Genomic DNA, 224905 nt, shown 5'->3' with positions numbered 1-224905 from the left:
TACTGAGTATCCGGCTAGCTCATGACCAAACAAACAAAAGTTCTTTGGTTCTTTCTTTCAAGAAAGAACAATCCTGTCTCTTTGATCAGCTCGGCTTGCCGATCGGCCGCTCGCTGGAATGCACCATGCCCATATGCACGGTCAGCGCCCGCACCACCTTCTCCGTTTCCGCCGGCGGCAGAACGAACCCCACCGCCCCGTAGGCCGGATGCTGGAACGCGATCACCGACCCCTCGGTCAGCGCCTCCGGCTGCACCATCCAGCGCGTGTTGAACACGGGCGAGAACGTCGCCGTCTCCATCGCCGGCACGGGCTTCGCATCCAGCATCGCCGCACGCGCCTGACCCAGGCTGGTGATCAGCTGGGTGATCTGGTCGAGCGTCAGCGGCAGCGCCCCGGTCATGCCGCTGGCCGGCAACATCTCCAGCGTCGCGTGCGACCGGTCATCGGCAATGTTGACCCGCATCCGGGCTGCCTGTGCGCTCATTTTGTGCTCCTTGGCCCGCAACGGGCTCCCACCCTATGAAACGGCGTTCCGTCCCGTCGCGGCAACAGGGATTTGGGGGTCCGCCGCGGCCGGCGCAAGCGGTCCGCCCCAGACCCACCAGCCCGGACGCTCCAGCGCGGCGACGGCACGCTCCGCCTCCGCCCGCGCCGCGAACAAGCCGAAACAGGTCGCACCCGATCCGCTCATCCGCGCCAGCAGACAGCCCGGCTCGGCCGCGATCGCGTCCAGCACCACCCTGATCTCCGGGCACAGCGCGATCGCCGCATCCTCCAGGTCGTTGCGCAGCAACGCCAGATCGGCCGCCATCGCCCGCGCGTCCGGCCACGCGTCCGGCAGCACCGCCTCGGGCGTGAAGCCCGGCGCGCGCGCCCTGAACACGGCGGGCGTGGACACCGCCTGCCCGCAATTCACCAGCACCATGAACACCGGCGGCAGGACCGGCGCGGGATCGAGAATCTCCCCCACGCCCCGCATCCGCGCCGGCTTCTGGGCCAGGCATACCGGCACATCCGCCCCGAGCGCGGTCGCGATCGCATGCAGCCCGTCTTGCCCCGGGTCGCGATCGGGCCTCGAGGCCAGAACCAGACGCAGCGCCGCCGCCGCATCCGCCGACCCCCCGCCGATCCCCGACGCCACCGGCAGCGCCTTGTCCAGACGCAGAGCCGGCCCGTCCTCGTCGCCCAGAAGCGCCCGCGCCGCCCGGATCACGAGATTGCCGGACGGGTCCTCGCCGCTCAGCGCCGCACCGAACCGTCCCTCCAACGACAAGGAGAACGGCGCCCCCCGTTCCGCCAGCGCCAGCCGGTCATGCGCCCCGGCGAACACGGCCAGGCTGTCCAGCAGGTGGTAGCCATCGGCTCTCTTGCCAACCACGTGCAGATACAGGTTGATCTTGGCGTGCGCCTTCTCCGCGCGCGGACTCACGGCGACGCCTCCACAGGGCGCGCCGACGCCTCCCCCGCCTTCCGCAACGCATCGCGGATCTTTTCCGCATCCGCCGGCTCCGGCCCCAGAACCAGCGCCCAGCGCCATTGGTCCTCCGCCTCCGTATGCCGCCCCGCAGCCCAATAGGCCGCACCCAGATGGAAATTCACCGTCGGGTCTTCCGGCGTCTGCTCGGCGGCACGCTCCAGAGTCGTCACCGCCCCCGGAACATCGCCCTCGCGCAGCATCACCCAGCCGAGACTGTCGCGGATCGCACCGTCATCCGGCTTCGCCACCAGCGCACGGCGGATCAGCGTCCGCGCCTGCGGCAGATCCTCGTTCCGCTCCACCAGGCTGTAGCCCAGATAGTTCAACAGGATCGGCTCGGTCGGCGCCAGGGCCAGGGCCCGGTTCAGATCGGCCTGGGCCTTGTCCCACTGGTTCTGCCGGTCGAACGCCACCGCGCGCGCGAACAGGATCTGCCAGTCATCGCCGGACAAATGACCGTTGTTCAGCTTGCGACGCGCCGCCATCGCCTTGTCGTAGGCCGGAATCGCCTCCCCGTACCGCTTCGCGTCCGACAGAACGTCGCCCAGGGTCTGCCACGGCTCGGGACGATCCGGCAGCGCCACGGTCAGCGCCCGCAACCGGTCGACGCTCGCCGCCGTGTCGCCGGTCGCGGCCAGAAGCGTCGCGATCCGCAGCGACACCAGAGGCGACAACGGATCGCCTTGCCCCACCGCGCCCAGCAGATCCAGGGCCGCATGCGGATGCTCCGGCGCGATGATGTCCGCGAGGCTCAAACGCGCCGCGGTCAAACGCGGGTCCAGCACCAGAGCGAAGCGCAGCATGAAGCGCACCACCTCGTGGCCCTCCCCTGCGCCGCGCCCGTTGCGCTGCGGCTCGGCGCCGGACGCGTTCTCGCTGTCCAGCATCGCCAGTGCGGTCGCCAGATAGGCCCGCGCCAGCCCCTGCGACGGGCTCGCGATCACAGGCCGGTCCAGCGACCGGATCAAGCCCGGCGCGATCATCCCGATCGCCGGAATGCGCAGCGCCAGCCCGTTCACCAGCGCGGCGGCCTCGTCCGAATGGCCGTTGCGCGCCAGATAGCTGCCGATCAACTGCACCGAACCCAGACCGGACGCCGGAAACACGCCCTGCATCACGCGATACAACGACGCCGCGGCCGCCACGCGTCCGGCATAATCGGCGATCGACCCGGCTTCCAGCGCGGCCGCGCCGGAAAGCGGGTTGCTGCCCGGCACCTGCGCCAACAGCTGCAGTGCCTCGTCCGTGCGCCCTTCGCCCTGCAACGCCCAGGCGAGCAGCAGAGGCCGCAACACGTTGGCCAGGGGCGAACCGTTCAAACTGGCATAGGCATCCGCCGCCGCGCGCCAGTTCCCGGCCGAGGCCGCCTGGTTCGCCGTCACCAGCGTGCCGATCAGCCCCGTGCCGGGCAGGGACGCCAGCTTCGCGGCACGCGGATCGCCCGCCATCGCCGCGAACAGGAAGGCCGGCGCACGCAGCGCCATGTTGTCCGGATCGTGCGACAGCGCCCTGAACATGAAGTCCGCCGCCTGGCCCGAATCGCCCTCATGCCCGGCGACGATGCCGGCCAGATAGTCGCCGGCCGCGATGCCGGCGCCAGGGGCGGCGGCCGCAGGAGCGGAAGACGGAGCGGCGGGAGCGCATCGGGCCGCAAGCGGCGCGGCACAGGATAACACCGCGGCCAGGGCGGTGCACGTTACGAGCGAGCGGTGCATAATGACGCAGGCTAGCGCGCCCGGCCTGCACGCGCCATCGGGCGCCGGAACGAGCACGGCAACGCGAAGGGAGGGGACGAATGAACGCGATGTTTCTGCTCTCCCTCCAGATGGAATGGGGTGCGGACGAGGCGCTGCTGCCCGAACCGCTGTCCCGCCTCCATGCCCGCCCCGCCGAACCGCCCCCGCGCGCGTTCGCGCCACAGCCCGACGCGCATGCCTCCATCGCGCCCACCCCTCCCGCACACGCCACGGCGCCCGCATCGCCCCTTTCCCCCGCCGCGACCTGGACGCCCCGCACCACACAGGCCGCACCGTCCGCACGCGGCCCCGCTGCCGAAGCCCACGACGCCGCACGCGGCGCTTCCGATCTCGACGCGCTCCGCGCCGCCATTCTCGGCTTCGCCGGGTGCAGCCTGCGCGACACCGCCACCCATTCCGTGCTGCCCGCGGGCGATCCCGGCACGGGCATCGTCATCGTCGGAGAAGTCCCGGACGAGGACGAGGACCGCGCGGGTCACCCCTTTGCGGGACGCGCGGGCGATCTGCTCGACCGCATGCTCGGCAGCATCCGCCTGTCGCGGACGCAATGCCTGCTGCTGCCGCTGATCCCCTGGCGCCCACCCGGCGGCAAACAGCCGACCCCGATCGAGCTGGCCACCTGCCAGCCCTTTCTCGAGCGCGCCCTCGTGCTGGCCCGTCCGTCGGTCATCCTGTGCATGGGCAGCCGCCCGGCCCGCAGCGTGGCCGGCAGCACCATCCGCGCCGGCTGGCGAACCCCCGTCGTCGACGGCCTGCCGGACGGAACGAAGGCGCTCGCCATGCGTCACCCCAGCTATCTGCTGAGCCATCTCCCGGCCAGACGCGACGCATGGGCCGATCTGATCCGCCTCCGCCGCACCCTCGATACGCTGGACGCTTCTCCCGCCATCACGGATGCGTGACGCAAAGCGCCACAACGCGTTGTTTTTGGCCAATCGAATGGCGCCGCAGACCAGACACCCCGAAGTGACGCTTGTGTGAACCCTCCGGACGGGGGTAGGGGCCACACGTCATGACCGGGTTTCTTCGACGGGGCTCGCCCCTGGCTCCCCTGGTGGCAAAGGCCTTTCTGGCCGGCGCCGCACTCCTGGCGGGCAGCGCACACGCCGAACCGAGGCCGCAGCCGAGAACCGGCAACGCCCATCCGACCCCTCCCGAGGAGGTGGCGATGGCCTCCGTACGCCTGCCGCATCCCGCCGGCGGTACCGACACGGTCATCGCCCTGCCCCACCCGCTCGACGCCGCCGACGCGGCACGCCTGCGCCGCATCTTCGCCCTGCAGCGCGCCGGCAACATCGCCGAGGCCGATCACGAGATCACTCAGCTCCAGGACTTCTCCCTGCTGGGCGACATCCTCGCCGAACGCTATCTCGCCCCCGGCGCGCAGACCCCGCCGGACCGGCTCGCGGCCTGGCTCCGCACCTTCTCCGACCTGCCCGACGCCCCGGCGATCTACAAACTGCTCGCCAGCACCAGCCCGCACGGCACGCGTCTCGGCACACCACCCTCCCCGGCGACGCTGGACACGGAATCGCCCACGGCCCCGGTGCCGGACGAGATGGACCCGGTCGCCTCCGCCCTCCATCGCAATCCCCTGCTCGATCGCACGGTGCAGGCGAGGCTGGAGAACGGCTCCAAGGGGGCGGACAGCGCCCTGGCCCTGGTCGCCAGAACCCCGCATATCGACCCGCTCTACGCCGCGCAGCTTCGCGCCGAGATCGCGCTCCGCCTGTTCACGGACGGCAACGACGTCCAGGCACTCGAGGTCGGGCGCACCGCCTTCGAACAATCCGGCCGACGCATCGGACAGGCGGGATTCGTCGCAGGCCTCGCAGCCTGGCGTCGCGGCCATCCGGAACAGGCAGCCCCCCTGTTCGAAGCCGCGTCCCGCGCCACGCTGGCCGCACCCGGATTGCGCGCAGGCGCCGCCTTCTGGGCCGCGCGCGCCCATCGGCGCATGGGCGACACGCGCGCCTATCGCCCCTGGCTGCAACGCGCGGCCGCCGCACCGCGCACCTTCTACGGCCTCATCGCCGCGCATCTGCTGGGCCGCGACACGGGCACGCTGAACGACGACGCCCCGGACGACCAGACCGCCTCCGACGCCGCATGGTCCGCCCTGCCGCATAATCCAAACCACCTTCCGGTCGCCTTCTTCCCGGGCACACCCGACGCAGCCCCGACGCAGCCCGGCACGCCGGTCCTGACCGAAATCGACATCGACGCGGTCGCCGCGACACCGGCCGGACGCCGCGTCTTCGCCCTGCTCCAGATCGGCGAGAATGCCCGTGCGGAAGCCACGCTGCGGCGCCTCTGGCCCGGCGTGCAGGGCGATATCGCCATGGGCCGCTCGATCCAGCTCGTCGCCGACGCAGCCCACATGACCGCGCTGTCCGCCCAGCTCGCCGCCATCCTGCAGGCACGCGACGGCCATCTGCGCGATCAGGCCCGCTTCCCGATGCCGACCCTGTCCCCGCGCCACGGCTTCACCGTGAACCCGGCCCTGGTCTACGCTCTGGCCCGTATCGAATCGAATTTCGATCCCCACGCCACATCCGGCGCAGGCGCCTCCGGACTGATGCAGCTCATGCCGCAAACCGCGGGCTTCGTGTCCGGCAACCCGTCACGCTTCGCGGGCGACAGCAGCGCTCTGCACGATGCCGGCCTCAACCTCGAACTCGGACAGCGCTACCTGTCCTATCTCGCCCACGCATCCGGCGTGCATGACGACCTGATCCGCCTGCTCGCCTCCTACAATGCCGGCCCCAACGCCGTGCTCCGCTGGGACGGCGACGGAGACTCCGAGCGCGACCCGCTCCTCTACATGGAAAGCCTCAGGCTCGGCGAAACGCGCGACTACGTGCATCGCAGCCTCGCCTATCTATGGATCTACGCGGCGCGCATGCACCTGCCCTCGCCCTCCCTCACCGCCATCGCCAACGGCAACTGGCCCAGCTTCTCCGCCGAAACCACCATCCGACGCGCCTCGGTGCATTGAAAAGCCGACCGAGACTCCCCTGACGGGGATCGTGTTCGTTTCCGCCCCGTCCGTGATGCGGCGATGCCGACAACACCGACATCAGGCGTGATGCGACCGGCATCGTAACGACGCATGCAGGTTGATCCGTGCGGGCCGGATCAGGCGTTCTGGCCGAAGCGCATCGCCAGATCGTCCAGCAACCAACGTCCGGCCCGCCCCAGGGCGCGATCGCGCATGTGCGCGGCATGGATCGTCAACGGCCCCGCGGCTCGGATGGGATCGTCGGCGATCGCCAAGGGGACGAGCCGTCCATCCGCCAGATGCGGCGCGATCAGGCCGTCGGGCATCCGGCACCAGCCAAGCCCAGCCAGAAGGAAATCGAGCCGGCGGCCAAGATCGACGAAGCGCCATGTCCGCGTCCCCAAGATGCCGTAATCCGGTCCATCCGGCGCTGCGGGATCGGAAAGGACGAGCTGGACGTGCGCGTCGAGATCGGCATGCAGCGCGGGCCGCCCGAGACGGGCAAGCGGGTGCGACGGCGATACCACCGGCACCAGTTCGATGCCGCGCAGCGGCAGTGCCGCGATATCCGCCGGGACGATCGGCAACAGGATGCACAGCGCAAGCGCCGCATCCCCCCGCCGCAAGCGCCGTTCGGCACCCCCCAGACCTTCGGTCGAGAAGCTGACCGGAAGAGACGGAAAGGCGCCGCTCAGCGCATGGAGGCTGTCGATGAAGGGGGCGCTCGGCACCAGGGGATCGATCGCCACCGCAAGCTCGGGCTCGATGCCCGCGCGCATCCCGGCCGCCACAGTCTCGAACTGCGCCGCGCGCGACAGCACGGCGCGCGCCTCGCCCACCAGCACCCGCCCGATCTCCGTCGGCGCAGGCCGGAAGCCGGAACGATCGAACAAGGTGACGCCTTGCACATCCTCCAGCGTCGCCACCGTCTGGCTGATGGCCGATTGCGCGCGACCGAGCCGGCGCGCCGCGGCGGAGAAACTCCCGGACTCGGCGATCGCGACGAGAACGCGCAGCTGGTCGAGGGTCAGCCTTCCGATCATCCATCACCTTTGCCGATAAAGATCATCACAACTTCATCGCTTCCGTAGCATGATCGAGATTGCGATAGTGTCGGCATGCAACCGACCTTCTTCATCAATCATGGCGGCGGACCATGCTTCTTCCTCGACCCGGGCCCGATGCGCGATGCGTGGCGCGCGCTGGAGACCTATCTCTCCGGCTTCATGGCCGCGCTCCGGGAGCGGCCGCGTGCGATCCTGATCGCATCGGGTCACTGGGAAGAGGATGTTCCCACCGTCAACACCAACCCGCATCCCGCGCTCGTCTACGATTATGCAGGCTTCCCGGACCATACCTATCGCCTGACCTTTCCGGCGCCCGGCGCACCCGGGCTGGCGGCACGGGTCGGCAAACTCCTGTCGACAGCAGGGATCGAGAATCGCACCGACGGCTTGCGTGGATGGGACCACGGGGTGTTCGTGCCGCTCAAGGTCATGCTGCCCCTCGCCGACCTGCCGGTGGTGCAGTTGTCGCTCCGGGGTGGACTGGACCCTGCGGCGCATCTCGCGATCGGACGGGCGCTCAAACCGCTGCGGAACGAGGGCGTGCTGATCCTGGGCAGCGGGCAGAGCTACCACAACATGCGCGGCTTCTTCGGCAGCCGTGGGGTCGACACCCAGGGGGAAGCTTTCGACGCCTGGCTGCGGGACACAATGATCGACGCCCCTGTCCGGGACGCGGCGCTGATCGACTGGGAGCGAGCCCCCGGCGCACGCGGCGCGCAGCCGCACGAAGATCACCTTCTGCCGCTGATGGTCGCGGCAGGCGCCGCCTCGGGCGAGCCCGGCCGCGTCGACTTCCACGGCCATGCCCTCGGCAAACCGATCTCCGGCTTCCGCTTCGGCTAGATCGCTCAACGGAGAGACTCACATGACCAAGCTTCTCGTCGTCGAAACCAGCCCGCGCGGCGACAAAAGCATCTCGCGCGGGCTGACCCGGCGCTTCGCCGAACATTGGCGATCGAACCATCCCGGCGGCACCGTCATCGATCGCGACCTGGCGGAAACCGATCTGCGCTTCATCGATGCGGCCTGGCTCGAAGCCTACTTCACCCCGCCCGACCGGCACTCCGCGACCACGAAAGCGGAGCTGGCACTCTCCGACGAACTCGTCGCGGAACTGCTGGACTGCGACCATCTGGTCATCGCGACCCCGGTGTACAACTACAACGTGCCGGCCGCCCTCAAGGCGTGGATCGACGGCATCGTGCGCAAGGGGCTGACGCTCGGCTTCGACGGAAAGGGCCTCGTCCACGGCAAGAAAGCGACCGTCCTGATCGCCTCCGGCGGCGTCTACACCGAGGGTTCGCCCATACGCGACCGTGACATCGCCACCCAATACTTGCGGCTGCTCCTTGAGGTCATCGGCATCACCGACGTGACCTTCGTCGCAGCCGGCAACGCCAAGGCGGTCGACATGGGGGAGATCGATCGTGACGCCTTCCTCGACCGGTTCGAGCGCGAGATCGCGGCCCAGGCGGCATGAGACGGTCGACACACGCCCCGTGACCGGACGCATACCTGGCGGCGACCGTACGCTGACGAGCGCCCTGACCGACGCCGGCCCCGACGCCGTTCCGCGCTGGGCCGGCGACGGAAACCCCAAGCGCGACCCGCTCCTCTACATGGAAAGCCTCAAACTCGGCGAAACACCCGACCACGTGCATCGCAGCCTCGCTTGTCCGTGGCGCTACGCGACGCGCATGCACTTGCCCTCGCCCTCCGTCATCGCCGCAAGCAACTGTCTCACTCTCTCCGTTGAAGCCGGGATCAGATAAGTTCGACGGTAATGACGCTCATTCTTACCAGCTCTGATTCGCCCGTTCTTATGGAGGTCCACCAACATGACCAACATCAAGTGCACCTAGAGAAAACGCCTCTCTTAATGTTGAGAACTGATCTTCCTTGACGTCATTAGGAACAACCAAGACTCTATAATTTGTACCAACTTCTCCAGATAGAACTTGATTCATAAATAGTTCATTCCATGGTATTTTTATGGTAACATTCTCCCTAACTATGTCATACGGGCTACTTTTTGATATCTGCGGACTATCTAGAACATCCCCCGATTTGTCATGATGAAAACATACTCCAATAATATACATGCCTTTACTATACCTTCTGTATATTTTATTAGAGTCTACCACCATTATACTCGAATTTGGCCCCTCTAATCGTAATCCCTTGCCGTCATTAACAGCATACTCCATTCCGGAACCTCCCCACTGCAATATTACGTGTTGGTTCAAAATATCTTCATCGACACTGCATTTGTAAAGAAATACACATGCACTGACGCCCAACATAAGTAAGGGGTAGAGTTTCCAGAATGATCCTTTTGAGAATTTTGGCCTCCGCGCTTCCAATGCCGGCGCCAGTCCCGCAGCACCTTCTGCTGCCAGAACAAGCGCAACAACTAGAATTGGAAGATAAGCCAGCCAATCCCAAAAATCCCATTTCTCCATGTGAGAACTTTCTTATTGTTAGATAATTCAGTCCATACTGATTTATAAACAACCCGCCATTCTAGGTGGAAAAAAGTCCTAGTTCTCCGCCAGCGCCTGCCGGCTCGCCCGCACCTTCGCCACGCGACGCCCGTCCATCTCCAGAACCTCGAACAGCCAGCCCTGGAACACGATCTTGTCGTCCACCGCCGGCACGCGTTTGAGCAGCGCCAGAACCAGACCGCCCAGCGTGTGATACGAACCCTCCGCGGGAAGCTCCTCCAGGCCGAGCCGGTCCTTGATCTCGTCCGCGGGCGAAGCGCCGTCCAGAACCAGGACGGCATCGGTCGCGGCATGGCTCTGCGGCCCGTGCCCCGGCTCCTGCTGCTCGCCGACGATCGCCTCGAACACGTCGGCCGAGGTCGCCACGCCCTCGAACGAGCCGTACTCGTCCAGAACCAGCACCATCCCCAGAGGATGCGTCCGCAACTGCTCCAGCACGTCGTAGACGCTGATCGTATCCGGCACCACGACCGGCGGCAGCATCACCTCCGCCACGGTCGGCAGGCCGCCATCCAGCATCCGGTCCAGAACGTCGGTCGCCCGGATCAGACCGACCGGATCGTCGATGCCGCCGTCGCACACCAGCAGACGGCTGTGCTGCGAGCCCTTCAGCATCGCGCGCAGCGTTTCCGGGTCGGCGCTCCGATCGATCCAGAACACCTCGTTGCGCGGCGTCATGATCGCCCGCACCGGCCGGTCGGCCAGACGCAGCAGGCGCTCGATCATGTTGCGCTCCTCGATCTCCAGAACGCCCGCCTGGGCGCCCTCGGCGATCAGCGCCTTCAGCTCCTCTTCCGTCACCTGCTGCTTGGCCATCTTGGTGACGCCGATCAGTCGCAGCACCAGGGAGGACGACCAGCCCAGCGCCAGAACCGCCGGACTTGCCACGCGCGACAGGATCAGCAGCGGCAGGGACAGCCGCGCCGCGATGGTCTCGGGATGGCGCAGCGCCAACTGCTTCGGCACCAGCTCGCCCAGAACCAGCATCAGCGCGGTGATCACCAGCACGCACAGCACCAGGGAAAGCTCGTGCGCGAACGACGCCAGCGCGTGGATTTTGGCCAGACGCGGCTCCAGGCGCGCGGCGATGCTGTCGCCGCCGAACGTGCCTTCCAGGATGCTGACGAGGGTGATGCCGACCTGAACCGTGGGCAGGAAGCTCTGCGGGTCTTCCGACAGCGCGCGTGCCCGTTCGGCGCCCGGCATGCCCCGGCGCACCAGCACGGCCAGACGGGCCCTGCGCGCGGAAATCAGCGCAAGCTCGCCCATGGCGAACACACCGTTCAGCGCCACCAGAAGGAGGATCACGACCACGGAGAGAATCATTCCGCGATCCTACCGCATCGGGGGGCCGGCCGCGAAATCGTTCGGGGGGGCCGCGAAGCCCCCCGATTAAATTTCACGATGTCATTTAATCGCTCAGGCCTCGCGATACCAAAGCAGGATCACCCCCACCATCACGAAGCAGACCGGCCAGATCCAGCCGGCGATTCGCCCGCCCCGGCCCGGCAGACGCAGCTCCAGCCAGCGCCCCCACCCCGCCGCGATGCCTGCGATCGCCAGAGGCGTATGGGTCAGCTCGATCAACTCGGCATCCTTCACGTTGGCGATCTGGTGCGAATGGGTCAGCAGCAGCGCGCCACCGAACGCCACCATCAGGGGAAACACCAGGGCCGCACGCTGCGACCGCAGCCGCCCGGTCTGCACGGACCATTCGAACGCCGCGAACACCAGGATCAGCACCACGAAGATGCGATGCTGCACCACCTCCACGTCGCGGAAGGCGGCCATGAAATCCTCCTGCCCGAGCGGCCAGACCTCGGGGTCCGAGCGCAGCAGCAGGAACAAGGCCAGCGCCAGGAACACCAGCGGCCAGTGCCTCGCCGGCCTGACGCCCGCATGCGCCAGCATCACCAGGATGCCGATGGCGATCACGAACAGTCCGGCCCAGTGGTGGTTGTATTCCGACCAGGCGATGTCGTCGGCGTTGCGCGGCGGCAGGGTGCCGTCGCCGGGCACGAAGGCGGGCGATGCCGCGTGATGCTCCTGGGCCGCCTCGGCGTCGATCTTCGCCTGGAGCGCCGGGATCGCCAGCTCGTCGTGATCCGGCGAGCGCAGGCGCGGCCACGCCGGGGCGTTGCGCTCGACGATCTCGTGCCACGTCACGCGGTCCTGGGTCAGATCCACCGCAGGCGGCACCGAGGTGAGCGAGGCGGCGGCGAAGAAGATGGAGAAGCCGAGCCCGATCTCGACCTCGGCGAAGCGCTTCATCCGCACCACCGAGGCGGTCGGGTCGCGGCGCAGACGCTCGGTCACCAGGAAATTGCCCAGACCCAGGGCCAGCAGACCGATGAACAAGGCGATCTTGGCGCCGACCATCACGCCATAGGCCGTGCCGTAGAACGCAGGCAGCGAGCCGATATAGACGATGAACATGGTGATGCCGGATAGCAGGATGCAGGCGACGCCGGCCATCGACATGCGCGAGAAGCGCGCGCCGACCCGACGCCAGCCGGCGCCGTCCTTGATCTGGTCCAGGGCGAGCAGGAAGGACGGGATGCCGCCGATCCAGATCGCCGCGCCGAGCTGGTGCAGCCATTCCACCACCAGCAGCAGCACCGAGCTCTCGAGTCGCGCCGCCGCATGGGTGGTGGAGGTGGCGGCGGCGAGTTCGATCGCCACCAGCGCCAGCAGCGCCGCGCCCGGCACCCGTATCCCGTCCCACATCGTCGCCAGCGCGATGGCGACCGCGCAGGCGATCTTCACCAGGGCAGCCACGGCGAAGTTCGCCTGCATCACGTCGAGGAACGACAGGTCCACGGTGGACATCAGCACCGCGACCTGCAGCCCGTTGCCCACCGCCTCCACCACGGCCATGGCCACGGCGCTCCAGAAGGTGAGACGGCGGATGCGGCGGACGATGATGGCACCGCCTGCCAGCTCCGGCGCGAACGGCCGCGCCAGCAGCACCAGAAACAGCACGCCGCCCAGCGCCATGGACTGGGCGACGATGGTCAGCCCGTGCAGGACGATGCTGAGATAACCGAACAGATCAACGAGAAGGGACACGGGCTGAGCGACCTAACGGATCAGGGGGCGGAGACGGTGAACGGCACGTCGCCGCGGGTGATGTGGCCATCGAGCGCCAGAGCCTGCCAGCGCATCGTGTAGGCGCCCGGCACCAGATCGGCCTCGGCATCCAGCGCGTTGCTTGCGCTGCCGGGGGCGATCTTGAGCACCACCGGCTTGCCGTCCGGACCCGTCAGGGTGAGACGCGAGCGCTTGTGGTCGATCTTGCTGTTGTACTGGAAATCGAGCGTCTGATGGCCGGGCTTCATCGTGCCGCCCGGGGCCGGGGTCGAGCCGGTCAGGATCGCATGCGCGAGGGCCGGCAGCGGCGCCAGCAGCGCCGCACCGGCGAGGAGAGCGGAAAAACGGCGGATGGAGCCGTTGGACATGTCGAGAACCCCCACAATGGAAGGGTTCCCCTAGTCCAAATCAGGCCGGCACGGAATGGCCGGCTTTGGTCGCCGGCGGAACCCGTAGGCCCCGCCGGCGACCGGCAGATCAGATGTAGTGCTCGTGGATCGGCGCGAACCCGTTGAAGCGGGTCGAGCAGTAGGTCGATACATAGGCGCCGGTGGAGAGCAGCTCCACGCGCTCGCCGCAGGCCAGCTCCAGCGGCAGGCGGTAATCCGCGCGCTCGTACAGGATGTCCGCGCCGTCGCAGGTCGGGCCGGCGAGGGCCACCGGGCCGGTGGCGGAACCGTCATGCGGAGTGCGGATCTGGTACTTGATCGACTCGCCCTCGGTCTCGGCGAGACCGCCGAAGCGACCCACGTCCAGATACACCCAGCGCTTGCTGTCCTGCGCGCCGTTCGGCAGGCCGCGACGGCTGACCAGCACCACTTCCGCGCTCACCACGCCGGCATCGCCGACGATGAAGCGGCCCGGCTCGACGATCATCTCCGGGATCGCGTTGCCGAAATGGCGGGTCATGGCGCGGCCGATCGCATCGGCGAAGCGGTCGATGGTCGGCACGTCCTCGCGATAGCGGGTCGGGAAGCCGCCGCCCAGATTGACCATGCGGATGTCGAGCCCGGCCGCCTGAAGGTCGGTGAACAGCATCGCCGCGCGGCCGATCGCCGCCTCGTAGGCGCCGGTATCGGTCTGCTGCGAGCCGACATGGAACGAAAGGCCGTACGGATCGAGGCCCAGCTCCTTGGCGCGCAGCATCAGCGCATGGGCGTGCTCGACCGAGGTGCCGAACTTGCGCGACAGCGGCCATTCGGCGCCCTGGTTCTCGACCAGCAGACGGCAGTAGACGCGCGCGCCCGGCGCATGCTGCGCCAGCTTGTCGAGCTCCTCGTCGGAATCGAACGCGAACATGGTCACGCCGGCGGCGAAGGCGCTGCGGATCGACGACACCTTCTTGATGGTGTTGCCGAACGAGATCGCCGACGGGTCCGCGCCCGCATCGAGGCACATGGTGATCTCTTCCCAGCTCGCCGCATCGAAGCAGGAGCCGAGCGCCACCAGACGCTGCAGGATGGGGGTTGCCGGATTGGCCTTCACCGCATAGTAAATACGAGATAAAGGAAGAGCGGCCTCGAGTTCGCAGTAGCGAAGCTCGACCTGATCGACGTCGACCACCAGGCACGGCGTCGCGGGAGCCTGCTCGGCCAGAAACGAAGCGATTTTCGGGGTCATCGCACCCAAATCCTCTTCCAGGTCCCTCTGGGATTCGCCAGGGGACGAGTTGCGAAACGGTCTAACGGACCAGCGACCAAGACTGGGTTCCTCGCTTCGAAAAACGAGATCGCCCGATTGCCAGAACGCTTGACGTCGTTGCGTAACCTCGGAGGGCCAGTGGCACGTGCGTTGCTGCGTGGGGCGTGCATATGCGGCCAACCCTCCCCGGATGCAACAGCAAATCGGACCCTCGGCGCTTAAAATTCTTCCATGCCGGCGCAGGGGGTGCGAACACCCGTTGGGGCAGGCGAACAAACGATGGGCAGGAGCGTTCTGCTTCCATCCGATCCCGAAACTGACGAGACCGATTCATGGATCAAACCGACCTCGTCCCCGATCGCGACACGGCGACTCCGCTGCCGGAACTGCATGGAGCCGAGGCAGTGGCGCTTGGCCGCCAGGCACGGATTCCGGTGCAGATTCCCTGGGCCGGCTGGAAGCAGGTTCTGGTCCGCACCTTCTCGGCGATGATCTCCGACCGGATCGGCCTCGCGGCGGCGGGCTGCGCCTTCTACGCCACGCTGGCCTTGTTTCCGGCCATCAGCACGTTGGTGTCGATCTACGGACTCGTGTTCGATCCGGCGACGGTGGAGCCGCAGCTCCGCGTGTTGCGCGACCTGCTGCCGCGCCCGGCCTTCCAGCTGATCTCCGATCGCGTGCACACGCTGGTCTCCAAGCCCGGCGGCACGCTGACCATCAGCCTGATTATCGGCACGCTGGTGACGCTGTGGTCGTCCTCGGCCGGCACCAAATCCATGATCACGGCGCTGAACATCGCTTATGAGGAGAACGAGACGCGGTCCTTCCTGCGCTTCCAGGCGACGGCGCTGAGCATGACTCTGGGGGCGATCCTGGGCGCCGCGCTGACCGTGGCGCTGCTGGTGGCCCTGCCCCTGGTGCTGGATTTCATTCCGCGCCATTTCGGCAGCCACGTGATCGAGGCCGGCACGCAGCTCGTCCTCAAGATCGGTGCGCCGATCATGATGCTGCTGTTCGTGGGGATCTCGTTTTCGCTGCTCTACCGGATCGGGCCGTCGCGTCGCACCGCCAACTGGCACTGGATCACACCGGGCTCCCTGGTCGCCACGGTGCTGTGGATCGCGGCCTCGGCCGGATTCTCATTCTATGTCGGGCACGTCGCCAGCTATGACGCGACCTACGGGCCGCTCGGCGCCGTGGTCGGCATCATGATGTGGTTCTTCGTGACGGCCTACGTGGTTCTGCTGGGTGCGGAACTGAACGCGGAGCTGGAGAAGCAGACGGCGATCGACAGCACCGCCGGGACGCCGCGTCCTATCGGGCGCCGTGGCGCGTATGTCGCCGACCATGTGGCGACGGAGTGACGCCTTCGTTCGCCGCCGCGATCGCCTGATCGCTGGTATCCGAATCCTCGGCCTGGGCCACTTCCACCGCCTCCGCCGAGGCCGGCTGAAGCGTCACGTTGTCGGTGCCGGCGCCCAGCATGCCGATTCGGGCGGCGGCTGCACGGGACAGATCGACGATGCGGCCGCCATACGGGCCGCGATCGTTCACCGTCACCACGACCGAACGTCCGGTGGTCTCGGAAGTCACCAGCACCTTGGTGCCGAGCGGCAGGGTCGGATGCGCGCAGGTGAGCTGCATCGGGTTGAAGGTGTCGCCGTTGGCGGTGCGACGGCCTGCATGACGCCCGCCATACCAGGAGGCCATGCCGCTTTCGGACCAGGCGAGCGCGGCGCGGCCGGCCTGGGCGACGCGATGGGCGCGGCTGGCGAGATGGGCTTCCACCGAACGGGTCCAGGCGGTCACGCCATGCGGCGCGACCTGGGCGCCGGTATCGGAAACCGGGTCGGCGGGGCGGCTGTCGCCAAGACCGAGATGCTCGCGGACCGAAGCGGCCCAGGCGGTGGCATGAACGGCGGGCACCGTGGCGGGAGTGGTGGAAGCCGGGGCCGTGGCGGCAAAAGCCGGCACGCCGAACGCGAACGCTGCAAAGGCAGGAACGGCAAACGCGATGGTGAAGCGGGTGGTGGTCCCCTTCATCCTCTGTAGCCGTCTCGTCACTTGCACGCCCGTTCCATCCTGTCCTGTTCACGCTTAGTAGAGGACGATCACGTCCTGAAGATCAAGCCCTTTCTATCGGCATCGCGGTTAACAGAATGCTAAGCCGCATCCGAAAAGAATGTGAGGACTTTACGGAACCTTTGCATCGCATTGTTGCACCGCACCGTTTGTGGTGCGCTCGACGCCCCGCGGACTCACGTTATTGACCCGCTATACCGAGTATTATTGTGCGGCGCACAGACGGTCCTGCGAGCACCCTGCGGGGCCGCCCGACGGGCTCGCACTTGGAGGCTGGATGGCGACATGCTAGGGCCCGGAACAGAATGAGCCCGCCTTTGATCGCCGTTCTGAACGGCCCCAACCTCAACATGCTCGGTTTGCGCGAACCCGCCATCTATGGACGGGCGACGCTGGACGACGTGGAACAGGTCTGCGCCCAGGCGGCGGAGCGACTCGACGTCGCGATCGACTTCCGCCAGACCAACGGCGAAGGCGAGCTGATCTCCTGGGTGCAGGAATGCCGCGGCCGCGCCCGCGGTATCCTGATCAATCCGGGCGGCTATTCCCACACCTCCATCGCTCTGATGGACGCGCTTTCCGCCGTGGCCCTGCCCGTGGTGGAGGTGCATATCTCCAACATTCACCGCCGCGAAGAATTCCGACGGCATTCCTATGTCAGCCATGCTGCCGTGGGCGTGATCTGCGGGCTTGGCGTGCGCGGCTACGCACTCGGTCTGACCGCGCTGGCCGACATCATCATGGACGAGGACGAACGATGACCCGCCTGCCGATGGACGCCGACGCGATCCGTGCCCTGGCCGAGATCCTGACCGAAACCGGCCTGACGGAGATCGAGGTTTCGGAGAAAGACAGCCGCATCCGCGTGGTGCGCGCCCCGGCGCCGGCCGTGCAGGCCTATGCACCGCCGCCGGCAATCGCCGCCGCGCCGGCTGCCGCCCCTGTCGCGCATGCCGCCGAACCGGCCCATTCGGCCGATTTCTCCAAGCATCCTGGCGCCGTCACCAGCCCGATGGTCGGCGTGGTCTATCTGTCGCCCGAACCCGGCGCCGCGCCCTATGTGGCGGAAGGCAGCACGGTCACGGCCGGCCAGACCCTGCTGCTCATCGAGGCGATGAAGACCTTCAACCAGATCAAGGCGCCCCGCGCCGGCACCCTCACCCGGCTGCTGGTCGAATCCGGTTCGCCGGTCGAGTTCGGCGAAGCGCTGGCCATCATCGAGTGATGGAATAAGGTCCCTCGTCGATGTTCCAGAAGATCCTGATCGCCAATCGAGGCGAAATCGCCCTGCGCGTGCTGCGCGCCTGCCGCGAGCTCGGCATCCGCACGGTGGCGGTGCATTCCACCGCCGATGCCGAGGCTATGCATGTGCGCCTCGCCGACGAGAGCGTCTGCATCGGGCCGCCGGCCTCGCGCGACAGCTACCTCAACATCCCGGCGATCCTGACCGCAGCACATCTGTGCGGCGCCGACGCGATCCATCCGGGCTACGGCTTCCTGTCGGAGAATGCCGGCTTCGCCGAGGCGGTGGAGGCGCATGGTCTCGTCTTCATCGGCCCGACCGCCGACCATATCCGCATGATGGGCGACAAGATCACCGCCAAGGACGCCATGCGTCGCCTGGGCGTGCCGCTGGTGCCCGGCTCGGACGGCGCCCTGCCGGACCTGGAAAGCGCCCGCAAGGTGGCGGCCGAGGTCGGCTACCCGGTGCTGATCAAGGCGGCGGCCGGCGGCGGCGGACGCGGCATGAAGGTGGCGCAGACCGAGAGCGAGATCGAGGAAGCGTGGCGCGTCGCCCGCACCGAGGCCAAGGCCGCGTTCGGCAACGACGAGGTCTATCTCGAGAAATATCTCGACAAGCCGCGCCATATCGAACTGCAGATCCTGGCCGACACCCATGGCGAGGTGGTGCATTTCGGCGAGCGCGACTGCTCCCTGCAGCGCCGCCACCAGAAGCTGCTGGAGGAAGCCGGTTCGCCGGCGCTGACGCCGGAAGCCCGCAACGCGATCGGCGAGACCGCGACGGCTGCGCTGAAGAAGCTCGGCTACCGCAACGCCGGCACGCTGGAGTTCCTGTATCAGGACGGCCAGTTCTGCTTCATCGAGATGAACACCCGCCTTCAGGTGGAGCATCCGGTGACGGAGATGGTGTGCAACGTCGATCTGGTACGCGAGCAGATCCGGATCGCGGCGGGCGAGAAGCTCGGCTACACCCAGAACGATATCCGCTTCGAGGGCCACGCCATCGAATGCCGCATCAACGCCGAGGATCCGGACACTTTCATGCCGACCCCCGGCAAGGTGTCGATGTTCCACGCGCCGGGCGGTCTGGGCGTGCGCATCGATAGCGCGCTCTATGCCGGCTACACCGTGCCGCCGTACTACGACAGCATGGTGGCGAAGCTGATCGTGCATGCGCCGACCCGCCTCGAGGCGATCAGCCGCATGCAGCGGGCGCTGGACGAATTCGTGGTGACCGGGATCAAGACGGTGATCCCGCTGCACCAGCGTATTCTGGCCGATCCCGGCTTCCGGTCGGGCGACTACACCATCCATTGGCTGGAAAAGTTCGTCGCCGCCCACAACAAGGGCTGAGAACGGGGCGGCGGGCGCTCAGTCCGCCGCTTCCGCCCCCATCTGCGTGTCCGCACCGGTATCTTCCGGGCCGGACTCGTTCTCGATCGACGCTTCCTCCCGATCCTCACCCTTGCGCGGGGTCATCCGGTTCCAGGCGTCCAGCGCCGCGACCTTGTACGCCTCGGCGAGCGTCGGGTAGTTGAAGGTGTTCTCGAGGAAGTAGTCCAGCGTGCCGCCGAGATTGAGCACCGCCTGTCCGATATGGACCAGTTCGGTGGCGCCTTCGCCGACGATATGCACGCCGAGCAGCTTCCGGTTCTTGAGCGAGACGATCATCTTCAGAAGACCGCCCTGCAACCCCATGATGTGGCCGCGCGAGGTTTCGCTGAACCGCGCCACGCCGCACTCGTAGGGGATCTTGCGGGCGCGGACCTCCTCCTCGCTCATGCCGACGGTGGAGATCTCCGGCACCGAGTAGATGCCGTAGGGGAAGAATTTCGGCGCCGGCGGCAGGGCCTGTCCGAAGGCATGGCAGGCGGCGATGCGGCCCTGCTCCAGCGCAGTGGAGGCCAGGCTGGGAAAGCCGATCACGTCGCCGGTAGCGTAGATGTGCGGCACGTCGGTCTGGAACGTGTCCGGGTTCACGGTCAGGCGACCGCGCTTGTCGGCCTGCAGGCCGCAATGCTCCAGATCGAGCGTGTCCGTCGCGCCGACGCGGCCGGCGGTATAGAGCACCATCTCGGCGCGGACCCGACGGCCGCCTTCCAGCATCACCACCGGCTGACCGACTTCCATGTCGATGCTCTGCACCTTGTCGCCGAGACGGAACGACACGCCGCGATCGCGGAGTTGGTAGACGAACTCGCTCATCAGCTCGCGGTCGACGAAGTCGAGAAAGGTGTCGCGCGGCTCGATCAGGGTGACCCGCACGTCCAGGGCGGAGAAGATGGTGGCGTATTCGACGCCGATCACCCCCGCGCCGATCACGGCGAGGCTGTTCGGCAGACGGCCGAGACGGGTCATGCCGTCGCTGTCCACCACCGTCACGCCGTTGAACGGCACGTTGTCCGGGCGATGCGGGCGGGTGCCGACGGCGATCACGATGCGGCTGCCGCGCACCTGGTGGATGTCCCCGCTATCCTCGGTGACTTCCAGAACGTGCTGATCGACGAAGCGGGCCTCGCCCTGCATCATCTGCACGCGGTTGCGCATGAACTGGTGCTTGAGGCCCTCGACCTCGTGATCGAGGGTCTTGGTGAGACGGGCGGTGAGATCGCCGGCCTCGATATCCTGCTTCACGCGATAGGCGAGACCATAGAAGCCGCGCTCGCGCCAGCCGGTGAGGTTCAGCACGGTTTCGCGCAGAGTCTTGGACGGGATGGTGCCGGTATGTACCGAGACCCCGCCCAGGCGCGGCTGCTTTTCCACCACCAGCACGTTCTTGCCGAGCTTGGCCGCCTGAACGGCGGCGCGACGACCGGACGGGCCGCTCCCGATCACGATCAGATCGTATTCGCGCAGCATCGCCGTTTCCTTCTCAGCGTGGAGTGGACGGTCCTCCTCCCGACAGGCAGGGGACCATCATGGACGCAAATGGTTCACGATTCGTAAGTGACCAGGGCCGTGGACGGAACGCCGAGGCGCTCGCGGCCGCCGAGGGCCAGAATCTCGATGATCACCGCCGCCATGGTGACGTCGGCGCCGACCTTGCGCAGCAGCGAGATCGCCGCCGCCAGCGTACCGCCGGTGGCGAGCAGATCGTCCACCACCACCACGCGCTGGCCGGGCTTCACCGCGTCTTCCTGGATGTGCAGGCTGTCGGTGCCGTATTCCAGATCGTATTCGAGCGACACGGTCTTGCCGGGCAGCTTGCCGGGCTTGCGCAGCATGATGAAGCCGCAGCCGAGCTTGCTGGCGAGCGGGGCGGCGAGCAGGAAGCCGCGCGATTCCACGCCGGCCAGCAGATGCGGCTGGGCCGGGGCGACGGCGTGGGCGAGACGGCCCATTGCCACCTGCCACGCATCCGCGTTCCGCAGCAGCGTGGAGATGTCGTAGAACAGGATGCCCGGCTTCGGAAAATCCGGAATGCCGCGGATGTGCTGCTTCAGGTCCATCCTGGTGGAATCCATGGCGCGCGAGGCCCTTCTGCTGGCGTGAAACCGCGCTCTACGCGCTTCGCTGCGCTGCGGCAAGCGAGGAGCGCTTCAGGAGAACGAGACCGAGACAAGAGGAGAGGACGAACAGTCCGATCGCCAGCGCGATCTGGGTGCCGTGGCCGATGCGGGTGCCGCTGCCGAGCAGCACGAAGATCAGCGTCTGCGGCAGGCTGCCGACCAGGGTCGCGAGCAGGAACGGCGCCGGGCGCAGGCCCAGCACGCCCGCCGCCAGATTGAGCATCAAGGCGCTGCCGACCGGCAGCAAACGGATGCACAGGACGGTGACGAAGGGCTGGGCATGGATCTGCCGGTCGAGCCGGGCGAGCCATCCGCCGGCATTGCGCGACAAACGATGTCTGGCCCAGTCGCGGCCGGCGAGACGGGCCCAGAGAAAACCGATGGTGGCGCCGGCCAGCGTCGCCAGAAGCGAGAGCCCCACCCCCTCGCCGACACCGTAGGCGATGCCGCCGGCGAAGCACACGGTCTGGCGCGGCAGGCCCACGGCGCAGATCGCGGTGCCGATCAGGAGAAACAGGGCCCGGCCGTGCAGACCGGCCTGCAGCGCGGAGACCGCCGGCAGCAGCCCGGCCTGCGCACCATGCAGACGATGCAGGGCGAAACCGATCGCCAGCAGGCCGAGCAGCAGCCAGAGGGGCTTCAGGAGCTTGCGCCAGTCGAATCCCGGCACGACCGGCGGCGACATGGCGGGATCGGTCGAACCGGGGAGCATGGCCGGGCCGGTAGCATCCCGGCCCTCCGGGGCACAAGGGCGTGTGCTGCGGAACCGCATGGCTGTTCGGGGGCGACACTCCCTTGCGGGGAAACGGGTGCCGACCCTAATCAAAGAGGATGCCGTCCGAAGCCGCTTTCTCCTCCGTCACGCGCCGGCTGCCGCGCGCAGCAGACCCCCTGCGTGCCGAACGCGACCGCAAGCGTGTCTCCGTCTGGCTGTTCGTGCTCTGCGGGATGCTGCTGGGCATGATCGCCCTGGGAGGCGCCACCCGTTTGACCGGGTCCGGCCTGTCGATCATGGAATGGGCACCGCTCTCGGGCGTGATACCGCCGCTAAGCCATGCCGAATGGGAGCATCTGTTCGCGCTCTATCAGCAGATCCCGCAATACCGCCTGGAGCATGAAGGGTTCGGCCTGTCCGGCTTCCAGCACATCTTCTGGTTGGAATGGATCCACCGGTTCTGGGGCCGGCTGATGAGCCTGGTGCTGATGGTGCCGCTGGTGTTCTTCGCGGTCACCGGCGCGCTCAGGCCGGCGATGATCGCGCGCCTGCTGCTGTTCTTCGTGCTGGGCGGGCTCCAGGGCGCGATCGGCTGGTTTATGGTGAAGTCCGGTTTCGATCCGGACAGCGTCGCGGTGGCGCCGTCCAAACTGGTGCTGCATCTGTGCTTCGCCTTCGCGCTCTATGCGCTGATCCTGTGGACCGCGTTTTCCATTCGCTGGCCGGCACCGATCGCGATCCGACCGGCCCGGGACGCGGTGTGGACACGCCGCGTGGCGATCTGGACCGCCTGCGTGCTCGCGATCACCGTGATGGCGGGCGGCTTCACCGCCGGCACCCATGCCGGGTTCTCGTTCAACACCTTCCCGTTGATGGACGGGCATCTGGTGCCGCAGGGCTACGACGCGTTGCAGCCGTTCTGGCGCAACTGGTTCCAGACCATCGCCGCCGTGCAGTTCGATCATCGCCTGCTGGCGACGCTGACCGCGCTGTCGGTCGGCGCGACGCTGCTGCTGGGCTTGCGCGCCCGTCTGCCGCAGCCGGCGCATGCCGCCCTGGTGCTGCTGGGCTGGGCGGTGCTGATTCAATATTGCCTGGGCGTGACCACGCTTCTGCTGGTGGTGCCGGTCTGGGCCGGCACCATTCACCAGACCTTCGCCGCCGTTCTTCTGGGCGTGACCTTGTTCGTGCTGCACCGCCTGCGCGGTGTCGCCAGCCAACCCTTGCCGATCGGAAACGCATGAGCGCGCTCGCCACCACCGACGACCTGTTCTTCGGCCGGCCCGACGCGGCGCTGGACCGTGCCGGCGCGGAACGCATCCTCGACCGCGCCCTCCAGGGCACGGACGATGGCGAGCTGTTCCTGGAATATCGCGAAAGCGAGTTCATCTCGCTGGAAGAAGGCGTGATCCGCTCGGCCTCGTTCGACACCACCCAGGGTTTCGGCCTGCGCGCGGTACTGGGCGACGAGGCCGGCTACGCCCATTCCGACGAGATCAGCGAACACGCTTTGCTGCGCGCGGCGGAGACGGTGGAACAGGTGCGTCGCGGACGCAGCGGGATCGCCGCCGAACGGCCGCGCCCGACCAATGTGCGGCTCTACGGCGACGCCAATCCGCTGCGGGAGGCCGAGTTCGCCCAGCGTGCGTCGCTGCTGTCGGAGATCGACGCCTATGCGCGGGCGCGCGACGGACGCGTGGTGCAGGTGATGGCCTCGCTCGCCGCGGAATGGCAGGCGGTGCAGATCCTGCGCGCCGATCGCGACCGTGTGGCCGATATCCGGCCGCTGGTGCGGCTGAACGTGTCCGTGGTAGTGGAGAAGGACGGCAGACGCGAAAGCGGCTCCTACGGCACCGGCGGCCGGTTCGAATTCTCCCGCGTGCTGAACGAGACCTCCTGGAAGCACGCCGTGGACGAGGCGCTGCGTCAGGCGCTGGTCAATCTCGACAGCGTTCCGGCGCCGGCCGGCGAGATGGAGGTCGTGCTCGGCAATGGCTGGCCCGGCATCCTGCTGCACGAGGCGGTCGGGCACGGGCTGGAAGGCGACTTCAACCGCAAGGGCACCTCGGCCTTCGCCGGGCTGGTCGGCCAGCGCGTGGCCTCGCCGGGCGTGACGGTGGTGGATGACGGCACCCTGCCCGACCGCCGCGGCTCGCTCACCGTGGACGACGAGGGCACGCCCGCCTCCCGCACGGTGATGATCGAGGACGGCATCCTGACCGGGTTCATCCAGGACCGCATGAACGCCCGCCTGATGAACGTGGCGCCGACCGGCAACGGACGCCGGCAATCCTATGCCCATATGCCGATGCCGCGCATGACCAACACGGTGATGCTGAACGGCCCGCATACGCCGGAGGAGATGATCCGCTCGGTGAAGAAGGGGCTCTACGCGGTGAATTTCGGCGGCGGCTCGGTGGACATCACCTCGGGCAAGTTCGTGTTCGCCGCCTCCGAGGCTTATCTGATCGAGGACGGCCGCGTCACCGCGCCCGTGCGCGGCGCCACGCTGATCGGCAACGGTCCGGATGCGATGACCAAGGTGAGCATGATCGGCAACGACATGGCGCTCGATCCGGGCATCGGCACCTGCGGCAAGAACGGCCAGGGCGTGCCCGTGGGCGTGGGCCAGCCGACGCTGAAGATGACCGGGCTGACCGTGGGGGGCACCGGGCGCTGAACGACCCCGAACCAGGCACGCCCCAAGCCGAGACCGAGGCGACGACAGGGGCCCCGACCCTTGCCCCGGCCCGGGCCGCGACCGCCGCGCGCGCCGACAGAACGGCCCGACTGCTCGCCGTCGGCCGCATGCCGGTCTGGCTGGTGATCCTGCTGGGCTCGCTCAGCGCGGTCGGGCCGCTCTCCACCGACATGTATCTGCCGGCCTTTCCGGCGATCCAGGCCTCGCTCGGCTCCACTGGCGGGGCGGCGCAGGCGACGCTCGCGGTGTGGTTCCTGGGGCTGGCGGTCGGGCAGTTCACGCAGGGTCCCGCTTCGGATCGCTGGGGGCGGCGCGCGCCGCTCCTGTTCGGCATGGCGGTCTACACGGTGGGCTCGCTGGGCTGCACGCTGAGCCGCGACATCTGGAGCTTCTGCGCGTTCCGCTTCCTGGCGGCCCTGGGCGGTTCGGCCGGCATGGTGATCCCGCGCGCCATCGTGCGCGACATCGCCACCGGCGTGCGCGGCTCGCGTCTGATGTCGCAGCTCACGCTGGTTCTGGGCGTGGTGCCGGTGCTGGCGCCGTCCCTGGGGTCGCTGGTGCTGGGCTTCGCTTCCTGGCGCTGGATCTTCCTGATCGCCACGATCTACGGGATCGTGGAGTTCCTCACCGTCTGGCGCGTGCTGCCGGATACGCTGCCGCCGCCCGTGCGCCTGAAGCTGTCGCCGCTCGACGTGTTCCGGCGCGTCTACACCATCGTCCGCGAGCCCGTGTTCCTGGCCAATAGCTGCATCTGCGGGTTCGGCACCTTCATCATCTTCGCCTATCTGGCCGGGACGCCGATCGTGTTCGAGCGCATCCGGCACTTCACGCCGACCCAGTTCGGGCTCGTCTTCGGCTTCAACGCCGCCTGCTACATCACCGGCACGCAGCTCAACGCCCGCTACGCCTATCGCATCGGCCTCGCCCGTCTGCTGCGCTTCGGGCTGACGGCGATGGCGGCGAGCGCGCTGCTTCTGCTGCTGGTGGCGCTGTCCGGGCTGGCCGATCCCCGCTATCCGCTGCTGTTCGTGGCGGTGCCGGTGCTGGGGGTGATGACGTCGATGGGGTTCATCACGCCGAACGCCACCGTTCTGGCTCTGGGCGGCCATGCGCGCCATGCCGGCAGCGCGTCCGCCCTTCTGGGCACCATGCAGTTCTCGTTCGGCGCGGTATCCGGGGTGATGATGTCGCTGTTTCCGCAGGTGAGCGTGCTGCCGATGGCCGCGATCATCCTGCTCGGCGTGGCCGGCGCCCTGCTGTTCTTCTGGTTCTACCGGCGGCATGCGGCGCATGGCTGAAACGGACCAGACCCTGCTGCGCCATCGCGGCCTGCTGGGGTTCCTGTCCAGCCGTTCCGCGTCGTCCCTCGCGTTCCAGATCCAGGCGGTGGCGATCGGCTGGCAGGCCTATGCGCTGACGCACAACCCCCTCACCCTCGGGCTGATCGGCCTCGCCCAGTTCGTGCCGATGCTGCTGTTGGTGTTCGTGTCCGGCCAGGTGGCGGACCGGTTCGACCGCAGGCGCGTGGTGATGGTGTGCCAGACCGTGGAAAGCCTGTGCGCGCTGCTTCTGTGCTGGGCGAGCTGGCACGGCGCGGTGACGCCGTGGCTGCTCTACGGAATCGTGGCGTTGTTCGGCTCGGCCAAGGCGTTCGAGGGGCCGTCCCTGCAGGCGCTTCTGCCGAGCCTGGTGCCGGCCGCCCTGTTTTCGCGTGCCGCGGCGCTGAGCGCGTCCCTTTTGCAGACCGCGACCATCATCGGCCCGTCCGTGGGCGGCCTGCTGATGATGGGCTCGCCGCGCTGGGCCTACGCGGTGTGCGCGTGTTTGTTCGTGGCGGCGCTGCTGTCGATGAGCCGGGTGCGGCTGGAACTGCCGCCGCGTCCGCGCGGGCCGGTGTCGCTGTCCACCGTGTTCGGCGGCATCGCCTTCATCCGCTCCAAGCCCGACATCCTGGGCGCGATCTCGCTCGATCTGTTTGCCGTTCTGCTGGGCGGGGCCACGGCGTTGCTGCCGGTCTACGCGCTCGACATCCTGCATGGCGGCCCGTTCGGGCTCGGGCTCCTGCGCGCCGCGCCGGCGATCGGCGCGCTGGCCATGTCGCTGGTTCTGGCCCGACGTCCGATCACCGGACGGGCGGGGCCGTTGATGTTCGGCGCGGTGATCCTGTTCGGTGTGGCCTCGATCGTGTTCGGCCTGTCGCGCTCCCTGCCGTTGTCGATCGCCGCGATGATCGTGCTGGGCGCGTCCGACGTGATCAGCGTAGTGGTGCGCTCGACCCTGGTGCAGTTGAACACGCCGGACGAGATGCGCGGGCGGGTGTCGGCGGTGAACATGCTGTTCATCGTCACCTCCAACCAGCTTGGCGAGTTCGAGAGCGGCAGCGTGGCGGCGTTGCTGGGAAGCGCGCCCGCCGCCGTGGTGCTGGGCGGTGCGGGGACGCTGGCGGTGGCGCTGATCTGGATGGCGCTGTTTCCCGGGCTTCGGCGGCTCGACCGGCTGGAACCGGCCCGGCAATAAATGCCGACCCGGCAGAATCTGCCGGGCAGATCGTGCCGGGTGGCCGGGCATTCGCACGCCGGCGCTGGCTCTTTCTCGTGGCCCGGAACTTGCAACCTCGAGTTGCGCAATTCAACCTTGGCGCGAGAGGAGCGCTTCCATGTCCGGCGTGTCCAGTGCCATGGCGATCTCGGTGTATCTGACCGCCAGCAAGAACGAGCAGGCGCAGGTCTCGAAATACATCAAGAGCGACCCGGTGACGCAGAGAACCGTGTCGTCGTTCCAGAACAGCGCTGCGACGCTGGGCAGTTCCAGCGCGATCCTCGCCAACTACAAGGCGCTGCAGGTGCTGACCGGCGCGTACAACATGAGCGGGCAGATCAACAGCCGCGCCATCCTGTCCGACCTGATGACGCAATCCGCGGACAGCACCACCTCGCTGGTGCAGAAGAGCGCCAACACCGACTATCTGCATTTCGCCCGCGCGACGCAGAACCGCAGCACCGATACCATCGCCCTCGGCGGCGCCGGATTTACCACGAGCGGCGCCAACGCCTCCACGCTGACGGTGCAGAACCTCGGCTGGATCAGTTCCAAGACGCCGACCAGCGCTTCGCCCGCCGTGCAGTGGTCGTTCGTCACCAATGACGGTTCGGCCGGAAGCGCGGTGGCCGCGGCACTGAATGCGGCCTCCAAGGCGGCCGGCGGCACAGGCGGCTACAGCGTCGGCGCGAACGGGATCGTGTCCAACACTGCGGGCGGCGCCGCCGTGACCACCAGCACGGACAAGAACGGCAACACCACCTACAGCCTGCCCGTCACACGGGATTCGTCCGGCAACGTCATCAAGCGTGTGGATGTCGTGTCGGTGAAGGTCGCCGCCGGCAGCACGCCGGCGGCGTCCACGGCGCAGGCTCAGGCGCTGAGCGGCGCGCTCGTCGGGGCCGGTTTCGACGCCACCCTGTCCGCCACAGGCACTTTGTCGGTGACGGCCCCGGCCACCGCAGGCGTGCAGAGCCTGGCCAATTCGTTCCGGATGCCGATCGCCACCGCCACGAACACGACGGTGGACCCGGGCGGGCGGCTGATGCTGGGCAGCGTCGGCAAGTCCCTGGTCGCCGGACAGATCCTGATGGACGGCGACAATCTGATCGGCACGGTGAAGTCGGTCGACATGTTCGGCACCGTGACGCTGGCCGCGCAGTCCGCCACGCAGATCTCGGCCGGCGACACGATCTCGCTGGCGACCGGATTCTCGGCCGCCCATCTCGGCAGCAGCGTGACCGCCGCCAGCGCCAGCGCCGCCGGCAGCAAGACCCTGGCGCTCGGCGCGGCGGGGCTGGGTTTGCGGGCCGGTCAGGTGATCAGCAGCGGCGGCAAGACGGTGGGAACCGTGGGTTCGGTGGATCCGACCGGCACCGTCACGCTGCTTGCCGCCAGCGCTGTCGCCATCGCCAAAGGAACTGCGCTGTCCGTGTCGCCCGCCGTCGGCGGCGTCATCACGCCTGCCCTGTCCGATGCCAGCAACGTTGCGTCCATCGTCTCGTCCTTCGAGACCAACGCCTACGAAAGCAGCATGGGCCAGCAATATGCCGGGCTGGACGACGCACTTTACTACACGCGCACCATGGGCAGCGTCACCAGCATCAATCAGCTCATGTCCAATGCCAAGCTGCTGAAAGTCGTGACCACCAGCCTGGGCATGGGGAATTACTTCGGCTCGCTGGACTACACGCAGCAGCTTGCGATCCTGAAGAACAAGATCAACATCAAGCAGATGACCAGCCCCGAGGGCATCAAGAAGACCTCTCTGCAATATCTGATCACCAAGGCTGCCAACACGGTGGCCGCCCCGACCGGGATCGCCGCGCTTTATTCGCCTGGGGGGGGCCTCAGCAGCCAGGCCGTCTTCGGCCTCACCAACGGCATCCAGCCCAGCAGCACCACGACGAATGGCGGGTCGGACCCGGTGCTGTCATTGTTCACCTAGCATCGGGCCCCGCCGGGCACGATCTTACGGCGCGGGATCCATGCCGGACGATCCTCCTTCCGGCGCATCGCCGAGCATCCGGACGATCTCTTCGCCGATATCAACGGGCCAAACGGCGATCAGCGCGTCGAGCCGCGCACGGTCTCCGGCGAACAGGGCGCGGGACGCCTCCTCGAACCCCGACCGGTCACCCGCCAGAACGGCCATCACGCGGTAGGCGGCCTCCGTCCGTTCGCGCGCGGCCGTTTCGTCCGACCGGCGGGCGGCCTCGACCAGCCGACGCAGGGTCGCGGAGGCACCGCCAGGCTGACGGCCGAGCCAATCCCAGTGTCGCGGCAGCAGGGTGATCTCGCGCGACACGACGCCGAGCACCGGCCGTCCACGCTGCGATTTCACCGCCTGGACGGCATAGCGCGCGGCCACATCGTCCGTAGAGCCGCGCAGATCGAGATCGATTACCGCGCCCGTGCCGCGATCGAAGACGAGCACGGAACAGGCCGGCTCGGTGTCCAGCATTCGGCGCACCGACGCCGCGACGTGATCGAGACCGCCTTGCGCGATCCTTGCTCCGGCGCTGAACGCAACAGCTTCGACCCGCATGCCATTCCTCCCGATGAACGGCGCCTATTTACCCGGGCGGAAATAGCTGATCAATATCGCCCGGGTATAAATGGAGCGGGTTATGGACACTGAAGACAGGAAGGCGGCACGGACGGCGTACAAGGAGCGAACGGTGGTGGCCGGCGTCTATGCCGTGCTGTGCACGGCGACCGGGCAGGCCTGGGTGGGGCGCAGCACGCATATCGACACGGAACAGAACGGGCTCTGGTTCTCGCTCCGTCTCGGCACCAGCCCGCACGCCAGTCTGCAGAAGGCCTGGTGCGCGCATGGCGAGGATGATTTCCGGTTCGAGCAGCTCGATCGGCTCGGACCCGACGTGTCGCAGATCGACCGGTCCAGCGAGCTGATCAAACGCGCAGCCCTGTGGCGGGCGCGTCTCGATGCCCTGCCGATCTAGACGGCGGCGTTGCTCATTCCGCGTCCTCGGCCGGCGCGAAGGAGGCGGTGAGATCGCTCAGATGGCCGATCTCTTCCAGCCTGACCCCGTCCGGCGCCACCAGCCGGTTGCGCCCACGGGCGACGCGACGCGGCAGGAACACATGCTCGAAGCCGAGCTTCTGCGCTTCCTTCAGCCGGGCCTCGGCCTGCGCCACCTGACGCACCTCGCCGGACAGGCCGACCTCGCCGAAATACACCGAACCGGCGCTGGTCGGCTGGCCCGTGGCGGCGGACGCCAGGGCCGCAGCCACGGCGAGATCGGCGGCGGGCTCCTGGATGCGCAGACCGCCCGCGACGTTCAGGTAGACATCCATGCCGGCCAGCTTGAGCCCGCAGCGGGTTTCCAGCACCGCCAGCAGCATGTTGAGCCGTCCGCTGTCCCAGCCCACGACCGCACGCCGGGGCGAGGAACCGCTGTTCGGCGACAACAGCACCTGGATCTCCAGCAGCACCGGTCGCGTGCCTTCCAGCCCGGCGAACACGGCGGAGCCGGCGATATTGCCGCGGCGCTCGGCCAGGAACAGGGCGGACGGGTTCGGCACCTCGGCCAGACCGCGATCGGTCATCTCGAACACGCCGATCTCGTCTGTGGCGCCGAAGCGGTTCTTGGCGGCGCGCAGGATGCGGAACTGGTGGCCGCGATCGCCTTCGAAATACATCACCGCGTCGACCATGTGCTCGAGCACGCGCGGGCCGGCGAGCGCGCCCTCCTTGGTGACGTGCCCGACCAGGATCAGCGCGAAGCCGCGCGCCTTGGCGAGACGGATCAGCTCGAAACCGGAGGAGCGCACCTGGCTGACCGAGCCGGGCGCGCTGTCGATCGTTTCCAGCCACATGGTCTGGATCGAGTCGATCACCACCAGGGCGATGTCCGACTGGGTTTCCAGCGTTTCGGCGATATCCACCACGTTGATCGCGGCGGCCAGTTCCAGATTGGGCGCGGCCAGCCCCAGCCTGCGGCCGCGCATGCGGATCTGGTCCACGGCTTCTTCGCCGGAGATGTAGAGGACGCGCCGTCCGGCCAGCGCCATCGCTGCCGCCGTTTGCAGCATCAGCGTGGATTTGCCGATGCCCGGATCGCCACCCACCAGCACCACGGAGGCCGGCACCAGGCCGCCGCCCAGCACGCGGTCGAGCTCGGCGATGCCGGTCTCGAAGCGCGGCGGCGGGTCGGCCACGCCTTCCAGCCCGACGAAGCCGATCCGTGACGAACGCGCGCGGGCGGCTTGGCCGCCGGAGGGCGGACGCGCGGACGCGGCACGAACCTCGCCCGCTTCCTCGACGATGGTGTTCCATTCGCCGCAGGCCTCGCAGCGCCCGCTCCATTTCGGATACACGGCGCCGCAGCTCTGGCAGACGAACCGCGTCTGCGGCCGCTTGCTCATGGCGCCGCGTCTCCGGCCTTCATGTCGGAGGCGAACAGGCTCGCCTGCATCAACCCGGACCCGCCGGGTTCGGGCGTCAGCAGCACCAGCAGCGCCACCGGCGCGCCGTGCGGGCGATCGATCAGATAGCGCTGTTCGCGCCCGGCCGGATCGGCGCCCATCAGCTTCATCTCGCCGCCGCCGGCCGCTTTCACCGTGTCCGACAGGCTGTTGGTCAGCGCGGCCGGATCGATCCCGGTGCCGCCGGTGCCGCACCAGCCATCGTCGAACGACAGCACCATCAGATGGCCGGGCGCATCGGCGACGGTGAACGCCTCGCCCGGGCGCGGCAGCACCGCATGGGCGACGTTGCCCGGCATGGGCCGGAAACGCGGCGGCACGAGCTCGGCGCGCAGCCCGGCAGTATCGCCGGCATGACGGAAGCAGGTCTGTCCGAACGCCTGCCCCATGGCGGTGGCGGCATCGTGTCCGGCGCTTTCGGCCAGAGCGGATGGCGCCCACCAGAACCCGGCGCCCAAGGCGAGCGCATGGGCGGCCAGAACGACGCGACGGCGCACCGGCCCGTGACCCTGACGGCGGCTTATCGCCGCAGCTCCATGCCGATCGGGCCTTCACGCCGGCCATGGGTGAACTGGTCCACCATGGCGTTGCCGCTGTTCATCAGCGACGCGGCATCGCCCTGCCAGACGAGCTGGCCGTGATAGAGCATGGCGGCGCGGTCGCCGATGCGCCGGGCGGAAGGCATGTCGTGGGTGATGGCGATGGCCGTGCTGCCCAGGCCGCGCACGCATTCCACGATCAGCCCGTCGATCACCGCGCCCATGATCGGGTCGAGGCCGGTGGTGGGCTCGTCGAAGAACAGGATTTCCGGCCGTGCGGCGATGGCGCGGGCCAAGCCGACGCGCTTCTGCATGCCGCCGGACAGTTCGGACGGGGCCAGATCGCCCACGGACGGATCGAGTCCGACCTGGGCGAGCACCTCCCCTGCCCGCTCGCGCGCGGCGGCGCGGCTGATGCGCGGGCCGCCATGGCCGGAACGGGCCAGCAAACCGAATGCCACGTTCTCCCAGACCGGGAGACTGTCGAACAAGGCCGCGTTCTGGAACAGCATGCCGATCTTCTCGCGCTGCTTTTCCTGCTCGCGACGCGGCTGGCGCAGCACATCCACGCCGTCGATCTCGATGGTGCCGGCATCGGGCTGGATCAGGCCGAGGATGCAGCGCAGCAGCACCGACTTGCCCGATCCGGAACCGCCGATCACCACGGTGGAGGTGCCGGCCTCGACGTCGAGATCGATCCCGTCCAGCACGCGCTTGGCGCCGAAGCTCTTGCACAGGCCGCGGATGCGGATCTTGGGGACGGAGGCGCTCATCGGGAGAAGAACATCTCGGTCAGCACGTAGTCGAAGCACAGGATCAGGATGGAGGCCGCGACCACGGAAGCGGTGGTGGATCCGCCCACGCCTTCCGCACCGCCCTTGGAGTTGTAGCCGTTGTAGCAGCCCATCAGCGCGATCAGGAACCCGAACACCGCCGCCTTGGCCAGACCGACGGTCACGTCGATCGGCTGCACGAAGGCCAGCGTGTTCATCACGTAGGCTTCCGGCGAGAAGCCGAGCTTCACCACCGAGACCACGAAGCCGCCCATCACACCCAGGATGTCGGCCACCACCACCAGCAGGGGCAGAGCCAGCGCACCGGCCAGCAGACGCGGCGCCACCAGATATTTCATCGGATTGGTGCTGAGCGTGCCGAGCGCGTCGATCTGATCGGTGACGCGCATGGTGCCGATCTCCGCCGCCATCGCAGCACCGACGCGGCCCGCCACCATCAGACCGGCCAGCACCGGCCCCAGCTCGCGCACGACGCTGAGCACGACGATGTCGGCCACCGCGGACTGGGCGTTGAAGCGGGAGAATCCGGTGAAGGATTGCAGCGCGATCACCATGCCGGAGAACACGGCGGTCAGCGCCACCACCGGCAGGGAGAAGAAGGCGAACTCGCCGAAGGCGGACACGAAATTGCGCCAGTAGAAGGGCGGCCGCAGCAGGTGAGACAGGCCGGCGAGCGCGAACAGCGCCAGCCGCCCGGCGCCGCGCACCGTATCGAGGACGCCGCGGCCGATCGCCTCCACCAGCCGCGCTGGACGCGTGAGAGCGTTCATCACGATGCGGTTCGGACCAGGCTTGGGTCGGTGCTCATGGTCGTTGCGTATAGCGGCAACGGCGACGCTTTCAAAACCGGGGGGTTGTTGGCTAGGCTGCGCGGCGTTTCAGCATGCGGATGAACGATCATGGCCGGATTCGTCCGCAAGCGGGTTCTGGTCACGGGCGGAGCCGGATTCCTGGGCTCGCATCTCTGCGAACGCCTGCTGGCGCTGGGCCACGACGTTCTGTGCGTCGACAACTACTTCACCGGCACCAAGGACAACATCGCGCCGCTGATGGGCAGCCCGAATTTTGAGGTGATGCGCCACGACATCAGCACGCCGCTGATGGCGGAGGTGGACGAGATCTTCAATCTCGCCTGCCCGGCCTCGCCGCGGCACTACCAGTACGATCCGGTGCAGACCCTGAAAACCAGCGTTCTCGGCGCCATCCACGTTCTGGGCATCGCCAAGCGCACGGGCGCGCGCGTGTTCCAGGCCTCCACCAGCGAGGTCTATGGCGACCCGGACGTGCATCCGCAGACCGAGGACTATCGCGGCAACGTCAATCCGCTCGGGCCCCGCGCCTGCTACGACGAAGGCAAGCGCTGCGCGGAAACCCTGTTCTTCGACCACAGGCGCAAGCACGGCACCTCGATCAAGGTGGTGCGGATCTTCAACACCTACGGCCCGCGCATGCATCCCGAGGACGGGCGCGTGGTCTCGAACTTCATCACCCAGGCGCTGCGCGGCGAGAACATCACCCTCTACGGCGACGGCGGCCAGACGCGCGCCTTCTGCTTCGTGTCCGACATGATCGAGGGTTTCGTGCGGATGATGGACACGCCGGACGACGTCACCGGACCGGTCAATCTGGGCAATCCGCACGAGATCACGGTGCGCGAGCTGGCCGAACGCATCCTTCGCATCACCGGCTCGCGCTCGAAGCTGGTGTTCGAGCCGTTGCCGCAGGACGACCCGACCCAGCGCTGCCCGGATATCGCCCGCGCGCAGGCCTTGCTGGACTGGGAACCGGTGGTGCCGCTGGAAGACGGGCTGGCGCGGACGATCGCCTATTTCGCCGATATTCTGGGACGTTCCGTTATCCCGGCGGCCGTGAAGACTGTTCTTTCTTGATAGAAAGAACCAAAGAACTTTTGATTGCTCGACTCAGAACGAGTCAAAACCTCCGAACCCGAACGGACAAAAGTCTTTTTGCTTCTTTTTCTTCAGAAAAAGAAGACCCTCACCCCGCCAGAGCACCAGCCACCTTCTCCAGCAACAACGCGCTCCGGAACGGCTTCAACAGCAGCCGGCGCTGCGGCACGTCGGCGAGCGCTGTCAGGTCTGCATAGCCGGTCACGAACAGCACTTTCAGACCCGGGCGCAGGCTGGTCGCGCTGCACCACAGCTCGTGCCCGTTCATGCCCGGCATGGCATAATCGGTGATCATCAGGTCGACCGGGCCGATCTCGTCCAGGCGCTGCAACGCCTCCGCGCCGCTGGAAACGGCGATCACCTCGTAGCCGGCCTCGGCGATGATGGTGCTCGTCACCTCGCGTACGGCCGCATCGTCGTCGACCAGCAGGATCCGTGCGGCCTGTCCGGGCGTTTCGGAAACGGGTTCGGCATCGTCGGGCACGGGCGGTATCACGAAGGAGGGCGTCGGCGCGGGCGTGAACGGACAGGGTTCGACCGCCGGCAGGTCGGTCGCGCGCGGCAGCAGGATCGCCGCCACCGTTCCCTCGCCCGGCGCGGACTGCAGCGTGGCTGTGCCGCCTGACTGGCGGGCAAAGCCGTAGACCTGCGACAGTCCGAGCCCGGACCCCTTGCCGGGGGGCTTGGTGGTGAAGAACGGCTCGAAGGCGCGGGCGAGAACGTCCGGCGCCATGCCGCGTCCGGTATCGGCCACGGAAATCTCCACGTAGTCGCCGGCTGCGATGCCGAGCGCCTCCGCCTCCGCCTCGTCCAGCGGATGGTTGCGCGTGGCAATGGTGATGGCCCCACCGACCTCCATCGCGTCATGAGCATTGAAGGACAGGTTCAGGATCATTCTCTCGATCTGGGTGCGGTCCACGAAAGCGCGCCACAGCCCGTCCGCCAGCCGGGTCTCGACCGCGACGCCGCCGCCCGTCGCCGGCGGCAGAAGCAGGCGCAGCTCGGCCACAACGTCGTTCAGATCGGTCGGACGCGGCTCGAGGCGCTGCCGTCGGGCGAAGGCGAGAAGCTGGCGGGTCAGGTTGCCGCCACGCTCGGCAGCCTCGCGCATGGCCGCGAGACGGTCCTGGGCACGGGCGTCGAGCGCGTCGCCTTCCCGGCTGGCCGCTTCCAGGAATTCGATATTGCCGATGATCACGGTCAGCAGGTTGTTGAAATCATGCGCCACGCCGGAAGTGAGCTGGCCGACCGCCTCGATGCGCTCGGCCTTGGCCAGACGGGCCTCGGCCCGTCCGCGATCGGTGATCTCGGCCAGCAGCCGCTGTTCCACCGCTTCGCGCTCGCGCTGCTCCTGGACACGGGCCAGCACCAGCTCGTCGATCTCCGTGCTGCTGCCGACGAAGGCGGGGCCGGCATCGCCCTTGCCCAGCAGCAGCGGGTCGATCGGCACCACGCGGGTGCGGAACCAGCGATAGCGGCCGTCGCGATGCAGCAACCTGTGCTCGATCTCGAACGGCATCGCCTTCCGGAGCGCCTCGCGCCAGCGCGGCAGGAACGCGAGCCGTTCATCGGGATGCAGAAGATGGGCGAGGCGGAGCGGAACCGGCAGTTCCTCGTCCGGATCGAAACCATACTCGGCCCAGACCCGGCCCAGCGGCTCCACGGTGCCGCCCGGCCAGACCGTGAACAACAGATGCGGCAGGCTGTCGACGATGCTGGCGCCGTTCAGCGCATCGGCGACGGCCCCGGCCAAGCGCTCGGTGGCCCGCCTGACCGGCTCGGTCCAGGCGCCGCGCCGTCGCGCCACCAGCGCGCCACGCAGACCGGGCACCGCCAGCGGCACGATCAGGCATTCGGAATCCGGGCCGCGCAGCATGGTGGTGCGGTTTTCCCGCACCGCCTGCGCCGCCACCCCGTCCGGATCGACCAGAAGCGCGCCCAGACGGGCGTCGATCCCGGTACAGCCGCGCTTGCGCAGCACGCCATCCTCGACCAGCAGCAGGCACAGCCCGTCGCAGTCGATCGCCTCCGTGCCGTTCTCGCGCAGCAGGCGCAAAACCTGCGGCAGGCTTCGCATCACGGACAAACGGTGCAACGTTTCCGGGGCGATGGCCTGCACCATGTTCACGACGCCGCGTCCGCGGCGGTTTGCAAGTTCGGCATCGCCACCTGATCCGGCGCACTCCAGTGCTGCTCGCAGCGTGCCTCGTAGAGGTTCTCCGAACCGAGTTCGAGACGGCACCCGGTTTCGCGCCGCTTCGCGGTCCAGACCGCCGGGGCCGCGCAGCTGTGACACCGCGCGGACAGCCGGACATGGCGCGACGCATGCTCGGCCAGACGAGAGACCGGCTCGAACGGGCGGCGCATGTAGTCCGTGTCCAGACCGCCGGCCACCACCTGGCAGCCGGCCGCGACCGCCGCACGGATATCGGCCACGATGTCGCCGCGATAATGCGGCTCCACCATGAACTGAACCTCGTCGATCACCACCACGTCGTACTCGTCCGCATCCGACGGCCAGTCCGAAACCGGGCGCGCGGCGATGCGCGTGCCGTCCCGGCTGGACACCACGTCGGCGCCGTCGCGCACGTCGAAGGCCGGTTTCAGCACCAGCACCGCGTGATCGCTGCCGGCGCGGCGACGCTGTTCGTTGGTGGCGTGGGCGATCAGGGCGGCCGATTTGCCCGCGAACATCGGCCCTGTGAGCAGGAGAAGGTCACCCGTGCCGCGACCGGGCGAATTCGAGCGGGAAGCGGTGGCCATCGCGGGTGTGCAAATCCTTTGTCCAAATTCTTGCATAGCCCGGCCCCGCCCCCTCGCCCATGGGCGGAATGCGCACGAAAGCGCGTATCGCGTGCATGTGTTCGACCGGACCGACGCAAGGCTCGGCCGGACACGCTTGACCGGTCCCCCGCGAAGGCCGGACAAGCGGTGCCATGCAGCGCATCTTCTCCGGCATCCAGCCGTCCGGCATCCCCACGCTCGGCAATTATCTCGGCGCCATCCGCAACTGGGTGGCGCTCCAGGACGGGCACGAATGCCTGTATTGCCTGGTCGATCTGCACGCCATCACCACCTGGCAGGACCCGGCCGCGCTGCGCGAGCAGACCCTGACCCAGGCGGCGATCCTGCTGGCCGCCGGGATCGATCCGAACGCGCACATCGTCTTCAACCAGTCCGCCAACAGCGCCCATGCGCGTCTGGCCTGGATCCTGAACTGCGTGGCGCGCATCGGCTGGCTGAACCGCATGACGCAGTTCAAGGACAAGGCGGGCAAGGACCGCGAGGGCGCCTCGGCCGGGCTCTACGTTTATCCGAACCTGATGGCCGCCGACATCATGGCCTATCACGCCACGCGCGTGCCGGTGGGCGACGACCAGAAGCAGCATCTGGAACTGGCCAACGACATCGCGCAGAAGTTCAACCACGATTACGGCGTCGAGTTCTTTCCCGCGATCGAGGCGGTGGTACCGCCGGCGGCGGCGCGCGTGATGAGCCTGCGCGACGGCACGAAGAAGATGTCGAAATCCGACCCGTCCGACCAGAGCCGGATCAACCTGACCGACGATGCCGACGCGATCGCGCTCAAGATTCGCCGCGCCAAGACCGACCCCGAGCCGCTGCCGACCGATCCGGCCGATCTCGACGCGCGGCCGGAAGCCCGCAATCTGGTGACGATCCTGGCTGCCCTGTCCGACCGCACCCCGGCGGCGGTGCTGGCCGAGCATGGCGGGTCCGGGTTCGGTCCGTTCAAGGAAGCGCTCACCACGCAGCTCCAGGAAAGCCTCGCTCCGATCACCGGCGAAACGCGTCGCCTGCTGGCCGATCCCGGCCATCTGGAAACGGTTCTCCGCGACGGCGCCGAACGCGCGCGGGCGATCTCGGAGCCGATCGTCCGCGAGGCCGAGCGCATCGTCGGCTTCATCGCTTGAGTCAGGACATGCGGCAGGCGATCCAGACCCTCACAATCGAGACCAACGGCAAGGGGCTGGTGCCGATCGACCGGCCCGTCCTGCGCTGGGTTGCCGATCAGGGCATCGAGACCGGTCTGCTGACGCTCTGGTGCCAGCACACCTCGGCCTCGCTGACGGTGCAGGAAAACGCCTCGCCGGAGGTGCTGACCGACATCGTCCGGTATTTCGACACCATCGCGCCCGAAGCGCCCGGCCGCTACATCCATGCCGACGAAGGCCCGGACGACATGCCGGCGCATCTGCGCACCATGCTCACCCAGACCCAGCTGTCGATTCCCGTGGCGAACGGACGGCCCGTCCTTGGCACATGGCAAGGGCTGTATCTGTTCGAACATCGCCGCCGGCCGCACCGGCGCAGCGTGGTGTTGCACCTGCTGGGCGACTGATCGCGCTTCGAACCCGGTCGCGTCGAAAAATCTGGTCGGTGTGGCAATCCGGTTGTTCCGCAACGCGCCAAAACCGTTCCATTTCGGACGTGGCGCCGCGCTGACACCGGCCCAGCCGGTTGCATCACGGGGCAAACCGGACCGCGATGACGATCCTGCCGGCAGTTCAACCGCGTGGCCGGGCCGATCCGCCAGCGAACGAACTCTGAGCAATTTGAGGGATTTGAGGGAATGAAACCCCTCAGAACCGGCCAGGTGGGCGAGGGATCACCTTCTGCGCGGCCAGCCGACCCGATCCGCATGCGGTTCCACTCCGCATCCGCCCCGATCGGACTTCTTATACCATGTTGCAGGGGATAACCGGGATGCCGCTACGGAGTCCGGGCTCTCGCGTCGCCTTGCACGGCCTCCCGCAGGGCCGAAACCGATGAAATTCTGTTCCGGCTTGGTTGCGAAACGGAACAGATGAGCGTTAGCTCCGGGCAGCGAGGGCAGGCAGCAAAGCCGGCCCCGGAAAGACTTCGGGACGGAACACATATGTCGGCAAGCGCGTCTCAGCCTGTCGCCGCAGCGCCTCACGCCGGTGGGATTCCGGCGCTGGAGATGCACGGCATCTCCAAGACCTTCCCCGGGGTGCGCGCGCTCAACGGCGTGTCGCTGCAGGCCTATCCGGGCGAAGTGCTGGCGCTGATGGGCGAGAACGGCGCCGGCAAATCCACCCTGATGAAGATCCTGAGCGGCGCCTATCGCGCCGATCCGGGCGGCTCCATCGCCGTGAACGGCCAGCCGATCACCATCGACGGCCCGCAGGCGGCGAAGGCGGCCGGCATCAGCATCATCTACCAGGAGCTGGCGCTGGCGCCGAACCTGACCGTGGCCGAGAACATCTATCTCGGCAACGAGCTGAGCCATGCCGGACAGCTCGACCGCAAGGCGATGGCCGAATCCTGCCGCCCGATCCTGGAACGCCTCGGCACGCCGTTCGGGCCCAACACGCTGGTCGGCACCCTGTCGATCGCCGAACAACAGCTGGTCGAGATCGCCCGCGCCCTGCACGCGAAATCGCGCATCCTGGTGCTGGACGAGCCCACCACCGCGCTGTCCGCGCGCGAGACCGACCGCCTGTTCGCGCTGGTACACCAGCTCCGCGACGAAGGCATCGCGCTGATCTACATCTCGCACCGCATGGCCGAGATCTACGAGCTGGCCGACCGCGTCACCGTTCTGCGCGACGGCACCTGCGTCGGCACGCTCGAGCGCGAGGCGCTGTCCGCCGACGCCATCGTGCGGCTGATGGTCGGGCGCGAATTGTCGTCCTTCTACACCAAAACGCACGATCCGAACGCGGTGCGCGGCCCGGTGGTGCTGGAAGTGGACGGGATTACCGATGGCGGCCGGGTGAAGCCTTGTTCCTTCACCCTGCATCGCGGCGAGGTCCTGGGCGTGGCCGGTCTCGTGGGTGCCGGACGCACCGAACTCGCGCGCCTGATCTTCGGCGCCGACCGTCCCGCCGGCGGCACCATCAAGCTCGAAGGCAAGACGATCGCGCCCCGCGGCCCCAAGCAGGCGCTGGATGCCGGGATCGCCTATCTGACCGAGGACCGCAAAGGGCTCGGCCTGTTTCTCGACATGAGCTGCGGCTCCAACATCAATGTCGGCGTGATCGACCGCGACTCCGCGACCGGGGGACGCCTCAATCTCCAGCGCGCCAAGGAGCGCGCCATGGGCGCCTTCTCCGCCTTCCGCGTGCGCGCGGCGAGCCCCCTGGTGCAGGTCGGCTCTTTGTCCGGCGGCAACCAGCAGAAGGTGCTGCTGGCGCGCCTGCTGGAAACCGGGCCGAAGGTGCTGATCCTCGACGAGCCGACGCGCGGCGTCGATGTCGGCGCCAAGAGCGAGATCTACCGCATCATCGACGAACTCGCCTCCAAAGGCCTGGGCGTGCTGATGATCTCGTCCGACCTGCCGGAGATCGTCGGCATCTGCGACCGCGTGCTGGTGATGCGCGAAGGCAGCATCGCCGGCGAGGTGGGCGGCACCACCGGCGTTCCCGTGACGCAGGAGAACGTCATGGTGCACGCAGCCGGCCTCGCCGCCTGATCGATCGGGCGCCACGTTGCGTGGCGCCCCCGTGCTTCACCGGAACAGCGGCGCGGCGGCCCGCACCCGTTCCCCTTCCACAGCCGCCGATGCTTCCCTGGAGATGAGCATGTCCGACTTCGAACCGGTGTCCGGCGCCAGCAACCCCGAGCCCGGGTCCGTTCTGGCCGGAACGGGAACAGGCACCGGCTCCGCACCCGCCCCGTCGCATGGCGGCGCCGGGCTGAGCGCCAGGCAGGTCCGCCTGCGCGCCACCCTGCAGGCCACCGGCATGCTGCCCGTGCTGATCATCCTCGCGATCGGCTTCCACCTGCTGGGCGGGCACCGATTCCTCACGGCGCAGAACCTGTCGATCGTGGCGCAGCAGGCTTCCATCAACTGCGTGCTCGCCGCAGGCATGACCTTCGTGATCCTGACCGGCGGCATCGATCTGTCGGTGGGCTCCATCCTCGCCGCGTCGGCCATGGGCGCGCTGATCGTGTCGCTGCTGCCCGATTTCAGCGGTCTGGCGATCCCGGTCTGCCTCGGCATCGGCGCCGGCATCGGCGCGCTGAACGGTCTGCTCGTCGCCTACGCCAAGCTGCCGCCCTTCATCGTCACGCTGGGCTCGCTCACCGCCGTGCGCGGCCTCGCCCGCCTGATGGGCGCGGACAACACCGTGTTCAACCCGAACCTCAGCTATGCCTGGCTCGGCAATGACGGGCTGCACATCCTGCCCGGCTTCGCGATCCCCTGGCTGGCGATCGTCGCCATCGTGGTGATCCTGCTGTCCTGGTACGTGCTGCGCCGGACCGTGCTCGGCGTGCGCATCTACGCGGTCGGCGGCAACCCGGCCGCGGCGCGCCTCGCCGGCATCAACGTGCCGCTGATCCTGTTGTTCGTGTATGCGCTGTCGGGCGCCCTGGCGGGCCTGGGCGGCGTGCTGTCGTCGGCGCGCCTCTATGCCGCCAACGGCCTCCAGCTCGGCCAGAGCTACGAGCTCGACGCGATCGCCGCCGTGATCCTGGGCGGCACCTCCTTCGTCGGCGGCGTCGGCTCCATCTGGGGCACGCTGGTCGGCGCGCTGATCATCGCCGTGCTCAGTAACGGCCTGATCCTGGTCGGCGTCTCCGACATCTGGCAGTTCATCGTCAAGGGATTGGTGATCATCGGCGCCGTGGCGCTGGACCGGTTCCGTCAGGGCAGCGGCGTCCGCACCTGACACGATCAAGGCGCCGCGGAACCGGCCCGGCCGCGGCGCGCGACAACAACAAACGGGCTTTTCTTTCGAGGACAACGACCGTCATGACCACCACCCGTTCTCTGCTGCTGGGCGGCGCCGCCCTGCTCGCCGGCCTTCTCGCGGGCCAGCCGGGCGCCCAGGCCCAGGACCACAAGAAGCTGACCGCCATCGGCGTGACCATGGGCTCGCTCGGCAACCCGTACTTCGTCGCCCTGACCAAGGGCATCAAGGCGGAAGCCAATGCCGACGGCCACAACGTCACCGTCACCGCCGTCTCGGCCGACTACGACCTGAACAAGCAGTTCACCCAGATCGACAACTTCATCGCCGCCGGCGTGCAGCTGATCATCCTGAACGCGGTCGATCCAAACGCGATCCTGCCCGCCATCAAGCGCGCCCAGGCCGCCGGGATCGTCGTGGTCGCCGCCGACGTCGCCGCGACCGGCGCCAACGCCACCGTGCAGACCGACAACGTGCTCGCCGGCAACCTGTCCTGCGCCTATCTGGCCAAGGCGCTCGACGGCAAGGGCAACGTCGTGATCGAGAACGGCCCGCAGGTCTCCTCGGTGACCGACCGCGTGAAGGGCTGCAAGGAAGCGCTGTCGAAGTCGCCGGACATCAAGATCCTGTCGGCCGATCAGGACGGCAAGGGCTCGCGCGACGGCGGCCTGCAGGTCATGCAGGGCTATCTGATCCGCTACCCGGACCTCGCCGGCGTGTTCACCATCAACGATCCGCAGGCGATCGGCTCCGAACTCGCCGCCAAGCAGCAGAACCGCAAGGTGCTGATCACCTCCGTCGACGGCGCGCCCGACATCGTCGCCGCCCTGAAGACCAAGGGCAGCATGATCATCGCCTCCGCCTCGCAGGACCCCTACCAGATGGGCCGTCTGGCCACCCGCATCGGCACGGAAATCCTCGACGGGCATCCGCCGGCCGACAAGATCGTCCTGATGAAGCCGAAGCTGATCGACGCCCAGAATGTCGGCTCCTATGTGGGCTGGACCGACCACTAACCCACGCTGAACGGCGCCGGGCGGTTATCCCCGCCCGGCGCCTGATCTTCTTTTTCTGAAGAAAAAGAAGCAAAAAGACTTCTATCGGTTTGGGTCACCAAACGAACAGAAGTTCTTTGGTTCTTTCTTTCAAGAAAGAACACTCCTTCCACTGTTCGATCGGAGAACGGTCTAGGGACACGTATCCTGGCGCTTCCATCTGGGAGGCGGCATGGCGGATCAGTTCGGGTCGACGATACGTTCGGGGCAGGTCGCCCTGCCCGCCCTGTTCCAAGGCACGGCCCGGTTGCTGGACGGAACCGAAGCCCCGCCCGCGCCGAAACCCGCCCGGCACGACGACCTCGAAGGGCAGTTCCAGGCCGATCTGCCCCTCACCTTCGCCCTGCTGCACAGCGTCGGTTTCGCGCCGGTTCCTCCATCGCACCCGGCCTATTCCGCCTATCTCGAAGCGTCCCGCCAGCACGCATCCGCGCCGAACGACCCGCCCTCCGCGCCCCCTTCCCCGCACGGCCCCGACACGATCGTCATGCCGTTCGAGACCACCATCACCATCACCGAGGAGATGGCGCTCCAGTTCGGACTGGTCGCCCCCGGTCATGGTGCGTCGCGCAGCAACCATCAGGCACAGCCGGCTGCTCGCAAACGCAAGGCCGCCGTTCCACCGCCGTATTTCAACCCCAAAGCCGGAAGCACGAGGAGCACCGCGCCTGCAGGCGCCGATGATCTGGACGCGTTCCTGCGGTTCGTCGGTGCGCCGAAACGGGCTTCGCCGATGACCAGCCGCACCGGCCAAAACCCCGCCCTTCCCCTCCACGGGATCGACCTGAACATCCAGGACATCGCGACACCGCATCAGGCGGCGGACCCGGCCCAGCCCACCACGCAGACGCCTCGATCCGCCCACGATCCGTCCGTCACCGGAACCCCCGCCTCCACCCTCCTGCACGGCCTCTCGGTCGCCGGCCGGTTCACCAGTTCTGCCGCGATCGGCGCCGCCTCGTCCCTCAAGCAGACCGCCGTCGGAACCTGGACCCTGATCAACAAGGGCGACACCTATCTCAATCACGCTCTTCTCTACGGGCCGCACGACCCGGTCGTGGCGCAAACGAACGCCGAGGTCGCCGATATTGGCAGCCGCGTCGGATCAGCCATCAAGACGGCGGCAGAACACCCGCTCGACACGATCAAGACGGCTGCGCAGACGGTCGAAAGCGGTGCGGAGAAACTTGTCGCCGATGGCGAAGCGGCGGAGACGGCGGGCACGTTGCCGGAGTTCCTGGGCGGCCTGACCGGCGAAGCCGTCGCACAGCTTCTCACCCTGCCGGCGGAAGAGGTCAGAGCCGCCGAACTGGCCGCCGACGCGGTGCGCGGCGCCGAGACGATCGGTGCCAAGGAGGGTCTGGGCACCACGGAGAAGGCCGCCACCGGCGAAGCTGGCGCCCAGACGGCGCTCCGGGACGTGCATTTCACGACGGCAGAAGAGTTCAACAAGGCCGCCGCAAACCCTCTGCCGAACACGACCTACCATTACGGCACCTATAGCTGGACCACCGACGAACACGCCAGAACCAAGCAGATCCACGGGTTCGTCGAAGTGAAATCCGCGGGACGCAACGAGACCTTGCAGATCAAGATCGGCAAGGAAGGCAAGCCTGGCGATGTGGGGTTCCATTTGCTCGCGGACTCGCTCAACGGACCGACCAACCCTCTGAACGTGGTGCCAGGAAACGGCAAACCCATCGGCGATGGCCTCGCGAACCTGAACCAGGGCGCCTATGCCAGACTGGAGCGGACGATCAGGAAAATGGCGACCGGGTTGGGACATCCTGTAGAAATCAGGATCACGCCACAATACACTGCCGGCAACCTCAGCAAACGACCGGATACCATTCTTGTCGAGTTCCGCCCCGGGACGGAAGATTGGTCTGAACGCGTCTTTTCGAATAAGTAGGAGAAGATATGAATATCGATCAAATGGAGAAACAGAAACATATCGTCGTCGATCTTGCACAGTTTATTTCCGAGGACTGGCGTAGAATCGTCTTAAGCTACGAGGTAGGAGATGGCCCAGATTTGCTAGAACAAGATACCATGCTCTCATATATTACAGGCCCGTTGGATAATTTAAAGAAGGTAAGTCTTACAGGCCTGCCAGATAAAGTAAGACAAGCTGTTTTTGAACTTAGTAAGATGATGGCAGACGTCTCAGGTCGCACATGGTCGTCGTGCGAACTGATCATTGATGCCAGCGGACACTACAATTTTAGCTTCTCCTATGACCCGCCAAAACGGATCAACGGAATTTACGACGAACAATCCTACGGGCGCTACAACAACTATCTCGACATCTACAAGGCGGAAATCGCTGCAACCACAGTCCCCGGACAGGGGAAGTCATGATGCTTTAGCTATACAGCAACATACGACACCATTCTGGATTGGGGTTGCATATCAGTCGACCAGTCCACGCGAATGGAATCGCGCCGGACACAACGAAACCTTGCAACCAAAATCGACAAGGAAGACAAGCCGAGCGATGTGGGCTTCCATTTGCTCGCGGACTCGCTCAACGGACCGACCAACCCTCTGAACGTGGTGCCAGGAAACGGCAAACCCATCGGCGATGGCCTCGCGAACCTGAACCAGGGCGCCTACGCCAGCCTGGAGCGGAGAATCAGGCAAATGGCGTCCTCATCGGCAACCCCCGTGGAAATCAGGATCACACCCCAATATATTGCCGGAAACCTTAGCAGACGACCAGACACAATTCTTGTGGAAGTGCGCACCAAAGGTGGAAACCCGCTTCGCAGCTACTTCAACAACAAATAGGCCACACAATGAATATCGAACAATTAGAGAAGCAGCAGGAAGTCGTCCTCCATATCGCTCAACTTATCACAGAAAGCTGGCGGAGGATCGTCGTCAGCTACGAGGTAGAGGATACTCAGGAATCAACCGAACATAGTACAATGGTTGTCTACGTAACGGGTCCAAATAGTGATTTGAGACTAGAAGGTTTAGCGGGAGCTCCCACAAGCCTCGAAGACGAACTCTTTTCTCTCAACAGACTGATGGCAGACGCCTCAGGTCGGACATGGTCGTCCTGCGAACTGATCATCGATGCCAGCGGACACTACAATTTCAGCTTCTCCTACGACCCGCCCAAGCGGATCAACGGCATCCTCGATGAACAGTCCTACGATCGCTACAACAACTATCTCGACATCTACAAGGCCGAACTCGCGGCAACCACAGTTGCCGGACACGGGAAGTCATAGTGCTTTAGCTATACAGCAACACACGATACCATCCTGGATTGGGGTTGCACATCGGCCGATCACTCCACGCGAATGAAATCCGCCGGGTACAACGAGACCTTACAGCCAAGATTGGCAAGGAAGGCAAACCGGGCGATGTGGGCTTCCATCTGCTCGCGGACTTGCTCAACGGCACAACCAACCCTCTGAACGTCGTGCCCGGAAACGGTAAACTCATCGGCGATGGCCTCGCGAACCTGAACCAAGGCGCCTACGCCAGCCTGGAGCGGACGATCGGGAAAATGACGTCCTCATCGTCACCCCAGTGTAAATCAGGATCACGCACTAATACACTGCCGGCACCCTCAGCAGACGGCCAGATACGATCGTGGTCGAGCTTCACGCCAAAGGCAAGCGTTTGGCTCTACAGCGCTTTAGAAACAAATAGGACATCACATGAATATTGACCAGATGGAGAAGCAGAAGGAAGTTGTCATCCATATCGCACAACTTATCACAGAAAGCTGGCGGAGGATCATTGTAAGCTACGAGATAAATGATACACCAGATTTAACCGAAGATTCTACTATGGTATTTTACATAACAGGCACGTCGAGCGATCTAAGACTTCAAGATTTAGACAGAAAGGGATCAACATCGTTAGAAGATGAATTTTTCTCTCTCAACAAACTAATGGCAGACACCTCAGGTCGAACATGGTCGTCCTGCGAGCTGATCATCGATGCCAGCGGACACTACAATTTCAGCTTCTCCTACGACCTGCCTAAGCGGATCAACGGCATCTTTGATGAGCAGTCCTATGACCGCTACAACAACTATCTCGACATTTACAAGGCCGAACTCGCTGCAACAACGGTCGCCGGACAGGAGAAGTCATAGCGCTTTAGCTATACAGCAACATACGAGACCATCCTGGATTGGGGTTGCACATCGGCGACGGGCTCGCGAACCTGAACCAGGGCGCCTATGCCAGCCTGGAGCGGACGATCAGGAAAATGGCGGCCTCATCGTCACGCCGCTGTAAATCAGGATCACGCCACAATACACTGCCGGCACCCTCAGCAGGCGGCCGGATACGATCGTGGTCGAGGTGCGCACAGCAGGTAGATCGCCACTTCATAGCTTTTTGATAATAATTAGGAGATTCCATGAATATAGAACAGTTAGAGAGACAGAAAGATGTTGTCATTCATGCTGCACAGCTTTCGACAGAAAGCTGGCGTCGGATTGTTGTAAGCTACGAGGTGGAAGATACCCCGAAAGCAACCGCTCACAGCATGGTGGTCGTGTATGTAACAGGCTCAATGTCAGATTTAGAATTGCACAGTCTGGAAGAAGCTTCCACCTCTCTGAAAGACAGGCTCTTTTCTTTAAATAAAGCGATGATAGATACGTCCGGCAGAACATGGTCGTCCTGCGAGGTGATCATCGATGCCAGCGGACACTACAATTTCAGCTTCTCCTACGGCCCGCCCAAGCGGATCAACGGCATCCTCGATGAACAGTCCTACGACCGCTACAACAACTATCTCGACATCTACAAGGCCGAACTCGCTGCAACAACGGTCGCCGGATATCGACAAGCATGATGAATCCGAAGAGATATCGAGCACGCGAGCGATAGGATACCAAAAGCGCTCAGGACCGTGCGTCAGAAAATGAGCTCGACATCGAAAGCTTCTGGCCCATGAATGTCTACAAGCTGAGCGCTGATCTAGCATACGGCAGCCTGGTATTCGCCCATACGCCAGAAATATCATCCAACGAGAAACAACAACTGAAAATATGGAGCGATGAGTTCTCCGATTGGAGCCATCACTGTGAAATGGTAGGCTGGCGCCCGCCTCCAATCGGGTATGGTCGCCGCAACCGGGCACGCGCCCTTCCGCTCGATTGCGTCCATCTCGCTCTGGGCTCAGAACACGACATGCTCTTGAGTCCCAGAGCACAGGCCGCGCTTTCTCCGCTGTTGTTACCAAACGGGCGCTTTCTACCTGTGCAATGGGAGGAGCGAGAGTACCGCATCTTCGAATGCAAGACCGTCGTCGACGTTGCAGATCACGACCAGTTGGAGCGTAACGGCCTGGGCTGGATCGATCGCTGGTCATTCCACCACGACCGCCTGGCTGTCGCGCCTGCAATCTTCACCGTTCCTCAGGATAGACGGACACGGATGTGCACCGACGTCTTCCGTGACGCGGTGGAGACGCAGCACCTGCTGGGGTTTGAGTTTCAGCTACTTTGGTCGAGCGGCATAGGCGGTATCAAGCTGGACAACTCGCCTAGCCAGTTCTTCGGCGATTCAGGAAAGCGAATGAGAGATGCTGCCAAGGAACGACGCAAAGCGATGCTGAAACTCTTAAAGACGCGAGAACGGGAAGCCAACGACAGGTAGATCAACCGGACGCAACGAGACCTTGCAGATCAAGATCGGCAAGGAAGACAAGCCGGGCGATGTGGGCTTTCATTTGCTCGCGGATTCACTCAACGGGCCGACCAACCCTCTGAACGTCGTGCCCGGAAACGGCAAACCCATTGGCGATGGCCTCGCGAACCTGAACCAGGGCGCCTACGCCAGCCTGGAGCGGACGATCAGGAAAATGGCGTCCTCATCGGCAACCCCCGTGGAAATCAGGATCACACCCCAATACATTGCCGGTAACCTCAGCAGACGGCCAGATAGTATTTTCGTCGAGTTGTACGTCGAAGGCAAAACGTCGGCTCAACATTTTTCAAGAATAAGTAGGACGCCACATGAATATGGCTCAGTTGGAAAAACAGAAACAGGTCGTCATCAATATCGCTCAGCTTGTTACAGAAAGCTGGCGCCGTATCGTGGTAAGCCACGAAGTGGACGACAGACCGGAAACGACTGAACAGAGCACTATGGCTGTTTATGTGACAGGCGCACTGGACGATCTTGAATTACGAAGTCTAGATCGAAATGGCTCCACATCCTTAGAGGATGATTTCTTTTCTCTCAACAAAATCATGGTAGACGCTTCAGGTCGAACATGGTCGTCCTGCGAACTGATCATCGATGCCAGCGGACACTACAATTTCAGCTTCTCCTACGACCCGCCCAAGCGGATCAACGGCATCCTCGATGAACAGTCCTACGACCGCTACAACAACTATCTCGACATCTATAAGGCCGAACTCGCTGCAACAACGGTCGCCGGAAGCTAGCAGTTCGCAGCGCCGCGCCTCACAACGCTTCAACGCAAACCGAAGCGCATAAGGGTCGACAGCGCGACATGCCGTTGGCCTTAGCTGGTTCAGGGCGAAGAGCCGGTTCTCTGGACGCACTTCGGAATCAGACTTCCGTCTGCCCATCATGTCAGTGCCTGCACGCGGAATTCGGCGCGGGCCTGATGGACCTTGCTTCGACACGGCCTGCCGAATCCCAAAGGCAACAAGATGGGTATCGGAGCGCACACGATTCGGCTGCCGAATGGTGTCGCGACAACCACCTCGCCGAGTCCCCCTCCCCTCCTGATCGGCAAACGATGGTCATCCCGGCTGCGATCACCTGGTCGCCGGGGCGATCCGCCAGATTGCTTCCGATATCGGGACTTTTCCGACACCGCCTATGTCCTCTCCCATCTTGCCTGATGCCCGCATTCACAGATTGACTTATGTTGTGACCGGCAACAAAGTGGCGTCAGCTCATCGGCCAACGGAACGTCGATAACGACGCCGGCCGCAACGGGGGAGAAAACGATGAAATTCGGCACGCTGTTCTCGTATTGGAACACCGAATGGGACTGCGATGCCGCGGGCTATGCCCGCCTCATCGAAAAAGTGGCGGCAATCGGCTTCGACCTGCTCGAAATCAGCGCGGATCACGTCTACCGCATGTCGGAGGCAGATCTCGCCCTGTTGCGCGAAGCCGCCTCGACACATCGCATCGGATTCACCATCAACAGTGGACCGGCCAAGGAATTCGATCTGGCGTCGACGGATGCCGGGACACGACAGAACGGCATCGCGTATTTCGAGACCATCTTGCAGAAGATGGCGATCCTGGAAGCCAATAGCCTTGCAGGCGCCATCTACTCCTACTGGCCGGCCGATTTCGTGTCGACCGACAAGAGCGGTGCGTGGGACCGGAGCATCGAGGCGCTCAGGATCGTGGCGAAGACGGCCGAACGCCTCGGCATCACGATCTCGCTGGAGGTGCTGAACCGCAACGAGACCTATATTCTCACGACATCTGCCGAAGCCGTCGAATATTGCAGACGCATCGACAGTCCGTCGATGAAGATCCTGCTCGACACCTACCACATGAACATCGAGGAGGATGACCTCCTCGGCGCCATCCGCACCGCCGGCCCTCTGCTGGGCCATTTCCATGTCGGCGAGAACAATCGCAAGCTTCCGGGCATGAACAACAGCATCGACTGGAAGACCGTGGCGAGCGGTCTGCGGGAGATCGGCTATGACGGCAACGTGGTGATGGAACCGTTCCTGCTCGCCGGCGGCGCCGTCGGCCGTTCGATCCGCGTCTGGCGAGATCTCAGCGACGGGGCGGACACGGCGCGGATGGACCAGCACATCGCCCGCTCGCTCCAGTTCCTCCGGACGACGTTCGCCGCTGCATGAAGGATATCGGCCGGGAGCTATTACTCCCGGCCGAATGCGACTCTCCTCGTCTGGTCAGGCAAGAGTCCCGCCTTCTCGGCAGAGTGTGCCTGTGCCGCCCGTCCGGATACGTGCGGAGCCGACCGCCCGGAACCTGAAAGGAAAAAGTCGTTTTGCTTCTTCCTCAGAAGAAGCAGACTTTCGGCGCGTTCATTCAGAACGCTCAAAGCCCTCGAGCCTTCTGGTCGGCATGACCGGGAGGAAAGCGACGTTTCTCAGCGGATGGTGTAGCCGCCGTCGATCGGCAGATTGACCCCGTTGATCATCGCCGCCGCGCCGCTGGCGAGAAACACTGTCGCCAGCGCCACCTCCTCCGGCTCCGCAAACCGGCGCGTGGGGATCTCCGCACGGGCACGCTCGCCCTTCTCGCCGCTCCAGCCGACCAGCGACATCGGCGAATTGACCACGGTGGGCGAAACGCAGTTCACCGTGATTCCCCGCGGCCCCCATTCGATCGCCATGCATCGTGCCATGCCGAGCAGCCCGGTCTTGCTGGCGCAGTAAGCGACATGCTGATCGAGTCCCACCACGGCCGCCTGACTGGCCATGAAAACGACCCGGCCATAGCCTTTCGCCAGCATGTGGGGCGCCACCGCACGCGTCATGCGATACTGCGCGTTCAGATTGATCTCGACCACACGGCTCCATTCCGCGTCGGGTACGGCCTCGGCCGGCCCGACATGGCCGATGGCGGCATTGTTCACCAGAACGTCGATCCGGCCCGTCACAGCGACGATCTCCGCGACCACACGGGCGACATCGCCTTCCGAGGTGATGTCCGCGATGAAGCTCCGCGCGCCGGCATGCCGGGCCGCGACGTCGTGCACCGATGCCTCGCGATCGACCAGCATCACCTGCGCACCGCGCCCGGCGAACGCGGCGACCAGACACTGCCCGATCCCGCCACCCGCACCCGTGACGATCACGGTCTGGCCACGCAGGTCGAAGGCATTGTCGAAGGTGAGACCATTCATGACGCATCTCCGGGCGCTCGTGTGTCAGACAGCGTCATGCCGCGGATCAGCGCGTCGAGCGCGGCGAAATCCGCCGTCCCCTCCATCGGGCCGCGCCGCGTGACCGCGATTGCACCGCTGGCGGCAGCATATCGCAAGCAGGTTTCCACGTCCTTCTTCCGCAGCCAGCAGGCGACGAAGGTGGCGCCGAAACAATCGCCGGCGCCGGTCGGGTCGATCTCGGTGACGGGAAAGGCCGGCACGGTCATGCTGCCGGCACGGTCGTGATAGGCGGCGCCGTCGGCGCCCCGCTTGATGACGATGGCATCGACGCCGAAATCCAGCACTTCGGCGATCGCCGCCGCGTCGTCGTCCGCCTCGGTCAGCAGAGTCAGTTCGGAGCCGCTGGGCAGAAACAGATCGCACTGCCGCAGCATGGTTCGCAGCGCCTCCTCCATGCCGGGAAGTTTCAGCATCTCCTTGCGCACGTTGGGATCGAAGGACACGGTTCCGCCCCGCGCCTTGACGGTCGCGATCGCCGCCTGCGCCGCATCCACCAGGGCGGGAGAGAAGAGCGACGACCCCATCACGTGCAGATGCGCGGCGCGCGCGAGCAGCGAGTCCGCCGCCGGCGTGATCCGGGTCAGACCGGCGGCGCTGTGCCGGATGTTGAAAACGAAATCGCGCTCTCCGGTCTCACGATACCGGACGAACGCGCTGCCGGTGGCCTGCCCGGGCTCCACGGCGATGGCGGACACGTCGACGCCGTCCGAACGCAGTCGTTCGACGTTGAGCGCACCGAAATCGTCGTCGCCGACGGCGGAAACGAGGCCGCACGGATGGTCGAGTTTCGCGACCTGGTCGATGAAGATCGCCGGCGCTCCGCTGGGATACGGTCCTGACAGCGGCTGGGCGGCACGAAAGCCGTCGCCTTTCGTTTCGGCGAGGATCTCCACGACGATCTCGCCCATCGCCACCACGAGCCCCTCAGGCGGGTTCCGCTTTGCTAGCATATGGCTCTCATCTCGGCCGGACCGGCAACGCCGGGCGAAGGCCGCCCGGCGTTCCGCTTCGAAAGCTGGCTTACTTGCCCAGGAACTGCTGGACGTTGGCTTTCGTGACGTAGGTCCAGGGCACGTTGTAGAGCTTGCCCTGGCCATCGTCCCACTTCATCGACGGGTAGGTGGTCCAGCAGGTCGAAAGCGGCTTGTAGCTGTCGCCGATGACATGGCGCAGCGCCAGATCGACCGCTCCCTGCGCCTGCGTGAAGGCATCCTGCCTGATCGACAGCACCATGTAGCCCTTGCTGACGGCCACCATCGCGTCATGCACGCCGTCGATGCCGGCCGTGGGCACGGTGGTCGGGTCGATGCCCTGCGACCGCATCGCGGCGATGGCGCCCAGCGCCATCTCGTCGTTCTCGCCGATCACGCCGTTGATCTGGCCGGGATGCGCCGTCAGCCAGTTCTGCATCAGGTTGAGCGCTTCGGCGCGCGACCAGTTGGCGGTGTTCTTCTCGAGCAGATGAATGCCCGGCGCCGCCGCCAGGGCCTTCTGATTGCCTTCGTAGCGCTGGATCGAACCGAGCTGACCGACCGGCCCCTGCAGGATCACCACGTTGCCCTTGCCGCCCAGCTTGTCGATCACGGCCTTAGCTTCGTCCTCGCCGGCCTTGACGTCGTCGGAACCGATATAGGCGGTCTCGTTGCCGGCCTTCACCGGACCGTTCGAGCCGATCACCGGAATGCCGGCCTTCTCGGCACGGGCCACCAGACCGCCGCCGGCATTGGAGTCGATCGGGTCGAAGATGATGGCGTCGTAGTGCTGCGCGATCATCTCGTCGAACTGACGATCCTGCGTCAGTTGATCGTAGTTGCCGTCGAACACGGTGAGGGTAGCCGTCCCGTCCTTGATCGCGGGATGCTTCTTCGCTTCGTTGACCCAGCTCTGGGCGAACTCGCCCTTCAGCCCATACATCGCCACGCCGATGCGATACGTCTTGGCGTCCGCCGCCGAGGTGGCGGCGCCGAGGGCCATCAGCGCGACGCAGCCGAGCAGAAACGTCTTCATTGTGTTTTCTCCCTTGTTTCTTGTTGGTGTTTTCAACGTTGTTCGCGCCGTGCGTTGGCGTCGAACAGCACAGCACCGACGATGATCACGCCTTTGATGATGTGCTGGTAGAAGGACGAGATCCCCATCAGATCGAGACCGTTGTTGATCACGCCGATGATCAGCGCGCCGAGAAGCGAGCCGATCATGGTTCCGACGCCGCCCGACAGGCTGGTGCCGCCGATCACGACCGCGGCGATCGCGTCCAGCTCGTAGCCGATGCCGGCCTGCGGCAAGCCCGACGTCGTCCGCGCGGTCAGGATCATTCCGGCAAGTCCCGCCAGGACGCCGCTCAGCACGAAGGTGGAGAAGATCACCAGCTTGGTGTTGATGCCGCTGGTGACCGCGCTGCGAACGTTGCCGCCCACCGCGTAGACATAGCGTCCGAAGCGGGTCTTGCGCGTGATCACCACGGCCACGACGATGCAGGCGAAATAGATCCAGACCGGGATCGTGATCCCCAGGAAGCGTCCCTGCCCGAGTTCGACGAACCCGTCGGCAAGATCGGGGATCGGCATCCCGCCGCTATAGACCTCGGTGATGCCCCGCGCGGTGCTGAGCATGCCCAGGGTCGCGACGAAGGCGGGGACCCGGAGATAGGCCACCATGCCGCCATTGATGGCGCCCAGCAGCCCGCCCATTCCGAGACCGGCCAGAATGCCCACCCAGGGCGCGCAGGCATGCTCGCCGCTCACCAGCCCGGCCGCGACAATGCCGCCGGCGGCGAGCACGGAACCCACGGAAAGATCGATCCCGCCCGCCAGCATGACGAAGGTCATGCCGGTCGCAAGCAACCCGTTGATCGAGATCTGCAGGAAGATGTTCGAGATGTTCCGGACGGTCAGGAAATACTGGTTCATGAACGACAGCGCGACCACGATCACGACCAGAGCGAGGACGATACCGTATTCCCGGGCGAGCTGCCGGAGATCGGGACGTCGGCGTACCGCCTGCAGGGCGGCGGGAGCGGTTTCAGGAGGCATGGTGGAGGAGGTTCTCATTGTTCGCCTCACGGGCGGGCATCTCGGCAACGGCGCGCCCGCGGTTGAACACGATGATCCGGTCGCTGATGTGCAGGATCTCTTCCAGATCCGACGACACCACGACCGCTGCGTTGTTGTCGGCGACGAAGGAGCGCAGCGTCGCGTAGATCTCCATCTTGGCGCCCTCGTCGACGCCGCGCGTCGGCTCGTCGCACAGGAGCACGCGCGGCCCGGTGGAGAAGCAGCGCGACAGAACGACCTTCTGCTGGTTGCCGCCTGACAGCGCCGCCACGGCGAGGTCCGGACTGGCCGCCTTGACCTGGAACCGGCGCATCATCGCCGAGACCAGGGCGTTTTCCTTGCGCCGTGAAATGAAACCGGCGGTGCACAGGCCACGCAACGCGGCAAGGGAGGTGTTCTCCTTGACCGACCGCACGGTGACGAGCCCGGTCTCCTTGCGGTCCTCCGTCACCAGCGACATCCCGGCGCCGATCGATTCGCGCGGCCGCCCCGGCGTCAGGACGCGCCCGTCCACCCTCACCTGCCCGGCATCCGGCGTGGTCAGCCCATAGACGGCATTGAGGAATTCGGAACGCCCAGCGCCCACCAGACCGTAGACGCCGACGATCTCCCCCGCCCGAGCCTCGAGGTCGATGCCACGGACCATCGGCTCCTGACGCAGGCCGCTGACCTGGAGCAAGGCGGGGCCGCTGGCCGGAACGCCCGCCTGCTCCGGCCGGTGACGCAGAACCTCGCGCCCGACGATATGCCGGATCAGTTCGCCGCGGTCGATGTTCGCGATCCGTCCCGTTTCGACGAAACGGCCGTCGCGAAACACGGTGAAGTTGTCCGCGATCTGGAAGATCTCGTTGAGGCGGTGCGAGACATAGACGATGCCGGTGCCGTTCGCCGCCAGCGCCCGGATCGCCTGGAACAGCGTCTCGGTCTCGGTCTCGCCGATCGCCGATGTCGGCTCGTCCATGATGACGATCGGACTTTCGTAGCTGATCGCCTTGGCGATCTCGACGAGCTGCATGCGGGCGACGCTCAGCGCGCGCATCGGCAGGCGCGCGTCTATGGCGAAACCCAGCCGGTCGAACAACGCTTGCGCATCGCGCTCGGCGCGCCTGCGGTCGACGAACGGGCCGCGCATCCGCTCGCGCCCGAGCCACAGATTCTCCGCGACGGTCATCGCCGGGATCGGACTCAGCTCCTGCGTGATGATCGAGATGCCGGCCGCGAGCGCCTGCGCCGGCGTGGCGAAGTTCACGGCCTCGCCCTTGACGGACAACGTCCCGCCGTCGCGACGCACCAGCCCCATGACGATCTTGAGAAAGGTCGACTTGCCGGCACCGTTTCCGCCGCACAGCGCATGGATGGAGCCGGCCTCGAGCGCGAGACGCCCGTCGACCAGCGCCGGGACGCCGTTATAGCTTTTCCGGATGCCCTCCGCGTGGAGAAGCATGGTGTTTTCCTCCCGAGCCGTTCTGCTCCGCTTCGCGGTATTGTTTGTGCTCGATACCAACTAACTTAGCCGCGCGTTTCGCCGCTTGCAAGCGTTGTAGACGCGACAACGGAGAGTTTAGCCCGCCATGCCGTCCTCGACCGCCTCGATGGCCGGAAACACGGCCTGGTCCACGGAAAACATCCTCTGGTGCATCAGCATCGCGCTTCCGAACGCGGCCCCTTCCGCGCCCAGGCGGGACAGTTCGACCTTGGGCGGCGGAAAGCCGTCCGGCAACTCCCGCGCGAGCCCGGCCTGGACCTGATCGGACACGTGGGCGAACAAGGCGCCCACGGAACCGCCGATGACCACCAGCCCCGGATTGAGCACGTTGATCACGTGCAGCAGGCCGCGCGTGAGCCACCCGCCCCATTCCGCGACGGTCGATCGCGCCGCCGCCTCGCCACGCTCCAGCGCGGCGAACAGCGAGGCCAGATCGGCGCCGGCCTTGCCGGACCGCTCGGCATAGCGCGACAGCACCGCCGCCTTGCCGATATAGCTTTCGAGCGAACCCTGGCGGCCTGGCCCCCCGCCATAGCCCTCGCCGCCCATCTGCAGATGGCCGAACTCCGCCGCGACGCCATGCGCGCCCCGGAACAGCTCGCCGCCGATCACGATACCGCCGCCGGCGCCGCTCTCGATCAGGAAGAAGGCCACCGTGTCCGAACGGCCGGACGTGCCGGCATAGGTCTCGGCCAGCGCCAGGGCGTTGGCGTCGTTCTCGATGGTGATGGCGGTATGGCGGCCGAGTTCGCGCTGCATCTCTTCGCGCAGCAGGGACGCCAGCTTCACGTCGCGCCAACCGATATGCAGGGCCTCGCGGACCGTTCCGCGATCCAGCAGGGCCGGAATGGCGACCCCGAAGCCGCCGATGCGCCGCCGCCCGCCGGCCGCCGGCAACACGTCGCGGGCCATCGCGCAAAGCCGGACGACCGCTTGCTCCGGGCTGTGCCCGGCAGTGGCATAATCGGCGGCGCGCGTGGCGAGAACGTCGCCGCGCAAATCGATCGCCAGCACGGTGAGGCGATCCACGCCGATCTCGGCGCCGACGAAGGTGGCGCCCATGCGTTCCAGCTCGATGACGATGCCCGGACGCCCGGTCCGGTAATCCGCTTCCAGATGACGGGCGCTCTCGTGCTCGGCCACGAGGCCTTCGCCCAGCAGATTGGCGATGATGTTGCCGGTGGTGGACCGGTTCAAGTTCAGATGCCGCGCCAGCGCCGCCCGGCTCATGCCGCCCTCGCGGAACAGCACGTTCAGGGCGCGGAGTTCGTTGACGTAGCGAACGGATTGCGGCGTCAGGCTTGATGCGATCGTTCTGATCTTGGGCGACGCCATGGTGGTCCGGACAGAGGAAGCGGTCCCGGTTTTCCTGCACATCGGGGGCATGTCAAGCCAGGCCCGCTTCCGTCCGCCGGGCGACCTCAGATGTCCTGGTTCTGCGGCAGGATCACCAGATCGCGGATCGTCACATGGCGCGGCCGGGTCAGCATGAACAGGATGGCCTCGGCGATCTCCTCCGGCGGCAGACCACCCTTTCCGTCGAGCAGGGCCTGCCGGTTCTCCGGCGTCCAGCTGTCGAGCAGCGGGGTGATGGCGATGCCCGGCGAGATCTCGCCGACCCGCAGACCGTGCGGCGCGACCTGCCGACGCACGCCATGCACGAAGGCCTGCACCGCATGCTTGCTCGCGCTGTAGACCGGCTCCCACGGAATCGCGATATGGCCGGCCACCGAGCTGGTGACCACGATGTCGCCGGTCCTGCGTCCGACCATATGCGGAAGCACCTCGCGCACGAGCCGGAACACGCTGTTCACGTTCAGCGACAGCATCCGGTCCCAGGCATCCGCATCGCCACCCAGCACGTCGCCGCCGACATAGAGACCGGCATTGGCATGCACGATGTCGAGCTGCCCGCAGGCCGCGATCACCCGCTCCGGCAGTGCCGCGACCTGGGCCGGATCGACGAGATCGACCTGGAGCGGCATCGCCCGGTCTCCGAGCGGTTCGGTGACGGCGGCGAGCCTGGCCGCGTCGCGGTCGCAGAACACGACATGTGCTCCGGCCGCATGCAGCCGCATCGCCGAGGCGGCGCCGATCCCGGACGCGGCTCCGGTCACCAGGGCGACCTGCCCCGCCAGCGGGTTTCCATCACCGTTCATGGCCCTCATCCTTTCCCTGCACTTCTTTTGTTTGTCGCGAGAGCAAACTAACGCAGCCGGACATCGTCTGCAACGCGATAAGTCGCGATGCGAGCGATCGCCGACGTCATCCGCGCCGGGATCGTTCTCCCGATGGAACGGCACCTGCCGCCGCAGCATGCACGGCGACGTCCCCTCGCCGAACGGGTCGCAGCCGCCCCGCATCCGGTCGCCATCGGCAGGACGCGCGACGGCGCCGGGCAGCGAACGGGCTCGCCGCCACGAAGCAACACGCGGCATCGCCGAAGGAGGTGGAGGGCTACACGCCGGCCGATCGGCGCCAGACGGTCGTCGCTGGTCGGCTTCAGGAACCCGACGCGGGCGTCTGCACCGCCGCTGCATCACCCAGCGCGACACGCCGATCGGCACGCCCGGCCGATGCCGCAATCACCCGCGCGTTCGGCTCGTCCGTCCGCGCGATCCAGTCCAGAGCCGCCGCCCGGTCGCGGCCGAAGCGCATGTGACGGGCCAGCAGCCACTCGGCCCGCAGCGTCTCGTCCGTGGCGACGAACCAGCTTTCGTCGAGCAAGTCCCGAACAGGCGACCACGCACCATCCAGCAGCAGGTAGTTGCCCTCCACAATCAACAGCGGGATCTCCGCCGGAATGGCAATGGCGCCGGCGATCGGCTCCTCGATCTCGCGCCGGAACGCCGGCGCATACACGGTCTCGCCCGCGACCGGCTCGCGCAGGCGGCGCAGCAGGGACACGAAACCGGCGGCGTCGAACGTGTCCGGCGCTCCCTTCCGCCCGGCCCGGCCCAGCCGCTTCAGCTCGCATTGCGCCAGATGGAATCCGTCCATCGGCACCACCATCGCGGCATCGCCGAGCGCCTCGGCCAGAACCGAGGCCAGGGTGGATTTGCCGCTGCCCGGCGCGCCGGCCAGACCGAGAATGCGACGACCGCCCTTGGACAGAAGCGCTTCGGCCGCACGCACGGCGTCGGTCCGGGTGGTGATGCTGTTCATGGGGTCGTTTGTCCCGCCGGGCTGGTGATCACACCGCCCTTGGGCACGGCCATGGGCGGCGGCGCCGGCGACATCGCCGGGGCCACGGCCTGATCTTCCGGCAGCGGCGGCGGGACGTCGTTCGGGCGCTGCCCGGACAGTACCGCCTTGAGCACCGACACGCCATGCCCGGTATGCGGGTTGAGCTGCACCGTGGCGGTCATGCCGGCGGACAGGATCACGTCCGGCGGCACCTGATCGAGCGCAATACGCACGGGGATGCGCTGCGCCAGCCTGATCCAGGTGAAGACCGGATTCACCGAAGCGAGGCCTGCGGAATCCGCCTGCGCATTCTGCACCTCGATGCCACGCGAGATGCCGGACACGTGGCCCCAGAGCGGCTGCTTCCAGCCCATCAGATACAGGCGCGCGCGATCGCCGAGATGAATGTCGGAAAGCTGGGTTTCCTCGAAATACGCATCCACCCAGAAGCTGTCGGAATTGACGATGGAGATCACGCGCTCGCCCACGGTGACGTAGTCGCCCACCTGCGCATCGAGATTGGTGACGAAGCCGTTCACGCTGGCGGTGATGCGCGTGCGCTTCAGGTTCACACGCGCCTGCGCCAGCGTGGCAAGGTTGCGACGCAGGGTCGCTTCCGCCGTCTGCACCTGGGTGGCGAAATTCTGCTTCTCTTCCACCGAGGTCGAGAGCGTGGTGAGCTCGCGCCGCCGCGCATCTTGCGCCTTGCTGTTGGCGAGCGACGCCTGCGCCTGCTCCACGTCCGCCTCGGCATTGGCGACGGCGATCTGGTAGTCGGTTGGTTCGATCTCCATCAGAAGCTGCCCGCGCCGGACGAAGCCGTCGGCGCGCACGGGCAGGCTGACCAGACGTCCGGCCACCTCGGAGGCTTCGGTCACCACATAAGCCCGAACGGTCGCGTCGCGGGTCCAGGGCGCGATCAGATACGCATCCCACACCGCCCAGCCGAGCAATCCGGCGATCGCCACCATCGACAGGGTGAGCAGGATCGGCGTGGCGCGCAGACCGGACGGCTGTTTGGGTTTGCGCTGACCCGTGGAGGACGGCTCGGACGCCGGCGCGGCCCCTGTGCTGGCCTGTCCGCCGATGCGCCGGGCTGCCGGTGCGCTTTCGGATACATGCGCTTGCTGCGCCGACACCGGTGGCGCCGGCAAGGGGCGATCGGGCTGTTCGCTCACCTCAAAACACTCCCGCGCACAGAACCAGCACACACAGCACCACGACATACACCGCGAAGTTGAACAAGGACGGATGCCAGACGTGCCGCGAAAGCCCGTATCGGCTCGACAAGCGGAACAACGGCAGGCAGAGCAGCCACGCCACCAGCATCAGCGGCGTGAACGGGGCGACATAGACGCCGAAGATGTCGATTTCCCGGTAATGCACCCGCGTCACCCCATCCCGGCGGTTGCGGGCGGTCTGCGATCGGCGAAATACGGCGTGTGACGCTGCAACATGTCGGAAAGCAGCGTGATCTCAACCTGCGCACGCAGCCCGGCAGCGTCCCGCGGCTGCGCCAGAGCCAGGGCACGCAGGCCGCCGGTGCACCGCTCCACCTCGCCCTGGGCCAGAAGTCCCAACGACGCCTCGAGCCTGTCCGGATGCAACAGACCGGCTTCCATGTTCCGCAGACGCAGGATCTGCGCACCCGCGCTGAAACCCGCTACCAGACGAGCACGATCCGCGGGGTCCGTCGCGCCCGGGAGCGCGCCGACCCGCGCAATCAACAGACCGATCCAGTCCTGCCCGGCCCGCCCTGTCCGTCCCGCGGCGAACCGGCGCACATCGCGCAAGGTGAGGGCAAGCAGACGACGCACCTTCCAGTCCTGCGGCACGGGGGAGAACAAGCGGAACCCGATCAGCCCCACGATCACGCCGGCGACGATCCCCTGCGCGCCGTTCAGGAACGACGACAGATTGTAGCTTTGCTGGTTGCTGGGCGCGAGCAGCGCCAGAAAGATGAAGTTGATCGCCGTGAACAGGAAGCGATGCCAGGTTCCGGCCGCCATGAAGGCCGACGGTATCATCACCGCGCCGATGGCCGCCACCAGGGCGACATAGCTCTGCTGTCCGGGCAGAACGGCGAACGAGACGATCGCCGCGAGGATGGCCGCACACACCACGCCTACGCCGAATTCCGGCACGATCTTGTGCGCGAGGTCGGCCTGCGGTGCGAACAGGATGGTGATCACCGCGCCGAACACCATCAGGCTCTGCCCGCCGGGCCATGCGAACTCGATCCACACCACGGCGGCCAGGATCATGGTGACAGCGACGCGAAGCCCGTTGGTCAGCGCCACGAACACGTCCGGCACGTGCAGGCGGCGTTGCGGCCAGTCACGCTTCGCCTCGGTGGGGTCGTCCAGCAACGCCACGGCATTGGCGCCCCTGGCCAGACCCAGCAGCGTCTCGGCACAGCGATCCAGCAACAAGCGTTCGGAGATCGTCCGGGCGTCCCGCGCCACCAGATGACGGGCCAGTTCGCGGCACCGGTCGCGTGCGGCCGCCGCGTCGTCCCAGTCCACGTCGTCGATCCGCCAGTCTCCCGACAGCAGCGGCATCGGCCAATCCGCCTCCGGCCTGTTCTCCGGCGTGGACAGATGCGTCACCACGTCGTTCCAGGCGCCGAGCGCGCGCAGCAGACCTTCCGTGCCGGCCTTCAACATCCCGGAGCGGTAGCGGAGATCGGCGGTCTCCCCGAGCGCCTCGTCCATGAGCGGATCGAGCGCGGCCAGGGCGCCGATCAGTTCGCGACGCCGCGCCACCATGTCGGAGGAGTTGCTGCGCAGCGTTTCGGTGATGCCGTCGGCGACGCCGCCGAGGATCGCCACGAAGCGCTGCGCCAGACGGCGGCGCGCATCGCCGGTATCGGTCGCGGACAGAACCAGACCGGCGCTGAGCACGCCGATGGAAATCTCGGTGGCGCGGGTGATCGCCAACAGGAAGACGTCATTGGGCGAGCCGTTGACGCTGTCGGCGAACACGATCGCCGCGGTGTAGCCGGCCAGCGACGCCGCATAGGCGGCCGCGTTGCGCAGGACGGTCGCCATGAAGCCGGCGATCATGCCCCAGGCCGCCAGCCCCGCGATCATCGCGATCCGCGCCTGCGGCATCAGGGCGGTCAGCACCACGATCGCCAGCGCCCCGGTGCAGGTGCCGACGATGCGGAACTGTCCCTTGCGGAGCGATGCGCCGATGGTCGGCTGGCAGACGATCGCGGCCGTTAGCGGCGCCCAATAGGCGTTGTCGAGCTGGAGCCAGAACGCCACCCACATCGCCAGCGCCACCGAAGCCAGCATGCGCACGCCATACAGGACGCGCGGCTGCATCTCTTCCAGCGATCGCATCAGGGACGGCCAGCGTCCATCGGTCGCGCCGGCGGCAGCAGCGGCCATGAGGTTCCCTCGATGCCGACCGGCCCGGTGCCGGATCGCTTCGAACCCCTAACGAACCAGCAACAGCATCCGTTCCGGCCTCACGCTCGCCATCCAGGCCGCGGGCCCGGCGCCCGGCGCGTCGATGTCGCGCGATGCCGCCACCAGACGCACCCTTCCCTGCAGATTCCAGAGCGGCAGCAGACCGACCCCGCCCTGCGCGACGGAAAACCGGCTGTCGGCCGAGTTGTCCCGATTGTCGCCCATCACGAAGAGACGGCCCTCGGGCACGCGCAGTTCGCTCATCTCGTCCACGGGCCCATGCGCCAGCACCTTCAGGATGCTGTGCGCGACACCGCCGGGCAGATCCTCGACGAAGCGCCGCGCCGGAACGACGCTGCCGTCGGCCAACTCTTCCCGTCCGACACCACGATCGGTCCAGGGTACCACGCGACCGTTCAGGACCACATGTCCGGCAATCAGCGCGATGCGGTCGCCCGGCAGGCCGATCACCCGTTTCACCCAGCTCGTGCCCGGCTCGGACGGGCTGCGGAACACCACCACGTCGCCGCGCTTCGGTACCGATCCCCACAAGCGGCCGCCACGCGGCAGCCTGTCGCCGAACGGTAGATCGGCCGTGCTGTAGCCATAAGCGAACGGCTCCGCGACCATGTGGTCACCGATCAGCAGGCTCGGCTGCATGGAGCCGGACGAGACGTAGTATGGCGCGGCGAACGCGGTGCGCGCGACCAAGGCCAGCATCAGCGCCATCAGGATCTCGCGTACCCTGATCCAGCCCGCCCTTCGTTTCATGCGCGTTTCTCCGGTTGCGAACCGATCCTGCCCGCAACCCTGCGCCGGAACAGCTTAACAATCCGCAAACAGAACGACGCCCTCAACGCTGATCGCGATAATACGGCACCCCCAGCGCCGCAGGCGCCGCGATCCGTCCACGTCCGGTCAGCGCGGGCAGCATCATGAACAGCAACGTCACCAGATACGGCAGCATGCCGAGAAACGCCGACGGAACGCCCCAGTCGCGCGCCTGCGCCAGATAGCCGAGCGCGCCGACGAAGCCGAACAGCAACGCGCCGGCGACGATGCGCCAGGGCCGGTATCCGGCAAAGATCACCAGCGCCACGGCGATCCAGCCGCGCCCCGCCGTCACCCCGTCGGACCAGGACGGCACGAAGCCCAGCGTCAGATACGCCCCGGCCCCGGCCGAGATCGCCGCCCCCAGCACCACATAGGCGAAGCGCAGCGGCAACACCTTCATCCCCACCGCATCGCAGGCGGCGGGATTCTCGCCGATCGCCCGCAGCGCCAGCCCATGCCGGGTGCGGAACAACAGCCAGTGCAGAAACAAGGGCAGGATCAGGAACGCGACATAGACCGGCAGGCTCTGCCGGAACAATGCCTCGCCCAGCACCGGCAAACGATCCAGAACAGGGATCGGCAGAACCGGAAAGGTGGCCGCCGAGGGCTGGCCCGCGAAGGGACGGCCCAGCGTCGCCGCCAGACCCATGCCGCCCATGGTCAACGCCATGCCGCACAGAACCTGGCTGGCCCTTGCCACCACGGTCGCGAACGCGAACAAACTCCCTGCCGCCGCCCCCGTCGCCAGCGCCGCCAGAACCCCCACCGCCGGATCGTGCGTGCCGGACACGGCGGCCACCGCCGACATCGCGCCGAGCGCCATCAGCCCTTCCACGCCGAGATTCAACACCCCGACGCGCTCGGCCAGGAGTTCGCCCAGCCCGGCCAGGGCCAGAACCGCGCCGGACACCAGGGCGTTGGACAGAAGACCGCCGACGACGCTCATGCCGCCCCTCCCGCCACGGGACGCACCATTACGATGCGGTAATGCGCCAGACGCTCGCCGATGGCGGCGAACAACAGGATCAAGCCGGTCAGCGCCAGGGCGGCGCTCGACGGCACCCCCTGCGTCTGCAGCACCGTTCCGGCGTTCAGCACCAGCGCCATCAGCAGGCCGGTGAACACGCAGCCCAGCGGCGAGGACGCGGCCAGAACCGCGACAATGATGCCGACATAGCCGTAGCCGTTGCTGAGCCCGCTCTGCAGCCGGTGCACCGTGCCGCTCAGTTCCAGCATCCCGCCCAGACCGGCGATCGCACCGCCCAGCAGCATGGCCTGGAACAGGCGACGGCGCACATCCATGCCTGCATAGGCGGCAGTGTCGCGATTGGCGCCGCAGATCCGCAGCTCGAACCCCCAGCGGGTGAACCGGAACGCGGCCGCCAGCAGCGCCGCGAGCAGCAGCACCACCGCCAGCCCCCAATGCAGCCCGCCCAGATGCCAGTCGCGCGGCAGCTTCGGCAGCGGATCGGGAATGCGCGCCGTCTGCGCCGCCGCCATGCCGTGCGGATCGCGCCAGGGCCCGGTCACCAGCCAGTCCAGCCCGAGCCTGGCGACGAAATTCAGCAGCAGGGTGGAAATGATCTCGCTGGTGCCGAGCAGCAGCCGCGCCAGCGCCGGCACGGCGATCCAGAGCGCGCCGCCCGCCATCGCCGCCAGACCCATCGCGCTCTGCACCAGCAAGGGCGATCCGTGCGGCCCGAACAGCGCCACGCCCGCGGCACAGGCGGCGCCGACATAGAACTGCCCGTCCGCGCCGATATTCCACAAACCCACACGCAGCATCAGCGACACGGACAAACCGCACATCACCAGAGGCGAGGCCAGCAACAGCAGATCCTGGATGCCGAACCGGCTGCCGAGGCTCTGTTTCAACACGCTGCCGCCCAGCGCCAGGGGATGCAGCCCGAGCGCCGCCAGCAACACGCCCGCCACCAGCACGGCGGCCGAAGCGGACACGGCATAGGCCGCGTTGCGCACCCGCCCGGACACAGACGGCACGCGCTGCACCAGAAAACCCGTCATGCCGGCCACTCCGCGCGTCGACCGGCGCCGTTCGTCACCCGCGCCGCCGTCACGACACCGGCTCCGGCACGGCCTGACCGCTCATCAACAAGCCCAGCCGCTCCCCATCCGCCTCCGCCACCGGCAGGATCCCGGCGATACGTCCGGCGAACAGCACGGCGATCCGGTCGGCCTGCGCCAGGAGCTCGTCGATCTCCTCCGAGATCAGCACCACCCCGACCCCGCTCGCGCGCAGCCGCTGCATCCCGGCATGGAGCGCCGCCACCGCCCCCACATCGAGCCCGCGCGTCGGATAGGCGGCCACCAGGACGCGGCTGGCGATACGCCGCTCGCGTTCCGCCACCAGGCGCTGCTGATTGCCGCCGGACAGGTTGCGCGCCGGAATCCGGCTGTCGCGCAGATTCACCGCCGCATCGTCGATGATCCGGCGCGCCAGGGCCGCCAGCCGGCGCGGAAACAGGAACGGGCCTTTCCCGGCCGCATCGCCGCGATAATCGCGCAGCACCGCGTTTTCCCCCAGCGGCAGATCGGCGGCCAGGGCGGTGCGCAGGCGGTCCTCCGGAATATGCCCGACGCCCCAATCGGCGAAACCGCGCGCCCCCCGAGCCCCGGCCGGAGCCCCGTCAAGCAGAACCTCGCCGGCATCGGGCCGGATGCAACCGGTCAGCACCTCGCTCAACGCGCGCTGCCCGTTTCCGGCCACCCCGGCGATGCCCAGGATCTCGCCTGCGCGCAGGTCGAGATCGACCCCGTCCAGCAGCAACACGCCGCGACCGTCGCGCACGCTCACGCCCCGCAGCGCCAGCGGCACAGCCTGCGCGACCGCAGCCGCCGCATCGTCCCGCCCGATCGCGGCCGGAAGCACCGTCTCGCCGATGATCAGGCGCGCAAGCGAGGATCGGCTGGCGCCTTCGGTGGAGCCGGTGGCGACCGAGCGCCCGCCACGCATCACCGTCACCGTGTCGGCGATCTCCAGCACCTCGCCCAGCTTGTGGCTGATCAGGATCACCGCATTTCCGGCGGCCCGGAACGCCCGCAGGGCGTCGAACAAAGCCCGGACTTCCGGCGGGGTCAGCACGGCGGTCGGCTCGTCCAGCACGAGGATGCGCGCGCCACGCGCCAGGACGCGCAGGATCTCGACGCGCTGCTGTTCGCCCGCCGAGAGATCGGCCACGCGCGCGCCGGGCGACACCGCCAGACCGTACCGCTCCGACAAGGCCTGCGTGCGGGCGGCGAGCGTGGCCGGATCGAGCCTGAACGGCGTCTCGTTCCAGCCCAGATGGATGTTCTCGGCCACGGTGAAGGCCGGCACCAGCTTGAAATGCTGATGCACCATGCCGATCCCGGCCTCGATCGCATCGGCCGGGCTGGCGATGCGACGCGCGTGCCCCTCGATGGCGATCTCGCCGGAATCCGGCTGATAGAGCCCGGTGAGCACGTTCATCAGCGTCGACTTGCCGGCGCCGTTCTCGCCCAGCAGCGCATGGATCTCGCCGCCCTGCAGGGTGAAATCGACACCGTCATTGGCGCGGGCGCCATAGAACGACTTGGTGATGCCGCGCATCCGCACGAAGGCGGTGCGCGCCGCTTCCGGCAGCGCCGTGCGCGGCAGCTCGCCCGGCTGCATCCGGCTCAGACCGCCTTCAGACCGATGACGCCCTCGACCGGCCAGTTCCATTCGTAGCAGGCCAGATCGTCCAGGCTGATGCCCTTGGCGACGCGCACCTTGCCGTTGGCATCGCGGATCTCGCCTTGGATCGGGTTCCAGCCGCTGATGATGCGCTGGCGCACCGCATCGGCCTGGGCTGCCACCTCCGGCGGAACGGTGCGGCCCCAGCGGTCGCGATCCACGCCGTTGCCGACCGACAGCAGGGTCTTGCCGTTGCCGGTCCAGCGCCCGGCCAGGCGGTCGGCGATCTGGTCCACATAGAAATGGTCCCAGTCCAGCATCAGCGAGGTCACATAGGCGTCCGGCCCCAGGGCGCGCATGTCGGTGTTCCAGGTGGCGCATTTGATGCCCGCCTTGGCCGCGACCTGGAGGCAGGAGCCGTCGTCCAGATTGGTGTAGATCATGTCGATTCCGTTCTGGATCAGCGCCGAGGCGGCCTGGGCGGCGGCCTGCGGATCGAACCAGGAATTGATCAGGATCACCTGCACGGTGGCCTCGGAGCGCACCGACCGGGCACCGAGCAGGAAGGCGTTGGCGCAGCCGAACACGGACGGCACCGGGAACGAACCGACGAAGCCCATCTTGCCGGACTTGCTCATCTTCGCGGCGGCGACGCCGATGATGAACGACACCTTCCAGTGCTGGACGTAGTACCAGCTCTCGTTGTCCGAGGTGTGGTGGCCGTTGCACTCCAGAAAGGCGACCTCCGGCGCATCCTCGGCGACGCCGGACAGGAGGTCGCCGTATTCGGAGGAAGCGAACACCATGTTGGCGCCGTTCTCGACGAACTGCCGGAAGGTGCGGGTGGCGTCGGCGGAGACCGGAATGCTTTCCACTTCCAGGAACTTTGCCGCCGGATACGCCTTCTTCGCCGCCAGAAGCCCGGCATGGTGGGTGGTCGACCAGCCGCCATCGGAGACAGGGCCGATATGGCCGAACACGATCACCGCGTCCTTCTCCGCCACGGCCGGCAGAGGCGACCCGGCGCGGGCCGCACGCGGCAGCAAGGGAAGGGCGGCCGCACCGGCCAGGAGAGCGCGTCGCTTCAACAAGGGCATCCGAACCACAAACTCCGAACAGGCAGACGCGCAGCATGCCCGATCCGCCGGGCCGGGCAAACGTTACGCAAGCCTTATGCCACACGCTGTCATTTGTGCGCTGCACCGCTTCGGTGACACCATCGCCCATTCACAGGCAGGACTGGAACAGCCCTCTCCATGATCACCGACCGTCGCGCAGGCGCCGCCCATCTCGTCCGGGAAAGCGTCCGATCGCTGTTGCTGCTGTTCGCCTGGGACGTGGTGGTGGTGCTGGCCTTCCAGCTCGCCCACAAACCCTGGATGGACCAGCCGACCCTGCCCTATTCGCTGATCGGCTCGGCGCTGGTGCTGTTCCTGAACGTGCGCAACACCGCCTCCTACAACCGGTGGTGGGAGGCTCGCACGCTCTGGGGTTCCGTGGTCAACAACACGCGCTCGTTTTCGCGGCAGATGGCGACTCTACTGCCCGGCGCGCCCGAGCTGACCCGGGCGATGATCGCCTACGTGCATGCGCTGCGCGGCGGTCTCGGCGGCACAGACACCTCGGCCGACGTGGAACGGCTGCTGACGCCCGAACTCTCCGCCCGCATCAAGGGGCGCCGCAACCAGGCCAACGCGGTGCTCTACGAGATCGGCGTCGGCGTCCGCGCCCATGTTCAGGCCGGGCACATCCATGCCGCCGCCCATGCCGAGATCGACCGCATCCTGAGCGATCTGGCCAATGGGCAAGGCGGCCTGGAGCGCATCCGCAACACGCCGCTGGCGATCCAGTTCTCCGCCCTGCCCGGCCTGCTGGTGCGGGTGTTCTGCATCGTCCTGCCGCTGTCGATGGTGCAGGAGCTGGGCTGGATCACCCCCTTCGGCTCCACCCTGGTCGGCTTCCTGTTCGTGGCCCTGGACAAGATCGGCGCCGATCTGGAGAATCCGTTCGCCCATTCGGTGCATGCCCAGCCGATGCAGTCGATGTGCCGGACCATCGAGATCGACCTGCTGCAGGCGATCGGCGACCCGGCACCGGAACCACTGACGCCCGTGAACGGCGTGCTGCGCTGAACCGATCGAGTTTCATTGTGTCACGAACGAGGGCGTCGTCGGGGGAACCCGAGGCGCCCTTTCGTTCTCGCGGCGACATCGAAGGAACCGCGCGATCGGCACGGCGATGTCCCGCACGCTGGCCGAGGAAGCCAATCAGGTGCCGCCAGTGCCGATGCCGGACACGATCCCGGGCCGATTGCCGATACCGTTCGTGGAGCCAGACCGGATCACGCGGATTTCGATCGGCATGACGCTAAACGGCTCCATGACCACGGCGGCCCAGTCCTGAAGCCGGCGCGGATGGATCCGCCCGGCCGCACCGTGGCGGCGGCGACCTTCGCGATCAGCATGATCAACAGTTTGGGCGAATCCGTTGCGCCGGCGACCTCGTGATTCGTATCAGGCCGGTTCGGCTCGCGGGTAGTGGACCGATCGGGAAACGCCGCGTTCAGAGAAGCTGCGTGTCATGACCTTGCCGGGCCAGAAGCGAAACGGCTTTCTTGTCGAACGACACGAAGGTTTCTCCCCCGAGCCAGTGGCCGTCGAACGCGATCACCCCGTCCGCGAAGTCGCCGCCGGCATCAAGAACGGCCAGTCCCGCCTCCACCGCGGGGCGGTTCACGGCGACGTTCTGCGCGTCGACTAGCCCTCGGATCGCGGCGGCGATGTCCTGTCGCGGCATCGCCGCCCGCGTGCTCAGAACCCAGGCCAATTCGCAGAGTGAATGCACACTGATGGCGACGACCGTGGCGCGCTCCATCGCCTCGACGGCAACCAACGCCTGCGCTTCGTCATCGGCGAGGATCAGGCGCAGCAGGACGTTGGTGTCGGCCGTGATGTTCATCTATCGAGGCCGGCCATGCCCGCCGCGGCACCAGCGTCCGCAATCGCCTCGTTGATGTCGTCGATCGAGAGCGGGGCGCCGTTGCCCTTACCTTTGAGCATGCCGTGCAGGTCGCGCCATGATCCTTTCCGCCCCGCGGCCTTCAACTGTGCCTTGCCGTCGGGCAGAAGATCCAGCTCGATCTTTTCGCCAGGCTGGATGCCAAGGTGTCGAAGCACGTCCTTACGGAACGTGACCTGCCCCCGCTCGGTGACTGTGAGTGTCGTCATGACGGACTCTCCGAAAGATTGATCGAATATAATGCGTTATCGCATTACTTTCTAGGACATTGTTCGGTGGAGTTCGGCCAACGCTCGGTTCACCCACGATGGGTCCAGTTCCCGTTCAGCTTTCACCCGGCCACGACGCGACGAACGCTCAGGGTTCCGTACCGAAGCCCTCCTCGATCTGGCGCATCATCAGACGGGCGGGGCCGGCGATCTGGCGGGTTCGGCTGGTGATCAAGGCCAGCGTCAGTGGCGGGATACCGCGCGTGCGGATCGGCACGAAGGCGAGTTCGCCGCGGGCGACCTCGTCCGCCACGTCGAGCGCGCAGAGAATGCCAATTCCGGCACCGGCACGGATCAGCGACTTGATCATCTGGATGCTGTCGGCGGCGGCGACGCGGTCGAATGCGAAGCCGGCCACCGCCTCGATCGCGGCCATCTGCTCGTGCAGAGCGAGCGGTGCCGCGGGGGCGATCACGCGTTCCTCGGCACCCGCGCTGGCCGGCAGCGTGTCCTGGCCGGCCAAGGGATGGTCGGTCGGCAGCACGAAGCCGAGCGGGAAGTCGCGCAGCGGCTGGATGGTGAGGTCGCGCGACGGGCGCGGACCCAGCATCAGGCCCAGTTCGGCATCACCCGAGATGACGGCTCCGGCCACGTCCTTGTTGTCCAGCACCGTGAGCGAAACGGTAAGTTTGGGATGGGCGCCGAGTAGGCGTGCGGTCAGATCGACCAGCGCGCCCTTGGCCAGAGCGTCGATCACCGCCAGCCGCACCGTGCCGCGGCGCAGGCCGCGCATGTCGTCGAACTGCGTCGTGAGGGCGGCGAGATCGCCGGTCCAGCCGCGCGCCTGATGCAGTAGCAGCTCGCCCGCTGCCGTGAGCCGCATGCCGGCCGGGGTGCGTTCGAACAGGACGACCCGGAAGACCTCCTCGGCGAGCTGGATCTGCCGGTCGATCGCCGATGCGGCTATGCGCAGCTCTTCCGAGGCGCGCCGGATGGAGCCGTGACGGGCGACGGCCAGGAAGTAGGGCAGGAAGCGGGCGAAGACGGGCAAAGGGCTCTCTTATTTTTCGAACGCGGATGCCTGATTATAGCGATGGATTCGCGCAGCGGTCTTCCCTCCAATGGCGACATCCGATCCGAACGGGAGCTGTTCATGTCCGAGACCCTCGAGCGCCCCGTCGTCGCAGCACCACCTGCGGACCCTGTGCTCCCGCGCAACTGCACCTTCGAGCCCGGCGACTGGGCGCGCCTGTCGCGCTGCTGGTTCCCGGTCGCGCTTTCACGCGAGGTGACCGGCAAGCCGGTCAACGCCGTGCTGCTGGATGCGCCTCTGGTGCTGTATCGGGCCGGCGACAAGCTGGTGGTGGCGGACGATCTGTGTCCGCATCGCGGCGTGCCGTTGTCGATGGGCAGCGGCGACGGCGAGACCATCGCCTGCGCCTATCACGGCCTGCGCTTCGGGGCGGAAGGGCGCTGCGTGCATGTGCCCGCCAGCCCGCAACGGACGATCCCGCAACGCTTGAACCTGCGCACCTATCCGGCGGTGGAACGCTACGGGCTGATCTGGACCTGTCTGGCCGGCGGCGACGCGGCCAGCGCGGAGATTCCCGATATGCCGCACTGGGACGAGCCGCAATTCCAGCAGATCACCTGCCCCTGGATCGACATCTTCGGCTTCGCCGGGCGGCAGATGGAGGGATTCCTCGACGTCGCGCATTTCGGCTTCGTGCACACCGCGACCTTCGGCGACGCCAGCAACACGGTGGTGCCGGACTACATGCCGTCGATGACGGAAAAGGGGTTCGAGGTCGAATACCGCTCCAATGTCGGCAACTACCCGATCGGCGCAGATCAGCGCGGCTCGGAAGGGTTCGAATGGCTGCGGCATTTCCGCGTGCATCTGCCGTTCACCGCGACGCTGGAGATCCATTTTCCCGGCGAGGCGCGTCTGGTGATCATGAATGCGGCGTCGCCGGTCTCGGCGCGCACGACGCGCTTGTTCGCGCCGATCGCCCGCAATTTCGACACCGACCGGCCGGTGCAGGACGTGTACGATTTCAATCGCCGCGTGTTCGAGGAGGACAAAGCGATCGTGGAGGCGCAAAAGCCGGAATGCCTCCCGCTCGATCCGGCGCTGGAGGTGCATATTCCAGCGGACCGGTCATCGATCGCCTATCGAAAGGGGCTGCGGTCGCAGGGGTATTCGCGGTTCTTCATTGCGTAGGAAGTAATATTCTTCTTTTTCTGAAGAAAAAGAAGCAAAAAGACTTCTATCCGTTTAGGTCGGAGCAACCACCCGGCACCGAACCAAACGGACAAAAGTTCTTTGGTTCTTTCTTTCAAGAAAGAACATCCTTCCCATCCATCTGCCCTTAGGCCGGGACGGCTTCCTTCGCCATCCCGAACAGAGATTCCAGTTCGGGATCGAGACGCGCCTGGACATAGGCGCGATCCTCGTCCGACAGGGACGGATAGGCGGCGGGCACGAACGGCTTGATGCCGTGGCCCTTGTAGGTGTCGAGCGGCTGGAAGCCGCCGGGCGCGCCCGGCAATCCCGTGGCGGCAGACAGGGCCTCGATCACCGCCTGCGGCCGGGTTCGAACCGCTTCGTAGTCCAGCAGAGCGAGATTATGCGCGCGCCGGTGCAGCCCGGCCCAATGGCCGAGCGTGCGCGTGCGCATGGTGACGGGGTCGGGGAAGCGCTCTCCGGTCTCGAGATCGCGTTCGTGCATCATCTCTGTGCCGAACATCGGGTGGGTCTCGTCCACGCCCCAGAACTGGTCGTCCCAGACGCTGTGCCAGGGCGTGCGGATGAACTCGGCGAACGACAGCGCGCGCAGGGATTCGTGAACGTGCCAGGGCTGCTTGTGCAGGCTGCGCAGCCAGATCGTCGGATCGCGCGCGATCACCAGAACCAGCACCTCTGGCCGGAACAGGATCTGCGTCGGCACACACCAGTGCTTAAAGCCGTAGCTTTCGGTGAAGGCATCGCGTCCGAGATTGGCTTCGATCAGCTTGATGATCGCGTGCGTGCCGGAACAGCGCATGCCGTAGACCTGGATGTGCCGGATCGGTTCCTGACCACGAATCAGGGTCCGAAGGCCGGGCATGGGCAGGCGCCAGTCCAATACGGTCATCTGGCGCGTGTCTCCGGGCGCGTGGCTGGAAGCAGCCTATCGAAAAACCGCCGAAACGGCCAGTCGCTTATCGCAACGAAGCGGAGGTTCCGGCGCTGACACCGGAAGGGCATTGTGCCCGTCCCGCTTCTTGTTCTGCGCCGGTGATCGGGAGAAAGAGTGTTCTTTCTTGGAAGAAAGAACCAAAGAACTTTTATCCGTTTGGCCTGGCGCGGATCAGGAACTCCCATTCAAACGGACAGAAGTCTTTTTGCTTCTTTTTCTTCAGAAAAAGAAGATTCTTTCCGTCTTCACCCCATCGAGGTTCGCGTTTGCCCGAGATCGCCCGCTGTCCGATCTGCCGCAATGCCGGCTGGCACGATCGTTTTCCCGTTCTGGCCTGCACGCATTGCGAGCTGGAAGTGTCGTGCGGCGCGATGGCGGACGCCGTGCCGGAACAGATCGACGCGGCACTCGACCGGGCCGGACGGGATGCGCTGTCCGGCGATGGGTGGCATCTGTCGTCGGTGGCGTTACGCAACGCTGCCTGGAGATTGGGGCGGAGCTGGCGCGACGGGGGTTGGCGACGGGAGAAGCCGGTTCCGCACTCGGTGGTTCTGGGCGTGATCGGGCGTGCGGACGATGGACCGCCGGTCGAGGTGATGAGAGCGGAGGCCGGGTTCGCGCAGGCGGTCGTCGTTCTGGATGGCGCCGGGGCGGCACCGCCCGGGCTGGACGGGGCGGCCGTCGCGATGCGCCCCTTGGCGGGGGATTTCGCAGGGCAGCGCAACCATGTGCAGGAGATGGCGCAGGATCGGTTCGGCGCGGAAAGCTGGGTATTGCAACTCGACACGGACGAGCGTCCGACGGCGGATTTGCTGGCCTGTCTGGGCTGGATGGTGCGCGCGGCCGATCGCGACGGGGTGCGCTCGGTCGGCCTGCCCCGGATCAACCTGGTGGACGGAATGCGTTCCGCGCTGTTTCCCGACATCCAGTATCGGTTGAACCGGGCGGACATACGGTTCGATGGCGTCGTGCATGAACGGCCCGTGGTGCCGTTCGGGGAAACCTCTCTGGGGCTGGCGGGGACGATCGAGCACAGGCTGACACGGGAGCGTGTGGTGGCGCGGTCCCGGCTTTACGAGGCGATGCGCGAAGGGGCCGGACGGGTTTCGGACGAGGCGGCGCTGTTGTCGCCGTTCGATCCCCTGGCGATGGCGGTGCGGTAGAGCGCCAGCGTTTCTGTGGACAGGGTTTCGCGTGTGAACAGGCCGGCGGCGGCGCGACTGTTGCGGTGCAGCCTGTCGCGCAGGGCGGGGTCGTGGAGCATGCGGCGCAGTACCGAAGCGATGGCATCGCCGTCGCAGCGTTCGGCCAGAAGGCCCGCCTCCGTGTCGCCGACGAAGCGGCGTGCGCTGGCGTCTTTCGCACAGGCCAGGATCGGACGGCCGAACGCCATCGCTTCCTGGTAGACGAGGCCGAAGCTTTCGTAGCGCGACGGTGCCGCGACCAGATGCGCCGCGGCGAGACGGGCGTGCAGCTCGGGCTCTGAAAGATCGCGCAGCCATTCGACGCGGGACAGCAGGGCGTCGGGTCGGCCGGGAAGCGCGTCGATCCCGACCATCTGCAGCCGGAACTCCGGCCCCTCGCCGCGTTCGGCCTCGTCGGCGATGATGGCGGCGGCGTCGAGCAGTTCGGAGAAGCCCTTGCGCGGTTCCGCGCGCCCGACGAACAGGATGCGGAGCGGCCCGTCGCCGTGCGGCGGATAGGCGGCGTCCAGCCCAGCCGCACGAACGGTGTGCGGCAAGCTGAGACCGATCACGGCGTGGCCCGGACCGGGCGGGGTCACCCGATAGCGTTCCGCGATCGCGGCGCCGTGCGGGGCCGTGTTGGAGATCAGGGCTGCGGAGCGGCGTGCGGCAAGGGCTTCCAGGAAAACGGCGGCGCGATGGTCGAGGCGGTCGCGCAGGGAACGCGCGCCCGTGCCGGTGATGGAGGCGGGGGTGGAGTTGCGCGTGACCAGCGGGACCGGGCCGAACAGGGCGACGAAGAGGCCCGGGGCATACCAGTTGGTGGCCTCCACCACGGAGAGCGGCGTTTCCCGGTTCAGCCTGCGCACCGCGCGCCAGAAGCAGAACGGCGGCACCAGATGGCCGATGCCGGCGAACCGGCGCAGGCGGCGCAGCAACGGTCCGGGCGCGCAGCCGACGACGGCGACGCCGTCCCGCGTCGCGCGGCCGGTGCGATCCAGGGCGATGACAGTGACGTCGTCACCGTTCTCGGTGAGTGCGCCGGCGATCTCGGCGGCGGCGTTGGCGAGCCCGTTGCGTGCCGGAGGAAAGGACCAGCACAGCAGAGCGGTCCTCATCGGGCGTCGCCGATCAGGCGGCGATACAGCGCCTCGTAGTCGCGGGCCATTCGGTCGGCGGTGAAGCGGGCTTCGAATACGGCGCGTATGCGGGCGCGATCAAGCTCGTGCAGGCGATGTATGGCGCGCACGGCCTCGTCTTCGTTGTCGACCACGAAGCCTGTGACGCCATGCTCGACGATCTCCGGTGCGCTGCCGTTGCGCCAGGCGATCACCGGCGTGCCGCAGGCCATGGCCTCGATCATCACCAGGCCGAACGGTTCCGGCCAGTCGATCGGGAACAGCAGGGCGGCAGCGTTGCCGAGCAGATCCTGCTTGGCGCGGTCGTCGATCTCGCCGAGATGGGCGATGGCGCCGCAGAGAAGCGGTTCGACCTCCCGCTGAAAATAGAGTGGATTGCCGACATCGATACCGCCTGCGAGCAGCAGCCCGGCGCCGGCCGCGCGGGCGATGCGTATGGCACGGTCGGGACGTTTCTGGTCGGTCATACGGCCGATGAAGGCGAGCGGGCCGCCGCCGGGACCCGGTTTGTAGCGATCGGTGGGGATACCATGATGGACGATCCCGGCAAGGTTGCCGCCGGGAAGCGAGGCCGCCTGCGCGGCGGAGATCGCGGCGACGGGGAGCCGGTCGAACCAGCGGAAGAAGAGCTGCCTGTCGAGCTCGTCGAGGCGCCAGTGCACGGTGGTGAGGTGGGGTACGGCGTCGCCGCCGAGCAGGGCTGCGTGGGCGAATTCGCCGTGGCAATGGACGATGTCGAACGCGTGCAGATGCTGTCGCAGCAGATCGAGCTGCACCGCTTCGAGCATCGCTGGCACGCCGGGGGCGACTGCGCCGTGCCGGCGTTGCAGCTCGACCAGGCTCGGGTAACCGGACAGCAGACGGGCGCTCGTGCGGCTGTCGGATGGGGCGATCAGGGTGACGTCGTGCCCGGCCGCGACCAGCGCTTCGGCGAGGTCGAACACGACACGCTCGGTGCCCCCTGCCGTTTCGGGTGGCGTTGGAACGATGACCGGCGCAAGCTGGGCAATTCGAAGGGCCGATTTCGTCATGGAACGGGAACGAAAGCGGCCGGGCGGGGTTTCCACCGGACGGGAGAAGAAGGGCCGCGATGTTTATCCTGCATGTGGCCCTGCAAGGCTGTCTCCGTGCCACGGAGGTCGAATACGGACTGACGGCCGATACCGGCGGACATATCCGCTATCTTCTGGAACTTGTCGCCGAATCCGCGCGCCATCCGCGGATTGACCGGATCGAGATCGCGACGCGCGCCTTCACCGGCGGCGGGTTCGATCACTGCTATGCGTCCGGGATCGAACAGGTCGACGAACGCTGCCGGATCGTTCGCCTGGCGACAAACGATCCATCCTATCTTCGCAAGGAAGATCTTTGGCGGGAGCACGAGAGTTTCGTTGCGGCGCTGCTCGCGCATCTGCGTGCGCAGGACCGCCTGCCGGATCTGATCCACGCGCATTATGCGGATGCGGGGCTGGTGGCGGCGCGGATACGGGACGTTCTGGGCATTCCGTTTCTGTTTACCGCGCATTCCCTGGGGCGGGTGAAACGGGATCTTTTGCCGGCGGGCAGCGCGCAGTTGTCCGGGATCGAGACGCGCATCGCCATCGAGGAGGAAGCGATCGCAGCGGCGGACGGGATCGTCGCGTCGTCCCGCGACGAGGCGGAACAGCAGTTCGCCGGCTACGAGAGCTACGAGCCGGGGCGGATCAGGATCATTCCGCCGGGGAGCGATCTGGAGAGTTTCCGCGACGGGCGTGTGCCGGAGCGGGTGCGGGAGTCGATCGAGCGGTTCCTGAGGCGGCCCAACCTGCCGGTGATCCTCGCGATCGCGCGGCCGGTGACGCGCAAGAATCTGAGCGCATTGGTGCATGCTTACGGCAGCACGCCGGCCCTGCGCGCGCGTGCCAATCTGGTGATCGTCGCCGGCAATCGGGAGCGGATCGACGCGCTGGAGCCGGAGATCGGCGGCAACGTCAGCGAATTGCTGGAGCTGATCGACCGCTACGATCTGTATGGCAGCGTCGCCTATCCGAAACATCATGATCCCGCCGATATCGCCGGGTTCTATGCCTATGCGGCGGCGCGTCGCGGCGTGTTCGTGAATCCGGCGCTGAACGAGCCGTTCGGCCTGACGCTGGTGGAGGCGGCGGCCGCCGGTCTGCCGGTGGTGGCGACCAACAGCGGCGGCGCGACCGATATCGTCGGCGATGCGTGCAACGGGTTCCTGGTCGACCCGCGTCGTCCGGACGAGATCGCCGCCGCGGTGCTGCGGATCGTCGTCGATCCGGAGGGGTGGGAAACGCTATCCGCGAACGGCCTCGATGCGGCGCGCGGTTACGACTGGACGCGTCACGTGTCGCGCTACGCCCGGTTCGCGGAACGGCTTTGCGGTTCGGCGATGCGGAAGCCAGCACACCGATGCGATGACCGGCTTCTGCTTGTGAGCGATATCGACGGGACGCTGATCGGCTGCCGCGACAGCGTGCGGTCGTTCGTCGCGTGGCATGCGCAGCAGCCGCATCTGGTGTTCGCGCTGGCGACCGGACGATCGTTCCATTCCGCGCTGGCGATCCTCGGACAATCGGAAGCAACCTTTCCGGATATTCTGATCGCGTCGACGGGGTCGGAGATCTACTGGCTCGATCCGAACCGGGCGACCTATCATCGCGACACGGACTGGGAGAAACGGATTTCGCAGGGCTGGGACCTTGAAGGGGTGTCTGCGCTCCTGGCGGAAAGGGGCGGTCTTGAGCCGCAACCGGTTCTGGAACAACGCCCGCGCAAGCTGAGCTACTTCACCGACGGCAGCGTGGAGACGCTGCATCGCGTGCGCGATCTTCTTGCGGAAGCCGGGCATGCCTGCTCGGTGATCCAAAGTCACAAGCTCTACCTGGATATTCTGCCGCTGGGTGTGTCTAAGGCGGCCGCGATCAGCCATGTCAGCCAGTTCCTCGGGCTCGGAAGGGACGATGTGGTGGTGGCGGGCGACAGCGCGAACGATGTCGAGATGCTGCGCTCGGCGCCGCAGGCGGTTCTGGTCGCCAACCATGCCGACGGACTCGGGGATCTTCCCGATCTAAGCCATTCCTATATCGCACGCAGGCGGTTTGCGCGTGGCGTGATGGAAGGCGTCGAGCACTTCCATGCCCTGCGCGCGGCGCGCTGATTGGGAATGCCAGTTTCCGTCCTGACCCTGGTGCGCGGTCGCGCCGTGCAGCTCGATCGTCTGGTCGAGGGTCTGTGGCGACAGGATGTTCCGCCGGATCGTCTCGTGATCGCGTTCATGCAGGCGGATGCGCCGGTTCTGCCGCCGACGCCGTTCCCGGTCTCGCTGGTCCAGGTTCCGGGCGAACCGATGCCTCTGGCGGCGGCGCGCAACCGGGCTGCGGAAGCGGCCGGAGACGGGTTGCTCATCTTTCTCGATGTGGACTGCATTCCCGCGCCGGGATTGGTTGCCGCGTTCGTGTCCGCGTCGCAGCAGCGGGACGGATTGCTTCTCGGCGATGTGCATTACCTGCCGGCCGGCGGCGCCGATGCGGATCGTTCGCCCGCGCATCTGGATGCGATCGCCGCGCGCCACCCGGCGCGACCGGATCTGCAAGCGGGGGAGGTTCGGGCGGAACCGGATCACGGTGCGCTCTGGGGTTTGTCGTTCGCCCTACCCGCTTCGCTCTGGCGGCAAGCCGGCGGAATGGACGAGCGCTACTGCGGTTACGGCGCGGAGGAGACCGATTTCGCGGCACGCCTGGCGCGGCTCGGCACGCCCGTGCACTGGGTGGCGGATGCGCGCGCGTGGCACCAGCATCATCCGGTGCATATCCCGCCCCTGCAGCATTTCGACCATATCATTCGCAACGCGATCCTGTTCCACGGTCTCTGGGGCCGCTGGTGCATGGAATATTGGCTGGGCCAGTTTCGCGAGATGGGGCTTGTGGACTGGACCGACGATGCCCTGACGGTGTTGCGGCCGCCGAGCAGGGCGGAACGGGAAGCGGCGTTAGCGCCGGGGCATGTGCGGTTCAGCTGAAGGGTGCTATGTGGGGACCGACGGAAGAGGTGTTCTTTCTTGAAAGAAAGAACCAAAGAACTTCTGGTCGTTTGACACCGTGCCAAACCGACGCTCACCACTTAGACGGATAAAGTCTTTTTGCTTCTTTTTCTTCAGAAGAAGAAGACCCTCCTTGCTTGACTACACTAACTCTCCACGAAGATGCCGATGCAGGAACGGCAGCACGGTGTTCCAGTACGCTTCCGGATCGAAGCGTTCCAGGTCGGCGTGTTCGGCGCCGTCCGCCCACCACAACGATTTGGGCTCGTTCGCACATTCGAACAAAGCCTGGGTGTCGGCGGTGGTGGTGAAGGGGTCGATGGTGCCGGCGGCGATCAGCACCGGCATGTCGAGCTTGCCGATCTGCCGTGCGGGGCGGAGGGCGCGATGATTCACGCCGATCAGGATCGGCAGCAGGCGCTCGAAGATACGGCCGAGGAACGGGGCGCAGCGATGCGCCAGGGTGTCGCCGAGCCAGGGGCGCAAGGTGGCGGCGATGCGCGTGTCGATGGCCGGGCGGATGTCGGGGAACACCGATTCCAGCACCAGCGCCTCCATGCGAGGCGGCTCGGCGCCGAGAAGAGTCGCGGCCCCGCCGAGAGAGATCGCGATCACGCCCAGCCGCCCGCCCTGATTGCGCCGGCGCGCGAAGCCGAGAGCGGCATCGACGTCGCGCGATTCGGTGAGGCCGAATCCGATATGCGCGCCCTGGCTGTCGCCATGCGCGCGGAGGTCGAACAGGAGCACGGAAAAGCCGTCGCGATGCAGGGTTTGCGCGCGTCGCACCTGCGACAAACGATTGGCGCCGATGCCGTGAACCAGAACCACCGTGCCGTGTTCCGTGGATTTTCCCTGCAGCCACCACCCGGACAGGCGGATGCCGTCCGTCGCGGTGAACGAGATGGTCTCCGCCCCGTCGAGGCGCGCGGGCGGCGGGCCGACCTGCTTGCGGAAGCGGAAGAACAAGGCGCGCGCCGCCTGACGGAGCGCCACCACACAAGGCGGCAGGACGGCAGCCAGAACGAGGCCGGTCGCGGCGACGCGCGGACGAGGCAGCGAACGCATGATCAAACGGCCGGCACCGTGGCGGTTCGCTTGTCGCGCCAGAGCGAGTCGGCGAGCCCCTCCAGATAGGCGGCGGCGGAGGCGGCGGCGTTCGGATCGTAGAGGCGGCGCAGATGGGCGGGATCGAGCGCCTTGGCGCTGTCGAGCAGCGCGCGCCAGGGTTCCAACGCGCCGGGCCATTGCATCAGGGCGACGGCGGCGCCGGTCTCGGCCAGTCGTTCGGCCTTGCGGGTTTGTTCGCCGAAATAGCGCCATTCCGGCGCGCACACGAATGGGCGGCCGACGCGGGCGATCTCGTGCACCGTGTTGTCGCCCGCGGAAGCGATCACCACGTCGGCGGCGGCGATATGGGCGGTGACGTCGGACACCCAGCCCTTTTCGACCAGATTGCCGAAATCGGTTTCATGGCCTTCGCGATGCACCGGACCCACCACCATCCAGAGCGCATCCGGCACCGCACGGGCGGCCATGGTGAGCGGGGCGTAAGGCGTGCCGGCGCCGCCATGGCCGGTCAGCACCAGCACCATTTCGCGATCCGGGTCGATGCCGAGACGGGCGCGGGCCTCCTCGCGCGTCGGCACCGCATCGACCGTGGTGCAGAGGCCGCCGGTGTAGCAGGTCTTGCGGCGCGCCCAGCCGGGATAGTCGGACTGTTCGATGCTCTCGTCGAACGGGGCCAGCAGGCCGACGCAGGCCTGATAGGCGCCGAGATGGCCGGGATCGAGCCGGTCACCATGCATGCGGATCTTCACAGCCGGGACGGAGGCGATGCGCGACAGCAGGGCGATCTCGGCCGACACGTCGATCACGAACAGGGCCGGGTCGACATCGTCGAGATGGTCGAGGATGCGCCGCATGGTGCGCCGGGTTTCCCACACGCCGAGCGGCACGCAATGCATGATTTCGGGCGTGGATTGCTCGAACAGGGCCTGGCTCGGCACGGCGGCGCCGATCATGTTCGGCAGCTCGACGAGCTCGATCGGACGCTCGAACCCGTCGAACAAGGACGGTTTGGCGGTCATGACGGTGACGCGGCGATCGGCGCGCAGACGCCGGACGATCGCCATGGTGCGGTTGGCGTGGCCGCGACCCTGGTGATGCACGAAAAACGAGATCGGCCGCAGGCTGCCGGGCTGGGCACCGAACAACGCCCCGTCATGTGCCATGCCGCCCATCCTCCCCGTCGCCAGCGCGCTTTCCCTAGCACGATGCGAGCGGGGCGTCGTCAGGTCGCCCATCGCCGTCCCCGGCCGCGCCCCGTTTCGCGCGGCTTGCACGCAGGGGGCAACGCCGCTCTGCTGGCGCGGCCGAGCCGGTCCGGCAGGGGACGATCGGAACCGGAATGGGGAGACGACGCGATGACGCGCGACACAGCGAGGATGCCGACGCGGCGGGACATGATGCTGGCCGGGATGGGTCTGGCTGGGATGGGTCTGGCCGTCTCGACGTCCGCCCGTGCGCAGACGATCGATGCGATCCGGGAGTACGAGCGCCGCAGCGGCGGCCATGTCGGGTTCTGGGCGACGAATCTGGCGACGGGACGGCAGATCGGATGGCGCGCGGACGACCGCTTCGTGCTGTGCAGCACGTTCAAGTTCTCGCTGGGCGCGCTGGTGCTTCGCAATGTCGACCGGGGCACGGAACGGCTGGACGCGGCGATCCGGTTCACGAAGGCGGATGTGCCGGACTGGTATGCCCCGGTGGCGCGCGCGACCCTCGCCCGCAGCAAGAATGCGGTGGGCGAGATGACGGTAGGCGAGATGTGCCGGGCGGCGGTGGAGCAGAGCGACAATAGCTGCGCCAATCTGCTGCTGGCGCGGAGCGGCGGTCCTGTCGCCGTGACGCGGTTCTGGCGCGGGCTCGGCGACGACGTCAGCCGGCTGGACGACGGCGAGCCGATGGTGAACCGGACCCCGCCGGGCGGGATCGCCAACACCACCACACCGCGCGCCATGGCCACGACCATGGGCCGTCTGGTTGCAGGCGATGTGCTGGCGCCTCCTTCGCGAACGATGCTGCGCGATTGGCTGGTGGCCTGCGTCACCGGGCGGGAGCGGCTCCGAAGCGGGCTGCCGCACGACTGGGTCGCCGGAGACAAGACGGGCAACAACGGCGCCGATGCCGCGGCCGACGTTCTGGTCGCCTGGCCGCCGAACGGCGGAGGGCCGATCCTGATCGCGGCCTATACCCGGGGCGGCAGGCCGACGCCGGATCTGTTTGCGCCGCTATTCGCCGCGATCGGGCGGGAGGCGGCGAGCAGGCTGGTTTGACGGCCCGGATCGCTCAGGCCGCGTGCCGTTCGGCGGAGGGAAGCCGGACGGTTTCCCCGGTGTATTCGCCGGCGGCGATCATGCGGTCTAGGAACGCGCACATCGATTGATCCACGACCCTGTCGTACCGGGCGACGACATCGCCCAGCTCGTTCCGCAGCATCATCGTCGTGCCATCGGCAACGACGTGTTTCTGTTTCAGCATCGTCTCACCTCCGATCGTGCTCGCCAGCCATACAGTCGGAAGCCTTAAGCAAGTATGAATAAATCGGCGATTAGCGCCGTTATAACGCTGTCGCCGAAGCGCAGGCGGTTCGTCGCGATTTGTCCGGCAAGACTCCTCGTCGGATCGGCCGCCGCGGGAAAGAATCCCCCCTCCCCGCGTTGGACCGGAACGGCTCCGTTCGGAGCGCGCGCGTCGAAGGAATGGCTCCATGGGTGATGTTTCTGTTCTGACTCTCGCCCGTGGGCGCGGCGACCATCTGCGGAAGGTGATGCAGGGTCTGGCGCTGCAGACCGTGCTGCCGGCGGAGATGATCATCGCCGTGATGCAGCCGGAACCGTTCGCCGACCTGCCCGAGATGCCGTTTCCGGTGCGGCAGGTCCTGGTGCCGGGCACGGCGCTGCCCTTGGCCGCGGCGCGGAACCGCGTCGCGCGGGAGGCGGTCGGCGAGGCTCTGGTGTTTCTCGACATCGATTGCATCCCTTCGCCCGCCCTGGTCGCGGAGTATCGCGACGGTCTGGCCGAGCTCGATGGGCTGCTGATGGGCGAGGTGCTGTATCTTGACGAGACGACCAGCCGCGGCCCGATCGATTTCGAGCGCTTCGCCACCGTGGCCGAGAAACATTCCGACCGGCAGGGGCCGCCTGGCCAGCGCCTGCGGATCTGCGAGGATTACCGCTGCTTCTGGTCTCTGACCTTCGCCATTCGCCGCGAGACGTTCCTGGCGACCGGCGGGTTCGACGAGCGCTATGTCGGCTATGGCGGCGAGGACACCGATTTCGGCAAGACGCTCGACCAGACCGGCATACCGATCGCCTGGCTGCGCGGCGCCAGGAGCTATCACCAGTATCATCCGCACCACATGCCGCCGGTGCACCATCTCGAAAGCGTCGTGCGCAACGCCGAACTGTTCGAGCGGAAATGGGGCTATCGCACCATGGGACACTGGCTCGACGCGTTCGCGCAGATGGGGCTGATCGACAATCCGCCGAAGCAAAGATTGCGGATCCTGCGCGAGCCGACCGAGCAGGATCTGGCCCTGACCCGACAGCACGGGCATCAGCCCTACAGCAACACCGCCTCCGTCATCCGCGCGCTGCAGGAGCGTGCGGCGCAGGCGGTCGCGACGCCGGCCGATCTCGCCATGCCCACGACAATCGCGCTGCTGGCCGCGCAGGACCATGCCGCCGAACCCGGTCTGCCAGCCTGACGCCCCTGCGCATCGCGCTGGTCGCACACGCGCGTCACCCGATCCGGCCACCCTTCGCGGGCGGGCTGGAAGCGCATAACTGGCAGCTCGCCCGGGCATTGCGCGCGCGCGGCCACGACGTGACCGTGTTCGCGTCCGGCGACAGCGATCCGGCCTTCTCCCTCGTGCCGATCGTGCCGGTACATGTGGAGCGGTCGCATCCCGGCCGGGAACATGTCGACGATTCCGGCCTGAAGGCGCATGTGGATGCGGCCTATGCCGTCGCGTGCGACCGCATCGGTTCGGGCGGTTTCGACCTCGTGCACAACCACAGCCTGCATCGTTTCCTGCCGGTCGCGGCGCGCGAACGAGGCTGGCGGATGGTGACGTCCCTGCACACGCCGCCTTTGGGCGGGCTGGACGGGTTCATCGGCGAGGCGATGTCGACGCACCATCGCGTGTCGGCCGCGTCGGCGCATCAGTTGCGGTGCTGGTGGCCGGACCGGGTCTCGCCTTTCGCCTCGGTGGTGCCGAACGGGATCGCGGTCGCGCGCTGGCCCTTCGCGCCGGACGGCGACGGAAGCGCCGCCTGGAGCGGACGCATTCTGCCTGACAAGGCGCCGCATCTGGCGATCGACGCCGCCCGTCTGGCCGGCATCCCGCTCCGTCTTGCCGGACCGATCGAGGATCGCGCGTATTTCGACGCCGAGATCCTGCCGCGCCTCGGGAACGGGACGACCTATCTCGGCGCCCTGGATGCGGCGTCGCTGGCGACGATGCTCGGCCGGGCGAGCGTGTTCGTGTTCACGCCGTGCTGGCCGGAAGCGTTCGGCCTGGCGGCGATCGAGGCGATGTGCTGCGGCCTGCCGGTGGCCGCGTTCGACAGCGGCGCCGTGCGCGAGGTGGTCGGCACGGAAAGCGGGCGGTTCGCGCCCTGCGGCGATACGCCGGCGCTGGCGGCGGCGATCCGGGCCGCCCTGCCCCTGTCGCGCCAGGCGGCGCGGCGGCGCGTGGAAACGCGGTTCGGCATGGCGGCGATGCTGGACGGCTACGAAGCGCTGTATCGGGCGGTCATGTCCGGGCCGCACTGATCGGCGTGCCGCCGAGAAAGGACGCGATCGCCTCGAAGGCCTGCTGCCGTTCGCGTTCCAGCAGCACCATGTGCGTGGCCCGTCCGATCTCGACCCTGCGTTTACGATCCGTGCCGGTGAGGGCGGCGAAGAACGCTGTGGTGGAGGCCTCCGTCACGTCCTGATCCCATTCTCCATGCACCAGAAGCACCGGCGCCCGGATCGACGCGGGATCGTAGAAGGGCCGGCCTCGGCTCCAGTAAGCGCGCTGATCGGCGATGGGACCGTTCACGGCGCGTATGGCGCCGGAAACGGGACTGTGCGGATCGCTGCCGAGGGTGATGGCGGCCCATTGCCTGAACCAGCCCTTCGGCAGAAGGGCATCGCGATGCTCCGGCGGCGCCGCACGCAGCCATCGCACCTCGAAACCCGCCACGTCGACCGGGCGCCACGCCCCGATCGGACCGCCGGGGTCAAGCGGACTCGGCCCGTCGCGCAGCCATTGCGGCGCCACCAGCACCAGACGGGACACGTGTTCGGGTTCGGCCGCCGCGAACGCACCGGACACCGTGCCGCCCCAGGACATGCCCAGCACGGCGACGCGGTCGAGCCCGGCGCGCTCACGAACGAAGCGCATGGCGCTTGCCAGATCGCGCATACCGATGGCCGTGCCGCAAAGCGGATCGCCGACCTCTCCGGACCGTTCCATCTCCGGCGGCCGGTCCGAGCCGCCATAGCCGCGTACGTCGAGGGCGAACACGTCGATCCCTGCCCCGGCCAGTTGATCCAGCAGCGACACGCCGTCGATTGGAACGTCGAACAGGCTTCGGGACGAGAAGGTGGCCCCATGCACCATGACGAGCGTGCGGTCGGCGCCGAATGGTGCCGCGCCGGGGCGCCATCTATGGTGCAGGCACAGCCGGATGCCGGGCGTATCGCTCGGGATCAGTACCGTTTCGTTCAGGACGGGATCGCTCATGCGAAGCTCCAGCGAAAGGCGTCGCCATCCCGGCTGACGCGGCCGACCGACGTGTCGGCGAAATGGCTTGTGAACAGCAGGGAACCGCTTCGGGCCGCCTCGTTCAGCATCCACTGACGCGACCGGCGCGCAGCCTCGGGGAATTCGCAATAGGTCGAGTTGAGCCGAGGTGCCGCGATCTGCACCGGATGATGAAACAGGTCGCCGCTGAACCAGGCTTCCTCTCCGTCCGAGCGGATGCGGATGGAGGCGTGGTCGATGCTGTGGCCGGGTGTCGGGAAGAAGCTGAAGCCCGGAACGATGTCCCCATCGCCGATCGTGATCCGGTCGGCCAGACCGGCGTCGATGATCGGCTCGATGCTGTCGGAGAGCATCTCCGTGGTCGGTGTGCGCACGCGGCGGCCGAGTTCCGGCGCGATCCGCGATGGATCGGGGTCCGCACCGCGTGCGAGCGCGGCCACGTAATCGGCCTCGCGTGCCGAGAACACGTAGCGGGCATTGACAAACATGGGCTGCCACGACCCGTCCGAGATCTGTGTGTTCCAGCCGACGTGATCGACATGCAGATGCGTCAGCAGCACCGCGTCCACCTGCTCCGGCGACACCCCGGCCGCGGCCAGGCGCTCCAGGAACGGTGTCGACAGCCGGTGCATCGCAGGGATGGAGGGGCGGTGCTTGTGGTTGCCGCTTGCGGTGTCGATCAACACGATACGATCGGGCGTTCGCACCAGCCAGCTATGGATGCTGCGCTCCAGCCGGGGGGTGTGGCCAAGATGCGGTTCCCAGTCCGGCGGTCCGGCTTCGGCGAAGAACCCGTCCGGTGTCGCGGGCGGCAGGATCTGTTCGTCGATCCGAGTGATGACGGCCCGTCCCACACGATGGGACCGATTGGTGGTTTCCATGCGCCGTGCTCCTTTCGGCGCTCGTTCTAATCGGCTCTCCCCGGCGGGAGAGAGGCAACGGCGTGGATGGAAGCGATCCACCGCATGGATGGGTTCGGATGAAACATCGCAACGCAGCGAGAGCGACGGTCGAGGACACCGATCTTTCCTTGCTTCTGGCGCTGGAAGCCCTGCTCGAGGAACGCAATGTCACCCATGCAGCGGAGCGCCTCGGTCTCAGCCAGCCTGCCCTTTCGGCCCGCTTGAACCGGCTGCGCGCGCTGTTCGCCGATCCGCTCTTCGTGACGGCGGCCAGCGGGCGCGGCATGGTGCCGACGCCACGCGCACTGGCCTTGCAGGACGGCCTGTCCGGCACGCTCGACATGCTGCGGCGCATGTTGCGGGCGCCGCCATCGTTCGATCCGGCCAGCAGCGACCGCGTCTTCGTGCTGGCGATGCGCGAACAGCCGGCCGCCTCGCTGATACCGGCACTGGCCGCGCTTCTGCTGACGGAAGCGCCCGCCGTGCGCCTATCGGTGGTCGCGCCGGATTCCGCGACCGGCGCCGGCCTGGAGAACGGCGCCGTCGATCTGCTGGTGGCGCCGCCCGGCGCGGAAGCCGGGCTGATGACGCGCATGCTGGGCCAGGCCGAGTTCCTGTGCGCGCAGCGAAGCGACCATCCGCGTGGCGACGGGCCGCTCGATCTGGACGGATACTGCGCGCTCGACCATGTGCTGGTTTCGGGAGAAGGCGGATTCTCGGGCGTGGTGGATCGCACCCTGTCGGAGCTGGGGCGTACGCGACGTGTCGCGATCTCCGTGCAGAACTACAGCATCGCGCCGCTGATCGTCGCGGCGACGGACTGCCTCTGCACCCTGCCCGCCCGTCTGCTGAAACGCTTTCCGGCCAGGATCACCTTGTTCGCGCCGCCTCTAGCCTTGCCTCCCTCGCTTCTGGCCTGCTTCTGGCACCCCAGTCGCCAGGAGGATGCCGGTCATCGCTGGTTGCGCGAGATGCTCTACCGGGCGGCGGAACGAGCGGACCAGACCGTCTAGGATGGAGCCGCATCAATTTGGCGTCGGGAACGGACGCGAGACGTGTGCCGTCCTGCGAGCCGGCGCGACGCGTTTCAGCGCGGCGTGCCAGCGAGGATTGCCAGCCGTGCGCACAAACGCTCCACCACGCCGGACCAGTCGCCAGGGCGGGTCTGCCGGATGATCTCGAGACCGGGATACCACGGGCTGTCCGCGCGGCCCGAGAACCAGCGCCAGCAATTGTCGTATCGATCGAGAAGGATCGCGGCCCGGCCCAGCCCGCCGGCCAGATGGATTACGGAGGTGTCGACGCTCACCACCAGATCCAGCGCGCAGATCAGGCTCGCCGTGTCGTCCAGGTTGGCGATGAAGTCGGTGGGATCGAAGATGCGCAGATCGCCCGGCGGATCGGTGAGCTCCGCCGCGTAGGGGCCGAGCTGGAGGCTGACCAGCGCCAGACCGGGCACGTCGGCAAGGGGCGCCAGGGCGGCGAGGCCGATGCTGCGGCGGCGGTCGATGGCGTTGGCGGCGAGGTTCTCGGTCCGCGGCGCGCCGCCCCAGACGAGGCCGACGCGCAACGGGCCGCCCGGGCGCTTCGGCGGCACATGCAGCGCCGCCTGCGCCACGCGATCCGGATCGGTGCGCAGATATGGCACCGGCGCGCCCCAGGCATCGGCCGACCGCAACGCGAACACGCGCGGCAGGGAGATGAACGGGCAGTGGTAATCGCAGTCGAACACGACCTCGTCGGTGACGCGCACGCCGGCGATGCCCTCGACGCGCGCCACCGTCTGCAGCAGCGGCATCGGCACCCAGGCGATCACATGCGCGCCGAGACGCGCCAGCAGCGGCACGTAGCGGAGGAACATCAGCGTATCGCCGATTCCTTCCTCATGGGTCAGCAGGATGGTCTTGCCGCTGAGATCGGCATCGGCGTCCAGGGTCGGCAGCAGGCGGTCGAGCGGCAGCTGGGTATGGCCGGGCAGCCGGAACCGCCATTCGTGTTCCTGCCAGCCCTGCACCATGCGGCCGGCCTTGAGCAGGGAGATCGAGTGGTTGAGACGGACCTGCGCGTCCTTGGGCTTGCCCTGGATGGAGCGTCTGTAGGCCGACAGCGCTTCCTCGAACGCGTTCTCCGCCGTGAGCGCGCAGCCGATATTGGCCCAGGCGGCGGCGTTGTCAGGATCCAGCGTCACCACGCGCCGGAACAAAGCGAGCCCGTCCTCCGGCCGGTTCTGCGCCACCCGGATGATGCCCTTCTGGTTCACCGCCGGGACGAAATCCGGCAACGCGGCCAGACACAGCTCCACCTCCTCCATCGCCTCGTCGAGCCGGTGCAGGTCGGTGAGGAGCTGGCTGAAAGCGAGCCGCAGCCTGGGATTGTCCGGGGTCAGGGCGATGCAGGCGCGGAAGACGGGTTCCGCCGAGGCGGAGCGGAACTGCTTCTGGAGCAGGGACAGCAGATCGAGGCAGGGATGCATCGCCTGCGGACGCTGGTCCGCCACCGCGTTCAGAAGCGGCGCCGCATCGTCGGCCTGTCCGCACGCGCCGAGGGCCAGGCCGCACAACAGGCTAATCTCGGCGTCGTCGCGGTCGAGAAACGGCAGCAGCGCGTCGCGGGCCTCGGCGAAGCGCCCGGCATGCAGCGCGTCGAAACCGGCGCGCATGGCGGACCGACGCGCTTCCGGGCCGCGCGGCGTCTGGGGAACAGGCGCCGGAGGAAGGGGCGTCGGGGCACCGGCGACCGCAAGCGCCGCCGCCGCGGCGGCCGAAAGGGCGGGAGACGGCGCGAGGGCGGCGGCCGGCGTCACGGGACGCGGATGCGCATCCCGGCCGGGCCGGAAACGGCGGGATTTCTGCATGAGGGGCGATTCTCCGCCGCGTCCCGTGTCAGCCGGTGCCCAGCAACTTGCGCACGGCCGCCGAGATGGTGGACGGCAGATAGGGTTTGTTCACGTGCAGATCGAGCGGATTGCGTCCCGCATCCGGGTCGGGCCGGCCGCTCATGAAGATCACCGGCAGGCCGGGCCGCGTTTGCCGTGCCGTGGCAGCGAGCGTGTGCCCGTCCATGCCGCCGGGAAGCTGGATGTCGGTCAGCATGGCGCCGAACTCGCCGGGAGCCGACAGGGCCGCCAGCGCCTCGGTCGCATCGCCGGCCTCCACCACCTCGTACCCGTCATCCGCCAGCACCTCGGACAAGGTCATCCGGATCAGGAACTCGTCTTCCACGACCAGAAGGCGGGTTGCGGCCATGTCTTCATTCCCGGCTTTAACTTGACCCGCAGGGGGTGTTGGGAGCGATAAGGCCCCACCATCGGCGGTCTCGCAAGCCGGTCCGGCTTTGGCTGGCTTCGGCGCGATCGCCCTCGACCGGAGTGGACCCAGATGACGGACCCATTCGCCCTGATCGCGGGGCGGATCCACGAGACCATCGTGCTGCCTCTGCTGTTCCGATTCGGGCTGATGCAGTGGGAAGACACCGCCTTCATGTGGGCGCTGTTCGCGACCTACGGCGTACTGCAGGTGGTGATCAACTATGCGATCTGCGTTCCGGCCGAGCGTTTCGCGCCGCTGATCAGATGGAAGAGCCGCGACTCCGTGGCGATGGACGTGGTCTATACGCTGATCGCGCGGGTCGGCATCTTTCCGCTGGTGACGTTCTTCGGCTTCTATTGGGCGCAGACGGCGATCAATGGCTGGCTGACCGATCACGGCTATATTCCGCCGACGCTGGAAACGATCTTTCCGGCGCTGATGGGCATGCCGGTGGTGTCGTTCTTCGTTTACGCGGTGATCCTGGATTTCGGCGAATACTGGCGGCACCGCTTCTCGCACACCTTCGGCTGGTGGTACGGGCTGCACGCACTGCATCACGCCCAGCGGCAGATGACGTTCTGGTCCGACGACCGCAATCACGTTCTGGACGATCTGATCGGCTATTTCTGGTTCATCGCCATCGGCCTGCTGATCGGCGTGCCGCCGATGCAGTTCCCGCTCCTGGTGCTGGCGCTGCGTCTGGTGGAGAGCTTCTCGCATGCCAACACCAGGATCCGCTTCGGCTGGCTGGGCGAGCGCCTGCTGATCTCGCCGCAATTCCATCGCGCCCATCACGGGCTGAACGCGGCGGGGCGCAATTCCTGCAACTATGGCGGCGTGTTTCCCTGGTGGGACATGATCCTGCGAACGGCCGATTTCCGTCACGACGTTGTGGAGACCGGCGACAGCCGCGCGCCGGAAGCACTGGCGACCGGCGGCTGGTTCGCGCAGCAATGGGCGGGCGTCGCCCTGTCCTGGCGCTTGCTGACCCGCAAGCGCCGTCGTCGTCAGACGGTGCCTGCGGAGTAACGCGGCGCGCTCCTGCCGGAAACGGCGCCGCGCTACGGGCGACGGGCGACGACGACCTGGCTCTTGGGAAGAACCGTATCGAGCGCGCGCTGCACCTTCGCGCCGTCCTTGGTGTCGAGCAGACGGCGCCAGGTTTCTTCCCAGGCCGCATAGACCGGATGCGGCCGGCCCAGATCGACGTCCAGGCTCCAGAACATCGACCACTTCACCGCTTCATAGAAACCATAGGCATCGCAGCGCAGGATCTCGAACCCCGCATCGCGCACCCAGCCTTGCAGATCGTCGTGTCGGACGATGCGGATATGGTTCGGCTTCTCGAAATAGATCGGTGGGGCGACGATCGTCTGCACCTGCTCCGAACGCGGATCGGGACAGGCGATCAGAAGCAGGCCGCCCGGACGCGTGATCCGGAACAATTCCGCGCACAAAGCCGGCGGATGGTCGACATGCTCGATCACCTCCATGCAGATCGTCACGGAGGCCGTGCGGTCTTCGATCGGCAAGGCCTCGCCGTTGCCGTGAACCGCCTCGACACGGCCCGGCGCGGCGGTCTCGACGCGGAGGCGGGCCTTCTCCAGGCGCTCCCCATCCAGATCGGACAGGATCACGCGCGCGCCGCGCTGCGCGCAGAACAGTCCCGCGCCGCCATCGCCACAACCGATATCGGCCACCACGTCGTTCTCGCCGACCGGCACCTGCGGATAAAGCTCGCCCCGATCCTGGCGGAACCAGCCATGCAGCTGGATCGCCATCGTGCCGAGATCCGGCTGCGGGGGGGCTTGCGGCTCGGGCCGATGTTCGGGCGCGGCGGCAACGGGCGCGGGCTGCGGCGGTGGCGGCCAGTTCGGGATCGGCAGCGGCTTTCCGGCCAGCTCGTAGGCTGCGCGGCGTAGCCGGCGCGGGACGCCGCGCGCTACCCGTCCGGCCATCGTCGTGATTTTTCCCATGACGTCTCCACCCGTTCCGAGACGGCGCCTTCGCGCTCATCGGCCCCGCTTTGGCGGGTTACCCCATAGGTCATCCTGCCACGGGCGGCGCGCCTGGCCAAACCGGCGACCTCCGGCCGGCGGCCATGGCCGGGATCGACGGAACCCAGTGCGGCCGCGACAAGGATCGCTCGCCGATGCAAGGCGGCGACGTGAACCATGACGCAGGCGGGAAAAGACATGCGACGCCGAGTGTTCGGCCTATCCGCATGTGGCGGTTCGTTCCGCCCTCCTCCGGAGCACCTCGATCGGGAGGAGCGCTGCTGGGCGCAGGCGCAGCGGGTTTTGTCGCGAAACGCGGCCGGCTGGCGAACCGCACGGTCCCCCGTCAGGGGGAACCGCGGGTATCGATCGGGATCAGCTACCCTTCAGCTTCTTGGTGCATTCGCTGTAGTAGCCGCCGCCCTTCTGGATCCATTTCAGCCCGCCATTGCCGTTGGTCGCCTTGTTGGCGTGATACTGGTCGACGCAGGTCTTCATCCGCGCCTTGCCGGCGGCGAGGCTGGAATATTTCGGATCGACGGCGGACGGGAACACCACGTTGCCGGATGCCACCGGCGCGGCGGACGGCGCCGATTTGGCGGGGCCGGACGGCGTTGCCGCGGTGGTGGCGGGAGCCGGCGCTGTCGCGGCGGGGGTCGGCGCGGTGGCCGCCGGCGTGCTGGTCGCAGGCGCGCTCTTCGCGGCGCCTGGCGTGTCGGTGGCGGCGACCGGCGCGTTCGCGCTGCACTGCGTGGCCCGGAAGCTCTTCCAGTCCGCGCCGTTCAGCGTGTTGCTCTTCTTGGCCTCCTGGTACTTGACGCTGCACTCCTTCATCGAGAGCGCATGGGCGGCGGGCGTGCCGAGCAGCCCGGCCATGGACAGGGCGGCGGACAGGGCCAGCAGGTGTCTGGAACGGATGCTCATGCGGATTTCCCCAGGATCTTGCTGGCCAGGCTGCCGAAATCGAAGCCGCCGCCGGTGCTGCCGGCATCGGCGGTCTGCGCGCCTTCTCCAGTCTGCTGGTCCACCGCATGCGGAATGAGTTGAGCGAGGATCTGCGTCACCAGACCGGCGGGAACGCCGTGCTGGGCCGCGAAATCGTCGATCTGTTGCGGCGGGAAGATGCGCGTCACCTCTTCCGCCATCATCGGGATGTTGCCGCCCGAGCCGATCCAGCTTTGCACCTTGTCGCCGAGACCGGCCTGCTGCGCCTTCTGGATGATGCCGTCGGTGCCGCCGGCCGCGTTGAACGCGGATTGCAGCAGGTTGCCGCCCGTGCTCGCATCGGCGCCAGAGCCGCCGAGCGCGCCCCGAAGCTCGTCGAGGGCGCCGGAGAAAAAGCCGCTCATGAGGATACTCCCTTATCGAGCCGGTTCGCGACCGCATCGTTGCGGCCGCGTATGCAGTGGAGGAACCGCCGGGAGGGGCGCAGAGTTTCCCTCCCATGCCCCATCCTGACACCTGGCTGACCGTTCGTCCCGAAGGATTATGGTGCGAACCTGGGCAATTCTTTGTCGATCCGGTGGAGGCGGTGGGGCGCGCGATCGTCACCCATGCGCATGCCGACCATGCGCGGCCGGGGCATGGTGCGGTTCTGGCCAGCGCGGAAACGCTGGCGATCATGGATGTGCGCATGGGCGAAGGCCGCTCCGGGCGGGCGCAGCAGGCATTGCGCTACGGAGAGCATCTGCGTCTGGGCGAGGTGGACGTGTGGCTGAAACCGGCGGGGCATGTGCTGGGCAGCGCGCAGGTGGCGATGGAATACCGGGGCTCCCGCGCCGTGGTGTCCGGCGACTACAAGCGTGTGCCGGACCCGACCTGCCTGCCGTTCGAGCCGATCCCATGCGACGTATTCGTGACGGAGGCGACGTTCGGCCTGCCGGTGTTCCATCATCCCGATCCGCTCGGCGAAGCCCGCAAGCTGCTGGACAGCGTGCGTTTGTTTCCGACGCGCACGCATGTGGTCGGCTGCTACGCCCTGGGCAAATGCCAGCGTCTGATCATGCTTCTGCGGGAAGCCGGCTGGGACGGGCCACTTTATCTGCATGGCGCGCTGCTGCCGGTGTGCCAGGCCTATGAGCGGCTCGGCGTGTCGCTCGGCGATCTGCGGCCCGCCACCGCCAGCAGGAAGGACGAGTTGACGGGCGCGATCGTCCTGGCGCCGCCTTCGGCCATCGCCGATCGCTGGGCGCGCCGTCTGGCCGACCCCGTGGTGTGCCTGGCTTCAGGATGGATGCGCGTGCGTCAGCGCGCCAAAGCCAAGGGCGTCGAACTGCCATTGGTGATTTCCGATCATTGCGACTGGTCGGAATTGTGCCGGACGATGGAGGATGTGGACGCCCCGGAGATCTGGGTGACGCATGGGCGCGAGGAGGCGCTGATCCATCAGGCCGAACTGCAGGGGCGGATCGGCCGACCCTTGCGTTTGATCGGCTACGGCGACGAGGACCAGGAGGAGGTGGCGGACGGCGCGCCCTTGTCCGAGGCGGTCGCGGAGGCGCCACTCGCATGATCGCCTTCGCCGAATTGCTGGAACGTCTGACGCTGACGCCGGGGCGGCTGGCGAAGATCGCGCTGCTGCGGCGCTTCTTCGAAACCGAGCCCGATCCGGATCGCGGCATCGGCCTCGCCGCCCTGACCGGCGAACTGGCTTTCGCCGCCGCCAAGCCGTCGCTGATCCGCGCCCTGGCGGAGAGCCGCACCGATCCGGTGCTGTTCGCGTGGTCCTACGACTATGTCGGCGATCTTGCGGAAACGGTGGCGCTGATGTGGCCGGAACGGCGCGTCAATGCGCCGCCGCCGCTGCTGGCCGAGGTGGTGGAATCACTTGCCGTGACGCCGAAGGCCGAACTGCCGGCTCTGGTGAGCGGTTGGCTCGATGCGTCGCCGGTGCCTGTGCGTCTGGCGATCCTCAAGCTGATCACGGGCACGTTGCGTGTCGGCGCCTCCGTGCGTCTGGCCAAGATCGCACTGGCCGAGCTGAGCGGCGGCGCGATCGCGGCGGATGATATCGAGGAGGTTTGGCACGGGCTCGCCCCGCCCTACGGCGAGCTGTTCGCGTGGCTGGAAGGGCGCGGGCCGAAGCCCGATCCGGCCGATGCGCCCGTGTTCCGGCCGCCGATGCTGGCGCATCCGCTGGAGGCAGCCGATCTGGCGGCTCTGGAGTTCGATCGTTATGCCGCCGAATGGAAATGGGACGGCATACGCGTGCAGCTGGTCTCCACCCCGGGCGGGCGCCGTCTGTATTCGCGCGGCGCCGACGACATCTCGGCGACGTTTCCCGAGGTGATCGAGCACATGCGCTTCGACGCGGTGCTGGACGGCGAGCTGCTGGTGCTGCGCGACGGCGTGGTGGCGCCGTTCGCCGATCTGCAGCAGCGTTTGAACCGCAAGGCGCCCACAGCGAAGATGATGTCGGACTATCCCGTACGCGTCCGGCTCTACGACATTCTGTTCGACGAGGGCGAGGATCTGCGTCCCCTGCCTTTCGATGCGCGCCGGGAGCGCCTGGAGCGTTTCATGGAGCGGGAAAAGCCGGACGGGATGGACCTGTCGGAGATCATCCTGTCGCCGGATCTGGCCGCCCTGTCCGAATTGCGCGACGGCGCCCGCGCCGCCTCCATCGAAGGGTTGATGCTGAAGCGGCGCGACAGCCCGTATCTGCCTGGCCGGCCGAAAGGGCTGTGGTGGAAATGGAAGCGCGATCCGCTGAACGTCGATGCGGTGCTGATGTATGCGCAGCGCGGGCACGGCAAGCGCTCGTCGTTCTATTCCGACTACACCTTCGGATTGTGGCGGACGACGGAGACTGGAACGGACGAGCTGGTGCCGGTGGGCAAGGCCTATTCCGGTTTCACCGATCAGGAGCTGGTGCAGCTCGACAAATGGATCAGGAACAACACCGTCAAACGTTTCGGCCCGGTGCGCGAGGTCGAGCACGATCCGCAGCACGGCATCGTTCTGGAGATCGCCTTCGACGCGGCGCAGCGCTCCGCCCGGCACAAATCCGGCGTGGCGATGCGCTTCCCCCGTGTGGGACGGCTGCGTCTCGACAAGAAGCCTGAAGACGCGGACCGGCTGGACACGCTGATGGCGGCGATTGAATAGCGTTCCGCCTCTCGACCTTAGGCCGCCCTGACGTCGGCGACGAAACCCGACACACGCTCGGTCAGCGATCTGGCCTGCGCCGAAAGTGCGCCGGCGGCATCCAGCACCTTGCGGGCGGAGAGACCTGTTTCGCTCGTGCTTCGTCCCATGCTGGCGATGTCGCCCGCCATGCGCCGCGTGTTCGTCGCCGTACGCTGCACGTTGACGGCGATCTCGGCGGTCGCGTCGCCCTGCCGGCGCATCGACGACGCGATCTCTCCGGTGATGCCGCCGACGTCGCGGATCAGCCCGGCAATGCCGCCGATTTTGTTCACCGCGTCGCGCGTCGCGTCCTGGATCTGCGCGACGACGATGCCGATCTCACCCGTCGCCGCGGATGTCTGCGCGGCGAGTTCCTTCACCTCCCGCGCGACCACGGCGAATCCCTCACCGGCCTTTCCGGCCCTGGCCGCTTCCATGGTGGCATTCAAGGCCAGAAGATGGGTTTGCGTCGCGATGGAGTCGATCAGGCCCGTCACCTCGCCGATACGCTTCGCACCTTCGGACAGGGCCCGGACCGTCTCGTCGGTGCGCTGCGCATCCTCCACCGCCCTGCCCGTCATGCCGGCGGATTGCGCGACCTGCCGATCGATCTCGCCGACCGAGAGATGCAGCGTTTCAGCGGCGCGGGCTGCGGCTTCCACCCCCGTCTCGGCTTCCTTCGCCGCGATCGCCGCCTCGTCGGCCTGGGCGCCGGCCCGGCCGGTCGCATCCGTCATCGCATCGGCGGTGCCGCCCAACAGCGATGAGGCGGACAGAAGTTCCTGCACCGTCGCCTCGATCTGTCGTTCGAACGCGCGAACCAGAACCGTGAGCCGCTCTGCACGGGCTTCGCGTGCCTCCGTGGCCCGATCCTGCGCCTCCTGTTCGCGGGCGATCCGCTCCAGCTCGACGCGTGCCGTCTGCTGCCCGGATCGTTCCGCCTCCCTGATCGCATGGGCCGCCGTGCCGGTCAGAATCGTCAGGGCCGCCGCCTCGAGGATCAGCATCAGGGCGTGGAACAAGACCCGCCCGAGATCGCAGCATCCGTCGGGAAACAGGGTCGCCGGAGCAGCGTAGTTCAGCACCAGATGCTGCACGGCGATCGTCGCCGCGCCCGCCAGAACCGCGCGCAGATCGAGAAGGGACGCGATCGCCGCCAGCGTCACCAGAAACAGCATGTGCGCGTCCGACTGCCACGCCATGCCGGCGAACTGGGCCACGAACAGGGCCGGCATCAGAGACGCCGCCATCGCGACGACGATTCGTGACGCCAGGGTGCCGGACCACCGCACGCGCACGGCCATCACGATGCCGGCCAGCACGATCCAGCACGAAACGGGCCGGACGATCGGCCCGGACAACAGCCAGCCGAGCACGACGAGGGCAGGAGCGCTCAACAGGACAAGGGCGACCATGACCCGCTCGGACGCGGAGCGAAGCTGTTCGAGCCTCGCGCCTTCGTATGACAAGCCGGATGCTGGCTGCATGGGTTGGGTTCGTCCCTGGAAGAAGAAACGATCCGACCCCGCCGCCGGCTTGGCCCGCTCCGGGGGGTTCCGGAGCCGAACCACAGGCGAGACGGAGTCGCTTCGTCTGATCTCCCGACCTTACGCAGGCAGGGTTAACGATCCGTAAGCACAGCGGCGCGAACGGCATGGCCCCGAACGGAACGGCCGACCCGTGATCGCGGATCGGCTGTTCGTCTTACGAAGCAGGGGAGAAACCGCTACGGCGCCACGGGCAATTCGATCCGGCTCTCCTCGCCCGGCGTATGGAACACGCGCTGCGTCGCCGCGACGTAGTCCGACGGTTTGGCGTCGAAGATGTTGGGCACGTAGGTCTGCGGGTTGCGGTCGTAGAGCGGGAACCAGCTCGACTGGATCTGCACCATGATCCTGTGTCCGGGCAGGAAGACGTGGTCGATGTCGGTCAGCGGCAACTTGTATTCCACCACCTTGTTCGCCGGGATCGGGCTCGGATGCGCCGGATCGTCGCGATAGCGGCCACGCAGGATGTCCATCGTCACGGGAAGCTGGAAACCGCCCATGATCGGCTTTTCCGGCACCATGTCGGGATAAACGTCGATCAGCTTCACCACCCAGTCGCTATCCGTGCCGCTGGTGGAGGCGAACACATCGGCGAGCGGACGGCCTGCGAGATGAAGCGGCTTGTCCAGCGGCGCGCTTTCGTAGACCAGCACGTCCGGGCGCGCGGCGGCGAAACGCTGGTCGTCCACCAGCCAGGAATGCCAGGTGGAACCCTTCACGTAGGGCGCGCGGTTGGGGCGTTCGCGATAGGTGACGGGCTTGGCCGGATCGCTCACATACTGGTCGAAGGCGGGGCCACCGGATGCGGGCGCGGTGCCCAGCGAGAGCCCGCCCTGCGCGGCGAGATAGAGCGGCGTGGTCGCCTCCGCCTCCGGCCAATGAGACAAGCGCTGCCACTGGTCGGTGCCGGAAGTGAAGGAGGTGACGCGGGCGATGTCGGCCGGCTTGCCATTGTCCTTAAGATGCGCGTCCAGGAACGGGATCAGCACGGTCCGGCGGAACCACTTGCCGGTATCCTCGCCCCAGTCGAGTTCACCCAGCGAGGAACCGTCCTTGTTCTCCTCGCCATGGTACCAGGGGCCCATGACCATGTAGAGATTGTCGGCGCCGGGCTTGTTCTGCATCGCGCGCCACACGGCCGGCGCGCCGTAGATGTCTTCCTGGTCCCATTGGCTGTCCACCAGAAGCGTCGGCACGGTGAGCGGCGCTTCCGCCAGCAGCTTGTCCACCGCCTGGTTCTGCCAGAACCCATCATAGGCCGGATGCTGCTTCAACCGGTTCCAGAACGGGAGCTGATCCATGCCCATGGCGGTGCCGAACGCGCCGGCCGAGCCGTAATGCAGGAAGGTGTCGTAATCGTCGTAGCGCAGCGCATACCAGTTCTGGTCGGACTTCTTCGCCGCCGTCTGCTCGTAGACGTAGCTCATCATCTCCTCGCGGAAGGCGCCGTTATGGAACCAGTCGTCGCCCTTCCAGGTATCGACCATCGGGTTCATCGGCACCGCCGCCTTGAGCGCCGGATGCGGATGGATGAGGCTCATCAGGCTGGTGAACCCGTCATATGAGGTGCCGATCGTGCCGACGCGGCCATTGCTTTCGGGGACGTTCTTCACCAGCCAGGCGATGGTGTCGTAGGTGTCGGTCGGGTTGTCCGTGTCGGTGGAATTGAGCGGGCCGCGCACCGGCCGGTTCATGGTGTAGGCGCCTTCGGACCCGTATTTTCCGCGCACGTCCTGTGCCACGATGATGTAGCCGTGCTCGGCGAGATCGGCATAAGCGGGGAACAGGTTCTGCCGCAGCAGCGGTCCGCCACCGCCGTAGCGGGTCAGCTCGTCGGCGCTGTAGGGCGTGCGATCCAGCATCATCGGCGCACGGGTCGCGTTCTTCGGGATCATGATCACGGTGAACAGCTTCACCCCGTCACGCATCGGGATCATCGCTTCCCGGCGGACATAGTCGAACCCGACCGTAACCGGCTTGAAGCTGGCCGGAATGTCGCCGCCGCTTTGGGCGGGCGTCGCCGTTTCCACCTTCGAGCCGGCCGGATCGGGGCCCGCCCAGGACGGCGGCGCCGTGAACAAAACAGCAGCAGTGCCGGCAGCCAGAAGGGAGCGGAACGCGCAACGTGTCATCAAATCATCCCGGTTCTGTAAGGACCCGGGCAGTCACATGACCCGCCGGGCGCGGCTTCGGCAAGACGCCACGGCGGGTTTTTTGTCATCGTGTTGCTGAAGCCTTGCGCGCCGCCGCCATGACCGCAACGATGCGTGTCATGAGATTGCCCTGCCGCCGCGCCGTTCTCCTGGCCTTCGCCGCCCTCCCCCCTCTCCTGGCCGCAAGCGCCCAGGCCGCGCCCCCCGTGGCGGCGCCGGGCACGCCGCCCTCGAACCACCATGCGGTGACGCAGCCTTCCGGCACGCCGCCGAAGCCGCCCGGCACACCCGACCCCGCGGTGATCTTCGCGCCGTTCGAACTGGGCAACCGGCCGAACATGTATCGTTCCGGCAGCGGGCTGCCAGGACCGGCCTATTGGCAGAACCGCGTCGACACCACGATCAAGGCCACGATCGAGCCTGCCACGCATACGCTGCGCGGCGAGGAAGTGCTGAGCTACACCAACAACTCGCCCGATGCGCTCGACGAACTCTGGATGCAGCTCGACCAGAACATCTACCGCAAGGACAGCCGGGCACGCTTCTCGGACAATTACCTGTCCGCCAACAGCACCGATGGCGACCGGATCGACAGCGTCCGCATCGAGGGCGCGGGCGGCAAGCTGATCGACGTGCCGTTCCTGGTGTCCGACACGCGCATGCGGATCACCCTGCCCTCGGCTCTCACGCCGAAAGGCGGCCATCTGAAACTGCATGTAGCCTGGCAGTTCACCGTGCCGGGCACATGGGGCGGGCGCATGGGGGTGATGGCCACGCGCAACGGCGACATCTACGAGATGGGGCAATGGTTTCCCCGCATGGCGGTCTATGACGACCTGCGCGGCTGGGACACGGCGCCCTATATCGGCCAGGAATTCTACCTGGAATACGGCGATATCGATTACAGCGTGACGGTGCCGTGGAACTTCATCGTCGAGGGCTCCGGCGCGCTGTTGAATCCGCAGCAGGTGCTGACGGCGCAGCAGCGGTCGCGTCTGGCCGAAGCCGGGCACAGCGACAAGACGGTGATGATCCGCGCACCGTCTGAGGTGACCGATCCGAACAGCCGACCGACGCGCTCGGGCACGCTGACCTGGCATTTCCGCATGAACAACACGCGCGACGTGGCCTTCGCCGCCTCGCCCGCCTTCGCCTGGGATGCGGCGCATATCGACCTGCCGGACGTCTCGCCGGCACCGGGGATGAAGCCCGAGCCGCGTCTGGCGATGTCGATCTATCCCGTGGAAGCCACGGAGAACTGGAAACGCTCGACCGAATACGTGAAACACGCGATCGAGTATTTCTCCGAAAAATGGTTCCCCTTCCCCTGGCCGAATGCGGTGAATCTCGCAGGACACGGCGCCGGGATGGAATATCCGGGCATGGCGTTCGACGGCGTGGACGACAAGGGCAAGGAGCTGTTCTGGATCACCACGCACGAACTCGGGCATGGCTGGTTCCCGATGCTCGTCGGCTCCAACGAGCGACGCGACGCCTTCGTCGATGAGGGCTTCAACACATTCATCGACGTGTACGCCTCGGATCATTTCAACCATGGCGAATTCGCACCCAAGCGCGATCCGGAATACGCGCCCGGCGGCGGCAATCCGGTGGATGAGATCATTCCCTGGCTGCGCGACCCCAACATGCCGTCCATGCTGGCGCCGTCGGACGAGGTGATCGAGCGCTACCGGCATCCGCTGACCTATTTCAAATCGGCGCTTGGATTGGTTCTGCTGCGCGAGCAGATCCTGGGGCCGGACCGGTTCGACCCGGCCTTCCGCAGATACATCGCCGCCTGGGCCTACAAACATCCGACGCCGTACGATTTTTTCCGCTTCATGAGCAGCGAGGCGGGCGAGGATCTGAGCTGGTGGTGGCGCGGATGGTATCAGCACAACTGGACGCTGGATCTGGGCGTGCAGTCCGCCGCCTATGTCGACCACGATCCCGCCAAGGGGCTCGCGGTGACGCTGGTCAACAAGGGCTGGCTGGTGATGCCGGCGACCCTGGCGATCGCGCTTGCGAACGGCACGACGACGACCGTTTCCGTTCCGGTGGAAAGCTGGATGAAAGGCGACACCGTGCAGGTCGTGGTGCCGACCGTCACGGCAGTCCGGTCCGTCACCCTCGATCCCGATCATCGCTTGCCGGATACCGATCGCGGCAATGATACTGTCGCGGTCGCGCCGTAACGGCCGACTTGCATCAAGGGTCTTCTTTTTCTGAAGAAAAGAAGCAAAAAGATTTTGTCCGTTTACTCACAACCAAACGGACAAAAGTATTTTGGTTCTTTCTTCCAAGAAAGAACACCCTCTTCCTTTAATACTGAAACTGATACTTCAACGCGACCGAGCTGCCAGGGTCGTTCTCCGGGGTGATCACCCCCGTCGTCACGCCGCCGGTTCCGACCGTGGTCAGCAGCTTGAGGCGGCGGGTCAGGTCGATCTGCACCTGCGCCTGCGTGCCGCCGCCGCTGGTGGCCTGCTTGGCGCCGACATACACGCCGCGCGCGACGTATTTCCCGGCTTCCACGCTGGCGCCGCTACCGCCATTGCCGCTGCTGCCGACCGAAAGCCGGTCGAGCCCCAGCGATTTCCGCACCGTGCCGAGCGGATCGAAGCCGCCGCCGGATCCGGTCAGCGACGCGAGCGCCGTGGCGATCTGCGCGATCTGCAACGGGCTCAGAGACTTCATTTCCTGGCCGAACAGGATCAGCGCCAGGATCTGGTCCTGCGGCAAGGGTGGCGTTGAACTGAGCGAGATCTTCGGCGCGGAGGCGTAACCGCCGACATTGAGCTGCGCCACGGTGGAATTGACGATGCTCTGCGCCACGAAGTCGAGCGACGGATCGATCTTGTGGTTCACGCCGGCGCCGTTGAAACCTACCCGCCCCTTGGTGAAGGCGAGCGAGATTCCGGCAAGATCGAAGGTGCCGTGACGCAGGTCGAATCCGCCGGAGATCACCGGCGCCGTCGAGGTGCCGCCGACATGCAGCTTTCCGCCCAGCTCGGCATCGAGCCCGTGGCCGCGCACGAAGATCTCGCCCGGCGCGTTCAGGGTCAGGTCGAGCCCGATCAGCAGGGCAGCGGCATCGCTCGCCGTGGGCGGTTTCTCGCCCGGACGGATCACGTCGAGACGCGCCACCGAAGGCGGCAGGCCGTTCGGGATGTTGATGGAAGCGCCGTCGATGGTGACGGTGCCGCCGACATCGATGCGTGTGGAAGCCTGACCGTGAATGCGCATGTCGGCATCCAGCGTCGCGGTCAGCAGATCGCTCGACAGCGGACGCGCCTTGCTGGCCACCACATGCAGATCGACCGGCAGGCCGGGCTGCAACGCGCCCACCGTGCCGGTCGCGCCGATGGTGCCGCCGCCGGCATGGGCAAGGAGATGATCGATGGAGATCGCCTTGCCGTCTGCGCGGATCAGCGCATCGATCGCGGTCAGGCGCACGCCCTGGCCGAAATCCTGGAACTGCCCGTTATCGAGCCGGATCGTGCCGGTCAGGTTCGGATCGTGCGCGGTGCCACCCGCCGCCAGAGCGAGCTGGATCACGCCCTGAACCTCGCGCCCCTGCGCGCCCAGAACCGCGTTGGCCAGGCGCAGATCGACGCGCCCATCCGCGCGCATGGCGATCGGCCCGGTGGCGGACAGCGGCGCGGTGCCGTCCACCGCCAGCGCGACGTCCGGGCCTGCGGCGAGCTTCGCGTCGACACGGGCGCTCTTGCCGGCGAGTGCGACGTTGGCGGTGAGCGAGGCCGGCGGCAGCGACGCAGCCGGGCCGGTGCGAAGCTTCAAACCGTTGGCCTGCAACCGCACGGTGCCACCCGGTGCAGCGGTGGTGCCGGTCAGATGCGCCTGCATCGCGATCACGCCGGCGGCGTCCAGCGTCGGCGCGAAGGGTTTGGCGAGCGCGGGCGTCACGTTGCTGATCTCGGCGTCGAGGTTGAGTTTCGGCATGATCTGGCCGCGCAGATCGACCAGAGCGGGAGACGCGCCGCCTGCCTGCGGAGCGACGGACAGGCGCAGGCGATCCACCGATTTCTCGTTGCCGAAGGCGATCGCGGCCGGCCCGAGCAGGCGCAACGCCTCGCCCTTGCCGGTGGCGGCGAGACGGCTGATCGCCACGCGCTTTTGCGGCAGGTCGAGCCGTAGCGCCGTGTCCAGCGTGGCCGGCGCACCGGCGGCGATCATGTTGGCGCGCGCGGCGACGTCGAGCGCGTCCTCGGGTCCGCGCGCGGTGGCATGGGCCTGACCGGAAACGCCGGCAGCGTCGATCCCGCTCGCGTCCAGGGCGAGGTTGACCGAGAGTTTGCCGAGCGGGTCGAGCACGTTGCCTTGCAGGGTGAGCCTGCCGACACGCGCGGAAGCGGTGCCGCCATTGGCACGAACATCCACCAGAACCCGCGGCGCGGGCGCACCCGCCGGCTGCTCGGTGTGGATATCGGCCTGCACCGCGCCGCCGATCGGCTGGCCGATCACCGAACGCAGATCGGCCAGACGCGCCATGCGGATCTGCAGCGACCCGAGCGGCAGTCTGGCGCCCGGCGGCAGGGTCATGTCGGCGCGGCCGGTGGCGCTCTTCCAGTCCAGCGTCTTCAGGATCAGATGCAGCGTGCCGTCGGCGAGACGGGCCGCCTGGGCGCGCACGGTGAGCGGCGCGCGGTCGAGCGTGCCGTCCAGGGCGATCGTGCCTTCCGGCGCTTTCGGCAGATGCGCGGCGTCGATCAGCAGATGCAGCTTGCCGGGCGGCAGGGTGGCGGTGCCCGGCGTGCCGTCGGCGACCAGATGCGCGGACAGATCGTCGGTCGGACCCTGCGCCGTGCCCTTGATCGACAGCGCCCCGCGCAGGCTCGGCACCGCCCGCGCCAGAGCGGGGAGATCGAGACCGAAACGCGCATCCAGAACGTTGTTGCTGTCCGTGCCACTGGCCTGGAGATGCAACGCGTCGCCGTCGAGCGTCAGACTGCGCAGCGCCAGGTCGTTGCCGTTCTTGCCGGCATCGAGCGCGATGCGTCCGTTCGCGCCGATCAATCCGACCGCCTGGGGCTGGCCGCCGGTGATGACGATCGGGCCGGACAGGGTGGCGTCGGCCTTCTGTCCGGACAGGCGGAAGCCGAGATCGAGCGCCGCGTGACCGGCGAGCGGCGTGCTGGCGGCCGCTGCGAGCGGGGCGAGATCGGGCAGGACGATATGCAGCGCGCCGTTCGGCGAAGGCTGCGTGTTCACCCGCCCGGTGATGGCGGCGAGCGCATGGGTGAGCGAGAGTTCGACCGGTCGCGACGCGACATGCGGGTCGTACTGCGCATCCAGCACCAAAGGCGCGCCGGCCAGCAGGGTCGGCTTGGGTCCGGGAATCCGCACCCCGTCCGCCACCAGATGCAGCGTGATCGGGCCGCTGTTCTCGTCGCCGCCAAAGCGGGCGTTCAACGTGTTCACCCCGGCGCCGGGCGCTGCCAGCTCGTCGATGGCGAGCGTGCCCTGCCCGCCCGGCGCGACGGGCGTGCCCACCAGATGGGCGTCGAGCGCCAGCTTGTTCCAGCGCACCGACGGCACCGGCTGCATCGCCGGCGCATGCAGCGCCAGCGCCACGTCGAAATGCGGATGAACCAGATCGAGGAGGCCGTGCGCGCCCAGATCGAGCACGCCCGTGCGGGGGCTTCCGGCCGTGGCGGCGAGGGCCAGCTTGTCCGCGTTGCGCGGGCCGTCGAGATCGAGCTGGAGATGCAGCGGCGCCAGCACCGGCAGATGGCCGAGAGTGGCGACGAAGCCGGTCTCGCCATCCTCGATCGTGGCGTGCAGTCCGAGACGGCCGGGGGTGATCAGCGTGGCGAGTTTCACGCCGCCCGGCTGATCGAGACGGCGTATGTCGAGCGCGAGGTCGGTGTCGGGCAGCGTGTCGATCGCGGCCCCGTCCAGGATCGGCGCCAGATCGGCGATGCGAGCATGTCCGTCCGCGGACAGCACCATCGGCGCGCCGGCCACGGCCTCGGCGACCACGAACCGGTTGATCTGCAAGGCGTCGATGCGGATCGCCAGATGCAGCCCACTCTTGGCGCCAGGCTTGGCGGGCGGCGACGGCTTGGCATGGGGATCGGCGCTGGGCAGCCGATCGACGGCGATACGTTCGGCCTGGACGCGCTCCACATGCGCCGTCATGCCGATCAGCGCGAGCGGCGACCAGTCGAGCTGCAAACCGTCGATGCTGAGCCAGGGGCCTTTCCAGTCCGCCACCTGGATGCGTCGCGCGGTGAGCGCATCGGGAAAGCGTCCGCCGAGACCGTCGATTCGGATCATCCCGCCGGTCAGCGATGCAGCCTGCTGCTCGATCAGGCGCCGGCCGGGCCCGGTATTGGCGCCGATCAGCACCACGAGAAGCACCAGAACGATCAGGCCGAGCGGCAAACCGACCAGCAGACCCAGCAGCCAGAACACGATGCGGCGCACGGAACGGCGCGGCGCGGCGTTGGGGGCGGTGTCCGACATCAGAACGCCTCCCCGAGGCCGACATAGAGTTCGAAACTGTCGCCGCCGCGCGGCTTGTTCAGCGGCACCGCGACATCGACGCGGATCGGGCCGATCGCGGTGTAGTAGCGCGCGCCGACGCCGGCACCGACGCGCAGCGTGCCGGCGAACGGCGCCGAGCCGCTGCCGACCTGACCGGCATCGGCGAAGGCGGCGAAGCCGAAGCTCTTGCCGATCCGCTGCCGGAATTCGACCGTGCCGGCATCAAGCGACGTGCCGCCGACAGGATTGCCATCCCGGAACAGCGGACCGATGCCCTGATACTTGAACCCGCGCACGGTGCCGCTGCCGCCGGCATAAAGCCGCTGATCGGGCGGCAAATCGAACGTGTCCGCCCCCTGAACGGAGCCGACGATGGCGCGCACGGCGATCACGCTGCGGCCGGGTTTGGCGAGGCCGATGCGGTGCAGATCGAAATAGGTCGAGGCCGTGGCCTGAAGGATCGTGAAGAAGGTGTTGGCGCCGGTATTGGTGCCGCCGTTGTTGCCGTTTCCGCTGCCGAAACTGTAGGTCGGCGTGGCGCCGAGCGAGACGCGGAAACCATGCGTCGGATCGTCCAGCGGATTGGCGAGGCCGGTATTGTCGAAATTGGCCGTGAGCGGGACGAAGGCGAGCGTGTAGGAGCGCGACACGCCTTCCTGCCGGATACGCTCCTGCTCCGCGCCCAGACCGCCGGACACGCTCCATTGCTTGTTGATCTTGCGGTTCACCAGCCCACGCACGAGCAACGCCGTCTGGTTGTAGGCCTGGAGGTTCTGCTTCAGCCCTTCCACGCGCAGATCGAGCGACTGGTCGCGCCGGAAGAAGAACGGCCGCAGCAGATCGGCATAGACGTCGTAGCCCAGCCCGTTCTGCGACGTGCCGCCGAGGCCTGTGAGCAGCGCCACGAGCGAGAGCTTCTCGCCGTTGCCGAACAGGTTGTGATCGGTCCAGGTCACGCCGGCAGAGCCGCCGAGATCGGTGGAATAACCGGCCTGGAGCGCCACGGTATGGCGCAGCGCCTCGGTGAAATCGAAGGTGAGCGGCAAGGTGCCGTTCGGGGCCGGCGCAGTCGCGGCGGAAACGGCCACGTTGGAAAAGACGCCGGTGGACGCGAGATCCTGTCGCGCCGCCTCGATCCGGCTCGGCTGATACAGCTCGCCCGGATGCACCAGCAGCAGCTTGCGCACATAGGACGCATGGACGTGCTTCAACCCGTCCAGCGTGATCCGCCCGATATCGAGACGAGGCCCCTCGGTCGCCGCGTAGCGGATGTCGAGCGTGCGGCTGTCGGAATGCAGGATCGCCACGGGCGGCTTCACCGTGGCGAAGGCGTGCCCGTCTTCCTGTAACGCCGTCTGCAGACGCCCGCCCGCCGCCAGAACGTCGGAGGCCACCGCGTCCTGCCCCGTCTTGAGACCGAACGCGGTCTGCTCGGCCGGTGTCAGTTGCTCACCCTGCGGGAGAGTGAGCGTGACGGTGCCGAGGTGGAACATCGGCCCGCGCTCGGCGGAGATGCGGATCGGCACCGGTTTGCCTGCCGGCCAGGCCGCCAGCACGTCGGGCAAGGACGGGTCTTCGGCGGACTTTCCGGCAACGGTGATGGTGATGTGCCCGGCATAAAAGCCGAAGCTTTCCAGAGCGGTGCGCAACGTCGCCTCGTCGCCGCGGGCCCGTCCGGCCAGCGCGAACGGGCTGACCGCACGCGTTTTCTGCAAGGTGATCAGGGCGGAGGAACCGCGCAGGGCTGCATCGACGGCGCCGTCGCCGGTGGGCACCAGGGTGGTCTGGTAGGCGACCGGATCGGCCGCGCGCGCCGTCTGGCCGAATGGCGGCCAGGATGCCGAAACGCCGCCCGCGATCACACCGACGGCAGTGCCGCAGCGAAGCACCCCATGGAGGGACATGCGGGAGGATGGGCGCAAGAACGGGCGGAGGACGATGGACGAACCCGGCCGCGACGCCGTTCCGCTGGGGCAGGACGGTTCACAGAGGCCGACCGGCCGGCGGAAACGGAGGAGCGCGGCGCGAAGGCCGGTTTGGCGGTTCCTCAGGGCGTAGTCCTCGCGCGTCTCGGATCGGCGTTGCCGGTTTTGTAGCACAAAGCCCCAGATTGTCGTCCCGCCCCCGGACAGGCTAGAAACGGCGCATGCAGGCAGCTTCCGGCAGCCAACCCCGGCACGCATGCCGGCCGGCGCCTCCCACCCCGTCCCCGTCGATCTCGCCCGGCCAGAAGCCCTCCCAAGGCCTGGGCCAGGGCCTGAGCCACAGGCGCAGCATGCCGTTGCTGTCCGGCTGGGAGGATCCGTCTGTGGAGCGCAGGCTTCCCGGCCCGTCCCCCACCACCCGTCTGGCCCGCAACCTGCGCGTGGCACGGCGCATCACGCTGATCCTGGGCTGGACCGCGATCTCCTGCGTCATCCAATCGGTGATGCTGGCGCTGCCAGGCCGGGGCAAGGTGCGGTTCGCCGCACGCTACTGGAGCGTCGTGTCGCGCCTGATGGGCATGCGCGTGCGCGTCCTGGGCAGATCCGCCGCACAGGCGCCGCGCGCCCGAAGGCGGCCGGTGATCTATGTCTGCAACCATTCCTCCTGGATCGATGTCCCCGTTCTGGGCGGCAGGCTCCATGCCTGTTTCGTGGCCAAGGAGGAGGTCGGGGGCTGGCCCGTGGTCGGCACCGTGGCCCGGCTCGGCCGCACCCTGTTCGTCAGCCGGCAACGCAAGGCCACCGGACGCGAACGCGACGACATGAGCCTACGCCTGAAGGCCGGCGACGACCTGATCCTGTTTCCCGAAGGCACCTCGTCGGACGGTTCGCGGGTGCTGCCGTTCCATTCGTCGTTCTTCGCCGCCGCCAAGGGCGGGGCTGCCGCCGACGTGCCGCCGCTGAACGAGATCCCGCTGATCCAGCCGGTCTCGGTCGTCTACGACCGGCTCGGCACGTTGCCGGTCGGGCGCGCCAACCGCACCGTGTTCTCCTGGTATGGCGACATGGATCTGGCGCCGCACTTCGTCCAGCTCGCACGCTGGCGCGGCATGCGGGCGAGCATCTGGCTGCACGACCCGCTCGATCCGGCCGATTTCGCTTCGCGCAAGGCGCTGAGCCAGGCCGCCTGGACCGCGATCGCCCGCGGTTGCGCCGCTTTGCGTCAGAACCGGGCGGATCCGGCGGACTGACAGGCGCCTCCGGGCCGACGGGATCGCCGCGATCGCCCTCGGCGACCGGGGTTCGTTGAACATCGTATGACACCGGAAGAACGGCGCTTTTTCCCTTGACCGGCCGCGTCGCTTTTTGCCTGATCGTCTCGTCGCAGGCGGTTCGGGGAGACTCGCTTCCGGTTCGTCCTGCCACGAGGAGTTTTCGTCAGATCGGCCACAGCATCGCCCTGGTGTTCCGGATCGCCCAGCACGCCCTATCGGCGGCGTGCGTCGTCGGCGCAGGCCCCCATGAGTGATCTGCGCTTGACCGGGGCGGCCGCGCACCGGATTCCTGCGCTCATGTCGCCGATCGCCGAAACGAACTCCATGTCCGATACCCCGAACACCGCGCCCAAGCGCCTGCACGTCATCACCTGGGGCTGCCAGATGAACGTGTACGACAGCGCCCGCATGACCGACGTGCTGCGTCCCCTGGGCTATGCCCCGGTGGACAGCCCGGAGGGCGCCGACATGGTGATCCTCAACACCTGCCATATCCGCGAGCGGGCGGCGGAGAAGGTGTTCTCCGAGCTGGGGCGTCTGCGCGTGATCAAGGAAGCCCGCGCCGCCGAAGGACAGAACACGGTTCTGGCCGTGGCCGGCTGCGTGGCGCAGGCGGAAGGCAAGGAGATCGTCGCTCGCGCGCCGTTCGTGGATCTGGTGCTGGGCCCGCAGACCTATCACCGCCTGCCGGAAATGGTGGCTCGCGCCGCACGTGCGGCCGGCGCGGTGATCGACACCGATTTCCCGGCCGAGCAGAAATTCGACTTCCTGCCCGAAGCCGCCGGTCCGCAGCTCCCCGGCAACGTCACCGCCTTCCTCACCGTGCAGGAGGGCTGCGACAAGTTCTGCTCGTTCTGCGTCGTGCCCTACACGCGCGGCGCCGAGGCGAGCCGGCCGGCGATGGCGGTTCTGGCGGAAGCGCGACGCATGGCCGCCTCCGGCGTGCGCGAGATCTCCCTACTGGGCCAGAACGTGAATGCCTATCACGGCGAAGGGCCGGACGGCGCAACCTGGGATCTGTCCCGACTGCTTTACGCACTGGCCGAGATCCCCGGCCTCCATCGCCTGCGCTACACCACCTCGCATCCGCGCGACATGGGCGAGACGCTGATCCGCGCCCATCGCGACCTGCCGCAGCTGATGCCGTTCCTGCATCTGCCGGTGCAGAGCGGCTCCGACCGCATGCTCCAGGCGATGAATCGCGGCCACACCGCCGACGAATATCGCCGTCTGGTGGACAGACTGCGCGAGCACCGGCCCGATCTGGCGCTGTCGTCGGATTTCATCGTCGGCCATCCGGGCGAGACCGAAGCGGATTTCGCCGACACGATGCGTCTGGTGCGCGATGTCGGCTACGCGCAGAGCTATTCGTTCTCCTGGTCGCCGCGTCCGGGCACGCCGGCCGCCGGCGCGCCGAACCGCGTGACCGATGCCGTCTCGCATGCCCGCCTTCTGGAGCTCCAGGCGCTGATCCGCGAGCAGCAGGACCGGTTCAACGCCGACAGCGTCGGCCGCACGATGGACATCCTGTTCACCGGACGCGGCCGCAAGCCCGGCCAGCTGTCCGGACGCAGCCCCTATCTGCAGGCGGTGCACGTCCAGGGCCCGGATTCGTTGATCGGCACCACGCGAAGGGTGGCGATCGAGCGAATGCTCACCAATTCTCTTTCAGGATCGTTCGTCCCCGTAACGGAGAGTGCCTGCGCTTGACCGAACTCGCCACCCGCCCCACCCCCTCTCCCTCCGGCCAGGAGGCGTTCGCTCGTACCGGTGTGGGGATGGTTGGTGGCGCGGAACCGCGCAGCGCCACCTTGCAGTTCAACGACAACGCTCTGCTGCAACTGCTGCTGGGCGATCATGACCGCCATCTGGTGCGGCTCGAACAGGGGCTCGGCGTCCGGCTGGCCTGTCGCGGCAACCGGGTGTCCATCGCCGGCGATCCGGGCCGCGTGGCGCTGGCGCGCTCGACGCTGGGCGCGCTCTACAGACGGCTCGAGGAAGGCCGCCCGGTGGAATCCGCGGATGTGGATGCGGCGATCCGCATGTCCGACATCCATCACGACGTGCTGGATCCGAAGAAGGAGGAGCGTATGGCGGGACGCATCGGCGGCGGTTCTCAGGCGGGGCGCTTCCAGGGATTGCCGGGACCGGCGATCCTGCACGCCTCGGACGATCCCAAGCTGCCGTTCGGCGACCTGCCGGCCATCCGAACCAAGCGCGGCGCGATCGAGCCGCGTTCTCCGGGACAGGCCGCCTATATGGACATGCTCAACACCAACGAGATGGTGTTCGGCATCGGCCCGGCCGGCACCGGAAAGACCTATCTCGCCGTGGCGCAGGCGGTGGCGATGCTCCAGGCCGGGCGCGTGGACCGCATCGTCCTGTCCCGCCCGGCGGTGGAAGCGGGCGAGCGCCTCGGCTTCCTCCCGGGCGACCTGAAGGAGAAGATCGACCCCTATCTGCGGCCGCTCTACGACGCGCTGCACGACATGATGCCCGGCGATCAGGTGCTGCGCCGCATGACCTCGGGGGAGATCGAGGTGGCGCCGCTCGCCTTCATGCGCGGACGCACCCTGGCGCATGCCTTCGTGATTCTCGACGAGGCGCAGAACACCACGGTCGCGCAGATGAAGATGTTCCTGACCCGCATGGGGTCCGGCACACGCATGGCGATCAACGGCGATCTGAGCCAGATCGACCTGCCGAACGGGGTCTCTTCCGGGTTGCGCGACGCGGTGGAAACGCTGGAAGGCCTGCCCGGAATCGGCTTCGCGCGGTTCGAAAGCCGCGACGTGGTGCGTCATCCGCTGGTCGCCAGGATCGTCGATGCGTATGATCAGCGCGCGGCGGCAGAACGGGACACCACCCGGAACCGGACCCGCCGGGAGCACGATGGAACCTCGAAGTAGAACCGGCCGCCCTTCCGAAACGGAAGGACGATCGAAAGCGGACCGCAAGAAGGACCGGAAACGGGACAAGCGGGCGCGACGGGCGGCTCAGGATTCGGCCAGGACGGCGCATGCCGTGGCGGGCGTATCGCAGCATGCGGCCGCACGGCGTCTGGCCGAAACGCCGGACGAGGTCGAGATCTTCGTGGTGGACCGGCGCTGGCGCCGGCTCGTGCCGGGCATCGAGCGCCTGGTGCGTCGCGCGGCCCTGGCCGGCGGCGGTGCCGGCTCGGTGGTGCTCGACAACGATCTGCGCATCCGCCACCTGAACGCGCGCCATCGCGGCAAGAACAAGCCGACCAACGTGCTGACCTTCGAGACTCCGCCGGGGGTGCCGGGCGGCGACATCGTGGTCGCGCTGGAAACAGTGCGTCGCGAGGCGATCGCCGCGGGGCGCCGTCCGCGCCATCATCTGGCGCATCTGATCGTGCATGGCGCGCTGCATCTGCGCGGCCACGATCACCACCGCGCCGGCGACGCGCGACGCATGGAAATGGAAGAAGCCCGCATCCTCCGTCGCCTGGGCGTGCCCAATCCGTGGAAGCCCGCCTCCGCCCGTCGGGCCGGGGAGTTGCGCCCCGGAGAGCACCGATGAGCGCCGAGGACCACAAGCCGGAACCGCGACGGTTCGGGCTGATGAGCTGGCTCGGCGGCAAGCGCGCCGATCTCGACCTGCGCGCACGCGTCGCGGCCCTGGTGCAGGAAGCCGCCGACACCACGCCGACCGACGGCGAACTGCCCGATCTCGACCGGCAGGAACGGCTGCTGATCGCCAACGTGCTGCGCCTGCGCGAAACCACGGCGGACGACGTGATGGTGCCGCGCGCCGACATCATCGCCATGCCGGTCTCGATCGGGCTGGACGAGGCGCTGGCGACCATGCGCCGGGAAAACCATTCCCGTCTGCCGGTCTACAACGAGCAGCTCGACGACGTGGTGGGCATGGTCCATGTGAAGGACCTGCTGGCCTATAACGGCCCCAGCGAGAGCTTCCGCCTCCAGGCGATCCTGCGGCAGCCGCTGATGATCGCGCCGCAGACGCCGGTGCTGGACCTGCTGCTGCAGATGCGCCTGCGCCGCATCCATCTGGCGCTGGTGATCGACGAGTACGGCGGCGTGGACGGGCTGGTGACCATCGAGGATCTGGTGGAAACCATCGTCGGCGACATTGCGGACGAGCATGACGAGCCGGACGTGCCGATGCTGGTGGAGCGGCATGACGGCACGCTCGACATCGACGCGCGCATGCCTGTGGAGGATTTCGAGGCCAGGTTCGGCCCGCTGCTGACCGAGGACGAGCGGGACAGCGATATCGACACGATCGGCGGTCTGGTGTTCCGCCTGGCCGGGCACGTGCCGACGCGGGGCGAGGTGGTGAGCCATGAATCCGGGCTGCAATTCCGGGTCATGGACGCCGACCCGCGCCATATCCGCCGCTTGCGGGTGCGGCCGCCGGAGCCTGCCAAGGAAGAGTTGGCCGACGCAGGCTGAGACATTGAAGAGGTGTTCTTTCTTGGAAGAAAGAACCAAAGAACTTCTGTCCGCTTGAGTAAGTGCGGCGTTGCAACCATACCAAACGGATAGAAGTCTTTTTGCTTCTTTTTCTTCAGAAAAAGAAGACCCTCACTTCGGCCGCTTGATGAAGAACGACGCGGACGCACTGGCCAGAAGCTGACCGTCCGCATCGCGCAACGTCGCATCGGCCACACCCAGCGAGCCGGACAGATGTGTCACCACCCCTTCCGCACGCAGCTCCTGGTCGCGCGGCACAGGCCGCATCATCTTCACCGACAGATCGACGGTGCCGTAAGCACAGCCGGCAGGCAGGCGGGTATGCACCGCGCAACCGGTCACGGAATCCAGCACGGTGGCGGCGAACCCGCCATGCACGCCGCCGAGCGGGTTCAGGTGGCGCCCATCCGCACGGACGCGCATCACGGCGCGTCCGTCTTCGACCTCCAGGCCGAGGAGGCCCATGGTCTCCGCGATGGAGGCGTTGGGCAGGGTACCGTCTCCCATCGCACGCAGGAGTTCGAGACCGGACAGGGTTCTGGGGTCCATGACGGCGTCCTCAGCGATGCGACCAATGGGCGGCGCGTTTCTCCACAAAGGCGTTCATGCCCTCCTTCTGGTCGGCAGTGGAGAACAGCCCATGGAACACATGGCGTTCGTAGCGTAGTCCTTCGGCCAAAGGCAGTTCCTCGGCCCGGTTCACCAGCTCCTTGATCGCGCGGGTGGCGGAGCGCGACATGCCGGCGATCGTACGGGCGATCTCCAGCGATGCCGAGGCCAGCTCCGCCGCCGGCACGACGCGCGACACGAGACCGATCCGGTCGGCCTCGGCGGCGTCGATCATGCGGCCGGTCAGACACATCTCCATCGCGCGCGGCTTGCCGACGATGCGGGTCAGGCGCTGCGAACCGCCGAAGCCGGGCGACACGCCGAGCTTCACCTCGGGCTGGCCGAACCGCGCCGTGTCCGCGGCCACCAGCACGTCGCAGGACATGGCGAGTTCGCAGCCGCCACCCAGGGCGAAGCCGCTCACGGCGGCGACGATCGGGGTGCGGATCGCGCCCATCGCCATCCACCCGCCAGCCCAGTCGTGCTCGGCCATCTCCGCGGCGCTCAGGTGCTGCATCTGCTTGATGTCGGCCCCGGCGGCGAAGGCGCGCTCCGAACCGCGCAGCAGGATGCAGCCGATCGCCTCGTCGGCATCGAAGCCGCGCAGCGCATCCAGCACGTCGCGCAGCATCTGCGCGTTCAGGGCGTTCAGCGCTTCCGGCCGGTTCAGGGTCAGGAGTCCGACACGGCCATCGGTCTCGACCAGGACGGTCTCAAAGGTCTTCGGCATGACGTGCCTCTCCCCGTTCGTTCGGCGTGTGCCGTTATTGTCGGGAGGTGAGGCTAGACCCGCGCGCCGGCTTCGGTCGAGCCGGGTCCGTCAGCCGCCGGGCGACGCCTCGGCCTCGCGATCCGCCCGGTCGCGCTCGGCTTCGAGCTGACGGTGCGCGTCGCGGTCCTGCGCTTCCACGAAGACGCGGCGCACTTCGGGATGGGCGTCGCGGATGCGCCGTTCGATGCGCGACACGCTGCGCTCCACGGCGGCGGCGCTTTGCCGGTCGTCGAAATCGAGGCTCAGCGCGACCAGAACGTCGCGCGGGCCGAAATGCATGGTGAGGATCTCGTTGGCGCGCGACACGTCCGGCTCCGCGGACACGATGCGGAGGATGCTGGCGCGCACCTCGGGCGAAACGCTTTCGCCGGCCAGAAGCGACTTGCTTTCCCAGGCCAGGAAACCGGCGGTCGCGGTCAGGATCGCGCCGACCAGGAGCGAACCGACCCCGTCCAGAACCGGCATGTCCAGTGCCTGCGACAGCCAGACGCAGAGAAGGGCGGCAAGCAGACCGAGCAGGGCGGCACTGTCCTCGAACAGGACGGTGAAGCTGGTCGGATCCTTGGAACGCTGCACCGCCTCGATCCAGCCGCTCCGTCCCTTCACCGCGCGGAACTCGCGCAGCGCCAGCACCCAGACGGCCCCCTCGAACAGGATGCTGCCGCCCAGCACCAGATAGTTGACCCAGGAATCGTCCACCGGGTGCGGATGACGGATCTTGTCGATGCCCTCAATGATCGACACGCCGGCGCCGACGCCGAAGATCAGCACCGCCACGACGAAGGTCCAGAAATACAGCAGCAGCCCGTAGCCGAACGGGTGCTGCGCGTCGGCGGGGCGTGCGGCCTGCTTCAACCCGTGCAGCAGCAGGAGCTGGTTGCCGCAATCCACCAGGGAGTGGATCGCCTCGCTGAGCATGGAAGAGGAGCCGGTCCAGAACGCGGCCGCGAACTTGCCGGCCGCGATCAGGACGTTGCCGCCCAGAGCCGCGAAGATCACCAGACGAGAGGAGGAATGCGCCATGAAGCGAGTGTAGCGGGTTTGAACGGTGTGCGTCTCACCGTGGCGGTGCGTCGCCCTGGCTGATCGCGATGACGACCAGACCAATCTCCGCAGCGTAGATCACACCGGCGATGATGCCGGAGATCCAGGCCGCCTTTCGCGAGACGCCGCCGGCCTGCTCGATCGCGCCGGGCCAGTGGATACGGCCGGACTCCCGAAGCACCTCCAGACGTTTCATGGCTTCGGTGAGATAGGCGCGGCGGGCCATCGTGGCGGCCATGACGGAGATGATGAGACCGCTGGTGGCGGGGAGTTGCGGGATGACGGCGACGGCCACGATCATGGCGCAGAGAAGACCGGCAAACACCCAGAGCTTACGGTAGAAGAACCATACCGGTCCGACGAAGAAGGCCGGCCAGCAGAAACCGCCCCAGGCGATGGCCGAGGACTGCTTCGCCACCATCTTGTTGTAAAGCGGCATGAAGCTGTCGGCATTCGGGCCGATATAGCGCCGCAAGTCCTCCCTACGCTCAGCGGGATCGCCGTTGCGCAGGAAATCATCCGGTCTGGCCATCGTGTCGTTCCCTGGAAGCGCTGCTTACGGCTGCGCAACGTCTGACGCCGTTCCGGGTGCCCACGGCCGACGACACACAATCGCGAGTTGCAGGCCGATCAGCCTTGGGCGCGATTAAATTTCATCGTGAATGATAATCGGATCAACGCGCGAGGGTTTGCGACACGACGATCGCTTCGGCAGCGTTGGGGACGCCGTGATAATGGCGCTTGGCCTGGTGACGGATGGCGGCGAGGCTCGGCATGGTGGCGCCGTGCAGGGGACGAACCCTGTCATGGGTGGCGAAGAAGCGGTGGCCGGTGCTGCCGGATTGCAGGATCGCCGCCCCCACGAACACGCCATCCACCTCGACGATTTCGCTCTTGATCATGGTCGCCGCTCAGTCCTCGTAGCCATAGTCGCCTGCCCGCATTCCCGGGGCAGGACGACACGAACGCGCCGTGCACGTTAGGGTTCATCGTGTTGACGCGGATATAACGTGTCCCAAGGTGGTTTCGTGTGGAGCTTCGATGACGTTGCGAGGGGCGCATGACGCGCTGAAGAGCTGGCGGCTGGCCGAACCGCGCGATCTCGGGGCGATCGACCAGCTGGCGGCGCAGGTGCATCCGGACTACCCGGAACGGCCGGCGGTGTTCGCGAACCGGCTAGCGCTGCATCCGAGCGGGGTGCGTCTCGCGGAACGGGACGGCGTGCCGGTCGGCTACGCGATCGGGCATCCGTGGCGTGGGGCGGCGCCCCTGCTGAACCATGTCCTGCCTGCCCTGCCGGACGCGCCGGACCAGTACTGGCTGCACGATGTGGCGTTGCTGCCGGAGATGCGGGGGCAGCGCCTCGGACGGGCGGCCCTGCTGCTGCTCCGGGCGGACGCGTTGGGATGTGGGCTGCGGCGGATGCGTCTGGCGGCGGTGGGGGATGCGATGCCCTACTGGCGGGAGGCCGGATTCAGGCCGATCGCGGACCCTTTGCCGGAGTGCTACGGCGACGGCGCCATCGCGATGCAGTGGGAGGGCTGAAACGCTCAAGGCTTCGGGCGCCACGCGGCGAACGGGGTGGCCTGTCCGGGTTTGTCGCGGATCACCTGGGGCGGACCGTCCGGTGCCAGCGCTTCGGCGTCGGGGCTGTCGGTCCTGGGCGGGCTCCAGGACTGGATGCGTTCGTTGTCGAACACGAAGCCGCCGGACACCGGATCGAAGCGGAAGGTAATGAAATCGGTCCAGTGCTGGCCGCAGGCGACGCCGTTCTCGATGGTGAAGAAGCGTCCGCGCGCGGCGATCATGCCGTAGCCGTTCTCGAGGAACGGGTCGCATTGGCCGCCCCCATCGGCCCGCATCACCACATGATCGTTGCGGGCGACCGGTTTGTCGCCGTCCGCGTGCTTCTCCAGGATCAGCAGCGGACGCGGCGCGGCGTCGTCCGTGCTTTCGCCCTCGCCGTCACGGCCCAGGGCGACGATGCGGAACATGCGCCGGGGCTGGCCGGCGGAGAGCGTCGCCGAGGCGAGCACGTGGTAGCCCGGCAGCAACGGGGGTTCGGCTCGCGCCGCTGCCGGAACGAGGACGGCGCCGAGCAGGAGGGCCAAGCGCCGGAGGATCATCTTCTCAGCTCTGCGCCAGCCGGACCAGCCGGTCGAGCCCCTGCCGGTTGCCGAGCACGGCGGCGCGCTCGGCGGAGGACAGGAGGCGGAGCGCGCCGGGAAGGTCGTCGGCCTCGTCCAGCTTGGCAAGGCCCAGCGCCAGCACCGGCTCGAACGGATCGACGCCGCGCCTCCGCTCGGGCGGCAGCATGGCGCGATGCGCGTCGAGCAGCACCGGATCGCGCAGCAGGCGGCGGAGGGATTCGCCCGGTTCCAGGTCGATGCCGGCGCGTTGCAGCGCGACGGCGCGGGACAGGACGGCGGGCGGGGCGGTCTCCTCGGGGATGCGGAGCAGGCCGGCGCGTCCGAACGCCAGACCGAGATCACGGCCTGCCGTGAGCGAGACCAGCGGCACGGCCAAAGCGAGGCCGATCAGCACCGGCGACATCCAGAGAAACAAGGCCGGCGAGACCAGCCAGGCGATGATCGCCAGCACGATGCCGAACACCATGTAGCGCCAGTAGCCGGACCAGACCACGGAAAGCGGGATATGTCCGTCGTCGCGCCGTTGCGCGTTCCAGCCGGAATCGCGCCCGGCCAGGATGGAGATCACGCCGCTGGTCTGGATCAGCATCGCCACCGGGGCGATCAGGCCGCCGACCAGCGTTTCCAGCAGCAGGCTGAGCAAGGCCCGCATTGCGCCGCCCGCGCCGCGACGGTCCTCGGGTTTCAGCAGCAGCACCAGATAGGCGAGCAGCTTGGGCGCCAGCAGCACGGCCATGGTGCCGATGAACACCCATTTCGCGAGCACCGGATCGACCTGCGGCCAGTTCGGGAACAGCAGCTTGCTGTCTCCGAAATATTCCGGCTTCACGAAGCGGGCCTGGATCGAGATCAGGATGCCGCAGAGCAGGAACACCAGCCACAAAGGCGAGGTGATGTAGGAGCCGATCCCCATCAGCAGATGGAGGCGACTGACCCAGTGCAGACCGCGCGCCGGCAGCACGCCGGCATGCTGCAGGTTGCCCTGGCACCAGCGCCGGTCGCGGATGGCGATGTCGGTGAGCGAGGGCGGGCTTTCCTCGAACGAGCCGGGAAGTGCCGGGACCATGTGGATGGCCCAGCCCGCGCGACGCATCAGGGCGGCCTCCACGAAATCGTGGCTGAGGATGTGTCCGCCGACCGGACGGCGACCCTTGAGCACCGGCAGCCCGGCCTGTTCGGCGAAGGCGCGCGTGCGGATGATGGCGTTGTGGCCCCAGTAATTGCCTTCGGAGCCGTGCCACCAGGCGATGCCGGCGGCGATCAGCGGGCCGTACACCCGGCCCGCGAATTGCTGCATGCGCGCGAACAGGGTGGAGCCGTTGACGATCACCGGCAGGGTCTGGATCAGCCCCACGCCGGGATGCGCTTCCATGGCGGCGGCGATGCGGACGATGGTCGATCCGTCCATGACGCTGTCTGCATCGAGCGTGATCATCTGCGGATAGGCCGCACCCCAGCGGCGCACCCATTCGCCGACATTGCCGGCCTTGCGCTCGGTGTTCTTGGCGCGGCGCCGGTAGAAGATGTGCTGCTCGCCGCCGACGTCGCGTCGCAGGCGCAGGAAGGCTTCTTCCTCTTCCAGCCACACATCCGGGTTGGTGGTGTCGGACAGGATGAAGACGTGGAACGCATCCAGGCGCCCCGTCTCGCGCAGGCTCTCGAAGATGGCGCGCAGGCCGGCCATCACCCGGCTCGGGCTTTCGTTATAGGTCGGCAGCAGCAGAGCGGTGCGCGAGCGCAGCTCCGGCAGCGGGCCGGTGCGCGAGATACCGAGGCCGAGCCCGCCGCCGGTCAGCATCGACAGGAAGCCGCCCAGCGACGAGGTGAAGGCCAGCGCGATCCAGGCGAACAGCACCACAAACAGGATCAGCACCATGATGCCGAGCGTGTTGGCACCGTTGCCGTTCAGCACGAAATACATCTCGTACGCGCCGAACAGGGTGAGCAGGATCGCGCCGCCGATCACGAACAAGCGGCGCAGGACCAAGGTGGCGGGGCGCGTTTCGGGCGCGTCTCCACGCTCCGGCGCCTCGCTGAGCGATTGCACCGGCATGTGCAGCGGCGCTTCCGGCGGCAGGGCCGGAAAGCGGTCGAGCCCGTGCGCGACCAGAGGGGAGACCAGGGGGGCGGTCACGGCGTCCAACGATAGGCCCAGAGTTCGGAGATCGGGCCCTGGTCGTTGTTCAGCGTGCCGTGCAGTTCCACCAGCTTGGCGCTGCCGGGATAGAACTCGAAGGTGACGCGCCAGCCCTGGATATAGGGGTTGGGCACCACCACCACGTTGCGGATATCGCCCGTGCTGGCGCCGATATTGGCGTGCAGCTTCGCGTCCGCGCCCAGGGTGCGGACGGCCTCGCCGGTGAAGTCGAGCATTACGAAACGGCCCTTGCGGTCGTCGGTTGCGCCGATGCGGGTGCTGGCGATGCGGGCGAGGTTGGTGCTCCAGGGATTATCCCAGCACCAGTGCATCCTGTAGGTGAAGGAATACTCGCCGCCGGCCGCGAGCGGCGCCTTGGGACGCCAGAACGAAACGATGTTGTCGTTGACCTCGTTCGGTGTCGGCAATTCCACCAGATCGACGAAGCCGTCGCCCCAATCGCCGATCGGCTCGATCCAGAGCGAGGGGCGCTTCTGGTAGTCGAGCGCCAGATCCTCGAAATCGGCGAAGGAGCGACCGCGCTGCATCAGGCCGAAGCCTTTCGGTGCGGTGTCGGCGAAGGCGCTGAACTGGAGGTCGATCGGGTTGCAGAGCGGACGCCAGATCTGGTCGCCCTTGCCGTTCCACATCGACAAACCCTCGCTGTCATGCGCCGCCGTGCGGGCGTCGTCGACATGGGCGTGATCGTTGGGGCCGAAATAGAACATGCCCGTGAGCGGGGCGATGCCGGAGGAGCGGATCTCCTTGCGCGGGTAGAGCGTGGTCTCGACGTCGAAGATGGTTTCGTCGCCGGGACGGATGGTGAAACGGTAGGCGCCCGTGACGGTGGGGCTGTCGAGCAGCGCGTGCACGACGATGGCGGTGACGCCGGGCTGCGGCTTTTCCAGCCAGAAGGCGCGGAACAGGGCGAACTCTTCCTTCTGTTCGCCGGTGCCGTTGGCGAAGCCGCGCGCGGACAGGCCGTATTCCTGTCCCTTGGCGACGGCGCGGAAATAGGACGCGCCGAGGAACACCGCGATCTCGTCGAAATAATCCGGCCGGTTGATCGGGTAGTGCAGGCGGAAGCCGGCGAACCCGATCGGGTCGGTGACGCGCAGCTTCACGTCCTCGTAGGTGAACAGGTCGGGGTCGTAGCCGATCGCGTCGGCCTTGCCGTCCTTGACCTCGAACATCTCGATGCGGGGGCGGTAGAGGAAGCCGCGCGGCAGGAACTCGACCTGGAAGTTCAGGTTCTGGCCGCGCCAGAGCGCGCTTTCCTTCTTGAAGCGTATGCCGCGATACTGATCGAAATCGAGCGAGTCGATCGGGCCGGGCAGATGCTCGTCGGGCGGCTGATAGGCATGGCGGGACATGCTCTGCGCCAGCTTGCGGACGGTGGAGGCGTCGAACGGGCCGGGCGCCGGCAGGTCCGCAGCGGCGGCGCGTGCGTGCCGCGCCGCCAGGACGGCGAGCGAAGCGCCTGCGCCGGTACGAACCAGGTCGCGTCTGGTGAAGCTCAAGCCTGTTCCCCTTGCGGCGATGATCGTGAAGGTTCCTGCAGTATCAGTTGGGGGCGCGTCGTGGCAATTTGAGGGTGACGGGGCGGCAACGACATCAGGGATCACAGCCCAGTCTTTGCATAGCTATGCAACCCCTTCGGCACCTTATCGTTGTGCAACGCAGCACGGGGCCTCGCGGCCGGCGTGCGCGGGAGGCACCGGCCGATGAACAGACGATCCATGCTCCGATCCACCTTGCTGGGCCTGGGCGGCCTTGCCGCCGGACGCGCTGAGGCGGCCGGGTCGCCTCCCCTGCCGACCCCGCCGATCCAGCCCGGCAACACCGATCGCGGCTATCCGGATGACGGCGTTCTGGAGATCGTGGCCGAGTTCATGGGTCCGGGGCCGAGCGGCGTGGCGGTGACGCCCGATGGGCGGATCTTCGTTTCGTTTCCGCGCCATGCCGACGACCATCCGGGTGCCACCTTGTGCGAGTTGCGCGACGGGGTCCTGACGCCGTTCCCGAGCCGGGCGATGAGTTATCCGTCCGATGCGGCGCCGAAGGACTACATCCTGTCGGCGCACGGCATCGCGCTCGATGCGAAGAACCGTCTCTGGATCATCGACAACGGCAAGCGGGCCGGGCATCCGATCCCGGATGGCGGCGCCAAGGTGATGGGGTTCGACGTCGAGACCGGCGCGGTGATCGCCAGCATTCCTTTGCTGCCGCCGGTCTTGTTGCCGGACAGCCACATGAACGACCTGCGGATCGACCTGACGCATGGCGCAGCGGGCACGGCGTTCGTGACGGATTCCTCGTTCGGTACCAGCCCTGCTTTCGTGGTGGTGGATATCGCCAGCGGCCGCAGCCGCCGGGTTCTGGCGCGCCACCCCTCCACCAACGCCGAGCCCGGTTTCATGGTGGTCCAGGAAGGTCGGCCTCTGGTCTACGATCCTGCGCATCCGAGCTTCACCGTGGGCGGCGTGGACGGCATCACCTTGTCGCCGGACAGCGGGACGGTGTTCTACGCCGCGTTGACCAGCCGGAAATTGTTCTCGATCCCATCCGCGCTTCTGGCCGATCCGAACGCGGATGACGCGGCGCTGGCAAAGGGGATCCGCTACGAAGGCGAGAAGGGCGTGGCCGACGGCCTGGCGCACGATGCCGAAGGGCGGATCTACACCACGAATTTCGAGCACGACGCGATCCTGCGCCGGAACACGGACGGCTCGTTCGACAGCATGGTGCACGATCCGCGCATCGTGTCTCCCGACGGCATCACCACCACGGCGACGCATGTGTACTGCACGCTGGGGCAGTGGAACCGTTTGAAGAGTTTCAACGACGGAAAGGATCTTCGCCGTCCGCCCTATCTGCTGATCCGCGTTCCGCTGGTGCATCCGCTGCGGTTCGACGCCGCCGCGCCCGGACAGGGAGTAAGCCCGTGAGCGTTTCGCCGATGCGCCGCCTCGTCGCCGCGATGATGTTGTCGGGTCTTGCCGCGCCGGCCATGGCGGCGGAGGCGCCGCCGCCCTTCACCTATCGGCATCTCTGGACCGATGCGAAGGGGGAAAGCCATATCGCCGTGTGCCGCATGGCGCATTTCGATCTGAAGAGCATGAGTCCGCCGGCCGATCCGCAATGGCAGGATCGCGACAGCGGCGCGGGGCATGCGCTGATGACGATCCAGCCCGACCGGTGGAACGCCGCATGGCACGAGGATCCGCACCCGCAATGGATCGTGCCGTTGCGCGGACGCTGGTTCGTGGAAGCGCAGGACGGGACGCGCGCCGAGATGGGGCCGGGCGACATCATGCTGGGCGAGGACCAGAACACGCGCCCGAACCGGGCCGGCGAGAAAGGGCATCTGGCGGGAAATCTGACGCCGGGGCCCGTGGACCTGATGGTGGTGCAGCTCGATGCCGCGCCGACCATCGACCGGCCGTGTCACTTCCGATGACGCGCGCCCATCCCTCGACGGTGCGCGGCATGGATCATGTCGGCATCACCGTGCCGGATCTGGAGGCGGCGTCGCGTTTCCTGGTGGACGCCTTCGGCGCCGTGCCGCTCTACGACAATATCGAACGCAGCGAGGCGCCTACCGCCGGCAGCAAGGCGGAGGCGATGCTGCTCCTGGCGCCCGGCACGACGCTGGTGACCATGCGGATGCTGGCCTTGGGCAACGGTCCGGGCATCGAATTGTTCGAGATGCACGGGCCGGATCAGACAGCGGCGGCGCGGCCGAGCGATTTCGGTTTGCAGCATGTCGCGGTGAACGTGGACGATCTCGACGCGGCCTGCGCGCGGTTCGAAGCGGCGGGCGGCACGCTGGCGGCCGGGCCCAACGCGATGCTGGGGCTGGAAGAGGGGCCCGGCAACGGGTTCCGCTACGGGCGCACGCCCTGGGGGGCGGTGGTGGAGATGCTGACGACGCCGGGGCGGCAGGACTACGAGGACCGGACGGCGTTGCGACGCTGGAAGCCGCCGTCGGGCGTCGATCCGGGAAATCACGCCGGGAGCTGAGATCGTTACGCCCTTGCGTCCAAAACAACGATCTGCAATCGTTGCATTCGGGAAATACGTTCGAATGTGAAGATCATGCCGGGATCGCGCCGCCTCCGCCTCGTTCTGTTGTCCGGCGCGGCCCTGCTGGCCTGTGCCGGACATGCGCACGCGCAGGGCCATTCGGCCACGCTGCACACGACGCCGCAGTTCTCGTCGCTGCCGCAGACGCGGACCAACCCGACGCGTGCGCAGGCGCCCGGCGCCATCCATACCGGGCCCTGGGGAGTGTTCAACCAGCTCGACGGGTCGCCGGCGGGGTTCGGGCCTGTGGCGCGTTACGGGGCCGTGCGCTGGGCGGAGGACTGGTCGGCCCTGCGTGACCGCAAGCTGCGCAACGATCCGTTCGATCCGCTGAAATTCATCCGTTTGAACGATCCCGGGTCGGTCTATCTGACGCTGTCCGGCGAAAGCCGGCTGAAGAACTGGTTCGAGAACAGGCCCGTTCTGGGCACGCAGAAACCGGACGATTCCGGGCGCATGACGGTGCGCAATCTGCTGGGCGCCGATCTGCATCTGGGCGAGCATCTGCGCGCGTATGGCGAGCTGGTGAACGGCGATGCGGCGGGCTGGGGCGGCTACGGCTATTCGGCATCCTGGCGCACGCGTCTCGACGTGCAGCAGCTGTTCGTGGAAGCGAAGGCGAAGCTGCTCGGGGCGCGAACGGGCGTGATGTTCGGGCGGCAGGAATTCCTGGATGCACCAAACTACGTTCTGTATCTGCGGGAAACGCCGAATGTTCCGCTGTCCTATAACGGTGTTCGCGGCTATGCGGTGTGGCCGCGCATCCGGTTCGATGCGTGGGATTTCGTGCAGACCAACATCACGCCGCGCGCGATGTTCGCCGATCGTCCGAACTGGGGCACGCGTTTGTTCGGCGGTCTGGGCTCCTACGCTCTGCCGGATTTCACCTGGCTGAAACAGCCGGGACGGGTCTTTCTGGATGTGTTCTATATCGGTTACCTGCTCGGCAACGGATCGAATTCGATCGCGACGGCAACGGGAACGCAGAGCGGGTCGAGCCGGCGCGACAATGTCGGCACGCGACTATGGGGACGTGCCGGACCGCTGGAATTCTCCTTCGGCGGCATTCATCAGGGCGGATATTTCACACCCGCGAAATCGGCGCAGTCGCGAAATGTGGATGCCTACGCCGTCGACAGTTTCGTCGGCTGGCGATTCTGGAAACCGTATAGCCGTCCCTTGATCGGCGTGCAGGCGGATGTGTTCTCCGGTGGCGACGACCGTAAGCGCAGCGGCGATGTCGGCAGTTACGCGGCGCCGTTCAATCCGTCCACGAACTATCTCGACACGACCACCTACTTTGGAGAGTCGAACCTGATCAACATCGCGCCGCTGGTGGAGATCACGCCGAGCACGGGAACGCTGTTGCGGTTCCGCGTGCCGATCCTGTGGCGCGAAAGCACGAACGACGCGATCGTCTCGAGCAACCGCATCTATGGCTATCGCGCCAATTTCTCCGGCGGCTTCGTCGGCACCGTGCCGCAGGTGAGTTTCGCGTGGCGGATCACGCATCATCTGACCTGGAGCCACGATCTCGCGCGCGCTCTGGTCTCACGCTCGCTGCAGAAAGCGGGGGCGTCGGACGGAACCTACTACCTCTCCACGTTATCGTTCCGTTTCTAGATCGAACCGTTGGACGGACCGGGCGTTGCCCGGCCTGACCCGACGGAGTTCGATTGTTTGTTCAGCACCAGCACCCACCCCGTTCTCCGTTTCGCGCGTGCATCGTTGCCGCTCCTGCTGGGTCTCGGCGCCTGCTCGGTGAACGACAGCCGGATCGCGCGCGATGCGAAGACGTCCTTGATGGGTTTGAGCGAGGTGGAGTTGGAGTCCTGCCTGGGCGTTCCGGATCAGCATGCGACCTTCGGCAATACGGATGTGCTGACCTACTATGCGACCTCGTCGTCTTCGATGAGCTACTCGATCCCGATCGTGGGCGGGCTCGGATTCTCGAACGGCGGCTACTGCCATGCGACGTTCCGTGTGGATAACGGCCGGGTGACGCGGATCATCTATTCCGGCGAGAAGAACGCGACCCTGGCGCCGAACGCATACTGCACACCGATCCTGCGCTCGTGCATGAATTATCTGTCGGACCATCCCGAAGCGCATGCCGTTCCGGCCGACAGCGCGGATGCGACCAAGAACGGAAACACGAGCAGGGCGGTCCCGCCCGGAGCGGCCAGCGCGGCGCCGCAGCCGCAGGCTTCGGTCGCGGCGGCGCCGCGCAACGTGCCGACGCCCACGCCGCGGTGAGCCGGCTACTGCGCCGTGATCCTGACGCCTTTCCAGAAGGCGATCCGGTCCTTGATCTCTGCGGCGGCCGGTTTCGGGTCGGGGTAGAACCAGGCGGCGTTCTCATTCACGGCACCGTCGACGACGACCGAATGGTAGTGCGCCGTGCCCTTCCAGGGGCAATCGGTATGGTGCGCGCTAGGCTGCAGAAGTTCGGCGCGCACGCTGTCTGCAGGGAAGTAGCTGTTACCTTCGACGGTCACGATGTCGTCGCTGTCCGCGATCACCGTGTCTTTCCAGATTGCCCGCATGATACTCCTCCCCGAACCGGTTGACTGATCCGGCGTTGGCCGGCTCGTTCTCAACGGAGACGCACGATGACGGTTCTTCCCGATCCTTTTTCTCTTCCCGATCTGGACTCGCAGCAGGACCCGGGCGTGCTGCCGGACCCGTTCGCGGAGGTGGGGGAGTATGCCCCGCACAACGAACCGGAAACGGCGATGGACGGCTCCCCTGCCCTTCGCCCCGGCGATCCGGACCCCGCCCCGCAGCCCGACAACGCACCGATCTTCTCGACCGATCCGTTGGGCGACTGATCAGCCCTTCAGCGCTTCCAGCACGGTGGCGATCCTGGCCGTCGCATCCGCGTCCGGCGGCTGGATCGGCGCCGGCGGGATCGCGTTGGGGATGCCGAGCAACGTGGCGATGGCGTGGACGACGCGGATGCTGCCGTGCGCGCGGAACAGGCTCCAGAACGGTTCGAGGGTTCCATCGATCGCACGCACGGCGTCCGCATCGCCGGCCTTGGCGGCTGCGACAAGGGCGATGCAGGGCCCCGGCAGGATGCCGGCCAGGACCGAGTGCCATGCATCCGCGCCTGCGAGCAGCGCCTCGGCGGCGTGCCAGTCCACCGAGCAGCCGATCGCGACTCGGGCCGGAAACAAGGCGCGTTGTTCGGCAAGCCAGTCGGTCGGTGCTTCGGCGGGAGCGGGGCGCTTCACCGCCGCGATATTCGGCAAGGTGCCGCAGGCGCGCCACAGGCCGGGTTCGAAGCGGAAGCCGGTGGTGGCGGGGTTGTCGTAGAGGCAAAGCGGCAGCGTGGTGGCGTCTGCGACGGTGCGGATGTGAGCGGCGACCTCGTGCTGGAACAAGGGCGTGTAGGAGACGGGCGCAAGCAGAAGGCCGTCGGCGCCATCCTCTTGCGCGTCCCTCGCCGCCTGGATGGTGTCGTCGGTGCGGAGGGCGCCAATGCCGACGGTGACGGGCACGCGTCCACGCGCGCCGCGCAGGGCGGCCTGGACGGCGCGGCGGCGTTCCTCGCGACGCAGGAACATGTAGATGCCGGTGCTGCCGAGCACGCCGATCCCGTCGACGCCGCTGGCCGCCAGCCTGTCCGCGAGGGCCTCCATCGCATCCGTATCGACGCGACCGACCGGATCGGCGGGGGTGATCGGGTAGGCGACGAGTCCTTCGAACGGCATCACGGTGTCGGCTCCTGGACGAGTTGTTCGGCAAGCTTGGCGGGGGCGCGGGCCGGGGTGTCGAGCTTGTTGTCGGGGTCGAGCGCCTGCACCATGTCGAACAGGTCCCGGTGCAGCATTTCCAAGGTGAAGCGCGGCAACGGGCCGGCGCGGTCGCCGAGTTCTTCCAGCAGCCCGGACAAGGCGGCGAGTTGTTCACAGCCGAGGCCACGCGTGTGCCGGCCGGTCTCGGCTTCCTCCGTCATGGCCCGGCGCAGCGCGTCCATGGTCGCGCCGATCGCGTCGGAGATGGCGGCGAGTTCGGGGAGCGGTTCGGCGTCGGGGCCTGCGTCGGTCAGGGTCTCGTCCAGAGCGCGTGCGACGAACAGCACGTCGCTTTGCAGACGTCGCAGCATCGGGGCGAGGCGCACCATCAACGGTTCGTGCTGGTCCAGGGCGCCGAGGCGTTCGCGCCGCGCATCCATGATGGCGGCGACCACGGTCTTGAGGGCTTCGGAACTGCTGTCGTTCAGGTGCTCCACCTCGGCGATCGGGGTGCGTGCGTGCAGCACGGTGGATTGCGTGGTGCGCAGCGTGTCGAGCATCGCGGCGGCGGACTGGAACACCTGCGTACGTGAACGGGAATGGAACACCAGGAACGACACCATCAGTGACACGGCGGCGCCGACGAGAATGGCGAGGGTCCGGTCGATCGGGCGGCTGAACGGGTCGTTCGCCGCGGCCGGGAACAGGAACACCACCACCAGCGTGACGCTGGCGAGGCGAAGATTGGGCTTGAAGGCGGCCATGATCGCCAGCGGCACCAGCAGCAGGGCGAAGACCGGCATTCTGGGCAGGCCGATCAGCACCAGCGCGATCGCGGCGGCGCCGAACAAGGCGCCGACCAGCGTGCCGACGATCTGGTCCCGCCCCGCTTCCAGCGTGGCGCTGACCTTGGCCTGCGTGACGATCACGGCGGTGATGAGCGCCCAGTAGGGCTCGTTCAGGCCGGCCAGATGCGCGACGAGGTCGGACAGGAACACCGACACCAGCATGCGGATCGTCTGCCGCATCTCGGGCGCGCTGCTGCGCAGGGCCTGCAGGGCGCGTCGGATCGGGCCGGGTCGGTCGGCGGTGCCTTGAGCGGCTTGGGTCATTGGAGCGTCGGGCATCCGGTCAGTCGGGGGATTCGGGGCGGGGATTGAACGCAGGGAAACGGGCGTCGTCCATCCCCGGCCCAAGGATATGGATGACGCGGAGCGCCGGATGCGCTGAACTGCGGACACGATTCGAGCCTGAAGCGGATGGTGTTGCGCGATGTCGTTCGGACTTCCGCCCAGATGGCGTGCGCGTGGGATCTCGATCCTGAAGGCGGTCGGGATGGTGCTCGCCGTGGGGCTGCTGATCGACTTCCTGCCGATCGACCTGGCGATCGTGCTGGTGGGGTTCCTGGCGCTGACCGCGCAGTTCGCGGTCTCGTTCCTACGCCATTCGGTGTTCGGAGCGCGAAGGAAAACCGGGCCGGACGGGCCGGGCGAAGCGGCTCAGCCGGCGATGTCGGGCGGCTGCATCAGTTCGATGGTCGCGCCGTCCGGGCCGGAAACGTAGACCACCATCGTCCCGGCGCGCGCGCCGCCGGGGATCGGTTGCGGCGTGCCGGCCGGATGCCAGCCATACGGGGCGATCCGGGCCAGGATGGCCGGAAGATCGGCCACCACCAGCGCCAGATGCGCGAAACCGAGATGGAACGGCTTCTGCGCGGAGTCCGGGCGCTCCGGGCCGGCATAATCGAGCAACTCGATGCGCTGGCCGGCGAGCGAGATGATCGCCATGCGCACGGTGGCCTCCTGTGCGCCGGTGACCTCGCGCAGGAACGGACCGTCCATCTCGCCTTCGCGTTCAAGCGTGGCGCCGAGACCTTCTGTCCAGAACCGGACCGCGTCATCGAGCGAGGCGACGGCGAAACCGACATGGTCGGCGCGCAGGACCGCCGGGCCCGACGCGTTCATTTGGCGTCGCTGACCGGGAGCGGCACCCAGCGCATGCCGTCGCCGTTCTGCACCAGCATCACCACGGAGGGACGCTTGCGCTTGCGGGCCTCTTCCACGGCCTGACGCACGTCCGCAGGGTCGTTGATCGCGCTCTGCTGCACCTCGACGACGACGTCGCCTTCGTGCACGCCGCGCTCGGCGGCGGGGCTGTTCTTGCGCACGGCGATGACCACCGCGCCCTTCTGCGTATCGCCGAGATTGTATTTCTCGCGGGCGGAATCGTCGATCGGCGCCAGAGTGAGGCCGGTGGTGCCGATCTCCACCGCGGATGGCGTGGGCGCGGTCTTCGGGGGCTGCGCCGGGACTGGTTTCGACGTGTCTTCGGGGAAATCGCGCACCGTGACCTGGAGCGTCTGCGCCTTGCCGTCGCGCCAGATCACCACCGGCACGGCGGTGCCGATCGGGGTTTCGCCGACGATCCTCGGCAGGGAGCGTCCGTCCGCCGGCTGTCCGCCGACCTGCTGGATCACGTCGCCGCTCTTCAGGCCTGCCTTGGCGGCGGGACCGTCCTTGTCCACGCCCGCGATCAGCGCGCCCTTGGGTGACGGCAGGCCGAGACCGTCGGCGATATCCTGCGTCACGTCCTGGATGCGCACGCCGATCCAGCCGCGGCGCGCCTTGCCGAACTCCCGCAGCTGATCGACCACGCGCTTGGCCTCATTGGAAGGGATCGCGAAGCCGATGCCGATGGAGCCGCCCGACGGCGAATAGATCGCGGTGTTGATGCCGATCACGCCGCCATCCATGTCGAACAGCGGGCCGCCGGAATTGCCGCGATTGATCGGCGCGTCGGTCTGGATGAAGTCGTCGTACGGGCCGCTGTCGAGCGACCGGCCGCGCGAGGACACGATGCCGGCCGTGACCGTGCCGGACAGGCCGAACGGGTTGCCGATCGCCAGCACCCAGTCGCCCACGCGCTCCTTGTCGCTGTTGCCGAACGCGACCGCCGGCAGCGGTTTCGGGCTGTCGATCTTGAGCAGGGCGAGATCGGTCTTGTCGTCATGGCCGAGCAGCCTGGCCTTGAGCACCGTGTTGTCCTGCAGGGTCACGGTGATGGAATCGGCGCCCTTGATGACGTGGTTGTTGGTAACCACGAGTCCGGACGGGTCGATGATGAAGCCCGACCCGAGGCTCTGCATCTTGCGGCCGTTCGCCTCGGGGGCGTTCTTGCCGTTCGGGGTCTGGCCGGGGGTCTGGCCCGGCTGGGCGCGGCGATGCTTGTTCATGAAGTCGCGGAAGAACTTCTCGAACGGCGAGCCCGGCGGGAAGGTCGGCACCTGCGGCGCGTCGTTGGGCGCCTTCTTTCCGCTCTTGTCGCCATTGTCGTCGCCCTGCGGCGAGTCGTCGTCATCGTCGTCGGCGTCGTCCGTGGCGGTGCCGGTCGAGGAGATGTTGACCACGGAGGGCAGCAGCTTCGCGGCCAGATCGGCGAAGCTGTCCGGCGCCGGGCGAGCCTCCGCGACGCTGCCGAACGGAGGCACCGCCGCCCCCGCGAGCACCATGGAGGTGGCCAGACACGCGGCGCGCAAGGACGGGATCGGGCGGATCGGCATGGGCTGTATCTGTGCTCCTGGACGCCGGGAAGTCTGCTCATGCGCGCCGCCACGCCGCAAGGGCGGCGCGATGAGAGATCCGCAGGACGGCATCGGGGAAAACGAGGGCGGCGTATCGGCCGCCCGCGGACTTAGGCCTGGGCGAGCAGCCAGTCGGCGACGGACTCGCCCAGCAGCCGGTAGCCCTCGTCCGTCATGTGCGTGCCGTCGGGCGACAGAGTGTCGATGGAAAACCGGCCCTCGGCGCACCAGGCGCGCATCAGCGCGTAGCGGGGAAAAACCGGCGCGCCGAATTGCTCCGCCAGGGCGTGCAGCGCGCGAATGAAATCGGGCAGCGTATCGAACGCTTCCAGCGCGGTGCTGTATTGCTGGTCGATGATCGCGATCTCGGCGCCGGCGTCGCGCAGGCGCACGAGCCCGTCATGCGTGAGCCGCTCGAAGCGCGCGAGCGGAACCGGGCGGGTGACGTCGTTGGAGCCGGTCTGCCAGAGCACCAGATCGGGCCTGGTCGCGATCACGTCGTCGATGCGGCCGTCCATTTCCAGCGCGCTTTCGCCGCTGATGCCGCGATTATGGAGCACGAGGCCGTGGGGAAAGGCCGGTGCCAGACGGCGGCGCATCACCTCGGGATAGCCGTGTTCGGGCGTGCTGGCGCCGTAACCCTCCGTGGTGGAGGAGCCGAAGCAGGTGATGCGGACGGGGCCGCCGGATCGGAGCGCGGCGGTCCAGCACGGCAGGGCGGGCGCGACGCTCATGCGGCGTGATCCAGCGTCCTGGCGGCGGCCTTCTTGATGTCGGCGCAAAGCGAACGGGCGCCGCGCGGACAGCTCGTGCCGGCCTCCTGCTGGATCTGCGCCACCTCCTTGCGGTCCAACGTGTCGTCGATATGCGACAGGACGAAGCCGCGCAGCTTCGGCTGGCGATGCACTTCCGCGACCAGGGCCGGAAGCTGGTTCCAATGCGTGACGAGCAGGGTGCCGATCGCGCCGGACACGGTCTGGCGCAGCGCGTCGCCTTCGCAGCCGCCGAAATGCTTCCAGTAATGCGCCACCACGTTCCAGTTCGGCAGCTCCTGCGCCTCCGTGGCGGCAAGCTGGGCGCGACGGTCCGAACAGCTCCCCGCCTGCGCTTCCCGCGGCGCACCCAGAACCGATGCCGCACCCGATGCCGCCAGAAGGGCCGCGACCATCAGGCGCGCGCCGTTCGGGCGGGAAGACGAAGACCGGTTCGGCCTGGATGCTGTCATGAAGCGGTTCCGTGGAGGTTGGCCCCCATCTCAACACACCGGACCAAGGGGTGTGTCCAGGGCGTCGGCTCGATTCTCGACGGCGAACGCGGTTTGCAGCGTGTCCGCCAGCCAATCCAGCACGACGCGCAGCCGGGCCGGCACCTGCCGGTTGCTGTTGTGCAGGATCGAGACCGGCGTGGGCGGCGTTCTGAAGGGCGCCAGCACCTCCACCAGCGCACCCGATCGCAGCATGGGGGCGAAACGCCGTGTCGGCGCCTGATAGAGACCGAAGCCCTGGCAGGCGGCCTCTGCGCCGAGCTCGCCCGTGGTGACCATCACCCGCGCCGGCAGCACGATGTTCCGCAGGACGCCGTTCTGCTGGAATTCGAGCGGCAGCACCGCACCGGTGCGGGAGGACACGAAGCCGACACAGTGATGGCCGTCGAGATCGTCCGGCGTTTCCGGCGCGCCGTGGCTGCGGAGATACGCCGGGCTGGCGCAGACGATCTCCTCGAACGCGCCGACGCGACGCGCCACCATGTCGCTGCTGGCCAGCGCGCCGGAGCGGACCACGCAGTCGACCCCTTCGCGCAGCAGATCGACCAGTCGCTCCCCTTCCCCGAACAGAATGCGCAGGTCCGGATGGGTGCGCAGCAGGGTCGGCAAAGCGGGCAGCAGCAGAGCGCGGGCGATGTTGCCGGGCACGTCCACGCGCACGGTGCCGGACACCGTGCCGCTCACCGCGCGGTCCGCGTCCTCCAGATCGGCCAGGATCGCCCGGGCGCTGCGGCAATAGGTCTGGCCGTCGGTGGTCGGGCGGACATGGCGCGTGCTGCGTTCGAGCAGGCGGGTGCCGAGGCGTTCCTCCAGCGCGCGGATCGCCGCCGTGGCGACGGGGCGGGAGATGCCGAGTTCGGCCGCCGCCGCGGTGAAGCTGCCGCGATCGACGATGCGGACGAACAGATTGAGCGTGCGAAGACGGTCCATGGATTGTTCCGTAGAGCAGAATGGTTCTGTCCGAAACCACGCGCTTATCCGAACAGTGCCGGTCGGGGAGGATGCGTTCGCAACCGAGAAGGAGCAGTTCCATGCCGGCACCCATCGCCATCGTCACCGGCGGCAGCCGCGGCATCGGCCGCGACGCCGTTCTGACCCTCGCCGCCCAGGGCGTGCGCACGATCTTCACGTTCCACAGCAACCGGGAGGACGCCGACACGGTCGAGCGTCTGGCGAACGAGGCCGGCGCGCCGTCGGTGGCGTTCCGCCTCGACGTGTCGCAAAGCGGCGGGTTCGCCGCCTTCACCGGACAGGTGCGGGAGACGCTGTCGGGCTGGGACGCGGACCGCTTCGACTATCTGGTGAACAATGCCGGCACCGCCTCCAACGTGACGCTGTCGGAGGTCACCGAGCCGGTGCTGGACGAGATGTTCGCGATCCATGTGAAGGCGCCGCTGCTGTTGACGCAGTGTCTGCTACCCCTGATGCGCGATGGCGGCCGGATCGTGAACGTGACGTCGGGGCTGGCGCGGTTCTGTTATCCCGGCCGCATCGCCTATGGGCCGATGAAGGCGGCAATGGAGTCCGTGACCCGCTACATGGCGATGGAACTGGGGCCGCGCCGGATCGCTGTCAATGCCGTGGCGCCGGGGGCGATCGCGACCGATTTCAGCGGCGGGATGGTGCGCGACACGCCGCACATCAACGAGGCGATCTCCCGGCAGACCGCATTGGGCCGTGTCGGTCAGCCGGGCGATGTGGGGCCTGTGATCGCCGCCATGATGAGCGGGGCGATGGGCTGGGTGAACGGCCAGCGCATCGAAGTGGCCGGCGGCGTTCACCTCTGACCGGCGGTCAGGCCGCCGCCTTGAGCTGTTTCTGGCGCTGCTTGCGCCGGTCCAGGGCGGTGGCCATCAGATAAAGCGTGCCGATGCCGACCACGTTGACCGCGATCTGCATCGGAAAGCCGGTGCCGTAGGTGGTCATGGCCAGGCGGCCGACGAGATCGAGCACGGTGCCGAGCGAGAACACCTCCAGCGAATGCCGGCCGAACACGGCGAGCACCTGTCCGGCCGGGGCTGCCGCGAAGCGACGCATCAGCGTGCTGCTCTGCACGAGATAGAAGATGGACAGCACGTCGACGAGGCGCAGCGGCGACAATGGCGTCTTGAGCGGCGGATCGATCGGCAGCGGGGAGAGCTTGGGCAGGCCCCATTGTTCCCAGGGGAAGGACTGCACTGCGGAAAAGGCGAGATAAAGCCAGCAGGCGGCCACCGCCCAGCCCCGGCGCGGCATGTCGCCGCCAGTGGAACGGGTGGCGCTGGCGCTCCAGGCGCCCAGCGTGAACAGGAACTGCCAGGCGAACGGGTCGAAATACCAGCCATCCGGATCGAGCCAGTTCGGCAGGTTGATGGCGGGATCGAGATTGATCAGCCCCCACAGCGCCGCGCTGACCGCGAGCGCCAAAGGCGCACTGAACCGCAGCGCCAGGTAGATGAGCGGGAACGCCAGCAGCAGCACCATATAGAGCGGCAGGATGTTGAGATTGCCGGGCAGCGCCTGCATGGAGAAGACGCGCCAGAGGCTGTCGAAACCGTGGGCGAGTTCGGGTTCGAGGAAGTCCACCGGCACGGTGTGATGCTTGCGCCAGAACAGGATCATCAGCAGCGTGGTGATCAGCATCAGCATCTGAAAGACGTAGAGCTTCACCACGCGCCGGCCGAGGCGCACGAGGCCGACGGTCCAGCCTTCGCGCCGGAACGCACCGCCATAAGCGAGCATGGAGGCGAAGCCGGCGAGCAGCACGAAGATCTCGGCGGCGTCGGCGAAACCGAGATTGCGGATGGTGAGACGGTTGAGGATGTTCTGCGGGATGTGATCGGCGAACATCATGAGCAGCGCCGCGCCGCGCAGGGCATCGACACGATGGTCTCGCCCGGGCTTGGCGGGAGGCCGCACGGAAGCAGGCGGCGTTGTGGGCAGCGGCTCCGGCGCGGGGCGCGCGGTTTCGATCACATCCATTCGGCCTCCCCGGCGCCCGTCCGTCGCGTCCTAGATATGGGGCCAGACGCTTCGCCGCCAGAGCCGGACATGACGCGAAGGGTAACGGAGGGTCTCGGGTTCAGCCGAAGGGGAGCCGGCGCGCGACGCTGCGGTCGAGCCGACTGCGGGCGACGGGGATGCGGTCACCGGCCCGGGGGGGGGGTGCCGTTCCTGTCCCCCGCCTCCGGCAGGACGAACAGGGGGCGGCCATCGTCGCAGGCGCGGGCTTCCAGCACGAGCCGGGGCGTGGAAGAGCCGCCGGGCCAGCTGCGGAGCCTTCTCGTTCCGATCACGATGGCGTCGTCGCGGAAGCTGCCGGCCAGGGCGATGGTGCCGAGCAGGCGGGGGAGCAACCGGAGCGCCAGATCGGCGACCCCGCTCCACGCGCAGACCGAAGAGAGGGTGTTTGCCTCGTCCCAGGGTGACGCGGAAAACGGGACGCGGAGGGTGACCGCCTTGCCGGGCCACCCGAACGACCACGTCGTCACGAGCTGGATCAGAAACAGCGCTGCCACGGGGAAGCAGAACCGCCAGAGCCAAAACCGGCCGGAAACGATGCCGATATAAAGGGCTGAGACGGGCGAGATCGGGCGCATGCGTGTTGTTTCCGGTCCGGCCACGGGTCCCGGATCATGCGGTGATTTCGGTGTCGCGTGTCTACAGCGGAGCTTCTTCCCGATCGGATTTGTTGCCGGGGCAGGATGCCCAATCGGTTCAAACGCGATGGAAGGTGCCGCCTGCCCTTTGCTGCGATCCCGCTCCTGCCGTATGCCGTCCGCTGTGTTTTGGGGAGGTCCGTGCCATGGGCGAAGCTGTTTCCGGTGCGCTGGTCGCTGCCGTGCGAGAGATGCTGCGCCATGCCGAGGACCAGACCGGCGCCACGCGCGACCTGTTGGCCGACGGGCTGGTGGACGGGGTCGCGGAGCGCGACGGGGTGGTCCAGGTGGCGCTTCTGGCGAGCCGCGCGGATGCGGTGGCGATGGAGCCGTTACGGGCGGCGGTGGAGCGGCAGGTCCGGGCCGTGCCCGGCGTTCTGAACGCCCAGGTGGTGCTGACGGCGCATCGGACCGGCACGGCGCCGCCGCCGCGCGCGCCGGCCGGCGGTGGGCATCGTCCGCTGGGGCTGGGCGGCGAGGCGCCCGCGAAGCTGCTGCCGGAGGTGAAGGCGGTGATCGCGGTGGCGTCCGGCAAGGGCGGCGTGGGCAAGTCCACCACGGCGGTGAATCTGGCGATCGGTCTGGCGCGGCGCGGCTTGTCGGTCGGGCTGCTGGATGCGGACATCCATGGGCCGAGCCTGCCCCGCATGCTGGGCATCGCGTCCGTGCAGCCGGAGGTGCGCAACAAGCGTCTGATCCCGATCGTGGCGCACGGCATCCGCGCCATGTCGATCGGGTTGCTGGTGGAAGAGCGCACGGCGATGATCTGGCGCGGGCCGATGGTGATGGGCGCGTTGAACCAGTTGATGGGCGAGGTGGAATGGGGCGCGCTGGACGTTCTGGTGCTGGACATGCCGCCGGGCACGGGCGACGCGCAGCTGACCGTGGCGCAGAAGGTGGCGCTGGCCGGGGCCGTGATCGTGTCGACGCCGCAGGACATCGCGCTGCTGGACGCGCGTCGCGGCGTGGCGATGTTCGAGAAGACGCGCGTGCCGGTGCTAGGGATCGTGGAGAACATGAGCACGTTCTGCTGTCCAAATTGCGGGCATGAGACGGCGCTGTTCGGGCATGGCGGGGCCAAGGCGGAGGCCGAGACGCTGGGCGTGCCGTTCCTGGGCGAAGTACCGCTTCTGCTGGAGATCCGCACCAGCGCTGATGCAGGTGCGCCGGTGATGGCGACAGCGCCGGAGAGTGCGGCGGGCGCGGCCTACGTCCGGATCGCGGAGCGTGTGGCGGAGGCTTTGACCCCGCATCTGCGCTGACGGCGGATCAGGGACGCCGGCTCAGCCCGGACACGATCTAGCCGATCACGACAGACCGAGCAGCGCCGGAGGATAACCCTGAGCCCGAGTCGCGCTCGCGTTCTGTTTGGGAGCGCGGAGACCTATATCGGCACCACTTCCATGATGAGGCTTTCGGGTGCAACGAGACCCGACGCCAGCACAGGCTGGGTACGCTCGACAGAATGTGCCGTTTCACGCCTCTGCAACCTCAGGGCATCGGCAGCCGGCATCGGTCGTCCCAGGAGATAGCCCTGCAATTCGTGACATCCCTGGGAGCTCAGCAGTTCGAATTGCTCGATCGTTTCCACGCCCTCGGCCGTGACCTGCAGCCTGAGTGTCTTGCTCATCGAGATGATCGCGGCGACGATGGCGCGCTGGCTCTCGTCGACGGTCAGGTTGTGGATGAACGATCTGTCGATCTTCAGTTTGTCGAACGGGAAACGGTGAAGATAGGACAGGCTGGAATACCCGGTTCCGAAATCGTCGAGCACCAGCCGCACGCCCATCTCCCGCAACGGGAGCAACTGCTTCAGGGCTTCCTCCGCATTGCCGATCAGGATGCCTTCGGTAAGCTCGAGTTCCAGACGCGTCGCCGGCAGTCCGGTTTCCGCCAGGACGGTACGGACGAGCTTCGGCAGATCGCCGCGCAGAAACTGCACCGGCGACAGATTGACCGCGACGCGAGAGCCGTTTTCCCACGTCATCGCGGTCTGACAGGCATTGCGTAGCACCCACTCCCCGAGCGGAATGATGAGGCCGGTTTCTTCCGCCAGGGGAATGAATTCGGTGGGCGGAACAGGGCCCAGGACCGGGTGGGTCCAGCGCAACAGCGCTTCAAACGTCACCAGCTCGCAACGGCCGTCGAACAAGGGCTGGAAATGCAGATTCAGCAGGTTGTTCTGGATCGCCCGGCGCAGTTCGGTTTCCAGCTCCTGTCGCTTGCGGAGCGCCATGTCCATGCCCGGCTCGAAGAAGCAGAACGTGCCGCGGCCAAGATCCTTGGCACGGTAGAGCGCGATATCGGCCTGCTTGAGCAGTTCCACCGGGGTCTGGCCATCCTGCGGATGAAGCGTGATTCCGATGCTAGTGCCGATCGTCACGAGCTGATCCTCGATCTCGAACGGCCGCGCTAACTGGTCGATGACCGTCCGCGCAAGACTGGCCACGGATTCCGGTTCCACCTGGCCCTGCTGAAGGATCACGAACTCGTCGCCGCCGATGCGTGCGAGAAAATCGTCTTCTCCCATGGCGGCGATCAATCGTTGTGCCACCATGCGGAGCAGCGCATCGCCAGCCGCGTGGCCCATGGCATCATTGATCGTTTTGAAACCATCGAGATCCAGGCACAGAACAGCCAGACAGGCCTGCCTGCGGGCTCCGGTCCTGACGGCTGCTTCGAGCGTTTCTCGAAGCAGCAGCCGGTTCGGCAGTTCGGTGAGCGCATCGTGATGCGCCAGGAACCGGATGCGTTTCTCGGACGAACGACGTTCGCGCAGATCGCGCAACGCGGTGACGATGGCGGTCCGGCCTCCGAAACTGATGGCGCGCGACAGGATCTCGACCGGGATCCGGCTTCCATCCCGGAACAGAAGCTCGGTCTCGGACATCGCGCCAGCCGTATTCGGACGCCACAACTCGGCATCGCAACCGGCAGGGACGAACTGAGCGACGAGGCATCTCGGAACATCCTCGATCGCAATGCCCGTCAGCGTCGCGAAACTGATGTTGCCGTCGATGACCCGGTCGCCGTCATGGATTAGCAGACCCTCGATGGCACTGTCCGCCAACTGCCGCACGCGTTCGGTTTCCAGACGATCCCGTGCCGCGACGCGGTTGTCGACCAAAGAGCCGAACAAGGCGAGGCCGAGTACGGCGAGCGCTTCCGCCGCCACGATCACGGCGATGGGAGACGAGGCCAGATTGTCGGGCTCCGACGATGCCGTGAGCCATCCGCCGAACGGCAGGATCGACGCCAGCGAGCCGAGGGACAGGGTCGCCATCGCCAGTCCCAGAACGACGCCCGCGACCAGGAGACGACGGGGCCGCCCGGTGTTGGTGATTTCCCGCAAACCATAGGCGCAGAGCGAACTCGCGATCACCATCACGGTCAGCACGCCGGTGAGATCGTAGGACAGGCTGAACGGCTTCACGAGCCCGCTCATGCCGGTGAACAGGGCGATGGACATGCCGCTGGCCAGCAGCGAGCCGGACAGCATGGCGTTTCGGGCCGATCTGGTTCGTCCATGCTGTATCGCCGCTGCGGCGGCGGCTGAGAGCATCAGGACAACCGTCGCCATCCCCGCCCAGCGAAGCGGAACAACAAAGGGAACACGGGGAAAGCCCGCGACGAAGGCGATCCGGAAGACGCCGGACGCAACCACCAACGTGGCACCTGCGAAGCTGGATACCACCGCGACGGACGACCGCCGCGGCTGACCATCAGGTCGTTCACCCCGAAGCAATCGGACCAGCAGCAAGCCGCCGGCGATGGCCGCGACCAGTGCCAGCAGAGAGGCCGGATGGTCGGCCTGTCTGCTCAACTGCGCGAGCAGATGGATCATTCTCCGTGCTCCCGTTCAGAATGCGGCATTCAAACCCCCGACGATCTGACGATCGGAGGGAACCCCGCCCGTGGTCGGCATCTGCCGGCGATTGAACTGATCCGCGGTCGCGGACACGGTCAGGGTACGCGTCAGCCGATAGGCCGCATGCAGCCGCATCGTGACGTAGTTCGCGACCGTGACCGGCACCGCAAGCAGGGGGTTCGTGTCGATACGGAAATCCTGGTAGTGCGACTGCCACCGTGCCTGGAAATCGACGTCGAACTGGCGCCATTGATAACCGATGCCGACGTTGACGGCGTTGACCGGAGTCTGGCGCTGATAGTTCACCGACGGCATCGTGGCGAGAACGGATTGCGATGAGCGATCGGCCACTGCCGCCAAGGCGTAGCTGAGATTCCAGCGCAAGCCGGTCCGGCTGTGTCCTTGGACGGTCACTTCCCCGCCGGCCTCGTCGCTATCGCCGGCGTTGCGCGCCAGCAGCACAAGTTGCCCGTTCGGCAGGGGCGTGTAACCGGAGCCGAACGGGGCCCCGATCGTCGCCCGGGTATGCTGGGCGAAGGCGGACAGGCGCAGGGTCGAAAGCCAGCCGGGCAATGGACGATCCCAATCCATCTCGTAGTTCGTGGCCACCGACGGCGTGAGCGAAGAGTTGCCGGAAACCACGACCGGCCCTGCCTGAACGGCCAGGCCGAAATCGACCAGGCTGGGAAGCTGGGCCGCACGGCTCACGGTGAATCGCAGCGTGTCGAGATCGTCGGGCTGCAGTACCAGACCGCTGTTGAAACTCGGCACGGTCAGCTGCGTGTCGTGGATCGGAGTGCCGAGGACGGGAAACGTGAAAACCGGCCCGACATGACCCAGGAACAGAGTATCCACACGGACGGCATTGGTGAGGTGGATCCAGGGCGTGAGCGACCACTCCCACATGCCCGAACCCGCAACATCCTCGTAGCCGATATGACCGCGAAAGGCGCGCAGCGACGCTGCGTCGCTGTTCCGATACTCGGCGGCAATCCGGAACGCGTGCGTGCCGGTCTTGATCAGGTCACTGCCGGTGACGAGGATGGTGTCCTCCCGCCAGTCCGTTCCGATGCCGCTATAGTCGACTGCCACGCGGTCCTCGTTCCGGAAGGCGTCGACATGCAGCAGCCCCAGGGGCGAGTCGTATGCGATCCGGCTGCGCACCACGTTGGTCCGGAAAGTCGATGGGTTGTAGCGTCCGAGATCGACGTAGTACGCGCTGATCAGGCTCGACAAAGCGCCGAAGACATCCCACTCCACCGAAGGCAGGACCTGGAACCGGCCATCGGCCGAGACCATTCCGCTCCTCGGCTGCAGCCGCTCGATGCTTGCCTGCTCGCCATCGAATTCGGTCGATCGATAGCCCTGCGCCGCCAGGCGCACAGCCCATCCGCGACCATGGCCGACCGTTCCGACCACATCGCCATAGGTCTGGTTCTGTGTGCCGGCTTGTACAGTCGCGGTATTCTGCGGGTGGTGCAGCGGATCGCGCGTGAGGATGTTGATCACGCCGGAAACGGCATTGAAGCCGTAGAGCGCCGCGTTCGGCCCCTTGATCACTTCGATCTGCTGGATCTCGTCCAGCGCGACCGGGATGGCCGACCACACCGTCAGTCCGAAGCCATCCTCGTAGACCTGCTGACCGTCGAGCAGCACGAGCACGCGACGATTGAGGGCAACATCGTCGCCGCGAATGCTGACGGACGCGTCCTGCATGCCGTACTGACGGACGTTTATACCTGCGACATACTGAAGCACGTCGGGGAGCGTCCTGGCACCGGAACGGGCGATCTGGTCGGCGGTGACGATCTCCATGTCGACCGGCGTCTCGCTCAGCCGCTGCGGTTTTCCCGTCGCCGACGCCGTCACAGGCTCGCCGAACAGCTGCTGGTAGGCGTCGTAATCGATCGCCTGCGCCCGCGCTGCGCCCGGTTCGGCAAGACCGCCGACCAAGGGAAGAACGAACAGGCTGACGGCGCTCGCGGTCCGCAACAGCTTCATAGTTCCTGCACCATCATCCGAAAGGCGGTCGCGAAATGGACCCTGGCGGCATCGGCATTCGCCTGATTGAAGACGATGCTGACCGACGGTGCGCTGCGGATCGCCACCATGCAGCCTCCGCGCGTGACCTGCGTGAGGTCGAGCGTCAGGCAAGGAACATGCAGTCGCAGCAGGGCTTGCCGGAGCGCCTCGGCATCGACGCCCTGCGTCGAGAGTACGGCATCGACATGGTCGAGCGTCGCGAGATCGGTCTGTGAGATCGAGCGGGCCTGGAAAACGATATTGCCGGCGACCACGCCGTCGGCGATCGTGGCGAGAATATCCCTGGCTTCGGTCACGGAACCGGGATTCGCCGGATTGAACACGACGGCCAGCTTCACGCTTCCGGTCGACGGCGTCGTCTGAAAGGCCAGGACGCGCGCCAGGATCTGCAGATCTTGCGGGTCGAGCGCCGATCGCTGATCGGCTCCGAACGCCGGGCTCGCCAGCGACACGATCGTCAGGGGGACGATCATGCCGGGAAGTCGGAAACCGCGCTGACGGAACCTGGTGGACAACGACGTTCACTCGGAAGATTGAACGCCCATTGTAGTTCCCGATGGTTAACAAACGATTTATGCCACCATAGGCAATATTGATAATCTATTCTACAGTAACAAATCTTTCTGTATTGCGAAGAAGATCCTCTACATGGTGACGAACGCGAATACTTTCCGTAGACCAGCCATGCCCCGTCATCGACCGTCCTGCGCCCGGGAACCGTCGATCACGGCTAGCGATGACGGCGGCGACAGGCTCCGGGCTGCGCGACCGCCATGCGCATCCCTTATCGTCGGCGTTGCGCCTGCTGCTGTCGAAGCACCGCCTCGATCCAGCCGTCGAGTTTGGCGGTGAGAAGCTGGGCTTCCGCCAAAGCCGGATAGGCTTCGGGGAAGCGCAGCGCGAGCCAGCGCCAGGCGACGAGGCGCTTGTGACGCTTCTCGGCACGTTCGAGTTCGTCGCGCGTCGCGCGTTCCGGCGGCGGCAGACGCGAACCGCCGGGCACGGGGACGCCCCTCCCCGCCGCGTGTTCACCGGCCCAGACGGCGAGACGCTGGATGCCGTTGTCGCGCTCGTCCACCGGACAAAGCGCATAGGTCCAGCGCTGGATCAGATCGAGACCCTCGATGCCTTCCAGCGCCGTGGCGACGGCAAAGGCCTGGCTCATGTCCGACAGGCGATAGTTCGGATCGTCGCGCCGCAGAACCGCGCGTCGGATACGGGCCAGCACGCCGAACAAACTATCCGTGCCGATCTCGCCGGCGACGGCGCGGACGATATCCGCGTCGGGCTGCACCAGGGGGCGCAGTTCGGCGATCTCCGTGGGAGGCGCGTTGAGCATGGCGCGGACGAAAGACGGGCTGCCGGCCCCCTGGAGCACGGCGACGATGCCGGCCTCGTGCTTGCCGAAGCGCCCCGCGCGCCCGCCGATCTGTTTGACTTCCTGCGGCAGCAGGTCGCGGCTCTGGGTGCCGTCGAACTTGCGCAGGGCGCCGAACACGACGCGTCTGATGTCCAGGTTGAGACCCATGCCGATCGCATCGGTGGCGATCAGGATATCGGCCTCGCCGCCGTTGAAGCGCGCAGCTTCGGCGCGTCGCACCTCGGGGCTGAGCGCGCCATAGACCACGGCGACGCGACGGCCTTTCGCTTGCAGCGCGGCACGAAAATCGAGCACGTCGCGCCGCGAGAAGGCGATCAGCGCATCGCCCTTGCCGAGTTCGTGCAGCGGCACGGCCTCCTTGGCGGCATGAAGCGGGCCTTTGCGTTCCAGCGTGATCTCATCGAGCGGATCGCCGCAGAGTTCGGCGATGCGACGGACCATCGGAACGCATTCCGGCGAGCCGAGCACGAACAGATCGCGCGCGGGCGCGCCCATGATCGCTGCGGTCCAGGCCGCACCGCGATCGGGGTCGTGCAGCATCTGCGCTTCATCGACCAAAGCGACATCGACCGGATTGTGCAGGGGGCACATCTCGACCGTTGCGGCGAGATGTCTGGCGCCGGGAATGGTGATGCGTTCCTCGCCCGTTGCCAGGGAAGCCGGTACGCCGCGTGCTTCCAGCGCTTCACGGAACTCGTGCGCCAGCAGGCGCAGCGGGGCGAGCGCGAGACCGCTGCCGGCACCGCTGAGCCGTTCTAGAGCGGTGTGCGACTTGCCGCTGTTGGTGGGGCCGGTGACGAGGGTGATGCGACGCTTCAGCGCGCGCGCCGTGGAGAAATGGGCGGCGTAGCGATCGAGCGCCGCGACGCGGGCGATGGCGGCGTTGGCGGCCTTGCCGCCGGACAGCACGAACGGCTTGGCCGGGGCTGTAGCACCGCCTTCCTGTTCGCGCCAGAGCGCGACGCGCGGTTGCAGCGCCGCGATCTCGGCGGGGTCGAACTCCCAGATCTCGCCGCCCGGGGCGTTGCGCTTGGGAATCCGGCGCGCGACCGGAATGCGATCCGCCGCGACCCAGCGCAACGCTTCCTTGACCGAGCAGCCGAGCAGCATCGGCACTTCGCGGAACGCGACCAGGGAGTTTTCCCAATCGCGCAGGCGACGCACTTCCTCGCGCCGTTTGCGACGCGCCGTGGTTTCGGCGGCGTGACGCTCCTCGCGGCGGCGAGCCTCGTCGGCGAGCGCGATCTCCACGAAGCGTCCGCGCGGCGACAGGCCGAAGGCGCGGGCGACGGACAGGGTGAGCGCTTCGTGCTGCGGGGCGGAAAGAACGCGGCCACCGCTGTCGAACAGATCGGCCAGCAGCGCGTCGAGGGCCTCCTCCGCCGTGGCGCCGAAGGCGCGCAGGCGATCCTGCACCACGCTGTCGAGAGCGGTGTCGAGCGCGTCGTCGGCGGGCTCGGGGTCGTGCACCGTATCGGTGGCGGCGACGATGTCCTCGCGCCGGACCCAGATGGAGCCTGCGCGCTGCGTGCGATCGATGAGGCGCGCGGTCCAGCCCTTGCGGCGGACCTCGCAGAGGGCAGCGGCAACGGACTCGGCGTCGGCCGGCAGGCGCCTGGCGATGAGGCGCGCGAGGCGGTCCATTTCCGCTTGTTCGACATGGAGGCCGGAGGCCTGGATCGCGGCTTCGGCCGGAGACTGGGTCATGGGCGGGAGTGTAGCAGAAAGGCGGACGCGACACACTCGCCAGGAGCTGGCGCTAGTTATTACCCGTCCAATTTGAAAGTATAATAGCCTCCACGATGCTCCGAAACGTAGTGATCTACATGATAACCATTGACAGTTGCCATGACCATCAATATAGGCGTTGAGAAAATTACAAAGATCAGAAAAAAACAGAAGGAAAATATTACGATTGAAACCTCAAGCGGTTGGGATTTTGTATTATTCCTTATTGCCGCGATAACAAAAGCGATAGCTATAAAAACAAATGATAATATAGATACAGATTTAACGGTTAGCTCGTTGATTTCTACATTATTATTTATTCCGTTTAATAGACGCAATTCTGGAACTACACTAAATATTATATAATATAAGCAAGCAATTGATAGAATTGTAAAGAATCCAAAGGTTATTAACGGTTTGTTTCTTGGTGTCTTTGCTATAACCGCTTTCCTTATGTTCATCATTTCAATAACTCATGTAGGCCATCGGAGATGTATGCATCTCCATGTAGCTCTTATTTGCTTTTTGGGCAAATTTTATGAAACTCTCTACCACTGCTGACTTTTCTATACTCTTCGCTAAATTCACAGCCTTTTCAACCAACTTATATCTATCGACCTCTCTAGCAACGACGATTCCGGCACCAAACGTCACCGCCGCTACGATGCAAAAACTGAAGACGACTGGCGCCCCAAGAAGTGTCGCGATGACACCAACCGCTACTCCAGCATATGTCGCCGCGACAGATTGAAGAATATCGCTGACGATCGTTATCCCTAGACGGGTCATATCTGGTTTATCCTGCAGACACTCGTGTACGATGTCCCAGGCAACGAAACATATGATTGCGACCTTTGTCGCTTTTCCAGCTTCCTCCAGCATTTCTTTGTGGCCAATCACAAAGTCGGCCGCGTGGACGATTGGATTTTCCCTCAGATAGCGGGTTCCGGGCAGCTTCTCACGCAAGCCCGCGTAGCCCTTAAATATGACAACTTCTGCACCCGCCTTGTTTTTGGTCAGATACGCATCGCCCATGATGCCAAGCAGCATCACCTGTTTGATAGCCGTCCGGCCGTCGAGAATGGCATCCTTCCAACCGAACATGTCGACGTAGGTATGATCCTTGAGCCATTCGTTGCCGCGATCAATCGGTGCGAATGGATTGACTGGAATGATTGGATCGACATGAGGACGACCGAAAGGAGAAACAGCGGGCGGAGGCGCGAACGAGCGGTTCCACGCTGCGTCCCAGCCGGGCTGGGAGACGCTGCACGTCGTCGGCCTGTCTTCCTGCATCAATGCGAAAAACTGCTTTGGGGTCATCGCAAGGATATCTACGTCCCCAACGGGTACATTACTCATCGGTCCATCCTCACGTTGCTAGAGGCAAGTTTGTCCCGCGCAGGTCCGATTGGACACGACTGAACAAGCCGGCACCCGGGAAAGACCTCCGTTTCGATGGTCAATCTCCGACGTGGTTCCCAGGGGGTCAAGTCTCCGGCCGGCCGGTCCTTACTGACAGGTCAGACATTCCCCGCAAGTCGTCGTCCTGGTCTCCGAAAGTCTGCGTTCAAAGCAAACTAAATCAACAGGAGTGAAGGGCAGAGCCCTGCGATCCTTACTGGCAGGCCAGACATTCTTCATAGTTCGTGGTGCTGGTCGCCGCCGGCTTCGCCGGACCATCGGCGCTGATCGGCTTGGTCAGCATGTCGCTGACGGTGTCGGCGCGCTGGATGGAGAGCGAACGGCAGTAGTACAGGCTCTTCATGCCGCGCTTCCAGGCCAGCATGTGGATCTGGTGCAGGTCGCGCTTGTGGATGTCGGCCGGCAGGAAAAGGTTCACCGATTGGCTCTGGCAGACGAACGGGGTGCGGTCGGCGGCGTGTTCGATCACCCAGCGCTGATCCAGTTCGAAGGCGGTCTTGTAGACGTCCTTTTCCTGGTCGGTCAGGAAGTCGAGATGCTGCACCGAGCCCTTGGTGAGGGTGATGGAGCTCCAGACCTCGTCGGTGTCCTGACCCTTCTCGGCCAGCAGCTTCTGCAGATGCCGGTTGCGGACGGTGAACGAGCCGGACAGCGTCTTCTGCAGGAACACGTTGGCGGCGATCGGCTCGATACCCGGGCTGGTGGCGCCGGTGATGATCGAGATCGACGCGGTGGGGGCGATCGCCAGCTTGTGGCTGAAGCGCTCCATCACGCCGTATTCGGCGGCATCCGGGCACGGGCCCTTCTCTTCGGCCAGCATGCGCGAGGCGGCATCGGCCTGGGCGCGGATCTGCGCGAACATGCGCCGGTTCCAGACCTTGGCGATGACGCTTTCGAACGGGACGTTCTGCGACTGCAGGAAGGAATGGAACCCCATCACACCCAGGCCGACCGAGCGCTCGCGGGCGGCGGCGTATTTGGCGCGGGCCATCTCGTCCGGGGCGCGGTCGATGAAGTCCTGCAGTACGTTGTCGAGGAAGCGCATCACGTCTTCCACGAACAGCGGGTGATCCTTCCATTCGAACCAGGTCTCGAGGTTCAGAGAGGACAGGCAGCACACGGCGGTGCGCTGCTCGCCATGCTGGTCGATGCCGGTCGGCAGGGTGATCTCGGCGCAGAGGTTGGAGGTCTTCACCTCCAGCCCGGCAAGCTTGTGGTGCTCGGGACGCGCGTTGTTCACATGGTCGGAATAGATGATGTATGGCTCGCCCTGCTCCATGCGGGCGGTGAGCAGACGGATCCACAGGCCGCGCGCGGACACCTTGCGGATATGCGAGCCGTCCTTCGGGCTCAGCAGCGCCCAATCCTCGTCGGCTTCCACGGCACGCATGAAGGCGTCGGAGATCAGCACGCCGTGATGGAGGTTCAGCGCCTTGCGGTTCGGGTCGCCACCGGTGGGGCGGCGGATCTCGATGAACTCCTCCACCTCGGGGTGCCAGATCGGCAGGTAGACGGCGGCCGAGCCGCGTCGCAGCGAACCCTGGCTGATGGCCAGCGTCAGGCTGTCCATCACGCGGATGAAGGGGATGACGCCGGAGGTCTTGCCGTTGCGGCCGACATTCTCGCCGATGGAGCGCAGATTGCCCCAATAGGAGCCGATGCCGCCGCCCTTGGAGGCGAGCCAGACGTTCTCGTTCCACAGGCCGACGATGCCGTCGAGGCTGTCGGAGGCTTCGTTCAGGAAGCAGGAGATCGGCAGGCCGCGCGTGGTGCCGCCGTTGGACAGCACGGGGGTGGCCGGCATGAACCAGTGCTTGGAGATGTAGTCGTAGAGGCGCTGTGCATGCGCCGCGTCGTCGCCGTAATAGGAGGCCACGCGGGCGAACAGGTCCTGATAGCTTTCGCCGGGCAGGAGGTAGCGGTTGTCGAGCGTGGCGCGGCCGAAATCGGTCAGCAGCGCATCGCGCGAACGGTCGACGCGCACCGGATGGTGGCCTTCGAGCTGCACCACGTCGATCATCGTGCCCTGCCCGTCCAGCTCCTGTCCGCGGCTGGACGGCGCGGAGCCGGAGGACGAGGTGTCGGTCTCCAGGAGATCGGACTCCACGGCGTCGTTCAGCGTCATGCGATGCTCCCTCGAATGGATCGAAAACCGGCCGGCCTGGAATGGCGCGCGAACCGGATGAACAACGCCATGTGGCGTCCGTTGCAAGGAGATTACGCTATATATGGGGTCCGTTTTAAGGTCTTGACCCCAGATTATGTTGGGGTGTGGCAGAGGCGCCGCGACCCGTCCCAGTGCCGGGAGGCTTTCCGGTCAAGCCGCTAGCTGCCGCTTTCCCCGGTATTCACAGCCAACGATTTTCCGTGAGCGAAGCCCGGGCGACGTCGCGAATCGCGTCAGGCGACCTGGAGCATCCGGGGCGCCGAGTCGACCGGCAGGCGGCGAGGGTCGTCCGCGTCGATGTCGGCAGCGCCGACGGGACCGGCGGATGCAGGGCCATCGTACAGCTCCACCCGGTTCCGGCCACGACGCTTTGCCAGATAAAGCGCGCGGTCGGCGCGGGCGAGCTGGCGATCGAGTGCCTCGCCCGCCAGCGGCGAGGCGATACCAACACTTACCGTCGTGGCGAGCGATCCGAACGACCGCAATGCGGCGAAGGCGACCCTGACGCGATCGGCCGCCTCCATGGCCGAGACGGCGTCGCGGGCGGCGTCATGCCGCACCGGGAGAAAGGCCACGAACTCCTCGCCACCGATCCGGCCCAGCAACAGATCCGGGCCCAGAACCCGCTCCGCCAGAACGGCGAAGGCGACAATCGCTTCGTCGCCGACGGCATGGCCATGCTGATCGTTGATGCGCTTGAAATGGTCGATGTCGAACAGGAGAACCGTGCCGGGGCCCACGCGATCGATCTCGAACAGAAGTCCACGGCGGTTCAGCAGGCCGGACAACTCGTCGCGCCGCCCGCGCGCCGCCTCAGCTTCCAGAGACACCCTGTTCAGGAGAATGGTGCAGAGTGCCGGCCACAACATCATGTAGGCCAGCGTATTGATCTGGGTCAGCATGACCCAAAGCGGAGAATGTGCGAACGGAGCGTGCCGGATCGCGAGCACGACGCGCGCGCCGCTGGCCAGCGCATGAAGCGACCCCATCAGGATCAGCAAGGATTGCGGCAGGCCGCGTCGCTTCGTACACAGCAGGTCGATCACCGGGCGCGCGATCAGCAGTGCCGACACGGCGCAGAAGAAGGCGACCCGGAGATCCCGCTCGATTCTGAACCAGGGCGACAACCAGCAGGCGAGCCAGATCAATGGCGCCACCAGCACCAAACGCCGATCCACCTGCCGGCCGACCAGCGCTGCCACGGACAGCCACAGCAGCGTCATCGCGGCCAGGATCAACATATTGCCGACGATCAATGCGGCGTATGTCGGCAGCCATGCCTTGAACAGCAGCAGAGGCAGGCCGACGCCGAATGCGAGGGTCGCCTCGTTCAACGACCGGACGGACCGGTCCTGCAGGTCCCTGCGCAGGAGCCAGCACGGCACCACGTTAAGGGTGCAGATCAAGGACACGAGAATCTTCGGTTCGATCACGGCGATCAGATCGGACGACATGGCCACCGGCGTCGATTGGGGTAACAGGAGCCGTTATTTTATCATCAAATCTCTGCGAGCGGAATAATTGAATCGGAGAAAGGAACTTTTCCTCCGCTTGGTTAACACTTTGCAAACCAACGATATTTGCATCCCCGCCTTGCCGCCGAACGGGGAGGCGAAGCGCCACGAACCCCCGCGGAAGCCACGCGCCATTACCCTCGGTTCGCGCGCGCGGATCGCGCTTTCAAAGGTGGTTTCTGGGCGGCGTGGTCCGAACTCCGACCAACAGACCAGCCGCATCTGACAGATAGGGAACGAACAAACTCCTGACCTGCGCGAAGCCCCACTCCAGGTGCCGGGGCGCGATCTGCTTCACACCGCGATGGGTGACCAGGAACGCGATCCAGTAACTGGCCACGATCCAGAGATTGTCGAGCAGACGGTCGCGCTCTTCCGGTACGATCCGCAGCATTCCGGCGTCCGACAGCGTCTGGATCATCGCCTTCACCAGGCTTTGCAGCCGAATGGACAATCGGCGCAGTCGTGCCGTCAACGCCGGCGCGATCGCCTGCAGCCCGACCGTGTCGCGAAACAGAAAGCGATAGGACCAGGTCAGTTCGAACCAGCCGCGCAGTCGCCGGTCCTGGTCGAATACGCCATCCGGGTCCCGGTCCGAGAGCAGGTCCTGCGCAGCGCGCTCGAAGCGCTCGAACACTGCCAGGACCAGAAGCTCCTTGGTGCGGAAATGATAATAGAGGTTGCCTTCGTTGATGCCGACCGCCTCGGCGATCGCCTTCGTGGTGGTGCGTTCGGCGCCGTGCTCGTTGAACAGGGCACAGGCCGTGTCGACGATCCGCGCGCGGGTCTGGCCGCGCGGCGATCCGGAAACGGGCTTGCTCATCTAAGGTGGACACCTTAAGTACTTTCTAAGGTAGACACCTTAGAGGATGGCGACCGCCATGACCATCTCGACGCGCCGCCTGCGGACCGACCTTCGAAGCGCCGCCGGACGCACCATCGGTTTCGGCCGCGTCGTGCGGGCCACCATGAGCAATCCGCTGGACGGCCTGCCGCCGGAGATCTTTACCGAGGATCTGGTGCAACGCCGCCTCCTGCGTCGCCCCGTGGTGTATCTCACGGGGCCGTCCCTGGTGCAGGAGGCGCTGGTCGCCCATGCCGCCGATCTGGACAAGGGCGAGACCGTGCGTCGTCCGCTCGGTCCTGCGCTGGGCAACGGATTGCTGACGGCGGAGGGCGACGATTGGCGCTGGCAGCGACGCACCATCGCGCCTGTGTTCCGGGCCGCCACCCTGCCCCGCTTCACCCCGGCCATGGTGGCGGCCGCCGAGCGCTCCGCCGGGCGCCTGGCGGAAGCGGGCGCGCGGGGACCGGTAGATATCGGCGCGGAGACCATGCATGCGACCTTCGACATCATCGTCGACACCATGCTGTCCGGCGGCGAGGGCTTCGACGTCCAGGCCACGGCGGAGGGGATGGAGCGCTATCTGCACCACACGCGCTGGGCCAATCTGGCCAACATCCTCGGCGTTCCGTCCTGGGCGCCGTTGCCGGGACAGCGCGCCGGCATCGCCGTGGCCGCGACCCTGCGCGACCAGCTCGGCGCCCGTGTGGCGCAGCGCCGGCGCGAAGGCGAGCGGCGGGACGATCTGTTGTCGCTGCTGATGGAGGCGGCCGACCCGGAAACAGGGCGCGGGCTCGACGACACCGAGATCGTGGACAATCTGCTGACCTTCGTCGCCGCCGGGCACGAGACCACCGCCCTGTCGCTGGCCTGGACGCTTGACCTGCTGGCGCGCCATCCGGAGATCGTGCGCCAGCTTCAACGCGAAGCCGACGCCGCCGAACCCGGCGACGTGGCCGCCCTGCCCCTGGCGATGCGCGTGGTGCAGGAAGGGCTGCGCCTTTACCCTGCGGCGCCGATGTTCGCGCGCCGGGTCGCCAGACCGTTCGAACTGGGCGGCGTCGCGCTGGAGCGGGACACGCTGCTGATGGTGCCCGTGTTCGCGATCCATCGCCGTGCGCCGTGGTGGACTGCCCCGCACGTGTTCGACCCGGATCGGTTCCTGCCCGACGCCGTGGCCGCGCGGCCGCGCCTGAGCTTCATGCCGTTCGGCGCGGGGCCCCGGGCCTGCATCGGATCGGCCTTCGCCCTGCACGAGGCGGTGATCGTCCTGTCGACTCTGGTGCGGCGGCTCGATCTGCAGAGCGTGGACCCGGTGCCGCCACGGTCCCGCATGGCCATCACCTTGCGGCCGACCGCGCCGATCCGGCTGCGCGTGTCGCCGCGGCGGCCGGACGTCGCGGCCGCTTCGGCCTGAGAGCGCCGACCGCGCCGGTATTGCGGGAAAGCGGACAGCCGGCGGAACGATCGTTACGCCGATGCGCTGTCGAAACCATGAGCGCGCGGCATTCGGAGCAACAGATCGACCGGAACCAGAAGCGGTGGCGCGGCCGGCCGGTCAGCCCGCGATCTCGTGAAGAGGCCACCGCGCGCCGACAGGCCGCACGGCATGGTTTCCGGGCGGGGAATCCTGTAGACGCGACCTTGGCCTTCGATCGCTGGCCGAACACCGGCCGGAGCGCGTTCTTCGCCCGACAGGATGCCCGATAGATGGACGACCACACCCCAGACGACGCGTCGGCCACCGGCATTCCCGCCCAGGGGACCATGGACCAGGCCGGCCAGGACCCGCTGGGCAATCCCGGCCTGCATCACTGGCGTCAGGCCGAGATCACCGATTCCACACTCGACAATCGCGGCAACATCTTCTTCGCCGCCGTCGAGATGACGCGCATGCCGATGATCCTGGCCGATCCGAAGTTGCCGGATTGCCCGATCGTGTTCGCCAACAATGCCTTCCTGGACCTCACCGGCTACGAGGAAGCGGAGGTGATCCGGCGCAATTGCCGCTTTCTGCAAGGCGCCGGCACCGATCCGGGCGCAGTGAAGCAGCTGCGCGACGCGATCGCCGAATGCCGCCCGATCGCTCTGGAGATCCTGAACTACCGCCGCGACGGCACGCCGTTCTGGAACGCCATCTTCATGGGTCCGGTGTTCAGCAAGAGCGGCGAGCTGATCTATTTCTTCGCTAGCCAGCTCGACGTGACCAAGCGTCGCGACAGCGAGCAATCCTTGCGTCAGGCGCAGAAGATGGAGGCGATCGGCCAGCTCACCGCCGGCCTCGCCCATGATTTCAACAACCTGTTGCAGGTGCTGGACGGCAGCCTGGAGCGGATGCAGGCCAAGCGGCACGACGACGCGGCGTTCGAGCGGCATCACAGCGCCGCGATGATGGCCTCCGAGCGCGGCGCAAAGCTGACCCGCCAGCTGCTGGCCTTCGCCCGGCGCACCCGTCTGGAGCCGAAGGGCGTCGATCTGAGCGAGCTGATCCTGTCTTTCGCCGAACTGTTGGAGACCTCCGCCGGCAACAAGGTCGATCTGCACCTGAATCTGCAGCGCCGCCTGCCCAGGATCCGCATCGATCCCAACCATCTGGAGATGTCGCTGCTGAACGTTGTGGTGAACGCGCGCGACGCCTCGCCCGGCGGCGGCAACATCGTGGTCACGACACGCACCATCCGCACCGACGGGCCGGTCGGCGCGCATGGGCTGGAACCGGGCGAGTACGTGCAGCTCTGCGTGACCGACGAGGGCGCCGGCATGCCGCCGCACATCGTCGCCCGGGCCACCGAGCCGTTCTTCACCACCAAGGGCGTGGGCCAGGGCACCGGGCTGGGTCTCGCGATGGTGCACGGCTTCGTGCAGCAATCGGGCGGACATCTGGAGATCGAAAGCGCGCCGGGCCAGGGCACCACGATCCGCATGTCCTTTCCGCGCATGCAGGCGGAGCAGGAGCGGGCCGAGCCGTCGGACCGTCGCGGCTATCAGGCCAGACCGCTCTCGCAGAGCACGCCGGTGCCGCTGATCCTGGTCGTCGACGACAGCCGCGAGATCGCCGAAATGGCGCGCGAGACGCTGATGGATATCGGCTATCGCGTCAGCATGGCGCACAGCGCGGAGGAAGCGCTGGAACTGTTCGAGGATGCGGGGCAAAGAAACGACCCGTTCAGCCTCGTCTTCTCCGACGTGCTGATGCCCGGTGGCGCCAACGGCCTCGTGCTGGCCGAGCAGATCCGCGAGCGTGCGCCGCAGATCCCGGTGATCCTGACCACCGGATACAATGACGAGATGTCGATCGATGGGCCGCAGCGCGTGGCGCAGGAGGTGCTCGGCAAGCCCTACAAGCGCAGCGAGCTGATCGACCGCATCCAGGCCGCCCTGCGCGGCACTGCGCGGTCCGGCCCCGGCCGGCGCAATTCCGATTTCGGCCACGCGCGCGAGTAGTACTCGCACCGCCGGGCCGGATCGACGCGCGCTTCAAACCGGGAGCGGCCGGGAATCCGCGATCGATTCCATGGTGATGTAGGAGGTCACGCTGTCGAGCTCGATCCGCTCGATCAGCCGCTGATAGACGCGGTCGAACGCGTCCATGTTCTCCGCCACGACCTTGATCAGATAATCGTAATTGCCGGCGATCCGGTAGAAATCGATCACGTTCGGGATGGCGCAGACCACGCGCCGGAATTCCTGCAGCCATTCGCGGTTGTGGTGCCGGGTGCGGATCATCACGAACACGGTGAGACCGAGACCGAGCCGGACGGCGTCGAGCCGGATTCCGTCGCCGGTGATCAGTCCCGACTGGCGCAGCGCATTCAGGCGGCGCCAGCAGGCATTCTGCGACAAGCCGATCCGTTCGGCGAGTTCGCGCTGAGACAAGGTGGCGCATTCCTGCAGGGCACGCAGGATTTGCCGATCAATATGGTCGATCTGAGGTTTCATGGTGGTCATATGACCACAAATCGGACCCTTCCGTGCAAAAATAGGGGAAAACCTCTCGCGGAACCCGTGTCATCGTTCCGTCATCAGTTCGGGAGGATGACCATGGACGGCAGTGAGCCGCGGATCGCCGATTTCGTCGAAGCCCTGAACGTGGCCGATCCGATCGCCGCACTGCGGGCAGGCTATATCGGCGACGGCATCGCCCTGCCCGGTCCGCTCGGCCCGAAGCCGCTGCTCTATGCCGACCATGTGGCGTCGGGCCGCGCCCTGCGTCAGATCGAGAGCTTCGTCGCCGAGCAGGTCCTGCCCGTCTACGCCAACAGCCACACCGAAGCGTCGTTCTGCGGACGCGCCATGACCCGTCTGCGTCGCGAGGCGCGCCAGTTCATCGCCGACCAGTGCGGCGCCGATGCCCGTTTCGCCACCATCTTCGCCGGTGCGGGCGCCACGGCGGGGTTGAACCGCCTCGTCTCCCTTCTGGGCGTGTCCGACGATGCCGCCGCCAGCCGGCCGCCTCTGGTGCTGATCGGCCCCTACGAGCACCATTCCAACATCCTGCCCTGGCGCGAAAGCGGCGCGGAGCTGGTGGAGATTCCCGAAGGCACGCAAGGCGGACCGGATCTCGCCGTGCTGGAACAGGTGCTGCGCGAGCGCGCACCCGGTCGCTTCACGGTCGGGTCGTTTTCCGCCGCTTCCAACGTCACCGGCATTCTGACCGATGTCGATGCCGTCACGGAGATCCTGAAGCGTCACGGCGCTCTGGCGGTGTGGGACTACGCCTGCGGCGCGCCGTACCTGTCCATCGCCATGCGTGCCGGCACGCCGTTCGAGAAGGATGCGGTGGTGCTGTCCGGACACAAATTCCTGGGCGGCCCGGGCGCGTCCGGTATTCTGATCGTGCGCCGGGATGCGGTGCGCCGCACCACGCCGAGCCATGCCGGTGGTGGCACCGTGCGCTTCGTGTCGCCCTGGGGACATGATTTCGCCAGCGATCTGGCCGCGCGCGAGGAAGCCGGCACGCCCAACGTGGTGGGCGACATCCGCACCGCGCTCTGTTTCGCGGTGAAGGCGGCGGTCGGCCAGGACCATCTGGATCGGCGCCACGAGGCGCTGCTGGCGCGTGCGCTGGATCGCTGGTCGGCGCATCCGGACATCGTTCTGCTGGGCAATCCGGACGCAGCCCGGCGCCTGCCGATCTTCGCCTTCCGCATCCGCGACCGGAAACGCGGCGGCTTCATCCATGCCCAGCTCGTCACCCGTCTGCTGTCCGATCTGTATGGCATCCAGGCCCGCGGCGGCTGCGCCTGCGCCGGCCCGTATGCGCATCGCCTGCTCGATATCGATGCGGAACGCTCGGCCGAGCTACGGGCGGCGATCCTGTCCGGCGACGAGATGCAGAAGCCGGGCTGGACGCGCCTGAATCTGTCCGCCTTGCTGACCGACGAGAAGGTGGAGCGCATCCTGAGCGCGGTGGAATCGCTGGCGCGCGATGCCGAGCCCTGGCTGGAACGCTACCGCGCCGATCCGGCCACGGCACGGTTCCGGTTCGAGTTCGAGCTGGTGCCCAACGACGAAATGATCCCGGCGTAACGGCGATGCACCCCGTTCAGCTTCTGCTCGATATTGGGTCCGGCAGTCTGGTCGGCTTCGTTCTCGGTCTCGCCGGCGGCGGCGGCTCGATCCTGGCCGTGCCGCTGATGATCTATGCGGTCGGGGTGCCGAGTCCGCATGTGGCCGTCGGCACCAGCGCGGTCGCCGTGGCGGTGAACGCCGCGGCGGGATTGTTCGGCCATGCGAAACGCGGCCTCGTCGATTGGCGCAGCGGCGGGTTGTTCGCGGCCGGCGGCGTTCTGGGTGCGCTGATCGGCGCGCAGGCCGGCAAGCTGATCGACGGCAAGCGTTTGATGATCCTGTTCGCCCTGCTCATGCTGGTGGTGGCGGCATCCATGCTGCTGCGTCGTCGCGGAGAGACCGCCGGGGCGACCCAGCCCATCTCCGGAGGCGTCGCCTCGCGGCTTCTGGGAGTCGGTGCCGGAACCGGACTGTTGTCGGGTATCTTCGGCATCGGCGGCGGATTTCTGATCGTGCCGGGGCTGATGAGCACGGCGCATCTGCCGGCGCAGCGCGCCTGCGCCACCTCGCTGGTCGCGGTGGCCGCGTTCGGGCTGACCACGGCGGCGAGCTATGCCTGGTCCGGCATGGTGGCGTGGTGGCTGGCAGTTCTGTTCGTGGGCGGCGGCACGGCAGGCATGATGCTGGGCACGCGCGCAGCCGGCCGGCTCGCATCCGGCCAGCGTCTGGTGCCGACGCTCGCGGTGATGATCTGCTGCGTGGGTGTGTTCATTCTGTATCGCAGCCTGAGCGGAACTCTATAGCGTTTCGCCTCGCTGCTGCCGCCTGCGATTATCGCGGCGGAGACGGGTGACGTTCCAACGGCACGACCGTGATCGGCATAAGCGCGGCTACTGCGCACGGATCGTTTTCTGGACCTGTCGGCCATGTCGGGTTGTTCGACGGATGAATGACGTTCTTCTCGCCGTTCCGCCATCGATGGCTCGTCCCGGAACCGATATTGGAAACGTCTTCCTCCCATATGCAGAAATGAATACTGTTCCGGAGTTCGGTCTCGCATACGAATTCTGCAAAGCTCGCGTCGAGACAATGATTCCGGCGATTTGCCGATTAATTTCCCGATAGGCCGGAGTATCGTTTCTTCGATTCTTCTCCGTCGTATCAACGGGCTTCCGATTTTCTCCTGCCGAAAGCCCGAAGAAACCAACCCTGATCTGCGTTTTTCGATGGAACCTCTGGTTTCTTGACGCGTGCCACCTGTTCGGCGACGCCTGAAGTGCTGCTCGCGCTTTTCGTATCAAACGAAGGAATGAAACCGATGCCGACAATTGCTGACCAGATGGTCGAGACCCTCCACGCGGCGGGCGTTCGCCGGGTTTGGGGCATTGTCGGCGACAGCCTGAACGGATTCACCGATGCGATCCGCCGTCGCGGCGAACTGCAATGGCTGCACGTGCGTCACGAAGAATCCGCTGCCTTCGCCGCGGCCGGCGAAGCGGAAGCGACCGGCGAACTCGCCGTCTGCGCTGGCAGCTGCGGACCGGGCAATCTGCATCTGATCAACGGTCTGTTCGACGCACAGCGTTCGCGGGTGCCGGTGGTGGCGATCGCGGCGCATATCCCGTCCGCCGAAATCGGCTCCGGCTACTTCCAGGAAACCCACCCGGAAGAGCTGTTCCGCGAGTGTTCCGGCTACTGCGAACTGGTGTCGAGCGTCGCGCAGATGCCGCGCGTCCTGGACACGGCGATCCGTCGCGCGGTGGCGGATCGGTGCGTGGCCGTGGTCGTGATCCCCGGCGACATCATGCTGAAGAGCATTCCCGAGATTGTGCCGGCGCGTCGTGCGGCGTTGCTGCCGCCGGCGCCGCGCATTGTGCCGCCACTGCCGGTGGTGCAGCAACTCGCCGCGCTGCTGAACGAAGGCAAGCGCGTCACGCTTCTGTGCGGTGGCGGCGTGGCCGGTGCGCATGATGCGGTGGTGAAGCTGGCGGAAACGTTGCAGGCGCCGATCGTGCACGCGCTGCGCGGCAAGCAGCATATCGAACACGACAATCCCTACGATGTCGGCATGACCGGCCTGATCGGCTTCTCGTCCGGCTATCACGCCATGGGCTCGTGCGACGTGCTGCTGATGCTGGGCACGGATTTTCCGTACCGCCAGTTCTATCCGGAAGGCGCACGGATCGCGCAGGTCGATACGCGGGCGCAGAATCTGGGGCGCCGCGCACCGATCGAACTCGGCGTTCTGGGCGATGTCGGCGAAACGCTGGAGCTTCTGCTGCCGCTTCTGCAGAAGAAGACCGACAACGCCCATCTTGCCGCCGCGACCAAGCATTATGCCGAAGCGCGCGCGGGGCTGGACAAGCTGGCGACCGGCAAGCCGGGCGGCCGTCTGCATCCGCAGCACGTGATGCGTGTGCTGAGCGAGCGCGCCAATGCCGACGCCGCCTTCACCGCCGATGTGGGGCTGCCGACGGTATGGAGCGCGCGCTATCTCACCATGACCGGCCAGCGCAGCCTGATCGGATCGTTCTGGCACGGCTCCATGGCCAATGCGATGCCGCAGGCGATCGGCGTGCAGGCCGCCTGCCCCGGTCGTCAGGTGATCTCCTTGTCCGGCGATGGCGGCTTCACCATGCTGATGGGCGACATGCTGTCGTTGAAGCAGCTCGACCTTCCGGTGAAGGTGGTGATCTTCAACAACAGTGCTCTGGGCTTCATCGAACTGGAACAGAAATCCTCCGGCTTCGTGGATTTCGGCACCGGCTTCGAGAACCCGAATTTCGCCGCGATGGCGGAAGCGACCGGCATCAAGGGCATCCGCATCGACGATCCGGCCAAACTGGAAGCCGGGATCGCCGAAGCCTTCGCCCATCCGGGCCCGGTGGTGATCGACGCCGTAGTGGAGCGCATGGAAATGGCGATGCCGCCCAAGGTGACGGGCGAGATGGCCAAAGGCTTCACGCTCTACATGATCAAGGCGGTGCTGAACGGGCGCGGGGACGAAGTGGTCGAGCTGGCGAAGGCGAACCTGCTGCGCTGAGGTCCGCCTTCCCACGACAGAGGGTGGTGACACAGGCCCGAACGGGGCGTTTGATGCCCGAAAGGCCGGCACCACCCGGATCGCCGGCGACCTTGATCGGGGAAACGCCGGCATGAGCCATCTGATGAACACGCGTACGTCGTTGGTCGCGGATGCGATCGAGGGCGAACTCCGGGCGGCCGGTGGGCGGCTCGTTCGTCTGGACGGTTTCCCCGATATCCGCGTCGTTCTGAGACGCGACCGCGATCCGGACAAGGTGGCGATCGTGTCCGGCGGCGGGGCCGGGCACGAACCTGCCCATGCCGGCTTCGTCGGGCGCGGCATGCTGACCGCCGCCGTGGCAGGCGACGTGTTCGCCTCGCCGAGCACGGAAGCGGTGCTGTCCGCGATCATGGCGGTGGGCGGTCCGGCGGGCGTTCTCCTGGTGGTGAAGAACTATACCGGCGACCGGCTGAATTTCGGGCTTGCCGCGGAACGGGCCCGGGCGGCGGGCATCCGTGTGGAAACGGTGATCGTCGGCGACGACATCGCCCTGCCCGATCTGGCGCAGCCGCGCGGCATCGCCGGCACCTTGTTCGTCCACAAGATCGCGGGCGCGTTGGCCGAGGCGGGCGAAAGTCTCGAACGCGTGACGGCGGCGGCGCGTGCGGTAGCTGAAGAAACGCGGTCGATCGGCATGGCGCTGTCCACCTGCACCGTGCCCGGCCAGGACAACGAAAGCCGTTTGGCGCCGGGCGAAGCGGAGCTGGGGCTTGGCATTCATGGCGAGCCAGGTGCGGAGCGCGGCGCGGTGGCATCGGCAGCGGATACGGTGGTGACCATGCTCGGCCGTCTGGGTGCGGCGGGAGGCGACGGGCCTCTGGCGCTGCTGGTGAACAATCTGGGTGGTCTGCCGCCGCTAGAGCTGGCCGTGGCCACCGACTGCGCGTTGCGGACGCTGGGCGGACGCGCCGGCCTGCTGATCGGCCCGGCGCCGATGATGACCTCGCTCGACATGAAGGGGTTCTCCTTGTCCGTTCTGCCGCTGGACGAGGAACGGCGCGCGGCACTGCTCGCACCGACCGAGGCGCGCGGCTGGCCTTCGGCGACGGCACCGGCAGCGCCGGACACCATCCCGCTGCCGGTCCTGCCGGGTGCCGGCGAGATGGGCGCGTCGAGCGGCCCGCAAACCGGCGCCGACGCACGCGACACGCTGGCGCGCGTCTTCGCGGCGCTGATCGCGCAGGAGGACGCCTTGAACCGGCTGGATGCGCGCGTGGGCGACGGCGATACGGGCTCGACCGTAGCGCGCGCCGCGACGCTCCTTGCGGCCGAACTGGACCGTCTGGTGCAGCCGCATTGGGGCGAAACCCTGCTGGCGATCGGCCAGACCGCCGGCAAGGCGATGGGCGGGTCGAGCGGCGTGGTGGCGTCGATCTTCCTGTCCGCCGCCGGAGGGGCGCTGGGCAACGGCGCGGACTGGGCGAAAGCGCTGGCAACCGGGCTGGAACGTGTGTCGTTCCATGGCGGCGCAGCCGAAGGGGACCGGACGGCTCTGGACGCGCTGGCGCCGGCGATTCGCGCGCTGGACGGGGGCGGATCGATCGCGGACGCGGCGCGTGCGTCACAGGACGGCGCGGAGCGGACGGCGGAGATCGTGCAGACCAAATCCGGCCGGTCGAGCTATCTCCGTGCCGAGGATCTGCGCGGGGTCGCCGATCCGGGTGCCGTGGCCGTGGCGGCGATCTTCGCCAGCCTGGCGCAATCCCGGCCCGGCTGACACGCGGAACGGGGTGTCGGCGAGACGCCGTCGCCCCGTCTCCCCGGCGGCACGCACCGCCTTGCCGATCGGCACGGTCCATGGCAGACGCCTCGGCGCGAATGCCACACTCTGAAGCGGATTGCGCGGCGCGTTGATCGGCGCTGCCGGCGAGGCCGAACCCGGCTTCCCGCGCCCGATCCTGGATGTTACGGAAACGTCATCATCCAGAAAAAAGGCAAACCATGCCATCCGTGGAAACGCCCGCCGGACGAACGGGGTCCGGTCTCACCGCCGCCATCGCCGCTGATCCGGACTTCCGTGTTCTCGCCGCCCGCCGGGCGCGTCTCGGCCTGCTGGTCGTGATCCCGACCATGGTGATCTATTTCGGCTACATCGCCGTGCTGGTGACGGCGCCCGAGATCCTGCGGGTGCGGATCGGGCAGGCGACGACGCTGGGGCTGCCGGTCGGCCTCGGCGTGATGATCGCGACCTTCCTGCTGGTCCTGTTCTATGTGCGCCGTTCCGCGTCGCAGCTCGACCGGCTGTGTCAGGCCATCGTCGCACGGCACGCGCGATGAGCCGTGCATCGAAAGGGCGGATCGCCGCCCTGTCCGCGGCGGCACTGCTCATGCCGGCGCTGGCCTTCGCCGCCGGCCTCGAGACCGGGCCCGTGGTGCGTCAGAAGCTGAACCTGACCGCGATCGGCATGTTCCTGGTGTTCGTTCTGGTGACCCTCGGCATCACCTTCTGGGCGGCGCGTCGGACGCGCTCCGTGGGCGATTTCTACAATGCCGGCGGCGGCATCACCGGGTTCCAGAACGGCCTGGCGATCGCCGGCGACTACGTGTCGGCCGCCTCGTTCCTGGGCATCTCCGCGCTGGTCTACACCTCGGGCTATGACGGGCTGATCTATTCGATCGGCTTCCTGGTCGGCTGGCCGATCGTGGTCGGTCTGCTGGCGGACCGTCTGCGCAATCTGGGCCGGTTCACCTTCGCCGACGCGGTGTCCTACCGCCTGCAGCCCGGGCCGGTGCGCACGGTGGCGGCGGTGAACTCCCTCGTGGTGGTGCTGTTCTACCTGATCGCGCAGATGGTCGGCGCGGGCGCGCTGATCGAGACCCTGTTCGGCCTGCCCTACAACGCGGCCGAGATCATCGTCGGCGTGCTGATGATCCTCTACGTGCTGTTCGGCGGCATGCTGGCGACCACCTGGGTGCAGATCATCAAGGCGTGCCTGATGCTGGCCGGCACCACGACGATCGTGCTGCTGACCCTGTCGCATTTCGGCTTCTCGCTCGACGCGCTGTTCGCGGCCTCGGTGACGGCGCATCCGAAACACGCGGCGATCATGGCGCCGGGCGCGCTGGTGGCGCACCCGCTCTCCACGGTCTCGCTCGGCATCGCGCTGATGTTCGGCACGGGCGGCCTGCCGCATATCCTGATGCGCTTCTTCACCGTGCCCGACGCCCGCGCGGCCCGATCCTCGATCGCCTGGGCGACGGGTCTGGTCGGCTACTTCTATGTGATGACCTCGCTGGTCGGCTTCGGCGCGATCGCGCTGATCTCACACGACCCGAGCTATCTCGACGCCGCAGGCAAGCTGCGCGGCAGCACCACCATGGCGGCGCTGCACCTGTCGCACGCGGTGGGCGGCAATCTGATGCTGGGCTTCATGTCGGCGGTGGCCTTCGCGACCATCCTGGCGGTGGTGGCCGGGCTGACCATCGCCGGCGCCTCGGCGATCAGCCACGATCTCTATGCCTGCGTCCTGCGTCGCGGCGAGGATCCGGGCGGCGTGGCGGAGAAGCGTGTGACCCGTATCACCTCGTTGGTGATCGGGCTGATCGCGGTGGTGTTGGGCATCCTGTTCCAGGGCGAGAACGTCGCCTTCCTGGTGGCGCTCGCCTTCGCGGTCGCGGCCAGCGCCAATTTCCCGGTGCTGCTGCTGGCGATGTACTGGCGCGGCTTCACCACGCGCGGCGCGGTGTGGGGCGGCTGGCTCGGCATGATCTCGTCGGTGGGCCTGACCATTCTGAGCAAGGTGGTGTGGGTGGCGATCCTGGGCTTCCCGCATCCGCTGTTCGGTCTGGAAAGCCCGGCGATCCTCTCGCTGCCGCTGGGATTCCTGGGCGGCTGGCTGGGTTCGGTCACCGATCGCACCCCGCGTGCCGCGCGCGAACGGGCCGCGTTCGACGAGCAATACGTGCGCTCGCAGACCGGCATCGGCGCCGCGGCCGCTTCGTCGCACTGATCGTTCTGGCGACGGTCCCGATCAACGGGACCGTCGCGCCCGGAGCATAACCGGGCATTCAAGGAAACCTCCAACCGGACGTGTTGCCATGCGCGACCCCTCTGCCGGCCGACGCCGGTCTTCGCTCCTTCCCGTTCTGCTGACGGCCGCAACGACCGTCTCGTTCGCCGGCGCAGCCCATGCGCAGCGTGCCGAAACGGCGCAGACAGGCGATACGGACACCATCACCCAGCTCAAGATCGCGACGCCCGCGCCGGCTTCGGCGACCATCGGCGGCACGCCCCCGATCGCCGCCTACGCGCCGCTGACCTGGCACGGCATCACGCTCTACGGCACGCTGGATGTCGGCGTCGGCTACATGTCGCACGGCCAGAAGCTGAGCACGTCGTTCGGGCCGGGGCTGAACTATCTCGTGTCCAGGAACAGCGGCCGCTCGCGCTGGGGCGTGGAGCCGAATGCGCTCGGCTATTCCTCTTTGGGCCTGAAGGGCCGGGAAACATTGGCGCCGGGCATCTCGTTCGTGTTCGACGCTCAGGGCACCTATCTTCCCACGTCCGGTCGCCTTTCCAACGGACTGGCGTCGCTGAACAGCAATAGCGGCGTGCCGCTGAGCCAGCAGAGCGGCAACGCGGACAGCAACCGCAACGGGCAGGTGTTCAACTCCTTCGCCTATTTCGGTCTGAGCACGAAACTGGGCACCCTGACTTTCGGCCGCCAGAACGGTTTCGATCTTGACGGCGTGATCGCCTACGATCCGCTCTTCGCGTCCAATGCCTTCTCGGTGATCGGCTGGCAGGGCGCGACGGCGGGCACGGGCAACACGGAGAACGCCAGGCTCGACGACGTGCTGAAATACCTCGTGAATTTCGGCCCGATCCGAACCGGCGTGCTGTATCAGCTGCCGAACGCACCGGGCAAAGGCGGCAAGGACGGCCATGGCGGCGGTGGTGCCGTGCAGGTGGATATCGGTGCGACGCTGCGCGGATTGTCCGTGGACGCAATCTATTCGCATGTAGACGACGCGATCGCCGCATCCAGCCTGACCGCGGCGCAACAGCGCGTATCGCCCCCGAATTCCCTGGCGGCGACAGTGTCCGACACGTCGAGCGTGATGCTTCTGGCGAAATACCGGATGAAGCGGCTGAGCCTGTTCGCGGGCTACGAGAACATCCGTTACGCCAATCCGGGCAATCCGGTGATCGCCGGCACCTACGATTACGGCTACCAGCTGGCGGTGGTGAACAACGGTGCCTTCCTGCGCAACAAGCTGTTCCAGGTGGTGTGGACGGGCGCGCGCTACGCGGTGACGCCCAAGCTGTCGCTGGATGCCGCCTATTACCACGAGCATCAGAACAGTTTCGCCGCCAATCGCTGCACCGATGCTAGCCAGGCGAGCTGTTCCGGCAATCTGGACGCGGTGTCGGTGGTGGCGGATTACCGCGTATTCAAGCGGTTCGAGGTGTATGGCGGCGCCATGCTCTCGATGGTGAACAACGGTCTGGCGAGCGGCTTCCTGAACCGGAGCAATGTGGATCCTACGGTGGGTGGCCGCTTCACCTTCTGAACACCCAGCCAGGTTTCGAGTGGAGGCAGACGATCGGCAGCGGAAGCCTCGCTGCCGGCGGCCGATCTCTGCGTTTGGCGAGTCAGACCGGTTTCGGCTGAAGAATGTCCAGCAGCTTCCGGAGCAGCTCGATCAAGGCGGCATAGTCGCTATGGCCCATCGCGTTTTCCGTGATGGCGCTATGGCCATCCACGGCGCGCGTCACTTTCGTCGCCACGCTACGACCCAATGGGGTGATCTGCAGTTCGACCGCACGCTGGTCGTCAGCGGCGCGGCGGCGGGACAGCAAGCCGCGATCCTCAAGCCGGTCCAGCAGAGGGCTGAGATTGCCGAGTTTGATCCCCAGCATTTCGCCGAGACGGCTCGGCCGGATGTGCCGATTCTGACGCACGGCGATCAGAACCGTGAACTCCGTCGGGCGGAGGTCGAAAGCGCGCACCTCATGGGTGACACGCTCAAGAACGGCGGCGTGGCAACGGCGGAGCAGGAAACCGAGATGGTCCCCGACCGGATTGATCAGCCCTTCCGCGGAGCCGAGCATGTCCGTGTCCACTCGATCGCCCATTACCAAACCCCTTCAAGAACCCAATCATAATCGAGACATCGTATTGAAAAAGAGACGGCCTATGTCTGGCAAACCGGACCTGCCCGCTAAGGCCGGTCTGCAAACGCCAGTCTCCGCGGTGGGGCCATAAAACGAATTGCTGCCGTCAAACCGGCCCGCGCGTCGATTTTGAAACGGCGGACAGGATGCGTCTAGGGCATGGAGCCGCAACGTTGGGGGAAAACCGAATCACGATCACGGATAAGCAGCTTGTTTCCCCGAAACGACATCGCTTGCCCCAACCGGAGGCATTGATCCACCACACAAACAAAGCATGGATCAGCGGCGTGAACGTGGATCGGCCGTCCGTACCCACCAGCGCGAAAGAGGTTGTCGGCCTGCGGGCAACGATCAGCCGGTCTTCGACGGCATGACGGACACGGCCCGGACAGGCGCGTCATGACGCCATCTGCTGCCGGAACACACAAAGGGGGGGCAGGGTCTTGCGCTGCGACCGGCTTCGGGTCGAACGCGGTATCCGCGATGCGTTCTTGGATTGTCCGGCCGAACCGGCGGACTGCGACCGTTCGGCTGACATGACCACCAGTGCGGAGCTTCGCACCCATCATTGCGCCGTAAGCAGAAGAGGAGCCGACCCAGTCATCTGCCCGCACCGCACACTCCATCGCGTGACGCGTCAGGTACGGTTTGTCGGAAAAGCAGTCAGGTCACGAGCCGCCCGAAGGTATCCACAACCCGTCAGACGCAACGATCGCCACCTGAGGTCAGTCGCTACGGTCGGGTTGTTTCTTCAGCTTTCACCCGCCAACGGAGACTCTCGACGGCGCAAAATGCGCGTGACGATGGGATGAAGAATGACGCCCCGAGCAACGCGCTAATTTTGTTTGTTTTCTTGCTTGTTTCTGGCGGAGAGGGTGGGATTCGAACCCACGGTAAGCTTGCACCCACAACGGTTTTCGAGACCGTCCCAATCGACCACTCTGGCACCTCTCCGGAGGTCGTGGCGGCGGGCTTATAGGATCATCCTGGCTCCGGTTGCAAGAGCTTGACAGCGGAAAGCCCGATCGGCTATGCGCACCGCTCGCTGAGGAAGGCTTTTCGCCGGCAACAGCGTCGTTCCGCGCATGCGTGGAGCCCATCATAAGAAGCGACTGGGGTTCCGCATGATCGCCACAAGGCGGCCGGGGCTCGAGAGATCGGAAAGCAGGACAAACATGTACGCAGTCATCCGCACCGGCGGAAAGCAGTATCGCGTGACCCCGCAGCAGGTGCTGAAGGTCGAGAAGCTCGATGTCGAGCCGGGCGCAACCTACACCTTCACCGACGTGCTGGCCCTGGGTGGCGGCGAAGGTGCGGCCGTGATCGGCGCCCCGCTGGTTCCGGGCGCCACCGTGACCGCCACGGTGATCGCGCAGGACAAGCTCGACACGGTCATCATCTTCAAGAAGCGTCGCCGGCAGAACAGCCGCCGCCGCAACGGCCATCGCCAGCCCGTGACGGTGCTGCGCATCGGCGAGATCAGCGCCGCCTGAACCCGAAGGGGCGGCTCATGCCCGCCCTGAGGATGTCGGCAGCACAGTCAGCACAGGAGTTCAGGCAATGGCACATAAGAAAGCAGGCGGTTCGTCCCGCAACGGTCGCGATACCGCCGGCCGTCGTCTCGGCGTGAAGAAGTTCGGCGGCGAGAGCGTGATCGCCGGCAACATCATCATCCGCCAGCGCGGCACCAAGGTGAAGCCCGGCCGCAATGTTGGCGTGGGTCGCGATCACACCATCTTCGCGCTGGTCGACGGCCACGTGAAGTTTGAGACCCGCGCCGAAGGCCGGGTGCAGGTTTCGGTGGACGCCCCGGCGCTGGCCGCGGAATAACCGCTTCCGCACGGTTGGTTCTTCCAGAAGGGTCGGCCGCAAGGCCGGCCCTTTTTCATCCCCTGCTCTTTCCCGCCGCGTTCCGCCCATCCGGCCCCGGAACCTCGATTCGGACCGTATGCGATGAAGTTTCTCGATCAGGCCAAGATCTATGTGCGCTCCGGCGATGGCGGCGACGGCGTCGTCGCGTTCCGTCGCGAGAAATACATCGAGTTCGGCGGACCGGACGGCGGCAATGGCGGCAAGGGCGGCGATATCTGGTTCGAAGCCGTCGCCAACCTCAATACGCTGATCGATTTCCGCTACACGCAGCATTTCCGCGCTCGCAAGGGCGGCAACGGTTCCGGCTCCGACCGCACCGGCGCAGGCGCGGATGACGTTCTGATCCAGGTGCCGATCGGCACGCAGATCTTCGACGAGGAGCGCGAGGTTCTGCTTGCCGACCTCGACGCACCGGGCAAGCGTATCCTGCTCTGCAAGGGCGGCGATGGCGGCTTCGGCAACGCCTCGTTCAAGACCAGCACCAACCGCGCGCCGCGACGCGCCGACAAGGGCTGGCCGGGCGAGGAACGCTGGGTGTGGCTGCGGCTCAAGCTGATCGCCGATGCCGGTCTGGTCGGCCTGCCCAATGCCGGAAAATCGACCTTCCTGTCGGTCGCCTCGGCCGCCAAGCCGAAGATCGCCGACTATCCCTTCACCACGCTGCATCCGCAACTCGGCGTGGTGCGCCTGACCGATACGGAAGAATTCGTCCTGGCCGACATTCCCGGCCTGATCGAGGGCGCGCATGAAGGCGCAGGACTCGGCGATCGTTTTCTCGGCCATGTGGAACGCTGCGCCGTTCTGTTGCACCTGATCGACGGCACGGCCGGCAACGTGGTGGATGCCTGGCGCACCATTCGCGAGGAGCTGGAGGCCTATGGCGGTGGTCTGGCCGAAAAGCCCGAGATCATCGCGCTCAACAAGATCGACGCGATGACCCCGCAGCAGATCGGCACGCGTCGCCGTGCGCTGGAGCGCGCGACCGGCAAGCAGGTGGTGCTGCTGTCCGGCGCGACGCATACGCATGTCAAGGAAACGCTCCGTCTGCTTCAGGATGCGGTGCACGAGTTCCGGCGTGGCTGAAGACGCCGCACTGCCGCGTTTCGGCCGCGCACGGCGGCTGGTGGTGAAGATCGGCAGCGCCCTGGTGGTCGATGCCGATGCGGCCAGCCCCCGAACGGCCTGGTTGGACGGCGTCGCCGCGGACATCGCGGCCCTGCGGAGCCACGGTGTCGAGGTGATCGTCGTGTCGTCCGGAGCCATCGCGCTGGCCCGTCATGCACTCGGCTTGAAACGGCGCACGCTACGTCTGGAAGAAAAGCAGGCGGCAGCCTCGGTCGGTCAGATTCGTTTGGCCCAGAGCTGGAGCCAGGCGCTTTCCGCACACGGATTGGTCGCGGCACAGCTTCTGCTGACACCGGACGACACCGAGGACCGCCGCCGCTATCTCAATGCCCGCGCCACGCTCGACACGCTGTTGTCCCTTGGCTGCGTGCCGGTAATCAATGAGAACGATACGATCGCCACCGCCGAAATCCGTTTCGGCGACAATGACCGGCTCGCCGCGCGTGTGGCCGAGATGATCGGCGCCGATCAGCTGCTGCTCCTGTCCGACATCGATGGTCTCTACACCGCCGATCCGCGCACGAACCCGGATGCGCAGCACGTGCCGGTCGTGGGATCGCTGACGGCGGAGATCGAGGCCATGGGCGGCGCGCCCCCGCCCGGTTATTCCTCCGGCGGCATGCGCACCAAGCTGATGGCTGCCGCCATTGCCACCGGCTCCGGCTGCGCCATGGCGATCGGTCTCGGCAAGACCGACCACCCATTGCAGGCGCTCTACGACGGCGCGCGTTGCACCTGGTTTCTGCCAACGCCCGGCGGCCGCACGGCCTGGAAACGCTGGATCGCCGCAGGCCTCCCCCCGTCCGGCAGTCTGATGATCGACAATGGCGCCGCCCGCGCGCTGGAAACGGGCGGTTCGCTGCTCCCGGCAGGGGTGCGTCATGTGGAGGGTGTTTTTGAACGCGGCGACGTGGTCCGTGTGCAGACGGAGACCGGCGAAACGCTAGGGCGTGGTCTTGCAGCCTATGGCAGCGTGGATGCCGCCCGCATTGCCGGTCGCCGCTCGGACGAGATCGAGACGGTGCTCGGCTGGCGCGGCCGCGACGAGATGATCCACCGCGACGATCTGGTGATGGGAACGCACTGAGGCGTTTCATCGCCAGACTTTAAAGCGTTCACGCCGCCTTCACCTGCTGCAGGAACTGACGCACCTCGCGGTTCAGCATCTCCGATTGTCGCGACAATGCGCTGGCTGAAGCCATCACCTGCGTCGCTGCCGAATTGTTATCCTGCGTGGCGCGACTGACCTGGACGATGTTCTCGGTCACGGCGCGCGTGCTTCCAGCCGTTTGCTGAACGTTCCGCGCGATCTCACCGGTGGCGGCGCCCTGCTGTTCCACGGCCGCCGCGATCATCACCGATGACCGGCTGATATCTTCGATACCGGTGGCGATCGCACCCAGGGCGGTGACCGCCGCCTGCGTGGCCTCGCGGATCTGCCCCACCTGCTCGCCCACACCCTCGGTTGCCTTGGCCGTTTGCTGCGCCAGCGACTTCACCTCGGAGGCCACCACGGCGAAGCCTTTGCCCGCTTCGCCGGCTCGTGCCGCTTCGATGGTGGCGTTCAACGCCAGAAGATTGGTCTGCGCGGCGATGGACGAGATGAGGTCGACAATCTGTCCGACCCGGCCCGACGCATCGGCGAGCTGCGTCACCACGGCGTCGGTTCGATGCGCATCCTCCGCCACCAGACCAGCCCGTTCCGCGCTCGCGGCGACCTGACGGGTGATCTCGCGCACCGAACTGCTGAGCTGTTCCGTCGCGGCGGCAACGTTCTGAACGCCCTGATCAGCACTCCTCGCCGCATCCGCCACGAGATTGGACTGACGTCCGGTCGTCTCCATCGTCGATGACATTTCGCCCGCAGTCGCTTCAAGTTCGGACGCCGCGGCGGCCAGCATATCGACCATATCGGCAACCTTAGTCTCGAACGCGTCGACCAACACTTCGAGCGAGCGTGCGCGCCCCTCTCGCACCCGACGCTCCTCGGCCTGTGCCGTTTCCAGCGTGACGCCGCGCAGCATGCTGTCTTTGAACACGCGAACTGCCGCCGCCATGCGGCCGATCTCGTCGCCGCGATCCGTGCATGGTACGGGCGCATGAAGATCGTGCGCCGCCAGACCCTTCATGCGATCGGCCAGGGCCAGGATCGGACGCGAGATGGTCCGCAGCATACCCCACCCGATCGAGACGCAGAGGGCGATCACGATCAGAACCAGTCCGACGATCAACAGGCGCGAGATGTGGGCGTCGGCGACGTCGCGCTCGGCCTGCTTGCCGACCTGCGCGCGCATCGTTGTCAACGAATCGGCAAGGCGATTCTCGAAACGATCAAAGGTTACGCGCATCGGGCCGCGAAAACTCTCCAGCGGCGTGCTGATTGCCCCCATCTTGAGCTGGCCGACATATACCCCATCCTGGATCAGATAGGCCTTCCAGTCATCGGCGAACGCCGTGCCCTCCTTCCGGATCGCCGGATTGGAGGAGGCAGCCATGGCTGCAAACTGCTCGTCGATGCGATGGCTCGCATCGGCCAGCTGCGCCAGATCCGTCGGGGCCGTGGCCGCATTGCTAATCGCGAGACTGGCTTCGCTCTGGCGAAACCGCATCGTCTCGTAAGCCAGCGTCACGATCGCCTTCAGCCCAGGCAGCGTTTCCACAGCCATGGTGTCGGTCGCGTTGGCGAGCATGTCGATCCGGCGGTCGGCAACCACGCCGAGACAGGCCGCGCAACCGACGATCAGGGCGAAGCCGAGACCGATCTTGCGGACAATGGGCATGTTGGACAGATGCAGCATTCTCGTTTCTTTCCCGTTGGGAACGAGACTGCATGGAGACCGGTAAAAGAAATCCTAATATCGTCGTCCGGTCCGACAAATCCGCGTCGTTAGCGCGGTGGCCAGCGCAGCGTCGGCTCCGAACGTGAGGGGCCGCGCGGCGTCTCCGGGGTGGACCCGTGGAAGCGATCGCGGGACGGATCGCGCAAGGTCGTGGCGCGCAGAGGCCGGCGCGGCGGCGACTCCGCATCGTCCCAATCAGTGGCCGAGTCACGAAAGGGCACTCGTTCTTCGGCTGGCGGCGTGTAGCGCAGCGGCGCGGGCTCGCGTACCGCGGCGAAGCGCGGCGGCACGGGCGACCGCTCCGCGGGCCGTGCGGGCTCCTGCTGCGGCTCCTGATGGGGAGCCGGCGACGGATGAAGTGGCTCGGTGCGCGCCGGCTCCACGTAAGGCGGCTCAGGCGTCTGCACCGGGGACGGGCTTCGCCCTAGCGCCTGACGCGGCATCTCCTCGAATACCGGCTCGCGCAGCGGCGCACGATTCGGGTCCGGCAGCCTTGTCGCCACCATCCGCAACTCGGCATGGATGTCGTCGAGCTGCGCTTCCAAGAAGTCGAGCCGACCCTTCAGGCCGAACACGGCGAACGGCATCATCAGGAACGCGAAGCCGAACAGGATCGCCAGGATCAGGATCACCAGCTGCGCCCACCAGGGCACCCAGTCCGGCAAAGGAAGGTTCAACGACATCACGCGAACATAACGTGATCGAACGCGGCCCGCCAGCGTCTCGACGAGACGCCGGACAGGACGCGGGCGGCGTTACATCCCGAGTGCGCGGCGGTAGATGTCGAGCAGGGTTTCCTGCTCCTCCACATCCGCCGGCTCCTGCTTGCGGATGCGGATGATCTGGCGGATCACCTTCACGTCGAACCCGGCGGACTTGGCTTCGGCGAAGATGTCCTTGATATCGGAGGCAAGCGCCTTGCGCTCCTCTTCGAGCCGTTCGACGCGCTCGATGATGGAGCGAAGCCGGTCCGCGGCGATCCCGCCGACGGCGCTGGCCGTGCTGTCCTGGGTGTCGTCGTGCCCGGCGTTCCGGTCGGCTTCGTCCAGCATGATGACACTTCTCCGTTCAGGGCATCCGGCGGGGGTGCGACCCGTTACCGGGGTTCGGGATCGTTCGCAGGTCGGGGGCTTACCGTGGCGCGACGCGGGCGGTCAATGATGTTAGGTATCGCCGGCCGAGAGGGTCGGCAGAAGGAGCGATGAGGGATGGCGACATTGAACATGGTGGACACATTCGACTACGTCGTGTTCGGCGCCACCGGCGACCTGACCATGCGCAAGCTGCTGCCTGCGCTGTATCACCGTTTCCGCGACGGGCAGATCCCAGAGGACAGCCGCATCATCGGCACCTCGCGCTCCAAGCTGAGCCATGACGAGTTCCGCGAACGGGCCGACAAGGCGCTGCGCCGTTTCGTGAAGGGTGATGCGCTGAACGAGGAGACGGTGCAGCGTTTCCTGCGCATGGTGTTCTTCGCCAGCGTTAACGGCGCCGAGGCCGACAGCACCTGGGAGAACCTGCGCGATCTGTTCGGCGAGGATCGCGCCGACGTGATCCGCGTGTTCTATTTCGCGACCTCGCCCGAACTCTACGGCGCCATCTGCAAGAACCTGCACGATAATGGGCTGGTCACCGAGAAGACCCGCGTGGTGCTCGAAAAGCCGATCGGTCACGATCTGGCCAGCGCCCGCAAGGTCAACGACGAGGTCGGCGCGTATTTCGAAGAGAAGAAGGTCTTCCGCATCGATCATTACCTGGGCAAGGAAACCGTCCAGAACCTGATCGCGCTGCGCTTCGCCAATCCGGTCTTCGAGCGCCTCTGGGACAGCGACGCGATCGAGCACGTGCAGATCACGGCGGCGGAAACCGTCGGCGTGGAAGGCCGCGGCGATTACTATGACAATTCCGGCGCCCTGCGCGACATGATCCAGAACCACCTGTTGCAGGTGTTGTGCCTGGTGGCGATGGAGCCGCCCGGCTCGCTCGGTGCCGACGATCTGCGCAATGAGAAGCTGAAGGTGCTGCGCGCGCTGAAGCCGATCCGCGAGGAGGACGTCCCCAACGTCGCGGTGCGGGGGCAATACGGTCGCGGCAAGATCGGCAACGAGATCGTACCGGCCTATCTTGAGGAGCTCGGCGACGGCAAGCAGAGCGACACCGAAACCTTCGTCGCCATCCGCGCCGAGGTGCATAGCTGGCGTTGGGGCAAGGTCCCGTTCTATCTGCGTTCCGGCAAGCGTCTGCCAAACAAGGTCAGCGAGATCGTGGTGCAGTTCCGCGAGACACCCTGGTCGATCTTCCCGACCAAGCTCGAAGCGAACCGCCTGATCATCCGTCTGCAGCCGGAGGAAGGCATCCAGCTTTCGGTGATGAACAAGGTGCCCGGCGGCGACGGCATGGCGCTCAGCCCGGCCAACATCAACGTGTCCTTTGAGCAGGCCTTCGGCGCACGGTATCCCGACGCCTACGAGCGGCTGCTGATGGACACGGTGCGCGGCGATCCGGTGCTGTTCATGCGTCGCGACGAGGTCGAGGCCGCCTGGACCTGGGTCGAGCCGATCCTCGAAGCCTGGAAGAAGAAATGCTCACCCGTGCACCATTATCCGGCCGGATCCTGGGGCCCGGAAGCGGCGCGCAAGCTGCTGGCGACGACCCGCAATGTCTGGCACGAGGACATGGTCTGAGCGAGACCTTTCCCGACCGGTTCGAGCCTGGGTGGATCGCCACCCGGCTCGAACCCGGCTTCTCGGTGACGGCGACGGGGACGCCCGCCGTCGCCGAGGAAGCCGATCTTGCCGACGCGATCTGGGCGGACGCTCTGTGCGAACGCCCGAATCTGTTCGACGGCCGCGTCTTCATCGCGAACAGCGTGTCCCCCGGCTGCGTGGCCGGTTACTGGACGCGGTATCGGTTCCTGTTAGCCCAGCTGCGTCAGCCCGAACGATTTCCCCTGCCCCATCTCCGCGCGCTCGCCGTCAACGGCCTGTTGCGGTGTCCGTCCGGCATCGTCCTCGGGCGACGGCGTGCAGATGCGGTGTATCGACCGGCCTGTTGGCAATCGGTGCCGGCAGGTTCGGTGGAAGCGCGCGACGGCGACGCGGTGGACATCGCGGAGCAACTCCTGGCCGAACTGGAAGAGGAAATCGGGATCGTCGGCAGCGAGGTCGGCCCCGTGACGCCGATCGTCGCGATGGAGCATCCGGGCGGTCGTGTGCTGGATATCGGCTGCATCGTGACGACCGGTCTCGCCTTCGCGTCGATCGAGAAGCGCTGGCGGGACCGGGGGAACACCGAATACGACGCGCTACGCGTCATCGCGCAAAACGATATTCCCCGTTTCCTGGAAGAGAGCGGGCCGGACCTGCTGGTGTCGGCCCGTATCCTGCTGACCTACGTCTAGGCCGCGAATAACGACACGATCGCCTCGCAAAACGCCGGCAGATCATTCGGGTTACGCGACGTCACCAGCGTCCCGTCGCGCGACACGGTCTCGTCCACCCATTCCGCGCCGGCGTTACGCAAATCTGTCTTCAAGGACGGCCAGGACGCGATCTTGCGACCTTTGACCGCGCCGGCCTCGATCAGCATCCAGGGCCCGTGACAGATCGCCGCAATCGGCTTGCCGGCGTCATGGAAGGCCCGCACGAACGCAACGGCCTTGTCGTCCATGCGCAATGCGTCCGGATTGGTGGTGCCGCCCGGCAGAAGCAGCCCGTCATACGCTGCGGCATCGGCATCGGCGACGGCCAGATCGACCTCATAGGTGCCGGCCGGTTTCACGTCCTGCTCCATCGCCTGCACCGTGCCCGTCTCGATCGAGACGAACGTGACGGTCGCGCCTGCTTCCTCAAGCGCGGCCACGGGCTTGGTCAGTTCGACTTCCTCGACGCCGTTTGTGAACAGAACGGCGATCTTGCGCTGGCTGAGTGCGGCCATGGGTTCCTCCTGTGCTGGCCGTCTGGCAACGGCGTGCAACACAGGCTGTTCCACCCCTTTGCGGTCACGCGGTGGCGAGCACGCTCCAGACCGCGTCAGCGCTTCTCCGTCGAAACGCCGATCTGCTTGATATCCGTGAACACCAGATCGGGATTCATCTCGACCGTCCGACGCATCATGAAGGCGGACGAGGCCAGGAAAACGGGATCGCCATCGAGATCGTCGGCCATCGCGGTCCGGTTGGAGCCCACGAAACCGGCCAACTTGGTCTTCTCGCCGTCGACCCAGCGCGCCAGGGAGAACGGCGTGCTTTCGAAGCCGATCGCCACGCCGTATTCGCCGGACAAACGCGCCTGCAGCACGTCGAGCTGCAATGTGCCCACAACCCCGACGATGGGCGGTGCGCCATCCTGCGGGCGGAACAGCTGAACGACGCCTTCCTCCGCCAGTTCCTGCAGAGCCTGACGCAGCTTTTTTGCTTTCATCGCGTCGTCGAGACGTACGCGACGCAGGATTTCGGGGGCGAAATGCGGCACGCCGGTGAAGCGGATATCCTCGCCTTCGGTGAGCGTGTCGCCGATGCGCAGCGTACCGTGATTGGGAATGCCCACGACGTCGCCGGCGAAAGCCTCCTCGGCGAGTTGCCTGTCGCGCGCGAAGAAGAACTGCGGCGTATGCAGCGCGAATTGTTTGGCGGTGCGGACGTGACGCACGCGCATGCCGCGGGTGAGACGACCGGAACATACGCGGGCGAAGGCCATGCGATCGCGATGATTCGGATCCATGTTCGCCTGGATCTTGAAGATCAGCGCCGTCATGCCGGGTTCGTCCGCCTGCACGACGCGTGTGTCGGTGGCCTGCGCGCGCGGCGGCGGCCCGAAGCTCACCAGCGCGTCGAGGAGATCGGTGACGCCGATCTCACGCATCGCCGACCCGAAATAGACCGGGGTGAGATGGCCGGCATCGAATCCGTCCTTGTCCCATTCCGGCAAGGCCGCCTGCACCAGCTCGAGTTCCTCGCCCAGCGCCACCATGCGCGGGTCGCTTTGCTCCAACGGCGTGTCGAGATGCACGTCCCGGGCGCGCAGATCGTAGGTGCCGACGAACTGGGCGGCGCGGCCGATCGGCCAGGTGGCTGGCGCGGTATCCAGCGCCAGCGATTGCGACACCTCGTCCAGAAGCGCGAACGGATCCTGCGCCTCGCGATCCATCTTGTTGACGAAGGTGATGATCGGAATATCGCGCAGGCGGCAAATCTCGAACAGCTTCAGCGTCCGCGCCTCGATGCCCTTGGCGGCGTCGATCACCATCACCGCCGCATCCACCGCCGTCAGGGTGCGGTAGGTATCCTCCGAGAAGTCCTCGTGGCCCGGCGTGTCGAGAAGATTGAAGATGCAGCCGCCATACTCGAACGTCATCACCGAGGTCACGACGGAGATGCCGCGATCGCGCTCGATGCCCATCCAGTCGGAACGCGTGCGACGGCGTTCGCCCTTGGCGCGCACGTTACCCGCGAGCTGGATCGCGCCACCGGCACGCAGCAGGCGCTCGGTCAGCGTGGTCTTGCCGGCATCCGGGTGCGAGATGATCGCGAAGGTGCGGCGACGGGCGATTTCGGAAAGATTGTCAGACACTGCCAGGGGCTCCGCCCCTGGACCCGGCCAAGGGCTGGCCCTTGGAACCCAGGGTTTAGTATCGGGTGTCCAGAGGGCGACTGCCCTCTGGCGGGGTGCAGGGGCGGTACCCCTGCGGTCCGATCAACGCGAGTAGAATTCGACGACCAGGTTCGGTTCCATGGTCACCGGATACGGCACGTCCGAAAGCTTCGGCGAGCGGTTGAACTTGCCCTTCATGGAGCGGCTATCGACGTCCAGGTATTCCGGGATGTCGCGCTCGGCGCTCTGCACGGCGTCCAGCACCACGGCGAGCTGCTTCGACTTCTCGCGCACTTCGATGGTGTCGCCATCGCGCACCAGGAAGCTCGGGATGTTGACCTTGCGGCCGTTCACGGTCACGTGGCCGTGGTTCACGAACTGGCGGGCGGCGAACGGGGTCATCGCGAACTTCATGCGATAGACCACCGCGTCCAGGCGGCGCTCCAGCAGGTCAATCAGGTTCTCGGAAGTGTCGCCCTTACGACGGACGGCCTCGTCATAGTACTTGCGGAACTGCTTCTCGCTGATGTTGCCGTAGTAGCCCTTCAGCTTCTGCTTGGCCATCAGCTGCACGGAGAAGTCGGACGGCTTCTGCTTGCGGCGCTGGCCGTGCTGACCGGGGCCGTATTCGCGCTTGTTGATCGGGGACTTCGCACGGCCCCAGAGGTTCACGCCGAGGCGGCGGTTGATCTTGTACTTGCTTTCGAGGCGCTTGGTCACGAGCGCGCTCCTTTCTTCTCGGTGCGGCGACACGTTCGGGTGACCCCGTCGTCCCGTTCCGCTTGTTGCACCGGTAGGCCCTGACCCGGGCGGGTCGAGGCGGGCGCGTTCCGTGTCACCGTGCTCCGCGCAAGCGGAACCGGCCGGACCGTCCACGTTCCCGGCAGTGGGAGCGGCTTCTAGGCATCGGCTCCCGGATTGTCAATCTGAACGGCTAGGCTGGCCCCTCTTCAGTGCCGGCGATCACCCCGGCACCTGGATGCCGGAGCTACCTTGGCCAGGTCGACCCGCAGCAACGTGAAACAGCGACCCGCGGCCCGCTAGCTCCGGTTCAAACGACTGCAGAGAGGGCGGGCTGTTTAGAGCGATCGCCGCCCGAACAGTGCGTGATAGACCACCAGCACGACCATGGTGCCGATCACGGCGACGACGAGGCTGTAGACGTTGAGGCCGGTGACGTGGCTGCCACCGAAAGCGGTAAAGATGAAGCCGCCGACCAGGGCGCCCACGATCCCGAGAACGATGTCGAGAAGAAGTCCCGATCCGCTCTTGTTGACGAGCTTGCTGCCGATGAAGCCGGCGATCAGTCCGAGCACGATCCAGGCGAGGATGGACATGGCAGTTCCTCCACGATTGCGTCGACCGTGAAAGCGCGGAGTCGTCCCGGGGTTCGGCGGCCTCGCGATCCACTGCCGCAGCGTGGCGAGAAAGTCGCACTCTCGCCGAGCCTCGCTCAGCCTTGCGATACGGTCTCCAGCCGGGCCAGGAGCTGCTCGCCACGCTCGGCCGCGCAGCACAGAAACAGCGTGTTCGTCTCGTCCAAGGGCCAGGATACGAGGCCGAGATCGGCATAGACCGGCAGCAACTCGGGCCCGACGCGCCAGAACACCGGAGCGCGCTGCTCTTCCAGTGCCAGATCGCGCAGACGCCAGATCACCGACACACGGTCGGCGGCGGCGCCCAGCGGATCGCCCAGACCGATCAGCAAGCCCCGCTCGCGCCGGAAGGCGACCAGGGCACGGCCGGTCTCCCCGGCCATCAGCCCGTCCGCGCCGTGCGCGTCGATGCCCAGCCCCTCCCCGGATGCGAACTGCGACCAGCGCGTCGCGGGCTCGCCGGAGAACGGCAAAGCGGACACGTGCCCCGGCCGGACCAGACGGCCGAGGGCCACCAGACCGACCAGCACGGCCAGGGCCGTGGACACGCGCTGATGGGTGGGCACATGGGCGCCGAGAACCAGCGGCAGCCAGCCGCGCGCGCCCGCCACGCCACCGCCCGGCTCCAAGCGCGACAGGATCAGAAGGGACAGCACCAGCAGCAGCAGGGGCGCCATCGTGGCCGGCGCCAGCGGTTCGCTGAGGACACGGGCGTGACGGTAATAGGACGAGCGGAACGGAGCGATCGCCAGGGCCGCAAGGATCAGCACCGCCGGCACCTCCAGCGGCAGACCGCGCAGGGCGGAGAGTGCTGCGGCGATGCTGAGGAACACCAGTGTGGCGCCCCAGGCCAGGGTGACGCGCTGCGACAGGCCGATCGCCAGCCCGATCAGCACCGCGCCGATCAGGGACAGGACGTAATCGCCGATTGCCTCGATGCCGCGGGTGAACCCGCCCACCGCATCGCCGCCGAACAGCCCATCCGGACCAGCCGGACCGAGAGCCGGGATCAGCAAAGCGAGATCATCCGGCGCGCGATGGAACAGGCCGGTGGCGATCAACATGGCCCCGCACAGGATCACGGCGCCCGTAGCCACGGTGACGGAGAAATCGGCCTCGCTTTCCCGCACCGCCAGAGACGGACGGGGCGGCGCTGCACGCTCGACGCCCGCGCGGGCCGCGAGCAGGCTGTCGCCGCGCAGGAACAGTTCGTGCCCTGCGAACAGAAGCCCGGCCAGGAACAAGGGTAGGATATAATAATAGAGCCGGAACACGAGAATGGCGGCGACGGCGTCGGCGGCGGGCATGAACGGCGACAGGCCCAGCACCATGGCGCCGTCGAACACGCCGAGACCGCCCGGCACGCTGGCGAGCAGGCCGGCGCTGTAGCAGGCGATGTAGATGGCCAGGAACGCAGGATAGCTGAGGCCGATTCCGGCAGGCAGCAGCGCATAGGCGATCGCGGCCGTGGCAGCCACGTCGAGCGCGGACACGACCACCTGAGCGATCGCCATCTGCACGCCGGGCAGAGGCACGGTCCAGCGCCACAGGCGGACCGACGGGAGGCGAGCGGACAGGACGATATAGGCGAGCACGACTGCCCATGCGGCAACGCCCACCACCGCCATCAGCCCCCTCGGCAGATGCGCGTTCAGCGCCGAAAGCGCGCTTGGTTCCAGCAGCAGCACCCCGCCGATCAACGCACAGGCGCCGAGCAGATAGGTGATGGAACAGAAGGCGATGATGCGCGTGATCTCGAGCGGTTTCAGCCCCCAGCTTCCATAAAGGCGAAAGCGCACGGCGGCGCCCGAGATCGCGGCGAAACCCAGATTATGGGACAGCACATAGGAGCAGAAGGCGGCGAAGGCGGTGCGGCCGAAGCTCAGACGCCGACCGACATGAGCCACCGCGAGCCTGTCGTAGAACGACAGAATGAAATAGGAGAGCACGGTGAAGCCGGCGGACAACAGCAGCGCATGTGCCGGGATTTCACCGAGCGTGACGCGGATACGCGCGGGCGACAGGTGCCGGAACTCGTTGTGCACGGCATAGATCGCGCCCACGAGCAGAAACAGGCCGAGCAACGGCGGCAGCAGCCCGGAAAGCCGTTTCAGCCGCGATGATCTACGCGCGCCGCCTTCCGCGCAGCAGGGCGTGGAAGACCCGCCGCCGCCCGCTCCGAGGCCCTCCGGCATCGCGACGGGCTTTCGCTCGACATCGGACCGCATGGCGACGTCCGTGCCCGCCGAACGCCTTTACGCGTCCGACCTGAGCAGCGCGGCCTCGATCAGGGCCACGGTCTCGGCCACACCGTAGAGGGCGATGAAGATGCCGAAGCGCGGCCCCTCGGTCTGGCCGAGCAGCACCTCGTACAGGCAGCCGAACCAGCGTCGCAATTCGGGGAAGTCGTGACGCTTGCCGACCTCGAACACCATGTTCTGCAGCGCATCGGCGGGCGTGCCGGCTTCGGCGCCCTTGAGCACGTCCGCCAGGTCGGCCAAGGCTGCGCGCTCGTTCTGGTCCGGGGCGCGGAAGCTCTTCGCCGGACGGACGAAATCACCGTAATAGCTGACCGCGTGTTCGACCAGACGGGCCAGGAGCGGGTCGCTCTCGGGCGTGACGCCCGGCTGATAGCGCTCCAGGAATCCCCACAGCACCTCGGGGTTGTCGGCATTGGCGACCGAAGCGAGGTTCAGCAGCATGCCGAACGACACCGGCGGGGTGGTCTCGGCGATCCGGCCGGCATCGATGAACCAGGCCGGGTTGGTGCGCAGAGCCGGCTCCGCGGCGGCGTTCTGCTCGGTGGCCTTGGTGCGATTGGCGAGATACTCGTCGGCGGCGCGCGGGATCACGTCGAAGAACAAACGCTTGGCGCGCGTCGGCTGGTTGAACATGAACTGCGCCAGCGATTCCGGCGGAGCGTAACGCAGCCATTCCTCGACCGAGATGCCGTTGCCCTTGGACTTGCTGATCTTCTGGCCGTTCTGATCCAGGAACAGCTCGTAGGTGAGGTTGACCGGCGGCTCCGCACCCAGCACCCGGCAGATCTTGGACGACAGACGCACACTGTCGATCAGATCTTTGCCGGACATCTCGTAATCGACGCCGAGCGCGGCCCAGCGCATCGCCCAGTCGGCCTTCCATTGGAGCTTGGCGCCGCCGCCGCGCACGGGCGTCTCGAACGCGCGGCCGCTCTCGTCGCGCCACACCACCGTGCCGGCACCGACATCGATGCGTTCGATCGCCACCTGCATGACGATGCCGGTCTCGGGATGGATCGGCAGCACGGGAGAATAGGTGGCGCGACGGTCCGGACCCAGGGTGGGCGCGATCACGGCGACGATCTCGTCATGGCGTTCCAGCACGCGCATGAGCGTCTCGTCGAACCGGCCGGAACGGTAATAGTCGGTAGAGGACGCGAACGCGTATTCGAAACCGAACCCGTCCAGGAACGAGCGCAGCCGGGCATTGTTGTGGGCGCCGAAGCTGTCATGGGTGCCGAACGGATCCGGCACCTGGGTCAGCGGCCGGCCGATGAACTCGGCCAGCATCTCGCGGTTCGGCACGTTGTCCGGCACCTTGCGGAGCCCGTCCATGTCGTCGCTGAAGGCGAGCAGGCGCGTCGGCTTGCCGGTGAGCGCGGTATAGGCCTGACGCACCCAGGAAGTGCGCGCCACCTCGCCGAACGTTCCGATATGCGGCAGACCGGACGGGCCATAGCCGGTTTCCAGCAGAGGCACCGCATCGGCGCCTTTCGTTTCCATGCGCGCGGCGAGCTTGGCCGCTTCCTCGAACGGCCAGGCTTTCGGCAGCGGGGCCAGGAGGGGAGCGGACGTTGAGGTTTGAAGGTCGGCGGACATGCGGCGGACGCTAGCCCAAACGGCGCACGGCGGGAACCGGTGCGCACGCGGGGCGGGACCGCGCGTACGGTGGTCGTCGGCACCGGATCGTTGCGCCTGTGGCATCGGCTCGCCAGCTGACGAAAGCTTAATCGGGCCCGTCCTGCCCCGTTCGCCGGCACGTGCTAGAATCATACGTTGCGGAATGGAGGTGTATCGTGGACGTGCAGACGATCGAGCAGCAGTTCGGGCAGTTGCAGGGACAATCGCAGCAGACGGTGCAGGCCTTGCAAGTGCTCGGCGGCAAGCTGCAGGCGGCGGCTCAAAGCGGCGACCAGCAGGCGCGGGAATGGTTTCTCGACCTGCGCGAACTGGCGATCTCGTTCAAGAGCGAGCAGGACCAGATGAGCAACCTCCTGCAGGCGATCCACGGCTTCGTCGCCACCGAGGCGCAGAACACCTACGGCGGCGGTTTTCCGGGCAACCCGCCGCAGGGCAACTGGGGCCAGCCGACCTTCCAGGCGCCGCAGCAGGGCGGCTTCGCACCGCCCCCGCAGCCTCAGCCAGCCTATGCGCCGCAGCCGCAGCAAAGCGGTGGCATGCTGGGCTCGTTCCTGAATTCGTCCTTCGGGCGGGCGATCGAAACCGGCGCCGGATTCGGGATCGGCGACGATCTGATCAACAAGATCTTCTGAAACCGCCCGGTCGATGCGTGCTCCCGAACTGATCAACGCGAGCTGGCACCACGCCTATGGTGGCGGCTACGGAATGCATCACGGGTTCGGCGGCGGGTCGTGGATCGGCCACATGGTGATCTCTTCGATCGTCCACGGGCTGATCTATGGCACGATCTTCCGCCTCCTACGCCATCTCAGTCTGGGCGAAATCGTGGTGCTCACCGTTGTGGTGGTGGGCGGCCTTTATCTCTGGAACCGCAACCGGTCCTATCAGCGCTGGTGATGCCGAAGCCGCGCTTTCGCGCGGTTTCCCGCTCAGCCGAAAGTCGTGATACCGACGAAGGTGATGGTCGTGTGGTCGGACAGCGACACGGTGAGCGAACCGTTCGCGACTGTCTGCGTCGGCGCATTGCCGTAACCTGCTGCGGCAAAATGGTCGGTACCGGGTCTGAAGCCCAGGACGGTGGCATTGCCGCCACTGGCGCCTTCCACGGCCAGAATAGTCTGATCGCCGGCAACCTGATTGATCCACAGAGCGGACTGGTCCGTACCGACCACCAGCGTTCCGGATCCCGTGCCGGCCACATCGGTCATGCGGGTGTTTCCAGCCCAGGTTTGGCCGCTGCCAGCTCCGCCGAAGACTGTGGTGCTGCCGCCGCGGCCGACCAGAAGGAAATCGCCCGTGCCGGCCACGACATCGGATTTCCCTGCTTCCGCGCCGAACAACACCGCTTTCTGGCCCGTGAAGGCAAAACTCTTGTCGGCATCGACGAAGATGTCGTTCATTCCGCCGTAGAGGGTGGTGTTGCCGTTTGCGGCGATCAGGGTGTCGGCGTTCCCGCCGAACAGGTGATCGCCGCTTCCACCGCCCGACACGGTGGAGTGGCCGCCGCCATGGATGACGTTGTTGCCCGCCGTTCCGCCTTTGTAGGACCCACCGGCACCACCGGAGATCGTCGCGGAACCGCTCCCGCCATCAACGGTCGAGGCACCGTACCCGACGAAATGCAGCGTGTGGCCGCCCGACACGACCGAACCACCCTCGCCCGCGCTGACGGTATCGTCACCATGCGCGGCGATGACGACGGAGCCGGCGTCGATCAGGATGCTGTTGCTCGTGCTTTCATCCGTGACGATGGCGCCCGTTCCGGCCGCACCGGCGACGCCGAGTTCGAGCCCGACGCCGTGCAGCTCGATGCCGCCTGCGAAATCCGGATTGGCCGCCTTCAGCGTCAAGACGCCCGAACCATCGACCAGAAGCCCATGACGGCCGGAAATCGTTTCCGTTTCCGTGCCGGCGAGACTGGTATCGCGGTTGGCCATCAAGGTGACGACGAGTTGGCCCGCCTGATTGAATGCCGTTTGCGGCAGGACCGAAAGGTCGATGGTCTGATCGAGTCGACCGGCGGTCAGCAGAAGCCCGTTCAGTGCGCTCGAACCCGCCGTCTGTTCGCACTGCCAGGAGCCATGCTCGTTGAACTTGAAGCCGATCGCCTTGCCTGACGCGTCGACCGCGAAATACATCGTACCCGTGCCGAGACCACCGGCCTTCGGATCCGAATTTGCTGGCGCGCGGCTCTGGTCGAGGCTCGACAGAAGATAGTTGAAGCGATCCATGCCGGGAACGATCGGCCTGTTGTCAAAGCCGAGACCTGTCGTGTTCTGCTGCATGTGCACGACGTCGCTGCTGTCGACGATCGACACCGCATAGATGTCGGCGACCGGATCGCTTCCGCCGATCGTCGAAACACTCGGGTCGGACGCAAGGCCCAGCGATACCGCCCCTGCCGTCACGATCATGACATGTCCGGTATCGTTGGTTTGCGGCAGGTTGGCGTTGGCCGGGTCGGCGTAGATGCCGGTGGCATAGGCGATCACGTCGCCGGCCTGCAGATCGGCGAAATTCGCCACCTGCAAGAAACCGCCACTGCCAGTTCCACTGCCGAGCAAGGACGCGGCGGCGAAGTCATGAGCCAGAACGAAAGCCCTGGCGAAGGGCTGCCTGCTTTCCTCCAGAACAAGACCGCCACCATCGTTCTGAGTGGACCCCGTGTTGAACTGCGCCTCCAGACGCGAGGCGGTCGCCACCGCGAAATGCAAGGGCGCGGTCGAGTTCAGGGCGTAATTCACCCAGCCGTTGCAATCCGTGTAGGAGTACGGCTCCGATGCCGTGAGGTCGATCAGCAGCTGCGGCGTCTCGGTTCCTTTCCCAGCCGAGGCATAGCTGTAAGCCGTCGCACCGTTCGCATTGTGAACCAGCGTCGCCGCATCCACCGACAGGGCGGACAGACTGTTCTGTACGGAATTTGCGGGTACCATGACGAAATGATCCGTATCGTTTGATACCGAAACGATACAGACGAAACCAGTTGATCTGCAACGCGCAAATATTTCGATATCTTCTCTTTATTTCCAGTTTGTTGTCATTTTATTTACTTTTATGCGTTCCCGCTTCCGGGCTGGCCTGCACGACAAGTCGGGGCCGAGCGGCGCGCTTCTCCACCGGAAGCCACCCGGCCCTGTCGGCGTCGCGATACGGTTCTGCCGCCGACGGCCCTGGTGCTACACTCTCGCCGATGCCCGATTTTCCCACGCCCGACGCCGTGCCGGCCCTGATCGCCGGTCACGGCCGGGTCTCGCTGCTGACGCCCGACGGCGAATTGCTCGATCTCGCCCGGCCCGAAGCGGCGGCGATGCTGCGCGACATGCCGCCGCCCCTGGTGGTGCATGCGCCGTCCAATGCGCGTCGGCTCGGTTTGCGCGCCCTGCCCTGCTTCGACCTGCTGGAATTGTTCGCCTTCGTCTTCCCGGCCACCCCGGCCGCGCCGACGCCGCTCGGTCTGGCCCTGGCGCTGGGTTTCGAGCGGGCCGCGGAACGTGCGGTCGATGCGTCCCTGCTGCCCGTCCTGGCGGATCGCATGCTCGACCGTGCCGCCTCCCTGGCCCACACCCCCGCGGGCATCGAGATCGGCGCGCTCGCCTTCCGAATGCGCCAGGCCGGTTGGATCTGGGGCGGCGCGGTATGCGACGCCATGGGTGTCGGCGGTCTGATCCCGCCCGAGCGGATGCAGCCTTCCGAGGCGATGCGGATCTGGCGACGCCTGCCGAAATGGGAGGAGATGGCCCCCCGGCCGCCCCCCGGCCAGCGTCCCGTCTCGCCGCAGGATGCGCGTATGCGCTTGAGCAGCATGCTCGGCGACGCTGCGGAGCAACGCGTCGGCCAGGCGGATTACGCCGATGCCGCCACCAGCGCCTTTCTTCCCCGCGCCCATCGCGGCGACCCGCGCCTGGTTCTGGCCGAAGCCGGCACCGGCACCGGCAAGACGCTGGGCTACGTGGCCCCCGCATCGCTCTGGGCCGAACGCAATGGCGGCGCGGTCTGGATCAGCACCTACACGCGCCATCTCCAGCGCCAGATTGAGAGCGAACTCGCCCGGCTGCATCCCGACCCGGCGGCCCGGCGTCGCCGGGTGGTGCTGCGCAAGGGGCGCGAAAACTATCTCTGCCTGCTGAACCTCGAGGAAGCCGTGAACGCCGCCGCGTCCGGCGGATCGGCGGCCGCGGCGATCCCGCTCGGCCTGCTGGTCCGCTGGGCCGGCGCCACCGCCGATGGCGACGTCCTGGGCGGCGACCTGCCGGGATGGTTCGCGGAACTGTTCGGCACCGCCGCCACGATCGGGCTTGCCGACCGGCGCGGCGAGTGCATCCACGGCGCCTGTGCGCATTACACGCGCTGCTATATCGAGCACAGCATCCGCCGCGCCCGCGACGCCGATCTGGTGATCGCCAATCATGCCCTGGTGATGGCGCAGGCCGCGTGGCACGGGCAGTTCGGCGAACAGGCCGACGAGGATGCGCTGCCGACACGCTACGTGTTCGATGAAGGCCATCATCTGCCGGACGCCGCAGACGGCGCGTTCGCTGCCGAACTGTCCGGGCTGGAAGCGGCGGAGCTCCGACGCTGGCTGCTGGGCGCGGAAGGCAGCCGGTCGCGGGCGCGCGGGCTCAAAAAGCGGCTGGACGAGTTGGTGGCCGACCAGCCGGACCTCGAAACGCCGCTGGATGCGGCGCTCCTGGCCGCGCGCGCCCTGCCCGCCCCCGGCTGGTCGCTGCGTCTGGCCGACGAAACGCCGCCGCTCGCCATCCCGGCCGAGGCGGAGCCCGAGCCTATCAACCCGACAGAAGCCCTGCTCCGTCTGCTGCGACGTCAGGTCCTGGCCCGCACCGCCGGACGCGATGGCGGCCATGGCTCGGAGGAATGCGACCTGTATCCCGTCGAGGAAGACGTCGCCGCAGCCGCCGCGCGTCTGGAGCGCGCGCTTCTGCGGATCGCCGAGCCGCTCGAAACGCTGGTGGAGCGTCTTTCGGCCCGTCTGGACGAGGAAGCGGAGAGCCTGGACAGCGTCGCCCGCGGCCGGATCGAAGCCATGTGCCGCGCCATCCGGCGTCGCGCCCTGAGCCGGCTTTCCGGCTGGATCGCCATGCTGCGAAGCCTACCGGAGCCGGTGCCCTCCGGGATCACGCCCAGCCACGTGCTGTTCCTGCGCCTGGATCGTCGCCCGCTCGGCGGCGCCACCGGCGCGCGCGATGTCGGGCTGCATCGGCATTGGCTCGACCCGACCGTGCCGTTCGCGGCCGCCGTGGCGGCGCCGGCGCACGGGCTGCTGATCACCTCCGCCACCCTGCGCGACCAGCCGGACGGTGCGGCGGCGGAAACCAGTTGGGATGAGGCGGAGGCCCGCATCGGCGCCGCCCACCTGCCCTCGCCCGCCTTGCGCGCCTCGCTGGCGAGCCCGTTCGATTACGGGCGGCAGACGCGGTGTCTGGTGGTGACGGATGTGGCGCATGACGACCCGGCGTCGCTCGCGGCCGCCTATCGCGCCCTGTTTCTGGCGGCCGGTGGCGGCGGTCTTGGCTTGTTCACCGCCATCAGGCGTCTGCGCGACGTGCATGCGCGCATCGCGGCCCCGCTGGAAGAGGCCGGAATTCCTTTGTTCGCGCAGCACATGGATGCGATGGACAACGCCACCCTGGTGGACGTCTTCCGCACCGAACAGGATAGTTGCCTGCTGGGCACGGACGCGATGCGCGACGGGGTGGACGTGCCGGGGCGGGCGCTGCGACTGGTGGTGTTCGAGCGCGTGCCGTGGCCGCGCCCGGATATTCTGCATCGCGAACGCAGGTTGCATCTCTCCGGCGGCCAGCCCGGCGCCTATGACGACCGGATCGCGCGTTTGCGTCTGCGTCAGGCGTTCGGCCGACTGATCCGTGCGGCCGGAGACCGCGGCGTCTTCGTTCTGCTGGATCGACGCACGCCGTCGCGCCTGTTCTCGGCTTTTCCGCCCGGCGTGGAGGTCAGGCGCGTCGGTCTGGCCGAGGCCGTGGCGGAAACAAGTGCATTTCTGCAACGGGCCAACGCGCCGGAATGAAACACCGGCGGCCGGGCGCCGCCGGATGGATCAGGGTCGAAGAAATCTCAGAGCGGCTTGAGGTTGGTCGCCGCCGCCTTGCCACGCTCCATGGCGATGTCGTACGAAAGCTTCTGACCCTCGTTCAGGCCGCGCAGACCAGCCGCCTGAACCGCGGTGATATGGACGAAGACGTCCTTGCCGCCGTCATCAGGCATGATGAAGCCGAAACCCTTGGTGGTGTTGAACCACTTCACAGAACCGATCGCCATGGTCGGCGTATCCTTTTCACAGTCACGCGGCAGCCGCCAGCTGGCGCCCGGCTGGACACGTTTCGCTGACCGATCATCATGGGGTCAGACGACGCGGTTCCTGTCAATCACGAAACGAAAGCGCGTTCTCCGGGCTGTGTGTCGATCCGGCCGGAAGATGGCGCGGCCGCCGCTCAACGAGGACGCGCCCGGCGGCAAGATCGTCGTCGGCCACAGAAAAGGGGCGGCCCTTGCAGGCCGCCCCTCCCCTTTGTCGAACGTCTGAAAATCCGAGCGTGAGGCTCAGAAATCCATGTCGCCCATGCCGCCCGGAGGACCGCCCGCCGGGGCCTTCTTCTCGGGCTTCTCGGCGATCATCGCCTCGGTGGTCACGAGCAGACCGGCGACCGAAGCCGCATCCTGCAGCGCCGTGCGCACGACCTTGGTCGGGTCGATGATGCCGGCGGTGACGAGGTTCTTGTATTCGCCGAGCTGCGCATCGAAGCCGTACGCATATTCGCCGTTCTCGAGCACCTTGCCGGCGATCACGGCGCCGTCTTCACCGGCGTTCTCGGCGATCTGACGCAGCGGGGCCTGGATCGCCTTGCGGATGATCTCGATGCCGAACTTCTCGTCTTCGTTGGCCGGAACCAGCGAGGCGAGCGAGAGCGAAGCGCGCGCCAGCGCGGTGCCGCCACCCGGGACGATGCCTTCCTCGACCGCGGCGCGGGTCGCATGCAGCGCGTCGTCGACGCGATCCTTGCGCTCCTTCACCTCGACCTCGGTGGAGCCGCCGACGCGGATCACCGCGACACCGCCTGCCAGCTTCGCCAGACGCTCCTGCAGCTTCTCGCGATCGTAGTCCGAGGTGGTCTCCTCGATCTGCGCGCGGATCTGGCCGCAACGGCCCTGGATGTCGGCCTTCTCGCCCACACCCTCGACGATGGTGGTGTTTTCCTTCTCGATGTGGATCTTCTTGGCGCGACCCAGCATGTTGAGGCCGACGGTCTCGAGCTTGATGCCGAGATCTTCGGAGATCACCTGACCGCCGGTGAGGATGGCGATGTCTTCCAGCATCGCCTTGCGACGATCGCCGAAGCCCGGCGCCTTCACGGCAGCGATCTTCAGCCCGCCACGCAGCTTGTTGACCACCAGGGTCGCCAGCGCCTCGCCATCGACGTCTTCGGCGATGATCAGCAGCGGACGGCCGGACTGCACGACGCTCTCGAGCAGCGGCAGCATCGGCTGCAGCGAGGAGAGCTTCTTCTCGTGGATCAGGATGTAGGGCTGATCGAGATCAGCGATCATCTTTTCCGGGTTGGTGATGAAGTACGGCGAGATGTAGCCGCGGTCGAACTGCATGCCCTCGACCACGTCGAGCTCGGTCTGGATGCCCTTGGCTTCCTCGACCGTGATCACGCCCTCGTTGCCGACCTTCTGCATGGCCTCGCTGATCATCTCGCCGATCTCGGACTCGCCGTTCGCGGAGATGGTGCCGACCTGCGCGGTCTCGCCCGGGGTGGTGATCTTCTTGGTGTTGGCGGCGAGCTCGGCGACGACCTGGGCCACGGCCTTGTCGATGCCGCGCTTCAGGCCCATCGGGTTCATGCCGGCGGCAACAGCCTTGGAGCCCTCGCGCACGATCGCCTGCGCCAGAACGGTGGCGGTGGTGGTGCCGTCACCGGCCTTGTCGTTGGTCTTCGAGGCCACTTCGCGCACCATCTGGGCGCCCATGTTCTCGAACTTGTCGGAAAGCTCGATCTCCTTCGCGACCGACACACCGTCCTTGGTGATGCGGGGCGCGCCGAAGCTCTTGTCGATCACGACGTTGCGGCCCTTTGGACCCAGCGTCACCTTCACGGCGTCGGCGAGGATGTCCACGCCCTTGAGCATGCGCTGACGGGCTTCTCCGCCGAAGCGGACGTCTTTAGCTGCCATAATGAAATCTCCTGTTGAGGAAAACGGAAATCAGAAGCGGTTCAGAAACGCAGCCGTTCAGGCGGTCTCGATCACGCCCATGATGTCGCTTTCCTTCATGATCAGCAGCTCTTCGCCGTCGATCTTCACCTCGGTGCCCGACCACTTGCCGAACAGAACGCGGTCGCCCGCCTTCACGTCCAGCGCCACGATCGCGCCGGTCTCGTTGCGCGCGCCGGCGCCGACGGCGATCACTTCGCCTTCCATCGGCTTCTCTTTGGCGGTGTCGGGGATGATGATGCCACCCGCAGTCTTCTCTTCGCCGGTCAGGCGCTTGACGACAACCCGGTCGTGCAGCGGACGAAACTTCGTCATGCGTTCGCTCCTCAAAGCGTAAGCGATGCCCTCCTCAGGGAGCGACATCGCGGTTGGTGTGCATCCGGGCTTGCCACCCGCGACGCAGCGTTTGGCACTCGCGGCTCCGGAGTGCCAGCGCAGGATGTAGGCGCACCCCAAAGCAGTGTCAATTGCGTCTGTCCGGATTATTATCTGGGCTCAAGCCCTTGTTTTCATTCAGACTTCGAACCGGATTCGGCGCATCGCCGCCAGATCGTCGCACTTGGAAGCCATAGGCGCCGGCCACGCGGAACGATCGACGATGCACCGGATCGACGCGCCTGTGGATGACGCTCGCATGACGTTTCACCCGCAAGCATCAGGACCCGGGCGGCTCCGAGTCATCCAGCCTGGCGTCGTCGAGCCGGCGTTCGGCCCGCTCACGTTCGAGCCGGTCCAGGGCCTTTTCCGCACCGGTGCGTCCAAAACGGGCGCGGTTGCCGGCGGCCTCCTCGGCCTGCGCGGCACGATCGCGGCGCCGACGGACCGTTCTCAGGTTGACGATCTCCCCCATCGGCACAAGCTGCCACATCACAACCGAAAGAACGAGCGCGACATGGGCACCACGACGACTTTGACTGCCGCCGACGGACACCGTTTCGATGCTTACAGGGCCGGTCTGCCCGATGCGCCCCGCGCCCTGGTCGTGGTGCAGGAGATCTTCGGCGTGAATCATCATATCCGGTCGGTGGCGGACGGGTTCGGCGATGCCGGCTTTGCCGTGATCGCCCCTGCCTTGTTCGACCGCGCCCGCACCGGCGTGGAACTGGGCTACGACGAGAGCGGCATGAAGACCGGGATCGAGCTCGTGCAACGGATCCCGCTCGAACAGACCCTGGCGGATCTGGTCGCCTGCGCAGACGCTCTCGGACATCGGAAAGTCGGAATCGTCGGTTATTGCTGGGGCGGTTCGCTCGCCTGGGCGGCAGCCACCCGAACGCAACGCTTCGACGCGGCGGTAGGCTGGTATGGCGGAAACATTCCGCAAGCTGCCGATGCGCAACCGAACTGCCCGGTCCAGCTCCATTTCGGTGCCGAAGACGACCATATTCCCTTGTCCGGAGTGGACAGGATCCGCGCCGCCCATCCGGACATGGAAATCTACGTCTATCAGGGGGCCGGGCATGGTTTCGGTTGTTCGGAGCGGGGCTCCTACGAAGCCCGCTCCGCGGCACTGGCACAGGAACGCACGCTGAGTTTCCTCCAGCACGCGCTCTGACCTGTCACCCGAACAGCACAGAGGACGCCGATCCGCGTTGCGGGATCGAACCGAGAATATGACACCGCGTTGCTCCCCGGCGAGAAACACATCCGGAGAAACGAACATGCTCGGAACGATCCTGCTGATCATCCTTATTCTGCTGGTGATCGGCGCCCTGCCGACCTGGGGCTACAGCGGAAGCTGGGGCTACTTCCCCTCCGGCGGCCTGGGGCTGATCCTGCTGATCGTGATCATCCTGCTGGTTCTGGGCAGGATCTGAAGCGCGCCACCATAGATCTGGGGCTCGAAGTCGCGGCCGGTCCCCCAGGGGATCGGCCGTTTTCATTTTCCCGGCAACAAAGTCGTGCCCTTAACCTCCAGGCAACCTATCCGCGTCATCCTGCCGGTCAATCAAACACCGGAGTCGGCGCGTGTCCCTGGATCTTTCGACCAACATCCTCATCGTTGACGACTACAAGACGATGCTTCGCATCATCCGCAACCTTCTTAAGCAGATCGGCTTCGAGAACGTCGAGGAGGCGACGGACGGCAGCGATGCTCTGGCGAAGCTGAAGTCGCGCGATTTCGGCCTCGTGATCAGCGACTGGAACATGGCACCGATGACCGGGCTGGAGCTGCTGACCGCGGTGCGAGCCGACGCGCGTCTGAAGTCGATCCCTTTCATCATGATCACTGCGGAAAGCAAGACGGAGAACGTGATCGCCGCCAAGCAGGCCGGCGTGTCCAACTACATCGTCAAGCCGTTCAACGCCGAGACGCTCGCCGACAAGATCGGCAAGGTGTTCGCCCATGCTTGAACAACCGCCAAACTGGAAGGCCCTGTCAGATCGGCTGGCCGAGATCTGCGCCTCCTATCCGACCGCCCGGCCGCAGATGATCGCCGAGGTGGTGCGCGCGGTGATCGACACGATCGGCGCCGATCTTGGCGCCCAGGAGCAGGAGTTGCTGCGGGAGCTCGAGGAGCTGGGCCATGTCATCGCCTCCGCCAAGGAGGAGATCGCGGCACTGAAGAGCAACGGCGTCAGCGAGCCGAATGTGAGCAACGCCAGCGACGAGCTGGATGCCGTGGTCGCCCATACCGCCGACGCCACGAACGCCATCCTGGAAGCCTGCGAGATGCTGGACGACACGGCCGCGCGCAAGGAAGGTCCGGATGCTGCCGTTGTGCAGGATGCGACGATGCGCATCTACGAAGCCTGTTCGTTTCAGGACATCACCGGACAGCGCATCAACAAGGTCGTGAATACGCTGAAGGTGGTGGATGCTCGGGTGACGCGGATCGTAGAAACCTTTGGCCGCCATCACTGGGACGGCGCAGCCAGCGGGCACGGTCAGTCCGACGGACGGCCGGACGCGCATCTGCTCAACGGGCCGCAGCTTCCATCCAGCGCCATGGCCCAGGCCGACATCGACGCGCTCCTGGCCGATTTCTGAGGGATGCGGCTTTCACCACGGCCCAGACGATGGATGACCTGAGGGCCGGAAACACGGTTCCGGCCCTCTTTTCCGATGTCAGGCGAGAACGCGCCCGGCGACCGAACGCAGCTTTTCCACCAGAACCGGGTCCCGCGACGCCGGCGCCGTGATCAGCGCATCGCTCAGCGCACGATCGCAGCCGGCCGGGCACAGGCCCCGCTCCTGGCCGAGCACCGGAATCACGGCCTTGACCAGATTCCTCGCCTTTTCGGCGTTGTTCATCATCACCGCAATCACCGCGTCCACCGTGACGTGCTCTTCCTCCACACGCCAGCAATCGTAGTCGGTCACCATGGCGACGGTCGCGTAGCAAAGTTCCGCTTCGCGGGCGAGCTTGGCTTCCGGCATATTGGTCATGCCGATCACGTCGCAGCCCCAGGAGCGGTAGAGGTTGCTTTCCGCCCGGGTCGAGAACTGCGGACCTTCCATCACCAGATAGGTACCGCCACGCGACACGGGCAGATCGAGCGCCCGCGCCTGCTGTTCCAGCACGTCGCCGATGCGGGGGCAGAGCGGATCGGCCATGGAAACATGCGCCACCAGACCGTCATCGAAAAAGCTCTTCTCGCGCGCGAAGGAGCGGTCGATGAACTGGTCGATGATCACGAAATGGCCGGGCGGCAGCTCTTCCTTCAACGAGCCCACCGCGCTCAGCGACACCACGTCGGTCACGCCGCTCTGCTTCAGCGCCGCGATATTGGCACGATAGTTCAGGCGCGAGGGCGGCGTCGGATGGCCACGCCCGTGTCGCGGCAGGAACACGCACTGCACGTCGCCCAGACGGCCGAACAGAAGCTGGTCGGACGGCTTGCCCCACGGGGTCTCGACCGTACGCCATTCCTTGTCGACCAGCCCGTCAATGTCATACAGGCCGGACCCCCCGATCAGTCCGATCACCGGCTTCACGCGTTCACCGTCGTTGCTTGGCATTGATCCAGATCCGTCGTTTGAGGAACAGAAGAAGACTGGCCAGAAGGCCGAGATAAAGCACCACGCCGATACCGATCCGCTCCCGCTGCGCGCGATGCGGATGCGCCGCCCAATCGAGAAAAGCCGCGACATCCGCCGCCATCTGCGGCACGGTCTCTGTACGGTTGCCGGCGAACGACACCGCCCCGTCCTGCAGCGGCGGCGGCATCGCGATCACACCGCCCGGCGCGGCGCGGTTGTAATACGATCCGGGCGGCACCGAAACGCCTGCGGGCGGATCGACATAGCCGTTCAGGATCGCCTCGATCGCCGCCGGACCGCCGTCGAAGGTCAGGGCCAGACGCGACATGTCGGGCGGCACTGCCCCGTTATTGGCACGCGCCGCGGCTTCGGGCGTCGCGAACGGGATCGGCAGATGGTCGTCCGGCCGCCCGGGCCGGCGTTTGGGCCGGTTATTGGCGCCGATCCCGTCGGGCACGGACACCGCCGCCGCGACGGCCCGCACCTGCGCCGGCGTCAGACCGAGTCCGCCCAGATCGGCATAGGTGACAGAGCGCATCGAATGGCAGGAACTGCACACCTGGGCATACACAGCGTAGCCGCGTTGCGCCGAGGCGAGATCGCCCTCCGCCCGCGCGAAGCCCGACGACAGGATGATCGCGGCGATGCCGGCCGCCGCCGGATACCAACCGCGCATCATGCGATCCCTGCCGGCAGAACGGGTCGCGGCTCGAACCGTGTCAGCAGCGGCAGCCCCACCAGAAAGAACGACAGCCAGATCGCCGTGGCGATCCGGCTCGACAGCAGCCACAGCCCCGCCGGCTGGTGGAACCCTGCCACGCCCAGGAAGGCGAAACAGAGCACTGCCACGGGCAGCAGCACGCGAAACCAGGGCCGAAACCGGGCGCTGCGCACCGGCGAACGGTCCAGCCACGGCAGAACGAACAGCACCGCGATCGACGCCGCAGCCAGCGGCACGCCAAAACCGCCACCCGCGCGCAGGATGGCGTACAACGGCGCGAAGTACCATTCCGGGGTGATGTCGGCCGGCGTGGAAAGCGGATCGGCACGCAAATAGTTGTCCGGCAGGGTCAGCCAGCCGGGCAGAAAGAAGATCAGGATCGCGAACACCAGCGCGAACAAGGCCAGACCGACCCCGTCCTTGGCAGTGTAATACGGATGGAACGGCAGCGTGTCGGCCGGTTTGCGCACCTCCACGCCGAGCGGGTTGTTGGACCCCGTCACATGCAGCGCCGTCACATGCAGCCCGACCACCGCCAGGGTGGAGAACGCCAGAACGAAATGCAGCACGTAGATCCGGTGCAGCGCCACGTCGGCCAGGGCACCACCCAGCAGCCAGTGCGCCAGGGGCGTGCCGACCAACGGCACGGACGACAAAGCCCGCATCGCCACGGTCAGCCCCCAGAACGACATCTGCCCCCAGGGCAGCACGTATCCGGCAAACGCGGCCCCCATGCACATGGCCATCAACACCATGCCCGTCAGCCACAGCAGCTCGCGCGGCGCCTTATAGGAACCGTAATAGAGCGAGCGCCAGACATGGATGTAGAGCGCGGCGAAGAACATCGACACGCCGCCCATATGGATCGACCGCACCAGCCAACCGCTCGGAACCTGCCGGTCGATCAGCTCGACGCTGTTGAACGCATCCGCGATCGTCGCCGTGTAGTTCACCGCCAGGAAGATGCCCGACAACAGCAGCACCAGCAGGCTCACCGTCACGAAGGCGCCGAAATTCCATAAACCATTCAGATTGCGCGGCATCGGATAATCGACGTATTCGCGACGGAACGCCGACACCAAAGGCAGGCGCGCGTCGATCCAGCGCAGCAGGGGCGCGCTGTCCGCCGGCAGGGAGGAGGTCGGCGCATGGCCGAACCGCTCCTCCGCCGGACGGTCCACGGTCGATGGAAGCATGCCTTCCGGCTGCTCGGGCCCCTGTTCGAGCCTTGCTGTCATCGGGCGATCCCTGTTCGACATCTGGCGCCGGGACGCCGGCACGACACGAGCGATCTTTACGGGGGCGGTCTGTTGGTCGCAACCGCCGACGCATGGTCTAATCCGGCCCCATGACCGATCCCACGCCGCCCCGCCCCGCGCACGATGCCCTCAGACCGGACGCGCGAGCCTGGTTCGAAAGCCTGCGCGACCGTTTGTTCGCGGCGTTCGAGGCGATCGAGCGCGATTACGACGGTCCCCTCGCCGCCGAGCTGCCGCCGGGCAGCTTCGAACGCCAGCCCTGGGACAGGCTGGAAGACGGCTCCGGCGGCGGTGGCGTGATGGGGGTGATGCGCGGCCGCGTGTTCGAGAAGGTGGGCGTCAACGTGTCCACGGTGGAAGGCGAGTTCAGCGAGCAGTTCCGTGCGCAGATCCCGGGCGCCACCATCGACCCGCGCTTCTGGGCCTCCGGGATCAGCCTCGTCGCGCATATGCGCAGCCCGCTGGTGCCGGCGGCGCATTTCAACACCCGCATGCTGATCACCACCGAAGGCTGGTTCGGCGGCGGCGGCGACATCACGCCGATGCGCCCGGAGACCGCCGACAGCCAGGCTGCGGCCGCATCGTTCCACGCCGCGTTCCGGCAAGCCTGCGACCGGCACGACCCGGATTACTACCCGCGCTTCAAGGCCTGGTGCGACGAATATTTCTTTCTGCCGCACCGGAACGAGCCGCGCGGCCTTGGCGGCATCTTCTTCGACCGCCACCGAACGGACGACGTACAGGCCGATTTCCGCTTCACGCGGGATGTCGGCGACGCGTTTCTCGACATCTACCCGCGCATCGTCCGTGAGCGGATGCTGCTGCCCTGGACCACGGAAGACCGCGAACATCAGCTGATCCGGCGCGGCCGTTATGTGGAGTTCAACCTGATCCACGATCGCGGCACCCTGTTCGGCCTGCGCACGGGCGGCAATACGGAGGCGATCCTGATGAGCATGCCGCCCGAAGCGCGCTGGCCCTGAAGGCGGATGGGGCAAAACGGTTTGGGTCCGTCTTCGGGTTGCTGTATGATAGACGCCTGACTGGGGGATTTGCCCGATTTGACCGATACCGCCCGATGACGGGCCGCGCGACCTTTTCGCCGACCAGACGCAGCGTGCTCGCCGCCCTTCCGGGTGCGGCGCTGCTGCTGTCCGTCGGTCGCGCCGGAGCGGATACCTTGTCCGGACGCGCGATGGGCGAAGGACCGCCCGTCCTCGGACGTCCCGCCCTTCTGGTCGCCGGCGCCGCCGATACGGCGCCCGGGCGCTGGGCTCAGCTTCTGGCCCCGCGTCTCGCATCCGCTTTCGCCATCGGCAAACCGCTGCTCGTGTCCGCCACCGGCGGCCGAGACGGCGTGACCGGCGCCAACACCTTCGACGCCCAGACCGCGCCGGACGGGTCCACTGCCCTTCTGGTGCCGGGTGCGGCCGCCATGGCCTGGCTCGCGGGCGATCCACGTGTCCATTTCGATGCCGGACGCTGGGTTCCGGCTCTGGCCGGCCTGTCTTCCGGCATCCTGATCGGCCGTGATGCCATGCCCGATCTGCGTGGCCGCACCATCCGGGTGGCCGCTTCCACCGCTACCGGCCCGGAATTGCCGGCTTTGCTGGGCCTGTCTCTCCTGGGTGCTACCGTACGGCCCGTGTTCGGCCTGTCCGAGCCGCAGGATGCAGCCACGGCGTTGGAATCCGGCCGGGTCGACGCCGTGTTCCTGTCCGGGCACGACGTTCCGGCCAGACGCGACACGCTCGCCGCCTCAGGCTTCGTGCCGATCTTCTCGCTGGATGACGGCGCCGGAACCGAGTTCGTCCCCGTCCGCAGTTTCACCGAGCGCTACCGCGCGCAATTCGACGCGCCACCATCGGGTGCGCTGTTCGACGCGTTCCAGGCGACGGCCGCAGCGGCGCGCCTCGACATCGCCCTGGTCCTGCCGATGCTGTCTCCGCCTTCGCTGGTGGCGCGCTGGCGCACGGCGTGCGAGACGGTGATCGGCGATCTCGCCCTGGTCGCCGCCGCGCGTAAGGCGGAGGTCGATACGGTGTCGGCGCCGCAATGCGTCGAGGTCATGTCGCGCATCAACGCGAACGAAACCACGCAGCTCAGCCTCCGCCGCTGGCTTGCGGCGCAGCCGGGCTGGCAACGCGCCTGACCGCCTTCCGACGCCGCATATCCGTCATAGTGGCCGAAACCAGGTCGACCGCCCCGGCGTCACACGTGAAGCGGTTGCGATTTCGGCGGGCGACACCGGGATGGTCCAGTCGGAGATGAGCCCACCACCGGTCACGCCGGATGGCCGTTATCTCGTGGTACGCGGCCGACTCTGGCGTCGCGCGAACCCGTCCCTGTCCGAGACCGAGAAACGGCATCTGGTCACGGATCTGATGGCGGCACGACGTGCCAAGGGTCGGGCCATGCGGTCTGGCGACGACACAGGGCGTGCTGCCGCCAAAGCCGAGGTGCAGCGCTGCAAGGAGGCACTCGGAGAACGTGGCCCGGTCTGGTGGGAGGATGGTGCGCCGGACTGGAACCGGCATCTGGCACGCAACACGCCCTATGCCGCGTGGTGGGCAACGCAGAGTAACGCGAGCGAGGATCGGTAAACCGTGTCATGTGAGCGCGTGAGACACCGCGCGCTGCACATCCACGACGTCACGTTTGCGATGCATCGGATCTGTCGCCGGGCCTGAACCAATCACGGACTCTGCATTCTCCAGACCGAAGAAAGGCGTCGGATCCAGCAGAAGACACACGCTCACATGCCTTGCCGGTCGACACCCGCGCCCCGGTTCGCCTCGGATCATGGGCGATCATCCGGCTTTTCCTGACGCAACTCGCAACGATCCGTCGCGTCATTCAGGCATCCACGCAATCCGTGCCACCGAACCGACAGGACGTCTTCATGGAACAAGGCGTCGCGCTCGGCGTGTTCTGCATCCTGTTCGGCGGCATCGCCATGCAGTGGCTGGCGTGGCGGTTTCGCCTGCCGGCAATCGTCCTTTTGTTCGCATTGGGACTGTTGCTTGGTCCTGGGCTTGAGGTTCTGCATCCCGGAGACACGTTCGGCCGCTTTCTGTCCCCGGCGGTTGGCCTCGCAGTGGCGATCATCGTCTTCGAAGGAGGTTTGGCACTCGATTTCCGCGAATGGCGGGCGGCCGGCGAAGGCGTGCTGCGGCTGACCGCGATTGCCCTACCGATCAACTGGGGGCTGGGCGCGCTCGCGGCCCATTTCATCGGCCAACTCGGCTGGGGGCCGTCCTTTCTGTTCGGCGCGATCACCGTCGTCACCGGGCCGACCGTGGTTCTTCCCCTGCTCCGCCATACCCGTCTGCAGCGGCGCACCGCCGCCTTCCTGCGGTGGGAAGCGATCCTGAACGATCCGGTAGGCGCGATCCTGGCGACGCTGGTGCTCCAGGTCCTGATCGTCCGTCAGCCCGGCGGCGACGGTCACGTCCTGACGACGATTCTGCTCACGCTGCTGCTTGGCATGGCATCCGCTGTCGCGGCCGGCATTACGGCCGCCCTTGCCATCCGCTCGGCGTTCCTGCGCGACCAGATGCCAGAGATCTTGAAGACACCGGTGCTGATCGCGGTCGCCCTTCTGATCTATGCCGCCTGCAACATGATCATTGAGGGCGCCGGGCTCGTCGCCTCCACCGTATTCGGCATGGCGCTGACCAATCTGCGTGTTCCGGGCATCTCCCAACTCCGCCGGTTCAAGGAAAGTCTGGTCGTTCTGATGGTCTCGACCTTGTTCGTGATCCTGGCGGCCAATCTCGATCGTGCAGTGCTGGCCCGTCTGTCCTGGCCGATCGTCGGCCTGACGATCACGCTGCTGATCGTGGTGCGACCACTGGCGATCTTCCTGTCGACGATCCGCAGTTCGCTCACGCTGCCGGAACGGTTGCTGTCCGCCTGGATCGCGCCGCGAGGCATCGTCGCTGCGGCGGTCGCAGGCGTGGCGGGCATCCGTCTGCGTCAAGCGGGCTATCCCACGGCAGATCTGGTGATGCCGGCCGTGTTCGCCGTCATCGCTGCGACCATGGTTCTGCACGGCTTCACGCTGCGGCCTCTGGCGAGGCGCCTCAAACTGACGCTGAGCGATGTGCCAGGCATCGCCCTGGTCGGCGCGTCGCCCTGGAGCACGGATCTGGCTCGTGCGCTCACGCAGATCGGCGTGCCCGTCGTGCTGATCGACACTTATCCGGGCGCGCTGCAGCCGGCCAGGACCGCCGGCATTCCAGTGTTGCAGGTCGAACTGCTTTCGGAGCACGGGCAGCACGCACTGGAATCCTGTCCGATCGACTACCTGATCGCCTGCACATCGGACACGATCTACAACGGCTTGGTCTGCGCCCGGCTGGCGCCGGAACTGGGACGCGAGCGCGTATTCCAGCTCAGTCCCGGAATAGGTCGTCTGGACGTGGAACGCGGTCTGAGCCGGGATGCGCGCGGCAAGTTGTTCGGCGAGGAAAGCTGGGACTTTTCGCTATTGGAACGGCTGCACGGTCAGGGCTGGCACTTCAATGTCGACCAGGTTGTGAATGCAGACCAAGGGCAGGACGCTACGTTACAAGCGGGGGCAATATTGCTGCTGCGCGTACGGAGAGGTGGTGCCATCAGCATCCATTCAACGGAAGACGTCGCGAATGATGACATACATACGGGCGACCTTGTCGTAACGATGCAAGCACCGGAGCCCGTCCTAACGCCGAAGTCAGGACTGACACTTTCGCCAACTTGAAATTGCGTGCGGGAAGTCCAAAATGCCCCCAGCCCTCGAATCGCGCGCTTGCTACGCCAACTCAACGAGAGTTGCATCATGATACTTCGCTACTGGCATGGTCGACAGGGCGAGTACAAGTTCCGGACGATCACCAGTATTTAGTTATCGGTGGCCCACGACGCATCTGGAGCATTCTATATGCGCAGTTCAGTGGATCGCGAACTGGCTGAGTCGCGACGCGAGACGCTTGGTCAAGCGCGTTTGCCCCCGGCCCGGCTGAGGGCTGTGGCTCTGTATTGGATATGAGTTTTCTCGATATGGTTGCGGGGACGTGCACCAATCTCAACTTGCTCGTCGACTATTGTGCTGAAGGGGTAACATCATTGACACCGCCTGCTGAAGGAAGTCAGGGTGAACGTCCCATCGACACCCATCGCTGCCGCAAAGCGGGCTAGCTGTTTAGTCCCGGAGTGTGGTGATACGGATTCAGCCTGAACCGTTCTGGTTCCTGGGTCCAGATCCGGCAAACGTATTCGTACGGGGTCAGCCGGTTCAGGGTCTTCAATCTGCGGGCGTGGTTGTAGGCGACCACGAACAGGTCGAGGTGGTCCGTCAACTGCTGATGGCCGTCGTAGTGATATCGTTTGACGGTGGCGTCCTTGATGGTGCGGTTCATCCGTTCGACTTGCCCATTGGTCCACGGATGGTTCGGCCTGGTTAGCCTGTGCTCGATGCCGTGCTGACGGCAGAGCCTGTCGAACAGATGCATGCTGAACTGCGCCGTGGGTCCGGATCGATAACGCGGCGGGTGGCAGAACTGGATGCCATTGTCAGTCAGCACGGTGTGGATGCGATACGGTACCGCCTGGATCACGGCATCCAGGAACGCCACGGCGCTCTGCCGGTCGGCAACCTCCGCCAGACAGGCGACAGCGAACTTCGAAGTCCTGTCGATGGCAACGAACAAGTAGAGCTTGCCCTCTCCGGTGCGCACCTCGGCGATGTCGAGATGGAAGAAGCCGATCGGATAGAAACTTGAACTTCCTCTTGGCTACCTTATCGCCCTCGATCTCGGGAAGGCGGCTGATGCCGTGCCGTTCCAGGCAACGGTGCAGGCTGGATCGCGTCAGATGCGGTAGCGACGGCTGCAAGGCATACAGGCAGTCGTCGAGCGGCATCAGTGTATGCCGGCGGAAGGCCATCACCGCGGCCTCCTGCTCCAGCGTCAGCGCCGACGATCGGACCTGCTTCGGACCCATCGCCGCATCATGGACGTGGTCGCGCTTGCGCCATTTCTGGACCGTCGTCGGGCTGACGCCATAGTGCGTGGCCAGCGCTCTTACGCTCGCTTGACTATCTTGGATCGCGAGACGCACCGCCTCCGTCGTGCGGGCGCAGCCGTGAAGAACTTGTCCCAGAACCTATCCCGCGCCGCCTGATGATCCGTATCACCATACTCCGGGACTAAACACCTAGGCGCTCTTAGCAATCAGTATGTGAAAAGCAGATCATCCCATGCTGATCTGCAAAGCCTAACTCGAGTGCGAAACTATGAGCGCGTGCAAGCCAAACTCACACCGAGTGGGAGGAGCAAAGGGATTCGCCTATTCGACAGACGGCAGAACACATTGCAAGCCGTTGCGGACGGAGATCACCTGCAAGTGAGTTTTGACATAGAACCTGCGGCCAAACAGGACCAGGTCGTCAGGCCGCAAAGGGGTTAGCTCTTGATCTTTAATGTGAACAACATGGCCAATGAGACCGAACCGGACGAGACGGCTGGGGATAAGGGCCGCGATATCGTCACAGCGCTGACACGCGGTCTCGACGTGCTGCGTTGCTGCACCGAGAATCCAGACGGGATTAGCCTCGCGACGGCAGCCCGTCTGACCGGACTGTCGAGAGCCACGGTTCGGAGATCCCTGCTGACCCTCCGGGAAGCCGGTTACGTACTCGAGGCCGACCGTCTGTTCGTGCCGACACCGCGTGTCCTGACCCTGGCTGGCGCGTTGCTGTCCACCCCTTCTCTGCAGGTGGCGCAACCGGTGTTGGATCGCCTGAGCCGAACGCTCGACGAGAGCGTGTCGCTGGCGAGTTTGGACGGGACATCGATCATCTACCGGGCCCGCTCGGAGCGGCGCCGGATCATGACCCTGGATCTGTCGGTCGGCTCGCATCTTCCGGCCTATTGCACCTCAATGGGACGGGTCCTGCTGGCCGCGCTGCCGCCGTCCCTGCTGGAGGCGCATCTCGACCCGCAGCCGGCAGCGCATACCGCGCGCACGGTCGTGGCGCGCGACGCCTTGCTGACACTCCTGGCGCAGGTGCGCGAGGACGGGTTCTGCATCGTCGATGGAGAGCTGGAGTTGGGGTTGCGGTCGCTTGCGGTGCCGGTGCGTCTTGACGGTGGCGCCGTGCCGATGGCGCTCAACGTCAGCACCCAGGTCGCCCGCACGTCGCTGGAGGACATGCATCGCCTCATGCTGCCCGCCCTTCTGCAGGCTGCCGAGGATCTGGCTCCCGCCTTTGCCCAGCGCACGGGACTTGAACCCGGATGGAAAACGCCCCTAGAGTAGCGACGTTCGCTGTGCGGCCATATGTTCGCACAGCGAACGGTTTTGGAACGGCAATGCGGGTGGCCCGATGCTGGACAAGCAGGTCGGAAGTCTTCTGGAGGCGGTGTCGGACATTTCCGACGGCGCCACGGTGATGGTGGGCGGGTTCGGCTCGGTCGGGCAGCCAGACGCGCTGGTTGAAGCCCTGGTCGATCAAGGCGCGCGTGATCTCACTATCGTCGCCAACAATGCCGGCAGCGGCCGCACCGGCCTGGCGCGACTGATGGAAGCGCGGCGCGTGCGCCGGATCATCTGCTCCTTTCCCCGCTCGAACGGCTCCGTCGTGTTCGAGGACTTGTTCCGGCACAATCTGATCGAGCTGGAGATCGTCCCGCAGGGCACGCTCGCCGAGCGCATCCGCGCCGCGGGCGCCGGCATTCCGGCCTTCTTCACCCCGACCGGCTTCGGAACCAGGCTGGCCGAGAACAAGGAGACGCGCGAGATCGACGGTCGCGGCATGGTGCTGGAACATGCCCTGCATGCCGATGTCGCCTTGATCGAAGCCTGGCAGGCGGATCGCTGGGGCAACCTGACCTTCAACAAGAGCGGCCGGAACTTCAACGCCGTGATGGCGACGGCGGCGCGCACGACGATCGTTCAAACCTGCCACATGGTCGCGCTGGGCAGCCTGGACCCGGAAAGCATCGTCGTGCCGAGCATCTTCGTCGATCGCATCGTGCATCTGCCGCCTTCCGAAAGCGGCACGGAGGAGACCGGATCATGAGCGCCTTCACACCGCTCACGCGCGTGCAGATGGCGCAGCGCGTGGCCACGGATATTCCCGAAGGCTGGTTCGTCAATCTCGGCATCGGCATTCCGACGCTCGTGGCCGATCACATTCCGGCCGACCGGGAGGTGCTGCTGCATTCGGAGAACGGGCTGCTCGGCATGGGTCCCGCCCCCTCCCCCACCAAGATCGACCCCTGGCTGATCAACGCCGGCAAGCAGCATGTGACGCTGCAGCCGGGTGGTGCGTTCTTCCACCATGCCGACAGCTTCGCCATGATTCGTGGCGGCCATCTCGATCTCTGCGTGCTGGGCGCGTTCGAGGTCGCGTGCAACGGCGATCTCGCGAACTGGGCCACCTCCGCGGCAGATGCTGCGCCGGCGGTCGGCGGCGCGATGGACCTTGCCGTCGGCGCGAAACGCGCCTGGGTGATGACCGAGCACACCACCCGCGACGGCGCGCCGAAGCTCGTCGAGCGATGCTCCTACCCGCTGACCGCCCTGGGCTGCGTCAGCCGGATCTACACCAATCTGGCGACGATCGAGGTCGTTGGCGACAGGTTCGTCGTGATCGACATGGTCGACGGGCTGACGCTGGACGAATTGCAGGCGCGCACGGGCGCGCCGCTCGCGATGAAGGAGAACGCACATGGCTGAGGCCTTCATCTGCGATGCCGTCCGCACCCCGATCGGGCGCTATGCCGGCGCCCTGCGCGACGTTCGTGCCGACGATCTGGCCGCGCATCCGCTGCGTGTGCTGCGCGAACGCAATCCCGATGCGGATTGGGAGGCACTGGACGATTGCATTCTCGGCTGCGCCAATCAGGCGGGCGAGGACAATCGCAACGTGGCCCGCATGGCGGTTCTGCTGGCGGGGTATCCGCCGGTCGTTTCCGGCACCACGATCAATCGCCTGTGCGGGTCGGGTCTCGATGCGGTTGCCGCGGCGGCGCGGGCGATCCGGGCCGGAGATGCCGATTTCATCATCGCCGGCGGGGTGGAGAGCATGACCCGCGCGCCGTTCGTCATGGGCAAGAGCGGGGAGGCCTGGGGACGCCAGGCGGAGTTGCAGGACACCACGCTCGGCTGGCGCTTCGTCAATCCGGCGCTCAAGGCGGTGTATGGCAGCGAAACCATGCCGGAGACCGGCGAGAACGTCGCCGCGCAATACGGGATCAGTCGCGCGGACCAGGACGGCTTCGCGTTGCGGAGCCAGCAACGGGCCGCGAAGGCGGAGGCATCGGGCTATTTCGCCGCTGAGATCGCCCCTGTGACGATCAAGTCGCGCAAGGGCGACGTCGTGGTTGCACGGGATGAGCATCCGCGGCCCGACACCACGCTGGAGGGGCTGGCGAAGCTGAAGACGCCGTTCCGGGCCGTGGGCGGCACGGTGACGGCGGGCAACGCGTCCGGCCTAAATGACGGGGCGGCGGCGCTGGTGATCGCCAGCGAGGCGGCCGCGCGCCGGCACGGCTTCGTGCCGCGTGCCCGCATCGTCGGTGCCGCCACGGCCGGAGTCGAGCCGCGGGTGATGGGCGTCGGCCCGATACCGGCAACGCAGAGATTGTTGCACCGCCTCGGTCTTTCGATCGGCGACATCGATCTCGTCGAGCTGAACGAGGCCTTCGCGAGCCAGGCGCTGGCGGTTCTGCGTGCGCTTGGACTGCCCGACGATGCAGAGCACGTAAATCCGCATGGCGGAGCGATCGCTCTTGGCCATCCGCTCGGCATGTCCGGCGCCCGACTTGCTTTGACCGCCCTGCATGGGCTGGAAGAATCCGGCGGCCGCCGCGCCTTGGCGACCATGTGCATCGGCGTGGGACAGGGCATCGCGGCGGTGATCGAACGGGTCTGATCGCCACCGGGCGGCGCTCCTGATGGAGAGCGCCGCCCTACCGCAGACCGGGGCCGTTCACAGGAACTCGGGCGACACGTCTTCGCGGAACCGGCTCTGGGCGGCGATGCGGATCGCTGCGTTGGGCGCACCGTAGCCTTCGAAACCGGCATCGCGCTGCACGAATTCGAAGAAAAAGCGTTTGTCGAAGGCGCGGCTATAGAGTTGCCAGTAGCGCCGTCCGTTCTGGTCCTCGTCCAGCAAGATGCCGGCCGCGCGCATGCGCTGCAGCAGCGCATCGTCCAGATCGAAGCGGCTGCGGAGATCATCGTAATAGTTCGGCGGAATCAGCAGGCGTTCGGCGCCGTGCACGCGCAGGCTGTTGGCCACGGCGAAGATGTCGTCGCAACCGAACGCGACATGCTGAAAGCCGCCGCCGAAATTGTGAGAAAGGAAGCGCGACGACAGAGTGGCACGCGCATCGCTCGCATTCAGCGTCAGGCGAAGATGCCGCCCAGGAGATTCGATCGCCTGGCTGCGCACCAGCCCGGACGGATCGATCACGTCATGCGGTGCGACCTCTTCGCAACCGAACAGGCTGCGCCAGTAGAGTTTACAGGACAGGAATTCTTCGGCGAGGACCGTGCTGGCGAGATGGTCGAATCCGCTGACCGTCCCCGACAATGCATCCGTCGGCTGCGCGACCGCATCGAATTCGGTTTCCCACAGAGCATCGATCCGGTCGCTGCCGACCACGTAGACCAGACTACCGCCGACGCCGCGCAGCGCCGGCATGATACGCGTGGTCTCGCCGGACTCTTCGAAAAGCGGGATGCCGAGACGTTCGGCGCGCAGCATGGTGGCGTCGGCATCGTCCACCAGTACGCCGACAGCGCAGATCGCGGTACCATGCGTGTGCCAGAAGGCGCCTGCGAACGCATTTTCTTCCGCGTTGATCACCAGATTCGCGTTGCCTCTACGCCAGCGTGTCACCTGCTTCCGGCGATGGCGGCCGGCGGGCGAGAAGCCGAGTTGGACGAAAAGCTGTTCCAGTCGCGCTGTGTCCTGGGGACTGACGGCGAACTCCACGAATGCCACCCCGTCCACGCGCGGGGGCTGCGGCATGTCTGCTGGCGCGCCGAGCAGGCGCTCGGCGCGCTCGCGCACGAAGGTGAGCGAACGCTTGGCGTCCTGCGCCACCATCTGCACCGAACTCGACCGGAACTGGTCGTTGAAGATCTCCAGCGAGACCGGACCGCGATAGCCGGCCCGCAGAATCTCGGCGAGATAGGCGTCAACCGGCAGGTCGCCCTGTCCGGGCAGATTGCGGTAGTGCCGGCTCCATTGCAGGAAATCCATCGACATGCGCGGCGCATCCGCCAACTGCACGAAGCCGATGCGGGCACCGTCGATCTCGCGGATCGATTCGTTCGGGATACCGCGCGCCAGCGAATGGAAACTATCGAGCGTGATGCAGACATTGGCATGATCGACCGCCTTCACGATCGCCCAGGCCTCACGATGGTCGTTGACGTATCGTGACCAGGCCAGGGCCTCGTAGCAGAGAGTGATGCCGCGTTTGGCGGCGCGGTCTCCGGCTTCGCGCAGATCGGCAATCACGCGTGCTCGGTCCGGCAGGGCGTGCGGCGAGCAGGAGGCGCACAGAAGGATATGACGGGTGCCCAACTCGGCCATCACGTCGAACTTGGCCTCCAGCCGGGCAAAAGCGCGACTGCGGTGTGGTTCCGGCAGACCTTCCAGATCGCGGAACGGTTGATAGAGAACGCAGGCGAGACCGAGCTCGTCCAGAAGCGCGCGGAGCTGGCGCGGTGTGAGCGGCGAGGCCAGCAGGTCATTCTCGAAAATCTCCACCGCGTCGAAGCCCGCGGCGGCGCTGGCGCGCAGCTTCTCTTCCAACGTGCCGCTGAGCGAGTTGGTCGCGATGGAATCGATGCGTCGTGGCGGAACCGTCATGGAAACCGGTCCTTCAAAGGTTGGAGGCGTCGGACGCGCCGAGCTGTTCGATCACGTCTGCGGCTTCGGAGAATCCCGTGTTTGCTGCGGGCACGCCGGCATAGATGGCGATCTGCATCAACACCTCCTTCAACGCCTCCTGATCGAAACCGTTCTGCGTCAGACCGGCGCGAACATGGAGGCGGAACTCCTCCCAGCGACCGAGGCTGGCGGTGACGGCGAGCACGATCAGTCGCCGCGTGCGGTCATCCAGCCCGGGGCGGCTCCAGATCTCCTGCCAGGCGATGCGGGTGATCATCGCCTGAAAATCGGCATTGAACGGCGTGCGCTGGTCCAGTGAGCGATCCACCCAGGCGTCGCCCAGCACGCGGCGGCGATTGCGTAGGCCGGCCTGGAACAAGGTTTCCGCAGCCGCCTCGGTGTTCGGATCCGCGGACAGAAAGTGGATCATGGCGTTCGTGAGCGCGTCTGGCGCCTCGATCTGCGCCAGATGGGCGGCGTCGAGATGCACCACCGCGGCGCCCTGGATCGCGTCGGCGATCAGGCGCCCGTGCGCGTCGAACGGGGTGGAGCTGTCACGATCCCCGGCCACCACCAGGGTGGGCAAACGTAGCGAGGGCAGGCGGGGTAGCAGAGCCATGTCGCGTATGGCCGCACCGGCACCGGAATACCCTGCGGCATCGGTGGAAAGCAGCCCGAAGCGCAGCCCGTCGGTGATGCCGGGGTTTGCGGCGCTGAAGCTGGGCGACAGGAAACGTCCCATGGCGAGGTCCGCGATCGCCGCCATTCCGTCGCGGCGGACCGTATCGATCCGCGCGGTCCAGGCGGCACGGTCCATCGCGGCCGAGGAACAGATCACGAGCAGGGCGCCGACCCGGTCCGGCCTGGACAAGGCCAGCTCCATGGCGATCATCCCGCCCAGCGACACGCCGGCCACGGCGGCCCTCCCGATCCCGGCCGCGTCCATCACCGCCGCGACGTCGCCAGCCAGGGTCTCCAGCATGTAGTCGGCCGCCGGCGCATCCGATGCGCCATGGCCGCGCGTGTCCATGCGCAGCACGCGGAAGCGCCGCGACAAAGCGGGGAGAGCCTGCTCCCAGGAGGTCATGTCGGTGCCGATGGAGTTCAGCAGCACCAAAGGCGGCGCATCGGCGCGACCATCCAATTTCCAGTAGAGCCGGACCGGACCATTCAGGGCAAAGGGCATGGGGGGTCAGGCTCCTCGGGCAGACAGCAGGGCGTCGACCAGGAGGACGCTTTCGCCGATCTCGGGATCGGGATGGGTCTCCACCGCGCGGCCAATGGCGTTGCGGTCGATCTCCATCCCCTCGGCAACGTTCGCCATCGCGGCGGCAGCGGCGGAGCCGAGCTGGAACAGATCGGCCAGGACCGGCGCCTCCGCCTGCCAGCCACCGAGGCCGCGCTCCAGCTCCTGGGGCAGGCCGCCGAGAATGGACGCCACCAGCCCTGGCGCGCGCAAGGCGGCGGAAAGGGCGATCTGGCAGCCGGTCGGGTTGCGCTTGTGCGGCATGGCGGAGGAGCCGCCGCGTCCGGCTTCCGCCGGTTCGCGTGCCTCGCCGAGTTCGTTCTGCGCCAGGAGCGACACGTCGCGCGCCATCTTGCCCAGCATGCCGATCGCGATACCGACCGCGGCGGCGAGCGCCGCCACAAGGTCACGCCTGGCGTGCCAGGGCGGAGCGTCGCGCAAGCCGAGACGCCGGGCCAGCGCGGCGGCGACGAGCGCACCACGCCCCTCAAGACCGGCGCGCGTTCCGGCGGCACCGCCGAACTGAAGCGGCAGGGCGGCGGCATCGCCCAGCCTTGCGTTGGCATCGCGGATGCCGGCGGCCCAGTGAGCGACGCGCAGCCCCCAGCCGATCGGCAGCGCACCTTGAAGCAGGGTGCGTCCCATGGCCGGCGTGCCGGCATGGGCGTGTGCCAGCGGAAACAGGGCGGCCTCGATGCGCGCGAGATCGTGCCGGAACAGGACGAGCGCATCGCGCACCTGCATCGCCAGCACCGTATCGGCCAGATCCTGGCTCGTGGCACCGCGATGCACCGCGCGAGCGGCGTCCGGATCGGCTTCGGCGAGGGCGGCGCGCAGGCGCTTCACCAGCGGGATCGCCAGCGTGCCCGCATGGGCAGCTTCCTCGGCCAGCACGGCAGGATCGAGCGCGATGGCGTCGCAGCAGGCGGCGATCCGCTCGGCCAGGGCGACGGGCAGCAATCCGGCTTCCGCCTCCGCCATGGCCAGGGCCGCCTCGAAAGAAAGCGCCGCCCGCAGGGTCGCCACGTCGCCGAACACGGCCCGCATCGCCGGCGTACTGGCCGGCGCGCTTCGCAGCAGGGCGGTCATAGATCGAAGAACACCGTTTCGTCCCGGCCGCGCAGATGGATATCGAGGCGCCAGACGCCCGCGCCTTCCGGCTGGGCGATCAGCGTGCGACGCCGCTCCGCCGGCACGGCCGACAGCACCGGATCGGTGTCGTTGCCTTCCCCATCGGCGAAATAAAGGCGGGTCGCCAGCCGCTTGAGCAGGCCGCGTCCGAACACTGACAAAGCAATGTGCGGCGCCTGCAGCGTGCCGCCGGGGCCCGGCACCCGTCCGGGGCGGATGGTGCGGAACTGGTATTCTCCGTCTTCAGCGGTGGCCGCGCGTCCGAAGCCGATGAAGCCTTGGTCGTTCGCGGCTGGATCGTCCGGGGCGATCGGACTCGCATACGTGCCGGCGGCATCGGCCTGCCATAGCTCGATCATCGCGTCGCGCACCGGTTCGCTATTGCCGTCGAACACCCGGCCCCGCAGCGCGATCGCCTCGCCTTCCGGCGTGCTGCGTGGTGGAGCGACGTTCAGCACGTAATGCTCCTCCGCGAACAGCTCGGCGCGGGCGCCCATCTCGCTGCTGCCGACCAGATCGGCGCCGCCCTTCCAGGGAAGGCCGTAATGGAAGAACGGCCCCACCGTCTGCGACGGGGTCTGGCCGAACAGAGACGGGTCCTGGTTGTCGAGGCGCGGTGCGGTCTCGCTCCGCAGCAGGGCTTCAATGTCCATGATCGTCATCCTCGAACGGGGTTTGCGACTGTCCCTTGAGCACGATGTCGAAGATGTAGCCCAGCGCCCAGTTCGGCACGGTGGTGTTGATGTCGAACCGGCTCACCAGACGCTGACGGAACGGCATCGGCACGGCATTGGCGATCGGATCGATCTCGATCAGCGGATCGTCAGGAAAATAAAGCTGCGTCACCAGACGGGTGGAAAAGGACGGGCCCATCAGAGACAGATGGATATGCGACGGACGCCAGGCGTTGTGGTGATTGCCCCAGGGATACGCGCCGGGACGGATGGTGACGAAGCGGTAGCGTCCCTCGGCATCGGTGATGACTCGCCCGGCGCCGGTGAAATTCGGGTCGAGCGGTGCATCCCACTGATCCCAGGCATGGATATAGCGGCCGGCGGCGTTCGCCTGCCAGATCTCGATGATCGTGTTCGGTACCGGACGATGGTGCTCGTCCAGGACCCGGCCCGACACCACGATCCGCTGGCCGAGCGCCGTGCCGCCACGTCCGGCGGAAAGGTCGGCCAGCGCGGGGCCGAACAAGGTGGGCCAGCAACCGGCGGGGCCAGTGGTCTCGGTGATCGTCGGGGGGATGCGCACCAGCGGCTGAGCCGGGCTGCGAAGCACGGTCGAGCGGTAGGGGGGGCTATACGACGGCGGTTGTCCCGCATCGTCGCGCGCGAACGGAATGGCGTCGGGCATCGGCGTTTCCCATGGTTGGGCCACCGGCGAAAGCGGCGGTCTTCGTGCGGATGCGGTATGGCGCAAGCCTGACGGGTCGGCTCACCGCTCCGGGTTTGCGCGCATCCTACCAAGCCGGCGATCTCCAGCGATGGATGCAGCGGAGAAAGACTTGCACGAAACGGCAGAACGGGTTCCTGATCGGACATGACCGGCGACGCCATTCCGCGCTTCCATCTGTTCGGTGAGCCGCGCCAGTGCACGGATGAGCGTTTCGTGCACGTGGAATCACTGGTGTTACGATCGCGCCAGAATGATTGGACGATCCGGGCCCACGGCCACCCGACGCTGGTGCAACTGTTCCGTGTCGATACCGGCGGCGGCCGCATGCGGGTCGATGGCGCCGAGCTGGTTTTCGAAGCGCCCTGCCTGTTGTCGGTGCCGGCGGCGGTTATCCACGGTTTCGAATGGCGTCCCGGCGCGACCGGGGCGGTGCTGACGCTGGCTGCGACCTTCGAGGCCGACATCGTGCGGCGCGATCCGTCCCTGTCCGGGCTGTTGGCGCGGGCGCGCGTGATCCCGCTCGACCACGCTATGTCGCGACAGGCCAAGAGGCACATGACGCGTCTGGAAGCGGAACTGGTCTCGCACGCACCGGGCTATCGCCTGGCAGCGGAAGCAGCGCTGCTCGACCTTCTGGTCGCGATCCGCCGCACCGACGGGGCGGCCGTGACACCCAGCCCGGCGGGGCGTCAGGCGGCGCTGGTGACGCGGTTCCGCGACCGCGTGGAAGCGCGCTTCCATCTGCGCGAACCGGTGGAGCACTACGCGGCCGCGCTGGGGGTCAGCAGCCGCACTCTGCGCGCCGTTTGCACCCAGGTGGTGGGGTTGTCGCCGCAGCAGATCCTAGACGACCGCACGTTGCTGGAAGCACGCCGGATGTTGGCGCACGGTCCAGCAGGCGTCGGCGCCGTGGCCTATGCGCTTGGCTTCAGCGATCCCGCCTACTTTTCGCGGTTCTTTTCACGGAAGGCAGGGTCGAACCCGTCTTCCTATCGGCGCCAGGCGAACTGACGGACGGCGTGTCGTCCGGTTCGCTTTGCAGCAACCCGACCAGAGCATCGGCAATCAGCCGCGCGTGCCGTTCGCCGCTGGCGGCAAAATCGTAGTCGAACAGGGCCGAGAATGTCGGACGGTTCGAGACCCGGAAGAAGCAAGGCGCGCTGATGAGCATATGCAGATCGACTGGGTCGATGCGACGACGGAACACACCCTCCGCCAGGCCGCGATCGACGATGCGCCGCAGCACGTCGATCACCGGCGTGTTTGCCTGCCGTATGCTGTCCGAGCGTTTCAGGAAACGCGCGTCGTGGATGTTCTCGATCGCCACCAGGCGGATGAACCCTGCATTGGCGTCATGGTGGTCCAGGGTGAACGCGATCAAGCGGCGTATGGCGTCGACAGGCGGCAACGCGTCGAGCTCCAGCCGGCTCTCCACCTCACGCACCGCGACATAGGCGCGTTCCAGTACGGCCAGATACAACCCCTCCTTGCTGCCAAAATAATAGTAGATCATCCGCTTGGTCGTACGGGTGCGTTCGGCGATCGCGTCCACCCGCGCGCCGTTCAGCCCGTTGCGCTCAAACTCGTCGCGCGCCACCGCCAGGATATCGTCGCGCACCTCGCTCGCGCGGGTGGGTGTGCCTTTCAGTTCCGGGGGCTCGGCCATGCGATCTTCGTCCAGAGGAGAGGCATCCAGCTAAACCTCGTGCCGCGTCCGGAGCGAACATGCAAATCTCGGTGGATTTTGTGCGCCGCAGAAACTGCACGACTCGTTAACTAACTGGTTACACCACTTCAAAACCGGCGCTAGACTGCGGGCAACAAGAAAACTTGGAAACGTCCATGTTCCCGTGCTCCTTTAAATCCAGACGTGTCACCACAACCGCTCTATTCGGTGTTCTGGCCGCATTTCCCGCGGCCGCACAGACCGTCAACAGCGGCGCAGGCATTCAACAAAGCCAGGCCTTGTCAACACCGTCGGCAACGGCACCGAAACCGATTCCGACCCAGCATTTGTTCGGGACCTGGGGGGGATTGCTGCCGCGACTCCACGACCACGGCGTCGACGTGATCATCGACAACTGGGCCGAATACGGCGGCAACATCACCGGCGGCATCCGTGACAGCGGCACCGGCTATGCCGGCCAGGTCGCGGCGCAGGTGAATGTCGATTTCGGCAAAATGTTCCAGGACAAAGGCATTCTGAACAACCTCGTCCTGCACAGCTCGGTGATCAACCGCAACGGTCGATCGTTCGGACGCCGCTTCGATGGCGACGAACTCTACAACCCGGAACAGATCTACGGCGGCGGGAAAAACACCGTCGCCCATCTGGTCTATCTCTATCTGGAAAAGAAGTCCGACAATCAGCGCCTGGCGCTGGCGGTGGGGCGCTATACGATCGGTGCCGATTTCGCCGCATCGCCGCTGAACTGTATCTTCATGTCGCTGACGGTCTGCGGCAACCCTCGCGCGCTGAACAACTCGAACGGCTGGGCAGCCTGGCCGGCCTCGAACTGGGCAGCGCGTCTGCGCGTCCGCCCTACAGCGGAAACCTATGTACAGACCGGCCTCTTCGAGGCGTCGGTGCATAAAGGGGGCAGCGCCGGCTTCTATTGGCGTCTGGACGACGCCACAGGCCTGATCACCCCGGTCGAACTGGGCTGGGAACCCGTGCGAGGCCGCAATCGGCTCACGGGGCACTACAAGCTCGGGTTCATTCACGACAGCTCGACCTATAACGACAACTATCTGGACGTCGATGGCGCACCCTACCAGCTCTCGCATCGGCCCCCGGCACGGCATCATGGTCAGACCTCGTCCTATGTCGCATTCGATCAAATGCTGTTCCGCACAGGGCAGTATCAGAACCAGGGCCTGATCCTGCTGGGCGGATACGTCCATGGAGATCACGACACGGCACGCCTCGAAAACCAGGGCTTCGGCGGCTTCACCTGGTCCGGTTTGATTCCGTCGCGTACGCGCGACGCTCTATCGATTCTGGTGAGCTATTGGCAGTACAGCAGCCGCATCACCGAGCAGGACGAGCTGAGTTATGCCATCGCGCACACGCCACTCGATGATCGGCGTATCCGCACGCATCAAACGGTGATCGAGGCGACCTACAACATTCACGCCTTCCGCGGCATCGATATCTCGCCCGACTTCCAGTACGGCATTCGTCCACGCTCGACCGACCATATCCCGGACGCAGCCTTCTTAGGCGTCAACGCCCACGTGACGCTCTAGTCCTGTCCCGGAGTTTTCGATGCCGACCGTGCTGATCCTCAATGGACCGAACCTGAACATGCTCGGTGAGAGAGAGCCCGAGAAGTATGGGCGGGAGACACTGACCGATGTGGAGGCGTCCTGCCGCGCAGAAGGTGAGATGCTCGGGCTCGCCATCGACTTTCGGCAGACCAATTCCGAAGGACGTTTGATCGGCTGGATTCAGGAATCGTGCCGGCAGATGGACGGGATCGTCATCAATCCGGCCGGTTACAGCCATACCTCCGTCGCGCTCGCGGACGCACTGCGTCTCGTCGCGTTTCCGGTCCTTGAGGTCCACATAACCAACATCCACGCCCGTGAGAGCTTCCGGCATCATTCCTTCGTGTCTGCGGTCGCGGACGGGGTGATCGCCGGTTTCGGTACGGATGGCTACCTGCTCGCCCTGCGTCGCATGGCGAGATTGATCGGAGACAAAAGATGACTTTCCATTCCGGCACAGGATCCTGCCTGCTCGGTCTCATCGGACGCGGCATCGCAAGATCCCTCACGCCGGCCATGCACGAAGCTGAAGGTGACGCGAATGGCATACGCGTTCTCTACCGCCTGGTGGACACGCAGGCCCTAGACTTGGACGAGCGCGACCTCCCGGATCTGCTGCGTGGCGGCGAAAGGCTGGGTTTCACCGGCTTCAATGTCACCCACCCATTCAAGCAGGAGATCGTTTCCCTGCTCGATGGAATGTCGGACGAGGCACGGGCGATCGGCGCGGTGAACACGGTGCTGTTGCGTGACGGAAAGCGCATCGGTCACAACACCGACGTCTCCGGCTTTGCCGCTGCATTCCGCGCAGGCCTGCCCGACGCAAAGCGTGATCGCGTGGTGCAACTCGGTGCCGGTGGTGCAGGCACGGCGGTCGGGCATGCGGCCATGTCGCTGGGCGTCGGCGAGTTGTTGATCGTGGACCAGAGTTTGGAGCGCGCCGAGAGTCTCGCCCGAACTTTGTCCAACCTTTACGGAACCGGCCGTGCCATTGCCCGTCCCGACACGGCCGGCCTGTTGGCCGATGCGGACGGGCTCATCCATTGCACACCGACAGGCATGGGCGGTCACCCGGGCCTGCCTCTGCCGGCGACGGAGCTTCATTCCGGGCTATGGGTGGCCGACATCGTCTATTTCCCGCTGGAAACCGAGTTGCTGCGTACGGCGCGGGCCATTGGCTGCCAGACCCTCGATGGAGGTGGCATGGCCACCTTCCAGGCGGTGCATGCCTTTGAGCTTTTTACGGGCCTTAAGCCCGATGCCGGGCGTATGCGGCAGCATTTTCTGTCCATGACCCATCGCTGAAGCGACGTCCGGTTCAAACGGATCGTACCGCCTCATTTGCTTTTTGAAGAGCGTCTTCATCCGACCAAACGACTCCATGCGGTCGGATGAGGCTCAATCCCAAACACAGAAGCCCTGAAAACAGGAGCCACCATGTCCGAGACCCAGACTATCCTCCATCCCACAACAATCACGCGCCGCTTGACGCGGGTACGCTTTGGCGTGCTGGCGCTGATCGCGGTCGGCACGATGATCAACTATCTCGATCGCGCTGTTCTTTCCATCGCAGCACCCAGCCTGAGTCACGATCTCCGCATCCAGGCGGCAACCATGGGACTCGTCTTCTCAGCGTTTTCCTGGAGCTATGCTGCATCACAGATTCCAGCAGGCATCCTGCTGGATCGTCTGGGCTCGCGTGTGACTTATTGGTTATCGATCACCTTATGGTCGACTGCAACGTTGCTGCAAAGTTTGGCTACCGGCTTGTTTTCGATGCTGGGCCTACGCCTGTTTCTCGGCATTGCCGAAGCGCCATGCTTTCCTGCCAACAGCCGAATCGTCACCACTTGGTTTCCTCGTCACGAGCGTGGGCGTGCCACGAGCGTCTATACGGTCGGAGAATATTTGGGACTGGCGCTATTCAGCCCGCTGCTGTTCTGGATCATGGCTCGTTTCGGCTGGCGCATCCTGTTCCTGATCGTCGGCCTGATCGGCATCGTCTTCGGTGCTTTGTGGCTGCTTCGCTACAAAGAACCGGCAGACAGCACCAAGGTCAGCGAAGCCGAGCTCACGCTGATTGCCGGCGACGAAGCTCCGGCTGCTGCGTCCGCGCCGACACGGCGAGACATCGGCCTGCTTCTGCGCAGCCGCCGCCTGTGGGGCGCGTCCATCGGACAGTTCGCGGGCAACTCGACATTGGTGTTTTTTCTCACCTGGTTTCCTACCTACCTGGCGCATGATCGTCACATGGCCTGGATCAAGGTAGGCTTCTTTGCAATTCTACCGTTCCTGGCCGCGGCCTGCGGCGTCCTTGCCGGTGGCCTCGCATCCGACAAACTGCTGCTCCGCACGGGATCGATCAACATCGCCCGTAAGCTGCCGATTATTTCGGGGCTGTTGCTGTCGTCGCTGATCATTGGTGCGAACTACGTCAACAATAATGCCGTCATGATCGCAATCATGGCGATCGCTTTCTTTGGCCAGGGCATGGTCGGCCTCGGCTGGACGGTGATCTCCGATATCGCACCAAAAACGATGATGGGTCTCAGTGGCGGCCTGTTCAACTTTGCCGCCAATCTGGCCGGGATCGTCACGCCTATCGTCGTTGGTTTCATCGTTGCTGAGACAGGATCGTTCGTAAATGCACTCTTCTATGTCGGAGGACTTGGTATCGTCGGTGCGTTGTCTTACATCTTTCTGCTTGGTGAAATACGCCGCATCGAGCTCTAGCAATACTTTGGTGTTTCCTGTGACGAGGGCGGACCGAGCGCCCTGCCGCAGTAAGAGCGTTGCGCAAGGCGGTCTGAGGATGCGATCAAGGATGGCATGGCGGATCGCCGGCAAGCTGGGCTGGGGCGATGGACCGGTGATATTTTTCTGCTCCTCCCTTCTTCAGACGGCGGGATTACAGAAACGAATAGGCCATCGTTGCGAGCAGGGCGTGGGGATGCAACCCGATCCATGATCGGCCCTCGAAGTGATCGATGGCCAGTTCCTCCTTCGATTGCTGATGGGCCTGCTCGCAGACCCACCGCGCCTTGATGGCCAGTGCGAGATCCTTGAGCGCCGTGTCGGCCGGCAGGTTGGACGGGTAGTATTTCCGCTCGCCGGTGCTGCGGCGTTTGCCGACCAGCCCGTCAGCTGCTGCGCGCCCATTGTGCCGATGCGCTGTGCGGCCCGTCTGCGATCCTGATCCGGACGGCAGCAAACCGGCGGCAAGATCTCCCTTGGTTCCTGGCCGCCAGCTGATCCGCCGCTATGAGGCTGCCTCCAGCATCGCGTCGGCCCTGACTCAGAGCTGATCTGGAACGTGTGCGTATGCCTGCGGAAAGATCAGCGCTCACTCGTGGAGATAGACGTTCTGATGCCGCGGAATGCCAACGACCCACCGCAGGCCACGCACGTTGAGGCTCTCTGGTAGGAGGACCTGTAGCCCCAACATCACCTCACCGGCACCTTGTGCACAGCAAGCGTCAGGCAGAGCAGGTTCTGGCAATTGGCGGTCTTGCCAAAGGTCGGGGCGTATTGCCTGGCGACGCCGACCGACGCCGCGTCCTTGTTAAGGCAAGGCAATGTCGTCGATGATCAAGAGCGACCAGGGCCCACCCGCCAAACGATCGGAACGACGCCGCAGGGCGGTTTCGAGCGGCTCGCTGTCTCAGACACCAGCATTGACGAAGTGATACAGCCAGCCATGGAGATCTTGCCCATGCACACCGCTACCCGCTGGATTCTCTTGCGATCGCCGGGCTCGATCAGCCCAACGATGTAAACTGGACGCATGCTGCGCCGCACCTTTGTCGCTCAGGCCACCAAAAACGGCTCCAGCCGCGCCTCAATATCCGGCTGCCATTCCCACTGATCAGGAGCCCCCGTTACGACCGATTTCCTATGATCAGCGCATCCTTCTACCAAAGTAGTGCTAGGTGGAGGCGTATTGCCTGTTTTCCCCGAGCGCCACAGGCATGCTGAGGGCACCTGCCGCCAAGGCAGCGCAAAGGTTTGCATCGAATCTGGGTGGTACCGGTTGCTCTTTTTGGATGCGCGAAAACCCCACCCTGGTAAGGGGTAGAGTTTTTGCGTTCTGCCTGGATTTGTTTGGTTGCGGGGACAGGATTTGAACCTGTGACCTTCAGGTTATGAGCCTGACGAGCTACCGGGCTGCTCCACCCCGCGGTGGTGGTGTGTGTGGTTGGGTGCTTTGGAAGACCTGGCGGCGACCGACTTTCCCGCGTCTTGAGACGCAGTATCATAGGCGCTGGGGGTTTTCACGGCCGAGTTCGGGATGGGATCGGGTGGATCATTCCCCGCCATGGCCACCAGGTCGTCCAAGGCACCGTTGGTGTGCGTTGGGCGTGTGGGGTTGGTGCGTTTTGGTGTGAGTGGTTTTGGAGTTGTGGTTGATTTCTATGCATGTGTTTGGTGTTTGCTTTTGAGGGCAAAGACCTGTGATTGAGCCTATTGGGCGATTAGGACCAGTTAGCTGAGTGCATTACTGCACGTATACATCTGGCCTATTGACGTGATGGTCTATCACGGCCCTCGGGGAGACCTGGTTTTGAGGTAAGTTTCTCGCTTAGATGCTTTCAGCGATTATCTTGTCCGCACGTAGCTACCCGGCTATGCCGCTGGCGCGACAACCGGTGCACCAGAGGTGCGTCCATCCCGGTCCTCTCGTACTAGGGACAGCTCCTCTCAAGTCTCCAACACCCACGGCAGATAGGGACCGAACTGTCTCACGACGTTCTAAACCCAGCTCACGTACCACTTTAATCGGCGAACAGCCGAACCCTTGGGACCTGCTCCAGCCCCAGGATGTGATGAGCCGACATCGAGGTGCCAAACCTCCCCGTCGATGTGGACTCTTGGGGGAGATCAGCCTGTTATCCCTAGAGTACCTTTTATCCGTTGAGCGATGGCCCTTCCACGCGGGACCACCGGATCACTATGGCCGACTTTCGTCTCTGCTCGAGCTGTCGCTCTCGCAGTCAGGCGGGCTTATGCCATTGCACTCAGCAGCCGATGTCCGACCGGCCTGAGCCCACCATCGCGCGCCTCCGTTACACTTTGGGAGGCGACCGCCCCAGTCAAACTGCCCACCATGCAGGGTCCCGGACCGGGCTAGACCGGTCGCGGTTAGACATCAGAAAAATTCAGGGTGGTATTTCAAGGATGGCTCCACCTGAGCTGGCGCCCCGGCTTCAAAGCCTCCCACCTATCCTACACAGCATTTTCCTGATGCCACTGCAAAGCTGCAGTAAAGGTTCATAGGGTCTTTCCGTCTGACCGCGGGTACCCCGCATCTTCACGGGGAATTCAATTTCGCTGAGCCGATGCTGGAGACAGCGGGGAAGTCGTTACGCCATTCGTGCAGGTCGGAACTTACCCGACAAGGAATTTCGCTACCTTAGGACCGTTATAGTTACGGCCGCCGTTTACCGGGGCTTCAATTCAGTGCTTGCACACCTCCTCTTAACCTTCCGGCACCGGGCAGGCGTCAGACCCTATACGTCGTCTCTCGACTTCGCAGAGCCCTGTGTTTTTACTAAACAGTCGCTACCCCCTGGTCTGTGCCACCCACACATGGTTGCCCACATATGGGTCTCGCTTATCCCGAAGTTACGCGAGCAATTTGCCTAGTTCCTTCAGCATCGTTCTCTCAAGCGCCTTGGTATACTCTACCAGTCCACCTGTGTCGGTTTCGGGTACGGTCTATACGCCAGAGCTATTTCCTGGAATGCTCGCAAAGCCTGCCCAATCCGATAAGGACAGACAACAGCTCGCATTCGTCACTTCTGGCAGGCTGGGGAATATTCGCCCCATTCCCATCGACTACGGCTTTCGCCCTCGCCTTAGGAGCCGGCTCACCCTGCGCGGATTAACCTTGCGCAGGAACCCTTGGACTTACGGCGACAGTGTTTCTCACACTGTTTGTCGCTACTCATGTCAGCATTCGCACTTCCGATACCTCCAGGAGACATCACCATCTCCCTTCACAGGCCTACGGAACGCTCCGCTACCGCGTGCACTTCAAAGTGCACACCCACAGCTTCGGCACGTGGCTTGAGCCCCGTTACATTTTCGGCGCAGGGTTTCTATTAGACCAGTGAGCTATTACGCTTTCTTTAAAGGATGGCTGCTTCTAAGCCAACCTCCTGGTTGTTTTGGAATCCCCACATCCTTTCCCACTTAGCCACGATTTGGGGGCCTTAGCTGGTGGTCTGGGCTGTTTCCCTCTCGACGATGGACCTTA

206 protein-coding genes, 2 tRNA genes, 2 rRNA genes and 1 pseudogene (1 of these 211 running past the window's edge) are annotated in these 224905 nt (G+C 66.5%); 96 read left to right on the top strand and 115 right to left on the bottom strand.

The window, feature by feature from the left end:
- Positions 1-85: 85 nt before the first annotated feature.
- The 3 genes from ACZ5BM_RS14600 to ACZ5BM_RS14590 are packed head-to-tail and all read right to left on the bottom strand — an operon-like array spanning position 86 to position 3195.
- A complete protein-coding gene (locus ACZ5BM_RS14600) occupies positions 86-487 on the bottom strand; it encodes a hypothetical protein (RefSeq protein ID WP_498908841.1) in 402 nt (133 codons plus the stop codon).
- A 33-nt stretch (positions 488-520) separates the two neighbouring features.
- Entirely contained in the window at positions 521-1432 is a 912-nt protein-coding gene (locus ACZ5BM_RS14595; protein WP_498908840.1) for a 4-(cytidine 5'-diphospho)-2-C-methyl-D-erythritol kinase, read from the bottom strand.
- Positions 1429-3195, bottom strand: coding sequence for a tetratricopeptide repeat protein (locus ACZ5BM_RS14590; RefSeq protein WP_498908838.1), 1767 nt, complete (start codon positions 3193-3195; stop codon positions 1429-1431). The genes ACZ5BM_RS14595 and ACZ5BM_RS14590 overlap by 4 nt, the downstream gene beginning before the upstream one ends.
- An 80-nt stretch (positions 3196-3275) precedes the next feature.
- On the opposite strand from ACZ5BM_RS14590, the gene ACZ5BM_RS14585 reads away from it, so the two are divergent.
- Positions 3276-4139 (top strand): uracil-DNA glycosylase, encoded by an 864-nt coding sequence (locus tag ACZ5BM_RS14585; RefSeq protein ID WP_498908837.1) that lies wholly within the window; start codon positions 3276-3278, stop codon positions 4137-4139.
- 110 nt (positions 4140-4249) lie between these two features.
- Positions 4250-6235, top strand: a complete 1986-nt coding sequence (locus ACZ5BM_RS14580) for a lytic transglycosylase domain-containing protein (RefSeq protein ID WP_498908836.1) — start codon at positions 4250-4252, stop codon at positions 6233-6235.
- Between the two features lie 140 nt (positions 6236-6375).
- Here ACZ5BM_RS14580 and ACZ5BM_RS14575 read toward each other — a convergent pair whose 3' ends face one another.
- Positions 6376-7281, bottom strand: a complete 906-nt coding sequence (locus tag ACZ5BM_RS14575) for a LysR family transcriptional regulator (protein ID WP_498908835.1) — start codon at positions 7279-7281, stop codon at positions 6376-6378.
- Between the two features lie 75 nt (positions 7282-7356).
- Between ACZ5BM_RS14575 and ACZ5BM_RS14570 the strand changes: the two genes are divergently transcribed.
- Genes ACZ5BM_RS14570 through ACZ5BM_RS14560 form a run of 3 tightly spaced genes read left to right on the top strand, consistent with a single transcriptional unit; the run spans position 7357 to position 9077 of the window.
- Positions 7357-8148, top strand: coding sequence for a DODA-type extradiol aromatic ring-opening family dioxygenase (locus ACZ5BM_RS14570; RefSeq protein WP_498908834.1), 792 nt, complete (start codon positions 7357-7359; stop codon positions 8146-8148).
- Positions 8149-8170: 22 nt separating this feature from the next.
- Positions 8171-8785 carry an FMN-dependent NADH-azoreductase gene (locus ACZ5BM_RS14565; protein ID WP_498908833.1) on the top strand — a complete coding sequence of 205 codons (615 nt, stop codon included), beginning with the start codon at positions 8171-8173 and terminating at the stop codon, positions 8783-8785.
- A gap of 19 nt (positions 8786-8804) precedes the next feature.
- The gene (locus tag ACZ5BM_RS14560) at positions 8805-9077 is read left to right on the top strand and encodes a hypothetical protein (protein ID WP_498908832.1); all 273 of its coding nucleotides are present in this window, start codon (positions 8805-8807) and stop codon (positions 9075-9077) included.
- Positions 9078-9125: 48 nt separating this feature from the next.
- Here ACZ5BM_RS14560 and ACZ5BM_RS14555 read toward each other — a convergent pair whose 3' ends face one another.
- The 5 genes from ACZ5BM_RS14555 to ACZ5BM_RS14535 form a co-directional block, all read right to left on the bottom strand.
- The gene (locus ACZ5BM_RS14555) at positions 9126-9767 is read right to left on the bottom strand and encodes a hypothetical protein (protein WP_498908831.1); all 642 of its coding nucleotides are present in this window, start codon (positions 9765-9767) and stop codon (positions 9126-9128) included.
- 78 nt (positions 9768-9845) lie between these two features.
- Positions 9846-11135: a hemolysin family protein gene (locus tag ACZ5BM_RS14550; protein WP_498908830.1), complete on the bottom strand. Its 1290-nt coding sequence runs from the start codon at positions 11133-11135 to the stop codon at positions 9846-9848.
- Positions 11136-11228: 93 nt separating this feature from the next.
- On the bottom strand, positions 11229-12878 hold the full coding sequence (locus ACZ5BM_RS14545) for a CopD family protein (RefSeq protein WP_498908829.1): 1650 nt from the start codon (positions 12876-12878) through the stop codon (positions 11229-11231).
- A gap of 20 nt (positions 12879-12898) precedes the next feature.
- Positions 12899-13267, bottom strand: a complete 369-nt coding sequence (locus ACZ5BM_RS14540; RefSeq protein WP_498908828.1) for a copper resistance CopC family protein — start codon at positions 13265-13267, stop codon at positions 12899-12901.
- Positions 13268-13376: 109 nt separating this feature from the next.
- A complete protein-coding gene (locus tag ACZ5BM_RS14535; protein WP_498908827.1) occupies positions 13377-14519 on the bottom strand; it encodes a type III PLP-dependent enzyme in 1143 nt (380 codons plus the stop codon).
- A 353-nt stretch (positions 14520-14872) separates the two neighbouring features.
- Between ACZ5BM_RS14535 and ACZ5BM_RS14530 the strand changes: the two genes are divergently transcribed.
- Positions 14873-15904, top strand: a complete 1032-nt coding sequence (locus tag ACZ5BM_RS14530; protein WP_498908826.1) for a YihY/virulence factor BrkB family protein — start codon at positions 14873-14875, stop codon at positions 15902-15904.
- Here ACZ5BM_RS14530 and ACZ5BM_RS14525 read toward each other — a convergent pair.
- Entirely contained in the window at positions 15855-16583 is a 729-nt protein-coding gene (locus ACZ5BM_RS14525) for a septal ring lytic transglycosylase RlpA family protein (RefSeq protein WP_498908825.1), read from the bottom strand. The two genes, ACZ5BM_RS14530 and ACZ5BM_RS14525, sit on opposite strands and share 50 nt — an antisense overlap.
- 344 nt (positions 16584-16927) lie before the next feature.
- Here ACZ5BM_RS14525 and aroQ (ACZ5BM_RS14520) point away from each other — a divergent pair, with 344 nt between their 5' ends.
- Genes aroQ (ACZ5BM_RS14520) through accC form a run of 3 tightly spaced genes read left to right on the top strand, consistent with a single transcriptional unit; the run spans position 16928 to position 19217 of the window.
- Entirely contained in the window at positions 16928-17383 is a 456-nt protein-coding gene (gene aroQ, locus ACZ5BM_RS14520; protein WP_498908824.1) for a type II 3-dehydroquinate dehydratase, read from the top strand.
- Positions 17380-17847 carry an acetyl-CoA carboxylase biotin carboxyl carrier protein gene (gene accB / locus ACZ5BM_RS14515; RefSeq protein ID WP_498908823.1) on the top strand — a complete coding sequence of 156 codons (468 nt, stop codon included), beginning with the start codon at positions 17380-17382 and terminating at the stop codon, positions 17845-17847. The genes aroQ (ACZ5BM_RS14520) and accB overlap by 4 nt, the downstream gene beginning before the upstream one ends.
- A 20-nt stretch (positions 17848-17867) precedes the next feature.
- Positions 17868-19217: an acetyl-CoA carboxylase biotin carboxylase subunit gene (gene accC / locus ACZ5BM_RS14510; protein WP_498908822.1), complete on the top strand. Its 1350-nt coding sequence runs from the start codon at positions 17868-17870 to the stop codon at positions 19215-19217.
- A gap of 18 nt (positions 19218-19235) precedes the next feature.
- Here the strand turns inward: accC and sthA are convergent, their stop codons facing one another.
- From sthA to ACZ5BM_RS14495, 3 genes are all read right to left on the bottom strand, one after another.
- Positions 19236-20723: a Si-specific NAD(P)(+) transhydrogenase gene (sthA, locus tag ACZ5BM_RS14505; RefSeq protein WP_498908821.1), complete on the bottom strand. Its 1488-nt coding sequence runs from the start codon at positions 20721-20723 to the stop codon at positions 19236-19238.
- Positions 20724-20797: 74 nt separating this feature from the next.
- Positions 20798-21313 carry a purine phosphoribosyltransferase family protein gene (locus ACZ5BM_RS14500; RefSeq protein WP_498911656.1) on the bottom strand — a complete coding sequence of 172 codons (516 nt, stop codon included), beginning with the start codon at positions 21311-21313 and terminating at the stop codon, positions 20798-20800.
- Between the two features lie 52 nt (positions 21314-21365).
- Positions 21366-22058 carry a TVP38/TMEM64 family protein gene (locus ACZ5BM_RS14495; RefSeq protein WP_498908820.1) on the bottom strand — a complete coding sequence of 231 codons (693 nt, stop codon included), beginning with the start codon at positions 22056-22058 and terminating at the stop codon, positions 21366-21368.
- A gap of 146 nt (positions 22059-22204) precedes the next feature.
- On the opposite strand from ACZ5BM_RS14495, the gene ACZ5BM_RS14490 reads away from it, so the two are divergent.
- The 5 genes from ACZ5BM_RS14490 (at position 22205) to ACZ5BM_RS14470 (ending at position 29275) form a co-directional block, all read left to right on the top strand.
- Complete coding sequence (locus ACZ5BM_RS14490) at positions 22205-23332, top strand: COX15/CtaA family protein (RefSeq protein ID WP_498908819.1); 1128 nt, start codon at positions 22205-22207, stop codon at positions 23330-23332.
- Positions 23329-24768: a metalloprotease PmbA/TldD family protein gene (gene tldD, locus ACZ5BM_RS14485; protein ID WP_498908818.1), complete on the top strand. Its 1440-nt coding sequence runs from the start codon at positions 23329-23331 to the stop codon at positions 24766-24768. Before ACZ5BM_RS14490 ends, tldD begins: the two co-directional genes overlap by 4 nt.
- Before the next feature lie 128 nt (positions 24769-24896).
- Positions 24897-26087 carry a multidrug effflux MFS transporter gene (locus tag ACZ5BM_RS14480; protein ID WP_498908817.1) on the top strand — a complete coding sequence of 397 codons (1191 nt, stop codon included), beginning with the start codon at positions 24897-24899 and terminating at the stop codon, positions 26085-26087.
- Complete coding sequence (locus ACZ5BM_RS14475) at positions 26080-27306, top strand: MFS transporter (RefSeq protein WP_498908815.1); 1227 nt, start codon at positions 26080-26082, stop codon at positions 27304-27306. The genes ACZ5BM_RS14480 and ACZ5BM_RS14475 overlap by 8 nt, the downstream gene beginning before the upstream one ends.
- 139 nt (positions 27307-27445) lie before the next feature.
- Positions 27446-29275, top strand: coding sequence for a DUF1217 domain-containing protein (locus ACZ5BM_RS14470; RefSeq protein WP_498908814.1), 1830 nt, complete (start codon positions 27446-27448; stop codon positions 29273-29275).
- 24 nt (positions 29276-29299) lie between these two features.
- On the opposite strand, the gene ACZ5BM_RS14465 is transcribed toward ACZ5BM_RS14470, so the two are convergent.
- Positions 29300-29875 carry a DUF2239 family protein gene (locus ACZ5BM_RS14465; RefSeq protein ID WP_498908813.1) on the bottom strand — a complete coding sequence of 192 codons (576 nt, stop codon included), beginning with the start codon at positions 29873-29875 and terminating at the stop codon, positions 29300-29302.
- Between the two features lie 82 nt (positions 29876-29957).
- Between ACZ5BM_RS14465 and ACZ5BM_RS14460 the strand changes: the two genes are divergently transcribed.
- Positions 29958-30293 (top strand): GIY-YIG nuclease family protein, encoded by a 336-nt coding sequence (locus tag ACZ5BM_RS14460; protein ID WP_498908812.1) that lies wholly within the window; start codon positions 29958-29960, stop codon positions 30291-30293.
- A gap of 13 nt (positions 30294-30306) precedes the next feature.
- On the opposite strand, the gene radA is transcribed toward ACZ5BM_RS14460, so the two are convergent.
- Genes radA through ACZ5BM_RS14440 form a run of 4 tightly spaced genes read right to left on the bottom strand, consistent with a single transcriptional unit; the run spans position 30307 to position 33882 of the window.
- On the bottom strand, positions 30307-31719 hold the full coding sequence (gene radA / locus ACZ5BM_RS14455) for a DNA repair protein RadA (protein WP_498908811.1): 1413 nt from the start codon (positions 31717-31719) through the stop codon (positions 30307-30309).
- Positions 31716-32276 (bottom strand): hypothetical protein, encoded by a 561-nt coding sequence (locus tag ACZ5BM_RS14450; protein WP_498908810.1) that lies wholly within the window; start codon positions 32274-32276, stop codon positions 31716-31718. The genes radA and ACZ5BM_RS14450 overlap by 4 nt, the downstream gene beginning before the upstream one ends.
- A 23-nt stretch (positions 32277-32299) precedes the next feature.
- Positions 32300-33091 (bottom strand): ABC transporter ATP-binding protein, encoded by a 792-nt coding sequence (locus ACZ5BM_RS14445; protein ID WP_498908809.1) that lies wholly within the window; start codon positions 33089-33091, stop codon positions 32300-32302.
- Positions 33088-33882 (bottom strand): MlaE family ABC transporter permease, encoded by a 795-nt coding sequence (locus tag ACZ5BM_RS14440; RefSeq protein ID WP_498908808.1) that lies wholly within the window; start codon positions 33880-33882, stop codon positions 33088-33090. The genes ACZ5BM_RS14445 and ACZ5BM_RS14440 overlap by 4 nt, the downstream gene beginning before the upstream one ends.
- Positions 33883-34011: 129 nt before the next feature.
- Between ACZ5BM_RS14440 and ACZ5BM_RS14435 the strand changes: the two genes are divergently transcribed.
- Complete coding sequence (locus ACZ5BM_RS14435; RefSeq protein WP_498908807.1) at positions 34012-35001, top strand: UDP-glucuronic acid decarboxylase family protein; 990 nt, start codon at positions 34012-34014, stop codon at positions 34999-35001.
- A 109-nt stretch (positions 35002-35110) separates the two neighbouring features.
- Here ACZ5BM_RS14435 and ACZ5BM_RS14430 read toward each other — a convergent pair whose 3' ends face one another.
- Positions 35111-37144 carry a hybrid sensor histidine kinase/response regulator gene (locus ACZ5BM_RS14430; protein ID WP_498911654.1) on the bottom strand — a complete coding sequence of 678 codons (2034 nt, stop codon included), beginning with the start codon at positions 37142-37144 and terminating at the stop codon, positions 35111-35113.
- A 2-nt stretch (positions 37145-37146) separates the two neighbouring features.
- Positions 37147-37785 carry a thymidine kinase gene (locus ACZ5BM_RS14425; protein ID WP_498908805.1) on the bottom strand — a complete coding sequence of 213 codons (639 nt, stop codon included), beginning with the start codon at positions 37783-37785 and terminating at the stop codon, positions 37147-37149.
- A gap of 173 nt (positions 37786-37958) precedes the next feature.
- On the opposite strand from ACZ5BM_RS14425, the gene trpS reads away from it, so the two are divergent.
- The 5 genes from trpS (at position 37959) to ACZ5BM_RS14400 (ending at position 43717) form a co-directional block, all read left to right on the top strand.
- A complete protein-coding gene (gene trpS, locus ACZ5BM_RS14420; RefSeq protein WP_498908804.1) occupies positions 37959-38954 on the top strand; it encodes a tryptophan--tRNA ligase in 996 nt (331 codons plus the stop codon).
- A gap of 8 nt (positions 38955-38962) precedes the next feature.
- Positions 38963-39382 carry a YjbQ family protein gene (locus ACZ5BM_RS14415; protein WP_498908803.1) on the top strand — a complete coding sequence of 140 codons (420 nt, stop codon included), beginning with the start codon at positions 38963-38965 and terminating at the stop codon, positions 39380-39382.
- 537 nt (positions 39383-39919) lie between these two features.
- Complete coding sequence (locus tag ACZ5BM_RS14410) at positions 39920-41479, top strand: sugar ABC transporter ATP-binding protein (protein WP_498908802.1); 1560 nt, start codon at positions 39920-39922, stop codon at positions 41477-41479.
- Positions 41480-41588: 109 nt separating this feature from the next.
- The gene (locus tag ACZ5BM_RS14405; RefSeq protein ID WP_498908801.1) at positions 41589-42680 is read left to right on the top strand and encodes an ABC transporter permease subunit; all 1092 of its coding nucleotides are present in this window, start codon (positions 41589-41591) and stop codon (positions 42678-42680) included.
- An 83-nt stretch (positions 42681-42763) separates the two neighbouring features.
- A complete protein-coding gene (locus ACZ5BM_RS14400; RefSeq protein WP_498908800.1) occupies positions 42764-43717 on the top strand; it encodes an ABC transporter substrate-binding protein in 954 nt (317 codons plus the stop codon).
- 94 nt (positions 43718-43811) lie between these two features.
- Here ACZ5BM_RS14400 and ACZ5BM_RS14395 read toward each other — a convergent pair whose 3' ends face one another.
- The gene (locus ACZ5BM_RS14395) at positions 43812-44108 is read right to left on the bottom strand and encodes a hypothetical protein (protein WP_498908799.1); all 297 of its coding nucleotides are present in this window, start codon (positions 44106-44108) and stop codon (positions 43812-43814) included.
- A gap of 171 nt (positions 44109-44279) precedes the next feature.
- Between ACZ5BM_RS14395 and ACZ5BM_RS14390 the strand changes: the two genes are divergently transcribed.
- The 4 genes from ACZ5BM_RS14390 to ACZ5BM_RS14375 all read left to right on the top strand — a co-directional run bounded on the left by ACZ5BM_RS14390 (position 44280) and on the right by ACZ5BM_RS14375 (position 46995).
- Positions 44280-45668, top strand: coding sequence for a DNA/RNA non-specific endonuclease (locus ACZ5BM_RS14390; RefSeq protein ID WP_498908798.1), 1389 nt, complete (start codon positions 44280-44282; stop codon positions 45666-45668).
- An 8-nt stretch (positions 45669-45676) separates the two neighbouring features.
- Complete coding sequence (locus ACZ5BM_RS14385; protein ID WP_498908797.1) at positions 45677-46117, top strand: antitoxin YezG family protein; 441 nt, start codon at positions 45677-45679, stop codon at positions 46115-46117.
- A 72-nt stretch (positions 46118-46189) separates the two neighbouring features.
- Positions 46190-46546 carry a DNA/RNA non-specific endonuclease gene (locus ACZ5BM_RS14380; protein ID WP_498908796.1) on the top strand — a complete coding sequence of 119 codons (357 nt, stop codon included), beginning with the start codon at positions 46190-46192 and terminating at the stop codon, positions 46544-46546.
- An 8-nt stretch (positions 46547-46554) separates the two neighbouring features.
- Positions 46555-46995 carry an antitoxin YezG family protein gene (locus ACZ5BM_RS14375; protein WP_498908795.1) on the top strand — a complete coding sequence of 147 codons (441 nt, stop codon included), beginning with the start codon at positions 46555-46557 and terminating at the stop codon, positions 46993-46995.
- 59 nt (positions 46996-47054) lie between these two features.
- Here ACZ5BM_RS14375 and ACZ5BM_RS14370 read toward each other — a convergent pair whose 3' ends face one another.
- Positions 47055-47240 carry a hypothetical protein gene (locus tag ACZ5BM_RS14370; RefSeq protein WP_498908794.1) on the bottom strand — a complete coding sequence of 62 codons (186 nt, stop codon included), beginning with the start codon at positions 47238-47240 and terminating at the stop codon, positions 47055-47057.
- A gap of 190 nt (positions 47241-47430) precedes the next feature.
- Here ACZ5BM_RS14370 and ACZ5BM_RS14365 point away from each other — a divergent pair, with 190 nt between their 5' ends.
- The 6 genes from ACZ5BM_RS14365 (at position 47431) to ACZ5BM_RS14340 (ending at position 51600) form a co-directional block, all read left to right on the top strand.
- Positions 47431-47874, top strand: coding sequence for an antitoxin YezG family protein (locus ACZ5BM_RS14365; RefSeq protein ID WP_498908793.1), 444 nt, complete (start codon positions 47431-47433; stop codon positions 47872-47874).
- A 269-nt stretch (positions 47875-48143) separates the two neighbouring features.
- Entirely contained in the window at positions 48144-48584 is a 441-nt protein-coding gene (locus ACZ5BM_RS14360; RefSeq protein WP_498908792.1) for a hypothetical protein, read from the top strand.
- A 98-nt stretch (positions 48585-48682) separates the two neighbouring features.
- Positions 48683-49390 carry a hypothetical protein gene (locus ACZ5BM_RS14355; protein WP_498908791.1) on the top strand — a complete coding sequence of 236 codons (708 nt, stop codon included), beginning with the start codon at positions 48683-48685 and terminating at the stop codon, positions 49388-49390.
- Positions 49391-49412: 22 nt separating this feature from the next.
- On the top strand, positions 49413-49871 hold the full coding sequence (locus tag ACZ5BM_RS14350; protein ID WP_498908790.1) for a DNA/RNA non-specific endonuclease: 459 nt from the start codon (positions 49413-49415) through the stop codon (positions 49869-49871).
- A 10-nt stretch (positions 49872-49881) separates the two neighbouring features.
- Entirely contained in the window at positions 49882-50184 is a 303-nt protein-coding gene (locus ACZ5BM_RS14345; protein ID WP_498908789.1) for an antitoxin YezG family protein, read from the top strand.
- 534 nt (positions 50185-50718) lie between these two features.
- Positions 50719-51600 (top strand): sugar phosphate isomerase/epimerase family protein, encoded by an 882-nt coding sequence (locus ACZ5BM_RS14340; protein WP_498908788.1) that lies wholly within the window; start codon positions 50719-50721, stop codon positions 51598-51600.
- A 254-nt stretch (positions 51601-51854) separates the two neighbouring features.
- Here ACZ5BM_RS14340 and ACZ5BM_RS14335 read toward each other — a convergent pair whose 3' ends face one another.
- The 16 genes from ACZ5BM_RS14335 to ACZ5BM_RS14260 form a co-directional block, all read right to left on the bottom strand.
- A complete protein-coding gene (locus ACZ5BM_RS14335) occupies positions 51855-52613 on the bottom strand; it encodes an SDR family oxidoreductase (protein ID WP_498908787.1) in 759 nt (252 codons plus the stop codon).
- Positions 52610-53605 (bottom strand): sugar kinase, encoded by a 996-nt coding sequence (locus tag ACZ5BM_RS14330; RefSeq protein WP_498908786.1) that lies wholly within the window; start codon positions 53603-53605, stop codon positions 52610-52612. The genes ACZ5BM_RS14335 and ACZ5BM_RS14330 overlap by 4 nt, the downstream gene beginning before the upstream one ends.
- Before the next feature lie 70 nt (positions 53606-53675).
- Positions 53676-54662: a type 1 periplasmic-binding domain-containing protein gene (locus ACZ5BM_RS14325; protein WP_498908785.1), complete on the bottom strand. Its 987-nt coding sequence runs from the start codon at positions 54660-54662 to the stop codon at positions 53676-53678.
- Positions 54663-54694: 32 nt separating this feature from the next.
- Positions 54695-55684: an ABC transporter permease gene (locus tag ACZ5BM_RS14320; protein ID WP_498908784.1), complete on the bottom strand. Its 990-nt coding sequence runs from the start codon at positions 55682-55684 to the stop codon at positions 54695-54697.
- Positions 55674-57149: a sugar ABC transporter ATP-binding protein gene (locus tag ACZ5BM_RS14315; protein WP_498908783.1), complete on the bottom strand. Its 1476-nt coding sequence runs from the start codon at positions 57147-57149 to the stop codon at positions 55674-55676. The genes ACZ5BM_RS14320 and ACZ5BM_RS14315 overlap by 11 nt, the downstream gene beginning before the upstream one ends.
- 117 nt (positions 57150-57266) lie before the next feature.
- The gene (locus ACZ5BM_RS14310; protein ID WP_498908782.1) at positions 57267-58526 is read right to left on the bottom strand and encodes an ROK family transcriptional regulator; all 1260 of its coding nucleotides are present in this window, start codon (positions 58524-58526) and stop codon (positions 57267-57269) included.
- Between the two features lie 86 nt (positions 58527-58612).
- Positions 58613-59350, bottom strand: a complete 738-nt coding sequence (locus tag ACZ5BM_RS14305) for an SDR family oxidoreductase (RefSeq protein ID WP_498908781.1) — start codon at positions 59348-59350, stop codon at positions 58613-58615.
- 343 nt (positions 59351-59693) lie between these two features.
- Positions 59694-60356 (bottom strand): nucleoside/nucleotide kinase family protein, encoded by a 663-nt coding sequence (locus tag ACZ5BM_RS14300; protein ID WP_498908780.1) that lies wholly within the window; start codon positions 60354-60356, stop codon positions 59694-59696.
- Complete coding sequence (locus ACZ5BM_RS14295; protein ID WP_498908779.1) at positions 60353-61555, bottom strand: HlyD family secretion protein; 1203 nt, start codon at positions 61553-61555, stop codon at positions 60353-60355. Before ACZ5BM_RS14295 ends, ACZ5BM_RS14300 begins: the two co-directional genes overlap by 4 nt.
- A 1-nt stretch (position 61556) precedes the next feature.
- The gene (locus ACZ5BM_RS14290; RefSeq protein ID WP_498908778.1) at positions 61557-61772 is read right to left on the bottom strand and encodes a DUF1656 domain-containing protein; all 216 of its coding nucleotides are present in this window, start codon (positions 61770-61772) and stop codon (positions 61557-61559) included.
- On the bottom strand, positions 61769-63772 hold the full coding sequence (locus tag ACZ5BM_RS14285) for an FUSC family protein (RefSeq protein ID WP_498908777.1): 2004 nt from the start codon (positions 63770-63772) through the stop codon (positions 61769-61771). The genes ACZ5BM_RS14290 and ACZ5BM_RS14285 overlap by 4 nt, the downstream gene beginning before the upstream one ends.
- A 48-nt stretch (positions 63773-63820) precedes the next feature.
- Positions 63821-64564, bottom strand: coding sequence for a S26 family signal peptidase (lepB, locus tag ACZ5BM_RS14280; protein ID WP_498908776.1), 744 nt, complete (start codon positions 64562-64564; stop codon positions 63821-63823).
- A gap of 82 nt (positions 64565-64646) precedes the next feature.
- Complete coding sequence (locus ACZ5BM_RS14275) at positions 64647-65573, bottom strand: ABC transporter permease (RefSeq protein WP_498908775.1); 927 nt, start codon at positions 65571-65573, stop codon at positions 64647-64649.
- On the bottom strand, positions 65570-66652 hold the full coding sequence (locus ACZ5BM_RS14270; protein WP_498908774.1) for an ABC transporter permease: 1083 nt from the start codon (positions 66650-66652) through the stop codon (positions 65570-65572). Before ACZ5BM_RS14270 ends, ACZ5BM_RS14275 begins: the two co-directional genes overlap by 4 nt.
- 49 nt (positions 66653-66701) lie before the next feature.
- Positions 66702-68279, bottom strand: coding sequence for an ABC transporter ATP-binding protein (locus tag ACZ5BM_RS14265; protein ID WP_498908773.1), 1578 nt, complete (start codon positions 68277-68279; stop codon positions 66702-66704).
- A gap of 5 nt (positions 68280-68284) precedes the next feature.
- The gene (locus tag ACZ5BM_RS14260) at positions 68285-69379 is read right to left on the bottom strand and encodes a BMP family ABC transporter substrate-binding protein (RefSeq protein ID WP_498908772.1); all 1095 of its coding nucleotides are present in this window, start codon (positions 69377-69379) and stop codon (positions 68285-68287) included.
- A 159-nt stretch (positions 69380-69538) separates the two neighbouring features.
- Between ACZ5BM_RS14260 and ACZ5BM_RS14255 the strand changes: the two genes are divergently transcribed.
- Together ACZ5BM_RS14255 and ACZ5BM_RS14250 are read left to right on the top strand one after the other, a co-directional pair.
- A complete protein-coding gene (locus ACZ5BM_RS14255) occupies positions 69539-70414 on the top strand; it encodes a bestrophin family protein (protein WP_498908771.1) in 876 nt (291 codons plus the stop codon).
- 106 nt (positions 70415-70520) lie between these two features.
- Positions 70521-70685, top strand: a complete 165-nt coding sequence (locus tag ACZ5BM_RS14250; protein ID WP_498908770.1) for a hypothetical protein — start codon at positions 70521-70523, stop codon at positions 70683-70685.
- A 159-nt stretch (positions 70686-70844) separates the two neighbouring features.
- Here the strand turns inward: ACZ5BM_RS14250 and ACZ5BM_RS14245 are convergent, their stop codons facing one another.
- From ACZ5BM_RS14245 to ACZ5BM_RS14235, 3 genes are all read right to left on the bottom strand, one after another.
- Positions 70845-71240, bottom strand: coding sequence for a type II toxin-antitoxin system VapC family toxin (locus ACZ5BM_RS14245; protein ID WP_498908769.1), 396 nt, complete (start codon positions 71238-71240; stop codon positions 70845-70847).
- On the bottom strand, positions 71237-71509 hold the full coding sequence (locus ACZ5BM_RS14240; protein ID WP_498908768.1) for an AbrB/MazE/SpoVT family DNA-binding domain-containing protein: 273 nt from the start codon (positions 71507-71509) through the stop codon (positions 71237-71239). Before ACZ5BM_RS14240 ends, ACZ5BM_RS14245 begins: the two co-directional genes overlap by 4 nt.
- A 148-nt stretch (positions 71510-71657) precedes the next feature.
- Positions 71658-72560, bottom strand: a complete 903-nt coding sequence (locus ACZ5BM_RS14235; RefSeq protein WP_498908767.1) for a LysR family transcriptional regulator — start codon at positions 72558-72560, stop codon at positions 71658-71660.
- Positions 72561-72662: 102 nt separating this feature from the next.
- Here ACZ5BM_RS14235 and ACZ5BM_RS14230 point away from each other — a divergent pair, with 102 nt between their 5' ends.
- Positions 72663-73733, top strand: a complete 1071-nt coding sequence (locus ACZ5BM_RS14230) for a Rieske 2Fe-2S domain-containing protein (protein WP_498908766.1) — start codon at positions 72663-72665, stop codon at positions 73731-73733.
- Between the two features lie 148 nt (positions 73734-73881).
- On the opposite strand, the gene ACZ5BM_RS14225 is transcribed toward ACZ5BM_RS14230, so the two are convergent.
- On the bottom strand, positions 73882-74646 hold the full coding sequence (locus tag ACZ5BM_RS14225; RefSeq protein ID WP_498908765.1) for a hypothetical protein: 765 nt from the start codon (positions 74644-74646) through the stop codon (positions 73882-73884).
- A 311-nt stretch (positions 74647-74957) separates the two neighbouring features.
- On the opposite strand from ACZ5BM_RS14225, the gene ACZ5BM_RS14220 reads away from it, so the two are divergent.
- Positions 74958-75854, top strand: a complete 897-nt coding sequence (locus ACZ5BM_RS14220) for a glycosyltransferase family protein (protein ID WP_498908764.1) — start codon at positions 74958-74960, stop codon at positions 75852-75854.
- Here the strand turns inward: ACZ5BM_RS14220 and ACZ5BM_RS14215 are convergent.
- Positions 75764-76993: a glycosyltransferase family 4 protein gene (locus ACZ5BM_RS14215; protein WP_498908763.1), complete on the bottom strand. Its 1230-nt coding sequence runs from the start codon at positions 76991-76993 to the stop codon at positions 75764-75766. The two genes, ACZ5BM_RS14220 and ACZ5BM_RS14215, sit on opposite strands and share 91 nt — an antisense overlap.
- A complete protein-coding gene (locus tag ACZ5BM_RS14210; protein ID WP_498908761.1) occupies positions 76990-78045 on the bottom strand; it encodes a glycosyltransferase family 4 protein in 1056 nt (351 codons plus the stop codon). The genes ACZ5BM_RS14215 and ACZ5BM_RS14210 overlap by 4 nt, the downstream gene beginning before the upstream one ends.
- Before the next feature lie 59 nt (positions 78046-78104).
- On the opposite strand from ACZ5BM_RS14210, the gene ACZ5BM_RS14205 reads away from it, so the two are divergent.
- Both ACZ5BM_RS14205 and ACZ5BM_RS14200 read left to right on the top strand, forming a co-directional pair.
- A complete protein-coding gene (locus ACZ5BM_RS14205; protein ID WP_498908759.1) occupies positions 78105-80177 on the top strand; it encodes an HAD-IIB family hydrolase in 2073 nt (690 codons plus the stop codon).
- A 6-nt stretch (positions 80178-80183) separates the two neighbouring features.
- A complete protein-coding gene (locus ACZ5BM_RS14200; protein WP_498908758.1) occupies positions 80184-81038 on the top strand; it encodes a glycosyltransferase family 2 protein in 855 nt (284 codons plus the stop codon).
- 162 nt (positions 81039-81200) lie between these two features.
- Here the strand turns inward: ACZ5BM_RS14200 and ACZ5BM_RS14195 are convergent, their stop codons facing one another.
- Complete coding sequence (locus ACZ5BM_RS14195) at positions 81201-82124, bottom strand: alpha/beta hydrolase (protein ID WP_498908757.1); 924 nt, start codon at positions 82122-82124, stop codon at positions 81201-81203.
- A gap of 2 nt (positions 82125-82126) precedes the next feature.
- Positions 82127-83290, bottom strand: a complete 1164-nt coding sequence (locus tag ACZ5BM_RS14190) for a glycosyltransferase (RefSeq protein ID WP_498908756.1) — start codon at positions 83288-83290, stop codon at positions 82127-82129.
- A gap of 192 nt (positions 83291-83482) precedes the next feature.
- On the opposite strand from ACZ5BM_RS14190, the gene bla reads away from it, so the two are divergent.
- Positions 83483-84394 (top strand): class A beta-lactamase, encoded by a 912-nt coding sequence (bla, locus tag ACZ5BM_RS14185; protein ID WP_498908755.1) that lies wholly within the window; start codon positions 83483-83485, stop codon positions 84392-84394.
- 13 nt (positions 84395-84407) lie between these two features.
- Here bla and ACZ5BM_RS14180 read toward each other — a convergent pair whose 3' ends face one another.
- Complete coding sequence (locus ACZ5BM_RS14180; protein WP_498908754.1) at positions 84408-84599, bottom strand: hypothetical protein; 192 nt, start codon at positions 84597-84599, stop codon at positions 84408-84410.
- Between the two features lie 229 nt (positions 84600-84828).
- Here ACZ5BM_RS14180 and ACZ5BM_RS14175 point away from each other — a divergent pair, with 229 nt between their 5' ends.
- Both ACZ5BM_RS14175 and ACZ5BM_RS14170 read left to right on the top strand, forming a co-directional pair.
- Positions 84829-85827, top strand: a complete 999-nt coding sequence (locus ACZ5BM_RS14175; protein WP_498908753.1) for a glycosyltransferase family protein — start codon at positions 84829-84831, stop codon at positions 85825-85827.
- Complete coding sequence (locus ACZ5BM_RS14170) at positions 85824-86897, top strand: glycosyltransferase (RefSeq protein WP_498911652.1); 1074 nt, start codon at positions 85824-85826, stop codon at positions 86895-86897. The genes ACZ5BM_RS14175 and ACZ5BM_RS14170 overlap by 4 nt, the downstream gene beginning before the upstream one ends.
- On the opposite strand, the gene ACZ5BM_RS14165 is transcribed toward ACZ5BM_RS14170, so the two are convergent.
- Together ACZ5BM_RS14165 and ACZ5BM_RS14160 are read right to left on the bottom strand one after the other, a co-directional pair.
- On the bottom strand, positions 86878-87855 hold the full coding sequence (locus ACZ5BM_RS14165; protein ID WP_498908752.1) for an alpha/beta hydrolase: 978 nt from the start codon (positions 87853-87855) through the stop codon (positions 86878-86880). The genes ACZ5BM_RS14170 and ACZ5BM_RS14165 overlap by 20 nt on opposite strands.
- Positions 87852-88757 carry an MBL fold metallo-hydrolase gene (locus ACZ5BM_RS14160; RefSeq protein ID WP_498908751.1) on the bottom strand — a complete coding sequence of 302 codons (906 nt, stop codon included), beginning with the start codon at positions 88755-88757 and terminating at the stop codon, positions 87852-87854. The genes ACZ5BM_RS14165 and ACZ5BM_RS14160 overlap by 4 nt, the downstream gene beginning before the upstream one ends.
- A 98-nt stretch (positions 88758-88855) precedes the next feature.
- On the opposite strand from ACZ5BM_RS14160, the gene ACZ5BM_RS14155 reads away from it, so the two are divergent.
- Entirely contained in the window at positions 88856-89791 is a 936-nt protein-coding gene (locus tag ACZ5BM_RS14155) for a LysR family transcriptional regulator (RefSeq protein ID WP_498908750.1), read from the top strand.
- Positions 89792-89865: 74 nt separating this feature from the next.
- On the opposite strand, the gene ACZ5BM_RS14150 is transcribed toward ACZ5BM_RS14155, so the two are convergent.
- Together ACZ5BM_RS14150 and ACZ5BM_RS14145 are read right to left on the bottom strand one after the other, a co-directional pair.
- Positions 89866-91632 (bottom strand): tetratricopeptide repeat protein, encoded by a 1767-nt coding sequence (locus ACZ5BM_RS14150; RefSeq protein WP_498908749.1) that lies wholly within the window; start codon positions 91630-91632, stop codon positions 89866-89868.
- Positions 91633-91660: 28 nt separating this feature from the next.
- Positions 91661-92023: a response regulator gene (locus tag ACZ5BM_RS14145; protein ID WP_498908748.1), complete on the bottom strand. Its 363-nt coding sequence runs from the start codon at positions 92021-92023 to the stop codon at positions 91661-91663.
- 132 nt (positions 92024-92155) lie between these two features.
- Here ACZ5BM_RS14145 and ACZ5BM_RS14140 point away from each other — a divergent pair, with 132 nt between their 5' ends.
- Complete coding sequence (locus tag ACZ5BM_RS14140; protein ID WP_498908747.1) at positions 92156-93115, top strand: sterol desaturase family protein; 960 nt, start codon at positions 92156-92158, stop codon at positions 93113-93115.
- A gap of 32 nt (positions 93116-93147) precedes the next feature.
- Here ACZ5BM_RS14140 and ACZ5BM_RS14135 read toward each other — a convergent pair whose 3' ends face one another.
- From ACZ5BM_RS14135 to ACZ5BM_RS14125, 3 genes are all read right to left on the bottom strand, one after another.
- Positions 93148-94062: a class I SAM-dependent methyltransferase gene (locus ACZ5BM_RS14135; RefSeq protein WP_498908746.1), complete on the bottom strand. Its 915-nt coding sequence runs from the start codon at positions 94060-94062 to the stop codon at positions 93148-93150.
- Between the two features lie 396 nt (positions 94063-94458).
- Positions 94459-95007, bottom strand: coding sequence for a hypothetical protein (locus ACZ5BM_RS14130; protein ID WP_498908745.1), 549 nt, complete (start codon positions 95005-95007; stop codon positions 94459-94461).
- Entirely contained in the window at positions 95004-95432 is a 429-nt protein-coding gene (locus ACZ5BM_RS14125; protein ID WP_498908744.1) for a YidB family protein, read from the bottom strand. The genes ACZ5BM_RS14130 and ACZ5BM_RS14125 overlap by 4 nt, the downstream gene beginning before the upstream one ends.
- A gap of 95 nt (positions 95433-95527) precedes the next feature.
- On the opposite strand from ACZ5BM_RS14125, the gene ACZ5BM_RS14120 reads away from it, so the two are divergent.
- Together ACZ5BM_RS14120 and ACZ5BM_RS14115 are read left to right on the top strand one after the other, a co-directional pair.
- Positions 95528-96595 (top strand): ligase-associated DNA damage response exonuclease, encoded by a 1068-nt coding sequence (locus ACZ5BM_RS14120; RefSeq protein ID WP_498908743.1) that lies wholly within the window; start codon positions 95528-95530, stop codon positions 96593-96595.
- On the top strand, positions 96592-98190 hold the full coding sequence (locus ACZ5BM_RS14115; RefSeq protein WP_498908742.1) for an ATP-dependent DNA ligase: 1599 nt from the start codon (positions 96592-96594) through the stop codon (positions 98188-98190). The genes ACZ5BM_RS14120 and ACZ5BM_RS14115 overlap by 4 nt, the downstream gene beginning before the upstream one ends.
- Positions 98191-98207: 17 nt before the next feature.
- On the opposite strand, the gene ACZ5BM_RS14110 is transcribed toward ACZ5BM_RS14115, so the two are convergent.
- Complete coding sequence (locus tag ACZ5BM_RS14110; RefSeq protein WP_498908741.1) at positions 98208-99698, bottom strand: methyl-accepting chemotaxis protein; 1491 nt, start codon at positions 99696-99698, stop codon at positions 98208-98210.
- 239 nt (positions 99699-99937) lie between these two features.
- A complete protein-coding gene (locus tag ACZ5BM_RS14105) occupies positions 99938-101890 on the bottom strand; it encodes a CocE/NonD family hydrolase (RefSeq protein WP_498908740.1) in 1953 nt (650 codons plus the stop codon).
- A 140-nt stretch (positions 101891-102030) separates the two neighbouring features.
- Between ACZ5BM_RS14105 and ACZ5BM_RS14100 the strand changes: the two genes are divergently transcribed.
- A complete protein-coding gene (locus ACZ5BM_RS14100; protein ID WP_498908739.1) occupies positions 102031-104106 on the top strand; it encodes a M1 family metallopeptidase in 2076 nt (691 codons plus the stop codon).
- A 127-nt stretch (positions 104107-104233) separates the two neighbouring features.
- Here the strand turns inward: ACZ5BM_RS14100 and ACZ5BM_RS14095 are convergent, their stop codons facing one another.
- Both ACZ5BM_RS14095 and ACZ5BM_RS14090 read right to left on the bottom strand, forming a co-directional pair.
- The gene (locus tag ACZ5BM_RS14095) at positions 104234-108400 is read right to left on the bottom strand and encodes a translocation/assembly module TamB domain-containing protein (protein WP_498908738.1); all 4167 of its coding nucleotides are present in this window, start codon (positions 108398-108400) and stop codon (positions 104234-104236) included.
- Complete coding sequence (locus tag ACZ5BM_RS14090) at positions 108400-110325, bottom strand: autotransporter assembly complex protein TamA (protein ID WP_498908737.1); 1926 nt, start codon at positions 110323-110325, stop codon at positions 108400-108402. Before ACZ5BM_RS14090 ends, ACZ5BM_RS14095 begins: the two co-directional genes overlap by 1 nt.
- 371 nt (positions 110326-110696) lie before the next feature.
- Between ACZ5BM_RS14090 and ACZ5BM_RS14085 the strand changes: the two genes are divergently transcribed.
- The 5 genes from ACZ5BM_RS14085 (at position 110697) to ACZ5BM_RS14065 (ending at position 116059) form a co-directional block, all read left to right on the top strand.
- Positions 110697-111596 carry a lysophospholipid acyltransferase family protein gene (locus tag ACZ5BM_RS14085; RefSeq protein ID WP_498908736.1) on the top strand — a complete coding sequence of 300 codons (900 nt, stop codon included), beginning with the start codon at positions 110697-110699 and terminating at the stop codon, positions 111594-111596.
- Positions 111597-111944: 348 nt separating this feature from the next.
- On the top strand, positions 111945-113330 hold the full coding sequence (miaB, locus tag ACZ5BM_RS14080; RefSeq protein ID WP_498911650.1) for a MiaB/RimO family radical SAM methylthiotransferase: 1386 nt from the start codon (positions 111945-111947) through the stop codon (positions 113328-113330).
- A gap of 68 nt (positions 113331-113398) precedes the next feature.
- Positions 113399-114529 (top strand): PhoH family protein, encoded by a 1131-nt coding sequence (locus ACZ5BM_RS14075; protein ID WP_498911648.1) that lies wholly within the window; start codon positions 113399-113401, stop codon positions 114527-114529.
- A gap of 115 nt (positions 114530-114644) precedes the next feature.
- Positions 114645-115163: an rRNA maturation RNAse YbeY gene (gene ybeY / locus ACZ5BM_RS14070; RefSeq protein ID WP_498908734.1), complete on the top strand. Its 519-nt coding sequence runs from the start codon at positions 114645-114647 to the stop codon at positions 115161-115163.
- Complete coding sequence (locus tag ACZ5BM_RS14065; RefSeq protein WP_498908733.1) at positions 115160-116059, top strand: hemolysin family protein; 900 nt, start codon at positions 115160-115162, stop codon at positions 116057-116059. Before ybeY ends, ACZ5BM_RS14065 begins: the two co-directional genes overlap by 4 nt.
- A 132-nt stretch (positions 116060-116191) precedes the next feature.
- Here the strand turns inward: ACZ5BM_RS14065 and ACZ5BM_RS14060 are convergent, their stop codons facing one another.
- The 5 genes from ACZ5BM_RS14060 to ACZ5BM_RS14040 all read right to left on the bottom strand — a co-directional run bounded on the left by ACZ5BM_RS14060 (position 116192) and on the right by ACZ5BM_RS14040 (position 119407).
- Entirely contained in the window at positions 116192-116629 is a 438-nt protein-coding gene (locus ACZ5BM_RS14060; protein WP_498908732.1) for a PaaI family thioesterase, read from the bottom strand.
- 10 nt (positions 116630-116639) lie between these two features.
- Entirely contained in the window at positions 116640-117419 is a 780-nt protein-coding gene (locus ACZ5BM_RS14055; protein WP_498908731.1) for a Clp protease/crotonase-like domain-containing protein, read from the bottom strand.
- Between the two features lie 90 nt (positions 117420-117509).
- Positions 117510-118484, bottom strand: coding sequence for a cation diffusion facilitator family transporter (locus ACZ5BM_RS14050; RefSeq protein ID WP_498908730.1), 975 nt, complete (start codon positions 118482-118484; stop codon positions 117510-117512).
- A 34-nt stretch (positions 118485-118518) separates the two neighbouring features.
- Complete coding sequence (locus ACZ5BM_RS14045) at positions 118519-119037, bottom strand: DUF2628 domain-containing protein (RefSeq protein ID WP_498908729.1); 519 nt, start codon at positions 119035-119037, stop codon at positions 118519-118521.
- Between the two features lie 142 nt (positions 119038-119179).
- Positions 119180-119407 (bottom strand): hypothetical protein, encoded by a 228-nt coding sequence (locus tag ACZ5BM_RS14040; RefSeq protein WP_498908728.1) that lies wholly within the window; start codon positions 119405-119407, stop codon positions 119180-119182.
- Positions 119408-119546: 139 nt separating this feature from the next.
- Here ACZ5BM_RS14040 and ACZ5BM_RS14035 point away from each other — a divergent pair, with 139 nt between their 5' ends.
- Entirely contained in the window at positions 119547-120050 is a 504-nt protein-coding gene (locus tag ACZ5BM_RS14035; protein ID WP_498908727.1) for a GNAT family N-acetyltransferase, read from the top strand.
- A 5-nt stretch (positions 120051-120055) separates the two neighbouring features.
- On the opposite strand, the gene ACZ5BM_RS14030 is transcribed toward ACZ5BM_RS14035, so the two are convergent.
- From ACZ5BM_RS14030 to ACZ5BM_RS14020, 3 genes are read right to left on the bottom strand one after another with little or no spacing between them, the layout of a single operon-like run.
- Positions 120056-120631 (bottom strand): hypothetical protein, encoded by a 576-nt coding sequence (locus ACZ5BM_RS14030; RefSeq protein WP_498908726.1) that lies wholly within the window; start codon positions 120629-120631, stop codon positions 120056-120058.
- A 4-nt stretch (positions 120632-120635) separates the two neighbouring features.
- Positions 120636-122798, bottom strand: coding sequence for a glucans biosynthesis glucosyltransferase MdoH (mdoH, locus tag ACZ5BM_RS14025; protein ID WP_498908725.1), 2163 nt, complete (start codon positions 122796-122798; stop codon positions 120636-120638).
- Entirely contained in the window at positions 122786-124312 is a 1527-nt protein-coding gene (locus ACZ5BM_RS14020; RefSeq protein ID WP_498908724.1) for an OpgD/OpgG family glucan biosynthesis protein, read from the bottom strand. Before ACZ5BM_RS14020 ends, mdoH begins: the two co-directional genes overlap by 13 nt.
- 204 nt (positions 124313-124516) lie before the next feature.
- Between ACZ5BM_RS14020 and ACZ5BM_RS14015 the strand changes: the two genes are divergently transcribed.
- From ACZ5BM_RS14015 to ACZ5BM_RS13995, 5 genes are all read left to right on the top strand, one after another.
- A complete protein-coding gene (locus tag ACZ5BM_RS14015; RefSeq protein ID WP_498908723.1) occupies positions 124517-125740 on the top strand; it encodes an L-dopachrome tautomerase-related protein in 1224 nt (407 codons plus the stop codon).
- Positions 125737-126252 carry a cupin domain-containing protein gene (locus tag ACZ5BM_RS14010; protein ID WP_498908722.1) on the top strand — a complete coding sequence of 172 codons (516 nt, stop codon included), beginning with the start codon at positions 125737-125739 and terminating at the stop codon, positions 126250-126252. Before ACZ5BM_RS14015 ends, ACZ5BM_RS14010 begins: the two co-directional genes overlap by 4 nt.
- The gene (locus ACZ5BM_RS14005; protein ID WP_498908721.1) at positions 126249-126815 is read left to right on the top strand and encodes a VOC family protein; all 567 of its coding nucleotides are present in this window, start codon (positions 126249-126251) and stop codon (positions 126813-126815) included. The genes ACZ5BM_RS14010 and ACZ5BM_RS14005 overlap by 4 nt, the downstream gene beginning before the upstream one ends.
- 75 nt (positions 126816-126890) lie before the next feature.
- Entirely contained in the window at positions 126891-128501 is a 1611-nt protein-coding gene (locus ACZ5BM_RS14000) for an alginate export family protein (RefSeq protein ID WP_498908720.1), read from the top strand.
- Positions 128502-128558: 57 nt separating this feature from the next.
- Positions 128559-129134, top strand: coding sequence for a hypothetical protein (locus ACZ5BM_RS13995; protein ID WP_498908719.1), 576 nt, complete (start codon positions 128559-128561; stop codon positions 129132-129134).
- Between the two features lie 5 nt (positions 129135-129139).
- Here ACZ5BM_RS13995 and ACZ5BM_RS13990 read toward each other — a convergent pair whose 3' ends face one another.
- The gene (locus tag ACZ5BM_RS13990) at positions 129140-129424 is read right to left on the bottom strand and encodes a DUF427 domain-containing protein (RefSeq protein WP_498908718.1); all 285 of its coding nucleotides are present in this window, start codon (positions 129422-129424) and stop codon (positions 129140-129142) included.
- A gap of 66 nt (positions 129425-129490) precedes the next feature.
- Here ACZ5BM_RS13990 and ACZ5BM_RS13985 point away from each other — a divergent pair, with 66 nt between their 5' ends.
- Positions 129491-129709 carry a hypothetical protein gene (locus ACZ5BM_RS13985; RefSeq protein ID WP_498908717.1) on the top strand — a complete coding sequence of 73 codons (219 nt, stop codon included), beginning with the start codon at positions 129491-129493 and terminating at the stop codon, positions 129707-129709.
- Here ACZ5BM_RS13985 and ACZ5BM_RS13980 read toward each other — a convergent pair whose 3' ends face one another.
- Positions 129710-130594: a dihydrodipicolinate synthase family protein gene (locus ACZ5BM_RS13980; protein WP_498911646.1), complete on the bottom strand. Its 885-nt coding sequence runs from the start codon at positions 130592-130594 to the stop codon at positions 129710-129712.
- Entirely contained in the window at positions 130594-131730 is a 1137-nt protein-coding gene (locus ACZ5BM_RS13975; RefSeq protein ID WP_498908716.1) for an FUSC family protein, read from the bottom strand. The genes ACZ5BM_RS13980 and ACZ5BM_RS13975 overlap by 1 nt, the downstream gene beginning before the upstream one ends.
- A 160-nt stretch (positions 131731-131890) precedes the next feature.
- Here ACZ5BM_RS13975 and ACZ5BM_RS13970 point away from each other — a divergent pair, with 160 nt between their 5' ends.
- Positions 131891-132181 carry a hypothetical protein gene (locus ACZ5BM_RS13970; protein ID WP_498908715.1) on the top strand — a complete coding sequence of 97 codons (291 nt, stop codon included), beginning with the start codon at positions 131891-131893 and terminating at the stop codon, positions 132179-132181.
- Here ACZ5BM_RS13970 and ACZ5BM_RS13965 read toward each other — a convergent pair.
- The 5 genes from ACZ5BM_RS13965 to ACZ5BM_RS13945 all read right to left on the bottom strand — a co-directional run bounded on the left by ACZ5BM_RS13965 (position 132118) and on the right by ACZ5BM_RS13945 (position 136392).
- Positions 132118-132582 carry a VOC family protein gene (locus ACZ5BM_RS13965; RefSeq protein WP_498908714.1) on the bottom strand — a complete coding sequence of 155 codons (465 nt, stop codon included), beginning with the start codon at positions 132580-132582 and terminating at the stop codon, positions 132118-132120. The two genes, ACZ5BM_RS13970 and ACZ5BM_RS13965, sit on opposite strands and share 64 nt — an antisense overlap.
- Complete coding sequence (locus tag ACZ5BM_RS13960) at positions 132579-134177, bottom strand: DegQ family serine endoprotease (protein ID WP_498908713.1); 1599 nt, start codon at positions 134175-134177, stop codon at positions 132579-132581. The genes ACZ5BM_RS13965 and ACZ5BM_RS13960 overlap by 4 nt, the downstream gene beginning before the upstream one ends.
- A gap of 131 nt (positions 134178-134308) precedes the next feature.
- The gene (locus ACZ5BM_RS13955; protein WP_498908712.1) at positions 134309-134932 is read right to left on the bottom strand and encodes an SGNH/GDSL hydrolase family protein; all 624 of its coding nucleotides are present in this window, start codon (positions 134930-134932) and stop codon (positions 134309-134311) included.
- On the bottom strand, positions 134929-135423 hold the full coding sequence (locus ACZ5BM_RS13950) for a hypothetical protein (RefSeq protein ID WP_498908711.1): 495 nt from the start codon (positions 135421-135423) through the stop codon (positions 134929-134931). The genes ACZ5BM_RS13955 and ACZ5BM_RS13950 overlap by 4 nt, the downstream gene beginning before the upstream one ends.
- A gap of 30 nt (positions 135424-135453) precedes the next feature.
- A complete protein-coding gene (locus ACZ5BM_RS13945; protein ID WP_498908710.1) occupies positions 135454-136392 on the bottom strand; it encodes a LysR family transcriptional regulator in 939 nt (312 codons plus the stop codon).
- 101 nt (positions 136393-136493) lie between these two features.
- On the opposite strand from ACZ5BM_RS13945, the gene ACZ5BM_RS13940 reads away from it, so the two are divergent.
- On the top strand, positions 136494-137249 hold the full coding sequence (locus ACZ5BM_RS13940) for an SDR family NAD(P)-dependent oxidoreductase (RefSeq protein ID WP_498908709.1): 756 nt from the start codon (positions 136494-136496) through the stop codon (positions 137247-137249).
- Positions 137250-137256: 7 nt separating this feature from the next.
- Here ACZ5BM_RS13940 and ACZ5BM_RS13935 read toward each other — a convergent pair whose 3' ends face one another.
- Both ACZ5BM_RS13935 and ACZ5BM_RS13930 read right to left on the bottom strand, forming a co-directional pair.
- Entirely contained in the window at positions 137257-138423 is a 1167-nt protein-coding gene (locus ACZ5BM_RS13935) for an OpgC family protein (protein WP_498908708.1), read from the bottom strand.
- A gap of 164 nt (positions 138424-138587) precedes the next feature.
- Positions 138588-139040: a hypothetical protein gene (locus tag ACZ5BM_RS13930; RefSeq protein WP_498908707.1), complete on the bottom strand. Its 453-nt coding sequence runs from the start codon at positions 139038-139040 to the stop codon at positions 138588-138590.
- 206 nt (positions 139041-139246) lie between these two features.
- On the opposite strand from ACZ5BM_RS13930, the gene ACZ5BM_RS13925 reads away from it, so the two are divergent.
- Positions 139247-140362 (top strand): Mrp/NBP35 family ATP-binding protein, encoded by a 1116-nt coding sequence (locus ACZ5BM_RS13925; RefSeq protein ID WP_498908706.1) that lies wholly within the window; start codon positions 139247-139249, stop codon positions 140360-140362.
- A 122-nt stretch (positions 140363-140484) separates the two neighbouring features.
- Here the strand turns inward: ACZ5BM_RS13925 and ACZ5BM_RS13920 are convergent, their stop codons facing one another.
- The 4 genes from ACZ5BM_RS13920 to ACZ5BM_RS13905 all read right to left on the bottom strand — a co-directional run bounded on the left by ACZ5BM_RS13920 (position 140485) and on the right by ACZ5BM_RS13905 (position 148099).
- Positions 140485-142599 (bottom strand): putative bifunctional diguanylate cyclase/phosphodiesterase, encoded by a 2115-nt coding sequence (locus ACZ5BM_RS13920; RefSeq protein ID WP_498908705.1) that lies wholly within the window; start codon positions 142597-142599, stop codon positions 140485-140487.
- Between the two features lie 360 nt (positions 142600-142959).
- On the bottom strand, positions 142960-144969 hold the full coding sequence (locus ACZ5BM_RS13915; RefSeq protein WP_498911644.1) for a TonB-dependent receptor plug domain-containing protein: 2010 nt from the start codon (positions 144967-144969) through the stop codon (positions 142960-142962).
- Positions 144966-145484, bottom strand: a complete 519-nt coding sequence (locus ACZ5BM_RS13910) for a hypothetical protein (RefSeq protein WP_498908704.1) — start codon at positions 145482-145484, stop codon at positions 144966-144968. Before ACZ5BM_RS13910 ends, ACZ5BM_RS13915 begins: the two co-directional genes overlap by 4 nt.
- A 311-nt stretch (positions 145485-145795) precedes the next feature.
- A complete protein-coding gene (locus ACZ5BM_RS13905; protein ID WP_498908703.1) occupies positions 145796-148099 on the bottom strand; it encodes a helicase-related protein in 2304 nt (767 codons plus the stop codon).
- Positions 148100-148240: 141 nt separating this feature from the next.
- Between ACZ5BM_RS13905 and ACZ5BM_RS13900 the strand changes: the two genes are divergently transcribed.
- Positions 148241-148486 carry a hypothetical protein gene (locus ACZ5BM_RS13900; RefSeq protein ID WP_498908702.1) on the top strand — a complete coding sequence of 82 codons (246 nt, stop codon included), beginning with the start codon at positions 148241-148243 and terminating at the stop codon, positions 148484-148486.
- Positions 148487-148585: 99 nt separating this feature from the next.
- Here the strand turns inward: ACZ5BM_RS13900 and ACZ5BM_RS13895 are convergent, their stop codons facing one another.
- The 4 genes from ACZ5BM_RS13895 to ACZ5BM_RS13880 all read right to left on the bottom strand — a co-directional run bounded on the left by ACZ5BM_RS13895 (position 148586) and on the right by ACZ5BM_RS13880 (position 154049).
- Positions 148586-149482, bottom strand: a complete 897-nt coding sequence (locus ACZ5BM_RS13895) for a hypothetical protein (RefSeq protein WP_498908701.1) — start codon at positions 149480-149482, stop codon at positions 148586-148588.
- 256 nt (positions 149483-149738) lie between these two features.
- Positions 149739-151670 (bottom strand): ribonucleoside-diphosphate reductase subunit alpha, encoded by a 1932-nt coding sequence (locus ACZ5BM_RS13890; protein WP_498908700.1) that lies wholly within the window; start codon positions 151668-151670, stop codon positions 149739-149741.
- A gap of 275 nt (positions 151671-151945) precedes the next feature.
- Complete coding sequence (locus ACZ5BM_RS13885) at positions 151946-153166, bottom strand: GGDEF domain-containing protein (RefSeq protein WP_498908699.1); 1221 nt, start codon at positions 153164-153166, stop codon at positions 151946-151948.
- A gap of 226 nt (positions 153167-153392) precedes the next feature.
- Positions 153393-154049: a TetR/AcrR family transcriptional regulator gene (locus tag ACZ5BM_RS13880; protein ID WP_498908698.1), complete on the bottom strand. Its 657-nt coding sequence runs from the start codon at positions 154047-154049 to the stop codon at positions 153393-153395.
- Positions 154050-154107: 58 nt separating this feature from the next.
- On the opposite strand from ACZ5BM_RS13880, the gene ACZ5BM_RS13875 reads away from it, so the two are divergent.
- Positions 154108-155487 (top strand): cytochrome P450 family protein, encoded by a 1380-nt coding sequence (locus ACZ5BM_RS13875; protein ID WP_498908697.1) that lies wholly within the window; start codon positions 154108-154110, stop codon positions 155485-155487.
- A 293-nt stretch (positions 155488-155780) separates the two neighbouring features.
- Positions 155781-157514, top strand: coding sequence for a hybrid sensor histidine kinase/response regulator (locus ACZ5BM_RS13870; protein ID WP_498908696.1), 1734 nt, complete (start codon positions 155781-155783; stop codon positions 157512-157514).
- Between the two features lie 33 nt (positions 157515-157547).
- Here the strand turns inward: ACZ5BM_RS13870 and ACZ5BM_RS13865 are convergent, their stop codons facing one another.
- Entirely contained in the window at positions 157548-158009 is a 462-nt protein-coding gene (locus ACZ5BM_RS13865) for an Lrp/AsnC family transcriptional regulator (RefSeq protein WP_498911642.1), read from the bottom strand.
- Positions 158010-158111: 102 nt separating this feature from the next.
- Between ACZ5BM_RS13865 and ACZ5BM_RS13860 the strand changes: the two genes are divergently transcribed.
- The 7 genes from ACZ5BM_RS13860 to ACZ5BM_RS13830 all read left to right on the top strand — a co-directional run bounded on the left by ACZ5BM_RS13860 (position 158112) and on the right by ACZ5BM_RS13830 (position 168180).
- A complete protein-coding gene (locus tag ACZ5BM_RS13860; RefSeq protein WP_498908695.1) occupies positions 158112-159599 on the top strand; it encodes an aminotransferase class V-fold PLP-dependent enzyme in 1488 nt (495 codons plus the stop codon).
- Positions 159600-159604: 5 nt separating this feature from the next.
- Positions 159605-160384, top strand: coding sequence for a sulfite exporter TauE/SafE family protein (locus ACZ5BM_RS13855; protein WP_498908694.1), 780 nt, complete (start codon positions 159605-159607; stop codon positions 160382-160384).
- Positions 160385-160899: 515 nt separating this feature from the next.
- Positions 160900-162624 carry a ubiquinone-dependent pyruvate dehydrogenase gene (gene poxB, locus ACZ5BM_RS13850; RefSeq protein ID WP_498908693.1) on the top strand — a complete coding sequence of 575 codons (1725 nt, stop codon included), beginning with the start codon at positions 160900-160902 and terminating at the stop codon, positions 162622-162624.
- A 112-nt stretch (positions 162625-162736) separates the two neighbouring features.
- Positions 162737-164383 (top strand): dihydroxyacetone kinase family protein, encoded by a 1647-nt coding sequence (locus tag ACZ5BM_RS13845; RefSeq protein ID WP_498908692.1) that lies wholly within the window; start codon positions 162737-162739, stop codon positions 164381-164383.
- Positions 164384-164607: 224 nt separating this feature from the next.
- On the top strand, positions 164608-164943 hold the full coding sequence (locus tag ACZ5BM_RS13840; protein WP_498908691.1) for a DUF485 domain-containing protein: 336 nt from the start codon (positions 164608-164610) through the stop codon (positions 164941-164943).
- Complete coding sequence (gene actP, locus ACZ5BM_RS13835) at positions 164940-166616, top strand: SLC5/6 family protein (protein ID WP_498908690.1); 1677 nt, start codon at positions 164940-164942, stop codon at positions 166614-166616. Before ACZ5BM_RS13840 ends, actP begins: the two co-directional genes overlap by 4 nt.
- 88 nt (positions 166617-166704) lie before the next feature.
- A complete protein-coding gene (locus tag ACZ5BM_RS13830) occupies positions 166705-168180 on the top strand; it encodes a porin (protein ID WP_498908689.1) in 1476 nt (491 codons plus the stop codon).
- A gap of 82 nt (positions 168181-168262) precedes the next feature.
- On the opposite strand, the gene ACZ5BM_RS13825 is transcribed toward ACZ5BM_RS13830, so the two are convergent.
- Complete coding sequence (locus ACZ5BM_RS13825; RefSeq protein ID WP_498908688.1) at positions 168263-168721, bottom strand: MarR family winged helix-turn-helix transcriptional regulator; 459 nt, start codon at positions 168719-168721, stop codon at positions 168263-168265.
- Between the two features lie 927 nt (positions 168722-169648).
- A tRNA-Ser gene (locus ACZ5BM_RS13820) sits at positions 169649-169738 on the bottom strand.
- A 221-nt stretch (positions 169739-169959) separates the two neighbouring features.
- Between ACZ5BM_RS13820 and rplU the strand changes: the two genes are divergently transcribed.
- The 4 genes from rplU (at position 169960) to proB (ending at position 172868) form a co-directional block, all read left to right on the top strand.
- Entirely contained in the window at positions 169960-170277 is a 318-nt protein-coding gene (gene rplU / locus ACZ5BM_RS13815; RefSeq protein WP_422862675.1) for a 50S ribosomal protein L21, read from the top strand.
- Between the two features lie 67 nt (positions 170278-170344).
- On the top strand, positions 170345-170614 hold the full coding sequence (rpmA, locus tag ACZ5BM_RS13810; protein WP_422862674.1) for a 50S ribosomal protein L27: 270 nt from the start codon (positions 170345-170347) through the stop codon (positions 170612-170614).
- Between the two features lie 123 nt (positions 170615-170737).
- Positions 170738-171739: a GTPase Obg gene (gene obgE / locus ACZ5BM_RS13805; protein WP_498908687.1), complete on the top strand. Its 1002-nt coding sequence runs from the start codon at positions 170738-170740 to the stop codon at positions 171737-171739.
- Entirely contained in the window at positions 171711-172868 is a 1158-nt protein-coding gene (gene proB / locus ACZ5BM_RS13800) for a glutamate 5-kinase (RefSeq protein ID WP_498908685.1), read from the top strand. The genes obgE and proB overlap by 29 nt, the downstream gene beginning before the upstream one ends.
- A 28-nt stretch (positions 172869-172896) precedes the next feature.
- Here proB and ACZ5BM_RS13795 read toward each other — a convergent pair whose 3' ends face one another.
- From ACZ5BM_RS13795 to ACZ5BM_RS13785, 3 genes are all read right to left on the bottom strand, one after another.
- A complete protein-coding gene (locus ACZ5BM_RS13795; protein WP_498908684.1) occupies positions 172897-174579 on the bottom strand; it encodes a methyl-accepting chemotaxis protein in 1683 nt (560 codons plus the stop codon).
- An 89-nt stretch (positions 174580-174668) separates the two neighbouring features.
- Entirely contained in the window at positions 174669-175304 is a 636-nt protein-coding gene (locus tag ACZ5BM_RS13790; RefSeq protein WP_498908683.1) for a hypothetical protein, read from the bottom strand.
- Positions 175305-175376: 72 nt separating this feature from the next.
- Complete coding sequence (locus ACZ5BM_RS13785) at positions 175377-175673, bottom strand: DUF2312 domain-containing protein (RefSeq protein ID WP_498908682.1); 297 nt, start codon at positions 175671-175673, stop codon at positions 175377-175379.
- A 156-nt stretch (positions 175674-175829) separates the two neighbouring features.
- Here ACZ5BM_RS13785 and zwf point away from each other — a divergent pair, with 156 nt between their 5' ends.
- Together zwf and ACZ5BM_RS13775 are read left to right on the top strand one after the other, a co-directional pair.
- On the top strand, positions 175830-177305 hold the full coding sequence (gene zwf / locus ACZ5BM_RS13780) for a glucose-6-phosphate dehydrogenase (protein ID WP_498908681.1): 1476 nt from the start codon (positions 175830-175832) through the stop codon (positions 177303-177305).
- Entirely contained in the window at positions 177203-178021 is an 819-nt protein-coding gene (locus ACZ5BM_RS13775) for a hypothetical protein (protein ID WP_498908680.1), read from the top strand. Before zwf ends, ACZ5BM_RS13775 begins: the two co-directional genes overlap by 103 nt.
- Here ACZ5BM_RS13775 and ACZ5BM_RS13770 read toward each other — a convergent pair.
- The 6 genes from ACZ5BM_RS13770 to ACZ5BM_RS13745 form a co-directional block, all read right to left on the bottom strand.
- Positions 178018-178557 carry a type 1 glutamine amidotransferase domain-containing protein gene (locus tag ACZ5BM_RS13770; RefSeq protein WP_498908679.1) on the bottom strand — a complete coding sequence of 180 codons (540 nt, stop codon included), beginning with the start codon at positions 178555-178557 and terminating at the stop codon, positions 178018-178020. The two genes, ACZ5BM_RS13775 and ACZ5BM_RS13770, sit on opposite strands and share 4 nt — an antisense overlap.
- A gap of 95 nt (positions 178558-178652) precedes the next feature.
- Entirely contained in the window at positions 178653-180191 is a 1539-nt protein-coding gene (locus ACZ5BM_RS13765; RefSeq protein WP_498908678.1) for a peptide chain release factor 3, read from the bottom strand.
- Positions 180192-180314: 123 nt separating this feature from the next.
- On the bottom strand, positions 180315-180932 hold the full coding sequence (gene rpsD / locus ACZ5BM_RS13760) for a 30S ribosomal protein S4 (protein WP_422862663.1): 618 nt from the start codon (positions 180930-180932) through the stop codon (positions 180315-180317).
- 359 nt (positions 180933-181291) lie between these two features.
- The gene (locus tag ACZ5BM_RS13755; protein WP_498908677.1) at positions 181292-181549 is read right to left on the bottom strand and encodes a GlsB/YeaQ/YmgE family stress response membrane protein; all 258 of its coding nucleotides are present in this window, start codon (positions 181547-181549) and stop codon (positions 181292-181294) included.
- A 116-nt stretch (positions 181550-181665) separates the two neighbouring features.
- Positions 181666-183816 (bottom strand): lysylphosphatidylglycerol synthase domain-containing protein, encoded by a 2151-nt coding sequence (locus tag ACZ5BM_RS13750; RefSeq protein ID WP_498908676.1) that lies wholly within the window; start codon positions 183814-183816, stop codon positions 181666-181668.
- Positions 183817-183843: 27 nt separating this feature from the next.
- Entirely contained in the window at positions 183844-185448 is a 1605-nt protein-coding gene (locus ACZ5BM_RS13745; protein ID WP_498908675.1) for a lysine--tRNA ligase, read from the bottom strand.
- 197 nt (positions 185449-185645) lie between these two features.
- Between ACZ5BM_RS13745 and ACZ5BM_RS13740 the strand changes: the two genes are divergently transcribed.
- Together ACZ5BM_RS13740 and ACZ5BM_RS13735 are read left to right on the top strand one after the other, a co-directional pair.
- Complete coding sequence (locus tag ACZ5BM_RS13740; RefSeq protein ID WP_498908674.1) at positions 185646-186122, top strand: hypothetical protein; 477 nt, start codon at positions 185646-185648, stop codon at positions 186120-186122.
- A 13-nt stretch (positions 186123-186135) separates the two neighbouring features.
- The gene (locus tag ACZ5BM_RS13735) at positions 186136-186387 is read left to right on the top strand and encodes a hypothetical protein (RefSeq protein ID WP_498908673.1); all 252 of its coding nucleotides are present in this window, start codon (positions 186136-186138) and stop codon (positions 186385-186387) included.
- 32 nt (positions 186388-186419) lie between these two features.
- Here ACZ5BM_RS13735 and ACZ5BM_RS13730 read toward each other — a convergent pair whose 3' ends face one another.
- Positions 186420-188423 carry a hypothetical protein gene (locus ACZ5BM_RS13730; protein ID WP_498908671.1) on the bottom strand — a complete coding sequence of 668 codons (2004 nt, stop codon included), beginning with the start codon at positions 188421-188423 and terminating at the stop codon, positions 186420-186422.
- Between the two features lie 257 nt (positions 188424-188680).
- Here ACZ5BM_RS13730 and ACZ5BM_RS13725 point away from each other — a divergent pair, with 257 nt between their 5' ends.
- Complete coding sequence (locus tag ACZ5BM_RS13725; RefSeq protein WP_498908670.1) at positions 188681-191533, top strand: ATP-dependent DNA helicase; 2853 nt, start codon at positions 188681-188683, stop codon at positions 191531-191533.
- 47 nt (positions 191534-191580) lie between these two features.
- Here the strand turns inward: ACZ5BM_RS13725 and ACZ5BM_RS13720 are convergent, their stop codons facing one another.
- The 4 genes from ACZ5BM_RS13720 to ACZ5BM_RS13705 form a co-directional block, all read right to left on the bottom strand.
- Positions 191581-191784: a cold-shock protein gene (locus ACZ5BM_RS13720; protein ID WP_498908669.1), complete on the bottom strand. Its 204-nt coding sequence runs from the start codon at positions 191782-191784 to the stop codon at positions 191581-191583.
- Positions 191785-192066: 282 nt separating this feature from the next.
- A complete protein-coding gene (groL, locus tag ACZ5BM_RS13715; protein ID WP_498908668.1) occupies positions 192067-193701 on the bottom strand; it encodes a chaperonin GroEL in 1635 nt (544 codons plus the stop codon).
- Between the two features lie 57 nt (positions 193702-193758).
- Positions 193759-194055, bottom strand: coding sequence for a co-chaperone GroES (groES, locus tag ACZ5BM_RS13710; protein ID WP_498911640.1), 297 nt, complete (start codon positions 194053-194055; stop codon positions 193759-193761).
- 340 nt (positions 194056-194395) lie between these two features.
- Positions 194396-194752 carry a DUF4169 family protein gene (locus ACZ5BM_RS13705; RefSeq protein ID WP_498911638.1) on the bottom strand — a complete coding sequence of 119 codons (357 nt, stop codon included), beginning with the start codon at positions 194750-194752 and terminating at the stop codon, positions 194396-194398.
- On the opposite strand from ACZ5BM_RS13705, the gene ACZ5BM_RS13700 reads away from it, so the two are divergent.
- The 4 genes from ACZ5BM_RS13700 to ACZ5BM_RS13685 all read left to right on the top strand — a co-directional run bounded on the left by ACZ5BM_RS13700 (position 194633) and on the right by ACZ5BM_RS13685 (position 196732).
- The gene (locus ACZ5BM_RS13700; protein ID WP_498908667.1) at positions 194633-195295 is read left to right on the top strand and encodes a dienelactone hydrolase family protein; all 663 of its coding nucleotides are present in this window, start codon (positions 194633-194635) and stop codon (positions 195293-195295) included. The two genes, ACZ5BM_RS13705 and ACZ5BM_RS13700, sit on opposite strands and share 120 nt — an antisense overlap.
- 106 nt (positions 195296-195401) lie before the next feature.
- Positions 195402-195557 carry a DUF3309 family protein gene (locus ACZ5BM_RS13695; protein WP_422862682.1) on the top strand — a complete coding sequence of 52 codons (156 nt, stop codon included), beginning with the start codon at positions 195402-195404 and terminating at the stop codon, positions 195555-195557.
- 151 nt (positions 195558-195708) lie between these two features.
- On the top strand, positions 195709-196095 hold the full coding sequence (locus tag ACZ5BM_RS13690; RefSeq protein WP_498908666.1) for a chemotaxis response regulator CheY: 387 nt from the start codon (positions 195709-195711) through the stop codon (positions 196093-196095).
- Positions 196088-196732 (top strand): protein phosphatase CheZ, encoded by a 645-nt coding sequence (locus tag ACZ5BM_RS13685; RefSeq protein WP_498908665.1) that lies wholly within the window; start codon positions 196088-196090, stop codon positions 196730-196732. The genes ACZ5BM_RS13690 and ACZ5BM_RS13685 overlap by 8 nt, the downstream gene beginning before the upstream one ends.
- A gap of 78 nt (positions 196733-196810) precedes the next feature.
- Here ACZ5BM_RS13685 and ACZ5BM_RS13680 read toward each other — a convergent pair whose 3' ends face one another.
- Genes ACZ5BM_RS13680 through ACZ5BM_RS13670 form a run of 3 tightly spaced genes read right to left on the bottom strand, consistent with a single transcriptional unit; the run spans position 196811 to position 199684 of the window.
- Positions 196811-197704, bottom strand: a complete 894-nt coding sequence (locus ACZ5BM_RS13680; RefSeq protein WP_498908664.1) for an S-methyl-5'-thioadenosine phosphorylase — start codon at positions 197702-197704, stop codon at positions 196811-196813.
- Positions 197685-198404: a cytochrome c1 gene (locus ACZ5BM_RS13675; RefSeq protein WP_498908663.1), complete on the bottom strand. Its 720-nt coding sequence runs from the start codon at positions 198402-198404 to the stop codon at positions 197685-197687. Before ACZ5BM_RS13675 ends, ACZ5BM_RS13680 begins: the two co-directional genes overlap by 20 nt.
- Entirely contained in the window at positions 198401-199684 is a 1284-nt protein-coding gene (locus ACZ5BM_RS13670) for a cytochrome b (RefSeq protein ID WP_498908662.1), read from the bottom strand. Before ACZ5BM_RS13670 ends, ACZ5BM_RS13675 begins: the two co-directional genes overlap by 4 nt.
- Before the next feature lie 110 nt (positions 199685-199794).
- On the opposite strand from ACZ5BM_RS13670, the gene hemF reads away from it, so the two are divergent.
- From hemF to ACZ5BM_RS13650, 4 genes are all read left to right on the top strand, one after another.
- Positions 199795-200688 carry an oxygen-dependent coproporphyrinogen-III oxidase gene (gene hemF / locus ACZ5BM_RS13665; RefSeq protein ID WP_498908661.1) on the top strand — a complete coding sequence of 298 codons (894 nt, stop codon included), beginning with the start codon at positions 199795-199797 and terminating at the stop codon, positions 200686-200688.
- Positions 200689-200783: 95 nt separating this feature from the next.
- Positions 200784-201857, top strand: a complete 1074-nt coding sequence (locus ACZ5BM_RS13660; protein WP_498908660.1) for a hypothetical protein — start codon at positions 200784-200786, stop codon at positions 201855-201857.
- A gap of 115 nt (positions 201858-201972) precedes the next feature.
- Positions 201973-202308 carry a hypothetical protein gene (locus tag ACZ5BM_RS13655; protein ID WP_498908659.1) on the top strand — a complete coding sequence of 112 codons (336 nt, stop codon included), beginning with the start codon at positions 201973-201975 and terminating at the stop codon, positions 202306-202308.
- Positions 202309-202607: 299 nt separating this feature from the next.
- Positions 202608-204449, top strand: coding sequence for a cation:proton antiporter (locus ACZ5BM_RS13650; protein ID WP_498908658.1), 1842 nt, complete (start codon positions 202608-202610; stop codon positions 204447-204449).
- A gap of 433 nt (positions 204450-204882) precedes the next feature.
- Here the strand turns inward: ACZ5BM_RS13650 and ACZ5BM_RS13645 are convergent.
- A pseudogene (locus ACZ5BM_RS13645) lies at positions 204883-205849 on the bottom strand (IS481 family transposase).
- A 330-nt stretch (positions 205850-206179) separates the two neighbouring features.
- On the opposite strand from ACZ5BM_RS13645, the gene ACZ5BM_RS13640 reads away from it, so the two are divergent.
- From ACZ5BM_RS13640 to pcaF, 4 genes are all read left to right on the top strand, one after another.
- Entirely contained in the window at positions 206180-207007 is an 828-nt protein-coding gene (locus tag ACZ5BM_RS13640) for an IclR family transcriptional regulator domain-containing protein (protein WP_498908657.1), read from the top strand.
- Positions 207008-207074: 67 nt separating this feature from the next.
- Positions 207075-207770: a sugar phosphate isomerase family gene (locus tag ACZ5BM_RS13635; RefSeq protein WP_498908656.1), complete on the top strand. Its 696-nt coding sequence runs from the start codon at positions 207075-207077 to the stop codon at positions 207768-207770.
- The gene (locus tag ACZ5BM_RS13630) at positions 207767-208429 is read left to right on the top strand and encodes a sugar phosphate isomerase family (protein WP_498908655.1); all 663 of its coding nucleotides are present in this window, start codon (positions 207767-207769) and stop codon (positions 208427-208429) included. Before ACZ5BM_RS13635 ends, ACZ5BM_RS13630 begins: the two co-directional genes overlap by 4 nt.
- Positions 208422-209627: a thiolase family protein gene (gene pcaF, locus ACZ5BM_RS13625; protein WP_498908654.1), complete on the top strand. Its 1206-nt coding sequence runs from the start codon at positions 208422-208424 to the stop codon at positions 209625-209627. The genes ACZ5BM_RS13630 and pcaF overlap by 8 nt, the downstream gene beginning before the upstream one ends.
- A 57-nt stretch (positions 209628-209684) precedes the next feature.
- Here the strand turns inward: pcaF and ACZ5BM_RS13620 are convergent, their stop codons facing one another.
- From ACZ5BM_RS13620 to pcaH, 5 genes are read right to left on the bottom strand one after another with little or no spacing between them, the layout of a single operon-like run.
- Positions 209685-211580 (bottom strand): bifunctional sugar phosphate isomerase/epimerase/4-hydroxyphenylpyruvate dioxygenase family protein, encoded by a 1896-nt coding sequence (locus ACZ5BM_RS13620; RefSeq protein ID WP_498908653.1) that lies wholly within the window; start codon positions 211578-211580, stop codon positions 209685-209687.
- Between the two features lie 13 nt (positions 211581-211593).
- Positions 211594-212787: a bifunctional 3-oxoadipate enol-lactonase/4-carboxymuconolactone decarboxylase PcaDC gene (gene pcaDC / locus ACZ5BM_RS13615; protein ID WP_498908652.1), complete on the bottom strand. Its 1194-nt coding sequence runs from the start codon at positions 212785-212787 to the stop codon at positions 211594-211596.
- Positions 212788-212793: 6 nt separating this feature from the next.
- Positions 212794-213936, bottom strand: a complete 1143-nt coding sequence (locus tag ACZ5BM_RS13610; protein WP_498908651.1) for a lyase family protein — start codon at positions 213934-213936, stop codon at positions 212794-212796.
- Entirely contained in the window at positions 213933-214631 is a 699-nt protein-coding gene (gene pcaG / locus ACZ5BM_RS13605; RefSeq protein WP_498908650.1) for a protocatechuate 3,4-dioxygenase subunit alpha, read from the bottom strand. The genes ACZ5BM_RS13610 and pcaG overlap by 4 nt, the downstream gene beginning before the upstream one ends.
- Positions 214621-215337: a peptidase associated/transthyretin-like domain-containing protein gene (pcaH, locus tag ACZ5BM_RS13600; RefSeq protein ID WP_498908649.1), complete on the bottom strand. Its 717-nt coding sequence runs from the start codon at positions 215335-215337 to the stop codon at positions 214621-214623. The genes pcaG and pcaH overlap by 11 nt, the downstream gene beginning before the upstream one ends.
- A 186-nt stretch (positions 215338-215523) precedes the next feature.
- Here pcaH and ACZ5BM_RS13595 point away from each other — a divergent pair, with 186 nt between their 5' ends.
- The gene (locus ACZ5BM_RS13595; RefSeq protein WP_498908648.1) at positions 215524-216390 is read left to right on the top strand and encodes a helix-turn-helix domain-containing protein; all 867 of its coding nucleotides are present in this window, start codon (positions 215524-215526) and stop codon (positions 216388-216390) included.
- On the opposite strand, the gene ACZ5BM_RS13590 is transcribed toward ACZ5BM_RS13595, so the two are convergent.
- Positions 216308-217045 carry a TetR family transcriptional regulator gene (locus tag ACZ5BM_RS13590; protein ID WP_498908647.1) on the bottom strand — a complete coding sequence of 246 codons (738 nt, stop codon included), beginning with the start codon at positions 217043-217045 and terminating at the stop codon, positions 216308-216310. The two genes, ACZ5BM_RS13595 and ACZ5BM_RS13590, sit on opposite strands and share 83 nt — an antisense overlap.
- A gap of 176 nt (positions 217046-217221) precedes the next feature.
- On the opposite strand from ACZ5BM_RS13590, the gene ACZ5BM_RS13585 reads away from it, so the two are divergent.
- From ACZ5BM_RS13585 to ACZ5BM_RS13570, 4 genes are all read left to right on the top strand, one after another.
- Positions 217222-218628 (top strand): carbohydrate porin, encoded by a 1407-nt coding sequence (locus ACZ5BM_RS13585; RefSeq protein ID WP_498908646.1) that lies wholly within the window; start codon positions 217222-217224, stop codon positions 218626-218628.
- A gap of 19 nt (positions 218629-218647) precedes the next feature.
- Positions 218648-219091 carry a type II 3-dehydroquinate dehydratase gene (aroQ, locus tag ACZ5BM_RS13580; protein WP_498908645.1) on the top strand — a complete coding sequence of 148 codons (444 nt, stop codon included), beginning with the start codon at positions 218648-218650 and terminating at the stop codon, positions 219089-219091.
- Positions 219088-219954, top strand: a complete 867-nt coding sequence (locus ACZ5BM_RS13575; RefSeq protein ID WP_498908644.1) for a shikimate dehydrogenase — start codon at positions 219088-219090, stop codon at positions 219952-219954. Before aroQ (ACZ5BM_RS13580) ends, ACZ5BM_RS13575 begins: the two co-directional genes overlap by 4 nt.
- 132 nt (positions 219955-220086) lie before the next feature.
- On the top strand, positions 220087-221382 hold the full coding sequence (locus ACZ5BM_RS13570) for an MFS transporter (protein ID WP_498908643.1): 1296 nt from the start codon (positions 220087-220089) through the stop codon (positions 221380-221382).
- 175 nt (positions 221383-221557) lie between these two features.
- Here the strand turns inward: ACZ5BM_RS13570 and ACZ5BM_RS13565 are convergent, their stop codons facing one another.
- From ACZ5BM_RS13565 to ACZ5BM_RS13550, 4 genes are all read right to left on the bottom strand, one after another.
- Positions 221558-221860: a hypothetical protein gene (locus ACZ5BM_RS13565; protein ID WP_498908642.1), complete on the bottom strand. Its 303-nt coding sequence runs from the start codon at positions 221858-221860 to the stop codon at positions 221558-221560.
- Positions 221861-222751: 891 nt separating this feature from the next.
- Positions 222752-222828 (bottom strand) — tRNA-Met (locus ACZ5BM_RS13560).
- Between the two features lie 32 nt (positions 222829-222860).
- Positions 222861-222976, bottom strand: a 5S ribosomal RNA gene (gene rrf / locus ACZ5BM_RS13555).
- Positions 222977-223100: 124 nt separating this feature from the next.
- Positions 223101-224905 (bottom strand): 23S ribosomal RNA (locus tag ACZ5BM_RS13550); it runs 939 nt beyond the window's last position.

The sequence above is a fragment of the Lichenicola sp. GTC18331 genome (assembly GCF_055386855.1).
This window is presented reverse-complemented; position numbering and strand designations above follow the sequence as displayed.

Bases quoted from the DNA above. Each gene is read 5' to 3' on its own strand.
- miaB (WP_498911650.1), top strand. From the start codon at position 111,945: ATGTCCGATACCCCGAACACCGCGCCCAAGCGCCTGCACGTCATCACC.
- ACZ5BM_RS14040 (WP_498908728.1), bottom strand. From the start codon at position 119,407: ATGATCAAGAGCGAAATCGTCGAGGTGGATGGCGTGTTCGTGGGGGCG.
- ACZ5BM_RS14415 (WP_498908803.1), top strand. From the start codon at position 38,963: ATGCGGCAGGCGATCCAGACCCTCACAATCGAGACCAACGGCAAGGGG.
- ACZ5BM_RS14390 (WP_498908798.1), top strand. From the start codon at position 44,280: ATGGCGCTCCAGTTCGGACTGGTCGCCCCCGGTCATGGTGCGTCGCGC.
- pcaG (WP_498908650.1), bottom strand. From the start codon at position 214,631: ATGGACATTGAAGCCCTGCTGCGGAGCGAGACCGCACCGCGCCTCGAC.
- ACZ5BM_RS13635 (WP_498908656.1), top strand. From the start codon at position 207,075: ATGCTGGACAAGCAGGTCGGAAGTCTTCTGGAGGCGGTGTCGGACATT.
- ACZ5BM_RS14430 (WP_498911654.1), bottom strand. From the start codon at position 37,144: ATGGTGCAGGCCATCGCCCCGGAAACGTTGCACCGTTTGTCCGTGATG.
- ACZ5BM_RS13945 (WP_498908710.1), bottom strand. From the start codon at position 136,392: ATGGACCGTCTTCGCACGCTCAATCTGTTCGTCCGCATCGTCGATCGC.
- ACZ5BM_RS14110 (WP_498908741.1), bottom strand. From the start codon at position 99,698: ATGCAGCCAGCATCCGGCTTGTCATACGAAGGCGCGAGGCTCGAACAG.
- ACZ5BM_RS14090 (WP_498908737.1), bottom strand. From the start codon at position 110,325: ATGTCCCTCCATGGGGTGCTTCGCTGCGGCACTGCCGTCGGTGTGATC.
- ACZ5BM_RS14530 (WP_498908826.1), top strand. From the start codon at position 14,873: ATGGATCAAACCGACCTCGTCCCCGATCGCGACACGGCGACTCCGCTG.
- accB (WP_498908823.1), top strand. From the start codon at position 17,380: ATGACCCGCCTGCCGATGGACGCCGACGCGATCCGTGCCCTGGCCGAG.
- ACZ5BM_RS13590 (WP_498908647.1), bottom strand. From the start codon at position 217,045: ATGGCCGAGCCCCCGGAACTGAAAGGCACACCCACCCGCGCGAGCGAG.
- ACZ5BM_RS14385 (WP_498908797.1), top strand. From the start codon at position 45,677: ATGAATATCGATCAAATGGAGAAACAGAAACATATCGTCGTCGATCTT.
- ACZ5BM_RS14550 (WP_498908830.1), bottom strand. From the start codon at position 11,135: ATGATTCTCTCCGTGGTCGTGATCCTCCTTCTGGTGGCGCTGAACGGT.
- ACZ5BM_RS14060 (WP_498908732.1), bottom strand. From the start codon at position 116,629: ATGGACCCCAGAACCCTGTCCGGTCTCGAACTCCTGCGTGCGATGGGA.
- ACZ5BM_RS14115 (WP_498908742.1), top strand. From the start codon at position 96,592: ATGATCGCCTTCGCCGAATTGCTGGAACGTCTGACGCTGACGCCGGGG.
- ACZ5BM_RS14345 (WP_498908789.1), top strand. From the start codon at position 49,882: ATGGCTGTTTATGTGACAGGCGCACTGGACGATCTTGAATTACGAAGT.
- ACZ5BM_RS14525 (WP_498908825.1), bottom strand. From the start codon at position 16,583: ATGAAGGGGACCACCACCCGCTTCACCATCGCGTTTGCCGTTCCTGCC.
- ACZ5BM_RS14380 (WP_498908796.1), top strand. From the start codon at position 46,190: ATGGAATCGCGCCGGACACAACGAAACCTTGCAACCAAAATCGACAAG.
- ACZ5BM_RS14470 (WP_498908814.1), top strand. From the start codon at position 27,446: ATGTCCGGCGTGTCCAGTGCCATGGCGATCTCGGTGTATCTGACCGCC.
- ACZ5BM_RS13670 (WP_498908662.1), bottom strand. From the start codon at position 199,684: ATGACAGCAAGGCTCGAACAGGGGCCCGAGCAGCCGGAAGGCATGCTT.
- ACZ5BM_RS14275 (WP_498908775.1), bottom strand. From the start codon at position 65,573: ATGAGCGTCGTCGGCGGTCTTCTGTCCAACGCCCTGGTGTCCGGCGCG.
- ACZ5BM_RS13895 (WP_498908701.1), bottom strand. From the start codon at position 149,482: ATGAGTAATGTACCCGTTGGGGACGTAGATATCCTTGCGATGACCCCA.
- ACZ5BM_RS14405 (WP_498908801.1), top strand. From the start codon at position 41,589: ATGTCCGACTTCGAACCGGTGTCCGGCGCCAGCAACCCCGAGCCCGGG.
- pcaF (WP_498908654.1), top strand. From the start codon at position 208,422: ATGGCTGAGGCCTTCATCTGCGATGCCGTCCGCACCCCGATCGGGCGC.
- ACZ5BM_RS14165 (WP_498908752.1), bottom strand. From the start codon at position 87,855: ATGAGCGATCCCGTCCTGAACGAAACGGTACTGATCCCGAGCGATACG.
- ACZ5BM_RS13680 (WP_498908664.1), bottom strand. From the start codon at position 197,704: ATGCCAAGCAACGACGGTGAACGCGTGAAGCCGGTGATCGGACTGATC.
- ACZ5BM_RS14320 (WP_498908784.1), bottom strand. From the start codon at position 55,684: ATGCCTCCTGAAACCGCTCCCGCCGCCCTGCAGGCGGTACGCCGACGT.
- ACZ5BM_RS14400 (WP_498908800.1), top strand. From the start codon at position 42,764: ATGACCACCACCCGTTCTCTGCTGCTGGGCGGCGCCGCCCTGCTCGCC.
- ACZ5BM_RS14085 (WP_498908736.1), top strand. From the start codon at position 110,697: ATGCCGTTGCTGTCCGGCTGGGAGGATCCGTCTGTGGAGCGCAGGCTT.
- ACZ5BM_RS14360 (WP_498908792.1), top strand. From the start codon at position 48,144: ATGAATATAGAACAGTTAGAGAGACAGAAAGATGTTGTCATTCATGCT.
- ACZ5BM_RS13915 (WP_498911644.1), bottom strand. From the start codon at position 144,969: ATGAAGCTGTTGCGGACCGCGAGCGCCGTCAGCCTGTTCGTTCTTCCC.
- ACZ5BM_RS14045 (WP_498908729.1), bottom strand. From the start codon at position 119,037: ATGGCCAGACCGGATGATTTCCTGCGCAACGGCGATCCCGCTGAGCGT.
- poxB (WP_498908693.1), top strand. From the start codon at position 160,900: ATGCCGACAATTGCTGACCAGATGGTCGAGACCCTCCACGCGGCGGGC.
- ACZ5BM_RS14015 (WP_498908723.1), top strand. From the start codon at position 124,517: ATGAACAGACGATCCATGCTCCGATCCACCTTGCTGGGCCTGGGCGGC.
- hemF (WP_498908661.1), top strand. From the start codon at position 199,795: ATGACCGATCCCACGCCGCCCCGCCCCGCGCACGATGCCCTCAGACCG.
- trpS (WP_498908804.1), top strand. From the start codon at position 37,959: ATGCAGCGCATCTTCTCCGGCATCCAGCCGTCCGGCATCCCCACGCTC.
- ACZ5BM_RS13865 (WP_498911642.1), bottom strand. From the start codon at position 158,009: ATGAAACCTCAGATCGACCATATTGATCGGCAAATCCTGCGTGCCCTG.
- ACZ5BM_RS14135 (WP_498908746.1), bottom strand. From the start codon at position 94,062: ATGGGAAAAATCACGACGATGGCCGGACGGGTAGCGCGCGGCGTCCCG.
- ACZ5BM_RS13985 (WP_498908717.1), top strand. From the start codon at position 129,491: ATGACGGTTCTTCCCGATCCTTTTTCTCTTCCCGATCTGGACTCGCAG.
- ACZ5BM_RS13630 (WP_498908655.1), top strand. From the start codon at position 207,767: ATGAGCGCCTTCACACCGCTCACGCGCGTGCAGATGGCGCAGCGCGTG.
- groL (WP_498908668.1), bottom strand. From the start codon at position 193,701: ATGGCAGCTAAAGACGTCCGCTTCGGCGGAGAAGCCCGTCAGCGCATG.
- ACZ5BM_RS14325 (WP_498908785.1), bottom strand. From the start codon at position 54,662: ATGAAGACGTTTCTGCTCGGCTGCGTCGCGCTGATGGCCCTCGGCGCC.
- ACZ5BM_RS13905 (WP_498908703.1), bottom strand. From the start codon at position 148,099: ATGACCCAGTCTCCGGCCGAAGCCGCGATCCAGGCCTCCGGCCTCCAT.
- ACZ5BM_RS14130 (WP_498908745.1), bottom strand. From the start codon at position 95,007: ATGAGCATCCGTTCCAGACACCTGCTGGCCCTGTCCGCCGCCCTGTCC.
- ACZ5BM_RS13685 (WP_498908665.1), top strand. From the start codon at position 196,088: ATGCTTGAACAACCGCCAAACTGGAAGGCCCTGTCAGATCGGCTGGCC.
- ACZ5BM_RS13845 (WP_498908692.1), top strand. From the start codon at position 162,737: ATGAGCCATCTGATGAACACGCGTACGTCGTTGGTCGCGGATGCGATC.
- ACZ5BM_RS14270 (WP_498908774.1), bottom strand. From the start codon at position 66,652: ATGACGGGTTTTCTGGTGCAGCGCGTGCCGTCTGTGTCCGGGCGGGTG.
- ACZ5BM_RS14500 (WP_498911656.1), bottom strand. From the start codon at position 21,313: ATGGACCTGAAGCAGCACATCCGCGGCATTCCGGATTTTCCGAAGCCG.
- ACZ5BM_RS14480 (WP_498908817.1), top strand. From the start codon at position 24,897: ATGCCGGTCTGGCTGGTGATCCTGCTGGGCTCGCTCAGCGCGGTCGGG.
- ACZ5BM_RS14260 (WP_498908772.1), bottom strand. From the start codon at position 69,379: ATGCCCTTGTTGAAGCGACGCGCTCTCCTGGCCGGTGCGGCCGCCCTT.
- ACZ5BM_RS14000 (WP_498908720.1), top strand. From the start codon at position 126,891: ATGCCGGGATCGCGCCGCCTCCGCCTCGTTCTGTTGTCCGGCGCGGCC.
- ACZ5BM_RS14215 (WP_498908763.1), bottom strand. From the start codon at position 76,993: ATGAGGACCGCTCTGCTGTGCTGGTCCTTTCCTCCGGCACGCAACGGG.
- ACZ5BM_RS13830 (WP_498908689.1), top strand. From the start codon at position 166,705: ATGCGCGACCCCTCTGCCGGCCGACGCCGGTCTTCGCTCCTTCCCGTT.
- ACZ5BM_RS14160 (WP_498908751.1), bottom strand. From the start codon at position 88,757: ATGGAAACCACCAATCGGTCCCATCGTGTGGGACGGGCCGTCATCACT.
- ACZ5BM_RS14555 (WP_498908831.1), bottom strand. From the start codon at position 9,767: ATGGAGAAATGGGATTTTTGGGATTGGCTGGCTTATCTTCCAATTCTA.
- ACZ5BM_RS14285 (WP_498908777.1), bottom strand. From the start codon at position 63,772: ATGGCCGCTGCTGCCGCCGGCGCGACCGATGGACGCTGGCCGTCCCTG.
- ACZ5BM_RS14120 (WP_498908743.1), top strand. From the start codon at position 95,528: ATGCCCCATCCTGACACCTGGCTGACCGTTCGTCCCGAAGGATTATGG.
- ACZ5BM_RS13770 (WP_498908679.1), bottom strand. From the start codon at position 178,557: ATGGCCGCACTCAGCCAGCGCAAGATCGCCGTTCTGTTCACAAACGGC.
- lepB (WP_498908776.1), bottom strand. From the start codon at position 64,564: ATGAAACGAAGGGCGGGCTGGATCAGGGTACGCGAGATCCTGATGGCG.
- ACZ5BM_RS14570 (WP_498908834.1), top strand. From the start codon at position 7,357: ATGCAACCGACCTTCTTCATCAATCATGGCGGCGGACCATGCTTCTTC.
- ACZ5BM_RS14305 (WP_498908781.1), bottom strand. From the start codon at position 59,350: ATGAACGGTGATGGAAACCCGCTGGCGGGGCAGGTCGCCCTGGTGACC.
- ACZ5BM_RS14250 (WP_498908770.1), top strand. From the start codon at position 70,521: ATGTCCCGCACGCTGGCCGAGGAAGCCAATCAGGTGCCGCCAGTGCCG.
- ACZ5BM_RS13990 (WP_498908718.1), bottom strand. From the start codon at position 129,424: ATGCGGGCAATCTGGAAAGACACGGTGATCGCGGACAGCGACGACATC.
- ACZ5BM_RS13745 (WP_498908675.1), bottom strand. From the start codon at position 185,448: ATGTCCGCCGACCTTCAAACCTCAACGTCCGCTCCCCTCCTGGCCCCG.
- ACZ5BM_RS13795 (WP_498908684.1), bottom strand. From the start codon at position 174,579: ATGCTGCATCTGTCCAACATGCCCATTGTCCGCAAGATCGGTCTCGGC.
- ACZ5BM_RS13950 (WP_498908711.1), bottom strand. From the start codon at position 135,423: ATGACAGCATCCAGGCCGAACCGGTCTTCGTCTTCCCGCCCGAACGGC.
- ACZ5BM_RS14565 (WP_498908833.1), top strand. From the start codon at position 8,171: ATGACCAAGCTTCTCGTCGTCGAAACCAGCCCGCGCGGCGACAAAAGC.
- ACZ5BM_RS14105 (WP_498908740.1), bottom strand. From the start codon at position 101,890: ATGACACGTTGCGCGTTCCGCTCCCTTCTGGCTGCCGGCACTGCTGCT.
- ACZ5BM_RS13640 (WP_498908657.1), top strand. From the start codon at position 206,180: ATGGCCAATGAGACCGAACCGGACGAGACGGCTGGGGATAAGGGCCGC.
- zwf (WP_498908681.1), top strand. From the start codon at position 175,830: ATGGCGACATTGAACATGGTGGACACATTCGACTACGTCGTGTTCGGC.
- ACZ5BM_RS14140 (WP_498908747.1), top strand. From the start codon at position 92,156: ATGACGGACCCATTCGCCCTGATCGCGGGGCGGATCCACGAGACCATC.
- ACZ5BM_RS13880 (WP_498908698.1), bottom strand. From the start codon at position 154,049: ATGAGCAAGCCCGTTTCCGGATCGCCGCGCGGCCAGACCCGCGCGCGG.
- ACZ5BM_RS14255 (WP_498908771.1), top strand. From the start codon at position 69,539: ATGATCACCGACCGTCGCGCAGGCGCCGCCCATCTCGTCCGGGAAAGC.
- ACZ5BM_RS14095 (WP_498908738.1), bottom strand. From the start codon at position 108,400: ATGTCGGACACCGCCCCCAACGCCGCGCCGCGCCGTTCCGTGCGCCGC.
- ACZ5BM_RS13650 (WP_498908658.1), top strand. From the start codon at position 202,608: ATGGAACAAGGCGTCGCGCTCGGCGTGTTCTGCATCCTGTTCGGCGGC.
- ACZ5BM_RS14460 (WP_498908812.1), top strand. From the start codon at position 29,958: ATGGACACTGAAGACAGGAAGGCGGCACGGACGGCGTACAAGGAGCGA.
- ACZ5BM_RS13695 (WP_422862682.1), top strand. From the start codon at position 195,402: ATGCTCGGAACGATCCTGCTGATCATCCTTATTCTGCTGGTGATCGGC.
- aroQ (WP_498908824.1), top strand. From the start codon at position 16,928: ATGAGCCCGCCTTTGATCGCCGTTCTGAACGGCCCCAACCTCAACATG.
- bla (WP_498908755.1), top strand. From the start codon at position 83,483: ATGACGCGCGACACAGCGAGGATGCCGACGCGGCGGGACATGATGCTG.
- ACZ5BM_RS14445 (WP_498908809.1), bottom strand. From the start codon at position 33,091: ATGAGCGCCTCCGTCCCCAAGATCCGCATCCGCGGCCTGTGCAAGAGC.
- ACZ5BM_RS13700 (WP_498908667.1), top strand. From the start codon at position 194,633: ATGGGCACCACGACGACTTTGACTGCCGCCGACGGACACCGTTTCGAT.
- ACZ5BM_RS14225 (WP_498908765.1), bottom strand. From the start codon at position 74,646: ATGACCGTATTGGACTGGCGCCTGCCCATGCCCGGCCTTCGGACCCTG.
- ACZ5BM_RS14075 (WP_498911648.1), top strand. From the start codon at position 113,399: ATGGTTGGTGGCGCGGAACCGCGCAGCGCCACCTTGCAGTTCAACGAC.
- ACZ5BM_RS13980 (WP_498911646.1), bottom strand. From the start codon at position 130,594: ATGCCGTTCGAAGGACTCGTCGCCTACCCGATCACCCCCGCCGATCCG.
- ACZ5BM_RS13970 (WP_498908715.1), top strand. From the start codon at position 131,891: ATGTCGTTCGGACTTCCGCCCAGATGGCGTGCGCGTGGGATCTCGATC.
- ACZ5BM_RS14585 (WP_498908837.1), top strand. From the start codon at position 3,276: ATGAACGCGATGTTTCTGCTCTCCCTCCAGATGGAATGGGGTGCGGAC.
- proB (WP_498908685.1), top strand. From the start codon at position 171,711: ATGCGGTGCACGAGTTCCGGCGTGGCTGAAGACGCCGCACTGCCGCGT.
- ACZ5BM_RS13940 (WP_498908709.1), top strand. From the start codon at position 136,494: ATGCCGGCACCCATCGCCATCGTCACCGGCGGCAGCCGCGGCATCGGC.
- ACZ5BM_RS14600 (WP_498908841.1), bottom strand. From the start codon at position 487: ATGAGCGCACAGGCAGCCCGGATGCGGGTCAACATTGCCGATGACCGG.
- ACZ5BM_RS13730 (WP_498908671.1), bottom strand. From the start codon at position 188,423: ATGGTACCCGCAAATTCCGTACAGAACAGTCTGTCCGCCCTGTCGGTG.
- ACZ5BM_RS14195 (WP_498908757.1), bottom strand. From the start codon at position 82,124: ATGCGTTCGCTGCCTCGTCCGCGCGTCGCCGCGACCGGCCTCGTTCTG.
- ACZ5BM_RS13965 (WP_498908714.1), bottom strand. From the start codon at position 132,582: ATGAACGCGTCGGGCCCGGCGGTCCTGCGCGCCGACCATGTCGGTTTC.
- ACZ5BM_RS13900 (WP_498908702.1), top strand. From the start codon at position 148,241: ATGACCATCAATATAGGCGTTGAGAAAATTACAAAGATCAGAAAAAAA.
- ACZ5BM_RS13920 (WP_498908705.1), bottom strand. From the start codon at position 142,599: ATGCTGTCCGGCTCGCTGCTGGCCAGCGGCATGTCCATCGCCCTGTTC.
- ACZ5BM_RS14335 (WP_498908787.1), bottom strand. From the start codon at position 52,613: ATGAATGGTCTCACCTTCGACAATGCCTTCGACCTGCGTGGCCAGACC.
- obgE (WP_498908687.1), top strand. From the start codon at position 170,738: ATGAAGTTTCTCGATCAGGCCAAGATCTATGTGCGCTCCGGCGATGGC.
- ACZ5BM_RS13775 (WP_498908680.1), top strand. From the start codon at position 177,203: ATGCTCACCCGTGCACCATTATCCGGCCGGATCCTGGGGCCCGGAAGC.
- ACZ5BM_RS14540 (WP_498908828.1), bottom strand. From the start codon at position 13,267: ATGTCCAACGGCTCCATCCGCCGTTTTTCCGCTCTCCTCGCCGGTGCG.
- ACZ5BM_RS13890 (WP_498908700.1), bottom strand. From the start codon at position 151,670: ATGACGCTGAACGACGCCGTGGAGTCCGATCTCCTGGAGACCGACACC.
- ACZ5BM_RS14030 (WP_498908726.1), bottom strand. From the start codon at position 120,631: ATGATCCTCCGGCGCTTGGCCCTCCTGCTCGGCGCCGTCCTCGTTCCG.
- ACZ5BM_RS14375 (WP_498908795.1), top strand. From the start codon at position 46,555: ATGAATATCGAACAATTAGAGAAGCAGCAGGAAGTCGTCCTCCATATC.
- ACZ5BM_RS13960 (WP_498908713.1), bottom strand. From the start codon at position 134,177: ATGCCGATCCGCCCGATCCCGTCCTTGCGCGCCGCGTGTCTGGCCACC.
- ACZ5BM_RS13735 (WP_498908673.1), top strand. From the start codon at position 186,136: ATGCGTGCTCCCGAACTGATCAACGCGAGCTGGCACCACGCCTATGGT.
- ACZ5BM_RS14465 (WP_498908813.1), bottom strand. From the start codon at position 29,875: ATGCGGGTCGAAGCTGTTGCGTTCAGCGCCGGAGCAAGGATCGCGCAA.
- ACZ5BM_RS13750 (WP_498908676.1), bottom strand. From the start codon at position 183,816: ATGCGGTCCGATGTCGAGCGAAAGCCCGTCGCGATGCCGGAGGGCCTC.
- ACZ5BM_RS14365 (WP_498908793.1), top strand. From the start codon at position 47,431: ATGAATATTGACCAGATGGAGAAGCAGAAGGAAGTTGTCATCCATATC.
- ACZ5BM_RS13930 (WP_498908707.1), bottom strand. From the start codon at position 139,040: ATGCGCCCGATCTCGCCCGTCTCAGCCCTTTATATCGGCATCGTTTCC.
- ACZ5BM_RS13860 (WP_498908695.1), top strand. From the start codon at position 158,112: ATGGACGGCAGTGAGCCGCGGATCGCCGATTTCGTCGAAGCCCTGAAC.
- ACZ5BM_RS13720 (WP_498908669.1), bottom strand. From the start codon at position 191,784: ATGGCGATCGGTTCTGTGAAGTGGTTCAACACCACCAAGGGTTTCGGC.
- ACZ5BM_RS13705 (WP_498911638.1), bottom strand. From the start codon at position 194,752: ATGATTCACGCCGAAGATCTCCTGCACCACGACCAGGGCGCGGGGCGC.
- ACZ5BM_RS13870 (WP_498908696.1), top strand. From the start codon at position 155,781: ATGGACGACCACACCCCAGACGACGCGTCGGCCACCGGCATTCCCGCC.
- ACZ5BM_RS14175 (WP_498908753.1), top strand. From the start codon at position 84,829: ATGGGTGATGTTTCTGTTCTGACTCTCGCCCGTGGGCGCGGCGACCAT.
- ACZ5BM_RS13910 (WP_498908704.1), bottom strand. From the start codon at position 145,484: ATGATCGTCCCCCTGACGATCGTGTCGCTGGCGAGCCCGGCGTTCGGA.
- ACZ5BM_RS14355 (WP_498908791.1), top strand. From the start codon at position 48,683: ATGAATGTCTACAAGCTGAGCGCTGATCTAGCATACGGCAGCCTGGTA.
- ACZ5BM_RS14310 (WP_498908782.1), bottom strand. From the start codon at position 58,526: ATGGCGTCGCCCAAGATCAGAACGATCGCATCAAGCCTGACGCCGCAA.
- ACZ5BM_RS13725 (WP_498908670.1), top strand. From the start codon at position 188,681: ATGCCCGATTTTCCCACGCCCGACGCCGTGCCGGCCCTGATCGCCGGT.
- ACZ5BM_RS14340 (WP_498908788.1), top strand. From the start codon at position 50,719: ATGAAATTCGGCACGCTGTTCTCGTATTGGAACACCGAATGGGACTGC.
- aroQ (WP_498908645.1), top strand. From the start codon at position 218,648: ATGCCGACCGTGCTGATCCTCAATGGACCGAACCTGAACATGCTCGGT.
- radA (WP_498908811.1), bottom strand. From the start codon at position 31,719: ATGAGCAAGCGGCCGCAGACGCGGTTCGTCTGCCAGAGCTGCGGCGCC.
- ACZ5BM_RS14100 (WP_498908739.1), top strand. From the start codon at position 102,031: ATGAGATTGCCCTGCCGCCGCGCCGTTCTCCTGGCCTTCGCCGCCCTC.
- sthA (WP_498908821.1), bottom strand. From the start codon at position 20,723: ATGCTGCGCGAATACGATCTGATCGTGATCGGGAGCGGCCCGTCCGGT.
- ACZ5BM_RS13785 (WP_498908682.1), bottom strand. From the start codon at position 175,673: ATGCTGGACGAAGCCGACCGGAACGCCGGGCACGACGACACCCAGGAC.
- ACZ5BM_RS14050 (WP_498908730.1), bottom strand. From the start codon at position 118,484: ATGGCGCATTCCTCCTCTCGTCTGGTGATCTTCGCGGCTCTGGGCGGC.
- ACZ5BM_RS14005 (WP_498908721.1), top strand. From the start codon at position 126,249: ATGACGCGCGCCCATCCCTCGACGGTGCGCGGCATGGATCATGTCGGC.
- pcaDC (WP_498908652.1), bottom strand. From the start codon at position 212,787: ATGCCCTTTGCCCTGAATGGTCCGGTCCGGCTCTACTGGAAATTGGAT.
- ACZ5BM_RS14035 (WP_498908727.1), top strand. From the start codon at position 119,547: ATGACGTTGCGAGGGGCGCATGACGCGCTGAAGAGCTGGCGGCTGGCC.
- ACZ5BM_RS14315 (WP_498908783.1), bottom strand. From the start codon at position 57,149: ATGCTTCTCCACGCGGAGGGCATCCGGAAAAGCTATAACGGCGTCCCG.
- ACZ5BM_RS14180 (WP_498908754.1), bottom strand. From the start codon at position 84,599: ATGCTGAAACAGAAACACGTCGTTGCCGATGGCACGACGATGATGCTG.
- accC (WP_498908822.1), top strand. From the start codon at position 17,868: ATGTTCCAGAAGATCCTGATCGCCAATCGAGGCGAAATCGCCCTGCGC.
- ACZ5BM_RS13840 (WP_498908691.1), top strand. From the start codon at position 164,608: ATGCCATCCGTGGAAACGCCCGCCGGACGAACGGGGTCCGGTCTCACC.
- ACZ5BM_RS14240 (WP_498908768.1), bottom strand. From the start codon at position 71,509: ATGACGACACTCACAGTCACCGAGCGGGGGCAGGTCACGTTCCGTAAG.
- ACZ5BM_RS14190 (WP_498908756.1), bottom strand. From the start codon at position 83,290: ATGGCACATGACGGGGCGTTGTTCGGTGCCCAGCCCGGCAGCCTGCGG.
- ACZ5BM_RS13975 (WP_498908716.1), bottom strand. From the start codon at position 131,730: ATGACCCAAGCCGCTCAAGGCACCGCCGACCGACCCGGCCCGATCCGA.
- tldD (WP_498908818.1), top strand. From the start codon at position 23,329: ATGAGCGCGCTCGCCACCACCGACGACCTGTTCTTCGGCCGGCCCGAC.
- ACZ5BM_RS13620 (WP_498908653.1), bottom strand. From the start codon at position 211,580: ATGACGGTTCCGCCACGACGCATCGATTCCATCGCGACCAACTCGCTC.
- ACZ5BM_RS14055 (WP_498908731.1), bottom strand. From the start codon at position 117,419: ATGCCGAAGACCTTTGAGACCGTCCTGGTCGAGACCGATGGCCGTGTC.
- ACZ5BM_RS14440 (WP_498908808.1), bottom strand. From the start codon at position 33,882: ATGAACGCTCTCACGCGTCCAGCGCGGCTGGTGGAGGCGATCGGCCGC.
- ACZ5BM_RS14265 (WP_498908773.1), bottom strand. From the start codon at position 68,279: ATGCAGCCGGGCGAGCTGCCGCGCACGGCGCTGCCGGAAGCGGCGCGC.
- ACZ5BM_RS14125 (WP_498908744.1), bottom strand. From the start codon at position 95,432: ATGAGCGGCTTTTTCTCCGGCGCCCTCGACGAGCTTCGGGGCGCGCTC.
- ACZ5BM_RS13875 (WP_498908697.1), top strand. From the start codon at position 154,108: ATGACCATCTCGACGCGCCGCCTGCGGACCGACCTTCGAAGCGCCGCC.
- ACZ5BM_RS13595 (WP_498908648.1), top strand. From the start codon at position 215,524: ATGACCGGCGACGCCATTCCGCGCTTCCATCTGTTCGGTGAGCCGCGC.
- ACZ5BM_RS14245 (WP_498908769.1), bottom strand. From the start codon at position 71,240: ATGAACATCACGGCCGACACCAACGTCCTGCTGCGCCTGATCCTCGCC.
- ACZ5BM_RS13885 (WP_498908699.1), bottom strand. From the start codon at position 153,166: ATGTCGTCCGATCTGATCGCCGTGATCGAACCGAAGATTCTCGTGTCC.
- ACZ5BM_RS13655 (WP_498908659.1), top strand. From the start codon at position 201,973: ATGAGCCCACCACCGGTCACGCCGGATGGCCGTTATCTCGTGGTACGC.
- ACZ5BM_RS13675 (WP_498908663.1), bottom strand. From the start codon at position 198,404: ATGATGCGCGGTTGGTATCCGGCGGCGGCCGGCATCGCCGCGATCATC.
- ACZ5BM_RS14205 (WP_498908759.1), top strand. From the start codon at position 78,105: ATGTTTATCCTGCATGTGGCCCTGCAAGGCTGTCTCCGTGCCACGGAG.
- ACZ5BM_RS13575 (WP_498908644.1), top strand. From the start codon at position 219,088: ATGACTTTCCATTCCGGCACAGGATCCTGCCTGCTCGGTCTCATCGGA.
- ACZ5BM_RS13570 (WP_498908643.1), top strand. From the start codon at position 220,087: ATGTCCGAGACCCAGACTATCCTCCATCCCACAACAATCACGCGCCGC.
- ACZ5BM_RS13825 (WP_498908688.1), bottom strand. From the start codon at position 168,721: ATGCTCGGCTCCGCGGAAGGGCTGATCAATCCGGTCGGGGACCATCTC.
- ACZ5BM_RS14230 (WP_498908766.1), top strand. From the start codon at position 72,663: ATGTCCGAGACCCTCGAGCGCCCCGTCGTCGCAGCACCACCTGCGGAC.
- ACZ5BM_RS14065 (WP_498908733.1), top strand. From the start codon at position 115,160: ATGAGCGCCGAGGACCACAAGCCGGAACCGCGACGGTTCGGGCTGATG.
- ACZ5BM_RS14145 (WP_498908748.1), bottom strand. From the start codon at position 92,023: ATGGCCGCAACCCGCCTTCTGGTCGTGGAAGACGAGTTCCTGATCCGG.
- ACZ5BM_RS13855 (WP_498908694.1), top strand. From the start codon at position 159,605: ATGCACCCCGTTCAGCTTCTGCTCGATATTGGGTCCGGCAGTCTGGTC.
- actP (WP_498908690.1), top strand. From the start codon at position 164,940: ATGAGCCGTGCATCGAAAGGGCGGATCGCCGCCCTGTCCGCGGCGGCA.
- ACZ5BM_RS13925 (WP_498908706.1), top strand. From the start codon at position 139,247: ATGGGCGAAGCTGTTTCCGGTGCGCTGGTCGCTGCCGTGCGAGAGATG.
- ACZ5BM_RS14200 (WP_498908758.1), top strand. From the start codon at position 80,184: ATGCCAGTTTCCGTCCTGACCCTGGTGCGCGGTCGCGCCGTGCAGCTC.
- rpmA (WP_422862674.1), top strand. From the start codon at position 170,345: ATGGCACATAAGAAAGCAGGCGGTTCGTCCCGCAACGGTCGCGATACC.
- ACZ5BM_RS13610 (WP_498908651.1), bottom strand. From the start codon at position 213,936: ATGACCGCCCTGCTGCGAAGCGCGCCGGCCAGTACGCCGGCGATGCGG.
- ACZ5BM_RS13585 (WP_498908646.1), top strand. From the start codon at position 217,222: ATGTTCCCGTGCTCCTTTAAATCCAGACGTGTCACCACAACCGCTCTA.
- ACZ5BM_RS14590 (WP_498908838.1), bottom strand. From the start codon at position 3,195: ATGCACCGCTCGCTCGTAACGTGCACCGCCCTGGCCGCGGTGTTATCC.
- ACZ5BM_RS14435 (WP_498908807.1), top strand. From the start codon at position 34,012: ATGGCCGGATTCGTCCGCAAGCGGGTTCTGGTCACGGGCGGAGCCGGA.
- pcaH (WP_498908649.1), bottom strand. From the start codon at position 215,337: ATGCCCGACGCCATTCCGTTCGCGCGCGACGATGCGGGACAACCGCCG.
- ACZ5BM_RS14580 (WP_498908836.1), top strand. From the start codon at position 4,250: ATGACCGGGTTTCTTCGACGGGGCTCGCCCCTGGCTCCCCTGGTGGCA.
- ACZ5BM_RS14495 (WP_498908820.1), bottom strand. From the start codon at position 22,058: ATGTCGCCGCCGGTCGTGCCGGGATTCGACTGGCGCAAGCTCCTGAAG.
- ACZ5BM_RS14475 (WP_498908815.1), top strand. From the start codon at position 26,080: ATGGCTGAAACGGACCAGACCCTGCTGCGCCATCGCGGCCTGCTGGGG.
- groES (WP_498911640.1), bottom strand. From the start codon at position 194,055: ATGACGAAGTTTCGTCCGCTGCACGACCGGGTTGTCGTCAAGCGCCTG.
- ACZ5BM_RS14490 (WP_498908819.1), top strand. From the start codon at position 22,205: ATGCCGTCCGAAGCCGCTTTCTCCTCCGTCACGCGCCGGCTGCCGCGC.
- ACZ5BM_RS14150 (WP_498908749.1), bottom strand. From the start codon at position 91,632: ATGCAGAAATCCCGCCGTTTCCGGCCCGGCCGGGATGCGCATCCGCGT.
- ACZ5BM_RS13660 (WP_498908660.1), top strand. From the start codon at position 200,784: ATGACGGGCCGCGCGACCTTTTCGCCGACCAGACGCAGCGTGCTCGCC.
- ACZ5BM_RS13790 (WP_498908683.1), bottom strand. From the start codon at position 175,304: ATGTCGTTGAACCTTCCTTTGCCGGACTGGGTGCCCTGGTGGGCGCAG.
- ACZ5BM_RS14155 (WP_498908750.1), top strand. From the start codon at position 88,856: ATGAAACATCGCAACGCAGCGAGAGCGACGGTCGAGGACACCGATCTT.
- rplU (WP_422862675.1), top strand. From the start codon at position 169,960: ATGTACGCAGTCATCCGCACCGGCGGAAAGCAGTATCGCGTGACCCCG.
- ACZ5BM_RS13955 (WP_498908712.1), bottom strand. From the start codon at position 134,932: ATGAGCGTCGCGCCCGCCCTGCCGTGCTGGACCGCCGCGCTCCGATCC.
- ACZ5BM_RS13755 (WP_498908677.1), bottom strand. From the start codon at position 181,549: ATGTCCATCCTCGCCTGGATCGTGCTCGGACTGATCGCCGGCTTCATC.
- ACZ5BM_RS14300 (WP_498908780.1), bottom strand. From the start codon at position 60,356: ATGAACAGCATCACCACCCGGACCGACGCCGTGCGTGCGGCCGAAGCG.
- ACZ5BM_RS14330 (WP_498908786.1), bottom strand. From the start codon at position 53,605: ATGCTAGCAAAGCGGAACCCGCCTGAGGGGCTCGTGGTGGCGATGGGC.
- ACZ5BM_RS14575 (WP_498908835.1), bottom strand. From the start codon at position 7,281: ATGATCGGAAGGCTGACCCTCGACCAGCTGCGCGTTCTCGTCGCGATC.
- ACZ5BM_RS13935 (WP_498908708.1), bottom strand. From the start codon at position 138,423: ATGGATGTGATCGAAACCGCGCGCCCCGCGCCGGAGCCGCTGCCCACA.
- ACZ5BM_RS14425 (WP_498908805.1), bottom strand. From the start codon at position 37,785: ATGGCCACCGCTTCCCGCTCGAATTCGCCCGGTCGCGGCACGGGTGAC.
- ACZ5BM_RS14535 (WP_498908827.1), bottom strand. From the start codon at position 14,519: ATGACCCCGAAAATCGCTTCGTTTCTGGCCGAGCAGGCTCCCGCGACG.
- ACZ5BM_RS14210 (WP_498908761.1), bottom strand. From the start codon at position 78,045: ATGACGAAATCGGCCCTTCGAATTGCCCAGCTTGCGCCGGTCATCGTT.
- ACZ5BM_RS14410 (WP_498908802.1), top strand. From the start codon at position 39,920: ATGTCGGCAAGCGCGTCTCAGCCTGTCGCCGCAGCGCCTCACGCCGGT.